The following is a 230,686-nucleotide window of genomic DNA, read 5'->3' on the forward strand; positions in this document are numbered from 1 at the left end:
AGTTAAGAAAATAATTCCACACCCAACGACAAGAACCAAAAGCTTTAGCTAGCTGCTGTTTCTGTTGAGTATCTGGATATAATCTTACTTTGACTACCTTGAGCATTAGAGTAAATTTAATTTGTTATAAATTATTGTAGCAGAAAACCAGTTAGTGTTTAGTTCGCGCTCCATCCCGTCCCATAAATGGAGACGGGGATTTTCGCTCACATTTCTAACTAAGAGCCTCAGAAAGATAGTCCGCAGTGATTTCGACTAGAGCGATCGCATTTTGATAAAGCATTCTGGTTGGACCAATTATACCAACGCTACCCACTGGGGTATCATCCTGATAGTAGTTAGCTGCAACTAAAGTGCAGATCCGCATTGGTTCGAGAGGATTTTCTGAACCAATTTTGATTTTGACTTTTTTAGAATTACCAGCTAATTCAGGAAGGGTAAAAATTACAGGAAAAAGTTGTTCTTGTTTTTCTTCCAACAGATACAATAGTGTTTGTACTTGTTGCAGTTGAGAAAATTCTGGTTGGCGCAAAACTTCCGCAACACCATGAATAACTATCGGTGTAGAATTATTTGGCTTGACTAAACGATGTAACTCTTGAGCAATAATTTTGATAAAACCAGTATATTGAACAAATTCACGGTCAATTTTGTCCCAATCTAGAGAAGTTATTTGCATCAAAGTTTGTCCTTTGAGTTTTTGATTGAGAAAATTCGACAGTATTTGTAATTCACTTTCGATTAATTCTTCATCCAAGGGTTCTTGTTCGGTGTTTAATAAGGATGATTCTACTAATACTGACTGAGTTTGATAAGAATCAGTCACAATCACCAGCATAATCTGTCCTGAAGGCAAATAAACTAGCTGAAGATGACGTAAACTATCGCTCGGATTTTGAGGAAAAGTAATTAAAGCAATATAACCACTCAAAGCAGCCAGAATTTTGGTTGCTCTTTGTAATAAGTGTTCAAAACTTACTCTTTCCCATTGTAGTTTTTGGTGCAAAGATTGCTCTAGTTGTTTGCTCGAAATTTCATCAGGATTAATTAAGCGATCTACATAGATTCGATAACCCCAATCTGAAGGAATTCTCCCCGCAGAAGTATGGGGTTGAAATAAAAGTCCAGCTTCTTCTAATCTGCCCATAATATTACGAATGGTCGCCGAACTAATATTAAAGCCGTATTCTTCTACTAACGTTTTTGAGCCTACTGGTTCTGCCGTAGCTATATAATGCTGAATCGTAGCTTTAAGTATATTCTGAGATCTTTCATTCAAATTAAATTGATGAGACATCGAGGAAAAAATAGTTTTTATTAAGGAATATATTCTAAATTTTTTGTTAAGTATAACCTCTGTGTTGTTTTCTGAAAATCTCCTAAAGTAATAGATGCGATTGTAGTGGTAATATCAGAGACGCGATATATCGCGTCTGTACACCAGTTATCAGTAAAAACGTAATATATTAGGATTTACTGCCTTCTGCCTTTTGTCTCCTGCCTTCAGATTTCTAGCTAGAATATGAAATTAATCGATTTTTTAATAACGAGAAATAGTTGGATCGATCATTTGAGAATAAGCATCAATTCCTCCTGTAACATTTTTAACGTTAGTAAAACCCTGATTAATTAACCATTGGCACATTTGAGCAGAACGCATACCATGATGGCACATGACAATTGTTTCTGCTTCGGGAGAAAATTGAGTTTTAATTAACTCTTCCCATTGGGCAAACTGACTTAAGGGTAAAACTTGAAAACCTTCAAGTGAAGCAATCTCTATTTCTTCAACTTCTCGAACATCGATTAATTGTAAAGATTCATCTCGATCTGCTAACTGTAAGGCGAGTTCTTCAACAGTAATTGCTGGAATAGAAGAGTAGTAGTACATTGCTTGCCATGATTTGATATTTGTTTGATTAATTGTTAATTTACAAAATTTTTGAGTCTAGGTTGCTGATAAACAAAGCACAAATTATCTACCGATTCCTGCTACAAGATTCTTGATATGATCAATCGGAGCTATATTTGCTAATTTTGAGTTCTGTTAGTCCATGAAATCCCGTTTTTTATTTTTAACTTTAGCAGTCATTGCAGTCACGTTTAGTTTGCTTGCGGTAACTAGCTGGTATTGGATTCTCTCTCAAAGTCCGTTGAATTTGTTGGGAGGTGGGGTAATAACTTATCCCTCAGCAGCAGTATTTGTTCCTAAACAAGCTCCAGTGATGGTATCATTGCTTGCTAATCCAGAAAAACTAGAATCTTTGAGTCAATTAACTGTCCCTATTTCTCAACGTAGACAGTCTCATCAAGAATGGCAAGAACTAAAAAACAACTTATTAGCAAAAACGGGTTTAGATTATAATCGAGATCTTCGACCTTGGTTAGGAGAAGAAGTTACAGTTGCGGTGACATCATTGGATTATGACCGCAATGAAGCTAATGGTGTACAACCTGGTTATCTTTTGGCGATCGCAACTAAGGACAGAGAATTAGCTAAGGAGTTTTTACAAATATCTTATTCTCAACAAGCGATCGCAAATAAAGTTGATTTAGCATTTGAACAGTATCAAGGTGTTAATCTCATTTATCAACGGCAAAAGCAGAATTTTCAGCAACCCAAGGTTTGGGCAAGTGCTGTAATTGGCGATTTTGTTTTGTTTGCTAATTATCCTCAAGTTTTGGAAGAGGCGATTAATAGTGTTCAAGCAGTAGATTTAAATCTTACTCATGCTGTTGCTTATCAAAATGCTTTAAAAACAATTGTACAACCGAGAATTGGACTAGCTTATCTTAATCTTCCTGGTGCTTCAGCTTGGGTTGGGAAATCGGCGACACCCATAACTCCTGAAATCGAACAGATGCTTACTGTTACTTTATCTTTGAATCCTCAAGGATTGGTAGCGCAAACAGCTTTGATTGGAATTGAAGGAGAAAAAGATCGTATTCCTACCTTAACTGAACCTGTAACAGCTTTAAAATATTTACCGAATGACAGTATTTTGGCAGTGGCAGGAGTGGATTTAAATGATTTTTGGCAACAAATTGTCAATGGTTTAGATCCAGATAGTCCTTTGGCGCAATTTATCAATCAAAGTTTGGTTAGTTTACAAACACCTTTAGGAATCGATTTTGCCCAAGATATTTTTAGTTGGATACAAGGTGAATATGCTTTAGCGTTAGTACCCAATTTGGATGCTAATCAATTGGATTGGTTATTGATTGCCGAAAAAACTCCTACTGTTAATACAGATAATGCGATCGCTACATTAGATAGTTTAGCGTCAGATCAAGGTTTGAATGTCGGTAATTTTGAGGTTGAAAATAGTCAAGTTACAGCATGGACAAAACTAAAAACCTCTGCCCGTAATCAATTAGTTAGTTTAAATGCCGAAGTTAAAGGTGCGCACACAAATCAAGAAGACTATGTAATCTTAGCTAGATCGGTTGAAACCATTACCAAAGCGATCAAACCCAATCATACTTCGATCTTAGAACAACCAAACTTGCAAAAAGCGATCGCATCCTTACCAACAAATAATGATGGTTATGTTTATCTTGATTGGGAAACAGGAAAATCCATTTTTGAGCAAAAATTACCAATTATTAGAGTAGTGGAATTGGCTGCCCAATCTTTCTTTAGTCATTTAAAATCTCTTACTATTACTAGTTTAGGTAGTGAAAATGGCATCCGTCGCGCAACGATTTACTTTAATTTAGATTTTTCGTAAAAATTTTTCTACCTATGATCGATTTTCTTGACGATCTGGGTATTAAAGAAGTAGTAACGCAATTACTATACTTCTAAATTTATGAATGTAGCGGTAAAAGAACCAGTCTACATAATTATTCCCATCCATAATCGCAAACAGATTAGCTTAAAGTGTCTGGAAAATCTGAATCAGTGTGGCGATTTACAACGATATCACGTAGTAGTGGTTGATGATGGTTCTACTGATGGAACTACAGAAGCAATTAATTGTCTTTATCCTGATGTAATTGTACTTCCTGGCGATGGTAATTTATGGTGGACAGGTGCAATTAAAAAGGGGATGGAATATTCTTACCAGCAAGGTGCAGAGTATTTTATTTGGTTAAATGATGATACTTTATCGAATAAAGGTGCAATTCAATCTCTAGTTTCAGTTTGTTCTTTGTCTCCTAACAAAATTGTTAGTGGACAATGTTATGCTACAACTGAGTTAAAAATGCCTACTTATGGAGGACAAAGAAAAAAAGGTCTTTCTTTAAATTTGTTATATGCTCCTCAAACAGAAGTAATTAAGTGTGACTGTATGAGTGGTAATTTTGTATGTTTACCACGCTCAATTATTGAAAAAATTGATTTTCCCCCTAATGAGAAATTTCCTCATTGTCTGGCAGATATAGTCTATACTTGGGAAGCGAAAAAAGCTGGTTATCAATTAGAAGTTTTAGGTTGTGCAATTGCCGTTTGTGAGTTTAATCCTCTTTTTGAAGGTTGGTCATCTAATCCTATTCCAATGAAAGAACACTGGAAAATAATAAACTCTCCTAAATCTAATTTGTATCCTCCAGCTTATTGGTTTTATAGTCAAACTTTTTATGGGTGGATGGGAATTATTATTTTCATTCAAGGATATTTTCGTTTACTTTTATTTACGATCGCGCGTTTAATTTTGCCTTTATATTTTCTAAAAAAATTAAAGATTTGTAAAAATAAAATAATTACTAATTATAAAAAAAAATTAAATGAACAATGATAGAAAAATAAATTTATTTATCATTATTCCCGTACATAATCGTAAACAAATCACACTTGCCTGTTTAGAAAATCTTAAAATTTGTAACGCTCTACAAAAATATCAAGTAGTAGTTGTAGATGATGGCTCTAGTGATGGAACTACAGAAGCAATAAATGATTTATATCCGAGTGTAGTTGTTTTAAAAGGTGATGGTAATTTATGGTGGACGGGCGCAATTAATATAGGAATGAAATATGCGTATCAACAAAACGCAAGTCATTTTATTTGGCTAAATGATGATTGCATATTGTCCCATAATACTTTGACTTACTTAATTAGTTTTGTTGAACGAGAAAATCAAAGAGCTATTGTTGGCTGTCAAGGTATTGAATTAGAAAATACGACAGCTTTAGCTTTTGGTGGTAAAGTAAAAACCTGGCGAGGCTATCGATTTATTGATTTGCCTTTCAACACAATAAATACTTGTGATTTACTTAGTGGTAATTTAGTTTGTATTCCTCGATTAGTAGTTGACACTATTGGCTATCCAAATCCAAAAAAATTACCTCATTATGGAGGAGATTCTTTATATTTAATTCGTGCTAAAAAAGCAGGTTTTGAAATATTTGTAGATAATAGAAGTTTAGTTTATAACCAAAAACAACAAGAATCTCATTTATATCCAAAAAATTGGCTAATTGCACAAGGTAATGCTTGGAAAATAATTCAACTAGTTTTTATTCCTCAGTCTGGATTAAGTTGGCGAGTATGGTTAAGTATTAATTGGGAAGCATATTCTTACTGGGGTTTAATTATGTTTTCAAAAAAATATTTTTTTTTAATTGTAATTACTTGTTTAAGATTTTTACCTTTCCAATTGAGAAATTATTTATTTAAAAATTGTAAGTAGTATTGATATACTAATAAGTTTTAATCATGAGTTGTATTAGTGTTGTAATTACTTGTTATTCTGAAGGAAAGCTACTTTTTGATGCAGTAAACAGTATACTGAATCAACCACTATCAGCTTTATAAATAATTATTGTTTGTGACGGATCACATCATCAACCGACTATTGATGTATGTAAAGAATTGCAGAAAAATACTCAAATTCAATTACTATGGCGTGATACCAACGGAGGAACGTCAGTAGCTAGAAATGATGGGTTTGAAGCTGCAAAAGGAGAAATTTTAGTACCGCTTGACGCAGATGATATTTTACCTAAAAATTCTTTAAGTTTGATTTTACAAACTTTTGAAAAGCATCCAGATGCAGGTTTTGTTTATGGAAGCTATTTAAAACAATATCAGGCAGGAGTTGAAGGAAAAATAATTAATCCTGGTAAGATTAATTTAAAATCAATGCTCCAAGCTAAACCATTTACTTTAAGTACCAATTGGAAATTATTAGGTACAACTCCATTACGTAAATCATTATGGCAATCAGTAGGGGGTTATGATTGTGATTTTGGCATTAAAGATTTACATGATGTTGAATTTTGGATGAGAGCATTTGCTTCTGGATGTAGTTATTATCAAATTCCTGACGTTATTTATATTTGGCGTAAATATTTAGGCAATAATAGCAGTAAAGTTACTCCTCTTTCTTGGTATCGTATTGCTCAAAAACATTTTTTAATATATCAAAACTTAGGTTTAGAGTATCGTGCTTATGAGCTTTTACTTTTAGGGAGTAAATGGCTAAATCAATCAGGAGATATACAAATTTTTTCTGAACAATTAAGGCAATTTATATTTAGAGGAAATTTTCAATTATCTACCTTAATTGCTTTTGGAGTTTCCCCGAGTTTATTTCGATTAATAGCTAAATGTGCTAGTCAAAGACGTTAATTTTTTATAGTATATAAAAAATATTATTTTCTAATTATAATTTTCTCGTAAAATAGAGTTTGATTACTAATTTTATTCTTGGTACTAAAGAAACAAACAAGGATTGATCTTAAAATAAGCTCCCAATTTTTTTGCTTGTGCTTTGCTAATGGCTCGTTTGCCGTTAACTATCGAAGAGATTAAACCTTTTGAAGGACTAATAATTCCAACTAAAATTAGTCTTGGATTGAAGATTTGGCTAAAGTTGCCATTATATTTTTGAGTAAATACTGCTAGACTAAACTTAGTCTATAAACTAAGTCTATATGGAAATCGTTAATATTCACCAAGCTAAAACTCAGTTGTCCAAACTGCTGACACGGGTAGCGTTAGGAGAAGAATTTGTTATTGCTAATCGAGGAGTACCCGTAGCAAAACTTTCTCCTTATCAAAAAACTATTACTACTCCTCGAACGCCAGGAAGACTAGCAGGTCAAATTGAAATTGCCGAAAATTTTGACGAAGTAGACGAACATATCCTTCGTTTATTTGAAGGAGAAGAAGCTTGAAACTTCTTTTGGATACTCATTGCTGGTTATGGTGGTTGAATGAACCGCAAAAATTAACCTCTTCGATGCAACAAGCCATCTGCGATTCTGAAAATGAATTATTTCTTTCTGTAGCAAGTATTTGGGAAATTGCCATTAAGGTAGCTATTGGCAAACTTACAATTCCCCAACCTTTATCTCAATTAGTTACCGAACAATTACCGCTAGACGGTATCAACACTCTCGATATCCGAATGATTCACGTTCTCAAGATTGAAGAGTTACCACTTCATCATCAAGATCCTTTTGATCGCATTTTAATAGCACAAGCAATTTGTGAAAATCTGACTATTATGACTTGCGATCGCAAATTTGTTGCTTATCCAGTTTCTCTTAAAAAATAATTAGTTAAGAAACCAGTAACGGTGCTGCGGATAACAACTTTTGGGTATAAGGATGCTTGGGTGAAGTAAAAATCTTTTCCTTACTATCTAACTCGACAATTTGACCCCCATTCATTACCGCAATGCGATCGCAGAAAAATCGAGCAACCCAAAGATCGTGAGTGATAAAGAGGTAAGTAAGGTTAAATTCTGCTTTTAATGCCAACATTAACTCTAATACTTGGGTTTGTACTGTCGCATCCAACATACTGACGGGTTCGTCGCAAATAACTAACTGAGGATTAGTAATCAAAGCACGAGCGATCGCAACTCGTTGTTGTTGTCCTCCTGATAATTCGCTCGGATAACGATGATAATATTGTTCTACTGGAGTTAAACCCACTTTTTGAAGCATCATAGCTACTTTTTGCTTCGCTTCGGCAGGTGTAGCTAGTTTATGAATTAATAAAGGATCGGCGATACTATCTCCTACAGTCATTAAAGGATTGAGACAAGCGTGGGGATCTTGAAAAATCATTTGCAGTTGACGGCGTTTTTGACGCATTTGCGATCGTGATAGTTTAGTCAAATCTTCTCCCATAAATTCTACCGATCCGCTAGTGGGTTTAATTAGCTGCAAAATCGTGCGGGAAAGAGTACTTTTACCACAACCAGATTCTCCGACTAATCCTAAAGTTTCGCCTGGATAGAGATCGAAATTAATTCCATCTACAGCCTTAATAACATTCTTTTGTTGAGAAAATAATTGCTGAACGAAATTACTTTCTAAAGTGAAATGCTGTTTTAAATCTTTTAGCCGTAGGATGGGTTGGGGATGATTTAATTTGGACGAATCACCATTCGCCTCTACAGCTTGTAAATGCAACGCTGCTTCTAATAAAGACTGGGTATATTCGTGTTGAGGATGATGAAGAATCGATTTAACTGCACCAGACTCAACCATCTTACCGTTATACATAACCGCCACGCGATCGCAATATTCCCCAATCATCGCCAAATCGTGGGAAATTAATAATAAAGCCATTGACCTTTCCTTACATAAACGAGTCAATTCCGTTAAAATCTCTGCCGAAACAGTCACATCAAGACTAGTAGTAGGTTCATCGGCAACAATCATTTTAGGATTGAGAAGTAAAGCAAGAGCGATCGCAACTCTCTGACGCATTCCACCACTAAATTCATGGGGATATTGTCCCCAACGATTAGCAGGTATCCTCACCGCATCTAAAGCTTCAATTGCTTTTTGTTTCGCTTCACGATGAGATAAATTTGGTTGATGTGCTTTTAAAGTTTCCAAACAATGATCGCCAATTGTCATTAAAGGATCGAGACGCGTCATCGGATCCTGAAAGACTAAAGCCACGACTTCACCACGAAATTGACGTAATTGACGGGGATTTAAGTCAAAAACCGACTTATGATTAAAGTTTACTGTTCCTTCAGTGCTGCTACCATCAGGTAACAACCGCATAATTGCCCTACCAATAGTAGACTTCCCACAGCCAGACTCTCCGACTAAACCCAATTTTTCCCCAGGATTGAGAGAAAATGAGACATCATCAACAGCCCAAATAGTTTCAGATTGAGATTTGCGGGGATAAGCAACTCTGAGATTGTTAACTTCCAGTAGAGTCATAGATGCTAGCAGTTAGAAGAAATATAGCAAGTCTACTGCATTTTAATTACTGAAGGAAAAAGTTGCAGCTTTTCCAAGAAAAAAAATATATACAAAAAAGTTTTTATAAACTTCTTTGATTAGATAAATATTCAATTTTTTCTCCTGCAAATTCTTCAAATAATTGCCGATGACTTTGAAGAGAAAATTCATCATCTCTTGTCTCGTATTCTTTTACCCAATCGAGCAACATGGTTAGATTTTCATGCTGAGCCTCTGGAGAAGGATATTTATGAGATTCCCAGGGACGAGCAAGACAGTTTTGCACGCAGGTATCAATCCCAGGATTAAGAAAAATCAACTTAGTACAATGACGAATAGCTTCTGTTAACAAGCTGGAATAACAACCTTCAATTACCCAATTGTCATTAGTTTTAATAAATTCAGATAAATCTTTTAAACTATCTTCCATGTTTCTCCTGACAGTAGGATTTTCTACTTCCCAGGCTAAAGTATCTAGATCGAGATGTGCTAATTCGTAATTCTGCTTCAAAGCTAATGCCATCGTCGATTTTCCTGAACCAGAATTACCAAAAATTACTATTTTATTCACAAGCTAATTGAAGATCTTGCAATGCGATCGCTCTCATAATACACCAGTAACCAATCAACTATCAACCATTCACAAAAATCTAGATGTTTACGCTAATTCTAAAACCTAAAAACCGCTATAAATTTCATCCCTACTATTTCCCGATCGCTTTCTAACTTGAAATTAGTTATATTTAGGAAGTAGTATATGCGACACATTGGTATTATTGGTGCTGGTCAAGCTGGTTTATACTTAGGTTTTAGTTTAATTGAAGCAGGTTATCGAGTCACTCTGTTTGCTGAACGTTCTCCTGAAGAAATTTTTAATAGTCAACCTTCTGCATTGGCAGTATTGTTTTCTGATGCGCTGGAATTAGAACGTAATTTGGGACTTGATTTTTGGAGTGATGAGTTTGATGGTTGCGAACAATTCCTTTGTCAAGCATACGATTCTGAAGGAAATTTACTCTTAAAATTCTCTTCTGCTATAGAAAAACCTTGGCAAGCGATCGATCAACGTCTCAAATTTTCGCTGTGGATGCAAGAGTTTGTTCGTCGAGGTGGTGAACTAATTGTAAAAACTGTCACCATAGCTGATTTAGAAGAATGTGCTAAAAAGTATGATTTAGTCGTCGTAGCTGGTGGAAGAGGAGAAATTTCTAGATTATTTGAACGAGATAAAAAAAAATCAATCCATAACCAACCAAAAAGACATTTAGCAGGAATAATTATTAAAAACCATTCAGTTTCCCAGAAAACTTTTAAACTAGCTAATCTTCCTGGTATTGGCGAGATTATTCAAACTACTTTTTTCCACAAGTATCAAATTCCTACTACTGCGATCGGTTTTGAAGCCTATCCAGGCGGTATGATGGATCGTTTTAGTCAAGTACAAAATGGTCAAGAACTTTTAGCGATCGCTAAAGAAACTATCAAACAGTTTTTACCTGGAGACTACGAATTAATTAAGGATAGCGAACTTGCCGATCCACAAGGTTGGTTACGTGGCGCAGTTACTCCTACTGTTCGTAAACCAGTTGCTTATTTACCTTCTGGTGCAATGGTGATGGGAATTGGTGATGCGGTGATTCTTAATGATCCTATCTGCGGACAAGGAGCAAATAGTGCTACAAAAATGTCTAAATTAGTTACACAAAGAATTATTGAGGTTGGTCAAGGTAGCTTTGAACCTACTTGGATAGAAGCAGTTTTTGAAGAATTTTGGCAATATTCCCAATACGTTAATGCTTATGCAGATTGTTTACTAGAACCTCCTGCCCATTTACCAAAGATTTTGATGGCAATGGCAGAAAATCCAGCCATAGTTACAGATTATCTCAACGGAGTTAATCATCCTCCCGCATTATCCCCTTGGTTTTTTAAACCAGACGCAGCAGAACAATATCTAGCTAAGAAAAATTTGTTAATTTAGCGATTTCTTTTCTGAAAAACTGAAAATGTAGAGTTAATCGCCAAGTAACTGACAAAATTTCTGTTGCTCGTTTTCTTTCTCAACTACGCAAATTATTTTGCACAATTACTTATTAAAAGACAGAATATTTGACAACTCCAAATTGATCGCTGATAACAGTGGAAGCAAATTTTCTAACTGAGTAGCAATGAAAATCGGAGTGGCTGTCCTAGGGGTAGGACGTTGGGGAGTGCATTTTGTCAGGAATATGTCTCAACATTCTCAAGTAGAATTAGTTGCGATCGCAGACCCTCATCCTAGTCAATTAAATTACTGTGTCCAACAGTTTGGCATCGATCCAACCAAAGTAACTTTAGCGACTGACTGGGAAACTATCCGAGAATTAGACAATCTTCATGCCATAGTGGTGGCTACCCCTGCGTCTACACATTACGACCTGATTTATGATGCTCTTTCCAGAGGTTATCATGTTCTAGCCGAAAAACCCCTTACTCTCAATCCTGAACAATGTCTGGAACTAACCAAATTAGCTACATCCAAACAGTTACAATTGTTAGTCGATCATACTTATTTATTTAATTCAGTCGTTCAAAAAGGTCAACAAGTAATTCAATCAGGTAAATTAGGTCAATTACGCTACGGCTATGCCACTCGTACTCATTTAGGACCCGTCCGTCAAGATGTTGATGCCCTTTGGGATTTAGCTATTCATGACATTGCAATTTTTAATCATTGGTTAGGACAAACTCCAATCAAAGTTCAAGCTAGAGGAAAAGTTTGGTTACAACCAGAACATCAAATGATTATTTCTAACCAGGTTGGGTTAGCGGATTTAGTTTGGTTGACTCTGTTTTATCCTGACGGTTTTGAGGCAAATATTCATCTGTGTTGGTTAAATCCTGATAAACAAAGAAGACTATGTGTAGTTGGTAATGAAGGTACTTTAATTTTTGATGAAATGTCCCAAGCAACACCTTTAACGATCCAACAAGGTTATTTTGCTCAAGAAGGCGATAAATTTATTCCTCAAGGACAAAATTGCCAAATTATTGCCACCGAACCAGCCGAACCCCTTTCTCAAGTATGCGATCGCTTTATTACTGATATTCTCAAGGGTAGTAGTTCCACTCTCTCCTCTGGTTGGGTAGGAACACAATTAGTGCAAATTTTGACTGGTTTGACTCGTTCTTTAGAACAACAAGGGGAAATTATTGCTCTACCTACTTTTAGTTCCTAGACGAACCCTTACTAAAGGCGATCGCTTTAGGCATTACTTTTGTTACGGTAAGGGGTAAACAGTCCTACTGGTTTGTACAATTTGCCTGGGGATATCCTGTGCCTACTCATTTTAGACATGAATTTAAAGAGTTGATGAAGAGATAAATTTAGTCGCTTGATTAGGATAAGTTAAAGGGTAATTGAGCGAATTTTGAGCGGATAAACAGATTGTGGTTCTGTGTGTTGTGGTCAGAACTCCCGATTATAAAGTAGCGCAGCCAACGAGCGTGGAGGGAGTCGAACCCCCGACCAACAGAACCGGAATCTGTTGCTCTATCCACTGAGCTACACGCCCTTACGATTATTAAGAATAACACGTCTTAACTAAATTTAAAGTAAGCTCTTCTAAACTGTAGCAAGAGATTAATACCTACTAAGATGATGTTTTGTTGGATAGTTATGTTATCGATAAGGCAAAGCAGAAGGACGAGACTTTTAAACGCCACTGCCACAAAAGATTGATTTCAAGAAAATCTGGGCATATTAGTAGCACGTTGCTTTTTGAGTAATGTTTTGCCCGCTCGATTAATTAAGGTAATGGCTACTATAACTTCTCAAGGCTCTACCATTTCGTTAGCAAAGATTTTTGGATTATTTACTGTTTGCTTTTATGTTTTATTTACTTTATTAGCTGATAGCCATAGTTTAATGGTTCTTTATCCTGTGGTTTTGCTTTGGCAAATAGGTTTGATGCTGCCTATTTTGTGGTTACTCATGCTAGTTTGGCAGGGAAAAAAATTAGCTTTAGGTAATCATTTAGATTGGCTAGTTGGATTGGGTTTAATTGCTGTGGTTATTTCTACAGTTTTTGCTCAATTTAAATCACAAGCAATTTGGTATGGTTGGGCAGCTTTTGGTTTAATTGCTGTTATTTATTTAGTTAATTATTATGGTGCTACTCCGCAAAATAGATTTCGATTTTTAGTTAAACAAGGATATTTAAATTTAGCTTTAATTATTGTTAGTTTATGTTTGTGGTTTACTCAAACATTACTACCAGAGTTAGCTCGTTTGCAACAACTGAAACAATCGGGAATTAATTTAGCTTTTGATTTTTCAACTATAGAATTACGGAATTGGTCACCTTTTGGACATCAAAACTATGTCGCTGGTTATTTAGTTTTAGCTTTACCTTTATTAATTGGTTTGACTATTTTGGCAACAGATTGGCGACGTTGGTTGTGGTTGAGTGGATGTATTTTAGGATTACTCGATCTTTATACTACTAGTTCACGGGGTGGTTGGTTAGCGGTAATTGCAACTTTTGTGATTGGTTTATTAATTCTCTTGTGTTTTAGTCCTTTACCTCGTCTTTGGCTAGTTTTGGGAGGAATAGGTAGTTTGATTGGGCTTAGTTTGGTGATTTTAGCTAATAATCGTTTCAATAATTTGATTATGGCAGTCATTAAAGGACAAGGAGGATCAGAATTGGCTTATCGCACTATCAATGCGGTAATCGGTTGGCGGATGGGAATTAGTCACCTTTGGACTGGAGTAGGATTGGGTAATGTTGCTTTACTTTATCAAAGGTATCGTCCTACTTGGGCAGGAAGAGAATCAGAATTAGCATTTCAATTACATAGTACTCCTGTTCAGCTTTGGGCTGAAATTGGTATTTGGAGTGTAGTGTTAGAAGTAGGCACGAGCGCATTTTTGGGGTTTTTCTTATTCAAATTGTTGCGTGAGGGCAATAATTTAGTTACAAGCGATCGCATTTTGAGTTGGTGTCTTTATGCTAGTTTGTTTGCTTACGGGGTAATGAGTCTGACTGATTATCAGTTAGATAATATGGCAATTAGCGGTACTTTAGTTTTATTTGGGGGTATTTTAGCTGCTATTTGGCGGTCAAACTCTTCTTGGCAACGGCAATTAAAAAAAGTTCAATCCAGTTTGAGTTTAGTAGGATTAGGAATTACTTTGGCTGTAATAATTTGGTTGTTTCCTGTACATCGTGCTTGGCAACTTTCTAGTCAAGGTTTTATGGCACTCAATCAAGGAGACAAAAATACTTTTATTGAAAAATTAACAAAAGCTAATCAGTTAGCACCTTGGGAACCTTATTATTCCGCTCAACTTGGTTGGAATTTGGGTGAATTTGCGCTAGCAAGTAGTAATGTAGAGGAAAAACAGCAATTATCTCTAGCAGCAATTGAATGGTTGCAAAAATCAATCACTGCATCACCTTATTCAGAATTTGGTTATAGTAATCTTGGTTGGTTAGTTTTAAATAGTAATCCTTCAGCAGCAACTCAAGCCTTTGTTAAATCAGCAGAATTGATTCCAGCTAAACGCGGTGTTTTCTACGGTTTGGGAGTTAGTTTATTAGTGCAAAGACAAATAGATTTAGCTACAGAAGCCTTTACTTTAGAAATTTTACGTGATCCTGTGTTTGTTACTAGCCCTGTTTGGCAATCTCCTTTGCTAAGACAAATTTATCCTTTAGTTTTAAATCGCTTAGAAACTAAATATAGTGAATTGATTAAACAAAATTCTGACAATTCCTTTTGGCATCTTTGTCGAGGTAGTTTGTATTGGTGGGAAGGAAATTTAGCAGCAGCAAAACAAGATTGGCAACCTTTAGCTAATCCTTTAACAGAAATATTGCTTGAAATTGATTCTGATTCAGAATTAAAAGCTAAAATCAATGCTTTACCAAAATCATCAACTCAATTACTCCTTAAAGCTTGGTTTGAGCCAGAAAATCGACCTCAATTACTCCAACAAGCATGGTTGCTACACAAAGATCATATGCCTTCTTCTTTACATCAGGAGTTATTAATCTCAATGGCACAAGCAAATAGCTTGAGAGAATGGTTAATTATCAAAAATCCTATTATTCCATATCGTCGAGAACGTTCAGGATTTGGTGTAGTTAGTCGTCATATTGATGGCACTATCCCTAATGATTTTTTAGTAGTAGTTGATCATATCGCGATCGCAACTTGGTTTGAAAGTATCTTTCCTTCACCAATTTACTTTCCTGATCTTGATCGCATTTTACAAACGCAACGCGATACTTTATTAAAAACTATCTTGGCAAGCAAATAATTGAGATTATATTCAAGTTTTTTATTTGTTTAAAATTCTCAATAGCGCTCGCTATGTAACAACAATTGGCTGAGATATACTAAAAAAAACTAAACCAAGAGTGCCAAAGATAATTTAGAAAATAAACAAAAAACTAATCTTTAAATAATTGCGATCGCTATTTGAAATCTTGCAGATAAAATAAGACTAAATTCGATTCACAAAACCGATTTTAATAAAAGAGCTAGTTACACTCTAATATTTAGTTAAATCTTTTATTATTCATTTTTTCCAGAATTAATAGTAGTTAAAATTTTAGTTTCAGACTCAACTTCTGCTTGTCTTTCTTTTTCTTGAATTTGAAATTGTACTAATTGTTTTTCAATTTCAGTACGGATAGTTTGACGATATTCAAGAAAATGTTCGTTATGGGCGCACACAGTTAAATAATGTTCCCAAACCGCAGGATTATGTTTAAAAATTCCGAATAAATGATGCCAGAATTGCCAGCGAGTATTGCGTTTAAAACCTTGTCGCCAGATGACAATCATTAAAGCTTTGAGGTCAACCCAATTAGGTAAACTAGCAGGAATTTTACACTGAGACGCGCCAAGCTTAAGAAAACAACGATAAACTCGGTCTAAATAGGTTTTAGGTTCGTATAATGTCCAAAATGCTTCAATATATTCCCTAGCAATTTCCTCAATCGGACGAGTAGGAACAAAATTCATCAAAGTTGTTTGATTGATATCTTTTCTTGTCTCATCTCGCAGACGTTGTTCCTCTTCTAAACGCTTCCACAAAGCTGTATTAGGTAAAGCTTGTAACATCCCAAACATTGCCGTAGGAATAGCTGCTTCTTCTACAAAATGAATAATGCGTTGACCAGCATTTGGTTTCTCACCATCAAAACCAATGATAAACCCTGCCATTGGTCGTAATCCCGCTCTAATTATTTTATCTACTGTATCAACAAGCGAATTTCTCGTATTTTGGAATTTTTTAGTTAATTGTAAACTATCTTCGTCAGGAGTTTCGATCCCTAAAAAGACGGCGTTAAAATTGCATTGCACCATTAATTCCATTAATTCTGTATCGTCTGCTAAATCTACCGAAGCTTCAGTATTAAAAGCAAAAGGATATCGATGTTCCGCTTGCCAAATTTTTAGTTCTTTTAGCAACAATTTAACATTGCGTTTATTGCCGATAAAATTATCATCCACCATAAAAATACTTCTACGCCAACCTAATTTGTAAAGATAATCTAGTTCCTTCAAAAGTTGGGCTGGTGTTTTGGTTCGAGGTTTGCGACCATAAAGAACAATAATGTCACAAAACTCGCATTGAAACGGACAACCACGAGAAAATTGCACCGACATTGAATCATAAGCATCCAACTCTAGCAAGTCGTAGCGAGGGATAGGAGTAGCAGTGACATCGGGTTTTTCTGTAGTGCGAAACGTGCCATTTTTTTCCCTTTTTGTTAAAGCGTCGACAAACATGGGAAGAGTAATTTCTCCTTCATCTAAAATAAGAAAATCTGCCCCTGCCTCTTGCGGTTCATGGGGTAAAGAAGTAGCATAAGGGCCACCTACGGCGACTAACTTACCTCGTTGTTTTGCTGCTTTAATTTGTGCTATTAAATCATTTTTTTGAACAATCATGGCAGAAAAAATTACTAAATCTGCCCATTGCCATTCCTCTTCAGTAACCTCTCGAATATTGCGGTCAACCAAATTAAAATCCCACGTTTGGGGTAGTATTGCTGCAACGGTGATTAATCCTAATGGTGGCAATAAGACTTTACGGTTAACTAATTCTAAAATTTTGTCATAAGACCAAAAAGTTTGCGGAAATAGGGGATAGATTAATAAAATTCGCATTAAATTTTGCTCTCCTCGTCTACCTAAACTACAAATAACGTTTATACGAGAGTAGCGCAGTCTTTAGGTTAATTGGAGAACATTAATTAAATTTTTTTTGGCAATAACAGTATGGCTAATTGGAAAACCTGCGTTTAGGTTTGGATTGACGACTCCCTCCACTTTACTCTCCACTTAACCAGGCGATCGCACTTCTAATCCATTCTTCTATATTATTATTTTTCAGTAATTGATTGTCTTGACTCAGAGCAGTAATTGCTTGTTCAATTTCTATGGAAGTGTAACCAAGGGCAAGTAAGGTCATTTCTAAATCTTCAATAATTTCGGATTTAACTACAACAGAAGTGGTAGATGTTGTAATTTTTATTCCTTTAATTTCTCGCCATTGAGCAAGTTTAGATTTTAATTCTAAAGCAATTCTTTCGGCTGTTTTTTTTCCCACACCAGGAGTTTTACTTAATACGTTAATGTTACTAGTAACTATTGCTCCAACTAATTCAGAAAGTTCTAAAGTATCGATTAAAGCTAAAGCTAATTGTGAGCCAATACCACTCACGCTAATTAACTCTCGAAATAAATCTCTTTCTGCTAAAGAAGAAAAACCATAAAGAGTGTGTCGGTCTTCCTGAATTTGTTGATGAGTAAAAATTTGAATTATTTCATCTTGTTGAACTGATAATTGACGAGAAAAACGCTGGCAAATTTGTACTTCATAGCCAATGTGATTAACTTCAATAATTAAAAAAAATCGATTATTTGTATTTTTTATTATTTCTATTATTTTTCCTTTGAAGTAACTAATCATTAGTTATTTAGTTGATGTTATTTGTTGATAATTGATTAAAGTTAAATATTGCCTTTAATTGAAAATGATATTATAGCCTTTCTCTCATTAATGAAATACAATCTAAGATACTGATTTTTTGTTGATGGTTAATCGTTAATGGTGCTGTCTCACCAATTTAAGAACTGCTATACCGTTTCTCATTGTTGTGAGGCGCAATCATCAAGTATGAGCGAAAATTTGAAAAATTGCTTTAGGAATTGTAAAATTTTGTATTTTTTAAGAAAAGATTAAAATATTATTGAGAATAAGCAATGAAATAAGGTACTTTTCAGCCGTTAAAAATTTTGGTATGATCTAAAATCAGAAATAGCATGATATTTTAGGTTTTTATTGTCTATTTTCAAAAAATATCTTGCCAAAAATCATTCAAAGCTAGATAAAATAAGAGTTTATTAAAATAGAAATATTTTTACTTTAAATAACTTAATCATTCCTTATTGACTAAGTACAATTGCAGGATTGACAATTAAGCTAATAAAAATTATGGAGATAAAAATATCTTCGAGGAATAATTTTGACCCCTGCCCCCTAACCTCTAATATTAAAGTAGAGGTCAGATATAGCAGTTCTCATACTGATGAGGTACAAAGTATTTGGATTTAAGGCAGGAGACAGGTGTTAAATGTACCTCTTGGATTCGAGAAACGCCATAACAAGTAATTAGTAATTAGTAATTAGTAAATGCAACCAGGCTTTTTTATTTCAACCAATTATTCGTACTTGATATAATTAAGCTTCCGTAATCTTACGATCATCAAGACGACGAACTGCTACTACACTAGGTTTGGGTGGAGTATTAGTAGTTTTGTCTGGCCAATTAGAACCAATCGGCACTTGACGAGTTTGAAGAAAGTCTTCCCCTGTAGTTGTCTTCATCGCAAAGGAGCGAGTTTCAGATTTCAAATCTTGCCGAATACCATTAAATTCACCTGGATGTTGAGGCGCAAGGAATAAAGTCTTTTCATCTGCGGTTAACCAAGGGCCACAGATTTCGCAATCCATAGGGCCGTAGGCAAATAAATAACCTTCACCTGCATTCACACCAGAGGTAGGAAAATACCAAACGGAGTTGTTGCCAAACAAACCTCGTAAATTAGACTGACTGACAGGAGTTCCTTCAGAATCAACTCGACTAGGAATTGCTTGATTATGTTTATCTGTAGACATATCTGTTACCATCCAAAGATTACCCTGGCGGTCAAAGAGAAGATTATCGGGATTAGAGAATCCTAAACCTCCTTCGGCTGGTTCACCGCCTGTAGCAAACAATTCCCACTGAAAAGTCATGGCTGCTGAATCTTGATTATCTTCGACTAATTTCATAATCCAACCGTGTTCGTAGGCAGATTCACCGTTAGGCCCTTGGAAAATGTTTTGATTGGGACTACCATCCTTTTCATCAGGAGAACCAGAGGTAAAAGCGATAAATAAAATTCCTTCATTGTTAAGATCAGCATCTTCAGGACGGGCGGTACAAGTTGCACCAGCAGCACTGGCTGCAAAATGGGCATCAATTAAAATAGCTCCTTGTAATTCTTCTTCATTATTACCTTGGTATAAATCTGCTAAAGTCTTGTATTTTTGAGCAAAAGCTTGAGCAAAAGAATCTTCTGTTACTGGAGTAAAACCACCGTCAGGACGATTAGGTAAAGGAATCATTCCTCCAGTGTGGACACTAGGCAGATCTGGATTAATGAGGGTATCTGGTTGAAGCGCAATCCAACTACCTGTACCATCGGGATTAAACTTAGCAGCGTAAAGCATTCCCTTTTCCATCAGACGCGAATTTTCTTTGCTAGTAGGGTCTTGAACTATATCAGTACTAATGAACTTATAAAAATGACCGCCTCGGCGATCGCATCCTGAATATACTGCTAGATTTTTGCCAGCTACTGCTCGAAAGGCAAAGGCTTCGTGACGATAACGACCCAACCAGGAATGTTTAGTTCCGTAATCATTAGGATTAGCGGGATCGACTTCAACTGCCCAACCATATTTATTACCTTGATAACCAAAAACATTACCCTGTCCAGCTAAATCCTCAATTTCTCCTGCTTCGGTAACCAAACTAAAAGGTACAGTACTGGGAGGAAAGGAAGTACCATCGGCATAAACTGCTTCTGCTACCTCACCTTGAAAATTTTCTTCCGCACTAAAAACTGTACCCCAAGGAGTAGTACCACCAGCACAATTTTGATGAGTACCAATAATGCGATCGCTCAAACCATCTAGATAACCTTGTCCACTATTCTTACGAAATACTGTTGCTGCCGGGCCGGTTACTTTTAAATATTTGCCATCTTCAAGACCAGAAATACCAGTAATACGGCGATCGCTTTTATTATAGGTGCGTTCCCAACTGCCATCGGATTTTTTACGAACGGAAATAATCGATAAACCAGCATCATATTGAGCAGCTTTAGCAATTTCGTAAATTTTATTCTTGAGAGGATCGCCTTCGGGTAGAGAAAAAGCGTCAATTTCACCTCCTGCTGCTGTCATCGCTGCCATCACCTCATCAAAGGGCAGAGACTTACCAATTACTGCTTGATAACTTTGTCGCCAGGGTTTAGCACTGACATATTCGTGATTAACAACTAAATAACCTTGATTGGGAGAAGTTTCGATCAGAGTAACGTAGTCATTGTTATAACCAAAATGATCTGATTCACCAATGCGATCGCCCCATGAGATAATTACCTGATAAGTAAAGCCTTCTGGTAAAACAAGATCATCAACCACTTCAAAAGTACTGAAACTTTCTTTTTGTTCAGCAGCAGAAAGACCATAAATTTCTAAAGGCATTGTTCCTTTAATCGGTGGAAAGATATTGCTAGGGGAATTTTTTGCTACAGCAACACCCCCAGTAGGCAAAAGTTTCTGTTCATTTTGTGCCATATCCTTGAGGGCAATCGAACCCACACCTGCACCCAAAAACATCAGAAAATGCCTACGCTTAATTCCCATAACCAGTTGCTTCTTCCTTTAAAATTTTTACTCAACTCTTCCAGATAAGATCAAGTTTCAACTCTGATTAAATTAGAGGGATTGATCCACACCATCAAAGAATCTATCGAGCAAAATTTAAGAACTGGTAATTTTCAAATTAAGATTGTTATTTAAAGAAAGCCAAAATATTTCAAACCTTCCAAAATACCGCCTGCACAAACAGCTTCAGCGAGGTAAAGAGAATCATTTTGATTTGTTTGATACCACTGACGCAATTCTGATTTAGCATTACCAACAATAATGCCTTTTTCATCTCCTTTAAACAAAGCAATATCATTACCAGAGTCACCACAGGTAACCGTAGCTTCAGCAGTAACCTCCCATTTACTTCTAAGGAATTGAACAGCTAAACCTTTATCACCCTTGAGAGGAAGAATATCTAAATCTTGTGAACCACTGTAAACCAGCTTGATTTTAAAACCTTGAGATAATAATTCTGTTTCTAAAGTAGATAATAAGGCTTCTGCTTCTGATTCACTCAGATAATAACTAATTTTGAAAGGATTTTGCTCAGATTCAGGTTGAGGTTTAAGTTGAGAGTATTGATTAGCTATTGCTGCTATTTGTTCTCGATGCCAACCCTGAGAAAGTATCTTTGCCCATTCTCGGTCTACTTCGGCTTGACTAGGATTAAAATAAATTTCTGTGCCAACTGCCGTAATTAAAGCATCTGGAGTCAGTAGAGGTTTTTCCTGTGCCAACTGTTTATAGAGATAAAGCGATCGCCCTGTAGCGTATACTATTTTAGTACCATATTGTTGCCGATGTTGTTCTAGTTGTTGATTGAGAAGCTCTAAAGCACGATCATCGCCTACTAACGTATGGTCTAAATCTGTCACAAATAAAAATGGGTTCACTTGAATTCACTCCGTTTGCCAAATAAAAGCCCTAAACTTTAACAAAGTAGCAATCTTGAAAGCATTTTACCTCTAGCCATAGAAATAACCAAATCAACTACTTTACAACTGTTACCAGACTTGATTAGCTAGAGAACGGTTGTTATAAAAACAAGGATTGAAATTTTGGGTGTAGAACTTCGCAGTTATGTTTATTTAGACCGCTTACAACCACAACACGCTTCCTATATTGGGACAGTAGCTTTGGGATTTTTGCCTTTACCTGGAGATGCTTCTTTGTGGATTGAAATATCTCCTGGGATTGAAATAAATCGTATTACAGATGTAGCTTTAAAATCGGCAGTAGTACGTCCTGGAGTTCAATTTGTGGAAAGATTATATGGTTTGTTAGAAATTCATTCTAATAAACAGGGGGAAGTTAGAGCAGCAGGAAAAGCTATTTTACAAGCATTGGGAGTAAGTCAAAGAGATTGTCTCAAACCCAAAGTTGTTTCTAGTCAAATTATTCGCAATATCGATCCTTATCAAGCTCAATTAATTAATCGTAACCGTCGCGGACAATTATTATTAGCAGGACAAACTTTATATGTGTTAGAGGTACAACCTGCTGCTTATGCTGCCTTAGCTGCTAATGAAGCGGAAAAAGCTGCGTTAATTAATATTCTGCAAGTACAAGCGGTAGGTAGTTTCGGCAGATTGTATTTAGGAGGAGAAGAAAGAGATATTTTAGCTGGATCTGCTGCTGCTTTAGCTGCGATAGAAAATGTCGCTGGAAGAGAAACTTTTCTGGATGGAAGTAATGAATAAAATTAATTTATCGAGATTATCAATTTAATTTAATATAGGCAAGATTCTGGTTTTTGATTAATGATTAATAGTTGATTGTTCAGATACCTTGGATACCTTAATTTCCCAAGGAGTTTGAGTAAATCTTGAACTTTATTTTTAGATTTAAGTTGGTAATAGTTTTTGAACGAGGGATAATAGATTAATTAGAATTAACTTTAGGCAAATTCAATGGCAAATGTAGAACATTTAACCAAACTAAAACAAGGTTCGGTCAAATGGAGTGAATGGCTTGGTTGCAACGAACAAACGATCCCAGATTTTCGTCAAGCTAATTTAAGTAGAACTAATTTAGCAGGAGTTGATTTAGCTCAGGCTAACTTAAATAGTGCTAATCTTGATCGGGCTGATTTAACAAGTGCAAATTTAGCTCAAGCTAACTTACAATTTGCTCAATTAATTGACGCTAAATTAGCTCAGGCTAATCTTAGTAATGCGGATTTACGTCAAGCTTATTTAATTGATGCAGATCTTACTGAAATTAATGCGATCGCAGCAGATTTTCGAGAAGCAAATTGTCGTTGTGCAAATTTAAAGGAAGCAAATTTAATTGGTACTTTGATGCGAAAAGTTAATCTTCAACAAGCCAATTTAACAGCAGTAAAATTACATCGGAGTAATTTAAGTGAAGCTAATTTAGTTGAAGCAAATTTAAATCAAGCCGAACTTATTAATGCTAATTTGTATGATGCTGAATTGATCGGAGCATTTTTTTATCAAGCCAATCTTACTAAAGTTAATGCCATTAAAGTTCACGCTAGTAAAACTTATTGTTTTGCTGCTAATTTAAGTGAAGCTAATTTAAAAAAAAGTGATTTCCGTTGGTCAAATTTAACTTATGCTAATCTTCGAGACGCAAATTTAATTGGAGCTAATTTAAGAGGTGCAAATTTGAGCCAAGCTGATCTTAAAGGAGCTAATTTAGAAGGAGCAAATTTCAAAGGAGCTAATCTTACCAAAGCAGATTTAAGAGGAGCAAATTTCAAAGGAGCTAATCTACAAGATGCTATATTTAAGAATACTAAATTACAAGGAACTATTATGCCTGATGGCACTAAACATTTTTAAGATAGTTGTTAATTATTTATACCTTAGTAGAGATAATTCATGAATTATTCCTACTTTAATTGTCTTTGAATTAATTCCTGAATTCCGAGTCCTCTTTCTCCTTTAGTAACCCAGTCTGCTTGGTGTTTTACTTCTGTTAAAGCATTACCTACAGCTACTCCTAATCCAGAATATTTAAGTAAATCTAAATCATTTTCCGCATCACCTACACCAATAACTTCTGATGCAGTTAAATTTAATTTATTTAAAGCTAATTCTAAGCCACTAGCTTTATTTATTCCTGTTGGTAGAATCATAATTGCTCGTTTGTTTAAAATTATTTCCAAAGATAAATTTAATTCGGCAATTGTCTCTCTAACTATCTCTTCATGAGGTTGCCAAGTAGCAACGATCGCTTCTCCTACGGCAATATTTTTAAGATCTTTTTGTTGTAACCTTTCAATTAATTTGGTTGAGGCTGGTTGACATAATAAATATGATGTTTGAGACTGAGGATGATATAAAACTGCCCCATTTTCAGCTACCACATAATCACAAATATCAATTTTTTCAAAAATCTCTTGCAAACTACTAATTCTTCTTCCAGTTACTAAAATAAATTTTCTTCCCGATTCTTTCCACCGATTAACAGCAGCTAAAGTTGCTAGATCGACTTTTCCTTCGGTGGCTAAAGTGCCGTCATAATCACTTGCGATCGCTGAATAATTCATTTTTATCAATTTGATATTAAATTAAAAATCTTTACTACAATATCGATCATAAGAGCGATTGGCTGATCGTAGTGACTGATTTATTGATGGGTGATAGTAATTAACAATTATCATCAAGATTAATTAAGCTAATTATTACTCGAAATCAAAAGACAAAAGTAAGAGAGAATTTTTTTACCAGAGCGAGGCTCTTAGCGATCGCTCCTGGGCGAGATCGCATTTTGATTACATTCTTGAGGGGCTGTCTGCGGAATTTATTTCCGCAGTTTATAAGCCCCGTCCGCTTCTGGCAAACCAACCAACTACCGCAGCGATAATAATAAAAGCTATCTGTCTCCCTTCGGGTTCGTCAGTTGCTCATGGGGGAAACCCCCAAGACCGCACTGACTCACCAGTTCTTCAATTCACCAAATTTTTCCGTGATTTCAGGGATTTTCTGAACAGCAGTTTCGACATTTTTAATTCGAGCATCAATAGCTTTGATATCACCTCTTACATCAGCAATTTCTTGTTTGAGTTCGGATTTAACCTCAGTAATTTCCTGTTTGAGTTCAGATTTAACCTCAATAATTTCCTGTTTGAGTTCGGATTTAACTGTATCAATCTTGCGATCTAATTGGTTAAAGCGATCGCTAATAAATTCTTTTAATTGTTGAAGGTCTGTATTAGATGTCGTGGTCATAGCTATAATTGAGTTAAGAATTTTAGTAAATTGAGGAAACCTAATGCTTTATTGTCAAAAGGTTTCCTTTTTTATTGTATGTCTTTGATAATAAGATTTAATTAGGAAGAGGTGATGCCGAAGCCACTGCTAGTCTTCGAGGCACGCTTACTTCGTCGCTCTTCGAGTCCTTGTCCACAAACCGCATTTTAAAAATAAAACAGTAAGATGGATAGCGATCGCGACGCAAGGAGCGAACTCCTCGCTACGCGCCTCGCTCCTGGGCGAGATCGCATTTTAAGAGATAATTTTTTACTAGAGCGACGCATTTTTAATTACATCCTTGAGGGGCTGTCTGCGGAATTTATTTCCGCAGTTTATAAGCCCCGTCCGCTTCTGGCAAACCAACCAACTACCGCAGCGATAATAATAAAAGCTATCTGTCTCCCTTCGGGTTCGTCAGTTGCTCATGGGGGAAACCCCCAAGACCGCACTGACTCACCAGTTTTTTAACTCGCCAAATTTTTCTGTAATTTCAGGGATTTTTTGAACAGAAGATTCTATATTACTCATTCTTTTGTCTATGCCTTGTAAATCAGACTCAAGTTTAATTATTCTTTTATCTAACTCATTGAACTTATCATCAATTTTTTTATCTAATTGATTAAAACCATCTTGAATAAATTCTTTAAGCTCTTGAATATCTGTATTTGATGAAGTAGTCATTGCTATAATTGAGTCAAGAATTTTAATTAATTGGGGAAACTAGCGTGCTTTGTCACAAATGAGTTTCCTTTTTTATTTTACGTCTGTGTCCAAAAAATAATTAACTACTGACTCATAAGATTGCGCAGTGCTGTGCTTTTGGAAAGATATCCCCAAGCTACGCGCCTTGCGTTTTTAATTACATCCTTGAGGAGTTGTTTTTCAATAAAAAAAGGCAAAAAGAAAAGTGAAAACTCTTCCCTTTGCACTATAGTAATTGTAAATATATAAATTATGCTTAAAGTCTAACGACCAATACCTACATAACGGAAACCAGCGTCTTGAACAGCTTGTCGGTCTAGGAAATTACGACCATCGATAATTAATGGTTGAATCATTACTTTTGCCATTTTGGTAAAGTCAAGTTTCAAAAATTCTTGCCAATCAGTAACTAAAACTAAAGCATCACAACCATCAGCTAACATTTCGGCATTGGATTCAATAATTACGCCTGATAAACCGTGACTTAGACCAGATTGGGAAACAATAGGGTCATAAGCTTTGACTTTAGCACCAAGACGATTTAATTGCTCAATTAAATTTAAAGCAGGCGCATCACGCATATCATCGGTATCGGGTTTGAAAGTTAAACCAAGTAAACCGACTGTCTTTCCTTTGAGGATTTTTAATTCGTGTTGTAATTTTTCTAAGGTTACTAAACGCTGACGTTGGTTAACAGTAACCGCAGCTTTAAGTAATTCTGCATCATAACCATAATCATCCGCAGTATGAATTAAAGCAGAAACATCTTTAGGAAAACAAGAACCACCCCAGCCTAAACCGGCTTGAAGGAATTTGCTGCCAATACGGGAATCTAAACCAATACCTTTCGCAACTTGGGTAACATCAGCACCAACGCGGTCGCAGATATTCGCAACTTCATTAATAAAACTAATTTTAGTAGCCAGGAAAGAATTAGCAGCATATTTAATCATTTCTGCTGAACTTAAATCAGTAACCACTACTGGTACGGGAGGTAAAGATTTATCTTCAGCAAAGCTGCGGTCTACCAAAGGTTGATATAATTCTTGCATCATCGCGATCGCTCGATCACTATTGCCACCGAGAACAATGCGGTCGGGATTAAAAGTATCGTAGACGGCTGAACCTTCTCTTAAAAATTCTGGATTACTGACAACATCAAAGTTACCGCCAATATTTTCTTCTAGGGTACTAATACCACCACCAGCAGTAACCAAGGCTTTTTGTCTTTCAGCAATACCATCTAGTACAATCATTCTAACCCAGTCCCCAGAACCAATCGGTACGGTAGACTTATTAACAATTACTTTATAACCACCATTGAGATGTGCGCCAATTCCTCTAGCTACTGCTTCCACATAACGAGTGTCGCTTTCTCCTGTAGGCAGAGGTGGAGTACCAACTGCAATAAATAAAATCTCACCGTGTTCTACACCTTTAGCTAAGTCAGAAGTAAATTGCAATTTACCAGCTTCAGAAGAGGATTTCATCAATTCTGATAATCCTGGTTCATAAATTGGAGATTGTCCAGCCTGCATTAATTTGACTTTTTCTTCGTTGTTATCAACACAGATGACATCATGTCCAATATGAGATAAACAAACGCCAGTCACTAAGCCAACATAGCCAGTACCAATAACACATACACGCATAAATTTAATCCTCTTCTAATCGTTAGTTCTAATGAATTTGCTAGTAAAAAATTAACTTAATTTTTGAACTTCTTTGCTCTCGATGCGATCGCGAAAGTCTTCTATAGTTAGTTTTAAGCCTTCTTGGAGGGGAATTGTCGGTTCCCAACCTAGCCAAGTTTTAGCACGAGTAATATCTGGTTGTCGCTGTTTTGGATCGTCTTGAGGAAGTGGTTTATAAACCAACTCGGCATCAGGATTGACCATAGTTTGAATAGTTTTAGCTAATTCTAAAATAGTGTATTCTCCAGGATTACCGATGTTAACTGGTCCAATATATTCGTTGTTCATCAACCGCATCAATCCTTCTACTAAGTCGGAGACATAGCAAAAACTGCGAGTTTGCGAACCATCACCATAAATTGTTAAGGGTATTCCTCGTAATGCCTGAACCACAAAATTACTAACTACACGACCATCATTTTCCAACATGCGGGGGCCGTAGGTATTAAAAATTCTTGCTACGCGAATATCAACATTATTTTGTCGATAGTAATCAAAAGCCAGAGTTTCTGCTACTCTTTTCCCTTCGTCATAGCAACTACGAATCCCAATACAATTGACATTACCACGATATTCTTCGGGTTGGGGATGTACGTCTGGATCGCCGTAAACTTCTGAAGTAGAAGCAAGTAAAAACCTTGCCTTGACTCGTTTAGCTAATCCAAGCATATTCAAAGTTCCCATGACATTAGTTTTAATTGTTTTCACGGGATTGTATTGATAATGAACTGGAGAAGCTGGACAAGCGAGGTGATAAATTTGGTCTACTTCAAGGCGAATAGGTTCAGTAATATCATGACGAATCAATTCAAAATAAGGATTATCTAGCCATTTAAGGATATTACGCTTGTGACCAGTGTAAAAATTATCAAGACAGACAACTTCATGTCCTTGTACCATCAAGCGATCGATTAAATGGGAACCGATAAAACCAGCACCACCAGTTACTAATATTCTCATCTAGCTGACTCGGAATAATTTTAAAGTCAATCTTAAACTATGTTTGATTGTTATGATGTCTAATATGACCTACTTCCAAACAAGTTCTTGTAAATTTGCTAGTCAGTTTTATCAAATTTTTGTAAAGATTTTGAAAAGTAGATGGCTAAAAACGCTATTAACACTCAAAAAGTTGATTAATTCAACTGTATATACTCGTATAGCGTAGTTCTTTGTTGATAGGGACGATTAAGAGAATTTACTGCTTGTTGTAGAGTTTCTACCGACATCGATGTGCCACCTTGCGCTCCTGCCATCGTGGTAATATGTTCTTCCATTAAAGTACCACCAATATCATTACAACCCCAAGTTAGAGCTTCAGTTGCTCCTGATAGATTAAGTTTTACCCAGCTTGGTTGATGATTGGATATCCAATTACCTAAAAAAATGCGAGCGACGGCAGTTAGGTGTAAAGTGTCTGATAAGCTTGGTTGATCTCTGCCTACTCGATGACGGAGTGGTTTGGGTGCTTCTTGTCCAACAAAAGGAAGAATAATAAATTCGGTAATTTTAGCAGGATAATTATTTTGAATCGCAGTTTTTTGTAGCGATCGCAATTTAGCTAAATGCGCTATTTGTTGTGCTGGTGTTTCAATGTGACCAGATAACATAGTACTAGTAGTAGGCATTCCTAGACGATGAGCGGTACTAATTATTTCTAACCAGGTAGCGGTATTAATTTTTTCAGGACAAATAATTTTTCTAACCGCATCATCTAAAATTTCGGCAGCAGTACCTGGCATTGAATCTACTCCAGTCTTTTGTAAAGCCAGAATTACTTCTTCGTAACTAATTCCATCTTCTCTAGCAATAAACTCTATTTCTTGTGGCGAAAAAGCATGGAGATGAAGTTGAGGAAATTGTTGTTTAATTGTTGCTACTAAATGTAAATAGTAATCCAAGGAAGTACCATTTAATTTTGCTTGGGGGTTAAGTCCTCCCTGCATACATATTTCTGTGGCATTTTTTTGCACTGCTTCGGCTGTTTTGAGCAGAATTTGCTCACTATTGAGCCAAAATGCTCCCTCTTGATCAACATCACGACGAAAGGCACAAAAACTACAATGTTGCTCACAGATGTTTGTGAAGTTAATATTGCGGTTGATCACGTAGGTTACTGTATCTCCTACTTGTTTCTGTCTAAGACTGTCTGCCGTTTGTTTAATTCGTGCAATCGCTTGTGGATTTTTTTGCTGAAGTAAGGTTAAGGCTTCGGTTTCTGATAAGTCTTCACCTCTATCTGCTTTGTCTAAAATAGCCTCGACAATTTTTAAGTTATTAGTTTGGCAAATCACTGGAAGAAATTAATGAAAATTAAGTATATTTCTTTTTCTTTAGTAATTATTGTAGTTGGTATTGTATTTTCTTTGTTTTTACAAGGACAAGTTGCTGATGGGGTTTATTTTAGTGGTGATGGTGGTTTAAAAGCTTTACTTGCACAACAGTTAGCTGAAGGAAAATTTCGATTCGATTTAATTCCTCCCCAAGAAGCTTGGATACAGAATCTTTGGCGTGATGGTTTGTATCCTTATGAAGAACCTTTTGTTTATGATGTTGATAATAAATACTATATTACTTTTCCCTACACTTTCCCTTTAGTAACCGCTCCTTTTTATGCTTTATTTGCTTATCGAGGTTTGTATTTAATTCCTTTAATATCAACTTGGATCATTTGGCTTAATTTTGATTGGGTTTGTCGTCAATGTAAGTTAAATGATTTGATTACTTCTTTGGGATTATTTGCTTTAATTTTTTCTAGTTTTTTAACAATTTATAGTGCTATGTATTGGGAGCATACTTTAGCCGTTGCTCTTTGTTTTGCTGGCATGAGTATTTTTTTGCTTAAGAGTTATCTTCAAGGCATTTCTGTCAAAAATGCTTTGATTAGTGGATGTTTAATTGGTTTGGCTGTTTGGTTTCGACCAGAATTTATTTGTGTGGTTGGCTTGTTAACTGGTTTGGTTATTTTAGCTACTATTACTGTTTTATTTAAAGAAATTAATTATTTAAGTAGAAATAAAATCTTTTTCCTTGGTAGTATGTTCCTGACGGTAGGAACTTTTTTTATTACTAATAAGTTAATTTACAATCATGCTCTTGGTATTCATGGAATTCAAGTAGTAGAAAAAGTCGCTTTACAAGACAAGTTATTGGGAGCATGGCAAAATTTTCAAGGAATAAGCTTGGCTCTATTTGATTATTTACCGCTCATTTATTTACCTTTGCTTTACTTAGCAATTTATTTATTACAAAAATGTCGTAATAATAGTTATATAAGAGTAATAATAATTAGTGTAACTGTTATTTTATTAATAACTATAACTGTCTCTTTATTGATTACGGGTCAAGTAGGGACAATTAAAAATCTTACTAAAAGTTTATTGCCTCAACTGAGTTTAGGTCTAATTAGTATATATATTTTAAAAGATATCGAAATCAAATTTAATCTTTACTTAGCAATTGCTTATTTATTCTGTTTAGGATTGATCATTGGTGTAGCTCTCCTTGTTCCTGTTGGTACTGCTGGTTTAATTGCAGGAGGGAAACAATGGGGACCAAGATTTTTAATGATTTTAGTACCAATGATTACTTTAATAACTGCGATCGCTTTAAACAATTTCCTCAATTATAGTCAAAGTTTAACCAAATATTACATCTTTGCTTTACTAGGAATTTTAATAATATGGGGAATGCATCAAAATGTTTATCAAGCTAGTTTAGCTTTACAAAAAAATAATCAAGCGACAGCACCAGCCGTTGAATTTTTACAAGAAGATAATCACAATTTTATAGCTATTTCTCATCAATTTGTTGGACAAGCTTTAGAACCTGCTATTCCGAGTAATAAAATATTTTTTAGAGTTGATAATCAAAACAATTTAATTAAATTAAGTAAAGCTTTAGCGACACAACAACAGCGAGAATTTCTCTATATTTGTTATCCAAATCGAGCTTGTGATTTACCTAAATTAAATCATGAAGATTTATCTTTTAATCAGGAAAGTAATCAATACAATCTTCAATTTGTTGCTTTAGGGAAATTTGGAAAATATCCTATTTATCAAGTGGAAATTGAGCAATAAATTCTTCTCCTTTTGGTTGAAGTATCTAAGGTAATGCTTGTGCTTATTAAAATATCACGTTCAAGCGATCGCTATTGTTGTAAGTTTCAAATAATCTTACCAATAACTTTATATTCTATGGATGAGTTATAATTCGCACTCATCCTTATGTTTTAATTAATTATTTAATAACTTACAATTTTATTTACCAAGCAGAAGGTAGATTTTGATTATTGGGTATATTTTTATCTTAATTAAAAAAAGATACTCTCCTTTGAAAATTATTTTCTACAGCAATACAAGTACCTAAAGGATATAAAATTTTTTTTCTAATAGCACGTTCTATAGAAGATTCTCTTTCTTGATGCTGAAAATCTGCCATACGATGAGTAAATAAAGTTATTGCTTCATAAATTAATTTTAAATTGTAAAGAGAATCTACTTGAGCAATTTTCACTGCTAAAAAACGAAATTGCTGACAAACATCTTTAGCTTGATCCTTAGTTAAATTATGATCTCTATAATAGTAATTAACTGCTTCTGCCATATATTGAGCGTGTTTAGCTGCATTTTGAATTTTATGTTGGGCATCTTCAATAGGAGCAAGAAATTTATCTAATAAAAGCTGTTGTACATAACAATCTCTTAATTCAGAATTAGCAATTAAATTTATCTCTGCCATTTTTTGCTCATGTCTTCTTTTATTTTCTGCATGAGCTTCTTGAATGATTGTTTGTAATAAACTAGCAATGGGAGATACAAATAAATCCATATTTTTCTTTACGAGCAACATATAATTAGATTTATTTTGCCCATTTTTATAATAGTAATTACTGTATGGGCAAATGATATTTATGCCTTTCTAAATAATAATTTTATAAACAAACCTCTTTTGTAAAAAAATGTAATAGTGATAGCGATCGCAATTAAATTATTCTTAATTATGTTACTGTAATGTTAAAAACATAATTCTATTTTTTTATGAAAGACCAATATAATTCTAATCTGCGTAAAAAAATCAAACTAACTAAACCTGAAGAACTGTATCAAATTAAAGATGAAAAAGGTCAAATTATTGATTATGAAAAAGCTCATGGGCGATCGCTTTTTAATCACTATCGTCATAATATGACAAATTATGATGAGATACTTGATGGAATTCGTCAAGAACAAGGTTATGTTAGCGGTAAACAAGAAAAAGAAGCTGTAATTGGTACTGCCGAAAAAATATTAGAACAATATAGAAATGAACACGTCAAGGTTATTCAAGATAGCCAAAAAAAAGGTACAGTTCTTAAAATGCTACTGACAAAAGCTAAGGTAAGTACAACAACTGCCTTAGCAAATCTTCTCGATCAATGGTCTGATAAAATTAAAGAAATTGGTAAACTTGAAAATAGTCAACGCTCCCTACAAATTTGGAATGATACTTATCGAGTTCAACGTGAATTAATTAAACAATTGTTGATTAAAGAAGAAGTTTCTTCAGAATTAGTTAAACAGATCAATGAAATTTATAGTACTCGCTCGGTTAATAAGGCGATAGAAAAAGGCTGTAATCTTTTTAATTTAGAAAAATCAGAAATTTTGAAACTTGTTAAATCTGCTATCAGATATGCAAAACTTTCAGAGGAAAATTAGTAATGAAAATGCAAGCTATCAAACAAGAAATTTATGAGATGACTTGTACAAAGAATACCAAACAATTAAAAAAAGAACATCCTGACCTGACCAAGGACAAAGATTTACGATATAAAATACATTGGCAGCAAATTCTTCAACAACTTAAGGTTCTACGAGAACAGAATTTAGAATTATCTTTTACTGATTTAGAAAAGTCTGCAAGAATGCTCAAAAAATCTTTATTTACTGTTGGTAAGATAGCTGGTTTAGATAACAACAAAATTGAAATTGATTGGCAACGTATTCAACTATCAGCCCAATTTTCAGATATTCATATTGAGGAGTTATAATTATAATCCCGATTACTCAGATAGAATTACTTCCTCAAGTTAGCGGTATTTACAAAGTGTTAGATGCTAACAAAAAGGTTTTGTATATTGGACAGGCAAAGAATATTTATCAACGCTGGCACAAAGGACATCACAAAATTGCTAAAATTATTGCGCTCTGTGGGACAAATGCTTATATTGAATGGGTTGAAATTCCAGAATGGTTATTAAATCGTGCTGAAAATGCAGCAATTTGTTTCTATCAACCGACTCTTAATACTAAAACTCCCCCTGTTGTTTAAATAGCAAATTTATTTTAGATACTTCATTGATCAAAAATAAATCTTGTGGTCAATTTCGTCACCAAATTTTTAAAAACTCCTCACCAAAAAAGCTTAATCCTCGATACATTAAAAGAAAAAACACTACAACCATTAACATTCGTAATGTAAGACTTGTGCAGATATATTTCCCATAAAATACTCCCTACGAACAAAGAATTAGGGAAATCGATGAGAAAATAAAAATTCTGCAATCAAAAAAGATAGGTGTTGAGTTAGGAGAATCACTAAATGTTAGAAGCATATCGCAAACACGCAGCAGAAAGAGAAGCAATGGGGATACCGCCTCTTCCCCTTAATGCCGAACAAACCTCTCAACTATGCGAACTATTAAAAAATCCGCCAGCAGCAGAAAAAGAAGAACTATTATCATTATTAAAAGATAGAGTTCCTCCTGGTGTAGATGAAGCTGCTTATGTAAAAGCTGGTTTCTTAACTGCCGTTGCCAAGGGTGAAATTAAATGTCCTCTTATTTCTCCTCAAGGTGCAGTAGATTTATTAGGCACGATGGTAGGAGGTTATAACGTTCAATCTCTAGTAAGTTTACTCAAATCTAAAGATCCTAGTATTGCTGCTGAAGCTGCTAGTGCGTTAAGTAAAACCCTATTAGTCTTTGATGCTTTTAATGATGTTTTAGAATTAGCAGATAATAATCCCTATGCTAAACAAGTAATTGATTCTTGGGCAAATGGTGAATGGTTTATTAATCGTCCTAAATTACCTGAAAGTATTACCGTAACAGTTTTTAAAGTACCAGGAGAAACCAATACTGATGACTTATCACCTGCCCCTCATGCTACCACTCGCCCTGACATTCCTCTCCATGCCTTGGCAATGTTGGAGTCAAAAATGCCTGATGGTTTAGAAACTATTGCCAAATTGAAAGAAAAAGGACATCCTGTAGCTTATGTTGGGGATGTAGTGGGAACAGGTTCTTCTCGTAAATCGGCAATTAACTCTGTTTTATGGCATATTGGTCATGATATTCCCTGTATTCCCAATAAAAAAGCTGGTGGCTATATCTTAGGTGGTAAGATTGCCCCAATCTTTTTTAATACTGCCGAAGACTCTGGGGCATTACCAATCGAATGTGATGTTTCCCAGATGAATACAGGAGATGTTATTACGATTTACCCTTACAAAGGAGAAATTACTAACGAAAACGGCGATGTTATTTCAACCTTCACTCTCAAACCCGACACTATTTTAGATGAAGTTCGTGCAGGGGGACGCATTCCCCTATTAATTGGTAGGGCATTAACTGATAAAACTCGCCATGCCTTAAGTTTAGAACCTTCTACCTTATTTGTTCGTCCCTCAATGCCCAAAGATACAGGAAAAGGTTTTACTCTCGCCCAGAAAATGGTAGGCAAAGCTTGTGGTTTACCTGGAGTTCGCCCTGGTACTTCCTGCGAACCCCATATGACTACTGTTGGTTCTCAAGATACCACAGGACCAATGACCAGAGATGAATTAAAAGAATTAGCTTGTCTTGGTTTTAGTGCAGATTTAACCTTACAAACTTTCTGTCATACGGCAGCTTATCCCAAACCAGTAGACATCAAAACCCATAAAGAATTACCTGATTTTTTCTCTACTCGTGGTGGGGTTGCCTTACGTCCTGGGGATGGTATCATTCACTCTTGGTTAAATCGAATGTTGTTACCCGATACCGTCGGTACTGGTGGTGACTCCCATACTCGTTTTCCCCTTGGTATTTCCTTCCCTGCTGGTTCTGGTTTAGTCGCGTTTGCAGCAGCTTTGGGAGTAATGCCTCTCGATATGCCTGAATCTGTGTTAGTTCGTTTCACAGGAGAATTACAACCAGGAGTTACTTTACGGGATATTGTTAATGCTATTCCTTGGGTAGCGATGCAACAAGGTAAACTTACCGTTGCCAAAGAAAACAAAATCAATGTTTTCAACGGGCGCGTCATGGAGATGGAAGGTTTACCAGATTTAAAAGTAGAACAAGCTTTTGAACTTACTGACGCTACTGCGGAACGTTCTTGTTCTGGAAGTACGATTAAACTGAGTGAGGAAACTGTAGCAGAATATCTGCGTTCTAATATTGCCCTGTTAAAAAACATGGTAGCAAGAGGCTATCAAGATGCCCGTACCCTGATGCGTCGTGTTGCCAAAATGGAACAATGGTTAGCTAACCCTCAGTTAATGTCTGCCGATGCCGATGCCGAATATGCAGATATTATCGAAGTTAACCTCAACGAAATTAAAGAACCTATCGTTGCTGCACCCAATGACCCCGATAACGTTAAGTTAATGTCAGAATGTGCAGGAGATAAGGTAGACGAAGTGTTCATCGGTTCTTGTATGACCAATATTGGACATTATCGCGCTGCTGCAAAAATCTTAGAAGGTGCAGGTACGGTTAAAGTTCGCCTGTGGATTTGCCCCCCTACTCGTATGGATGAAAAACAACTGCGAGAAGAAGGAGTTTATGGTATCTTTGCTGCTGCTGGCGCACGTACCGAAATGCCTGGATGTTCCTTATGTATGGGTAATCAAGCGCGTGTAGAAGATAATGCGACAGTCTTCTCTACTTCTACTCGTAACTTCAACAACCGTATGGGTAAAGGTGCAAGAGTTTACTTAGGTTCGGCAGAATTAGCTGCTGTGTGTGCCTTGTTGGGTAAAATTCCGACAGTGGAAGAATATATGGCAATTGTGAAAGAAAAAGTCAATCCTTTTGCTAGCGATTTGTATCGTTACCTTAATTTCGACCAAATTACAGGTTTTGAAGATGAAGGTAGGGTAATTCCTTTAGAAGAAATGCCTAAGATTGAGGATATTTTAGGAATGCCTGTTTAACCTTTTACCCTAACCCCTTTCCTCGTAGGAGAGGGGGAATTTTTTAAGGAGTTTGCTACGATTTAAATGTGAAATATCAACTCAAATTTAAACGCCAAGCTATCAAAGATTTACAAGGGTTGTCTTCTGATGTTAAAGAAAGAATATTAGCCACTATTTTGGCTATGCAAGATGATTTACAAGGGGATATCAAAAAACTCACCAACTTTACTCCAGAATATAGATTAAGAGTTGGAACATATCGAGTTTTATTTAAAATTGATGGCGAAACTTTGAGAATTTATCGAATAAAACATAGAAAAGACGCTTACAAATAATCAAAATAACGTAAATAAAATGATTGAATTACATCCCGAATTTATAACTAAAAATGGTAAAAAAGAATTTGCTGTACTTCCCTATGATGAATTTTTGAAGTTACAAGAAATCCTAGAAGATTTAGAAGATTTAAGAGACTTAAGATTAGCTGAAGACGAAGACAGAGACAGTCCTGATTATTCCTTAGAAGAAGTAAAAGTAATGTTGGACATCTCTTAATTTGGTCAAATAATATAATTTTTGCAAAAAAAATGTTAAATAATGAACAATTATCTGACACCCCAGGAATTAAAATACCAATTAAATTAAATATTTTTATAGATAATATTTTTGGATATACAAATTATAATGACAGAGAAAAGAAAATAGTACAAACAATTGTTGATAAATTTCAATCTTCAATAAACCGAGACATAAAAATAAAACAATCAAATTTAAATGAACTATCAAGACATTAATAGTTTTTTTAAAAAAAATATCAATTTGCAATCGTTTGAGCAAAAATTTCTAAAAAGTTTACAGTAACGCTATATATAGCTTGTTATAAGTGCTTTAGGTTCAATTTTGTAATCTATTCAACATATTTTTCGTACTTTTTATAAACATTCAATCCTGGAATTTCTTGAGTAAATTCTGGAGGTATTCTGTATTGCTCGGCAGTATATTCTTCTCGAATTAATTTGAGGGCATGATAAGGTTTTTGCCATTGTTTTAAAATTTTAATCAATTCTTTAAATTTTGTATAAGCATCTTGGTAACGATTAATTAAACCAATATATTGTAAAAGCGGAACATAATCTTCTGGGGCTTGATTTTCACCATAAATTCCAATAATAGGAGCTAATTTTTCAAAGACTTGATAATTCTCGATTACAAGTATCACTAATTTTTTCGGAGCTAATAAATCATATCCTTGCAATTGATTAACAAGCTCGGCAATAGTTTTGAGAATAGTAAAGTCAGCTAATTGATATTGTTTAAATAAAGCAAAAAGTTTTAGTCCAAACTCATGTTCAGAAATAATATTTACTTCTTTAAGATAGGATTGTAAAGCATCTCTTCCTTCTTCGGTATTCAGTAGAGGAATAATTTCTGCAAGTTTCTTTAGAGGAATAATTTCTGCAAGTTTCTTTTTAACCTTATCTCTAAACTTATCTTTGTCTGGTTCTTCACCAATAGTATCTAGAACAAATTGATAAAATTCTTGTTGTTTAGTACTGCGATAACGCAATTCTGTTTGTTCAACTCTAAGAAAACTATTTTTAGTTGCGATCGCAACTCTTAACAGTTCAACACTATGATGTAATTGTTGTTCTTCTTTAGTTCCTTTTTCTCCTGCTTTTTTGAATTTCAGAAACAGTAAAAATTCTTCACTACCAAATTTTTCACTATCAACTCTTTCTGCTTTTCGAGCTAAAGATAATAATTCTTTAAAAGAGCGATCGTGTAAGAAAACTGTTCCTTCAGGAACTTTAGGATTCCCAAATTTATCTTGAAACTCTTCAATAATATTTTGATTGATATTTTTGAATAAAGAAATTAAGGAATAGATAAAAGGAGAGCTAATTAATAAAAAAATACCAACTAACAATGGAATAGGGGTATTAACAGTTCTGTTTTTATCAGTTAGATCGAGATATATACCCTGAGATTGTAAAAAAGCTGTAGTCTGTTCTAAATCTTCTGGAGTTGTTTGAACAATATCATCTTCAGATATTAATTGGCGACGAGTAGCAATTAGATTGGTTTGCTCTGTGTCTTTTTCTATTAATCCTTGGTAACGATTTTGAATATTTTGATTGAGTGGTAAGGTATGGTTTTTTTTCTGAGAGTTTAATTGAGATTGTTCATCTTTTGATGTGTCTAAAGAAAATTCATGAAACTGATTAGGAAAATTAGCCAATAAATAGATTCCTAATTTTTGAGTTAAATCAGCATACTTACCTAAAAATAAGGAGGCAGCTTGAGCTTGATTAGTTTCAATGACACCTAAACTTAAGATAGAAAGAGTTGTAGCTATAGTAGTTCTTTTTAGTGATTTGGAAATCATCTCAATAAATCAATCAATATATAAATTTTTGAATACTTGAAGTTAAGTGATAGAGTGATTTGCAATTGAGTTAAGCAAATCTGATATCTTACTGATTATCAATCAAGACTTAATCAATAACTTCTAGACCTAAAGTACCCAGGTACAATTTGTAAATCACTAATTTAGATAAAGTTTTTTTAACAACAACAGAAGATTAAGCTGTTTTTCATTTAATACACTGCTTTAGAAAAGACATTTCAGTTATCAATTATCAATGATTGTCTGTTCGTTGTTCCCTATTTGCAAGTCAGAATGAAAATAGTTGTTTTCTGTTCAATGATTGTTCAGTTTGAAGAAAATCACATATGCAATGTTTTAGAACTACTTATGCTCTAACCTAACTAATGAATTATTTAAATCAAAAAGGGAAATTGTTTCAATGATTCAAGATAATCAAGCTATAAACGTAGGAAAATATTTAACCTTGGCAGACTTTTGTACCTGTAGTCAAACTTATCAAAGATATCAAGACAAAATCGTTCCTATTCCTCAAAATCCTGACAGTATTAAAGCTATTTGTGATCTAAATAAATTTATTATCGATCCAGTGATTGATTATTTTGGCAAAGCAAGATTTGAATTAACGTATGGCTTTTGTTCTGCTGATTTAAAAAAGTATCTTAATCAAAAAGACTCCAATACAGGAATTAAAAATGGACGGATCGATCCGAGTCGCGATCAACACATGGCTCATGAATTAAATACTAAAGGTAAATATTATTGTGATAGATTAGGGGCTGCTTGCGATTTTATGATTATTGATTTACCTAGTGATGAGTTGGTCGAATGGATACTTCAAACAAAACTTCCTTTTGATTCGCTTTATTTTTATGGCAAAGCAAGATCAATTCATATTAGTTATGGTTCACAGCAGAAACGCGATATTTGGACATTTACTTGTTTAGGAGTACCAACAAAAAAAGGTCTTACAGGATGGATAAAATTAGCTCAAAAAATTTAACGATAATTGCTTGTCATGGTTTGACTTGACATGGTATTATCTAAATAATGGAAAAGCTGTGGCAATCGAGCCTGTTGCTTAAAATAAGTTTTGTGGTAATTAGCAACAACTTTTCAAGGCAAAATTAAACATAAAATATAAAACTCTTATTTCTCTCCTCTGCACCTAAAACTCCTTTCAGCTTACTCTGCGATCGCTTTAACTAAAAATCACCACGTCTTGATTGATTGTTACTCCCAAACAACACAACTAATGTAAGGCAGTAAAAATAGCCACAGTTCAAAGCAAATTAACCCTGTCCTGAATTCTAAAACCTTCGTTTGATTTAAAACTCAACCTTAAGAAACAGATGAATTGAGCGTTGGATAAAATTAGCTCAAAAATTTTAACGATAATTGCTTGTCATAGTTTGACTTGACATGGTATTATCTAGATAATGGAAAAGCTGTGGCAATCGAGCCTGTTGCTTAAAATAAGTGTTGTGGTAATTAGCAACAACCTTAATGAGCTTCTTTCTAGAATTAGTGAGACCGCATCTTAAGAGAAACTACCACGTCATCAAATCAACAATTGAATATTATGGATGATGAGGAGACTCGGAGAAATTCGATCTAAAAAGTTTTAATATTAATTTTTAAAAGTAAGTAGAGACTTAAATAAGTAGCTCATTAACAATGTTAGTTAAATTTTTTTGGGAAAAATTTGGAAATTGCTCTGGCTAAATTGCCACCAAAACACAACAATTTTGCTTAGAACTACAAAATTATCAAATTTAATGCTTTATTTAATTCCTTTGTTTTCTAAGATATTTTTTAATAACGAATAAGCTTCTTGATATTTATAATGTCTCGGTTTACCTTCAATAACAATTTGATATTCATTTTTATATTGACCATGACCATGACCAGAAATCAAATGTTGATCAAATGCTTCTTCTGCTAATTGACGCACTTGTTCTTTTAATTCATCATTTGGTTCGGTTTCTGTAATCATTGTTTTTGTGTGTATATTTATATGTATTTGTTAGGCAAATTTTAATTTTGTTGTCGAAAAAGCGTCATCTACCAAAAGCAATAATCATTTATAAAATAATCTAAGTTATTTGATAGAAAAAGTACAGTTAACTATTTGTTAATAGTTGATAATTCGTCGTTAACCAATCTATATCAACTACTAAAAAAAGCCTTCAATCTTAAAAATTCATAACTAAGGGCAGAGGAATAAATACAAAAAAACTGATAGTCTCTGTAGAGGAGATATTAGAGAATCCAACAATGTTATCTAAACAAGTTGTCGAACCAATTCGTATCAACGCCAGAACCACAGATGTCTTTGATATTTTTAATATTAAACAATATGTAGGTGCAAACCCTTATTTAAATAAAGCAGCTTTAGTTTTTGACTTCGCATTTACAGAATCTGCCCAACCACTACCAATAGAAAATTATTTGACTGTTATTGGCGATCGCTATCCCCGCCTTAAAGAAATTGAATATCAATCTTATGCAGAGTTATTTGCTTCTACTGTAGCTGAAGTCAATAAATTGGAAATGGATTTACACCTAAAAAGTTGGAGTGTTAAACCCATAGAAGAAATTAATAGAATTGCGATCGAGTCTCTTCATCACCGAACAACTAAAGAAGTCGTTTATTGTGTTTGGGATTGGTTTGAGTTTATTACCCAAGGCGAAGAATTTGAGTTATCGCAACAGATTACCATCTTACAACAATTATTTCGTAACTCGGTTTACGGTGGCCCTACAGTCTATGCACTTCTACGTACAGCAAATGAAAAAAACATTCCCACTTTTTATCTTTGGGATGAAGGTTTAATGCAATATGGCTACGGGAAACAACAGGTACGTGGAATTGCTACTACCTTTGACGTTGATAGTCATTTAGATTCTGATTTTACTACCCAAAAAGATGATTGTAAAAAATTTCTGCAAGAATTAGGTTTTCCCGTTCCTAGAGGAGATGTAGTCTTTTCTTTAGCAGAAGCACAGGAAGTAGCAGAAGAAATTGGTTATCCTGTGGCGGTTAAACCCGTTGCCGGTCATAAAGGTATTGGTGTTACAGCCGACGTACAGAATGAAATAGAATTAGAAGCAGCTTATAATCGCGCTGTAGCAGGTATTCCCCGAGAAGAAAAAATTTGTATTATTGTCGAAAATAGTATTGCAGGACATGATTATCGTTTACTTTGCGTCAATGGTAGATTTGTAGCAGCTACCGAACGAAAACCAGCTTATGTAGTTGGAGATGGTTATTCAACTATTGCCGAACTGATTGAAAAAGAAAATTATTCGCCTAATCGTAGTGATACTCCTACTTCCCCGATGGGTAAAATCAAAACCGATGAAGCGATGCATCTTTATTTAGAAGAACAAGGATTAGATTTAGATAGGGTAATTGAACGCGATCGCACTGTATATTTACGCAAAGTCGCCAATCTTTCTTCGGGAGGATTTAGCCTCGATGCAACTAACAGAGTTCATCCTGATAATATTATTTTGGCGCAGGATATTGCTCAACATTTTCGTCTCACCTGTTTGGGAATTGATATTATTACTAACGATGTTGCTCGTTCATGGAAAGAAACTAGTTTTGGCATCATTGAAATTAATGCTGCACCAGGGGTTTATATGCACCTCAAACCAGCCATTGGTGAACCAGTCGATGTGACTGCCCGTATTCTTGAAACCTTTTTTGAAACAGAAAAAAATGCCCGCATTCCGATTATTACCTTTAATCGCGTCTCAATTCGTCAACTCCAAAAATTATGCGATCGCATTTTAATGTCTCATCCTGATTGGACAATTGGCGCAGTTTGTCGTGAGGGCATCTTAATTAATCGTTCCGAAAAAATCCTCAATCGTCATTACAACACCAATGTTCTTAATCTGCTACGCAACCCCAAACTAGACTTACTAATTGCTGAATATGATGAAGACGCATTGGAAGCAGAAGGAATGTTTTATCACGGTAGTAATTTAGTAGTATTGGAAGATCCTAGTGAAACAGAAATGATCCTAGGACGAGATGTTTTTTCAGATTCTACGGTAGTAATTAAACAAGGCAGAGAAATTACCATCAAACGGAAAGGGTTACTAGAACAATATGAATTAGAAGCAGAAGAACTAATCGAACAAGTTTATTTAAAAGAAATTGGCACTATTTCCTAGTCATTTTTGGTATTTCTTTCTTCAAGCTGAACTTAATTTACGACTAAAGAAAGATTATTCAAGATTTATTTTTTTTTGGGGATGGCAATTGGCAACAAAAAGATACCTCAGCAGGAAATCGTGAAAATCCCACAGGTACTATGCCTGGAGGCTAAATAAATCTTTTCCCATTTTTGTTACACCAAGAGCAAAAACTATTTAAATATTGCGATCAATAAAGTAGGAGAGTAAGCTATTCTCCTGCTTATTTTTTTAGCTAAAAATTTATAGCCTTATGTTATGTGTATTAAAACATCATATGTAACGTAGGAGGTATTGACCAATCTTCCTTACCTGGTTGTTGTATTCTGGGATATTAAGTGAGAATTTTTTGAGTAACTTCTAGTAATTTTCGGCTGATTAAGGTATGAATATCTTGTAAACAGCAAACTTCATTTTTAAATTAAAAGTTTATAGCCACAGTTAATTATCATCAATCTAATTAAGCTAATGAACAGCCAAAAAAAAATAATTACTCAATTAGATGTCCAAATCTTCAGCCACATCTACAAGATTTTCTTTAAAGGAATAATTATCTTAGCTAGCTTGAGTTTAATCAACCTTGAAGCAAAGGCATCTTCTCCTGAAGCTTGGGAAAAACATCAACAAGAAGTAATTTCTAAATGTTTTCAAGCCAGTAAACTTCGTAACCCCCAGCCTGTTGGCAAAATCATTCTTTTTAGTGATGAAGTAGGTTATGATGCTCTATCTATAAAAGGTCACTATCAACAACCTCACATGAACAACCAAAAAACTCAAGTACTTTGTTTATTCAACCGCAGAACTCGTAAAGCTTATATTGGTGAGAAATAGATATTTAATATTTTAAAGAAAAAACTTAATTTTGCTTCATGATCGAAATAGGTTAGTCTCATTAAGCGTGAAGGCTTATCAAAAAGCTACCTTTAAAAGAAGTGCAGATGGGAGAAATACAGTCAGCAGCCGTTCTCACTGTAGATACGATCTTTACCTGGCAACCAAATGGGTATAGTATCGACTGTCAATGTCGTCTGAGAATTTATAAGCTTTCTTTTGATACAGCTATAGTAATTGCCTCTCAACTTCCAGAAGATTCGAGTATAGCATTGAACGGGATGATGCTACAGCTAATTCACTTGGTTTGTTATCGTTTTGGTCTTGCTCCTAACAAAACTATGTGGATTGAACATGATCCAGGATGGCATCCAAATAAGCAGGAAAAATATTACGAAGTCATTTTGGTTTGGAATGAAGCTAGTTGGCACAAAAGCAGTAAGCATAAAATTGAACAGTTGCTTGGACAACCATTGTAAAGAGATGAATAATATCAAGCAATTACACTTTTTCAAGAAAATTTAGCAAATAGCGCTTGATTTACTCTCAATAAATCATCATTAGCTTGGTTCAGCTTTTTTAGCTTCATCAAAATTCCTGGGTAGAAACCCCGTCCTTCTAGGACGGCTTTACATTAAACGTGTTAAAATGTGAGGCATGACTGAACGTGCCTACAAGTTTCGCTTTTACCCAACACTATCGCAAGAAAATCTCTTGCGACGGACAATGGGTTGTGTGCGTTTGGTCTACAACAAAGCTTTGGCTGCAAGAACAATCGCTTGGTATGAAAAACAAACAAGAATTGATTACAAACAAACTTCTAGTTTGTTGACCAGTTGGAAGAAAACCGAAGAACTTGATTTTCTCAATGAGGTTAGCTGCGTACCTTTGCAGCAATGCTTGAGGCATTTGCAAAAAGCCTTTTCTAACTTTTGGGGCAAAAGAGCTAAATATCCTCGTTTTAAGAAAAAACGTAATGGTGGTTCGGCAGAATTTACCAAGTCGGCTTTTAAGTACCGAGATGGTAAAGTTTGGCTGGCTAAGTGCAGCGAACCATTGAATATCGTTTGGTCGAGGTATCTTCCACAAGGATGCGAACCATCGACTGTTACTGTTAAACTCGAACCTTCTGGTAGATGGTTCGTTTCTTTGTTGGTTGATGATTATACCGTAGAAGTACTTCCACCAACTGAGCAAAAGATTGGATTGGATGTTGGTGTTTCTAGTCTGCTTAGTACCAGTGATGGTGACAAGATAGCTAATCCCAAGCATTTTAATCGGCTGTATCAGAAGCTTGCGTGCGCACAAAAGGAACTGAGTCGGAAAACCAAAGGCTCTAGTAACCGAGAGCGCGCGCGACTTAAAGTAGCCAGAATACACGCCAAAATTAAAGATGCTCGTACCGATTTTCTGCACAAATTGACTACTCGCTTGGTTCGCTTGTATAGCTTGATTGCTATTGAAGACTTGGCGGTGAGCAACATGGTTAAGAATCGCAAGCTGGCTCGTTCTCTTAGCGATGCTGCCATCTGTCAAATGTTTCGTCAACTTGAATATAAATGTGAGTGGTACGGGCGAAAATTGGTCAAGATTGACCGCTTTTTTCCTAGCTCTAAACGATGTCACCATTGCGGTTTTGTAATGGATAAGTTGCCTTTGAATATTCGCAGTTGGGATTGCCCTAGCTGTAAGACAACAGGCATTGATAGAGACATCAACGCTGGAAAAAATATACTCGCTGCGGGACTCGCAGTGATTGTCTGTGGAGCGGACATAAGACCCGATAACCATAGTGTTAAAGGAGCGAGTGCGGTCTTGGGGGTTTCCCCCATGAGCAACTCGCGTAGGCAGTTGCGAAAAACCGCGCACAGCGGAAGGAAACAGAAACCTAAGTCGTGAGTCTTAGGAATCACCGCCCTAGAAGTGCGGTGAGGATGTCAATGTTATAGCAGTACAAAGAAAGATTAGGACATCATTATAAATCGTAGGGGCGATTCATGAAGCGGAGGGGCTGTGTGTGGGGTCTGAAGTTGGCGAGGCAACTTCGCCAACCACTCCTTACAGGGTTTTTTGTCCTAACATATTTGCGTAGTCTGATAGTTGTTTTGTTATCAAGCTTGTTAATCTACTGAAAAAAATTTTTCTAAACCTCTGCATAAAAAAATCATTACCAACATACTTAGTAATTGAAAGCAAAAATCAAACAAAATTACTTTAAAGGTCTAGAACAATGAAAAAAGCTGCACTAATCATCTCCACTCTCGCTTTAGCTCTTTCTCCCGTAGCTGCCTTTGCCGGGCAAGCACAAAGCAATGTTCAAGCTGGTTCTAATACTGCTGTCACTCATGGTATTGGTAATGTTACTAATCAAGCTGTTTCCAACGATTTAACTCAAACTCAATTAGGTTTAGATGGTTACAGTATCGATCCTCAAATTCAACAATCCGTACAAGCTGGACAAAACCAAAGTGCTACTTCAGGTATCGGCAACGTGACTAACCAAGGTGTTTACAACAGTGCTGATCAATTCCAAACTGATATTAATGTTCCTGTTTATCCTTACTAAATAAAAAAATAAAAAGTTGGGTCTTAGTAATCTTTAACCCAACCTTTATTTATTTGTAACTAATTTTGTTGATTGAAAATTGAGCTTATCTGTGACTAGCTACCTCGATGGTTGGTGCAGATAAAGACATCATTGAATACTGATTAGTTGGAGAAATAGACGCTTCTTTTACTAAGCTAGGTACAGAATTACGCAGTAATGCGGTTAATTGATGAGTAGTAGAGTCATAAATTTGAGTGACTATTTTGGGATACAAACCAATACCAATAATGGGTACTAACAGACAAGCAATAATAAATACTTCTCTAGGTTCAGCATCAATTAACTTGGTATGGGAGACTAACTCTTTGTTTTCTGGCCCGTAAAGCATTTCTCGCAACATGGAAAGGAGATAAATAGGTGTTAGGATTACGCCTACTGCTGCTAAGAAAACAATAATTACTTTGAAAGTAGAATTGTAAGCATCACTGGTAGCAAAACCAACAAAAACCATCAATTCTGCAACAAAACCACTCATTCCAGGTAATGCTAGAGAAGCTAAAGAACAAGTAGTCCACATGGCAAAGATTTTTTTCATCTTCTGTCCGACACCACCCATTTCATCTAGCATCAGGGTATGGGTACGGTCATAAGTAGCTCCTACCATAAAGAATAAGCTTGCCCCAATCAAACCGTGAGAAATCATTTGTAGCATTGCCCCACTGACACCCAAATCGGTAAAAGAGGCGATCCCAATTAAAACAAAACCCATGTGGGAAATCGAAGAATAAGCAATCTTGCGTTTCAAATTTCTTTGGGCAAAGGAAGTTAAGGCTGCATAAATGATATTAACTACACCCAAAATGACTAACACAGGGGCAAAAATGGCATGGGCATCGGGTAGCATTCCAGCATTCATCCGTAGCAAGGCATAACCACCCATCTTTAACAAGATACCAGCCAGTAACATATGAGCGGGTGCAGTTGCTTCACCGTGGGCATCAGGTAACCAAGTATGCAGAGGAAAAATAGGCAATTTGACACCATAGGCAATCAAAAAGCCAGCATACAAGAATAATTGCAGATTAAGAGCATAATCCTTAGCTGCGATCGCACTCATGTCGAAGGTGACAGTATCACCATAAAATGCCATGGTTAAACCTGCAACCAGAATAAATAGAGAACCTCCTGCGGTATAGAGGATAAATTTGGTCGCAGCGTAAAGACGTTTTTTCCCACCCCAAATGGAGAGAATTAGATAAACCGGAACTAGTTCTAATTCCCAGGCGAGGAAAAACAACAACATATCTTGTACGGCAAACACGGCTATTTGTCCGCCATACATTGCCAGCATCAAAAAATAAAATAATTTCGGTTTAAAAGTTACTGGCCAAGCTGCCATAATAGCCAAAGTGGTAATAAAGCCAGTCAGAAGAATCAGAGGCATAGACAACCCATCTGCCCCGAGTGACCACTTTAAATCTAATTGTGGTATCCAAGAGTAACTTTCTACTAGTTGTAAATTGGGGTTACTCAAGTCATAACCAGTGTAAAAGGCGTAGGTAATTACAGCAAAATCAATTAACCCGATAATTAGGGCATACCATCGTACAGTTTTGCCATCTTTATCAGGAATAAAAGGAATCGCAAACGAGGCGACGATAGGAAAAAGAATGATTGTCGTTAACCAAGGAAAATTTGCCATATTTTAGGAGAGCGAGAAATTGGTTTGGTAATTTTACTTATTAAGTCTTTTCCTTTTTCATGATCTAAGGTATTTCCAGTAACTTGGCTCATTCTTAACAAATTGTTTAGAGCATAAAGATCAATATCACCGAAGCGTAAAACTATTGCAGGCAGATCGGGAGCGAAATTGCATATGAATTACCATATATGTCTTAAATGTGTGTCTTTATTAACCCAAGATTTTACTCGCATTGCTGAACTAAATGCTCAATATGCAGACTTGCCAGGAGATTTTGCCGATTTAAGTTTAATTGCCATTTCAGAACGTTTAAATATTAGCGCGATCGCAACTTTAGATAGTGATTTTGATATCTATCGACGTTATCGTAAACAACCATTTGAGAGAATTTTTCTACCTGAATAGAATGATAAAGCGATCGCCTTAATTTTAAGACTGTCTCTACAAAAAGTACTAATTGTAAGTTTCTTTTTATTTAATCGCACAAATTTTTTTTTCTCTCTTGCTGGTTACAATTTTTTTGTACAGATGAATTAATCTATATTTTTAGCAATACATTAAATTCTAAAACTTATGAGACTCAGACCTAACTGGCTGCGCCTTAAGAAATTTGATAGCTTCTCCAATCCTATTCGTCTAGCAAAAAGAGATGGGAAGTTTGAAATTGATGGCATGGGAAGTTGGCGTTCTTATTTTGATGATCCTTATCATTTAATGTTGGCAATTCCTTGGGGTGGTTTTTTTGCCATAGTTGCTCTGAGTTACATAACTATCAATGCTCTTTTTGCTGTAATGTATTTGCTAGGTGGGGATTGCTTAGATTCACCAAGACCGATTAATTTTGAAGATGCGTTCTTTTTTAGTGTTCAAACCTTCGGCACAATTGGTTATGGTGTAATTTCTCCGAAAACTACTTATGCTAACATCATTGTTACTTTTGAAGCGATCGCCAGTTTAATAACTATTGCTTTAGTTACAGGTTTGACTTTTGCTCGATTTGCTAAACCGACTGCCCGTGTGGTGTTTAGTAAGCTTGCCGTAATTGCTACTCATAATGGCGTACCAACTTTGATGTTTCGCATGGCAAATCATCGACGTAATTACATTCTCGAAACTCAAACCAAAGTTTATTTGTTACGGGATGAAATGACCACTGAAGGGGAGTTTTATTATCGAATTCGTCAATTAAAACTGTTACGCTCTCGTTCTCCTAGTTTTAGTCTCACTTGGACTGCTATGCATCCTATCGATGAAAATAGTCCTTTATACGGCTTAAGTCCAGAAATTTTAGAAAAAACTCATACTCAGATCATGGTTTCACTAACGGGTATTGATGAGGTTGCTTCTTATACTCTCAACTTACACCATGTTTATGCTGCTCATGAAATTCTGTTTAATCATCGTTTGATGGATATTATTTATAAATCACCCAATGGCGATCGCTATTTTCATTATGCTAATTTTCATCAGGTAGTTCCTATTGAACAAGGAGATATAATTCCAGTTAAAGAAAAGGAACAAAGACAGTTTGGTTTAAATTAGGTATTAAACTTAACTTGATGAACCTCTATCACAAAATAGCGAATACCAAAGGCGAGACCGCTCTGACAACTTATTAAAATAACTATACTAAATAAGGTAATTCAAATTAACTTTACTGAAGGTTTTTCATGATCGATCTTTACACTTTTACGACTCCCAACGGTCGCAAAATCTCTATCATGTTAGAGGAATTGGAATTAGACTATAACGTTCATACAATTGACATTACCAAGGGCGAACAATTCACACCAGAATATATTGCGATTAATCCCAATAGTAAAATACCTGCGATCGTTGATCGCGATGCTGATCTAACTGTCTTTGAATCTGGCGCAATCTTAATTTATTTGGCAGAAAAAACCGAAAAATTTTTACCGACCGAAACAAAACAACGTTTTCAAGTTTTAGAATGGCTGATGTTTCAAATGGGAAGTGTTGGCCCTATGTTTGGTCAATACAATCACTTTAATCATTATGCCCCTGAAAAGATTCCTTATGCTATTGAACGTTATCAAAAAGAAACTTTAAGACTATATGGTGTATTAGATCGACAACTTACTGACAGAACATTTATTTGTGAAGATTATTCGATTGCAGACATGGCTACTTTTCCTTGGGTAGCAGGTTATCAATTTATGGGATTAACTCTAGATCATCATCCTAATTTAAAACGATGGGTAGAGACAATGCAACAACGTTCAGCAGTAAAAAAAGGTATGGCAGTACCAGCTTAAACTCATGTTGAATTAATTGTAATTAACTTGATTAAACCAATCAAAATTTGATTCTTTTTGTTCACAAGAAATTTGTAATTAATTCGCGATCGCTATATATTTTAGTGTACTTGGACTTTTTTGATAAAAAATAATATTAATAATTTAAACCATTATCTTACGATTATTGATTACCTTACCAAAACTTGATAAAAGCTTAGATATTTTTAGGATATAAATGAAGCAAGTTGTTATTTTGATTTTCTCATGTCTAACGACTCAGACCGCTTTATTAAACTAGAAATATACACCAAAGCTTCTCAGACGGAATTATTAATCGGTTTAGATAATTGGTTGCGTTTGGGATTAATTAAAGAGTCTCAAGTGAAAAATTTATGTCGTAATTATTTAACTTGTCCTCTTCCTGAAATAGAAATAGTCAAAGTTCCTTATCAAGTTGAAGAAACAAGCTCTCCTCAACCAGTACAAACAGCAACAATCGATCCTATATCAATAGTAAAAACGTCATCAAAACCTAATCTTGTTGAGCAAATTTGGCAAGCTTTTCTTGATGAATTAAGTATTCGTTGGTTGTTATTTTTAGGAATATTTTTAGTTGTATTATCTTCTGGTGTTTTAGCTGCTACTCAATGGCATAATTTTCCTACAGTAGGTCAATATTTAATTCTATTAACTTATACTTTAAGTTTTTGGTTAGTTGGCTTTTGGTTAGGTAAACAAGCTAATTTAAGTTTAACTTCGCAAAGTTTGAAAAGTATTGCAATTTTACTTGTTCCAATTAATTTTTGGGGAATTAATAGTTTTAGTTTAGGAAATAATTTTGGGGATTGGTTAGTAATTGCGATCGCTTTTCTTAGTTTAACAGGAATTACCTATTGGCAATATAATCAAAAACCTAAATATATCCGTTTTAGTTTTGTGCCAATTTTTTTATTATTAAGCTATTTTCATTTGGGTTGGCATATTTTTAATTTTCCAGTTTTAGCAGCATATTTTGGTATTATTGCCATTGCAAGTTCAACTTACTATTTATCAAAAAAATATCACTATCAGCTTAAAAATTTATTACTATTATTAGCTACTTGGTTCTTATTAATTTTTAGGACTTTACTAATTCAAACTTCCGTTACTAGTTTAGGATTAGCAATTAGTATTTGTGGTTGGTTGTTAGCAGTTATTTATTTGGAGCGAAGTCAAACTTATTCAACTGAACAGGAAACAAGTACAGATTATCAATCAATCAATAATCACAAAATTATTAATCAAAGTTTAGAAACCGTTGGTTTGATTTTATTATTTATAGGCGGAATTGTTGCTGGAATTGTTTGGTTTGCTCAGGTTCAATTGTATCCTTGGCAAGCAATAGCTGTTTGTGGTTTAGCTTTGCATCTTTTTCAAGTAAGATTACAAACTTATTGGCAAAAATTAGATTTATTAGTAATATTTTTTATTGGTTTAAAAACTTTATTTTTAATAAAAGAATTAATTCCAATTCAATTTAGAGCAAATTTTATTAGTTTATCTGAAACAATTACCAAAGTAGACTTTTTACCTGAATCGATTTATAGCATTACCCTGTTTCCCTATCTAATTTTATTTGTTGGTATTGCTAACTGGTTGTATCGTCAAGAAAAACCACAATTAGCTTTATTTGGAGAATGGTTAAGTTTAGGTTTTGGTGTAGTTTTAACTTTATTAAGTTGGTACAATCCGGTATGGCGATCGCTTAATCTTTTATTATCTACTTTTACTCTTGGTTATGTTGCTGCTACTCGCCAACCGCTTAGAATTAGACTAATTTATTTTACTCATTTACTAGCTTTAGTAACAGTTGTTAGTGTAATTAATTGTTTTTCTTCGCCTCCAAGGCGTGAAATTTGGGGCATTATTTTCTTATTATTAATGCTCGCGGAATGGCTAGTTTATCTTCGTCGATTTTCCGTTAAAAATTTTCGTTATCAAAAAATTTGGTATCGCAGTAGTTGGTATTTTGGTTTGTTGCTAGCAGGCATTAGTTATGTTTGCTTTTTGCCACAGGCTCATCCTGTAAATACCTCAATTATTTCTAGTTATAGTTTAACTTGGTTATTAACACCATTGATGTTAACTATAATTGCCAAATCTAGTCGTAGAAAACCACGTCAATTAGCTGCATTGTTGAGTTGTTTTACTTTACTTTTGGCACAATTGCTAACAATGTGGCAACCAGATACAAGATCGATTAGTTTAGCTATAACAACCGGATTATTATTTACTAATACTTTTTATTTACCCTATAAAATTATTTTAATTTATTTAACTCACTCTTTAGGGCTAATTACAGTTTTTAGCTTCATTGATTGGGTTGGTTCACCTCTGGGCCAGCAAATTTGGGGCATTATTTTATTATTCAGTGGAGTTACCGAATGGTTGATTTATTTGTATCAAATTACTTCTAATAATTTAACTTTTAATCTTTTGCCCATAGGAGGTAGAAGACAAGAAGTACTTGAGAGCAAAACTTGGCATCGTAGTAGTTGGTATTTAGGTTTATTACTCACAGGAATTAGTTATGTTTGCTTATTCTATTTTTCCAATCCTTATTGGAGATTGATCTGGTTATTAACTCCATTGATGTTAACTGTAATTGTAAGATTTAGTCGCTGGAAACAACGCACACTTACTGCTGCTTGTAGCTCTCTTAGTTTAATTTTGGTGCAGTTTCTCACTTTTAATAATTCAGAGACAAGATTAATCAGTCTTGTAGTGGCAATAGGATTAATGTTTATTAATAGTTTCTATTTTCGCGAAACTAACATAGCGATAATCCATTTAGGTTTTGGGTTAATTTTAATTAGCAGCTTACTTTGGGAAAAACTTTCTTTTTCTAATTGGTTAGTTACAGGAGCTATTATAATTGTTATTCTTTATTTAATTAGAGAATTTTTACTTTATACTTCTAAAAATTTTTATGCTAACGAACGAAAAGTTTTAAAGACTAAACATAGAAAATTAAAAAACAAATACGCCCAAGCAGCAGATTCCTGGTCAAAAGCTTTAATTGCAGTTGAATTAATTATACTGACTCTATTTTATTTAAACTTTGCTTTTTCAGACTTAACTTATCAACAAATCGGAATTAACTGGCAATATTTACTTTCTTCAATTTTAATTAGTGGTGCAATTTGGTTTCGCTATCATCAACAACCAACACCAAAAATTTTATATGCTTTTGCTTGGACAATCGAATTATCAGTATTTAGTTTAATTATCCTAGTTGGTGGGAATGAAATTGCTCTTGCTGCTGCTAACATTATTCTGGCATTTCTATCTCTTTGGTTGATTAATTGGTTGGCACGATTGATCGCTACAACGAATAACCATTCACCTCTACAAACAATTAGGTATAATACCTTCAATTTAAATTGGCATAACTTACATCATCTATCAATCATTTATCTTGTTTTAGGAATCCTGTGGCGACTACCCTATTTTACTGCTACTACTGGCTTGATTACTTTAGGCGCAGCTTTAACTGGAATTGGTATCGGTAGTTATCCAGGTAGAGAAAATAAAACCATTAGCTATCTTTCCTTAGCAGGTATTACTCTAGCTATCTATGAATTAGCTATTTATCAAATGACACAAAGCGCAGGCGGAAGTATTGCTGATGCGTTAACAATTTTAGCCTTTGTTGCTGGGGTAATTGCCATTTTTTATCGAATTTTAGCTTTTTGGTGTCGAGAACAACAGTTTTTATTTAACTTTAGCCTCAATCAAATTATAATCGCTGCTCATGTACATTGGGCGATCGCAAGTATTCTAAAAATTATTGCTGCTGGTATTGCCATTGAAACTGTTACTCCTCGTCTCACGTTATTAAGCATTGGTATTAGTTTCTGTCTGGGTGCTTACGCCATTATTCAAGGTAGAGAGGAAAGGGCGCAAGGAAGCAGAGAAGCACAGAGGCAGGAAAAAAAATATCTCTCAACAATTAATGACTGGTGGGTATATGTAGGGTTAGTCGAAATAGCTGCAACGATAGTCTATAGTCGTTTAATTATTACCAAACTCAGTATCTTCGATCCTTGGCGTGCAATCATTACTTGTATAATTGCCCTAGCTATCTATCAAATACCTTGGCAAAATTTTGGCTGGCGATCAACTCCTTGGCGACGCACAGCTTTAGTAATTCCTGCTTTAATGGCATTAGTTACAGCAGAAAATATTTCTTACTTGAGTTTACTTGCCACTGCTGCTTTTTATCTGCGAATTGCTTACCATCAAAGAAATGTACGTTGGAGTTATCTCAGTCTAGGATTAATTGACTGGGGAATAATTCGCTATAGTTGGCGAAATAATGGTGAACCAATTTGGTTTGCTTTAGTTATTGGTTTATCTTTTCTCTATATTGCCCAATTCGATCCTCAATTACAAACTCGTAAACAACTGCGTCATTATTTTCGTTCATTTGGTAGCAGTTTAATTTGTATAGTCGCGTTAATTTTGTATCAGAAAACAGGAATAATTCCGAGTGCGATCGCTTTAGTTTTTATTTTAGCTGGTTTAGGCTTACGCATTCGAGCCTTTCTCTACATCGGTACAATTACTTTTATCCTGACAATTATTTATCAACTGATTATTCTGATTTTTACTTACTCTTTCCTCAAATGGATTGTTGGGTTGATCACAGGAATTGTCGCTATTGCGATCGCTGCTAACTTTGAAAGGAAAAGCACCCAAATTACCAACAAATTACAAGATTATCTTGCTCAACTGCAACAATGGCAATAAATCAGTGAACAGTTATCAGTTATCAATCAACCAGTAACAGTTACAGTTAAAGTATAAAGCAAAATCTCGCCTATACTCAATGCAAGTACAGACGAGATTGTTTTAATAGTTTTACTTTTAGTATTAGTAAAGTTCTTCTTCTTGATGAGTAAGAATAGTACAATCGGAAGTAGGATAAGCTACACAAGTCAGAACATAGCCAGCTTCGATTTGATCGTCATCAAGGAAAGATTGATCGGATTGATCGACAGAACCAGATTCAATTTTACCCGCACAGGTGGAGCAAGCACCAGCACGGCAAGAGTAGGGTAAATCTAAACCTTGTTCTTCAGCAACATCAAGAATATACTCATCATCAGGTACTTCGATAGTGTGTTCACCATCGGGGGTTTTTAAAGTTACGTTATAAGTTGCCATGTGTTACTCCTCTTCTCTAAAGAAACGGCAGTTTCTACTTATTTAGAAGCCTAATTGCTCCCTACTCAGAAACAAATTAATACTTTTTCAATAAGTTACATTTTTGATACTACGCGAAAAATATTCCAAGTATCGGGGGCATTAGTAATGAAATTTTTAATTTAATATAAAATAAGTTTTACTTATAATAAAAAGTTGGGAGCAAGCATGGTCAAATATGCTAGGATAGCGGTCTTGCAACAAAGAAAAGATAATTATTTACCAATATTAGTAATAGCTTAATTTCTTCTTCACCTGATTAAAAAATAACTATTAATTATAGTTATATCCTTGATTGATGATCTGTGCTTAGATAACAAAATGTATTTGTTTTAGAACTATTAATTTTTTAATGCCCTTTCAAGTCGCTCCTCCAGTTAAAGTTGGAATTGTAGGTACGGGATACGCTGCCAAAAAACGTGCTGAAGCACTTGCAGTAGATTCAAGAGCAAAATTAATCAGCGTCACAGGTAATACTCCCGAGAAATTACAAGATTTTAGTCAAAATTTTTCGGTTACTTCGATTAACTCTTGGGAACAACTAATTAATCAACCAGAATTAGATTTAATTTTTATCTGTACCATTAATCGAGATCATGGTGCGATCGCTCAAGCTGCCTTAGAAGCTGATAAACACGTGGTTGTTGAATATCCTCTTGCTTTAAACCCTCAACAAGCAGCAGCAATTATCGCCTTGGCTAAAGCTAAATCTAAACTTCTCCACGTTGAACATATAGAATTAATTGGTGGTGTCCATCAAGCTATTTGCCAGAATTTATCAGAAGTTGGCAATGTTGTTTATGCCCGTTACGCTACCATTAGCCCACAAAAACATTTTTCTCGACGTTGGAGTTATCATCGAGAAATGTTTGGTTTTCCTTTATCTGCTGCTTTATCTCGGGTTCATCGTTTAACAGATTTATTTGGTACTGTCGCCACAGTTGCTTGTCAAACTCGTTATTGGAATGCTTCTGAGGATAACTATTTTACCGCTTGTCTATGTAATGCCCAATTACGCTTCACCAATGGTGTAATAGCAGAAATTACCTATGCCAAAGGCAATGTTTTTTGGCATGGTTATCGAAATTTTGAAATTCATGGAGATCAAGGAACTCTTATCTTTGAAGGAGAAACAGGAAAATTAATTAGGGGAAACGAAATAATTCCTCTTGAAGTTACTAGTCGTCGCGGTTTATTTGCCAAAGATACTAAGATGGTTTTAGATTGTTTGCTTGAAGGACGACCTCTCTATCTACAACCAGAAGCTAGTTTAGAAGCCTTAAAAGTAGCTGATGTAGCCCGTCAATCAGCCGAAACCAATCAAATTCAAATAATGACAAATCAATTAAATTTTTGATAAGATAATTATGTTGATTTTTTTGTCAACTCATGAAATAATGTAGTCTGTAATGACTGATTAAGGAATGACTAAAATCAGGATAAGTAATAATACACTTGTATTGAAACAAAAGTCTGAACTAAACTTAACTAGCAACAACTCAAGTTTGATTGTACTTACCGAATGCCAGTCTCGGTAAGGTAGGAAGCTCGTTAAATCCAGTTTATTTTCTCAGTTTCTTTGTTTTTTTTCTTCCATGCATGATGACGAGGTTTTCAAGTCCCCTTACAGTTGAGGCAAAATATCAGGATAATCGTCTTCGAGGGTAGTTTATAAAATCTAAGCAAACTCATAAGCCTTTTAAAGTCAGTTTGATGAAAATGTTATTCAATGAAAGAATAATCAACCTAGGCTTGAAGAGACTACAACAGTTCAACTCACGTCATTATTAGGCATTTTATTGATCGAGGGATCTATGGCAACAAATTTAAATATTCCTAACAATCCTGATAAAGAAAAAGCTCTCAATTTAGTCTTAAAACAAATCGAGCGCAATTTTGGTAAAGGTGCAATTATGCGCCTAGGGGATGCTACTCAAATGAAAGTAGAGACAATCCCTAGTGGTGCATTAACCTTAGATGTCGCTTTAGGTGGCGGTTTACCAAAAGGAAGAATTATCGAAATTTATGGACCAGAAAGTTCTGGTAAAACAACTCTTGCTCTCCACGCGATCGCAGAAGTTCAAAAAGCAGGTGGTGTAGCAGCTTTTGTTGATGCTGAACACGCTCTCGATCCGACTTATTCAGCAGCTTTAGGAGTAGATATTGAAAATCTTCTGGTAGCACAACCAGATCATGGAGAATCTGCTTTAGAAATTGTCGATCAATTAGTGAGATCTGCTGCTGTAGATTTAGTTGTAGTTGACTCTGTAGCTGCCTTAGTTCCTCGTGCAGAAATTGAAGGAGAAATGGGAGACAATCAAGTAGGGCTGCAAGCTCGCTTGATGAGTAAAGCCTTAAGAAAAATTGCTGGTAACATTGGTAAATCAGCCTCAACAGTAATTTTTCTCAACCAACTCCGACAAAAAATTGGCATAACTTATGGTAGTCCTGAAGTAACCACTGGTGGTACAGCACTCAAGTTTTATGCCTCTGTTAGATTGGATATTAGAAGAGTACAAACTCTCAAAAAGGGTAGTGAAGGGGAATATGGTATTCGTGCCAAAGTTAAAGTAGCCAAAAACAAAGTTGCGCCTCCTTTTCGAGTAGCAGAATTTGATATTATTTTTGGTCACGGTATTTCTAATCTCGGTTGTATGTTAGATTTGGCGGAAGATACCGATGTAGTAGTTCGTAAAGGAGCTTGGTATAGCTATAACGGCGAAAATATTGGTCAAGGTCGAGATAACACGATTAAATACCTAGAAGAAAATCAAACTTTAGCTGCTGAAATCGAACAACAAGTCCGAGATAAATTGGCAATGGGAGCAGTATTAAGTTCTAATTCTTTGAGTGAGTACGATCCTGATGAAGATTCAGAATCTGAAGAGCTAATGGAATAAACAAGTAGGATGGGGTAAATAACTTTGATTTCCCCATCTAAGTTTTTACTGTTTATTTTCTTGTTTTTCTTCCCAACGAAAGAGCCACACAACTAGAGCTACTAAGCCAACTTGTAAACCTAAATTAGTCAATGTAGAGCTAACTTCTCTTCCTGCTGCTAGTTGTGCAAGAAAAACAAATGCACCAATTAACCCAGAAGCACCGAAAGCAACATAAAAAAACTTTCTTAAACCTCGATAGGGAGCTTTAGCTTCCGCTCTGAGCCTAGCATATTTTTCAGGAGATAATTTGCTTTTTGGGCGTGAAGTTGGTTTTTTGGTAGATGAATCTGACATTATTTATTATTTTGTTTTTTTGATGGTAAAGCACAGGAATGATTCCTTAGTTGTGCAATTACTATCTTGATTATCTCTTGAATTTAGCTGATTTAGCTGATTTAAACGACTAATAGCAACTGGTTGTTTTAAAATATTACTAAGCTATTATTTAGCATTGCCGATGTAGCTCAGGGGTAGAGTAGCTGATTCGTAATCAGTTTGCCGTGGGTTCAATTCCCATCATCGGCTTAAGCCTTTCTTGGCTTAAGGCAATCTCTTAGGTATGATTGCATTACACTTATTCAAACCCAAATAAACCTACTTAAACCTTAAATCTAGATCGAAGTTAGATCGTGCAATGGACAAAATAGAACAGCTAAGTAGCTCCACCTAAAAAAACACTGGATGCTATTGTCGAAAGCGGTAATGATTATCTAGTGGTGCTCAAGAAAAATCAAAAAACATTACATCAACAACTATCTGTCTCATTCTTGTTTGTCAGCAGTCGATCAACCTAATAAGCATTGGGTGACTAGATTTTAGTACCTTAGTTTCAATCGAGGTAGCAAGCATCCTTCTCGCTTCAGAGAACTTTAGAACTAATTACTGATATAATGTTTTTTTTTATAGCCTTTCAAGCTAATGATGGAAGTTCGATTCCCCCTACCCGCTTTAGCTTATAATTCACGACAATTTTATCATTTAGAGTTTTACTCACCTCACTAACCCCCAAAAACAAATTGGGATTTACAACAGAGGTAAGAAAAAAAGACTTGACGAACGAGAAAATTTAAGCAATGATTCCAAGAAAATTGTCTCTCGTTGACAATAGGAAGAACGTCAATCGTATCCAACATTGTTTCAGAAAATCGATTTTATTTGAATGTGTTCAGTAGATATTTTGATTCTTGCCAATGGTCCTGGAGAAATTACTACTTGGGTGCGTCCAGTAGTTCAAGCTTTACGTCAAGAATTAAATTTAAATCCTGAAAGAGATCGCGCCAAAGCTCGAATTTCCGTAGTTTTATCTCCTTGTCCTCATAGTACGGGTCAAGAAGCAGCGATCATGAAAAGCTATCCAGAAGTAGACCGCGTACAAACGGCGGAACATTTTTTTTCTTTTTTACTAAGCGGTAAAACGGCAGATAATTGGGATTGGTATGACCGAGGGATAGTCATTTTTCTAGGCGGAGATCAATTCTACGCTTTAATTCTTGGTCGACGTTTAGGATATCAAACCCTGGTTTATGCTGAATGGGAAGCAAGATGGTATCGTTGGCTAGATCATTTTGCAGTGATGAAACCAGAAGTGATGGCTAAAGTTCCAGCAAAATATCACTATAAATTCACAGTTGTGGGCGATTTAATTGCTGATATTAATCAGAGCAGTCAGACAAAAAACCTTCCGCTAAAACCCGTAATTGGATTATTACCAGGCTCTAAACCAGCTAAACTTGCTCAAGGAATACCTCTGTGTTTAGCGATCGCAGAGAAAATTCAGGCACAACGACCAGATGTTACTTTTATTATTCCTGTTGCTCCTACTTTAAGTTTGACAACTTTAGCTCAATATAGCGATCATCAATTGAATCCTATTATTAATCAACTAGGTGGTGTCGGCGGTTATCTTAGCTCAGAGCAAATAGTGACGACTGGAGGAACCACAATCAAATTAATTACTCAGTTTCCTGCTTATGATGAGCTAATTCAATGTCAATTATGTTTGACTACAGTAGGAGCAAATACAGCCGAACTAGGTTCTTTAGCGATTCCAATGATTGTTTTGATTCCTACTCAACAATTAGATGCGATGAGAGCTTGGGATGGTTTACCTGGAATTTTGGCTAATTTACCAGGGATTGGTAGCAGCTTTGCTAAGTTAATTAATTGGTTAGTAATTAAGCAAAAACGTTTGTTTGCTTGGCCAAATATTTGGGCAAAAGCAGAAATTGTGCCTGAATTAATTGGTCGTTTGCAACCGAATCAAATTGCGGAAATGGTATTAGATTATCTTGATCACCCTGAAAAACTGCAACAAATACGCGATCAATTAATTGCCGTGAGGGGAGACAAAGGTGCATCTCAAAAAATAGCTCGAATAACTATACAAAAACTACATATAAATAGCGAAAATCTTTAAATTTTTCTTGTAAAAAACGCTGATAGATGATCAATTGATATGTTAGTCTGGAAAAAAATAATTAGTCAGAAAAGTTTTGCCTAAAATTTAGATTTATTTGGCGTAGCAAAACTATTAATAATTATCTTAAATTAAATTTTGATCATCTTTTATTTTTGTCTTGGTGCTATTTATTTTATTGTTAATTAAATAGAAACTTAATTACCTATTTAAACAAAAGATTAGTTATTTAAATAATATAATAGTGATTAAACAAACTATGAAATTATTTTATTTGTCAAGTAAATTTGGCACGGGAATATTTATTTTATTATTTTTGTTAATTAAACAATGTAATCAAGCTCAAGCGGTAACATTTAAATTCAATAATGATTTTTATAATATAGAAAGCAAATATTTAGGATTTTTGAATGATGACCAAGATTTTTTGCCATCTTTATATTTATTGAATAATCAACCTAAGCAAGAAATTTTTAATTTACGAGAACAAGTTGCTAAAATTAATTATACTGCTTTAGAAACAACTCAGCCAAAACTGATTAACCATTTAATTGCTAGTCTTAAAAAAATACAAATTCAGCCAATTAATAATAATGATTTATCCCCAAATAATATACCAATTTTAGCCCAATCAGAATTTAATGATATTTATAAAGATGTTTATGATTTTGATATTGACTTAGTAGAAAATAACGAAAAAACAGGAATAATAAAAAATTCAATTAATACTATCATAAAACAAAAAATCCCCCATTATGTAGCTAGCTTTAGTAATTATCAACCCAGTGTAAACTTATTACAAGGTTCAGTAGATAATAGTTGGACAAGAATTTCTTCCAGAGTACCGCAATTACTCACTTTTAATTCAAACAATAATCATACTAGACTTGAATTTGACTCGAGAACACCAGTAAACGCAAAACTTGAATTCAATAGGCAAGGTAATATTTATCAATGGTCAGAGCAAGCTTTAGAGGGGCGGTGGGCAGAATTTGATTCTCCTCTAGATAAACTCCGTAACGAAGTAATCTTTGATTTTAGAAATTTTCAAGCAAATCACTTGAATCAACATTTATCAATTAATTCCAATATAATTACAACTTCTCAAACAACATTATTTGCGACAATAACACCTCAACAATATCAATCGGCATATTCAATCAATCTTCAAAATAATTATCCTAAATCAGACTCTTTAAAAAAACTAGATCAATTATTAGAACAAGAAAAAAAAGAGTTTCAACAACAACAAAATAGAATTTTAAGAAAACTTGAACAAGAACAAAAAAATCGACTTGAAAAAGCTAAAAGAAAACAAGAAATGAGGATAAAACAAAAACAAAATGAATTAAGAATAGCTAAAAAAATCCAAGAAAATAGACATAAAAACTTACAAAAAGAAATAATCAATCAAAAATAATAATACATTTAAGTAATATTGAAAAATAATTTATATGATTGAGAAATGCTTGGGGACAATAGCGCGTGGGATGTACAGAACCAAGTAAGAAGGAAATAAAGTGTAATCAATCGTATCTAGGTACTGATCCTAAATCCTGTTTAGATACAATGCTTAAAAGCAAGTCAAGGCAGCGATGCGACCGCCTTTGAGAAGGCAGAAGGACGGAGGCAGAAGTATTTGAGCCTAATTAAAATCTTTGCTCAAAAGTATGTTTTGGTAATCGGATTTCGTATGAGATAGCTAAAGATTTAAGGATGAACACTTCCGTCAGGCATAATTGCCCCTTTAAAATTAATGCCACTCAAAATACTATTCTTTAAGTTAGCACTTTTTAAATCAGCCCCTCTTAAATAAATATCTATCAAACTAGCATTAGATAAATTAGATTGTTGTAGATTAGTTTGATATAGTAAAGCAAATCTCAAGTTAGCATACTGTAGTTTTACGCAACTAAGATTTGCCTTATTAAGATTAGCTGAACTTAAATCTACTCGACTAGGTTGACTTACTCCTGCTAAATTTAATTCAGAAATAGTTGCCAAACTAGTATTAATTTCTTTGAGTACAGCACCAGTTAGATTAGCACCACGTAAATTAGCACTGCGTAAGTTAGAACCTTTTAAAGCTGCGTGTTGTAAATCAGCTTTTTGTAAATTACTTTCACTGAGATCGGCTTTATTTAAATTAGCTCCGCTTAAATCAACATTACTGAGATTTGCTCCACTTAAGTCTGCCCGAGTCAAATTAGCTCCGCTTAAATCAATACCACTGAGATTTGCTCCACTTAAGTCTGCCCGAGTCAAATTAGCTCCGCTTAAATCAACACCACTTAAATTAGCTCCACTCAGATTAGCGTCAGTAAAATCAGTATTTTTGAGACATGATTTATGGAGATTAGCTTTACTCAAATCTACCCTAGGTAAGCTTGCTCCTTCTAAATTAGACCAGCTTAAATCTGCCTCAGCTAAATCCGCTGCCTTGAGATTAGCATCAACTAATTGAGCTTGAAATAATCTAGCATGAATCAAATCGGCTCTAATTAAATTAGCTCTGGTAAGATTTGTGCCACTTAAATTAGCCCAATCTAATTCAGCACGACTAAGATTTATATCAGATAAATCAACTTGAACTAAATCAAGTCCGCTTAAATCAGCGCGACTAAAATCTCTTTTTCCTGTTTGATAAAGATGTAACAGTTCTTCACCATTCATTAATTTATAATTTCGATTGTTTAATTGATTAACTGAATTCAATATTTGAGAATAGCTAATCAATAGAGTTCCCGATCGCACTGGAAAACTAACAGCGATCGAGAATGATTTACGTAGTTTGCCAACTTAAATAGGGTAATTTAGAGGCAGTTGCTTGAATTTGGTTTTTTTGATTGACTAATTGACCGCAACTATCCCAAGTTCCTGTTAGAAACATTTGTCTAACACCTTCATTGATCCTAACCTTGCTAGTTAAGTCATCACAAATAACAGACATAGTATCAAGATTGACTTCAATCTGAGCTTGAGGATGATTTTGAAGTTGTTGTTGTAGTTGAGCTACAGTTGCTGGTTCGGCAATGACACAAGGTACACCAATCGCCACACAGTTACCAAAGAAAATTTCTGCAAAACTTTCTCCCACAATCGCTTGAATTCCCCAGCGAGCTAAAGCTTGAGGTGCGTGTTCGCGAGATGAACCACAACCAAAATTGGCATTGACTACTAAAATGTTTGCTTCTTGATACTGAGGTAGATCGAATGGGTGTTTTCCTTGAGCTTGAATCCGATCATCAGCAAAAGCTTGTTCACCTAAACCATCAAATGTAACACAACGAAGAAAGCGAGCCGGGATAATTCGGTCAGTATCGATATCATTCCCAATTACAGGTATTCCTGTACCCAAAATTTGTGTGATTTTACTCATAGAATTTTTCCTTGAAATAGCAAAATGATATTATCCAAAATTAACTGTGCTTTGTCATCTCTAGTTTTTCTCGATTAGCTACTAATTTATAAACAGCTAACCAAATAATCGAGTAAATTATCTTGGATTTGCGCTACTCCTTCAGATTTAGCTAGCCCCTCAAGGGGCTATTTTTATTTTATTGTCATATTTCCAATTATTAGTTTTTATCGGTGCATTAGCATTATTTATTCACTAACACCATCATTTTTATTTATCAATTTAAAAAAAAAGAATATTTGATTCTATTGGTTGTAAAACATACATTGAAATTGGGCTTTACCAAAGCATCTTGCTGAGAAACAAATTATACGAATTTGATTTAATTGTGAGATAAATTGAAGAAAAAAAGGTAATAGGTAATAAATTAAAATTGACTGGTGGAATGCCAGTCACCCGCAGGCACCGCCTTTCAAAGGCGTTGTACCGCGTGACTTCTGACTTCATACCCCTTACCTCTAAGTATTTATTAATTTTCTCATTATTTTTTCCAATTGGGATTAAATCTCCAGCAACTGACCTTTCTAGAGAAGAAAACAAGTGGAGTCGAAAAAATATGAATTGGTTAATGAATACATTAATTATTGGGTTCTCTGCTGCTGTGGCAACCACTTTTGACGACAACATATATTTGACAGCTTTTTTTGGAAAGATCAATCGCACTTTTCGCCCCAAGCATATTATTCTTGGTGAATATGTTGGTTTCAGTGTGCTAGTGTTTGCCAGTCTTCCTGGTTACTTTGGCAGTCTAATCATTCCCGAGATCTGGATTGGGTTGCTAGGTTTTCTTCCTATATTGATTGGGATTACTCATTTAATAAGTCGAGAAGATGAACAATATACAGTGCAAACTGTATCGGTTAAATTACCCTCTCGTACCAAATTTAAGTATCAGAATCAATCGCTCTGGAAAACGATCAAAGATCCTCAAACCTACCGTGTTTCGGCAGCGACCATTGCTAATGGAGGCAACAATATTGGAATCTATGTACCGTTGTTTGCCAGTAGTAGTTTTCACAGTTTATCGATAATATTATTTGTTTGCTATTTGACTGTTGGGTTGTGGTGCTTTCTTTCTTTTCACCTGACTCGTAATCCTCTAATGACTCCTGTTCTCACTCGCTATGGTCGGAAAATTTTCCCATTTATATTAATTTGGTTGGGACTTACCATCCTGATTGAAAATAAAACATATCAACTTTTACCTAATATTGCAGTGTTCTCTAATTAAACAAAAGCGATCGCTTTTGCTGAATTAACTATCAGGTTGTAAATTACTAAAGAGTGCTTGCCAATCTACTTTGCCTGTTTGAGTTTCTTCTCTCACTTCAAAAGTTTTATTAACTGCTAATGGAGAATTGATTGCTGCGATCGCCATTGTTGCAATTGCATCTCGACTAACTTGACCTTTAAGATTATCTCCTTGTTCAACCCACAAAAGTTTATCTCCTGGTTGTTCGGTTAAAGCGCAGGGACGAATAATAGTATAAGTAAGTCCACTGTTTCTGACTGCTTCTTCTCCCTGTAATTTCCAGGTTAAAATTCCCCCTAATTGATCATTCATTCTCACTGCGGGTGGTTCTTCTGCTAAATTAATTCCAGGACGATTAGGACGAGTTACTCCAGCCGAACTAATCATCACAAACTGAGGTTTAGCTTTACTACCGTAAGCTTTAATATATTCTATGTCTAAGCTAAAATTGCCTGGTTCAAATTTTGGATTGAGCTTACCGTCGTATTCAAATTTACTCAACATCAATTGCATTGAATAAACTTTACTAGAATCAAACTCACCTGCGTCTGGTACAGTTTTAGCGCGAAAGACAGGAATTAAATCTCGAAAAGGAACGCGGATCGTGGTAGGAAAATTGTAAATAGTATCAAAAGAATAACAGTAACCAATCCCGTCCCATTTACCTTCACAACGAGTAATAAATTTATAGCGTTTACCATCTCCTGTAACTCTTAATTCAATTCCTTCATAATCAGATAAATCGAAAGGAGGATTAAAATTACGGGTACGTACTGAAGCAAAACCACCATTATTATCTGTAGAAACCACGCCCGAAAAAATAGCTCGGTTGCTGTTTAGACGGAGATTACTTTGACTAACACCACCCATAACTACATCATCAACCGCACCCCAAATTTCTTTAATTTGAGTAGTTGAATTAGTAAAATCAAACAACATTTTCTCAGTTGTAGGCTGAATATACTGACGAACAACTTGAACTAGATTTTTAATGCCTTGATATTCGACCATTTCAGGAGTATCAACGACTTCGGGAAGATAAAATTTAATCCCTTGATAATATTTTTCGCGATTAGCAGTATCTCCTTCTACAGGTTGAACTTTTGTTCCTGTACAACAAATAACGGCTGTTACTGATTCCATTAACTGTGGTGTAAGAGTTTCTGGAATAATAAAATCTGCTTCAAATAGTTCTACTTGCTCGCCAAATAATTTTTGAGCTTGATTAATATCTCTAACTAATGCTCTTACTGAATAATCATTAGCTAACAGTTGACGTACAACTCGTTTTCCTACTCCACCTGTTGCACCTACTACTAAAATTTTTCCCATTTTAATTTGTCCTAGCTGATTTACTTTGGTAGCTTGCAGAGGAGATAATATTTTTTGAATCTTACTGATTAAAGGAATTACTTCAAAATAAGTTAAGGTTTTCCAAAGTCTACCTATTTCCCATTTAGAACGATTTTTATCTTTCATTAGCTTTGATTTTTATCAATTTGTCTTAATTCAACTCAGGCTTGCTACCGATTTCCTTGATTGTCATTGTAGAAAAGAATCGAGTAGGCAGCATTGTAGGGAAATTTAGAGAGTTGAATGACCACTCAATCAAACCAACAAACTTTTTTGATTTTTTTTTTAAATTCTGAAGCTTTTAATTGGCAAAAAGCATTAATAAAACTTAAGAGAGAATCACAGATTCACACCACAATCCAGTCATTGAGTAACTAAACTATTCTGCCAATCCGCGACTCCCTCTTAATCCCAGTTTAATCTATATTATCCAGCTATTAGTTCTATTTACGATAAGGAACTTTGTCCAAACTAATATTCATCGCGGAAACTTTTGGTGGAACATTAGCTCTTTGAGGCAAACTTCTTGCCATATCTAGATAGAGAGAAGGGTCGCCAGCTCTGGGTTTTCTGTCTTGAGGAACATAACGACGTACTTCGGTTTGCCAAATAATTTGGGGGAAACCTAAAATTGCACGATAGTAACCATCGTAGCGAGGCGATTTTATATTAAATGGTAATTCACCTTGCTCACGACCTGGTAAGTTCCGACGACGCTGGTAAGGGACAGTATCGTAACCAAAATTTTCAATATACTCATCGCTATTCAAAAGTTGGTCAACGAAACCTTCGATTCCTTTAGTAGCAATTACAATCGACCAAGCAATTTTTTCTTTTTCGCTATAGACATCGCGTCCTAATACTCTTTGAACACATTGTTCTACAAAACGATAGTTACTATTTTTGTTATAGAAACTATTTTTGAAAGTATTAGAAAGCAACAATCCGCGAATAAAATCTCTGACAGTAATTTGACCATTACGTAGTTGAGATTCTAAGAATTTTTCGCGGTCTGATTTGAAGGCATGGAAAAAAATCTGACGATAGGCTGCTTCAATCAGATTATCCATATCAGTGGGAGAGAGCAAGTTTTCTACCGAATAAACTCTCGGTTGTTCATCTCCTGGTACTTCGTATCCAGCGACACGAACGTTTTGCGACTTGGGAGCATAACCAAGTAGAGGAATAGACAAGTCAAAACCTCCGTATACCTTATAAAGTATTAAAAATCTTAATCCCAATCATACGGTAGCGAGAGACTTAAAATTAAGTAAGGTTACAAAATATTACAGATTAGGATTGCGCAGTCTTGATTAATTGTTAGTCTCTAGTACGCTACGCGGAAGTCAAAATTCAAAATTCGTTTCTTCAAAAGTTTCTAATTACAAGGCTTTTGAGGTTTTCCTTGGGTAGTTGCTCGGTTTTTAAGATTTTTATCAGAAAATAAATTTTACCAACCAGTGATGGCATAAATGTTGCTGTTGGTTTCGGTTGCTGAAGTTTCTGGAGTTACCTCTTCGACAACACGAGATTCGGCACAAAAGGTAGCTGTATTGAAGCCACCAAACCTTTGTACTGTACTGGTACGTAAGCGTAAATTGGGATTGACAAACCAAAAACGTTCGATAGTACTCATCGTGTCATATTCGGTAATTAATACCAATCCGTCTTCTTGATCCATTTCGTATAATCCAGCTACAGGAACAATTTCGGCATAGCCTCTTTCTCGCAAAAGTTTTCCTTTACGAGGATTTTGAGGCTCGGGGATTAGGGCAAATACAGTTGTTCCTTCATGGTTTTCATCTTCTTTATCCCATGCCATTGAGCCATCCCAACTAACAAAAGCTCCACCAATGGCTAAGCTAGGATCTACCTCATGCATCTGACAAATTTCGATAATCTTGGGATGATCTGCTGCTAAATATTCAACGTTGATCTGTGAACCTCCCGTTTCTGCTCGTCTAAAGGGTAAATGATGAGTAGTCCTTTGCGATCGCCATTGACCGGCACTACGTTGAAAAAATTCCATTGCGTCTTTAATTTGATTCATTTTTTAATTTTTCCTAAGTTTTTATTTCGATATCAACATGGTAAAGAGATCTTCTCTTCCCTTTTCATCAATATATCGATATTTGATTCATAGGTTTAGTTCATTTTAATTTGAGTATTTAGACTTATTTATTTATGGCAAGTTTTTTGCTAGACAATTTTTTTTATTTTGTCAGCATCAAATTACACTAAAGTTGCGATCCACTCATCAGAATTTCTGTTAATTTTTATTGCGTAGATTATTTATTGCTTGACAACGTAGACATTTTAAGTTGGGGATGCTAGATTAATTGAAAATCACAAGAACGTTACTGTTTCCCCCGTTCATGTTTAAGGAGTAAAGTTATGGATTTACCAGCCCAATTAACTTTAGAGCAACAGTTTAAGTTGCAAGTACTCAGAGACCAAGTACAAGAATTAAGTAGAGAACAAGCACAAGAATATTTACTCGAAATGTTTCGTCAGATGATGGTCAAAGATAATTTAGTCAAGCATTTACTGAAAAACGCTTAAATGGCTAGATATTGAGGGTGTGGAGTGTGGCAATCGGAAGTATATCTGAAGAGCAAAAAAAAAGCTTAGTCAAAGACTAAGCAGGAATCGAACTTGGGAATGACGCTAATCAAAACTTTATTATTGTAGCTTTTCAATCTAATCCTTCGCACCCAGATGTAATTTATTCAAACAGTCTCTAACCAGTCAAATACACGGTCTAGTTGCTGCAAAGTGATTAAACCATACTGCCAAAGTATTAAAGATAAACGATTGGGATCTTGCTCTCCACTACGTCTAGCGATCGCGATGCAATCTTTGGGAATAGCTAAATCTGATTGAAGAAAACGAATAAATTGGTTGAGAATTTCGGGTTGACGAGACATAGCTTTACTTGGTGTAAGGAATAGGAATAGGAAAAATATCTTTTACCCTAAGAAGGAAATGTGAGAAACTTGTGTCATCAAAGTGAGCTTGTGTTTCTCGTTCCTTTATGAACAAGCCTAGGTTAACAATTTTTAGTAAATTATGGTGTAAAGTAGTTACTTATGCTGCTGCTGGGTTATTCGGGTTTGTTGCTAGTGTAAGTTTACCAGTCTGGTCAAATAATTTACCTGCGGTGACTGCGCTATCGACTGTGGTATTAGAAGAAAAATCAGCCCTAGCTTTAGCTCAGTTAGGACAGCAATATTATAATGCAGGAAAATTAGCTGAAGCGATTGATTTTTGGCAACAAGCAGCAGATAATTATGCTCGTCAAGGCGGTCTCGGCGAAGCCGAGGCACTGCGTGCTCGCGAAGGTAGATTAAAAAGTTTAATTAATCAAGCTCAAGCTTATCAGGACTTGGGTTTGAATTCTCAAGCTTATACTACTTTGATCAAGGCTTTTGGTAGCAATGAAACTCAATCTGAAGCTACTGCAATTAATCAAATATTAACTACTTACACTCAAAATCAACAGGCTTTATCTCAAACTACTGGGATTGGTTTACGTAGTTTAGGAGATTTATTAAGGAAAAAAGGTAGTTTAGAACAATCAAAAAAAGTCTTGAAACTTAGTTTAGCTGCGGTTAAAAATTCAACAGAAGTGAATGCTACTCTTCTAAGTTTAGGTAATACGAAGAGAGCTTTAGGTAATCGTTTTCGAGACAGTTGGAATTACGAAAAAGTTACAGAAATTATTGAAAACCAATCTATTACAGAAGCATTACAATTTTATCAACCAGCCATTGCTGCTTATCAACAAGCGACTAATAGTAATTCTCCTTCCTCGCTTGCCTCTCTACAAGCACAAATGAATCAGTTTAGTTTGTTAATCGATCTTGAAAAATGGTGGGAACAAGAAACTGAGCGAAGAATTCAAAGTTGGGTTCAAGCTAAACAATCAGAATTAAACCAAACAGGAGAAGAATTTCTTTTACAACTAAAATCAAAACTAACTCAAGAGCGACAGATTTTACAACCAGCAATTGAAACCGCTTTAATAAATTTACCGCCCAGCCGTACTTCTGTTTATACTTTAATTAACTATGCTCAGTGTCTGCTTCAATTAAGTGAGATCGAAAAGGCAGAAATAGTTCTTAATTCGGCTTTGACAAGAGCAAATCAAATTCAAGACCCCTTAGCAACCAGTTATACTTTAGGTTATTTAGGCAAAGTTGCCCAACAACAGAGAAAAAATCAACCAGCAGTCTCGTTAACTCAACAAGCCTTAAAACTCGCTCAAGAACAAAGTGTAACTCAAGATGTCCGAGAAGTCGTTTATTTGTGGCAATCTCAATTAGGTAAATTATTTAAACAACAAAATCATCAGTCTGAGGCACTTTTAGCTTATGCTGGTGCTTATAATAGTTTGCAATCTCTACGAGCAGACTTAAACAATAACCTTAAAGATATTCAGTTTGATTTTCGGCAAGAAATTAAACCAGTTTATTTAGAATTAGCTGATTTATTATTAAAATCACAATTTACTGCTTCAGAATTAAATTCTCTAAGGTTAATCGATTCTCAACGTAATCTAATTAATAGTAGCAATAACTTAGAATTAGCTCGTCGAGTAGTAGAATCTCTACAAATAGCAGAATTAGATAATTTACTAGCAGATCTTTGTTTAATTCCCACCAATACTTCGGTTAAAATTGACAACCTCGATCCTAAAGCAGCCTTTATTTATCCTGTTATCTTACCCAACCGATTAGAAATCATTCTTTCCTTACCAGGAGAATCTTTACGTCAAGTTACTGTACCTGTAACCGAACAACAAGTTAACAATGTTATTGCAGAACTTTACGACAATCTAGATAATCCTAGTATTGATAATTCTGCACGCAATATTTTTTACACTTCTAATCCTACTCCCCAAGAAATCCAAGCAAATCTTGAAACCCTTTTACCACTATTAGAACAACTGAATGATTGGTTAATCGAACCAATTAATAATTTGCTTCAAACAAAACAAATTAAACGTTTAATTTTTGCTGGCAATACTTCCTTTGAACAAATTCCTTTAGCTGCGCTTTATGATGGACGAAAATATTTGATTGAACGTTATGGAGTTGGTTTAGTTCCTAGTTTGCAATTAATTAATCCCACTCAGCTAGATCGAGAAAAACTCAGCATTTTTGCTGGTGGAGTGAGTCAATCTTTATCAACTAAGACAGAAATTTTTCCTTCTTTACCCAACGTTCCTCAAGAATTAAAAGACATTCAAAGACTATTTCCCAATACCAAAATTTTATTAAATCAAAACTTAACCACTCAAGCTTTAGAAAAACGACTTCAAGAGAACTTTACTATTGTTCATCTAGCCACTCACGGTTTATTTAGTTCTCAACCAGAACAAAGTTTTATACTGACTGGAGATGGTCAACCATTTACGATAGAAAAATTAGGTCAATTACTCAGTCAACAAAGAAATATTACACCTCAATTATTAGTCTTAAGTGCTTGCGAAACAGCTACTGGCGATGAAAGAGCAATTTTAGGGCTAGCAGGAGTGGCAGTTCGTTCTGGTGCGAGTAGTACTTTAGCAACTCTTTGGTCGGTCAGAGATTCATCTACGGCTGAATTGATGCAACAATTTTATCAAAATCTTAAAAATCCTCAACAAACTAGATTAGACGCTTTACAAACTGCCCAACTCTCCCTACTTAACTCCTTGCGTCAGAAGCCTCCTGTTCAAGAACTTCAAAGTTTACCACCTCATCCTTATTATTGGGCTGCTTATGTTTTAGTAGGAAATTGGCTTTAACAGTTAACACTTATCAATCAACTTACTAAAATGAGAAACACTATAAATGAAAAGTGCTAGTAAAAAAAATAGCAAAATAAGATGAAAAAAAGTTTTAAGATAAAAGTTTGAGGAGCAAATCAGAGAACTTATAGATAGCAAAACTACCCAATAATCTTCTTGAGTTAACAATATTCTTATGTCTCATCCTCTCTACGTCGCTTTCATTTGGCATCAACATCAACCTTTATACAAATCTCGCGAAGCTATTACGAATTCTGCCGGGCAATACCGCTTGCCTTGGGTAAGATTGCATGGTACTAAAGACTATCTTGATCTGATTTTAATTCTGGAAAAATATCCTAAATTACATCAAACAGTTAATCTTGTTCCTTCTTTAATGTTGCAATTAGAAGATTATGCTGAGGGAGTAGCTTTCGATCCTTACTTGACTTTAGCATTAACTCCTGAAGCACAGTTAACTGAACCACAAAAGCAATACATTATCCAGCATTTTTTTGATGGTCATTACCATACTCTGATTGAACCTCATCCTCGTTACGCTCAGTTATATCACCAAAGACAAGCAGAAGGATATACTTGGTGTCTCAACAATTGGACTTTACAAGATTATAGCGATTTGCTGGCATGGCATAATTTAGCTTGGATTGACCCGATTTTTTGGCATGATCCAGAAATTGAGACTTGGTTAAAACAAGGTAAAAACTTTACTTTAGCTGATCGCCAGAGAATTTATTCTAAACAAAGAGAGATCATCCGTCGCATTATTCCTCAACATAAACAAATGCAGGATGCTGGACAGTTAGAGGTTACAACTACTCCTTATACTCATCCGATTTTACCTTTATTGGCTGATACTAATTCGGGTAGAGTAGCTGTTCCTCAAATGGCTTTACCACAACATCGTTTTCAATGGGAAGAAGATATTCCTCGTCATCTTCGTAAAGCTTGGGATATGTATATTGAAAGGTTTAATCGCGAACCTCGTGGTTTATGGCCTTCAGAACAGTCGGTAAGTCCTGTAATTCTTCCGTATATTGCTAAAGAAGGTTTTAAATGGATTTGTTCTGATGAAGCTGTTTTGGGTTGGAGTATTCAACATTTCTTTCATCGCGATGAAGCTGGTAATGTCTATGAACCCGAATTACTCTATCGTCCCTATCGTCTCGAAACACCTTCTGGCGATTTAGCGATTGTTTTCCGTGACCACCGTTTATCAGATTTAATCGGTTTTACCTACGGGAATATGAATCCCCGTCATGCAGCATCAGATTTAATTGGACATTTAGATGCGATCGCTCGTTCTCTCAAATCCCATCAACAAAATAAAGGAACTTCTCTAGAACAACCTTGGTTAGTTACCATTGCTTTGGATGGAGAAAACTGTTGGGAATATTATCAAAAAGACGGTTTACCTTTCCTTCAAGCTTTATATGAAAAACTAAGCAACGATGAAGATATCAAGTTAGTTACTGTATCCGAATTTATCGAACAATTTCCCCCAACAGCTACCATTCCCGCTGATAGGTTACATAGTGGTTCTTGGGTTGATGGTAATTTTACTACCTGGATAGGCGATCCTGTCAAAAATAGGGCATGGGATTTATTGACAGAAGCGAGAGAAACCTTAGCTAAACATCCCGAAGCGACTGAAGAAAATAATCCTGAAGCTTGGGAAGCGTTATATGCAGCAGAAGGATCGGATTGGTTTTGGTGGTTTGGCGAAGGTCATTCTTCTAATCAAGATGAAATGTTTGACCAACTCTTCCGCGAACACCTCTGTGCGCTTTATCATGCTTTAAATGAACCAATTCCACCCAAATTAAAACAACCAGTCGAAAAAAGAGAGGTTACGGGCGATCGCGCCCCACAAAGTTTTATTCATCCGATTATTAATGGGGTTGGTGATGAACAAGATTGGGATAAAGCTGGACGTATCGAAGTAGGTGGTGCTAGGGGAACAATGCATCGTAGTAGTAGCGTACAAAAAATCTTTTATGGTTTAGACCACTTGAATTTTTATCTACGAATCGATGTTAAATCAGGAGTAAAACCTGGTCAAGATTTAGCCAATGAATTACACTTACTTTGGTATTATCCTGAAATTTGGATGCATAATAGTCCTGCACCAATCGCAGGATTACCTGATGAAGCTCCTTTAAATTATCTATTCCATCATCATTTGGGTATTAATTTACTCACAGAATCGGTTTGGTTGCAAGAAGCGCAGGAAAATTATCAATGGCATATTCGTTCTAGTCGTGCGGATGCTGTTTTTAATCAATGTTTAGAAATATCAGTTCCTTGGGCAGATTTACAGATTGAACCTGATTATCCTTTACATATTATTGGTATTTTTGCCGATCACGGTGAATTTCGCAGTTATTTACCAGAAAATAAATTTATTACTTTGCGATCGCCATAAGTTGGTATTTAAGAAAACAAAAACGCTGTAAGGGCGAAGGGCGGTTCGCCCCTAATCTTTAAATCAATAGGGCTACTGTACTATCAACTCCATAGCTAAGGGCAATTTGATCCTGTTCAAAATCCCACAAATTAGCTGTTGTTTCTGCTACAGAAGGAAAATATTCATAAGCACCCAAATCTACAGTTTGATTAATAATGCGTTGATTACCAGCTAAATCAATCTCGGTAGTTACAAATACGTTATTTCCTGCATCAATACCAGGAGAATTAGCTTGGAGACGAAAATTTCCTGTGGCAGCATCTACAAATAAAGGATCGCTGTTGAGGTTTTCTTTTCCTAAATAATCACCTTCAACAATACTGTAGTTGACAATGGTATTCGCATCTTGATTAACAATCAGAGTAGAATCAACTTGATCTTGATTGTCCCAAAAAATGCTGTTAGTAAAAACTGGTTTAGTCTCTTCGTCTCCTTCGGTATAAACAGCAGCACCACTTTTAGCTTGATTATTGATTAAAGTATTATTAATACCTGAAGAATTACTATAGTAGTTATAAATCGCTCCACCTAATTCACTATTATTAGTATCAAAAATAGTATTGACATATTTAGCATCTACTGTACTGCCGTGATTAAATATTGCACCACCAGAAGCAATTGAAGCATTTGCACGAAAAACACTATTAATAATAAAAGGATTACTTTGATAGTCGTTAAAAATTGCCCCACCTTCGTCAGCAGCAGTGTTATTGCTAAAGTTAATTTTAGTTAGGATGGGATTACTATTGTAGTTAAATAATGCTCCACCATCACCTTCGGCATGATTCTGACCAAAACTAGAATTACTAATAATTAAGTGACTGTTATTAGTGTAGACACCACCGCCATTATGATTAACAATATTATTGGCAAAATTTACGTTATATAATTGATTGAAACTGTCACTACTATATAATCCTCCACCATCAAAAGCGTAGTTATTTTTCACAATTAAATTAGCAAAAATAGCTTGACTTTGTTCGCTATAAATTCCTCCACCAAAATTATCGGAAGAGTTATTTGCATTGCCACTGGTGATTGTAAAACCATCTATAATTGCACTGTTAGTAGTTCCACTAGCATTAACAACGTGGTAACTATTGTCATTTTGTTCACTAAGATTGCCAATTTCGCCACTGAGGATAGTAAAGTTTTTTTGCCAATCTCTTTGTTCTAATTTAGTTTCATTTCCTATAAAACCACCGTAAATCGCAACACCATTTTTGAGTTGAAAACTAACGTTGCGATCACTCAGTGCCTCGGCTTCGCCGAGACCGCTTTGACTGGGTTTATAAGTACCTGCTGCTACCCAAATCTGACTATTAAATTTAGCTGAGGCGAGTGCATCTTGTAAATTGGTATAAGCATTGAGCCAGGAAGTTCCGTTATTATTTCCTGTAGCATTAGCATTAACATAAATAATAGTAGGATTAGTTTCAATTGTGGGTTGGGGTGGTAATTCTATTCCTTCATAAGCTCCTAAATCAACGATATGATTAGCAATACGGGAATTACCTGCTAGATCTAGGCTAGATTGATTAATTAGGTCGTTATTACCTTGATTAAGAGCAGGAGAGTCAGCAGTTAAACGAAAATCAAAATTATTAGCATCAACAAATAAAGGATCTTGATCCAGAATATTGACTCCTAGATAGCTTCCTTCTACTAAACTGTAACTAACGAGTGTATCTTCAAGAAGATCTGCAATAGAATGATTTCCCATCACACTGGGGTTATGCCAAAGAATACTATTATTAATATTTCTAATTGTGTTTTGGTTTCCTTCGCTTTCAATTGCTGCGCCGTATCTACCCAAATTATCTACTAAGGTGCTGTTGATCAGATGTAAGGAATTGTGATCGTTATAAATCACTCCACCAAATTGACTAATATTTTGAGTAAAAAGACTATTAATTACCGAAAGATCAACTGTTGCACCATTGTTGTAGATACTACCACCAGCTACATTAGCAATATTGCTTCTAAAAATACTATTTTTTATAATTGGACTACTACTATAACCATTAAAGACTGCTCCTCCGTGATTAATCGCAGTGTTGTTGAGGAAAAGCATCTTTGTTAAGTGAGGACTACTATTGTAATTGTAAATAGCTCCTCCGTCTTCTCCAGAATGATTACTCTGCAACTTTACTTTGTGTAACAGAGGACTACTGTTGTAATTGTAAATAGCTCCTCCGCTATCGCTGGCATAATTACTATTAAAAACAATTTTTTTTAAATTTAAATTACTGTCATTGCTGTATAGTCCCCCTCCATCATGAGTAGCAAAATTTTCTTCAAAAATGACATTCTTAATAGAAAGCTGACTTTCATTGACATACATTCCACCGCCGTAACTAGCAGCATTATCTTGAATAATTAAATTAGTTAAAGTTGCTTTAGAGCGATCGCTCGTAATTCCTCCTCCAGAAGTAACTGGATGCTTATTGGCATTGCCACCAGTAATGACAAAACCATCTAGGATTGAATCTTGGCTAAGATTACTAACATCAACAACGTGATAACTATTGTCACTGTTGTCATTGATTTTGCCAATCTCACCACTAAGGATAGTAGAATTTTTTTGCCAATCTCTTTGTGCTAATTTAGTTTCATCTCCCACAAAACCACCGTACAGTTTAACTCCATTAGGAATTTGAAAACTTAGATTACGGTCTGTTTCAGTTGTAGGATAATAAGTACCATCAGCTACCCAAATTTCATCTCCTGATTGAGCTACTGCGATCGCATCTTGTAAATCTTGATAGGCATTGATCCAAGAACTACCATTATTCTTTCCTGTAGCGTTAACATCAACATAGATAATTCCTGTTTGTTCGATTGATAACTTTTCACCTGCGATCTCTACAGTAACGCGATCGTCTTGGGTTTTCAGGAGATTTAATTGATTTACATCCAATTCTTTTCTTGTTACTAATGCTGCAAAGATGTCTCCTTCATCTCCTGGTGCATCTTCAAGATTAATCTGCCAATCAAGATAATGACCAATTTCTGCAATTAAAACTTGAGCAACTGCATCTATATTATCAACATTATTAATTAAAAATTCTTGAGATAAATAAATAGTATTATTGTTAAAAGAATAAGCTCCATGAGCATAATTAATAGCTTCACTAGCAACAATTTTTAGTTGAGGAAGAGTTCTAAAATTACTATCAATTAAAGATTGCAATAATGATAAACATTGAGAGCGATCAAAACCTTCACCAAATGTTAAAACTAAATCTTGATTTAACTCTGGGTAATTAACAAAATCTGTTAAATACTGCTTGGTCAAGTCTAAACTTTGCCCAAGAATTTGATTGGCTTTTAGATTCATTGTTTTAGTAATTTATTGAATTAAGTTTAAATTTTTCTCCACAATTTTTCAACTCAATTTAACTATTAAAATTGAATTACATTACGGTTATAAGAATATTTTTGATTACTTAACCAAGTTTGAACCAAAAGCAATGAAGTTTAATTTAAATCAACAAAATAAAATTAAAATTAATATATAGCGCTCCTAAATCATTTGTGAAAATAACTTCTGCACTCTGGAGGGGCTGTGTGCGGAATTCGATTCCGCACCTTGTAAGCCCCGTCTTCCTGCCTTTCGTCTTTAACAATTTTCATGACTCAAATTAGGATTACTATATTAATTTAAAAATGATTTATTTTAACTTTTTTCTTATAACAAAAAAATACTAGTTTATTAAGAGGAGAAAGTTAATAAACTTGTCTAAAAAATAAAGTTGATAAAAAAACGCAAAAAATCATATAATGTGTCTTATTTATTTGAATAAGTCAGTCAGGAGTCAATAATACTGACATGAAACGTTGGGTTAAATTTATTGCCAGCGCGATATTTGCCTGTTTTTTTGTTATTATTAGCAACAATTTACTTCAGAAAGTATTAAGTTTTGCTGTCTGCACTTTGCTGATGTGTAATCAGGCGACAGTTTATAGCTTAGGAAATGGCGACAAGGTTAATGCAGCTTTATCCTCCAACCCTAATTTTCCAGAAGTGACAGATGTTAACTTAAAACCAACATATCCTCTCGAAATTGCTGCTCCTCCCATCATTCGCGATGCTCCTGTAGACTTACAACAGTCATTCCCAGGGGACTTTAATATTTCCCGTCAGACTCCCAATAGTACGGGAAGAAATGAAATTTTATTTGTTTCTCCTTCTACAGGTACAGAGCAAAGATTTGAAATTAATCTTCCCGGTACAGGTGCTTTTCAACTGTATAGTGCTAAATTTAACAAGGTTTCTATTAGCGATCCTAATCGCCTGATTAAAAATGGCTCTACTTTAACTGCTACTCAAGCGCAACAAAAACTTAGCAGTTTTGAGATTAAGTTTAATAATAATATTGTCTCAGATGTAATTCTGGCAGATGGAACAAAAGCGGAAGTTAGCGATACTGAAGTTGTAGTTAAACAGTCTGATGGTCAAGTAATTGAGACTTTATTTTTAAGTCAGGATAAATCTCTAAAAGATAATCAAATTTTAGCTCAAGTCAAATCCAATACCAAGTTTTTAGCTCAAGCAGATTCTGGTTGCCAAACTAGCATCCAACAAAATTTATATCAAGTAGCAACTCAAGTACAAAGTAAATCTAATAATCTTAAATCTTTAGAATCCAATTATGGATATCTTCTCAGTTGGGCGTTAACTTTTAGCGATAAAGCATTAGAAGATTCTTTAGTTGATAACTCTCGCAACATAACTATTCAAGAAATAGCCTGCACTGCTCCTGTACAATGTCAACAAGTACAAGCTAGCGGTGGTAGTGAAGTTAGAACGGATTTATTTGAATTACCTCCAGGGACAAATCGGAGAGTAACTTTTGATTATGAATTTTATGATATTCCCGATCGTGTAGAAATATACTACAACGGCGAAATTAAAGCTGCTTATCCCCAACCAGTAGTTCCTTTAGAGAATACCGAAACACCCGATCCTACTTGGTTAGCTAATGGTAATGGTCAATTACAAATTGCAATTGATGACGATAAAGCTCAATTTATCGGCATTAAGATAATTGGGAATGATGATGAGCAAACAAAATGGGACTATACAGTTAATTGTACTGGAGAAGCTATTGCAGAAGAACCAACTTGTGACAATGTTAGTCAACCAAATTTGCAAAGTCAGTCGCCTATAATGCTTCCAAAACAACCCCATATTATGACTAACACATTATTAGCATTATTAAAAAACAAGCAAAACAGTTCTTCTTTGTTTGAAACTTTATGGAAAAATTATCCTTTTGGAAATGCAGAGCAAGTCAAAAAAGATATAGGTGGTAATGTTAATGCTTCCTGGGTTGATAACACTTGTGCGATCCGAATGAGTAAAGCTTTAAACTATTCTTTACCAGACAAAAAAATTCCTTTTATAAATAAAGATGTAACTATAAAAGGTGGTGATAACCTAAGATATATTTTTCGAGTAAAAGATTTTATAAATTACATAACAGGAAAATTTGGAAAGCCTAATATTCAAGTAGAGATAGTTAATAATGTCTTAGATAAATCTAGTTTAAAAGACAAACAAGGAATTATTGTATTTGAAGTTAACGAATGGACAAATGCGACTGGTCATGCAACTTTATGGAATGGCATTGATTGTGCAGACAAATGTTATTTTGACGAAGCCAATAAAATTTCACTATGGATTATTAAATAAATTTAATGTATTAATTAAAACTGATTTTAACTTTGATGATTTTAAATTATATATTTGTTAAAAGTGTTTACTGAACTTTACTACTATGATAAAAATAAACTTAAAAGCTATCAAAATTTACCTAATTTTATTTACAATCACTTTATTAATCACCCTTAACTTAGTACCAATAACATCTAAAGCCCAAGATACCGATCCTTGTACGAAAACCCTAGCTGATGCAGACCAACTATATCTAGAAGGAGACAGAACAGCAGCCGAACAATTATATCGCCAGTGCAAAAAACCTTATGCAGAAGATTTACAAGCAACCTATTTTCCTGATCCAATTACTGACCCAAATAAATTATCTCCAGCAGGAGGAGTTTACTGGAAAAATGCTCAGGGAGCAAAAGAAAGAGGTGATGATAATTTACTCTTCGATTTAGTACCAAAACTAATAGAAAAAGATCCTGGTTTTGTTCCTATTTATGGCTTACTTTCGGAAATTAATTTCGAGGAACAATCAGAAGAAAATCAAACCAAAATCTTAGAAATTTTAGAACAAGGTGTTACTTTATTTCCTAATGATGCTGACTTGGCAATGGCAAGAATTGAAGTTTTAAGAGCTAATAAACAATGGATAGATTCTTCCATAGCTGCGCGTCAATTTGCGATTGTTAATCCAGAACATCCTCAAGTCAAAGAATATCAAGCAATTGCTGATGAAGATTTAGACCGTTTTAAAGGAGATATTAAAACTCAGTATATTGTTACGGGAGCAGGAGGAATTTTAGGTGGCATTTTGTTCGGTGGTGGAGATGCTGTTGCCAAAGCCGGTCCTGTAGTCGAATATGCCCGAATGCTCATTGATGGGGAATCAGGTACTGGCAAGCGCCTGGCAGAAGGTTATAAAGAAGAATTGGAATTAATTGATGAGCCTGTAGTTCATGAATATATAGACCGTATTGGACAGGATATCGCTAAATTAATGGGAAGAGATGAGTTTGAATATGAATTTTATGTAGTTAAGGATGATGCTTTTAATGCTTTTGCTTTGCCAGGAGGTAAAGTCTTTATTAATACTGGTGCAATTCTCGCAGCCAAGTCTGAAGCAGAATTAGCAGGATTAATCGGTCATGAAGTCGGTCATGCAGTACTATCTCACGGTTATCAAGGTATTTCTCGCGCTAGTTTTTTCAATTCCTTGAATAGTTTTGTCACTGACTCTACTGGTTTGTCTTGGAGTGGTATTGCAGCTAATTTGGCAGATAAAGCTTATAGTCGTCAACAGGAAAAACAAGCAGATATTGTTGGTGCTAGAGCTTTGAACGCTTATGGTTATGCTGCTGACGGTTTACGCAACTTGTTTCAAACCCTAGATGAGCAATCGGAAAATAGTCCTCCTGAATATCTTTCTACTCACCCTTCTTCTGATAACCGAGTCGAATATTTAGAAGCTATGATTCAAAAAAATGGCTATAATCGCTTTGCTTTTGAAGGAGTTAAAGAACACAATGAAATTCGCCAAAGAATTGCAACAATTTTGGGGAGTTAGTTATTAGTATTATTTCATATTTAATTATGATGTGAAGTACCCGACGCTGACCTTACGGTACAGCGCGGGCTTCCTATCCAGCAGATAGCACAGTAGTAGATTTCTTTCGTCCTCTATTACTACGTCTACTACGTCTTACATCTGGGCAATAGGCTTGACCCCCGCTTCCCGAGGTCTTTAATATCCGCAGTGCTTCATCTCTGATGTTTCTAGCTGCATTTACATCTCTATCTATGTTTTTATTATTACAGCTAGGACAGTCCCAAAACCTTATTTCAAGACTCAGCTCGCTTACTTGAAATAGACAATTATTGCAAGTTTTACTAGAGGCAAAGAAACGGTCAACCTCTATGTAAATCTTACCCTCGTTTTCGGCTTTATACTTCAACATAGTACAAAATTGACCCCAACCTACTTGGCTAATTGCCTTTGATAGTTTATGGTTTCTTACCATGTTTTGTACTGCCAGACTTTCTACCCCAATAACTTGGTTTTCGTTAACTATCCTGCGCGATAGCTTGTGGTGAAAGTCTTCTCGACAACGAGATATTTTATTATATACTTTAGCGACTTTAATTCTAGACTTATTACGGTTATTAGAACCTTTTTGTTTTCTAGATAGTTGCTGTTGTTTTCGTTTAAGATTTAACTCGTGTTTCTTTAACCAACGAGGATTATCGAATTTATTTCCATTACTAGTAATAGCAAAATGGTTTAAACCAAGGTCTAACCCTATCGCTTTACCTTCAGAAGATTGAATAGGTTTATCTAACCCGTCCTCAAACAAAATAGAAGCATAATATTGACCAGAAGGATTTTTACTGATTGTGACAGTTTTAATTTTCCCTTCGACAGGTCTATGTACTATAGCTACAATCGAACCTATTTTTGGGACTATTAGATACTCTTCTTGAAGCTTGACGTTGCTTGGATATTGTAAAGACTGCTTACCATGTTTAGATTTAAATCTAGGGTACATAGCTCGTCTTTCAAAGAAATTATTGAAAGCTATGCCCAAGTTCAAACATACTTGTTGTAAGCACATTGAGTAAGTCTCGGACAACCAAGCTGTTTCTTGTTGCTTTTTAAGAGTGGGTAACATCTTTTTGATATCATAACCAGAAAGACCTTTACCTGTATCTTGATAGGTTTCGTTCATCAAGTTAAGAAAATAATTCCACACCCAACGGCAAGAACCAAAAGCTTTTGCTAGCTGCTGTTTCTGTTGAGTATCTGGATATAATCTTACTTTGACTACCTTGAGCATTAGAGTAAATTAAATTTGCTATAAAAAATAATAGCAAATTAAACTCAAACAGGTCAACACCTTGACTGGCATTCATCCCGACTCTGAGCCTAGAGGCTACAGAGCGGGGCTTCTGCCAGGCTAGCTAAAAATATACTGACAAAATCACCCCTTACCCAACCTTTAGCACCAGATTGAAAACTGACTTTGTACCAACAGTATCCATCTGCATTATTTTCAAAAACTTGGGTGACATAAATAGGCTCACCTTGATTACCAAAATCGCTGACTTTTGCGGAAACAGTTGGTTCTTCACGGACGTTAATTTGGGATTCTGATTCTTTACTGATTAAGTTTCCTCCAACTGGAAAACTGTAAACAGTAGTACAGCCTTGCAAAGAATTTTGTTTTAGTTGAGTTTTAACTGGTTTTACACCTGCAAGAGTCAAAACTATAAACGCACTAATAAAAACTATAGAGGTAATAAATTGTGATCTCATCGTAGGCTCCTAAAAAAACTAAATTCTGCTTATTTAAAATTAATTAGAGTTAAGTATAGAAGCACATTCTTCAATTTCTTTGATTTGGCTATCCTCATTGATTTACTTTAATACCGATAAAATTTACATTTACAACAAATTGTGTGTTGAATTACTTTTTCGTAATATATTTTTAATCGCTAGCTGTTTTTGCAATTTAATGAAAGAGAATTGGTATTTTTCTTCTAACCAAATTAAGCTTTCAAAATCTATTACCTAAACAAATTCACAAAGATATTTAAGATTTACTTGTTCGGTACTATAAACAATACTTTCTTGATTAATTACTCCAGCTATTCCAGGAGTAACATAAGTACTGTCATAACCCTTCTTAGGTAAATTTTGACTCCAATTGTGGGGATGATATTCTTTACCCATCGCAAACTCGCATAACAACATAAAAACTCTTTGCTCGTTATCTCCTGATTGATTCCAATAGTTAGTAGCATAATTAAGAGCTTTAGTAGATTGTTGAGAACCATAAATACCATTACCAAACATTCTTCCTGTACATTGAATTGCGTTAGCAGGAGGAATAATTAAACCTTGTTGAAGAATACTTAATAAATTACTAGCTTTTGTACCATGCCAGTGAAGTTTGACATTACCAACTTCTGCTGCTTTCTTGCTAAAAGCACGACGCATGGAAGGAATATTTATTTCATATACTCGTCGTAGTTTGTATTGGGAAGCAAGATGATGAGTATTGAGAGTACTTTCATACAGTTGACGTAACCAACGAAAAGTATTTTTTCCTTCTGTTGTGCTACCTGGTACTCTGGTTAAGGTGCATTCAAAAATTTTTTCCTTCATTGATGGTTGAGTAGTTGCTAAAGCTGCATCAAGAGCGTTTAAAATTTCATATTGTCTTTGTAACTCTTGAGGCGAACGAAACACTGACTCATCTAACTTCCTACCTAAGTTTTGGGGAATTAAACGCAGATATTGACTGATTAACTGCCGAAAGATACGACTATTACTTCTTTTCATCGCTGCAATTTGTAAAAGATAATCTCTCGCCAGAGCGATCGCATTTGGGGTAATTAAACCCAAAGCTGTAGTAAATTTTCCCGTGGATACGTCGTAATTAATATTAGTTTGGGCAATAATTTCATGAATATTAACCGAAACTAAATAACGAATTAGTTGTTTAGATCGCACATCGCCACCATGATGAATTTGTTTAGCAGCAATGCTTTCTAAATCTTCTGAAGAGATGGTAGTAGTTTGTGGTTGCTGGTTAGGAATTAGCTGCGCCTCAGTATAACCCTTTCTCAGTTTTTCTCTTTTCATGCGTTCAAACTTATTTTTCGCTAAAAGCACCGAACTAAACTGATAAGTTTTGCTTTGCAACTTACTCCCGACTCTACCCCATTGTGCCGTGAAGCAACCATCATCCGTCACCTTTCCTTGCCAAACTTTATTAGAATTTTGGTCAATTTCGACATAAATTAGCGTACAACAATCTAATACGCCAGCAACAACCGCCGTACTCATATTTATTTACCTTAATGATAAAAATCTTGGTTTTAGTAATTAATTTGAGGAGTTCCTCTTAATTTAATAATGTATCGCAGTTTGATTTTTTAGTCAACAAAGAAGGAAAGTAATGCGATCGCTTTTGGGAGAGTAACCTCTTGCTCTAGAAAACTTAAAATATAAACAATAGCGAGCAATTAATTTTTCATGCAAAGTATTAAATTAAACTCTCATGTAGGTTCGGACGGTATATTGCATTTAGATGTGCCAGTAAATATTAAAAATGCCGAACTAGAAGTATTAATAACTGTGAAAAATATCAACTCTACTCAAGAAAACGAGAGAAAATCAGAATGGTCACCTGAATTTTTTGAAAAGACCGCAGGAGCTTGGGAAGGAGAGCCATTAGAGCGAGAACCTCAAGGAGAATATGAAAACCGAGAAGAGTTATTTTGATCTACTTGCTCGATACCAATACTTGTATTCAATACCTAACTGGTCGTAATCCTTTGGTTGTAGCAAAATTTAAGGCTCACAATCCTTCAGATATAGCTATTTGTGATATTGTTAAGTCAGAACTTTACTATGGTGCATATAAAAGCGATCGCACAGATAAAAATCTCCAAGTGCTAAGTAAGTTTTTCAACGAATTTGTCAGTTTACCTTTCGACCAACAAGCAGCCAAAAAAGCAGGAGAAATAAGAGCTAGACTTGCTACGTTAGGAACTCCAATTGGTCCTTACGATCTTCAGATAGCAGCGATCGCTTTAATTCACAATCTGATTTTGGTTACTCATAACATTAGAGAATTTAGTTGAGTTGAAGGACTGCGCTTTGAAGATTGGGAAGTAGTTTAGTTTGTGGTATATCGCGCGTCGCAAGTGCGTTTAAATTTGCCACAGTCGAATTGCGTTATTGTCATCAGCACTAGCAAACATTTGTTCAGTAAAAGCGATCGCTATAGCTCTTAAAGGATGTCTGAGAAACAAATTGTCTTAATAGTCCAAGTAAGCAAGTTTACCTTCGATACATAATTTACAAGCCAAAATAAGAATTGGAACTGAAGTTTGAGTTCGATCAGTTTTGGGAATTTTTTTTCTCTATTCTCTATCCTCTTTCTTTACGATAAGTTTTCTTAAATAAAATAGGATGACTTAAATAACCTGTTCTAACTTAAAAACTTTGAGGTTAGAGAAATTATCATGAAACTAAAGTTAAAATACCAAGCTTTGACAACCTCTCTTTTTCTATGTAGCCATTTATTTTTTGTCATGGAAGCTCAAGCTCGACCTACGGTAGGATTTGAGAATAATTCTTCAACCCAACCAACAGTTACAGGAGGCACAACCTTTAGCTGTATTCCCCAAGGTAACAACTATGCTACTGTAGGTCAAAAAGCTGGTAGAGAACCAGTTCCCCTAATTGTCTGGACACCCAAAGGATCGAATCATTTTGGCGAAAAATATCCTCCTCAAACTCGCTGCCAAATAGTTACCCAAAAATTAAACGCAGCCATTAGTGCTAACGGTGGCACAATGAAAAATTTGTTATTGACTAACGGTATGGTAAGTAATCAAACCGTAATTTGTACTCTGCGTCAACAAGAAACCGCTTGTAACCCCAATAACACACTCTTTACGCTCAAACCTGAAAATGCTAGTCGTTCGGGGGAAGTAATTTCCCAATTAATGCAAATCGGTCGCTATGGTAGCAGTGCAGGATTTATTCAGGAAACTAGCGGTCAAGTGTATGTGGATTTAGGAGACTGGGAAAATAAAGTTTTTTAAGCAATCAGCAGTTTTTTTGCCACGTTAACAATTCATTTTTAAATCTTGTTTAATGATAACTAGTTTTTTAGGGGGATTATTATCCTTTTTCCATTCACAATTAATCCCTAAAATTGAACAGAAGCCTAATCATATTGCCAATTTACAACTGCAATTAATTAACAACCGTTTTTCTCAAGAGCGGTCTGTAGAGGAAATTGCTAGACAGATAACAGTTAGAATTTTCACAGATTCGGGTTTAGGTTCAGGGGCAATTATTGCCCGTCAGGGTCAAACTTACACAATCTTAACTAATCATCATGTGGTAGCTAGTAGTCCCAATCAAACATATACTGTTTTAACTGATGATGGACAAAGACATCAAGCCCAATGGCTACAATCGAGCCAGTTTGGTACTTTAGATGTAGCTTTGCTGCAATTTACCAGTAGTAATTCTTATCGAGTTGTCAAAATAGGAGACTCAACACAACTTTCCGTTGGCAATGTTATCTATGCATCAGGATTTCCAGCTTGGCATTTTAGAAGAGAAGGCAATAAAATCACTGCTTTGGAAGATACTCGTCATTGGGGATTAAGAGCCTTTCGTGTAACTAAAGGAATAGTAGGAATGCTAAGTAAGCAAGCACTATTTGGAGGATATCAAATCGGCTATAGCAATGATGTAGTCGAAGGCATGAGTGGTGGCCCTGTTTTGAATGAACAAGCTGAACTCATTGGAATTAATGGAATGTTGAAATATCCTCTGCAAGATACTCAAGCAATCGTTTTTGTTGATGGAACAACTCCTTCAGAACAACTTTTTGAGCAAATGGAAACTTTAAGCTGGGCTATTCCTATCAATGATATTCACCATCAAATTGAAACTTTGATTGGAGAAAGTGCAGTTATAGAAAATGAATTACTTCGAGAATAATGACTATCAAAAAATTTAAGATGAGTTTGGCTAAGTTTAACTTTTCAACTAAATGGTTAGGAAGTACATTAATAGTTACTTTGTTAGCGGTTAGTTTCCCAACCATGGTGACTGCCAAAAATGAAAGCGAGATTGCTCAAATTGCCAAAACTTTGACAGTACAAATCAATAATAATGGGAATTCTCCAGGAGGTTCTGGAGTAATTATTGCTAAAAACGGTAATACCTATACGGTGATCACAGCAAATCACGTAGTATGCGATGCGATTCCTCGTCCCGGGCCTGTGGTTTGTCGCAAAGATATTGCCTATAGTGTTCGTACCTATACTGGTCAAGAATATCCACTGAGTTTAGTAGAACATTTACAGAAAAATCCCAACGATTCTGATTTAGCCATTGTCACTTTTGAAAGCTCTGAAGAATATCCTGTCGCCCAGTTAGGAGATTCAGAACAAGCTGCGATCGCTTCTGATATTTATGTGGCTGGTTTTCCAGCAGCTTTTGGTAAAACGGGAGCGCAAAGAGATTTTACCTTGACTACAGGCGCAGTGGCTTCTCTTGCTACTAATGCTATTAACGGCTATAGTCTGATCTATGATGCTAGAACTAAAACAGGTATGAGTGGTGGACCAGTTTTTGATTCTGAAGCTCATTTGGTGGGAATTCATGGCTTAGGTGATACTAATACTCCTCAAACAGGAAATTTATCAGATGCTCAAAAATCTGGTTTTAATGCTGGTATTCCAATTAATACCTTTAAACAAGTGTGTCCTAAATTTGAAAATTGCCTCAATCTGGGAGAAAATACTGAAATAACCAGAAATTCAGTAGAACAATCAACTACGAAACCAACGGTTACTAATCTAGATAATCCTCAATCTGCTCGTGATCACTACAAAAAGGGTCTTTCTTTACAAGCGCGAGGTGATTACCCACAAGCAATCAATCATTATACTCAGGCATTGCAACTTACTCCCGATCAAAGTACCGCTTTATCAACTTTATTAAATAGAGGCTATGCCTATTTAAATCTGCAAAATTGGCAAGCAGCTATTGATGATTACAATCAAGCCTTGCAGATTGATAGTAACGAGGCGACAGCCTATAACGAAAGAGGAGAGGCACGTCAGCAAATAGGAGATTTAGCAGGAGCAATCAGCGATTACACTCAAGCAATTAATCTTGATCCTAATTTACCCTATGCTTACAACAACCGAGCTTTTATTTTAAATCGTCAAGGAGATTTAGCAGGAGCAAAAGCAGATTTAGAAAAGGCTGCTGAGTTACTTTTGGCGGAGGGACAAATCGATCAATATAAAATTGTGATGAATAACATCGAAACAGTTGAGCGTAATCAAAGACTTCAGCCCGACACAACTAATTCTGATCCTAATTTGTCACTAATTCAACAGTGGAATTTGAAGTCTGTACCTTGTAGTAATCAGGCAGTTTCTATTTTTATTGATGGAAAAGAATATTGTACCGAACCGACAGATTGGCTGAGTTTGGGTCAATATAAATACATTCGTAACGATGATAGATTAGAACCGATTACTAAACCACCAGCTACTTCTAATTCTCAAACTTTGGCAATTTCGCCTCAATTTACTTTTACTAGTGTTTGGGACTATGGGAATTGTCTAGAAGATATTATTCAACTTTATCTTGGGGTTGAGCAATTTAAACAACGAGGCAGAATCGGCAATTGTTTGGCAGATGTGTTTCAAACCTACAAAGATAAGGGACTATCTCAAGCTCAAGCGTTAGAGTTGATTCGTGCTGCTAACCAATATGCAACTTCTAAATTAAATCCTTCTCTTTATCCTCCCCAAGGACAACGAAGACGAATTAATAAAATGTTTGGTTTTACTTATCAAATCGATAAAACACCTTGAGAAACTGGTTTATAAAGCCCAATCAGAATTATCTTCAGATTGAGGTTGAGGTTCTGGTTGAGGTTGGGATGAGTTAAAGTCGTCTACAGGCATATTGCCATAATGTTGGTTAGGTGTTTGAGTTTCCGAAGGCTTAGAAGTTGATTTTGGCTCAGAATCAGTAACTTCTGGTGATTCTTCTTCAACAGGATTGGGAGTTTCTGAGGGTTGAGAATTAGTAACTTCTGGTGATTCTTCTTCAACAGGATTGGCAGTTTCTGAAGGTTGAGAATTAGTAGCCTCTGGTGATTTTTCTTCAACAGGATTGGCAGTTTCTGAGGGTTGAGAATTAGTAACTTCTGGTGATTCTTCTGCTACAGGATTAGAAGTTGCTGGTGCTGGCGTTGTCGGAATTATAGGAGGATTGGGAGTAACTGGTGGAGAGGCTACAGCGATCGCTTTTTCTGCTTCACTAATAATTGCCTCAGCTTGTTCTCGCCAATAACTAGATGTAGAGGTTTGAACTTGGGTTGCTGTTTGTTTGGCTTCTTGCCAGTTTTTCTGTTGGAGTGCTTCCTGAGCGTTAGCAATAATACTTTTATTAGTATCGTATTCAGTTTTCCAGCGATCGCTTTCGGTTTGAGTTTGAGATTTAATCGAACTATTTTCTGGTATCTGTTGAATTAATTCGAGTGCTTCTGCCAATTTTCCTTCGGTTGTATACATCGCTGTAGCCTCTTGGAAAAGCTGTTGTGACCATTGGTTAGTTAATTGTTCAATTTCGTCAGCAAAGGAAGTATTTTGGGGTAATTGGGCTATTATGGCTAAAGCTTCTCCATAATTGAGAGATTGTGCTTTTTGTTTTGCCATTCCTAAACCACACTGAACCTGGAACTGGGATTTTTGTGCTTGTGGTAAGGTAAGAGTCTGGGTAATTTGTTGATAACATTGGGTATATTGATTTTGAGCTATTAAAGTATTAAGTTGTTGAACCTGCTCATTGAGATTTTGTTGTTCGACTTGAGTATTGTTTTGATTAAACCAATATATTCCTCCCGCAGCACCACCTAGAGCGATCGCACTAGCCAAAGCGATTAAGCTTTTCTGTTTTGATTTATTAAAATGAGTTTTACTTCGATTGGAATTTTCTACAGGTGTGTCTTGTAGAGAATTGGGTATTGAGGAATTGCGCTCAAAAGAAGAATGTTGGGTTAATGCAGCTTGAGAAATAGGTACATTATTTGTTTGAGGGAACGAAGATAGTTTTTGCTCAGGAACAGCAGAGTTCAATGCAGAACTACGATTAGGTTTAGTTTGGTTAGAATCAAGCAGAGTGGTAGGATGTTCCGAAGCAGAAAAAGACTGACTCAACTGAGAATTATTAACTAACCCTGTTGGTGTATATCTAGCTGAGACAGTAGGTGGAACAGTAGTTGCAGAATAAGTATTGATAGCATTTAAAGCTTCTTGAGCCGAATGATAGCGATCGCCAAAATGATAGCGTACCATTTTAGTGAGAATTGCTGCTAGTTGAGGACTAACTTGAGCTTGAGGTTGCCAGAGTAACTCACCGTATTCATCTTCTGGAAGTTCTAAAGGATGAATCCCTGTCAAAGCTTGAATACCAATCATCCCCAAAGCATAGAGATCGCTACTAGGACGAGGTTTACCAATTGCTTGTTCAGTTGGCATATAACCCCTTGTTCCTACTGCTACAGTGGCAGGAATAAGCTGCGATTGAGTTAATGCAAATTCTTTAACTGTGCCAAAATCAACTAAAACCAATTTGCGATCGCTATTACGACGAATCAGATTATCAGGTTTGACATCGCGGTGAATTACACCATTGCTATGAATAAAATCAAGAATATTTAAACAGTCTTTGAGTAGTTCGACTACGTTATTTTCTGACCAAATCGAACCGGGTTTTAATTCTTGACTAAGAGTATGACCTTCAATATACTCTTGTACTAAATAAAATTGTTGCTCTTCTTCAAAATAGGCTACTAGACGAGGAATTTGGGGATGATTTAACTTGTTAAGAGTTTCTCCTTCTTTTTGAAATAAACGTCTGGCAACATTTAAAGAATTTGGATCGTTAATTTGAGGATAAAGTTGTTTGACCACACAGCGATTATGATTAGGGAGATCGATATCTTTCGCCAGATAAGTCTGTCCAAAGCCACCTTTGGCGATATATCGAATAATTTGATATCGCGAAGCTAGAATTTTACCCTGCATAATCTTCTAAACAGTCAAAGTTAGTATCTAACTTAATTTAAGTACAATACCGATAAAAATTAGCAAAGCCTCACCAATCAATGACAAAATAAATTACTTTAAAGTATTACATTATACAGAATTATTTTTATAATTAAAATATAGGGTTAAAGGAGATTAGTATTATGTCTATTCAAACTAAAGCTCGCGCTCTTCTCAACCGTCATCATCAAATGATTCGTAACCGCGAACAATCGATGTTATTAAGAACTGCAACAGAAATCGGTTTTGATGTAGATACAAGTCACTACTATAGTCACATCCAAGGCAAAACTCCAGCCCAATTTAACCAAGCTTATCATCGTAGTCGAAGCACAATGAGTTAAGTTTTTGGATGTAATTAAAGAAAAAAATTATCTCTAGCTTAACAAGCTTCCCGAAGATGTTTAAGGTTAAAAGAAAATCTCAAGTAACTTCAAAAACTATACTTTTCAACCAACAGACAAATATAGTTGACTCCAAAAACCAAGTTGCACTCAAAACTTTATCCTCTAAAGAATTAAAATTAGCTTTAGCGCAATTAAAGGGATGGCAACTTCAAGAAGGTAAATTACATCGTCGCTTTTGTTTTAGCTCTTTTGAAAAAGCATTAGGATTTATGTCAGGACTAGCTTTAAGTGCAAAAAAGATAGAACATCATCTTGAAGAATCTGAGTTATACAATTGTGTCACTGTCGATCTGATCACTCCTGAAATAGGTGGGATCACAGATTTAGATGTACAACTAGCACAACAAGCTAATAGATTAGCCTCTATACTAAAAGCATTCTATTGAGATTTAGAATTGTTGCTCAATTGCCCGATTCAACAAATCCAAACCTTCGGCTAAACTTTCAATTCTAGTTACACAGTCTCTTAACTCTGCTGCACCAGGAAAACCTTTACAGTACCAAGCTAAATGTTTACGAGATTGCCTAATCCCTCGTTCTCCTTTATATTCCCATAAACCCTGTAAATGTTCCTTAGCGCACTCTAATCTTTCTTTCACCGTCGGAGTAGGTAAACTTGTTCCTGTTTTAAAAAAGTAATCGATTTCTCCTACCAAAAAGGGATAACCCAAAGTACCTCGCGAACACATCACACCATCTGCATTGGTTTGTTCTAAACAAAGTATTGCTGCTTCAACAGAAAAAATATCTCCATTGGCAATAACGGGAATAGATAAGACTTGTTTAACCTTGCCTATCCATTCCCATTTCGCTGCACCATTGTAACCTTGAGCGCGAGTCCGAGCGTGCAAAGTTAACATTTTTGCTCCTGCATCCTCCATTTGGCGAGCAAAATCTAAAATATTAATTTCATGTTCGTCCCACCCAATTCGAGTTTTGACAGTTACAGGTACATCTACTGCTGTGACTACTTCCCTAACAATTGCTTCAGCTACTGCTGGTTGACGCAATAAAGAAGAACCACCCCCCTTTTTGGTGATTTTGTTAACAGGACAACCCATATTGATATCGATGGTGTTTGCACCTTCAGCTACTGCTTTTTGGGCTGCTTCTGCCATAAAATCAGGACGACAATCAAATAACTGAATACTAATAGGTTGTTCGTCTGGGTCAATTTCCATCAGTTTAGGCAATGACCGCAAGTGGTGTAATTCACTAGCACTAACCATTTCCGTATAAAGCATTGATTTGTTTGCGTATCGCCTTACCAATCGTCGAAAGACCAAATCTGTTACTCCTGATAAGGGAGACTGTAAAACTCGGCTTTCTATGGTAAACGTACCAATTTTTAGGGGGGTAGATAATTTTGCTTGAAGTTGGGAAGATAAAGCAGTCATTGAGATTTAATTAGCAGTAGCAACAGAACGCCAAACACCAACGAGAATACCTTGGACTTCTACTGTATTTGGTTCTACTTTGATTGGTTCGTATTTAACGTTAGATGGTTTGAGAGTAACTTGGTTTTTTTCTCGATAAAAACGTTTTAAGGTTGTACCATAACCTGCTACTCGGGCAGCAACAATCTCACCATTTTTAACTTCTTCATTAGCGGGAACTTCTCGCATAATCGCTAAATCACCTTCGGTAATCAAATCTTCGATCATGCTGTCTCCTGTTACTCGTAAAACATAGTAATCAGAACGCTCAAATAAATTAGATAAATCTAACTTGGCTTGATCTTCAGTAAATGGTTCGACTAAACCTCCTGCTGCGATCGCACCTAAGATAGGTAAGCCTTTTTCAGGTGGATTTAAAATCCGAATTGTCCGCGCTTGACCATCAACCCAATCAATATAACCTTTGTTTCGTAGTCTTTCTAAACGACTTTGAATCGGAGCAGGCGATCGCAAATTCATGGCTTTCATCATCTGTCGGATCGAAGGCGCGTGTTGAGTTGTACGAATATAATCAACCAACCAATCATATAGTTCTTGTTGGGCTGGAGTTAAGTTTTCCATAGCCGTTTCTAGGGGTAATGTTGTACTCAGAACATAGGTACTAACTATTAGATCCTATTTTGCACCCTAAAGTCAAGCAAATTTTTGCTTCTAATCGCAAAATTAATTTTTAGTGTTAATGAATTAATCAGGCGATCGCTTTCTAAATAAGTTAAAGTCTGGATTGAAAACTACCTGTAAATTTTGAATCATTAAATAATCCTGGTTAGCTTTACGAAATTAAAAATTCTTTGGCAAAATCAGCGTTCAGAATAAAGAATTGTCGATGCGTTAATTTAGTATCACTTAAATTATGTCAGAAACAACCATAGAATCAATTCTCCAAGAAAAACGTTTATTTGCTCCCTGTTCAGAATTCTCCCAAAATGCTAATATTAAAAGTTTTGCAGAATATCAGCAACTATATGAGCAATCAATTAGTGATCCTGAAGGTTTTTGGGCTAATTTAGCTGAAACAGAATTAGATTGGTTTCAAAAATGGGATCGAGTCTTAGATTGGCAACCACCCTTTGCTAAGTGGTTTGTCAACGGCAAAATTAACATTTCTTATAACTGTCTAGACCGACATCTGACTACCTGGCGCAAAAACAAAGCAGCGATTATCTGGGAAGGTGAACCAGGCGATTCCCGTACTTTAACTTATGCTCAATTGCATCGGGAAGTTTGTCAAATGGCAAATGTCTTCAAGCAACTGGGAGTCAAAAAAGGCGATCGCGTGGGGATTTATATGCCGATGATTCCTGAAGCTGCGATCGCAATGTTGGCTTGTGCCAGAATTGGCGCACCCCATAGTGTTGTGTTTGGGGGATTTAGTGCCGAAGCTTTAAAAGCGCGTTTACAAGATGCAGAGGCAAAATTAGTTGTCACCGCTGATGGTGGTTTTCGTAAGGATAAAGTTGTACCTCTCAAAGATGCTCTAGATGAAGCTTTAAGTAATAACGGTGTTCCGAGTGTCGAGAATGTTTTGGTAGTTCAACGCACCAAACAAACCATTAATATGCAAGAAGGCAGAGATCATTGGTGGCACGAACTCCACGCCCAAGCGTCGATCAATTGTCCTCCCGAACCAATGGACAGCGAAGATCTGCTGTTTATTCTCTACACTAGCGGTACAACTGGCAAACCTAAAGGAGTAGTGCATACAACTGGTGGTTATAACCTTTACACCCATATCACTACTAAATGGGCATTCGATCTTAAAGATACTGATGTTTATTGGTGTACGGCGGATGTTGGTTGGATCACAGGACATAGTTATATTGTCTATGGCCCTCTTTCCAATGGTGCAACCAGTTTAATGTATGAGGGTGCGCCTCGTGCTTCTAACCCTGGTTGTTTTTGGGATGTGATCGAAAAATACGGCGTAACTATCTTCTATACTGCCCCGACTGCTATTCGTGCTTTTATTAAAATGGGAGACGAACATCCTAATGCCCGCGATCTATCCTCTCTGCGGATCTTAGGAACTGTAGGCGAACCAATTAACCCCGAAGCTTGGATGTGGTATCACAAAGTCATTGGTGGAGAACGTTGTCCTATCGTAGATACTTGGTGGCAGACAGAAACAGGGGGTTTTATGATCACTCCTCTACCTGGCGCAACTTCTACCAAACCAGGTTCAGCAACTCGTCCTTTTCCTGGAATTATTGCAGATGTGGTTGATTTAGAAGGTAATTCTGTAGGTAATAATCAAGGAGGTTATTTAGTGATTAAACATCCTTGGCCTAGTATGATGAGAACGGTATATAAAGATGATGACCGTTTCCGTCGTACCTATTGGGAGCATATCTTACCAAAGAATGGTAAATATCTTTATTTTGCAGGAGATGGAGCAAGAAAAGACGAAGACGGCTATTTCTGGATTATGGGTAGGGTCGATGACGTGATGAATATTTCAGGACACCGCATCGGTACAATGGAAGTAGAATCAGCCCTCGTTTCTCATCCTGCGGTAGCAGAAGCTGCGGTGGTAGGTAGACCAGATGAACTTAAAGGAGAAGATGTCTATGCTTTCGTTACCCTCGAAGGCAGCTATCAACCCAGTGAAGCACTAAAAGAAGAACTGAAAAAACACGTAGTCAAAGAAATAGGCGCGATCGCTCGTCCAGGAGAAATTCGTTTTGCTGATGCCTTGCCTAAGACCCGTTCTGGTAAGATTATCCGTCGTTTCTTACGGAATTTGGCCGCAGGGCAAGAATTAGTTGGCGATATCTCAACGATGGAAGACTTGAGTGTCTTGGATAAGTTGCGTGAAGGTGCTTAATTAGTTAATCGGGGTGGGCTTTTGCTCATCCTAAAACTTAAATTTTAGTTAGCTAATATACTTGATCGTGACTGCCAATATCTACAAATACAGCATTCCCTTCTTCTGTGAAGTAAAACAAAACTCTTGCATCATAGTCAATAGTAAAACTCCATAATTCTTGAAGTTTTCCCGATAATTTATGAGTTTTTAAGCTTTGGTCAAAGGGGTTAACGGTAAATCGTGCTAATTTTTGCCAAAATCTTGCTTCTAGCTCGGAATTACTCTTGATTCTTTTTTTAAACGATCTTTTAAATGAAGAACTAAAACTAACTTTGATCATTCCTCTTCAAGCAGTTGTTTCAGTTCGTCAATATTAGATGAAAATTGTAGCTGATCATTTTGCTGTTCTTTTTTTGCCGATTGGAAATTTTGATATATTTCTTCACGACGTTCTTCACGAAGATATTGATTTAATAACAGTTGAATCTCTTGTTTTTCTTCTAACGATAGTTCTTTGAGAGCTTCGACTACATCACTAAAACTCATATTGTAAAATCAATTTTTGTTTTGATTATTTACTTACATTTTATAATAGCTGAACGCTATAGGTTTTAGGGCGATCGCGCACATAATGTAGTTTTTTATTAACTGATATATAATTTTCAGGTTGTCATAGGAAAATCAAATTGTGCAAAGTGTTTCTACGTTAAGTAGTTCAATTAAAATCAGCTGTAACCCCTACTATACAACTAAGCTGGGGTCAGCTTATTTAGGAGATAGTTTAAAATTTATGGCAGAATTGCCAGATGAAAGCGTCGATCTAATTTGCACTTCTCCACCTTTCGCATTGGTAAGAAAGAAAGAATATGGCAACGTAGATGCTCGTAAATACCTAGAATGGTTCAAAGAATTTGCTTGTGAATTTTATCGTATTCTCAAACCACAAGGATCTTTAGCGATAGATATTGGAGGAACTTGGATTAAAGGTTTTCCCGTGCGATCGCTTTATCATTTTGAGTTAGTAATAGAGCTTTGTAAACCAAAATCAGAAGGCGGTTTAGGTTTTTTCCTAGCACAAGAAATTTTTTGGTACAATCCAGCTAAACTGCCAACACCTGCTGAATGGGTGACAGTGCGAAGAGAGAGGGTAAAAGATGCTGTAAATACAGTTTGGTGGTTATCAAAAGATCCCCACCCCAAAGCAAATAATAAAAGAGTTTTACGCCCCTATAGTGAGGCAATGAAAAACCTATTGAAAAATGGGTATGATGCAAAACTACGCCCATCTGGACATGATATTTCCACTAAATTCCAGAATGATCGCGGTGGTGCTATTCCTCCAAATATTATTGCCGATCTTGCTTTGGGAAAGCAGAAATCTATTGGCAAAGCAGTATTAGGCGAATTTAATTGGATTTTAGAGAATGATTTAGCACTGCCTGTAAATGTTATATCAGCTTCTAATACTGCATCTAATGATTACTATCAGCGACGGTGTAAAGAAGAAGGAATTAAAGCTCATCCCGCTCGATTTCCGCAAGCATTACCTGAATTTGTCATTGGACTTTGTACTGAACCAGGTGATTTAGTTCTCGATCCGTTTGCTGGTTCAAATATGACAGGAAGAGTAGCTGAAACGCTTGATCGCCGTTGGTTAGCTTTTGAATTAAATGAAAATTATATTAAAGCATCACAATTTCGATTTGAAGAAAATGCTTCTTTAGTTGTTACTCCATTAAAGGATAGGAAAGCTCTAAAAGAAAAAGCATTAGAATTAGCACCTGATTATATTAAAATTCCATCCGAACCAAAAGATCAGGCAATGTTAAAACAATTAGAGTTATTTTCAATTACGAGCAATAATATGCCAGAGCAAAAACTTAAATTTACCTATGGTCATCAGTTTGAACCCAAAACGATGAATTTATCTGAACTGGTGCAATTATGTATACAACATCAACCTGATCGCCGTATCCTACAGGAGGAAATTGCCAAGCGTTATTATTCAACCCATTCAACCCAAAATAATTTACAGAAAGGGGAAAATCGTAGCAAACTTGCTATGAATACATTTCTTTCCCTTCGTGCTTACAAATTGGTTGAGTCGATTAATGATGATGATTGGCAGTACAAAGTAACAGATATTGCTAATGAAATTTTAGAAAATCAAAGCGATACTGATGAAGATGAAGTAGCTAAAATTTTTGCCCGCCACATTCTGACTAACTTAACTGGAATGTCTTTACTGAAAGCAGTCGACGCAATCAACAGTAGAGGTGATAAACCTAAATTGGAGTTAATTGGTTACGAACTTCAAGAAATGGGGTATTCTCTCTCTCCGAACGCTATTTATGTTAGCACTATGCGACAATGGCTAGAAAAGGCAGGGATATTTGAGAAAGCTTACGAGATTAACTGGGATCAAGTCTATGACATCCTAGAACTTGATAAAGACTATATTGATGAGATTTATACTCTTACCTCCGAGCAAAAGTATTTTCTATTAGCAATGCTCCAGATGAGCATTATAGAATTAACAAAATGGAATAACATTGCTAACTATACGGTAAGTGTTTATAAAGTAAGATTTCCCTCAAAATCATTTGTTAAAGATATTATTCAACCTTTAGTTGAAGCAGGCTTAATTGAAACTGAGAAAACTACAGCCGGAAGGGGTGCTAAACCCAACCTTGTTAAACTAACTGAGAAAGCGCAACGAGAATTGCTATCTAAGCTGTTAGAATCTATCGCAGATATGACAGAAATTTCCCAAACTGAGTTAAATCGAAGTTTTGAAGATGTTGTTAACGACCTAGATAATCCAGATAAGCATATTAAAGGTAAAGCCTTAGAATTGTTAGCAATTTGGATGATTCGTTTGACAAGTCTTCGATTTACAAAATGGCGGAAACGGGACTATGAAACTGGACAAGGGGAAGTAGATGTTTTAGCTGCATCGGATCGGTTTGTCTATCACCGTTGGCAAATTCAGTGCAAAAACACTAAAAGAGTGGATGTTGAGGTATTAGCTAAAGAAGTAGGCATGACTTTTGTAACTGGTGCTGATGTGGTAATGGTTGTAACTACTGGTGAGTTTACTAGAGATGCTTTCCAGTATGCTTATCGAATGATGGAAGTATCTCGTTATTATATGGTTCTGATTCAAAAAGAGGATATTGAAGCTATTAAAGAGGATCGAACTAATATTATTAGAATTCTTGATCGCCGTGCAAGACGTGTCTTTGCCAAGAAGGAATTAGGATTAACCGATCCTGCAGTTGATGAGATCGAAATTGAAGAGGATTCACTTACAGAGTTTGATGGAGCATTTGAAAATGAATAAAGTTTTTATGCCTAGTGCTAAAATAGCCTAACAATTAGGACTAGAAGATAGAAGTTTGTTGATAATGTTAAGGTTTGCAACGGCTCAGTTAAGTTTTCACAAAATTTAAAATTTCGGTTATCCCAACATCGCCTTTACTGTCCTATCCTCCCAGAAAGCGTTACGGTAAAAAGATATACGATTTATCTGCAATATCTCATTTATGACTAACGCAACCATTACAAATAATCCCTTATTAATTGGTAAAGGTTTACCTCCCTTCGATAAAATTGAACCATCCCATGTAGTTCCTGCGATGACTGAACTACTAAATGAATTGGATGCAGACTTAGCACACTTGGAAGCGAATGTAACTCCTACTTGGGAAGGTTTGGTTGAACCCCTGACAGCAATGGAAGAGAAGTTAGGCTGGAGTTGGGGTATTGTGGGACATTTGATGGGTGTGAAAAATAGTCCCGAATTTAGGGAAGCTTATGAAAAAATGCAACCCGAAGTTATAAAATTCTACAATCAACTTTCTCAAAGTAAACCTCTTTACGAAGCTTTTAAGGAATTACGTCATAGTGCAGACTGGGATAAGTTTGAACCAGCACAACAGCGTATTATTGAATCTTCTCTCAGAGATTTTGAACTGTCTGGGGTTGGTTTGGAAGGAGAAACCAAAGAGAGATTTAACCAAATTCAGTTAGAATTAGCGGAATTATCAACTAAGTTTTCTAATAACGTTCTCGATGCGACAAAAGCTTTTAAACTAAAACTCACTGATAAACAAGATGTAGAGGGTTTACCCGAAAGTGCTTTAAGTTTAATGGCACAAACTGCTAAAGCGGAAGGGGAAGAAAACGCTACCGCAGAAAATGACCCTTGGGTAGTCACTTTGGATTATCCTAGCTATATTCCTTTTATGAAGTATGCAACTAATCGGGAATTGCGAGAAAAACTTTACAAGGCTTTTATCTCTCGTGCATCGAGTGGAGAATTTGATAATAAAGCCAACATTGATCGCATTTTAGAATTGAGAAAGGAAAAGGCGAATATTCTTGGTTTTGATACTTTTGCTGAACTTAGTTTAGCTCGTAAAATGGCTCCTAGTGTAGAAGCAGTAGAGAAGTTACAGGAAGAGTTAAGGGTTGCTTCTTACGATGCAGCAGTTAAAGAGTTTGAAGAATTGAAAGCTTTTGCAGGTACGGATGATTTAAAACATTGGGATACTACCTATTGGGCAGAGAAGCAAAAAGAAGCCAAATTTGAATTTAACGAAGAGGAATTACGCCCTTATTTTCCTCTTACTCAAGTTTTAGATGGTTTGTTTGGTTTAGCTAAACGTATCTTTGGTGTAACTGTTACTGCTGCCGATGGAGAAGCACCAGTTTGGCATGAAGATGTTCGATATTTCCAAGTAGCAGATGATAAGGGTGAAGTGATTGCCCATTTTTACCTCGATCCCTATTCTCGCCCTGCGGAAAAACGTGGTGGTGCGTGGATGGATGATTGTATCGGTAGGGCAAAAATGACAGTGGAAGGAAAAACTTCTACTCGCCTACCTGTCGCTTATCTAGTTTGCAACCAAACTCCACCTGTAAACGGTAAACCTAGTTTAATGACTTTTATGGAAGTAACTACTCTCTTCCATGAATTCGGACACGGTTTACACCATATGTTGACAAAAGTAGATTACCCAGGGGCAGCAGGTATAAATAACGTCGAATGGGATGCGGTTGAATTACCCAGTCAGTTTATGGAAAACTGGTGTTACGATCGCCCTACTTTGTTTGGGATGGCAAAACACTATGAAACTGGTGAAACTTTACCCGAAGAGTACTATCAAAAACTTGTAGCTGCTAAAAATTACATGAGTGGTTCGGCAATGCTACGTCAATTAAGCCTCGGTTTAGTAGATCTGGAATTGCATCATCGTTATCAACCAGGAGGAAATGAAACTCCCAATGATGTACGCGATCGCATTGCTCAAACTACTAGCGTACTACAACCTCTACCAGAAGATAATTTCCTTTGTTCCTTCGGGCATATCTTTGCAGGTGGATATTCAGCCGGTTATTACAGTTATAAATGGGCAGAAGTTTTAAGTGCTGATGCTTTTGCAGCCTTTGAAGAAGCCGGTTTAGATAACGAAGAAGCGGTTTTTCAAGTTGGTAAACGTTATCGAGAGACAATCTTAGCTTTAGGTGGTAGTTTGCATCCAATGGAAGTATTTAAACAATTCCGAGGCAGAGAACCCCAAACCGAACCATTATTAAGACATAGTGGTTTACTGGCTACTGTTTAAATCTTAGCGCAGCCCAACCCAATTGAATTGCAGCACCGATGCTGGTTGGGTTGACGCTTCTGTTGGCTAACTCTGTGTAACAATCCTAGAAAAAAGATTGTAAAAACTGATATCAACTAGAGCGTTCGTCGATAATGGCTATGCATTCAGAGAGTTTCTGGAGTTTTGAAGAAAACGCGATCACTCTTGTTGTTAACTCATTCACACATTCATTACTGCTTGTCAGACATGCTAATGTTTGGGAGATCGCTATTAGACACCATAAGAGTAATTTCAGCAGATAAAAACTCATCAGGAGCTTTGACGACGGAAAGGGAAGCGATCGCATTTGAAACATCTACTGGAGGAACTGGTCCAGGAGAAGCTGGTGGGGTGATGGAAGCGGATTTCAGTCGGTCTAAAATTTACTTGACCTGGGTCGTAGCCTTGTGGAATGGGGTCTTTAAACTTCTGAACGGTCAGAGGATTGACATCGAACGCTTCTACGCGAGGTAAGCCAACTGCCAAACGTTCGGCATCATAGCGAGCAAGCATCTGTTCATGCATATAAGCGAATAATTCGCCATGTCGGTCGCCCAGTGTATATCCTTTATCTGGTTTCGGCCCAGAAACTGGGGGGAAAGGAGTTGTGGGATAAACCAAATGCCAATGCTCGTGATGTTCATTGATTAAAGGGTCTTCACGCCAAAATTCCAGCCGATCCTCAGGAGGTGTTGCACCTCCGACAGTCCGATCTGGAGTAGTCTCAGATTCCGTAGGTGTAATATTCTCCCTTTTCTGTTCCAAGGTTCTGGATGGCCGAACCAAATTAGGCTGCCGGTTCTCCAGCGGTTTGAGCTTGATTTTACTGCGTGCTTCAGGATGATGGGTTAGAAAAAGCTTCACAGCATATTGCACCAATCCTGCAATTGACTCAGTTTGCAACGCTTCTTTTATTGCATCAACAGCAGCAGGTACCCCGCGCTCATTAGCGATTGCTATAAACTGCTGGGCAAGTTCTGATGCTTGTGAGATATGTTCGTCTACAAAAGCACTGAACATCGGTTTCCCAAATGATTGCGCTTCTCGTGCTTCAGCTATTCGTATTGGACTCTGCTGATTTTGTCCCGATAGAATCTTATTGAGCTTTTGTTGTAGATTTAGGTCTGCCATTGTTATGATTCCCTTTATATAAGACTACTTGAGCAACTAAACTTGGTATTCGGCTACTAAGTATTTACAATCAAAACAAATGAATATTTATATTTATCAACCTGTAATTATTTAATAGGCAGAAACTTTCTGGATATTTTCCTTTATTGGTATTGATCCAGAATTTTTCTAGATATCACATGAGCGATCTAGGCTGCACTACCTTAATTTCTACCGTACCTACAGCGAACTGATCCTTAAGAAATGAGCTCGCCCTATCCAACCCCAAAAAATTCATCTTCAAACTACTCTCCACTATCTGAGCAGCAGGGCTAATATTAATCAGATCGACTGTATGTATACGAGGAAGTCCACTATTCTACCGAAATGAGAACTTCTTTATTTACCGATATTTATTAAATTGGAGCATTATTTCTTATAATTTCTTAATATTAAAGTAAATAAGAAACAAAAATAAAATCCTATGACTAGCATTAAATTCGTCAAGGAAGACAAAGAGATAATTGCTGCCAATGGAGCTAATCTGAGAGAAAAAGCTCTACAAAATGGTATTGATATTTATACTCTCAGAGGTAAATTAGTCAATTGCGGTGGCTATGGTCAATGTGGAACTTGTATTGTGGAAATAGTTGAAGGAATGGAAAATTTATCGCCTAAAACTCTCTTTGAAGAGCGAAAACTTAAAAGAAAACCAGATAGCTATCGTTTAGCTTGTCAGACTTTAGTTAACGGAGCAATCAGCGTTAAAACAAAACCGTAACTATCCATACAATCAATGCAGTGATTAGCTAAGTGATGATATCCTAAGAAATGATTAATCACAATCTTACTCAGGGGCTGCTATATTATGCAAGTTAATGATCTTGGTTTTATAGCTAGCATTTTATTCGTGCTAGTTCCTACCGTTTTTCTGCTCATTCTTTACATTCAAACTGGAAGAAGAGAAAGCAACGGTTAATAAAACTAACTTTAACCAACAAAAGTTTAGTTACCAAAGCAATTCTTAATTGATTAAAAGGCTGTTCGTTCAACAAACCAGTAGAATTTTACTCACAATATTCTAACTGCTAGTCTTTTTTTTCAACTGAGGGTTGCTTTTTCGCTGATAAACTTCATAATTATTTGAAAGTCTGCTTGAATTACTGCTAAATTATTAGGATTCAAGACAGGAACATGAACAAAAATACAAGGTAAAGTAAACTTAATTGTTCGACAATATTCCAAAACTTGATAATACAAACCTTCGCAAACAAATCTACCAGCGTCATGACTGATAGAAGTATTTGACAGTTGGGATATCAAATCAGATAAATCTACAGGAGTGGTTAATTTTGATTCTTGGTAATTAGCATTAGATTCAATGGTTAATTGCTGCCGAGATTCTGCCATCCCACAACAAATAATTCCATGAGGTTGAATAGCTTCAATTTTACTAATTACTACCTCAGCAGCTTGTTGAATATTAACAGGAAGTCTTCTAACAAAACTTAGCTGTGCATAATCAATTTGGTTTGGTTGAATAATTTTTAAAAGTTCGTCTGAAGAGTTAGATTTTTGATGAGGAAGCCAAGTTTGAAATGAAGTGAGTAAAAGTTGAGGTTGCATAACATAAATAGATGTCAATTGCTCATAAACTATTTTTACCAAATTTTTTTATCTTGAAAAACATCTCGTTTCTGAAACCCTACTTCTTCGTAATAATTTAATCCTCTTTTATTAGGCAAGAATTTATAAATTGAAATTTTATTTAAATTTATGATCGCAACGCAAATTAGTTTTCGGCTAGCCATAAATGGATTTTTTTATTAATTTTAGGATTATAAAAAAAAGTTATAGAAAGCTTTTTTTCTCAAACACTTTAAATTAGAGCGCAGAGCGATCGCTTAATGGAGATTGACGATCCCTTTGAGTTTTACCCCGTAATGCCTTAAAGTGAGAAATTGCCAGGTTAATCACGGTTGAATCGGTTGGATCGAAAATAAATTATGTCTGCGCTTACTACTGCCCCTGTAAATATTAATTTTCCTCTGACAGCAATTATCGGACAAGAAGCGATTAAATTAGCCTTGCTGTTAGCAGCAATCGATCCAGAATTAGGTGGTGTTGCGATCGCAGGAAGGCGAGGAACGGCTAAATCAGTTATGGCGAGAGGCATTCATAGTTTATTGCCACCGATTGAAATAATTAAGGGTTCTTTATACAATTGCGATCCCAGTAAACCCCGAGAGTGGGATGACGATACCATAGAACTTTATGGCAATAGTAATTTAGCAGAGATTTCTACAGAAGTTATTCCTGCCCCTTTTGTACAAATTCCTTTGGGTGTAACTGAAGATCGTTTATTGGGTTCGGTAGATGTAGAAGAGTCAGTTAAACAAGGCGAAGCAGTCTTTCAACCAGGATTATTAGCCCAGGCACATCGAGGAGTGTTGTATATTGATGAGATTAATCTCCTTGACGATCAAATTGCCAACCAACTATTAACCGTTTTAACTGAAGGGCGTAATCAGATCGAACGAGAAGGGATTTCCTTTCAACATCCCTGTAAACCAATTCTGATTGCCACTTATAACCCTGAAGAAGGTAATCTTAGAGAACATTTATTAGACCGAATTGCGATCGCTCTTTCTGCCGATGGAGTTTTATCTTTAGATCAACGAGTGCAAGCAGTCGATCAAGTTATTGATTATGCTAGTTCTCCTCAAAATTTCATTAATCAATATAGTGAAGATATTGATACTCTCAAAACCGATATTATCTTAGCTAGGGAATGGCTGAAAGAAGTCAAAATTAGTCACGATCAAATTCTTTATTTGGTACAAGAAGCAATTAGAGGAGGAGTCGAAGGGCATCGGGCAGAATTATTTGCCGTCAGGGTAGCTAAAGCTGCTGCTGCATTGGAAGGAAGAAATAATGTTATTGCTGATGATTTGAAAAAAGCGGTGGAATTAGTAATTGTTCCCCGCGCTACCACAGTGGAAATGCCTCCCGAAGATGCACCACCACCCCCACCACCACCGCCTCAAGAACAACCCCAAGACGAATCTAATCAAGATCAAGAGGAACAAGAAGAAAAAGAAGAGGAAGAAGACAAAGAACAAGAACCACCAGGCATTCCTGAAGAGTTTGTCTTTGATATCGAAGGTGTAATTTTAGACCCCAGCGTACTTTACTTTGCCCAAATGACTAAACGGCAAGGAAAATCGGGTAATCGCAGTCTGATTTTTTCAGAGGATAGGGGTAGATATATTAAACCCATGTTTCCCAAAGGGAAGGTAAGAAGAATTGCGGTTGATGCTACTCTTCGTAGTGCTGCACCCTATCAAAAAGCGAGAAGGGAACGTTATCCAAATCGCAAGGTAATTGTTGAACAAGGTGATATTAGGGCAAAACGATTAGCTAGGAAAGCTGGTTCTTTAATTGTTTTTGTTGTAGATGCTTCTGGTTCGATGGCATTGAATCGAATGCAGTCAGCTAAAGGTGCGGTGATGCGCTTGTTAACTGAAGCTTATGAAAATCGCGACCAAGTTTCCCTGATTCCCTTCCGTGGTGAACGGGCAGATGTGCTGTTACCTCCCACTCGTTCGATTACTATGGCGCGTGGACGTTTAGAAAGTCTTCCTTGTGGTGGAGGTTCTCCCCTAGCACACGGTTTAACCCAAGCGGTTCATGTTGGCATGAATGCGCAAATGTCGGGAGATATTGGGCAGGTAGTTATTGTTGCCATTACCGATGGTAGAGGAAATATACCTTTAGCCCGTTCTTTAGGAGAACCTTTAGTAGAAGGAGAAAAACCAGATATTAAAGGGGAATTACTAGAAATTGCTGGAAAAATACGCGCTTTAGGCATGAAATTGCTGGTAATTGATACCGAAAGTAAATTTGTGACTACTGGTTTTGCTAAAGAACTCGCCAAACAAGCTGGTGGAACATACTATCATTTACCCAAAGCAACTGATAGAGCGATCGCAGATATGGCAAGAGGTGCAATTTCCAACCTTTAATCAAATTCCACTAAAAAAATTTAGATTTACTCTTTTTCTTAGAACTGACATCCTCCCGACTCTGATTGCTACGCAATACAGAGTGGGGTTCCCAACTCAACCACCAAACTTATCCAACAAGCTTTCACTTATTTGACAGAGGTTCAAATGTCCTTGGGCGTTCATTCGGGAGTGTCCCCCCCTACTCAAATATTCCAGTCCTTTTGCCAAAAGATTACGGCTAGCGTTTTCGTCTCTATCAAGAATACAACCGCACTCACAAGCGTGGGTTCTTTCAGACAAAGACTTTTTAACAATTCGATGGCAAGAACTACACTCTTGGCTGGTGTACTGAGGTGGAACAGCGATGACAATTTTGCCAAACACCTGCCCGTAGTACTCCAGCCATTCAAAAAACTGTCTCCAAGCAGCGTCACTTATACTTTTGGCAAGACGACAATTTTTAACCATATTCCGCACCATCAATTTCTCAAACACCACCAAATCGTTAGATTTGACCACGCATCTTGCCAACTTCACGGCAAAATCTTTACGCTGGCGCGAGACTTTCAAGTGCTTTCTTCCCAGTTTGTTAATCGCTATCTTTCGTTTGTTAGAGCCTTTAACCTTGCGACTTACTCGTTTTTGCAGACGTTTAAGAGCTTTTTCCGATTTTCTCAGATGACGAGGGTTTTCAACTTTATTACCTCGATTATCGGTATAGAAGTGCATCAACCCAACATCAAGAGCAATTACTTCCTCAGTTGGTTCAACCTCTTCAAGTCGGTCAATGGCAATACAAAATTGAGCATAATACCCATCTGCCCTATGGACAATCCGGACTCTTTTAATTTGTTCGGGTTGATAGTAGTTCAGGTCGAACGCTCCAATCATTCGGAAACTACCAGCTTTGAACCCATCGGTGAAACTGATAGATTGTCTATCTTCCGAGAGTTTGTAGCCAGTAGTTTTGTATTCAACAGAGCGCGATTTTTTGAATCTGGGATAACCTTTTTTCTTGATAGCTGGATTTTTGCAGTTGTCATAAAAACGCTTAATCGATTGCCAAGCACGCTCGGCAGATGCTTGACGAGCCTGAGAATTAAGCTTTTTAGCCCATTCATATTCTTTGCCCAGCACAGCGCACAAAGCAGACAAGTCGTATTGTCCAACACCGCGATTATCCATCCAGTGCCGAATACAACTATTTCTGACAAAACCAGCCGTGCGAATCATTTCGTCAATGACTGCAAACTGTTTTGTAGAACCTCTGAGCTTGGCTTCAAGTACGAACAAGATCAATATCCCAAATATCTTATGGAGTTATTTTACCATAAGGTGTGCTGTCGCACGTTTGTTTATTGGTCAAAATTCATGAAGTCATCGCAGCTTTCGTCGTTGTACGGCGAAAGAACGATGACCTCGTCGCTGAATCAAAGATTACAGCGCGAGCCTTCTTTCGACATTAAAGGTAAATTTATACCAAATCAAATAATGTTTTTGTAAGGGTGATTGGTCAATCGCCTTCAGAGTATGTGTCGCATTCTTTTTTCAAATTTCTAGCTTTAGTTAGATGTAAAATCAAAAATCTTGTGTTTAAAATACACAAATAAATATAACAACTCTGCTATAAATTAGTAGATAAGCCTTAATGATCAAAGTTGTAATTTTCGATCTTGATGGTACTTTAGTTGATTCAGTCGATCTTCACGCTCAAGCTTGGGTTAAAGCTTTTCAAAACTATGGGTATGAATTCCCTTTTGAAAAGTTACGTCAGCAAATTGGCAAAGGTGGTTCTTATATTATTAAGGATTTATTACCACAAGCTGAGTATGAAAAATTATGTTCCGCTATTTCCGATTATCGTAAAGAATATTATCAAAATAATCTTTTAGAACAAGTCCGCCCATTTCCTAAAGTTAAAGAATTATTTGAAAAAATTAAAGCAGATGGAATCAGAATTGTCTTAGCTTCTTCTGCAAGAACAAAAACGGTTGCTCACTATAAAAAATTATTAGAAATTGAAGATTTAATTGATGGTGCTACTTCTACTGATGATGTAGAAAAATCAAAACCAGAACCAGATATTTTTTTAGCTGCCTTAGAAAAAGTTGATGCTGTAAAAGCTAATGAAGTAATTGTAATTGGAGATAGTCCTTATGATGTTCAAGCAGCAAATAAAATTTCTTTACCAACTATTGGTTTTCTCTGTGGTGGTTTTGCAAAAGAAAAGTTAATCGAAGCTGGCTGTATAGCTATTTATCAAGATGCTGCTGATTTACTAGCCAATTATGAGCAATCTCCACTTAAAAGTTATTAAGAATTAGTACTTTAATTTCTTGTTATCAAAAGAATTATTATTTGCTTATAAATTGTATTTAAAATACCAAAATGATTTTTATAGAAGAAAGAAGAGGATTGTTACAAAGGTTGATTAAGTTTTTCGGCGATATTTTATTAAAATTTTTTCGCTGGTTACAACCTCGTCGGTATTAAATTAACTAATTTAAGAATTAACAATTATAGCGATCGCTTGAGAGACACTTGAGACAAGAACGTGCAGTATAAATCAACTTATGCTGCTTGGTTTTTACATAAATACTGACTGAAATACAATACAACAATTTTTCCGCTCAGTTCTAATCGTAAATTCGCTTAAATATTTTTAGATTAATGTTGACTGATAGACACGGAGACGGGCAGACTGGAATAATTTTATTAAAAGAAATGCTCTAACTTCTTAGAACAAAAAAATTGAAAAATTATTTCTTTTGGTAGAGATATTAATTGGATTTGAAAATGAAACTTAAAGTATCAAGGAAAAAAAAATAAAGTTAGACAGTTTCGACAATTATTAATGTCCTAATCAAAGAATAAAAAATGAGTACAACACAATATCAAAAAGCAATAGGCGTTTTCCACAATCGCGCAGAAGCTGAAGCAGCACTTAGAGAACTTCAGCAATCTGGTTTTTTAATGGACCGAGTTTCTGTAATCGCTCAAAACCCCGAACAAACCAAAGGAATGACAGAAGCAAATGTTCGTGAAGGTGTTGGTAATAAAGCAGATGAAGGAGCTACTACTGGAGCGGTTACTGGTGGAACTTTAGGCGGTTTGACTGGTTTATTAGTAGGTCTTGGTACGTTAGCAATTCCAGGTGTTGGACCAATTTTACTAGCAGGTGCAACCGCAACTGCGCTAGCAACCACAGTAGCTGGAGGTGCAATTGGTGCTGCTGCTGGCGGTTTAATTGGCGGACTGATTGGTTTGGGAATTCCTGAAGAGAGAGCTAGACTTTATAACGATCGCGTCAGACAAGGATACTACCTAGTAATCATCGAAGGAAATTCAGTAGAAATTGAGCGCGCAGAAGCTGTCTTACGTCGTCATGGTATTCAAGATTGGGATGTTTATGGACAACCACAGCGTGAGATAACTTCCAATCATCCTGCAACGGAATTAAATGCAGGCGTACCCATGACTAGAGCTAATTCTACTGATTATGTGACGACCACAACCAAACCAACTACCAACAGAACTATTAACACTCGTAAACACGCAGTTGCAGTTTTTTCTCATCGCCAAGAGGCAGAACAAGCAGTTAGAGACTTGAAAGAATCTGGTTTTCCTCTAGAACAAATTGATATAGTAGCGACAGAAACAAGCACCAATCATCCTTTTACTGGTGTAAAAACTCGCAATCGTATTGATGATTATGCAAGCTTGGGAATTTTAGAACCAGCAGCTAATGTCTATCGCGATCGCCTTAACCGAGGACAGTATTTAGTAATGCTCAAAGGCACAGATGAAGAACTTCAGCGTGCTGAAACAAGGTTAAATCGTCGCGCTATTCAACAGTGGGATATTTATCAGGTTGTTGCCGATCATCCCGAAGTCATCATTATTGATCATCGTCATCCTAATACTTAATTTCAACAATGATGAATGATGATTTTTGAGAGCGTTACTTCTTTCGACGTCAAGTTTGAATAAGGCTCTCAAGTCGAAAATTACTTAACTCAAATCCTCAAAGACTTCTTGTCTAAGTCATATTTTTGAGTTCAACTCAGCATCAACAACAGAAAAAAAACGATGGCTATACAAGAACAATTAAAACAATGGCAAGAATTGGCACAACAATTGCGTGTAGATAGTATTCGTGCTACTACTGCTGCTGGTTCAGGACATCCCACTTCTTCAATGTCGGCTGCCGATTTGATGGCAGTTTTACTTGCCAAATACTTAAGCTACGACTTCGATCATCCCGACAATCCCAACAATGATCATTTTATTCTCTCCAAGGGTCATGCTTCGCCTTTGCTTTATGCCATGTACAAAGCAGCAGGAGTGATTGACGAAGATGAATTGATGTCATTACGCAAGTTTGGCAGTCGCTTTGAAGGTCATCCTGTACCACTTATTCCTTGGGTGGAAGTAGCTACTGGTTCTTTAGGACAAGGCTTACCCATCGGCGTTGGCATAGGTTTGGCAGGAAAATATCTTGATCAACTACCCTATCGAATTTGGGTTTTACTGGGTGATAGCGAATCGGCAGAAGGTTCAGTTTGGGAGGCTTTTGATCATGCTTCTTATTACCATCTCAACAATTTGATCGCCATTATCGATGTCAATCGCTTAGGTCAACGAGGTCAAACCGAACTAGGTTGGGATACTCAAGCCTATGCTAAGCGTGCTAAAGCTTTTGGTTGGCACACTATCGAAATAGACGGTCACGACCTAGAACAAATTGACCGAGCTTATGAAGAAGCTTTAAGCATCAGCGATCGCCCTACTTTAATTATCGCTCGTACTAAAAAAGGTAAAGGTGTTGCTGCTTTAGAAGATCTTGATGGATGGCATGGTAAAAATTTGGACGAGCAACAGGCAAAAGAAGCTATAAAAGAGTTGGGAGGAGAACGTCACCTGACTATCGAGGTACAAAAACCACCAACCAATGGTCATCCTGCTTTACCCATCGCTCATCCTTTTCATTTTCCAACTTATGAAATAGGTGAGACAGTGGCTACCAGAAAAGCCTATGGTGAGGCTGTCAAAGCTTTAGGTGCTGCTTATCCTCGTTTGGTTGTCTTAGATGCAGAAGTAAGTAACTCAACTCATGCGGAAGATTTTGCTAAAACCTATCCAGAACGTTTTTTTGAAATGTTTATTGCTGAACAACAAATGGTAGCAGCAGCAGTGGGTTTACAAGTACGAGGATACCAACCTTTTGCTTCTAGTTTTGCGGCCTTTCTTTCTCGTGCCTATGATTTTGTTCGCATGGCTGCCGTTTCTCGTGCCAAGATCAAACTAGTAGGTTCTCATGCTGGAGTATCGATTGGTCAAGATGGTGCTTCCCAAATGGGATTAGAAGATTTGGCTTCTTTGCGTGCAGTCTGTGGTAGTACAGTACTTTATCCTTGTGATGGCAACCAAACTGCTAAGTTAGTAGAACAAATGCTTGGTTGCGAAGGAGTTGTGTATTTACGAACAACTCGGATGAAAACTCCAGTTATTTATTCGATTCAAGAAGAGTTTCCCGTCGGTGGTAGTAAAATTGTTCGCCAATCTGACCGCGATCGCTTGACCATCATTGGTGCTGGAGTAACTCTTCATGAAGCTCTCAAAGCCTACGAACATCTCAAAGAAGAAGGCATTACCGCCAGGGTAATTGATGCTTATTCTGTCAAACCCATTGATGTCGAAACTTTACATCAAGCAGCCAAAGACACAGATGGTAATTTAATTGTAGTTGAAGACCATTGGGCAGAAGGAGGATTAGGAGCAGCCGTACTCGATGCTTTTGCAGGGAACAAAACTAAAGCGAAGTATCAAGGATTGCCTTTAAATCTTATTAAATTGGCAGTAAGGGAAATGCCTGGTTCGGGTTCGCCAGAAGAATTGTTACACGCAGCTAAAATTGATGCTTTTGCCATTGTCGAAGCAGCACGATCACTAGTCGAATCCCAGGTAATTGCTAGTCAAAACTAGTTGATACAGCTATCTCCAGTATAGTTTTTGCAAAAAAAACACCAATTAAATTAAGGTATCTATCTTAAGAATGACGAATAGCTTCTGAAATAATAGATAGCCTATTAAAAATAGAAATTGAGTTTTTGCTTGAGCTAATCTCTACATAAGATTAACTTAAGTTCGTTAGTTCCCCAATTTAAACTCAATAACCAGCACTTACGCAAAATCATCGAATCTAAGCTGGGTAATGTCGACCCGAATCATATATAAAGATTAAAATCGAGTGCGATCAATTTGCGTAAGTCCTATTAACTTTTTCAAACTGATATGAAATGTCTCTTCAGGATTCAATCAGCTTTTTAAATAGCTAACAATTTAATGGGTGCAATCGTCTAAACCAGGATGATTGACGTTGATTAAACCAATCAATCCAAAGCAAAGGAGGAACAAATGGTTCAACAAATGCAAGGACAATCCAACACAGGCACAACAGATCAAGATTATAATTTGATCAGCGTTCTCTATCACGCGTTACAAAGTGCTGCGGTATGTGATACCTATATGGAAGATGCCGAACAAGCAGGCGATCGCGAGTTAACTGAATTCTTTCAACAAGTTAAAGAGCAAAATTGCGAACAAGCAGAACGTGCCAAAAAACTGATGGCACAACGAATAGGGCAATAGTACTAACTTAGAGTTATTGTTAATTTAGGCGCAGTGAAACAAGAAAAAAATTCATCTGCGCCTAGGATATTGGAAGTTACTGACTCAAAATATTTAGCAGAGCCATATATAGCCTTTCTCGCTCTTGGTGAGGTACATCATTACCAGTTACTAATTACTAATTACTAATTACTAATTATGAGGGATGAATAATCAACCATTAGCATAAGCGAAGCGCACTACCGTAGGTCTCAACTATCAACGCTCTACCAGGGAAATGAACTGTATTTCATTAATCTGAGAACCGCTATATCTTTCTATCAAAAGTTAGAAGCTTTTGGGAAGTAAATCAGCATAGTTAAAACTAAACAATAAGTTTCAGTTTGGTCAAACTCTAACTTTAGACTGACTAAAAACTACTCTTTTAGGATGACGTTTAACTCTCTTCAATTGATTAAATTAAGAATAAATCTTCTCCGAGATTACTAATAGATTAAAACCGAAAAATAATTACCAATTACAATTAAGTTAACAAAAGGATTAACCATGCAAGACGTACCAAAAAATGCTAAAGAAGGCGACTATTACAAAACTGAAGAAATTCCAGCAGAAGCCAGAGAAGCTGTTCCTACTGAAGAAAGACTAAGCCCCAAACAAAGAAACCTAACTGCTAATCCAGGCGATCGCATTTCTGATGAACCTCAGACAATAGAAGAAAAAGCTGAACAAATTGCAGTAGACGCTCCTGATATCACTGGTGATCATATCAAAGTACCAACTTATTTTGTAGTTGACGAACCTGATGGTGAAGAAAAAGCACTTCATCATGTTAAAGATGCAGAAGAAATATCCGATGTAATTCGCCAAGCCAGAGTAGATGAGGATGGTAATCGCACTTGGTGGTAGATAGATTAATTAGGGGAAAAGAGCAATTATTTAGCTTTTTCCCTAGTTAACTCTTTGGTATTAATTATAAAATTTTAAATTTTATCTAAACTAACTAATGACGCGATCGCCATAAAAGTCCTAATAAACCAATAGCCATAGCCAAACAAATTAAGATGTAAAGGTTGAAGCTAATTCCAGAACCAGTTGTTTCATTTTTCCACCGTAAAATCCACCAAACACCCTCACCAAAAGCAAAAGAAGGAACTTTAAAAAACAATAAGATTGCTGGTAGGGCAGAAAAAATAAGAATGAGCATTAATAAACTTCCTAAGCTTAAGCTCAGAAAATATTTTAAATTCGACTCAACTTTTTTCATTGATTGAATTTTTGTGCATTAATTGTTTAAATTATCAAATTTAAGAAGTTAATTCTTCTAGCCATAGCTATACATTTAAAATTCTCATAGAGAAATAAAGTTCTAAAAAAAAGTAATTAGCAACTCTATCCTTAAAGATAATTTGATCAATAGATTTTACAGCTAACTTGTAGTTTAAAAACTATGGTTATCTTAGGAGAAAATTTCAATGCTAGAGTACCGACAAGACCAAAATTCTAATGTCATTGGCATTAAAGTTGATGGCAAAATTACTAAAAACGATTTTACCGAACTTGTTCACAAGTTAGAAACTGCAATTAATAACTACGGACAAATTCGTATTTTAGTTGAGTTTATTCAAATGCAAGGATTAGAAGCCAGTGCTTTTTGGGAAGATTTGCGTTTTAGTTTGACTCATTTTAAAGATATCAGTCGCTATGCCATAGTAGGAGAACAAACTTGGCTACAAGCTTGGACAAATTTAGTTAAGCCGTTTATTCCTTGTGAAGTTAAATATTTTAAATCTAATGAGCTTGAGGAAGCTTGGCATTGGTTAGAAAGTTCGAGTAGTTTTTCAGAAGATTAAAGATCATTTAAAACAAGCTAATCATAATTATAGCGATCGCTCTTAATTTATACTAATTCTCAACAGCATAATTCTATCTGCTGAGGAAACTTCAGCATATCTCACGCTCAATCATTTACTGGAGACATAAATCACTTTTCCTTCATATCTTCTGCCTTTTGCCTAAATCTAAAGTCTCTCGCTATTTTTGATAAATAGTATTATTTCAAATAATCAAAACTACTACTACCAAAGATAGAGTAAAATCTTGTCCATACTTGCTAAGTTCTAAAAAACATTTGATGACGAAGCGTAATTAAATACAGCTATTAATCAAAAAGAGAAAATTAACCATGTTTTTGAGAATTTGGCAGTTTATGACAATCATTCTTGCTGCACTAACTACGGGGGCTGCCTATTGTCATGTTTTAGAATTGCCAGCAAAAATGGGTTATGATGCAACCTTCTACATGAGATTAAATACTAGTCTTTATTGGGGCTTTGGACATATTGCGGGGTTCATTGAGGCTGCGACAGTCTTTGTGGCAGCACCAGTGCTATTATTTTTCCTGCGTAAACGAAAACTTGCCTTTCAATGGGCGTTAGCTGGAACAATTTCCTTGGCGTTAGCATTTATCGTTTTTCTCGTCTTTACAGAACCTATGAATCGTAATATCTTCCAATGGTTAACTGAGTCAGTGCCAGCAGATTGGACAAGGGTACGAAATCAATGGGAATATTCGCATCTAGCACGTTTTATCCTTCAGTTAATTGGGTTGTGTGCCTTGCAGTTATCTGTATTTGTCGAAACTCCAACCAAACAATAGTGCGATTCTGATTAGCTTACTTTCAATTCAATTATTTAAACTATTTTTAACCAAAAATCTTTGCTCGAAAATGATCGCAACACCTTCCCCATCTAAAATTATTTAAAAATAAAAATCTATCCATAAAAAAACCAGAAAATTTTTATTGCTGCACTAATGACGAATTGCTTTGTTGTTTGATGTTTTAACCAGCACTGAAATCACCAACAAACTTAGTCCAAGAATTTTAATCAAAGCGTTAATTGCGTGGGCATACTCCCATTGATTACGATACCTCATCCAATCTTGAGGAATTGGATTATTTAGCCAAGTAGCAAACTCAGCATTCATCGGCGCAACAAATGAAAACCAACTTATTAAGGCTATTATTAAAAGAATCGTTCCTGCCAATGTCCAATAAAAACTAGAACTACCTCTACGGAGAAGAAACAATAGTACAATTGAAGCTAAAATTGCACCAAGTTCAAAAGCTGCGCCGAGTGTGCCAAAAAGACGATAAACATTTTGAAATATCGTTACTGCAACCCAAAGTTGTCGATCAAATTGCATTCTTTGAGGAAATTCCAGCAAATGCGCCATCGATAAGCTGAGACTGAAAGAAGTCAGCATAATGGTTACGAATCGCCACGTTTGGATCAGCCTCATAATGCTTTACCTCACGACACTCGTTACACGATTCCATCATATAAATATAGATAGATGCAGCGTAACTATCGAATGATATAGCTTAAGAGCGATCGCTATAATAAATATATAATTTAGTTTTTTATTACTAAAAAAACGCCCAGCTTGGTTATATCTTTTTATCTATTTTTTACGGCAAAAATTAGTAATTAATTATGTATTTTAGTTTTTTTATTCTTTTTTTATTATGACTTTTGAATGATTTCTAAACCAGGGTTTTTCAAATTTAATAATACTAGCTTAAATTTTTAATCGGAGCAAAGGAAGTTTAGCTAGTGAATCAACCAGATCTTGGCGAACAAGCAATTAGTAAAGCAGCAGAAATTGGCTTATCTAGTCAACTTGATGAAGCAGAAAACTTAGAAGTAGATCTTCGTACTAATCCTCTAGATTTAATGCAAGGAAAACTTCAATCAGTTGAGGTTGAAGGAGAAGGATTAGTGATGAAAAAAGATTTGCGAGCCGAAGAATTGAAGATTCAAACTAATGAAATCGGAATTAATACGGTTAAAGCTGCTTTTGGCAATATTGAATTAACTCGTCCGACAGATGCTAAGGCTCAAATTGTCTTAAATGAAGCAGATATTGAACGAGCTTTTAATTCTGAATATGTCAAACAAAAACTGCAAAATTTGCAAATAAAAAGTGAAGATCATTCGTTAACAGCTAACATTAATCAAGTTAAATTTGTTCTTCCTGAAGCTAGAAAAGTTAGTTTGGAAGCAAATTTAGAGATTGCAGAAACGGAAACTACTGAAAAAATTGCTTTTAGTGCCGTACCGCGTGTCAGTGCCGATGGTTATAGCGTTGCTTTGGAAGAAATTCAATATCCTAAAGATCAAAACTATGCCTCGGAACTAACATCTGCTTTACTTGATAGTGTTAGTGAAATCTTAGATTTACGAAATTTCGATCTCAAAGAAATATCTCTAAACTTGAATAAGCTTGAAGTACAACCTGGCAAAATGATTTTGGTAGCTGATGCCAGAATTGAAAATTTTCCTGACGGAAATTAAATCAAGCCTGAAAATGTTTGCTATAGATAAATTTACTTTGGCAACTACAAAAACTCAAATTTGAGATTAAACTTCGTCTACTTTGAAGATGGAAAAAACTGAAATAAATTTACTAGATTCCATCGTTTTATCAAAACCTTGAGTTTTTCTAAACATCTTTTTTAAGGAACAAAATTTAAACAATTTTTAACTTTGAACCTTAAAACTTTATTATTCATTCTGGACGAAGCTTAATCCCTTTGCTCAACAATCTAAATTTGTTTCTCTTGTCTAGCAAACTTTTTTAACTCTCTAAGTCATGAATAATTCAACCTTACCCGAAACATTAAACACTATCTTTGAAGAACAAAAAGATTTAGACTCAACTTTAGCAGCTTTAATGGCTACCACGGTCAAGTTATTAGACTGCGATCGCTCTTTTCTTTATGTTCGCGATCCTGATACTCGTTTGGGTAAGGCAGCTTATTGTTACTGTCGCGATGCTACTATTCCCGATGTGACAAATGAGCAGTGGCAGTCGGAATCTCCCGATTTAGAAAAAGAAGATCCCATGTTTGCTGCTGCTTTGCGTTGTCAACCAACTATTTTTGTTGAAGATATCGAAACTGCTTTACCTGAAGTAGTTAATCGGGAATTTGAGCGAAAAAATTTTGGACATCGAGCTTTAATTCATGCTCATTTGTGTTGTAACGGTAAGCTTTGGGGGATTTTGCAACCCTGTATCTTTTCTCAACCTCGCATCTGGACTGAATCCGATCAAAAACTAATTACAGCGATCGCACATCGAACCACACCTTTAGTGATCGAATACGTACAAAGAAACCTTATTTTAATCAAAGGAGATTGAAATATACAATGATTGTCAATTTACAATCCGATGGTTGGGAAATTATTTATCATCGCGCTCATGCTTTACTCGCTGCTCAAATAGCTGGAGCTTGGCATCTAGAAGATGCTGTCCCTGGTATCATCGACACCATTGCAGCTATTTCTCACCATGATGATCTTGAAAAGGAATGGGAAGAAAATCTATTGACACCCGCAGGTGCGCCAATGGACTTTACCCTAGAGCAACAAACCCCGATTCCAAAACTGCGTAAACATATCGAAGATTCTCTTTATCGCGGACGTTGGGTAGCACTTCTCAACTCTATGCATTTATGTTTTATTAATAGTCAAAACGATTCTCCAGAAGTTAAAAAATTTATTAAAGAACAACAAGATTTACAAGCACAATGGCGCAAAGAACTAGGAGTTAAAAAAGAAGAAGCTGAATCTGCGTATCGCTTTATGCAATGGTGCGATCGCTTGTCTTTAATTCTTTGTCAAAATCAATTACCTGAAAATGAAAGATCTTTAGAAATAGATGTCGGCCCTAATAAAAAACAATACGATGTCATGCAATTTAATAACGGTTTAGTAACTGTAAATCCTTGGCCTTTTAATCAAGATAAATTTACTGTCAAAGTCGAAGTTTCTCACCTTTCACAAATAAAATTTGATAGTAATGCTGATTTAAAAAAAGCTTTAAAAACAGCACCAAGAAATTATCGTCAATGGACTTTTATTAAACAAAATAAATAATGTAGGCAACAGACAACAGTAAAACTGTACCTCATAAGTAGTTGTGCAAGATTAATTAGATAGTAACAGTAGAGACAATTCATGAATTGTCCCTACTAAAACAACCACCACCGCCAGGAGTTTCAATTACAAAAGTATCTCCTGGTTGCATTTTTACTGTAGCAGTACTTGCTAATTTTTCAATAGTTCCATCTTGACGTTCCACATAATTTTTTCCTACCTTTCCTGCTTCTCCGCCAGCCAAACCAAAAGAAGGAATTACTCGACGACTAGACAAAATTGCTGCACTCATAGGTTCAAGAAAACGAATCTTTCTAACCACACCATTACCACCACAATATTGACCTTTTCCACCACTTTCAGAACGAATACTAAAACTTTCTAAAACAACAGGAAAACGCAATTCTAATACTTCTGGATCGCTCAAACGAGAATTAGTCATGTGTGTGTGAACTGCATCTGTACCATTAAAGTTTTTTCCCGCACCAGAACCACCACAAATTGTTTCGTAATACTGATATTTTTCATTACCAAAGGTAAAGTTATTCATTGTACCTTGTGAAGCTGCCATTACTCCTAAAGCACCATACAAACAGTCAGTAATATTTTGCGAAGTTTCTACATTTCCTGCTACTACTGCTGCTGGATAGCAAGGATTTAACATACAACCTTCAGGAATAATTATTTTTAAAGGTTTGAGACAACCAGCATTAAGAGGAATATTATCTTGGACTAAAGTCCTAAAAACGTATAATACTGCTGCTTTGCAAACTGCCGAAGGAGCATTAAAATTATTCTCAAGTTGGGGAGATGTTCCCGTAAAATCTATAGTTACACTTCGTTCTTCTCGGTTAATATTAATCGTAACTGTGATTTGACTTCCATTATCTAAATGAACAGTAAAATTACCATCATGAAGAACATTAATTACCTTTCTAACTGATTCTTCAGCATTATCCTGCACAAATTGCATATAAGTTTGAACAGTTTCTAAGCTATAATGTTCGATCATTTTATGTAATTCTTGAACACCTTTTTCATTGGCTGCAATTTGTGCCTGTAAATCTGCAATATTTTGTACGGAATTACGCACAGGATATTCATGATTAGTAAGCAAATTGAGTAATTCTTGTTCTTGAAATTTTCCTTCTTTTACTATTTGAAAATTATCAATTAAAATTCCTTCTTCAGTAATATTTTTACTATCAGAAGGCATTGAACCAGGAGTAATTCCGCCAATATCGGCATGATGTCCCCGTGAAGCGACGTAGAATATAGGAAGAAGAGAAGAAGAAAAAACAGGAGTAATTACGGTAATATCTGGTAAATGTGTTCCACCGTTATAAGGATTATTTTGGACATAAACATCACCTGGTTGCAAATTTTGTCCTGATTCAATCAGACTACGAACGCTTTCACTCATCGAACCTAAATGAACAGGAATATGAGGTGCATTAGCTACTAATTGTCCTTCACCATCAAAAATAGCACAAGAAAAGTCTAAACGTTCTTTAATATTGACAGAATAGCTTGTATTTTGTAGCGTTGTTCCCATTTGTTCGGCTATAGAACGAAATAGGTTATTAAATATTTCTAGTTTAACGGGATCTGGTTGAGATAACTTTAAGTTCATGTTCATTAATTTTTTATTTAATGATCTAAAACATTAATTGGTTGCGATCTTGTTCACAGCAATTTTTTCGGAAAATAGTGACACTAAATTCATGAAGAATATGAATAAGCCACAACGAAAAACCAATAAATGAAAACTTCATTATTCACTATTTTATTACTAACTTTAACTAATAATATTTCCGCAGTTGCACTACCAACCAGAAGCCAAGCTAGTCAATGGCACAATTTTTGTGAAAAGCAAGAAACAATTTTAGACCGAGCAGTTTGTATCCACGTTCTTAAAAAACATATTGAAGGTGACTATGTTTATTTTATTAATGATTGGACCGAGTTGAAGACTAGAGATTTTAGCATCTATTCAGAAGGCGATTTAAAGAGAATACATCAACAAGATCGTAATTTAGTTCAAGTGTATATTTTACGATTACCCACTAAATAAACTAAAAAGAATAATCAAATACATCAAAAGAAAAGGAAGCTCTAAGTATATTACGAAATATGTACTCGATACAATTAAAACTCAAATCTTCAAGTAACAATTTAGCTCAATTAAACAGTCAAAAAAATACTCTTTATAACTCTAATAATGCTTCAAGCATTAATACTTATAATACTCTGGTCAATAAATATAACGAGATTGTACAAGAAAGCAATAAACTATCAAATCAATATAATCAGTTAAAAGATTCATATAATAATCTTGTTCATCAAATTTCTCCCTCTACAAATGTTACATTTATAAATTGTATCAATAGCGAGTTGCTAGCATTAGAAACAGCTACAATGAATCAAAATCTTGATTTTTTGAATAGAAATCTAGAAAACTTAAAATACTAATATCGTACGCTTTTTACAAAGTAGATCGCATCTAAAAGTTTCTGTCCAATGGCAACAGTTTTTGAAATAACACATTGGATGATTGCTAATCATCCGAAAAAAAAATCTAAAATCCACTTTAGTTGTCCTCTTGGTTTGAAGAAAGTTGAGGACAATTACTAGTAATCAATTAACCTTATGTGCAATTTTTGTAATAATGTCATTCTGAGCGTAACCAAGTGAAGCGAAGAATCTTGCGAGATGCTTCACGAAGTTTACCCTTTAACAACGTGAAAGGCTATTGCTACGTTCACCATGACAAGAAAGTTGTACATGGCGTAAATTATTAAATTTCGTTTAAATCCCTTGACGAGATACAAGCTTTTCAATTTGAGCTTGAGTTTCTTGAAGTAGCTGTTGTCTGCTGTCGCATACTTCAGTTAGAGGCGGAATGAGATTGCGTGCTTGCAGTGCCATGTGAAGTTGTAGTTGAGCAACATACTCGCTAATGTCTTCGCGGAATAAAAGCTGGTTATTCTCACTAGCCTGGGATTTCAAGGTTGTACTCCTTCTCTTGATAGAACTACTGCGATCAAAGCTATCATAAACTGGTTGATTTTTTTCTACGCTCTGCACGACTCTCAATATTTTGCAATATATTTTGTTAACAAAATTTAAATTTTTAGCGTTGGTTTTTTGCCCTTGGTCTAACGCTAGTATCAATAATGTAGTAATTTGTCCAATCGACACGCTATTAACTATTAAGTACTGACCAAATCATCTATGGTTAAAGTTTCTGTTCAACAAGAAGAAAATCGAGTTCAAACTTCCTTAAAAACGATCGCTTTTGATGTTAACGGCATGAAGTGTGCTGGTTGTGTTAAAGCAGTAGAACGCCAACTACAACAACATCAAGGAGTAATCTCTGCCTGCGTTAATCTGATTACGGAAGTGGCAGTGGTTGAATATGAAGCAGAAACGATTAAACCAGAAAAACTTGCTCAAAAATTGACTCAGACGGGCTTTCCCACTCAATTAAGAACTCAAACAGAAAGTGTTACCGAAGTTGTTGACAAAACAGCTATCAAAAGAAAACAACAGCAACAGCAGCAATTTTGGCAGTTAATTACCGCAGCAACTTTATTATTTTTCTCTACAATTGGTCATTTTCATCATCTGGGATTACCTGCCATACCATTACTAAGTAATATTTGGTTTCATTTTGGTTTAGCTACATTAGCTTTATTAATTCCTGGGCGTTCTTTGTTGATTGATGGTTGGCGCAGTTTGTGGCATAAGATGCCAAATATGAATACTTTAGTTGGATTGGGGACAGTAAGTGCTTATGTAGCTAGTTGCATTGCTTTATTTTTGCCTCAGTTGGGTTGGGAATGTTTTTTTGATGAACCAGTCATGTTACTGGGTTTTATTTTTTTAGGGCGTACTTTAGAAGCGAGAGCAAAACATCGTGCTTCAAGCGCGCTAGAAAGTTTGATTGCCTTACAACCAAGGATCGCTCGTTTAATTGGCAAACAAGATTCAGGAACAATGGGAATAGAAATTCCTGTCGAACAAGTTAAGTTAGGAGAGTGGTTAAAAGTATTACCTGGAGAAAAAATACCCGTTGATGGCAAGATAATCGCAGGAACAACCACTGTAGATGAATCGATGTTAACCGGTGAGGCTATTCCTTTAGTTAAACAACCAGGAGAACCAGTTTATGGAGCTACAATTAATCAAACCGACGTAATTACGCTGCAGGTAACCCGTACTGGTAAAGCAACTACTTTAGCCCAAATTATTAAATTAGTAGAACAAGCTCAAACTCGTAAAGCACCAGTACAAAAATTGGCAGATACAGTAGCAGGATATTTTGCCTATGGAGTAATTACAGTAGCTAGTTTGACTTTTCTGTTTTGGTATTTAATTGGGACTCAACTTTATCCAGAGGTTTTAGTTACTACTAGTCATACCTTGGGACATCATATGGTAATGACGACTTCGCCTTTGTTATTAAGTTTAAAACTAGCGATCGCAGTTTTAGTGATTGCTTGTCCCTGTGCTTTGGGTTTGGCGACTCCTACAGCCATTTTGGTCGGTACTAGTTTGGGTGCTGAACGAGGTATCTTGATTAAGGGAGGAGATGTTTTAGAAAAGGTTCACCAGTTAAATACCATCGTGTTTGATAAAACTGGTACTTTAACTCAAGGTTGTCTGCAAGTTACTGATTGTCTTACTTTTGGAGATTTGAGTTCAGAAGCTCTGTTACAATTAGCTGCTAGTGTAGAGAGTGCCAGTAATCATCCTCTGGCGACAGCAATCCTTGCCTTTGCTCACCAACAAGAATTATCTTTATTAAAACCCACCGATATTATCAATCAACCTGGTTTAGGAATCTCAGCCATAGTAGCAGGAACTAGAGTTTATCTGGGTAATGACGATTGGTTGAGTAAAAATGGCATTGAAATTAGTTATGAAGTAGCTACTGAAGTTGAAAAGTTATTTACTCAGGGAAAAACAGTAGTTTATTTGGCTAAAGAAGCTCAATTACTGGGATTACTGGCTTTAAAAGATAGTTTACGCCCCTTAGCTAAACAAACTATCGCCAATCTCCACAAATTAGGACTAGAAATCATCATGCTCACTGGCGATCGCCAAGAAGTTGCTCAAAAAATTGCTACTCAATTGGGAATCGAGCGAGTAATCGCCCAAGTCAAACCGAACGAAAAGGCTGCCGTAATTAAATCTCTTCAATCAGAAAAGCCCAATCAAATCATAGCAATGGTAGGGGATGGTATTAATGATGCACCCGCTTTAGCTCAAGCAGATTTAGGCATTACCTTGCAGGGTAGTACGGATGTAGCCCTACAAGCTGCCGATCTAGTTTTAATGTCAGGAAATCTTTGGGATTTAGTTGAAGCGATCGCACTAAGTCGTTCAACAGTTAACAAAATTAAGCAAAACCTAATCTGGGCTTTGGCATATAATGTTTTTGCTATCCCTGTAGCTGCGGGACTGTTGTTACCTAGTTTTGGTTTAATGCTTAGTCCAGTAGTTGCTGCGATCGCAATGGCATCGAGTTCTTTATTGGTAGTCAGTAATTCATTACTTTTAAGAAATTCTCATTCGCGTCAAAACTCCTTACTTGGTTAAGCTACCAGTTACCAGTAAAATTTATATGCCAAAATTAAACAATGAGTAGCATAATTGATTCAGTAAGTATATTTAATAAAATATTAAAAAAAACAGTAAACCACTTTTAAAATAAGGATTTGGCATTTGTAACTTGCTAATGAATGCAAAACCGGTAAAACACCGCGAAGACCATGTTTTGATTATCATCGACGGCAAAGGGCAAAAAGAGATTATTCTCATAGATCAAGCTTATTCTTTAGGAAGAGGGCAACAATGTGATATCCGAATTAACTCTCAATTTGTCTCTCGTCACCATGCCACTTTAATTAAGCGTATTCGAGATGATGGCAGTGACTATTACCGTATTATTGACGGAGACTCGACTGGCAAAGTGAGCGTTAACGGTTTGTTGGTTAACGGTCGGAAAGTGTTATTTCATGACTTAAAAGACGGAGATAAAGTAATTTTTGGACCTCAAGTCTCGGCAGTATACCAACATCGCCAGTACGACGTTTTTCCGACTATTCCACCCGATGATCCTTTTGATATTACTCTGATCGACCCAGCCATGATTGACGGTGAAGAAGAAGATTAACAAAAAATTGCTTCAATGATGCAAAATTATTAATATTTGATTAATTTTCCCTAAAAACAGGGCTGGTTAATCATTAATAATTTAGATTTATATTAGACTGAAACAACTATCAGACACCTTTTTACTTTTAAAGCGATCGCAGATGATGCAATTTGCCACGCGTTTACAAGCTCTTTCAAGCAATGTTTTTGCTGATATGGACAGAGCTAAAGCTCAAGCCAAAGCATCGGGAAAAGAAATTATTGACTTGTCTTTAGGTTCTTCTGATTTACCTACCGCCAATCATGTTTTAAATGTTATCGCCCAATCTTTAAGCGATTGTGATACTCATGGTTATTTATTGTTTCATGGAACACAAGCTTTTCGTCAAGCAGCAGCCAAATGGTATAAAGAAAGATTTTCGGTAGAGATCGATCCAGAAACAGAAGTATTACCCCTAATTGGTTCTCAAGAAGGAACTGCTCATTTACCTTTAGCCATTCTCAATCCAGGTGATTTTGCTTTGTTGCTCGATCCTGGTTATCCTTCTCACGCTGGAGGAGTTTATTTGGCAGGTGGGCAAATTTATACCATGCCTTTACTCGCAGAAAAACGATTTTTGCCAATTTTTGCGGATATTCCTGAGACTATATTGGCTCAAACCAAAATGATGGTATTGAGTTATCCCCACAATCCTACTACTGCTACCGCCACTCTCGATTTCTTTCAAGAAGCAGTAGCTTTTTGCTTGCAACATAATTTGGTTTTAGTCCACGACTTTCCATATGTAGATTTAGTTTTTGCTGGAGAAAAACCACCTTCCGTTTTACAAGCCGATCCTAAAAAAGAAGTTTCCATTGAATTTTTTACCCTATCCAAATCTTACAATATGGGAGGATTTCGGATTGGTTATGCCATTGGTAATGCCCAATTAATTAAAGCTTTAAGACAAATCAAAGCCGTAGTTGATTTTAATCAATATCAAGGCATTTTAAATGGTGCGATCGCAGCATTATCGGGTTCACAAAGTTCAGTTCAAAAAACTGTCAATACTTTTCAAGAACGTAGAGATTGTTTTATCGATGCTTTAAAGCAAATTGGTTGGGAAGTTCCTACCCCATCAGCCACTATGTATGTTTGGGCAAAATTACCCAAACCTTGGCAAAATAATTCCATAGATTTTTGTACTAAATTAGTAGCAGAAACAGGAGTTGCCGTTTCTCCAGGAGCAGGTTTTGGTAAATCTGGGGAAGGATATGTCCGTTTTGCGTTAGTTAAAAAGCCTGAAATTTTACAATTAGCTACTCAAAAAATTGCCAAGTTTTTACAGCAAAATAATCAGTAGTTTTACTAATTAAATCTAACTAAAAATTTAATTAATAGTTAATTGTTAATTGATAACTGGTGTACAGACGCGTCGGCGACACGTCTCTACTGGTCACTGGGAAGAAAGGCTATATTAGAAATGATTAATTTAACTAACTCAAGTTTAATAAAGCTGCTCAATAAATAATTAAGGATCAAACTTGTTAAACGAAGAACGCGGATATTGGTTAGCTTGGTCCAAAATTCCTGGTGTTGGTCCAATCTTGCTACAAAGAGTAAAACAACACTTTGGTACTCTACACCAAGCCTGGGCTGCACCAATTACAAATTTTGCTGAAATTGAAGGTTTTGGCAGCAAATTAATCGCTACGATTAACAAATCCCGACTCCAAATCGACCCTCAAAAATTATTAGCAGAACATACTCTTCATAACTCTCATTTTTGGACACCAGCAGACTCAGAATATCCACGTTTACTATTAGAAATTCCTAGCCCACCCTCAATTTTGTATTATCGAGGAAAAATTCAACCAGAAGAAAATCAAGGACTTACCCCTTGTATTGGCATTGTCGGCACTCGTTATCCTACTGAATACGGTAGACGATGGACGCGAAAAATTAGTACGATTTTAGTTAAACATGGTTTTACCATCATTTCAGGAATGGCTGCTGGCATTGATACCGAAGCTCATCGAGCCTGTTTAGAAGCAGGCGGAAGAACCGTTGCTGTGTTGGGGACAGGAGTAGATCTAGTTTATCCAGCTAGTAATCAAAAGCTTTCTGAGGAAATTCAACAACAAGGACTAATTATTAGCGAATATTCTGCCAAAACCAAACCAGACCGCGGAAATTTTCCTGCTCGCAACCGTATTATTGCTGGTTTGTGTCGCGCAGTTATTATTATGGAAGCTCCGATTAAATCTGGTGCTTTAATTACTGCTAATTTTGCTAATGATTTTGGTCGTGATGTTTATGTTTTACCTGGTTCTTTAGACAACGAACAGTCTCTTGGTTGTTTGGGTTTATTAAATCGAGGTGCAAACGTTATTTTAAGTGAAGATCATTTATTAGAAATGCTGGGAACTATACCTAAGTTCGATTTAAAACTAAATCAAACTAAAACTCAACCAACAGAGTCGCAACAGCTATCTTTACCCCAATTAGAACCAGAATTAGCTCAAATTATTAACTTGATGACTCATGAAGCTATCTCTTTTGATTTGTTAGTTGAACAAACAGGTTTAGCTACTAGTACAGTTTTAGCTTCTTTGTCTCAGTTAGAGTTAATGGGATTAATTACTCAGTTGCCAGGAATGCGTTATAGCACTACGTCATAAGGTTAGGACATTTTACAGCAGTTTTCAATTATATAGACCACAAGCGAGAAGTAAAAAGCGCTTCGGCGTTTTGAGTGAAACGAAGGATCAAAGTAGCAATTAACAATCAGTTATCAATCAATTATCAACATAAACCAGGAAAATGAACCGTATCTCATTAATCTGAGAACCGCTATAAGTTGGTTGTTACAATCAGATATTGAATAAAAAACTTATTAGATAGAACGACAACCAATCAGATTACTTAATTTAATCCAATCTTCAAGACTCAGATTTTCTGCCCGACTTTGAGAATTTAGATTTAGTTGTTCTAATAATTGAATCAAATCATCAGGTGCAATGACACTAGATAAGTTGTTGCGTAACATTTTACGACGATTAGCAAAACCAAGTTTGATCAAACTGTCAAGTAAGCGAGGATTGTCAGCAGGTTCGCTAATAGTTCTAGGATGCAAACGTATAACTACTGAATCAACTTTGGGCGGTGGAGAAAAAGCTTTGGCAGGAACATGATAAATTAATTCACAACTAGCTAAATACTGAACTCTCAGGGATAATGCCCCATAAGCTTTAGTGCCAGGAGAAGCAGTTAATCTTTCGCCTACTTCTTGTTGTACTAATAAAACGATTGATTGATAAGCTGTAGTTGCTGGTTGAGAAATTTTACCTAAAAGTTTTTCGAGGATAGGACCAGTAATATTGTAAGGAATATTAGCAACTATTTTATTGGGCTGCTGAAATGAAGGAAAAGATTCTAGTAATTCAGTCAAATTTAGTTTCAGAAAATCGCCTTGTAGTAAGAGAAAATTATCTTCTTTACCTAACTTTTGAGTGAGTTTTTGACATAAATTACGGTCAATTTCAACTGCGACTAAAGATTCTACTAAGGGTAAAAGACGACGAGTTAAAATACCAGTGCCAGGGCCAATTTCTAAAATACGATCGCTTGATGTTAATTGTGCTGCTGCTACAATTTGATTTAATGCTATTTCACTACGTAACCAGTGTTGACCAAAACGTTTATTGGGACGAAATTGAGAACGAGATTGGGTTGATTTATTGACAGTCATTCCAGAAATAAAAAATTAAGAGCAAGAAATGCGGTCGCGCTTGGTGGGATTGAAATAATTATTGATAAGCTAAAGCTAGCATTAGTTTTACCTTCAAAAGAAAAAAAAAATACGTTTTGGGATTATATCAGGTTGGCAATCTACTAATCGAGAAATAGATTTGCTTTAATTCTCGTTCCTAAATTACTGTATTTACTTTAAAAGCTCTTTATAGGGTCAAATTTAATAAATTCTTTCCACATTTCCTGCTTTAACCCAACCTTCTTGTGCGCTCCAAGGTAAACGAACTCGTTGCCATTGTTTATCTTGTGATTCTTCAAGAATGATAATTTCGGCATTATGTTCAATACCGCCAATTCGCGCAGCACTTAAATCTGGTTCGTCTCGTAAACTTAATCCTTGCTCCCAAGTAACACGAGCTTTATAGGCATTAGGTGGTAATACTTCTTCTTCTGGTTTTTCTTTAGTGGGAATCGTTTTAGGTTCAAAATTGGCTGAGGTGGTTTCCTCAGGAGAAGTAGCAGGTTTCTTTGCTTCAGTTTGATTTTCTGATGGTGGTTGTGCTGTTTCTTCTGAAAATACTGGTTTTGGAGGGATTTGGGTCATTTTGGAAACGTATAAAAAACCAAGCCCAACAGCCGTACCTGAAATCAGGATAATTCCCAAAATAAACCCTAAAATAAACTGAAAAATTGTTGAAATTCGCCCAATCATCTTGAAATTGTTAATTAAGTTGACTTTGAATGCGATCGCTTAAACTGCTTTTACGGGATGCTAAACGAGCTTTTCCTGCTGCTGCCCAGTTTTGCAAGAATTCAATTTGTTCTTGGGCTGTTCTCGCTAGAGGAACAATTTGACTGGCAGCTTCGAGGATATCTTCTGTGGTGAAGTCGCGATTTTGACTAAAGCCAAGATGCATTGCTTCTATCAGAGTTTGTTCGATCTCTGCTCCCGAAAAGTCTGGCGTTTCATATGCTAACCGCTTCAAGTCATAATTGCCCAGATTATGAGGACGTAATTTAACTAAATGTACTTTAAAAATGGCTTGTCTTTCCTCTTGATTGGGTAAACCGACAAAAAAGATTTCGTCAAATCTTCCCTTGCGCAACATTTCTGGGGGTAAAGCTTGGATATTATTAGCTGTAGCTACCACAAAAACAGGAGATTTTTTTTCGGCGAGCCAAGTAATAAATGTTCCAAACACACGGCTGGTTGTACCAGAGTCTCCTTTGGCATCAAAACCACCAAAAGCTTTATCAATCTCATCAATCCATAAAATACAGGGAGCAAGGGCTTCTGCTAGGTTGATCATTTGTCTGGTACGCGATTCTGACTCCCCTACTAATCCTCCAAATAATCGTCCCACATCCAAACGTAATAGGGGTAAATGCCAATGATGAGCGATCGCTTTTGCGGTGAGAGATTTTCCTGTGCCTTGAATTCCTACTAATAGTAAACCTCTGGGATAGGGTAAGCCGTAGGTTCTGGCTCGTTCACTAAATGCACCACCGCGTCTGAGTAACCAATCTTTGAGATTATCTAAACCACCAATATCAGAAATTTGTTCTGTCGCAGGGTAAAAATCGAGGATTTGGGTTTGACGAATTGACTGGCGTTTTTCTTCAAGAATCAGTTCGACATCTTCTGGATCTAGTTTACCATGAGATGCGATCGCTCTGGTTAACACTCTTCTAATTCTTTCTAAGGATAAACCTTGAGCAGAACGAACTAGTTCATTAACTAATTTATCAGGTAAAGATTCGCCTGTCGCAGCAATCAATCTTTGAATTTCGGTTTTAATTTCTTGAGTAGTCGGTAAGGGAAAATCTAAAACGGTTAATACTTCGGTTAATTCGATCGGAATTTCGATTTGATTCGAGACAATCACAATATTTTTAGGTTGAGATTTTAAATCTCTTGCCAGATTTTTGAGTTTACGAGCGATCGAGACATCTTCTAGAAAACGATGAAAATCTCTTAAAATAAAAATTCCGCCGAGTTTATCTGGTAGTTTTTCAATAAATTCTAAGGCTTGTAAAGGATTACGTTTACCCATCCCCGTATTATTAGGATTCTCTTGATAACCGTCGACAAAATCCCAAATATAAACGCTACGGTTACCTAATTTTTTTGCCCCTGTAGCGATCGCTTTTTCTAATCGTTCTTCTTCGGTGGTGGGAATATAAATCAGAGGATAGCAAGCACGTAACAGCAGGGCAAACTCTTCACTAAAACTCATTTTTATTCTTAAATTAATTAATTATTGATTGGTTATATGTTTTATAGCAGTTCTCACGCTCTATGAGGTATACCCTAAATATTAGTTGTTGTTGATTGTTAATTGTTGATAGTTAATGGTTAATGGTTGATGGTTAATTGCTACTTTTTACTTTGATCCTTCGTTTCACTCAGGACGCTGCGCGCTTTGTACTTAATCTTTAATAACATCCCACTTGCTTTGAACAATGTTCTAGAGATTTAGTCTTAGGAGTACGAATCTAATCAAATGTGGAAAGTTAATTGTCTGCGTTACAATTCTTAACGTATAACAACTTTCCGAGCTAGATTCTTATGAAAACTGCTTTAATTACTGGTGCTTCTTCTGGCATTGGTGAAACTTTTGCTCAAGAATTGGCAGCTAAAAATTATAATTTGGTTTTAGTGGCTCGTTCAGAAGATAAACTGCAACAGCTAGCACAACAACTACAGAAACAACATCAAATTCAAGCAGACGTAATTGTACAAGACTTAACTATTGCTGAAGCTGGACAAAAAATATTTCATCAAATCGAACAACAAGGATTAACCATCGATCTATTAATTAATAATGCTGGCTTTGGTGATTACGGAGCTTTTAGCGATCGCTCTTTAAGCAAACAAATGGCAATGATCCAACTTAATATTACTGCCTTAGTTGAATTAACGGGTTTATTTTTACCAGTAATGAAGCAGCGGGGAGATGGGGCAATTATCAATCTTTCCTCTATTGCTGCCTTTCAACCTTTACCTTATATGTCAGTTTATGCTGCTAGCAAAGCCTTTGTTTTAAGTTTTACTGAAGCTTTATGGGCAGAAAATCAAGACTCTGGCGTACATTTTCTTGCTCTTTGTCCAGGACCAACAGAATCACAGTTTTTTGAAGTTGCCGATTTTCCTGCTTCCTTTAAGAAAAATAGTAATAAATTGACTCCTGCCGAAGACGTAGTAAAAGAAGCCCTCAATGCTATAGAAAAAAATCACTCTACTGTGGTAACTGGTGGAATTGCTAATCAATTCATTGTTAATCTACCTCGTTTTTTACCCAGAAATTTGCTAGTTAATGCAGTAAAAAAACAATTTCGCCCTTAAACTAGAATTGAGCAACCACAATTTTGTTTGATTAATTAGAAAATTTGCTAATCGTTTATATAGTAGTACGTTTTTGGGTTAGGACATGATATTTTTTTGTAGGGATGATTCATAAATCGTCCTTAAAGTTTTTGTTTTGTCCTAATCTTTATTACTATTGCTATAGTCGCTCAAACCTTGGTTAAGCAAAAAGAAAGAGAACCATTTCCCAGTTTTGCCCTTTACCATTTTGCGAAATGGTCGCTAGTTAATCCATTATTTCGTAGTTATTTTCGTGGCAAGATTTATGGTGGGGAAAAAGTACCCCAGTCAGGATCGTTAATCGTTGTCAGCAACCATGCCAGTGATTTCGATCCACCTCTATTATCAAATGCGGTACGTCGTCCTGTTGCTTTCATGGCAAAAGAAGAACTTTTTCAAGTACCTGTACTAAAACAAACTATTAAATTATACGGTGCTTATCCAGTTAAACGAGGCAAAAGCGATCGCTCTTCGCTTAAGGCTGCTATGTTAGCTTTAGAAAATGGTTGGATTGCTGGCATTTTTTTGGATGGTACTCGTACTCCTGATGCTAAAATTACCAATCCTAAATTAGGTGCAGCTTTAATTGCAGCTAAAACCAAAGTTCCCCTTGTTCCAGTGAGTCTTTGGGGGACAGAAAAAATCTTCCAACTAGGTTCATATCTTCCTCGCCCTGTACCAATTACGATTCGGATTGGTGATTTAATCTCTCCACCTCAATCAACCCAACGAGAAGAGTTAGAGGCGGTTACCAATAATTGTGCAGAAATAATTAATCAAATGCACGCTTTAGGTAGATAAAATTTACAAATTGCTCTTTTCTTTAATTACTGAATATTTCTTCTTTCTATCTTCTTTTATCTCTTCGTTAATTGTCTAGCCTAGTAGAACTATCTTCGCTATAATTTGGAGGGCTAAATGTTTCAAATTGTAAAGCGTGCGCATTGCCGATTCACTAGAACAAATTCTCACACCTACAGCGATCGCTCTCGGTAATTTTGATGGAATTCATCGAGGACATCAAAAAGTGTTGCAACCAGTTTTGCAACTATCTCATCATGCTGGCAGTTATAATTATCCAACTGTAGTTAGTTTTTCTCCTCATCCCCGCGAATTTTTTACAGGAAAGAAATTAACCTTATTAACGCCTGTCGCCGAAAAAGCCCAATTACTGGAACAACTTGGCATTAAACAGTTAGTTTTAATTCCTTTTAATCAGCAATTAGCTAGTTTATCTCCTCAGCAATTTGTAGCAGAAATTATTGTTAAACAGTTAAAAGCGATCGCGATCAGTGTAGGAGAAGATTTTTGTTTTGGTTATCGAAGACAAGGAACAGCTAAAGATTTAGTTGCGATCGCATCTGAATATGGCATTGAAGTTCAAATCAATTCTCTTCAACAGTGTGACTATCAGCAACACCATCATCATGGGGTACGCATTAGCAGTTCTTTGATTAGACAAGCTTTACAAATAGGAGACATTGCTCACGCCAATTATATGTTAGGACGTGCTTACTCTTTAACTGGAACAGTAGTTCAAGGACAACAAATCGGGAGAACAATTGGTTTTCCCACAGCTAATCTTGACTTACCACCAAATAAATTTCTTCCTCGTTATGGAGTTTATGCGGTTAATGTCTCTTACAAGCAATCTCAAATTAGAGGTGTGATGAATATTGGTTGTCGTCCGACAGTAGACGGAATGAATCCTACCATTGAAGTTCATTTGTTAGACTGGTCAGAAGATTTATACGGTCAAACTCTAACAGTTAGTTTAGAAAAATTTTTACGTCCAGAACAAAAATTTCCTTCCTTAGATGCTTTGAAAAAACAAATTACCGCCGATTGTCAAGCAGCTAGGACTTGAATGTATCAATTATAGCGGTTCTCACTAGTCATGAGATACATCCATTTTCCTGGTTGAGCGTTGATAGTTGAGACCTACGGTAGTGCGCTTCGCTTATGTTAATGGTTGATTATTCATCCCTCATAATTAGTAATTACTAATTAGTAATTAGTAACTGGTAATGATGTAACTCACCAAGAGCGAGAAAGGCTATATTACTCAATCTAAACTATTTCAAATTCAAGATTGTGGCTCTTTAAAAAATCGTGAGTAAAATGATCGACCACATTGGTATCACTTAATTCTAAATTATAAAAATCAACCACTTCATGACCGAAATAAGGTCCCGCGTGCCAAGTACCTACTTCTAATTTAATAAAACAATCACCAGGAATCCGAAAAGCAGCCATTTTTGTGATGTCTGGTTGAGATGCTGCGGAAGGTGGTGCGACTACCATGAACCAATCTTTGCCTGCTAATGAACCCAAACATTGTGTACAAAGATTATGACGAGTAATTTTATGAAAGATTCTACCTCTATGATGTAACCGCATAATATAAAAACGAGGAGTACCTTTAGTTAAATCTAATTGGGCATCTTCTTGATTAAAAGTTTGACCATCTTCAGCAGGAGTAATCAATTGTCCATAAGATTGAAACTTTTCTGGGGTAATCCATTCAGCATGAAGAGAACACGTCTGCCGATGTCCATGTTGTTGCCTGAGAATAGATTGACTCATTGGATAATAATTTTAGTTTAATTACTAATATTAATTTTGACATCAAAACGCAACTCAGTCGTTTAAATTGCAGGAACATTATTAAAGATCAAGTTTGATTAGGTAGTATATCTCTAAAAAGCCTTAGTCGCGATCGCTACCAATTTAATTACTGAGAATTTTTAATCTAGATTAAAAAATATTAATGCTTTGTAATAATTCACTCATTATTCTTGATGTAGCATAAGGTAATAGCTAACAAATGGTGATTGTGACTTGAGTTTTTTCTCCTTAGGCAAGATTGTCTGTAGCAGAGAAAAATCAACAAACAATCAAAACTAGAGATCCAATTTGTTACAAGTGCAAGGAATTCACTTGACAATTGCATCCTCGCTAAAATTTGCAAGGAGGGTGAGCAATGCAAGCCGAGCGCAAGTTTCCGCTTATTTTAGTAGTAGAAGATGACGAAGATAATTTAATTTTAATTTCTCATGCTTTAATATTTTTTAAATACACTTTTATAACAGCAAACAATGCACAAACAGCTTTAGAGCTAGCTAAAAACCATCAACTTGATTTAATTATTGTTGATATTGTGTTACGGGATAGAAACGGCTTGGAGTTGGTTCACGACCTTAAACATGGAAAATCAACTAAAAATCTACCAATTATAGCTGTAACTGCCTTAGCGCGCAAAGAAGACCAAAACCTTCTCTTGGCTGCTGGTTGTAACGATTATTTGTGTAAACCTTATTTAATTGATGAATTGAATGAAAAGATTCGTTACAATCTACCTCCACAATTTTTTCATCCTGGAGCGTTAAGAGTTGCGTAATCCAGGTAGTGTTGGTGGAGATTGAGGTTTAAGAGAAATAACATAATTACTTTTAACAATTTCGTGATTATTCCAAGGAGGATGCCAGTAAGTTTCTTGAATGACTGTTTTATGTTCATCTTCAGATGACCATTGAAATCTAACTAAACTGATATTGTTGCGTCCAACGACTTCTGATCCTTCTTGTAACCAAGGATTACGCCATAACCAAAATAATAATGATTTGAAAAGATTCTGCCAAAAACTAGACTTATGATTAGCTAATGATTTGCTAGATCGTTTGAATAATGGTCGGATTGGTTTTCTGTAACACCATTCGAGTTGATATTGCCAATCGGGAGGAGAGCTTGAGCTAGATAGTTGTGGTGGTTTTTGCCCAAAACCCAAGCTTTGCCACCAATGATTTTGGGGTAATTTAAGCAAACGGAGAGATTTTTGCCATCCTAACCAATTTTCAGTTGGTTCTGGGAAAAGATTTTTAATTCTGGTCTGAACGATCCGAGTTGATAATTCTGAGTTTTTAATCGCGCTTGAAGTCAACTGGACTAAGACAGCAGTGCTGGCTGGATCATAAAACCAGTGAGTCAAACGAATCGCGCAACTATAGTGAATATCTCCTGAAAGAATAATTATGCGATCGCGACTTTGGGCTAAAGATAGTAGTAGTTTAGCAAAAGCAGTTTGATGAAAATTCCAAGAATCTCCCACATCATTACTAAATACTCGATTTCGCTTTAATTCCCATCTTTGAACTTGATCAATTAAACCTAAAGTAACTAGATTGGTAGGCAGAACGATCAAAGTAGCTTCAATTTGACCGGTATCCGAACTAGCGAGCGGATTAATTAGTTGCTGCTCAAAAGCAGTATGAGACAATAACATCGGAGGTTGTTTGCCTTGTCTATCTGTTCGGGGATAACCACGCCAGGTACGGGTATCTAAGACAAATACTTCGTGTTTAGAACCTTTGATGCTGTAATGCCAAGTTAAAGCCTCTTTGTCTCGAGCCAAAATCAACACATCTTGGTCTGGTTGCAACTGAGGTAATCCTGTGTGAAGTTCAACCGGTGGTAATCCCAAATAACGAATGATGGCTACTGATGAGATGGAATCAGTTCCAGCAGAAGAACACCATTTCATCGCTGCTTGTAACAGTTTTTCTCCTGACGTTCCTGGTTGAAACTGTTCAGGAGTATTACCCCAAGCTTGAAACAAAGCATAAGCAAGTAAACCGTTTTGAACAACTCTTCTCCCTAAAGGTTTACTTAAGACGCGATCGCACCAAAGTCGATTAAGATACCAATCATCGCTAATATCATGATCATCACAAATTGTATAAGTTGGAATATTAGCTAAAGCTCTTCTGACTTTAGGCAAATCCTCAATAAAACTAGTAAGTGAGAGAAGCTCTTGATCCCAATTTTTAGCTAACTTAGAGTCGGTAAATATTTCTCGACCAGCAGGAAATTGCGATCGCATCAAAACAGGTGACCAAGCTAACAAATAAGCAGTTGCATATTCCCCAAAACTAAACAAATGACTTTTGGCTTTTTCGGGTTGTTTTTGTAGCATTGCCGTGAAACCACCTTCGAGCCGAGCAATTTCACTTCGTTTTCCTGGTGGTAATTCACTTGGTTTGATTACACCTTCAAGCAAAGGAAGATTTTCTTCCCATCCCAACAAGAAATTACTAACTTTTTGAGTCAACCACAAAAAAGGATCGGCAACATCATCCCCATAAATTTGATCGCCAGTCAAAAACAGTTGTTGAGGTCGTTCATCAGCTAAATCAGCAGAAGTTTCAATTAAAACATCTAAACAAGATAGAATATCTCTTCCTCCACCATGAGGTTTGCGACAAGAACCATGAATAACTTTTAGCTGATTTAAATCTGCTGACGGTAAAGAAAAAGTCGGTAACTGATGGTCAAAATAACTGATTTTGGTGTTATCTAAAGCTGTAGCTAAATTGATTTGCCCATCAAAATACAAATCATACGCATAAACTTGTCCAGGTTTGAGGCGATTATTTTGCTTTAGTTTTACTGTTACAACCAGCAAATGCAGATATTGACCAAGCTGAATTGTCTGACCCTCTCCTTCTCCTAGTTCCCGCTCAAGAGATTGTCCTCTACCTGCTGCGGTAGCATAAATTTTTAAAGTTACTTTACTTGCTTGTTTAAGTGCCAGCCAAACTGCAATACCATCTGTTTCTGTTCGGCGTAAAATAGGACCTGCCAAAATCAAAGGCAAGTCGTTGATATTTGTTAAAAAATCGAGAGTTTGTCTCAATTGAAATCGGGGATTGAATAATTTTTAATATATCGAGTTTCAAATTAATCATAGTATTACTTAGGTTGGAAGTAAAAAAAATCCAATTCTGATAAGGATAAATTAATTAACTATTCTCAACACAATTATCATGACTGAAGGTTTTTTACTTAGTCGCGTTTTGCTTCGCTTTGAAGACGAATCTGAAGATTTAATCGGAGATCTATCCGCCGTAGCAATTACCCCAGACGGTAATTTATGGCTTGGTTCTGATGAACTATTAGGAATTGAGCGGGTTTCTCTTGTCGAACCGAATATTTTTGCTCATCACCAACATTTTCCATTGGGTGATTTTGTTGAATTACTCGATCAAGAAAATGAAATTGATATTGAAGGATTTGATTACTCAGATGGTTATCTTTGGCTGACAGGTTCTCATAGTACCAAACGTAAAAAAGCTAAAAAAGATTTGCAAAGACTTACTCAAATAAAAACTGAAGCCAATCGCTATTTACTGGTACGTATTCCTATTGTTAATGGCAAACCAGTTAAATCTTATTCTCCCACTGAAGACCCTAACGAGCAAAAAAGAGCAGCTACTCTAGAAACAAAGGAAGCAAGTAATATTTTAATTGAGGCACTCAAACAAGATGAACATTTGGGTGCAATTGTTACTTCTGCACTTCCTTCTAAAGATAACGGTTTAGATGTTGAAGGATTGGCAGTTCATCAAAATAAAATCTTTTTAGGTTTACGAGGGCCTGTTTTACGAGGTTGGGCAATTATTTTAGAGTTAGAAATAGAAGAAACCGAACCTGGAATTTTGACTCTGAAAAAAATAGAAAAAACAGACCGCCTGTATAAAAAACACTTTGTTAATCTTGATGGTTTAGGCGTAAGAGAGTTGTGTTTGCATGGAGAAGATTTAATTATTTTGGCCGGACCAACTATGGTGTTAGATGGTGCTATGCGTGTTTTTCGTTGGTATAATGCCCTTGATTATTCTGGTGACAGTCTGAGCGAACAAGAATCTGGAAAATTAGAAGTTTTATTCGATTTACCTTTCAAAGTAGGTACAGACCGTGCCGAAGGATTGGCTTTATATGATTGTTTGGGACAAAAAGACTCTTTATTGATTGTTTATGATTCTCCCGATCCCTCTAGGAGACCTCAACCAAGAGAAATTTTTGCGGATGTATTTCAACTGAAATAAAATACAACCGAGTTGCTGATTGGTTAGTTCACAACCAAAAGAATAAAGCATTCTTTATGCATCTATTGTCAATGCCAATCTAGACTAATGAACACAGAACTACCTGATACTGTTCAAAGCTTAGTATTGAAACTTGTGTACGGACGTAACGTGTTACGTCTCTACCAATTTTGACTGCCCAGATGCAGTGAAAAAAGGCATCACCAGAATTTTTTGCTTTACTCCTCACCGATATACCGTTTACTTTAGCGATAACATCAAGTTCTGATGATAACTAAAAATTAAATTTTTCCCCTTCTGCAACTCCCGACCGTTCCCCGTCATTCATAACATTTAGATTTTGAAACGAAACTCATCTAATCAGCTTTGCCCTAATTTAATATTTTGCTATACGATCTGATCTAACCAACACTATTACTATTTAGGAAGAATGCATGAGTGGCAAGTTATTGCCCAAACACAAATTGAAGTTACTTATAGGAAGTTTAGCAATCTTAGCTGTAATCATTCTGCTAGGTTGGTTAACTTTTAGAGATTATTTAATTTATGTTGATGATTGGTTAGCACAATTGGGTTACTGGAGTATTCCAGCTTTTTTAGGAATTTATCTACTTGCTACTTTAGTTGGTTTACCAGCTATTTTTCTTTTTTTAGCAGCAGGAAGTTTATTCGGTTTTAACAAAGGTGTTTTTTTAGTTTCTCTAGCAGATACTTTGAGTGCAAGTGCTTGCTATGGACTAGGTAGAACGATCGCTCGCAAAAGAATTAAACAATGGCTGATTAAACGACCTCAATTTGCTCAACTAGACCACGCTGTAGCACAAAAAGGCTGGAAAATTGTTTTTTTAACTCGTTTATCACCATTTTTGCCTTCTAACATTCTTAATTATGGTTTTAGCCTTACCAGAATCGATTTCTGGCATTATATATTTTTTTCCTGGTTAGGAATGTTGCCTGTGATTGGGTTATATGTCTATCTGGGTTCTGTCGGTACTAATCTCATTAAAGGCGAAGCGAATCGTGGTACGATGGCTCTTTCTGTAGTTGGTATTTTAGCCACGATCGCTGTATTGCTATACACGACTAAGTTAACTAGACAAGTTTTGTCTTCTCAATTTAATTCTTCCAAAAAAAAATAATTTGTTGATGGTTGATAGTTAATTGTTAATGGTTAATTGTTGATTATTCATCCCTCATAATTAGTAATTAGTAATTAGTAATTACTAATTACTAATGGTGTACCTTACCAATATGAGAAACGCTATATTTAATTTTGCCTAATACTTAAAATTTTGATTTCAATTGATATTAATTAAAAAGTTTTAACTAAATTAATCAATAGAAAGCTCTTAATTTGTAATTTTTTGAACTTAAGTTAAAGTACCAAAATCCTGAGAAGAAAGTTAATCTATATGAATCCTTTATAAGAATTCTTGGCTGTGAGTTTTGGTGCTTGGATTGGCTTAATAGTTTTTTTGCTTTCATTATACGTCCTGTGGCAAATTAGACAACTGTTATTGTTATTATTTACTGCGGTTGTAATTGCTAATTCTTTAAACATTCTAGTTAAACTTTTTCAAAAACTAGGCATGAGACGAGGTGTTGCCATTGCTTTGTCCATGTTGCTTTTGCTCACCACTTTGATTGGGTTTTTTTCAGTAGTTTTACCCTCTTTTGCTACTCAATTTCAGCAACTAGCATTACTTGTACCTCAAGGAATCGAAAAATTAAATACTTGGCTAGATTTTTTCTTAAATCGCCTCGATCCAGAACTAATTGACTCTTTACCTGATACCAAAGAATTAACGCGACAATTGCAACCACTGCTCAATCAATTACTAGGTGGAGGCATTAGTGTTTTTTATAGCTCTTTAGGAGCTTTGTTGAGTATGCTGCTGCTACTGGCTTTAACTTTAATGTTACTTGCCGATCCAATTCCCTATCGTCAAGGTTTTATTCGTTTATTTCCTTCTTTTTATCGCCGTAGAGTTGACAAAATTTTAAAACTTTGTGATCAAGCTTTGCAAGGCTGGTTAGTAGGAATTTTATTTAATGTCTGCGTAATCACAACTTTAAGTTTAATTGGATTATTGATTTTAGGTATTCCTCTAGCTTTAGCTCAAGCAATGTTAGCAGGATTTTTAACTTTTATTCCTAATGTTGGCCCAACTTTGAGTGTACTTTTCCCAATGGCGATCGCTTTAATTGAAGCTCCTTGGAAATCTTTGGCGGTTTTAATTCTCTATATTGGAATTCAACAAGTTGAAACCAACCTTCTCACCCCTATCGTAATGGCACAGCAAGTTTCTTTATTACCTGCTGTTACTTTACTAGCTCAAGTATTTTTTGCTACTTTTTTTGGTTTTTTAGGTTTGTTTTTGGCTCTTCCACTAACAGTAGTTGCTCAAGTGTGGATTCAAGAAGTTTTAATTAAAGATGTACTTGATCGCTGGCATAATGATTCAGAAAATAATCCTAATGAACCAGAACCAAGCTAAAATTTAGAGCCTTTGCTTACTTTACAATTACAATAACTAACTTTAAATCTAACTATGCGAACGATCGCAGAAATCAATGACAAGATTCACCAACATACAGTTGTAGCTTGGACGGTAGAAGAACTCAAAACTAAAGTCAACGAAATCGGTGTTAGTAAAGCTTTTCAACAGGTAGATGTGATCTGCACTGGTACGTTTGAGCCGATGGAATCTTCGGGTGCAGTAATTAACTTAGGACATACCGATCCCCCGATTAAAATTCGTCAGTGTTGGCTCGATGGGATACCTGCCTATGCTGGTTTTGGTGCAGTAGATCTTTATTTAGGTGCAACCGCAATGGCTGAGGGCGAAACCAATGTGGAAAAAGGTGGTGGTCATGTCATTGAAGATTTAATCGCAGGAAAATCAGTTCATCTCAAAGCAATTGGACAAAAAACTGACTGTTATCCAAGAGCTTCTTTTGAAAATACCATTACCAAAGATACAATCAATCAATTTTATTTATTTAATCCACGTAATTTATATCAAAATTTTATTGTTGGTGTTAATGGTGGCGATCGCGAATTATTTACTTATCTTGGTTCTTTGCAACCGAGATTAGGTAATGCGGTATATTCTAATCCTGGTGCTATCTCTCCGTTGATGAATGATCCCGACCTGCAACTAATCGGCATTGGTAGTAAAGTTTTGCTAGGCGGTGGAATTGGTTATGTAGCGTGGGAAGGTACTCAACATTTTCCTTTGCAAAAAAGACTTCCTAATCGTACACCGATTGGACCGGCTGCTACTATTTCCTTAATTGGTGATGCTAAACAAATGAATCCTCGTTGGGTTAGAGGCTGTTATTTTCACAATTATGGAGCATCTCTGATGTTAGGAGTAGGTGTTCCTTTACCTGTGTTGCGAGAAGAAGTAATTCGTTTCTGTGCCGTACAAGACAGCGAGATTGTTGCTCCAGTGATCGATTTTTCTATTCCTCGTCGAGTTCGTCCTACTTTCGGCTTAGTTACCTACGAACAACTCAAAAGCGGTCGAATCAAAATTGAAGGTAAATTAGTTAGAGTTGCGCCTTTAGCTAGTATTTATCTTTCTCGACAAATAGCCGAAGAACTCAAAGATCTAATTATGAATGGTCAGTTTACGCTTACTGAGCCTGTTGCCCCTATTCCTCAAGAGCGGTCTTTTGTACCTCAAGACCAAAGAAACTCTCCTTTAACTTTAGAATAAGGGCGATAGAGATTGGTTATTTTGTTGGTTTTTTAGTGGGAGGAGTTAAACGAGAGCTATAGCCACCCGAACTAGAACCCGGATTAGGGTTAGGAGTTGGTCTACCTGCTCGATAGGGTTTTCCAGTAGGTCTTCTGCTTCCGCCTTTTTTAAACCTAGGATTTTTCTGTTGAATTACACCTAAATCCGTTGCTTCTTTGATCACTAAAGCTTGTCCTTCTAAACCAACTTTTAAATCCCAAAAATGACGTAAAGGTCGATTTAGAGTTCCTTGAAGTTTAAGTTTAAAAAATTTAACTTTATCTCCTTCTTTACGAGGAAATTGCTTGATTTTAATCACAATTACTTCTTTTTCCTGAGAGAAAAAGATTACCTCCCCGCGAATTGAAAAATAACCGTCTTCAACCTCATTACTGGCTGGAACAGGCTCATTTGAGTTTTGACTGAGGGTTTCTGGTTCCCAAACACCAACGATTTGCACGTGTAAGCTATCATCTTGTGCTTTAGTGCGAGGATAGACAACCCAAAGATGTTCTTTGGTCAAATCGAGATGTTTTTTGATTAAACTAATAACCCTTCCTAGAAGAACAGCTTCAATTTTTGTTCCTTCGGGTGTAATTAACTCTCCTTGAGTAACTTGCTCTCCCGTGACTTCATATCTAGCTCTAATTAAACCAATAGCTCGATATTGACGAGGATGAGAAGGAGGGGGAATAGGCTGTTTACGTTCTTGCTCAGCCGTAGTAGATTCTGGTTTTTCCGAATCACTTTTGATAATTTTTTTGGGCTGAGTAGACATAGCTGGAGATTTAACAATCTTTTTATTGGGAGAAGAGGATAACTCGGAAGACCGATTTTTAGCCAGATTCATATGTCGTACCTGGAGGCGGAGACTTACAAGGTGTAAAAGAGACAGGATAATCGATCCTGCTGCAAGTTACAATAACTCACAAAATTATAAATAAACTATTAAGCCTTGATTTATTGGAATAAATTGAGGCTCCCATGTTCAGCATAAATGATCTTGGGATTAGCCGAATCATCTAGCAACACAAGTTAAGTTAATTTAGATAGTCGAAGATACTTCGTCCGAGGTTGGTGTACCCCGTCAGCCTATTATAATCAATTCCTTGGTGGAATCATGCAAGCAAAACGCGATCGCTGGGTTTATGTTGTCCTAATTACAATGCTTTTGGCATTAATTGGCTTTTCAGGATTACCTTTAATAAGTAGTATTTGGCAAGAAAATCAGCTAATTAGTCAAACTAGTCCACGAATAACTCAAGACCAACAAATTCAACTAGAAGCAGAAGCTAAAGGCTATCAAAAAGTTCTAGAACGAGAACCTAACAATCAAACTGCTCTTAAAGGTTTATTAAACATTAAAATTCAACAACAAGACCTCCAAGGAGCGATTGTTTTTCTGGAGAAATTAGCTCAACTCAATCCTAAACAACCCGAATATTTCATCTTACTAGCTCAAGCCAAACAACAAACCGAAGACTTTGAAGGAGCAGCAGCAGCTTATAATCAAATTCTGAAACAGGATGTAGCTAATATTCAAGCCTTGAGCGGAATTATTTCTCTTTATCTATTTCAAGATTTACCTCAAAGAGCGATCGCAATTCTTCAAGATACCTTAAAACAGTCACAATCTAGTCAAACAGCTTCAGAAAATACCATTGATATTGCTTCAATCAAATTACTTTTAGGCGAAGTTTATAGTCAAACTGAACACTATAGCGATGCCAATCAAATCTATGAAGAAGTTATTGCTGCTAATCCCCAAGATTTTCGTCCAGTTTTGGCAAAAGCTCTCGTCCTTAGTAAACAAGGTGAAAATTCCCAAGCTAAAACTTGGTTAAAGCAGGCTTTATCTCTTGCACCGGCTCAGTTCAAAGACCAGATTAGTCAATTAATTGATAATTTAGCCATTAATCCTGTAGAACCTTAGCATTTAGCCCAATTTACCGATTTGCTCTAAGTTTTAGTTAGAGCAAAGTAACTCAAGAAACAATGTCCAGAGAGTTCAATAAAGTGATAATCTATAAGATGGCAAATTTTAGACTAAATTAAGATTTCTCCTGCCTTATATATAGCTAACCACCAAATAGACATAGAGCATGGTAGCCACAACAGATAAAACAAACATTGGTAAAATTACTCAAATTATCGGACCTGTAATCGATGCAGTGTTTTCCACCGGCAAAATGCCCCGTATTTATAATGCCTTAAAAGTTGAAGGTAAAAATGCAGCCGGTCAGGATGTAGCTGTTACTTGCGAAGTTCAACAACTTCTAGGCGACAACCAAGTCCGCGCGGTTGCCATGAGCAGTACCGATGGCTTGGTACGAGGTATGGATATTGTTGATACTGGCGCACCAATTAGCGTTCCCGTCGGTAAAGCAACTTTAGGTAGAATTTTTAACGTTTTGGGTGAACCTGTAGATAATAAAGGTCCTGTTAATACTAACGAAACTTCTCCTATCCACCGTCCCGCTCCTAAAATTACTGACTTAGAAACCAAACCCAAAGTATTTGAAACTGGGATTAAGGTTATTGACTTGCTTACTCCTTACCGTCAAGGCGGAAAAATTGGTTTATTTGGTGGTGCTGGAGTAGGCAAAACCGTAATTATGATGGAGTTGATCAACAACATTGCGATTCAACACGGTGGTGTATCCGTGTTTGGCGGTGTGGGCGAACGTACTCGTGAAGGGAATGACCTTTACAATGAAATGATCGAATCTAAGGTAATCAACCCTGATAATCCTGAAGAATCTAAAATCGCTTTAGTATACGGTCAGATGAATGAACCACCAGGCGCAAGAATGCGGGTAGGTTTATCTGCTTTGACTATGGCGGAATATTTCCGCGATGTTAATAAACAAGACGTATTGTTGTTTATTGATAATATTTTCCGTTTCGTTCAAGCTGGTTCGGAAGTATCAGCATTACTCGGTCGGATGCCTTCTGCGGTAGGATATCAGCCTACTCTTGGTACTGATGTAGGTGATTTACAAGAGCGGATTACTTCTACTAAAGAAGGTTCTATTACTTCAATCCAAGCTGTTTACGTTCCTGCGGATGACTTAACCGACCCTGCACCAGCAACTACTTTTGCTCACTTAGATGGAACTACAGTATTATCTCGTGGATTGGCTTCTAAAGGGATTTATCCTGCGGTAGACCCCTTAGATTCTACTAGTACCATGTTACAGCCTGGGATTGTTGGAGAAGAGCATTATAATACCGCTCGGGCAGTTCAATCTACTTTACAGCGTTATAAAGAACTGCAAGATATTATCGCCATTTTAGGTTTAGACGAACTATCTGAAGAAGATCGTGTCATTGTTGACCGCGCTCGTAAAATTGAGCGTTTCTTATCTCAACCTTTCTTTGTGGCGGAAGTATTTACTGGTTCTCCTGGTAAATATGTTTCTTTAGAACAAACTATCAAAGGCTTCCAGATGATTCTCAATGGTGAATTAGATGATTTACCAGAACAAGCTTTCTATCTGGTTGGTGATATCGAAGAAGCCAAGACTAAAGCTGACAAACTCAAAAAAGGCTAGATGACAGTTAACAGTGACCAGTGACCAGTGACCAGTAAGTAAACAGTGATTATTAGCTGATAATGCTGGTAACTGCGTAAACGTAGCACTGCGTAGTCTCTACAGGTAACTGATAACTTTGTAAGGGCGATTAGTTAATCGCCCCTACGAAATAACTGATAATTGATAACTAAAATAAGATGGCATTAACTTTAAAAGTCATTACTCCAGATAAAACTGTTTGGAATGACAAGGTCGAAGAAATAGTTTTACCAAGTACAACTGGACAGTTGGGTATTCTTTCTGGTCATGCTCCCTTATTAAGTGCGCTTGATATTGGTGTGATGAGAATTCGTCCAGGCAAAGAATGGAAAGCGATCGCTTTGATGGGCGGTTTTGCTGAAGTGGAAAATAATGAAGTGAAAGTTTTGGTCAATGGTGCAGAAATGGGCGAAACAATTGACAAGGCAACCGCTAAAGCAGAATTTGACCAAGCTCAAAGTCGTTTTCAAACAGCCGACAAAGGTAGCGATCGCCAACAAAAATTCCAAGCAACCCAAGCCTTAAAACGTGCCAGAGCGCGTTTTCAAGCAGCAGGTGGTGTTGTCTCAATTTAAACAATAAATGAGGGCAGAAGTTCAATAACTCTGCCCTAAATCATTAGTAAAAATTTAAAAATATTAGTTAGTACCACTAAAAACTACGTCAGGGAACTTATCTTGAGCTTGCAACATGGTAGTAGTTTTACCATGTTCTTGCCAAAAATTGATGACCTCTGTAGCTTTGTTGAGGACTTCAATTCTTTCGTTTTCTGCGATCCAATGCTTCGCTTCTAGTTCGTCGTGTAGCTGCTGCCAAGCATCATTCCGTGGCCAAAAGAAATAAGCAGTTAAGGGGCTTGTTCCCTTGCCTACTACTTGATCTACCGCAATAGCTACGTCCTTATCTAACCATAAAACTTTTAAAGTAAATCTTGACTCCAATTAAGCCTCCGACTTCATTCAATTAAATTGTCACAATAAACCTATTGTATTATACCTTATCTGTTACCATGCAAACCGAAAATTTCACCACACTTGTAGTATTTGATATTGACGGAGTAATTAGAGATGTGGGTAATTCTTATCGTAGAGCGATCGCAGATACGGTAGAGCATTTTACCCAGGGTAAATATCGACCAACAATGATTGAGATTGACCAACTCAAAAGTGAAGGAGTGTGGAATAATGATTGGGAAGCATCACGCGAATTAGTTTATCGCTATTATCAATCTCAGGGGCAGCAACGGCAGCAAATAGCTTTGGACTATAATCAGTTGGTTGCTTTTTTTCAGGGCAAATATCGGGGTTTAAACCCTCAACAGTGGGATGGTTATATCACAACCGAACCACTTCTATTATCAATTGAATATCTCCAACAATTAAATGCCGATCAAATCGGCTGGGGGTTTTTTAGTGGAGCGACTAGAGGTTCAGCGGAATACGTCTTGAAAAAACGTCTGGGTTTAACAGAAACTATTTTAGTAGCAATGGAAGATGCACCGAGTAAACCCGATCCTACTGGATTATTTAAAGCGATCGCTCAATTGGAAAATAATAATTCAAGTCTAACTCCCGTTTTATATGTGGGGGATACGGTAGCGGATATGTACACCATCACTGAGGCGCAACAGATTCAACCAGAACGTCTTTGGTTGGGTGTTGGAGTGTTGCCTCCTCATGTACTAGGAACTTCCCAACAAACAGAATATAGCAACAAATTAATTAATGCTGGAGCAACTACAGTCTTAAACAATGTAGAAAAATTGAATGCTAATTTAATTCAACAATTGATTTCAAATATTTAGAGCGAAAATGTTAATTAATTTTTAATCTTCTCCAGCATGGCAATAATTTGCTGATTGGCTTCAGGAAAAGGGTATTGTTTCATTTCGGTTACGCTTACCCAATGAATCTCTTCACATTCAATTGGTTGAGGTTCACCACTAAGATGCTCGCAATCATGCACAAATAAAGTCACATCAAAATTAGGGTAACGATGGGTAATCGTCATCAAGCGATCGCCTACTGCAATTTCTATGCCTAATTCTTCTTTAATTTCCCTTGCAATACATTCTTGAACCGTTTCTGCTGGTTCAACTTTTCCTCCTGGAAATTCCCACAAACCAGCCATGTCACCCTGAGAGCGTCTGCGATCTATTAATATCTTTCCTTGTTGATTACGAATAACTGCCACCCCAATTTTTTTATGAGGTACAGTACAAACTATTTCGGTCATGAATAATAAATGTTTTGATTTGCCTCAAACAAAATTCCTGGATGTCCCAAAAAATTTTTCAGGACGCAGGAAATCTTATTGTTTTAACAATTCAAGATTAAATTAAAAATAAGCAGTTTAATCTAATTGTTTGACAATTTTATAAAAATATTTGTAGAAAACTAGACAATTATTCGTCTTCGTAAAAACTTCCTTCTAATTTTTGAAGCGACTTTTCAAAGGTCATGCGTTGTTCGACATTCCGAAGAAAATACCCACTCATCATCGCAGACGCTAATAACCTACCTAAATCCTCTCTACTAGTACTGATTGACACCTCAAATTGTTCTGAAGGAAGATTGCCTAACAAACCAATAATATTGCGTTCCATAACCTGAAAAACTTCATGAGATTCAGGCTTGGAAAGTTGGGCAATTGTATCTGGACTCAAAGACTGAACATATTGCCAGAGCCGATTACTTTCAGTTTCACTACCGAAGATGTTTTTAGCGCGATTTTCTTGGTTCACCGAATACCTCCTTATCGTGGTTTTGGTGTTATGGGTTGTTACATTGATTCAGCAATCTTCACTATATAATGTAACAATTGTATAACTTAATTATGGTCGGTAGAACCGAACCAAACCGATCTAATTCCCCGACCTATTTATGTTTGAGTTCAACTAGCAAGATATTCGCGAATATTAGTTTTTTGTTTGCGTAATTTGGCAAGAGCTTCTCTTTCAATTTGACGTACTCTTTCACGACTTATATTGAGACAGTCTCCAATTTTAGCTAGAGTAAGAGGCTTGCCGTCGGATAAACCAAATCGAAGCGAAATTACTTCCCGTTGTTGGGGAGTTAAATCAGTCATCAATTTGTCTAAATCTTTGCGAAGAGAAGAGTAGGTAGCATAGTCTTCTGGTGAAGCACCAGTATCTTCTAGCATATCTCCGAGTTCAGTATCATTGTTATCGCCAACGCGAACATCTAAAGAAATTGGTTGACGAGATTTTTCTAAATATTCTCTGACTTGTTTGGGTGTTAGTTCTAATTCTTCTGCTAATTCGGAAATGGTAGCTGTTCTACCTTTCTGTTGTGCTAATTGTCGTTGAGCTTTTTTGATTTTATTGAGTTTTTCAGTAATATGAATGGGTAAGCGGATCGTTCTGCCTTTTTCTGCGATCGCACGAGTTATGGCTTGACGAATCCACCAATAAGCATAAGTAGAGAAACGATAACCTTTGGTAGGGTCAAATTTTTCTACTCCTCTTTGCATACCAATAGTACCTTCTTGAATCAAATCAAGTAAATCAAGATTGCGTTTGAGGTATTTTTTAGCAACAGAAACTACTAAACGGAGATTGGCTTCTACCATTTTGCGTTTGGCTGCTTCTCCTGCTTGAATGATATTGCGTAATTCTTCTACCGTAATTTCCGCAGCATCAGCCCATTGAGATTCAGTTGGTTCTTCTCCTAATTTATCTTGGAGAGATTCTTTGATTTTTTCTACCTTGATTTGCTGTTGTACTCTTTTGGCGTAAAGAATTTCTTCTTCATGAGTCAACAGAGGTACTCTTCCTATCTCTTTGAGATAACTTCTGACAAGATCGTTGGATTTGGTCGCTGATTTCATGGTTTGAGTTGGCTAGGTGATAATTAGGGTTGAAAAAACCACCCTGACGGAAAGATCTGACCGTCAGCTTAACGATGGAGTTATTATTAAAAATGTGTGAACTTATATTAAAAAAACGTTAGCTTATTGGTTAACTTAGGTTGCTTTTTCAGATTTGACGATCCAAAAAGGCGATCATTTTATACTTTTACTGTGGTTAGTTTTAATGATTCAGAAATGCGATCGCTTTGTTTGTCTACGTACGTGATTAGCTTTCTATTACTAGAATACACGATTTTGTTAAATATTGTAACTTTACTTAGAAAAGCAAACTATAATACATTGAAGGTTAAATTTTAGATCTTTCTAATAATTAGCTTAGCGAGAGAAAGGTGCTAAAAGTGCATCTTAGACAACAAAATTCTTCAAAAACGGCAATTTAATCAATATTTAAATTATTGCTTTCTTTGTAATACGCTGCAATACAGCAATCACAATTATGAATTTTGATAGTGTTATTCTTCGGTAAAGTTTATTCAGTAGACAACTTAGGTTTAATAACCGACACTAAATAACGGAAATTAGATTATTAAGTTGCTTATGAGACAAACAGTTTGGATCGCCAGGCATGGCAATCGATTTGATTTTGTTAACCCCCAATGGTTTAATAATGCTATTAGACGTTACGATCCGCCTCTATCTGAAGATGGTTTCATCCAAGCGAGGCAATTAGGCAACCGCCTTCAAGGAGAGCAAATTACTCAGATTTTTTCATCTCCTTTTCTAAGGACTATTCAAACAGCTAATGAAGTTGCAGAAATACTAGATTTACCAATTAAATTAGAAGCTGGATTAAGTGAATGGCATAAACAAGATTGGATGAGTGAATCACCTCAAATTCATCCGAGAGAATATTTAAAGATTCATTATCCTCGTATTGATTGGACTTATCATTCTCAGATTTTTCCTCAATACCCCGAAAGTGAAATAGAAGTAAATACTCGTACTATGGCGATCGCGCAAAAATTGGTCAGTAAATATACTGAAAATATTCTCTTAGTCGGTCATAGTGCATCTGTATTGGGTGCTACCAGAGGATTGGTAGTGGGCGATCCTGTTGTTAAAACTTCTTTGTGTTGTTTAGTTAAAGTAATTCGCCAGCATGATCGATGGCATCTGGAATTAAATGGAGATACTTCTCACTTAAATGTAACAGAACAGAAAGTTAGATTGAATTAATCTTAAAACTATCCAAAAGAGACTTCAAGCTGCATAGCACGTTTTTTGAGCAGTTTCATTGCTCTATGAATAATTTGTCTAACTCGTTCCCGACTGATACCACAACGAGTCCCTATTTCTTCGTAGGTTTTGGGAATACCATCATCAAGACCATAACGCAAAGCAATCACATTTTGTTGTTTAGGAGAAAGAGTTTCGAGTAGACTGGCAATCTGGTTGCTTCTTTCGGTTTCAGTCACAATTTCGGTAGGAGAAGGAGAATCAGTGGCTAAAATTTGAGCAAGCTCGGTTTGGTTCTCATCTATTTTGACATTAAGGCTTTTTAATTTGGTTTTTTGGGCTGCTGCTTTAATGATTCTAAGTTTTTTGAGACTTAATTTCATCTCTCTAGCTATTTCTCGTTCAGTAGGTTGTCTACCTAATTCTTGAGATAATTGACGAGTTATTTTTTTAATCTTATTAAGGTCTTGAATAATATGAATTGGTAAACGAATGGCTCTAGATTGATTTGCGATCGCACGAGTAACAGCTTGACGAATCCACCAATAGGCATAAGTTGAAAATTTATAACCTTTATCAGGATCAAATTTTTCAATCGCTCGAATCAAACCTAAACTTCCTTCTTGAATCAGATCGAGTAAAGACAAACCACGATTCTGATATTTTTTGGCAATGGAGACTACTAACCGCAAATTAGCTTGAGTCATTTGTTGTTTAGCCCATTGTCCTTTTCTGACAATCTCTTGTTCCTCTGGTGTAAGGTGTTTTTTTTCCAACAAAGGTAACATTAATTGTACTTGATTAGCTAAATCAACTTCTTGAGTAGCACTGAGAAGAGGAATTCTGCCAATTTGTTTGAGATAAATTTCGATGTTATTTGACATAATTAAACCACATTTGTAAGATTGTTTTCTTTAACAATTAGTTCAGAGCAAGGAATCATGTCTTTAAAAATATTAGTTGAGTAGGCTTGAACTACTTCAAGTTCACTAACAATAGGTGCTTCAAATAAAAAACGCTCTTGAGGAAAAATTACCCTTTCGCAATCTCTTTTAGGAATACCATGAAGACGAACAATTACAATTTTATTGGTGCGATTAATATAACAACAGAGATGCTTATTTTTTAGTTCTAAATCTTGAGGAAAAAAAATTTGAGTCATGGGATTAGCGAGCCTAGTTGGGTAAATTAAATAATCAATTTATTAAACATTTTTGATATAAATAAAATTGTCTCAAAATTATTAATTACTTAAATCGACCTCAAGATATAATCTACAACTCAATTGAGTGATCCCGAAGACAGCAGAAACCTAAAAATTTAAGTTTTGTATGTAATCTAATAATGAAGGCTAGAGAGCCAAGTATTTTAAAATAAAAAAATCAAGCAAAAGCTTAACTCCCACTATTAAATTAAAATAAAGAGTTATTGATCGCTGGCGCAATAAATAATGAATGATTAGCAGTTTTAGGTAGACTAGGTGCTATAATTATTTGTACGATTTTTAATTTATGCTCGAAAATAAATTCACTATAATCAGCTAAGTCGTCTAATCCAATCAGATTTAAAAAAATTTCGGCTGTTAACCAAATAAATATTTTAAATACCCCGTTTTTAGTTAATATATTCGCCATAATAGTAGCGAGCTATTTTTCACCTCCTTTAGGGTAATTTCAGAAGATAATTACCTATAAATAAAAGGTTACTATTTTAGATTAGCTCTATAAAATAGGTAATAAATATAATTATTTGCTCGCATTAAAATGATAGATATTCTATTGCGAAGAACAATCGTTCATCAGATATATAATTTATTAGTACATAGTCTTATCCCTATTCTCCTGCTGACCAAGGTTGCAAAAAATCAGCATAAAGAGTTAAACCACCATCAATAAATAAAGTCTGACCTGTAATATAAGCTGCATCATCAGAAGCCAAAAAAGCGGTAATAGCGGCCATTTCTTCAGAAGTACCAACTCTACCCATCGGAATATGTCTTTCTACTTCTTTTTGTTGTTCGGGGTTATTTTGCCAGTCATTGATTGGTGTAGCTGTAGCACCAGGAGCGATCGCGTTTACTCTAATTCCTTGTGGAGCATACTCTAGTGCTAAAGTTTTAGTCATATTTTCCATTCCGCCTTTACTAATCGAATAGCTGAGATATTGCGGACGAGGAATAATTTCGTGAACAGAAGAAACATTAATAATAATACCGGCTCGTTTGGTGTCTAAAAAATGCTTAATCGCTTCTGTTGCACACAGATAAGCACCTCGTAGATTAACAGCAATTACTTTGTCAAAATCAGCTATATCAATTTGATGAGAAGGACTAGCTTTTTGAAACCCAGCATTATTAATTAAAATATCCAAACTGCCTAGTTTTTTAATGACTTCTTGACACATTCTAACGACATCTTCTGGTTCAGAAACATCTCCTTCTACTGGGATTGCTTGTCCACCACAACTTTTAACTTGAGAACAATTCTGTTCTATTAACTCTTTAGTTTGATCAAGTTTGTCAGGATCATTGCGATAGTTGAGGGCAACATTAGCACCTTCTGAAGCAAAACGGACTGCGATCGCTTGTCCAATCCCAGAAGTTGCACCAGTGATCAAAACATTTTTTCCTGTTAATCCTTTCATCTGAAATTTAATTAATTAGAAGCTGCTTGCTTTTAAATATTTAGCAAAAAAAACTTCTCAATAAATCCTTCTTTAGTAATAATTAATTAAATAGATAGTGGTAAACAAACAGTAAAAGTAGTTCCTTTGTCTAGTTCAGATTGAACAAAAATTTTACCTTGATGAGTAGAAACAATTTGGCGACAAAGATAAAGTCCTAATCCTTTACCAGAACGTCGATGATTACCTTGGTGATATCTTTCAAAAATATTTGGTAGATTTTCAGGAGCAATACCAATACCTGTATCTTCGATCTCAATAATAATCTGTTGGTCTTTTTGGTACAGATTTATTTTTATATAACCAGAATCAGTATATTTAATAGCATTACCTACTAAATTAGCTATTACTCTTCTCAATTCAATGCGATCGCCATAAATTTTGTCTAGTTCTGGGGCTAAATATTGTTTAATTTCCAAGTTTTTTTCTGCTGCTAAAGGTTGAAGTTCAGCTACTACTTCTTTAATTAATAATTGAATTTCACAGGGAATAAAACTGAGAATTTTGCCACCAACTTCATAGTGATGAGCTTCTAGTAAAGTATTCAACATCTGAAGGAGATTTTGATTACTACTAATAATATGAGTAATTGCTTCCTTCATTTCCTCGGTAATGTTGCCAAAAGCTTCTTGTTGCATTAAAGCTAACATTCGATTAGCTGCCACCAGAGGGGTACGTAAGTCATGAGTTAAACACGAGACAAAATTTTCTCTTTGATCGATGGTTTGTTTGAGGCGCAACATCGAACGAACCCTAGCTTGTAGTTCATCAATTTGAACTGGTTTGCGAATAAACTCATCTGCCCCTGCATCCAAACCTTCTACCAGACTAGATTCTTCTCGTGCGGTAATGAGAATAATGGGAATATAAGATAGATTAAGCTCTTGACGAACTCGACGAGTTACTTCATAACCATCCATTTCTGGCATCATGACATCGAGCAAAATCAGAGCAGGTGGATATTTTTGAATTTGTTTTAAAGCTGTAGCACCATCGTTAACTAGAACAACTTGATGTCCTTCTTGTTCCAAAGCTAATTGAATCAAAAAAAGATTATCAGGAATATCATCTACAGCTAAGATATAGCTACCTTTGACACTCTGCTGATCGTACATTATTTACAAAAATTAATTATGAGTTTTTTAAAATACTATTCATTTTATTCAATAAGATATATTTAAACATTAGCCTTACGAGGGATTTCAACTTTAAAGATTGAACCTTTGCCCAATTGACTTTTAACCGAAATTGTTCCTCGGATCATTTTGACTAAAGAGTCAGTAATTGCCAAGCCTAAACCTGTTCCTGAATATTTACGAGTAAAAGTTTGATCGATTTGTCGAAAAGCTTGAAAAATAGCTTTAAGGTTTTCTGGTGCAATTCCAATACCTGTATCTTCAACGGCAATCACTAATTTATCGGAGTCGATCTCTATAATGGTGACTTGTACTTCTCCGTGTTCGGTAAACTTAATTGCATTAGAAATTAAATTAATTAAAATTCGCTTGATACTGTTTTTATCTTGGTAGACTATCTGATTACTTAAATCAATGTGTGTTTTTAAGTCAATTTTTTGCTGAATCGCTAAAGAACGTAATTCTTCTACCGTGAGTGTAACTAGCTGAACCAGATCAAATTCCTGAAAAGAAAGTTCTAATTTACCTGCTTCAATTTTAGAAAAATCGAGCATTTCATTGATCATATTAAGCAGATTTTGACTATTGTTAAAAATACGTTCTACTATATCTTGTTGCGTTTTCGTTAAAGGATCGGGATATTGACGTAATAATAATTGAGAAAAACCCATGATTGCATTCATTGGAGTTCGCAATTCATGAGACATGGTTGCTAAAAACTGAGATTTAAGATTATAAGCTTCTTGTAATTCGAGGTTTTTTAACTGAATTTGTTGTTGTTGTTGTTCTAATTCTTTATTTTTTTGTAATAATAATTCGTTAGTTAAGCGTAGTTGACGATTCGCGACCGCAACTGCTTTTTCTGCTTGATAAAGACGAATAGCATTTTTAATAGATTTAGCCAGATTTGTCGGTTCAATTTTGCTTTTGGCAAGATAATCCGACGCTCCCGCTTTCATTATTTCTACAGCAATTTCTTCATCTCCTTGTCCTGTTAACACAATGAAAGGAGTATCTATTTTTAGTTGTTTAATTTGACTAATTAATTCTAAACCATTACAGTCGGGCAACCGATAATCAAGTAAAATAACTGCAAAAGATTGCTCAACCAAATTAGCTATTGCCGACTTACTAGCATCAGCTTCAGTAAGATCAACTTTTAAAGGAGTTTTATTAAGAGCGCGTTTAACTGCAATACGATCTACTTCATCATCATCTACTAATAAAATTTTCAAATGATCATAAGTCATTGGTTATGATTGATTGTTCTGGCTGGTTACAAATCCAATTAAGGCATTTCACACAAAGTCCAGTACTTGTTTAAAGTACTCATTACTTCGGCGAAATTGGCAAATGTAACGGGTTTAACTATATAACCTGCTACATTCAAGTTGTAGGCTTCAATTCTGTCTTTGTCTTCGTCCGATGTAGTCATGACAATGACTGGGGTTGGTTTTAATTGAGGATCTTCTCTAAGTTTATGAAGAAACTCTAACCCATTCATTTTGGGCATATTCAGATCCAGTAAAATCAACCGTCGTGTTTTAGGGACTACAGGGGGTTGGTTGTCATGAGAACGCAGCATTTCTAAGGCTTCTAAGCCATTTTCTGCTACGTAAAGAGGGTTGGCAATATGGTTTTTCTTAAACGCTCTTTTGACATTCATGACATCAACTTGGTCGTCTTCAATGAGCAAAATATTAATAATTTTATCCTCCATTCTTCTCCTAAAATGAATATCTTGAATATATTGTTGATTTTATTGGGATAATAGTGAGATTTTAAACTTAATTTCTTAGATTAACTTTTTTTTTCTCTTTTGTCTAAGAAAGCCAAAGTTAAAAAGTTATTAAGCAAGTTGCTTTAATTAAAGATTACCCAACACTGGTCAACAAAATTAACAAGACTACTATTATGTTAAATAGTTTAAAAAAACTTTGCCTCAGCTAAAAGATAGAGAGTTAAATCAAGCTTTAATTAAGTTAATTTGCTAAGAAATTTACTATTTATAACCCTGATGATCAATTATCATTTCTTAATTTTTAATAAAGTTTTAATCTAAGATTCATAACTTTGAATATTATTAATCACTTTAGGTCTAAATTAATTTTTTTTCCAAGTAAACCGAAAGCTTGTTCCTTCTCCTACTTGGGATTCTACAGTAATCGCCCCTCCTTGATTTTCTACAGCTTTTTTAACAATCGATAGTCCAATACCTGTGCTTTCTTTGTTGTCTCTTGCCTCCAAGGTTTGAAAAATAGTAAAGATTCTATCATGATATTTAGGATCAATACCTTTTCCATCGTCACTGACAGTAAATTCATAAAAGTTTTCTTGTTCAACCACAGAAATCGAAACTTTACCATCTTGACGGGGATGGTGTTTAATAGCGTTGTCAATCAAATTGCTAAAAGTCTGCTGCAAAGGTAATAATTGGGTTCGGAAAGTAGGCATTTTTCCAATAATTTCAATCTTAAATTCGGGAGGTACTACCAAAGAATCAATTATTTCATTTAAGAGTCGCTCAACTGATACTAATTGAAATTCTGAGCTAACCCGACCCACGCGAGAATATGCTAATAAACCATTAATCAGATTTTCGAGTCGGTGGACTCTACCGCGCAACAAGTTTAAATTGTGTCTGGTATCGTCATCTAGTTTGTCTTCTAAGTCTTCTTCCAACCATTCTGATAAATTTGCAATCGCTCTCAACGGCGCTTTAAGATCGTGGGAAGCAACATAGGCAAACTGGTCTAATTCTTGATTGCGTTTTTCGAGTTGACCAGTAGTGGCTAGTAAAATCTTATTAACTTGTTCTAATTGTGAGGTGCGTTGTTTAACTCGTGCTTCTAATTCTTCGTTTAGTTGAGCAAGAGCAACTTGAGCTTGTTTACGTTCGGTAATATCGGTTTCTGCACCAACCATGCGTAAGATTTGACCGATTTCGTCGCAAACTGCTTGTCCTTGGACAAGAATCCAACGATAAGAACTATCCCGATGTAAAGTTCGATATTCGAGTCGAAAAGGAATTTGTTTAGTAAAGTGTTGTTCTAATGCTGACATAACTTTTTCATAGTCATCAGAATGAATCAGTTCGGCCCATTGCTCAAAATTACCTCTGATTTCATCGTTCTGATAACCACGCATTTCTTTCCAGCGAGGCGAGTAATAAACTTCGTTAGTTTGGACGTTCCAATCCCAGATTCCATCTCCTGTACTTTGGATAGCTAGTTGCCAACGTTGTTCATTTCTTTGCAACTTTTCTTGAATTTTTTTACTCTCTGTAATATTTCTGCCTTCTGGAATTAACAAACTAATTTGGCCATTCTCATCGAGAACTGGTTTGAGAGAAAAATCAATGGTGGCAATTTGATTGTTTGCCCCAAGAATATCTACTTCATAACGAACAAACTCTCCTGATGCAGCTTGCATTATTGCTTGTTGAAGTTGCTGCTGAGTTTGAGCATTGATCTGCCACCAAGAAATTTCCCAAAAAGGACGATTAACTATTTCTTCTAATCTAAATCCACCAAAATCAAGAGCCGTTTGATTGGCTTCTAATAAAGTTCCATCTGGTTTGAGTAAACCAATAAACTGAAACATGGAATTAAAAATAGCTCGAAAGCGTCGTTCACTTTCTTGCAAATCTTGTTCAATTTGCTTACGATTAGTAATATTTTCAATTAAAGCAACAAAATATAAAGGTTGATTTTGCTCATTTTTAACTACTGAGACGCTGAGACTAACCCAAACAATTTCACCTTGTTTATTAAGGTATCTTTTTTCTAACTGACCAGATTCTATTTCGCCTGAAATTAATTGTTTGACACATAATAAATCTTGAGCCAAATCTTCGGGATAGGTAATTGATTGGAAATTAGTTGCCAATAAGTCTGCTTCTGAATAACCCAACATCTGACATAAGGCAGTATTAATTTCTAACCATTGCCCTTCTAACGAAACAATCGCCATGCCAATCGCAGCGTTACCAAAAGCTTCTGTAAAACGGGCTTTACTTTCCTGTAAAGCTTGCTCGATTTGTTTGCGCTCAGTAATATCTCGCATTGCTACTACTGCCCCTAACTTTTCTCCATCAGGGGCAATAATTGGATCTCCATTAGCTAGTAACAGACGAGGTTTACCTTGTTTGGGAATAATCATCATTTCTACATTCCTGACAGGTTCTCCTTGTAAGGCACGAAATAAAGGAATTTCTGCTGAAGACATCATTGTCTTACCATCAGGTAAATAGAGATCGTAATATTGCGCCCAATCTTGACTAGGAAGAGACTGTTTAGGTAAACCGTGAAATGTTTGAGTTGCTTGATTAAATAAGGTTAGTAAGCCATTTTGATCGCAGGCAACAATCCCATCAGAAAGGTTATTTAACAATGCTTGAAGAAATTGTCTTTCTTTGATTAATTCTGTTTCTGCTTGCTCGCGTTCTCTAATTTGCTGTTGCATTTGTTGAGGAGAAGGTAAAGCAATAATTTGTGGGATTGTTTGAATTAAAGCGATCGCGGTTAATAAGGAAACCGAGGCAGTCATTGCTTTGATGTTTCCTGCTAACCAATAATTAGGATGCCATAATGTCCAAATATCAAAGGCGTGACCAATTCCACAAGAAACAATAAAAGCAGCAAATAATAAAAAAATACCGTTAAACGGAATATCAGGTCGTTTACGCAGGATATAAACTAACGTAAAAGGAATTGAAAAATAAGATAAGGCAATTACTGCGTTACTGAGTAAATGTAGCCCTACTAGCCCCGGCTTCCACAAATAACACATCCCGTGGGGCATAAAAGAAGAATTAACCAAGAAAAGCTCAGTTAAATTTAGCAGCATTAGTTTAGTTAGAGAAACAGTCGATCTTCGGCAATAAGTCGGGTAAGTTTTAATTTAAACTACTTAAAAAATAATATTTAAGCATAAACACGCTAGTATATAAAAAAATAAGACTTTTTTCATCTATCTTGAGATAGATTTTTAATAGACTGAGAATGAGTCATGATTAAAAATAGCTTATTCTCTCCCCAGTATATATTTCCTCGGTAAGATGAAGTTAAAATCGGATTATTAGATATTCTATAAGGATTAGTAATTTAGCTCTATTTAATTTGTAATTAATCTATCTATAGTAATGAGTAAAATAAGCGTTGTTTTAATTGAAGACCATGACCTTAGTCGTATAGGTTTGTGTGCTGCTCTCAAACAATATTCGGATATAGAAATTGTTGATAACGCTGCTAATGGTACAGCAGGATTACAAAAAATTAAAACTCATCAACCCGATGTAGCTTTAGTAGATATTGGTTTACCCGATATTGATGGTATTGAAATAACCCAACAGTTAAAACAATACCAATCCGAAACAGATGGTTTTAAAACTAAAATTTTGATTTTAACCATGCATGACAGTGAAGATTCTGTCATGGCTGCTTTTGCTGCTGGTGCGGATTCTTATAGTCTCAAAGATGTCAGCATGGACAATTTAGTTCAAGCAATTCGTACTACTTATGAGGGTAATTCTTGGATCGATCCTGCGATCGCTAGAATTGTCTTAAAACAAGCTAAGACTACCAAACCTGTTACCCTTGCCTCTGGAAAAACAGCAGCATCAAATCAGGAAGCATCTCATTCTCAATCAATTGATGCTGTTGAGGAAGAATATCAACAATTACTAGAAACTTATCCTTTGACTGACAGAGAATTAGAAGTACTAGAATTGATCGTAGCTGGCTGTAGCAATGCTGAAATTGCAGAAAAATTGTACATTACGGTTGGTACTGTTAAAACCCACGTTTGTCATATTCTGAACAAGCTTTGTGCTGATGACCGAACTCAGGCAGCAGTCCGTGCTTTACGTGCTGGTTTAGTAAAGTAAAGCACAGTAAGTTGAAGTGGGCTTTGCCCACACTACTTTAAACTATTAAATTTCTGCACCTGATTTAGGTTCTTGTCCAGCATCAATCACAGCTTCTCTTAAAAAAGTAATTTGCTGTTCAAAATCGCAGGCTTCAATGTCAGATAGCAATTTTTGAATACTACCACTAGGTTCATAATTTTCTGGCATAGGAATAATAACACCTTCTTCCATTCCTTGAGCCAAATAATACCAAAATAGTAATTTAGTATTTTCACTAAGAGAACCGTATTCCCGACCAATTAAAGAATCTTGTTTTTCTATAATCTGACGCTGTACTTGTAGTTGTTCTTCATGGGATAATTCTTTGACTTGATTAAACAATCCTTTGGCAATTTCATCTCCTGCTGCACCAGGCGCAGCGGGAGTAATCGAAGTTCCCATTTTAGTATAAACGTACCACAGAAAAGCTAATTTTTCATCAGTACTTAATCTTTGATAAGCACTCAACGCGGATTGTACTGTTGCATCAACGTTGCTAGATACCATAATTTAATCTACTCCAAGTTTATAAATCTTGACTTTTCACTTACTTAATAGAGTAATTAATGGTTTTAGCTAAAAATAACTATAGAAAGACAGAAATAAAAAACAAGATAATTAATTGCTTGCAAGACTACAGATAGATGCGAAGGTAACTTAAAAATAAATAATGATAATCTTAATGAAGTTTGTTTGTATTATTAAATGTTTTAATATCGCTTGAGATCAAAGAGTAGTTTTTTTACTATGAATAAATGTTGTCTTTACTAACTTGAACTTTCTTTCCTAATGCAGCAAAGAAAATTTTTTTTCAACTTAGTATTGCTAATTAATTTATAAGCCAATCCATCAAAGTGCTTCTTTGCCACTTAAGGAATGCCTTTTTTGTTATTCAAAAAACAGAAGAACATGGCAAAGCAAAAGCAAGAGTTTGACGATCTCGACAACGCCGAGGCACAAGGGGATGAGTTTACTTCTTCTAGTCGCGAGTGTAAACCATTGATTTTAGCAATAGATGATGACCAAGATAACTTATTATTTCTCAGTTATATTCTTATTGCGTTGCAATATAATTGCATAACTACTAGAAGTAGCCAGGAATTTTTATTACTGGTTAAACAGCTTTTACCAGATTTAATTTTAGTAGATTTAGTCTTACCAGAAATGAATGGAATTGATCTAATTTATCAAATAAAACAAGATTCTCAAACGTCTCACATTCCTATTATTGCCATCACAGGTTTAACTAAAACTGATGACAAAATACAAGCCAAACAAGCTGGTTGTGACGATTATCTTGTTAAACCATTTTTAATTGAAGACTTGGAAGTGATCTTAGCTCGATATTTCTGATGAAATTGATCAAGTTAGATTGAACTGTTTAAGGGTTTTTGTCGTTCAAAAATTACAATTGCACTTGTACAATTAGATTCGAGAGTTGTATCACAAAGAAAGTCAATTACTTTGACATTCATAGCTTCTTCGATGATTGAGCGAATTTGCGGTTGAATTGCATTATCAATTACTTTTCTAACTTGTTTAGCGAGACAAATTTTTTGGTGATTATTGAGTATTTTCTCTGGTGCTGTGACAGTTCCTTCGAGAATGACAATTAAAGTGCGCTCAAACAAATAATAAGATATATTGTCAAGCTGATGTTTAAGTTGATTTTTATAAATACTTTTGATTTTAGGAGATAAAATGTCCTCCAATGCTTTTTTATTAATTGACTGGTTACTCATTTTTTTAAAATATTTAAATGGTTTTATGATCAATAAAGAAAAACATTAATTTTTTTTATAAATAGTATTTCTAACCTTCAATTTATCTTTAAATTAAAATTAGGAATCTTTACTGTTTTAACTAGAAACTATCTGTGAGGTTCGTTCCTAGCGTCAAGATCAACTAGTATTTGACACACTTGATGTCCGAGTAGGCTGATTACAAAGCAAATCACGTCTTAAAAAAAAAAGCCTGAGTTAACTCTTAACTTTAGGAATAGTATCAGGATTACGTACTTGAGGAGTTTGATCAAGTACTGCAATCATTCCAGTTCTACCGGTTTGCAAAGTTGCGTCACTAAGCAGATCGATAATTTTTACTTTAATAATTTCTTCTACTACTTGTTTTAGTTCTGGTTGAATGGCATCATCTAATTGAGAATGAACTTGTTCAGCTAATTCTTTTTTGCCCTCTTTGACTAAAATTTGTTCTGCTTGAGTAATAGATTCTTCAATAATAATCGCTAATTTTTGGTCGAAAAGTTGACAAGTAATTTTTGAAGGTTGATGTCCTAAACGATTACGATAAAAAGCTTGCAATTTTTGGGAAATTTGGCGTTCTAGTTGTCCACGAGTGGGTAAAGTTTCTGTCATTTTTATCCTTTTTTATAGACTATTATCTTAAAGTTAAAACCTTCATATTTTAAGTTATAAGGTAACAGTGTAACTATATAAATAAAAAAAGAAATTATTTTTTAGATAATTTTTAAACTTTTTATTCAAGTTACTTGCAGCTAATTTTAGTTTATTCAGAATTAAACATAATTGTTAAAAAGTTACAAGATATTAATCTTTTAAATATTTAGATTTAAAACATACTATAATAAGTTAAGACTATATTATATACATTAACTTACATATCATTTTTTATAATAATTAAATAGGCACTAGACACCTCAAAATCTTAAAATTAATTCACTTTAAAAGAATCTATCTTAAGACAGATTGATAATATATAAAGAGTTAGATGCCGAATTTATTTAATCATAGCTAAGATGAAAATTAATTGAACATCAATTATTTTTAGGTCATTAATTTATGAATTTACTTTTAGAAGTAATCACACAAGAACCCCACTTTCCTGTTGCAGCAACCATCAGCTTAGTTGTAGGTTTTATAGCAGCAACAACTATTGGCTCTATTGCCTGGTATAACTCCAAACGTCCTCCAGGCTGGGAAGATAAAGAGCGTCCAGATGTTGTTCCTAAAGTTGATAAATAACCGTAACATTATCTTATTGCCTTAAAAATTTATTTTTGTACTTTAAATTGGATTCAGAACTCATGACAAATTCAGCAGAACATCCCGATAACTACGATCGCATTATTACTCCTGCCGAAACCGCAGCACGTGTAGAAAGAGAAAAAGAAAATTTTAAACAACTTCCTGAGCAAGAAGGAGATTTAGATACTACCGCAGGATATACTATAGACCGAGAAGGCTTGGCTAACAATTATGCGATCGAACCAGAAATGTACGTTGAAGAACCAGGCGATTTAAGAGAAAAAGAAGAAGCACTTAAACAAGAACGTGCTGAAGAATTGGAAGAAATTAATAAACCAGATAATCAACAACAGGAAAAAGGACAAGGAATTATTTAGACTAAACCTAAACTAATTTTTATTTAGTTATTTACAATTTAGCTCTAAGAATTGAATTAGTTCTTAGGGCTATTGTTTTTTTGATTGGCAATCAAGTTTAAATTACCCCAATTCTCCCAATTTTTTGTTTGATAACTACCAGGGCAAAATTAAATATAAAATAAAAACTCTTATTTCTCTCCTTTGCTTTCCTCCGTTTTATAACTATGAATTCTCAATATTTCTGAAAAAAGTTGTTGGAGTAGATTTGGTTCAAAAGCAAAAATTATTTAAGTTTCATACCTGAGATAGATCGTCTGTGAAATGTTAAAAAACTACTGTAAAAAATAAAAGTGTTTTTTCTAGAGCGAAAAAAATTAATTCAACTCAAAATTAATGAATCAAACTCAAAATGAAATTCTACAACAAAATCTTAATACCTTGACAATCATCATCAGACACTGGTTGTTAATTTTAGAGCAACTAGAAATTTTGCAATCAGATTTAGAAAATGTTCCTCTAGAATTAGAAATTCTTCAACAACAACTTGAGCAGCTAGAATCTTATCAAAGATTTATTGGGCATAATTCTGTAGACAAGTACACGCCAAACAAGAGTCGCAATCAGGAAGAACTTTTTAAGGCTGCATCTTCTTTATCTCAACATCAACAAATTTATGGAAGAATGCAAACTCTACTAGAAAGTTTTGATCATTCTATGATTCATTGGATCGCTTTAGAAGAAAAAGTTGCTAATCTAATTGCCTTGCGAGAAGTTATTGAAGCTCTTCAAGAAAGAATTTATGACCATATGCCATCTGATTTTGGTGAAGAATTATTAAAGCTCAACCAGGTTCATCAGATTCCCACTCAATCAAAACCATCTAAATTAAATGAGCGAGGAGATTCTCGGTGGCGCAAATATGTAGTAAAGATTGGTAATTTTACTTCTAATAAGCTGGCAATGAGTCTAATTATTTTGGGTTTATTTTTTGGTTGGGGGATCACAGACTATATTTTAAATAAAGAAAATTTAAACAAACAACAGAATAATGAAGTTAATAGAATAGAAAAACCTTCATCCAATCAAAAATGATTTATTTATTCTTTATTTTTCATCTTTATCTTTAAATTATAAACTTTTATTGAAAATACCAAACCAAATTATTACGCTCAATTTCGCAATTATTAAGCTTCCGTTACAAAAAAACATAAGTGTTTAAGATTTACTCATCTAATTGCACTAGAATTGCACAAAATTCTTGATTGAATGATGATTAGTCCAAAAGTCATGGGGCTGTCTCTGGAATAAACGCCAGATTTTATGAGCCTCGCAAGGTCTTGAAATTGCTTCAGGACTTAGCTGAGTTCCTAATTCAAGAATTACCATTACTTTCATTGTTGAGTTAACTGAGAAACTAAAGCATTGAGTTCTGCTGATTAACTCTCTTCAAGATAGCTCTGAAAGTTAGGGATTCAGCTTTTCTAAATTTTATTGGATACAAATCAAAATTCAGGAGAAACGTTCAATGTTGGATGCATATACTAGGGTTGTATCTCAAGCCGATGCTCGTGGCGATTATGTTTCCTCATCTCAACTAGATGCTCTCGACAAAGTAGTTGCAGATGGTTTAAAGCGGATTGATGCTGTTAACCGCATTACTGGTAGTGCTTCGGCTATCGTAGCTAATGCTGCTCGCGCACTATTTGCTGAACAACCTCAGTTGATTGCTCCTGGCGGTAATGCTTACACCAACCGTCGTATGGCAGCTTGCTTGCGTGATATGGAAATCATTTTACGCTATGTAACTTACGCTACCTTCACTGGAGATGCTTCTGTACTCAACGACCGTTGTCTCAATGGTTTACGTGAAACTTATGTAGCTTTAGGAGTTCCTGGTGGTTCTGTAGCTGCTGGCGTACAAAAAATGAAAGACGCAGCGATCGCTATTGCTAACGACCGTAATAATATCACTCAAGGTGATTGCAGTTCCTTAATGTCTGAAATTGCTGGCTACTTCGATCAAGCAGCAGCAGCAGTAGGTTAAGCTCAGACCCCTGATTACCAGACAACATTTCTCGAAAACTAAGCAAAAGATAGGAAGATAAGTAAAATCATGAAAACTCCATTAACTGAAGCAGTAGCAGCAGCAGATTCTCAAGGTCGTTTCCTCAGCAGCACCGAATTACAAATCGCTTTTGGACGTTTACGTCAAGCTAAAAGTGGTTTAGAAGCAGCCAGAGCTTTATCCTCTAACGCTCAAGGTTTAGTTAACGGTGCAGCCCAAGCTGTCTACAACAAATTTCCCTACACTACTCAAATGCAAGGCAGTAACTATGCTTCTACCTCAGAAGGTAAAGCTAAGTGTGCGCGTGATATCGGCTACTATCTCCGCATGGTTACCTACTGCTTAATTGCTGGTGGTACTGGCCCAATGGATGAATACTTAATTGCTGGGGTTGCTGAAATCAACAGCACTTTTGACTTATCTCCAAGCTGGTATGTTGAAGCTCTCAAGTACATCAAAGCTAATCATGGTTTAAGCGGTGATGCTGCTTCTGAAGCTAACTCCTACATCGATTATGCAATTAACGCTTTAAGCTAGAGTTACTCTAGTAGCTCGAAATAGCAGGTAAGGATTGAGCAATTTTTGTTTGATGATTGCCTGTGATTTCGAGCAATTTTTTAGAAAAATAATTTAGCAAAATTTAGGAGGATCGCTAGTGGCAATTACTACAGCAGCATCTCGTCTAGGAGTTTCCGCCTTCAATGAAACTAATCCTGTTGAACTGCGCCCCAACTGGAGTAACGAAGATGCTAAAGTTGCGATTAGGGCAGCGTACCGACAAGTTTTAGGCAACGATCATATTATGGCGTGCGAACGTCTAACTAGTGCAGAGTCTCTCTTGTGCAATGGTTCGATTACAGTAAGAGAATTTGTTAGAGCCATTGCCAAATCAGAATTATACAAAACAAAATTTTTCTACAACAATTATCATCCTCGTTCGATTGAGTTAAACTTCAAACACTTGCTCGGTCGCGCTCCCTACGATGAATCTGAGATTATTGATCATCTTGATCGCTATCAAAATGAAGGTTTTGAAGCAGATATTGATTCTTATATTGATAGTGACGAATACACTCAAAACTTTGGTGATAACGTTGTTCCCTATTATCGCGGTTTTAACACACAAAAAGGTCAAAAAACCGTCGGTTTTACGCGGATGTTTCAACTTTATCAAGGCTATGCCAATAGCGATCGCGCTCAAGGTAATAGTGGTAGTCCCCGTCTAACTTACGAATTAGCTCGTAATTTGGCAACTCCAGTACGTAATGCCCAGATCGGTTTCGCACTTGCTGGTACAACTGCCGATGAACAAGGAAAAACCTATCGTTTAAGAGTATCTCAAGCAGCAAAAGGACGTTCACCTCAACTGCGACGCAGTATTAACGAATACGTAGTTCCTTATGATAGGCTTTCAGCTACTTTACAAAAATTAAATAAAAGTGGCTGCCAGGTTCTCAGCATTACTAAAGCTTAGACTCACAACATTGTTAAACATCTAAAGCTAAGGAAGAAAATCAAGTGGCAATTACAACTGCAGCATCTCGTCTGGGAGTTTCTGCCTTTAACGACAGCAAACCCTTAGAATTACGTCCTAATTGGACTCAAGCTGATGCTCAAGCCGTGATCCAAGCAGTTTATCGCCAAGTGCTTGGTAATGACTATATTATGGCTTCCGAGCGTCTAACAGCAACAGAATCTTTACTTTGCAATGGCTCAATTACAGTTCGTGACTTTGTGAGGGCTGTAGCTAAATCAGAGTTATACAAAGAAAAATTCTTTTACAATAATTTCCAAACCAGAGTAATTGAGTTAAACCTCAAACATTTACTTGGTCGCGCACCTTATGATGAATCTGAGGTAATTTACCACCTCGATTTGTATCAAGAAAATGGTTTTGAAGCAGATATTGACTCTTATATCGACTCGGAAGAGTATACAGAAAATTTTGGCGATAACATTGTTCCCTATTATCGTGGTTTTAACACTCAGACCGCCCAAAAAACCGTTGGCTTTACTCGAATGTTTCAATTATATCGAGGTTATGCCAATAGCGATCGCTCTCAAATAGCAGGAACTACTTCTCGTTTAGCTAGAGAACTCGCTCTCAATAGTGCTTCTGCGGTAGTTGCTCCTTCAGGTGGTAGTGGAGGTTGGGCATATCGACCTTCTCGTCAAGGACTGACTCCTGAGCGAACCTTCAGAAACTCTAATAAAGAGGGTCGTATTTATCGGATCGAAATCTCAGCAATGAATTTGCCTAGATATCCTAAAGTACGCCGTGTTAGTAGAGCTTTATTAGTTCCTTACGAAGAGCTATCAGCAACTCTACAAAAAATTAACAAAATGGGTGGTAAAGTAGCGAGTGTCACCTTGGCATAGGTTTATTTAGTCTTCTCTACTTTTTTAACCCTAAATGATTAGGAGATATTAACAAGATGTTGGGTCAATCTGTGCTGAATGGTAGATCTAGTTCACCCGCAAACAACCGTGTTTTTGTTTATGAGGTAACTGGATTAAAACAAAACGAAGAAACCGCTCGTAATAATTATTCTTTCCGCACCAGTGGTAGTGTTTTGATTCAAGTTCCTTACCATCGCATGAATGAAGAAATGCTGCGAATTACTCGAATGGGAGGCACAATTGTCAATATTCGTCCTCTTGGTTCGCCAGCAAGTAATGATGCTGATGAATGATTAATCAGTCGTTTGTCCTTGGTACTTTTATTTGTGATTCAGTTACGAAGGGCAAATGACATTTTAAAAATAATTAATTAATAATGAAAAGTGCCAATGGTTGCTACTATTCAATCTTCTCTCAGAGAACGCCAGCACTATTTAATTCATCAATTAGCCAATTGTATTGAAGAACATTGGCAACAATACCTTACTTTATCTCCTTACCAGATACCAGAAGACCTTGGTTATGTTGAGGGAAATTTAGAAGGAGAAAAACTAATTATCGAAAATCGCTGTTATCAAACTCCCGAATTTCGCAAGTTACATTTGGAGTTAGCTAGAGTAGGCGATCGCTTAGATATTCTTCATTGTGTCATGTTTCCTCGTACCAATTATCCCCTACCTATTTTTGGAGTAGATTTAGTAGGCAGTCAAGGTCAAATTGGTGCTGCGATCGTCGATCTTTCTCCTGGAAATACTAAGGGTATTTTAGCTCAAAACTATCAACAAGTTTTAGCTGCTCTTCCTGCAGTTCAATTTTCCCAACCTCGGCAATTACCTGCTTGGGGAGACATTTTTTCAGAATTTTGTTTATTTGTGCGTCCGATTAATAGTCAAGAAGAAGCTTTATTTTTAAAGCAAGTTAATCACTTTTTAACTCTTCATTGTCAAATAGCAATTACTACTCCTGCTGTATCGTCTCCAGTCCAACAAAGAGAAATTCTGAAAGGACATCATTACTACTGTACTAAACAGCAACAAAATGACAAAACTCGACGAGTATTAGAAAAATCTTTAGGCAAAGCATGGACGGATCGATATATGACTACGATGCTTTTTGATGCTCCGTAGTAGTCAGTAGGGACAATCGCTACGCTGCACCGAAAGGTGGCATGAATTGTCCGTACACCAGTGAGAAATTAACAATCAACAGTTAACTTAGTTTAAAGATTGAGTTTAAGAAAGCTTAACTTTCGTAAAAAAATTTAGTAAAATTTAATTAAGAATTAAAAAAAAACAGTTTAGTTATGGAGCGAATAGGAAAATTTCAAGGAGAGAAATTATTCCTCCAAGCTATATTTGAACGCTCCTTTGAAGCAATTACGATTATCGATCACCAAAATCGTCTGGTAGAAGTAAATTCTTCTGCTTGCGAGCTATTTGGTTTAACCAGAAAAGAATTGATTGGTAAATCACTGGTTAGCTTGTTTACCTCTCCTGTAGAGCAAAAATGTCAACAAAGTGCGTCTTCAAATACTGTACTAAAAGGACTATTCCTTAACCAAGGAAAAACTATTAAAAAAGCCGACCAAAAGACCAAACAAAATCGATTGGAGGAACAAGTTTCTTCTGCTTGCCCTCTTGAAGAAGTTCAGTTTCGCCATCCCAATGGCATGATTAAAACGGTAGAATATAGCCGAGTTGAAGAGTTATTACCCAATTACAACTTATTGGTGTTTCGAGATGTGACCAATCTCAAGCGAGCAGAAGAAGAATTGCAACGACAACATCAACGAGTCAAGCTATTTTCCGAAGTTACCCTTAAAATTCGTCAATCGCTACAACTCAGAGAAATTCTTCAAACTGCTGTCAATGAAGTCCAAAGAATTCTGAAAGCAGACCGAGTTTTAATTTATCAAGTTTTGGCTAATGGTACAGGTAAACCAATTAGCGAAGCCGTTTTACCTGAATATGCGCCTATTTTAGGAATTGAATTTCCTGAAGAAGTATTTCCCAAAGATTATCAAGAACTATACGCAGCAGGAAGAGTACAAGCGATCGCAAATGTTCACGATCCCCAGATGGGTTTGGCTGAATGTTTGGTCGACTTTATGGAGGAATGGAAAGTTCAAGCTAAATTAGTAGTACCCATTTTACAAAACTTTAAATCTCAACACGATCCTCTGTGGGGTTTATTAATTGCTCATCAGTGTCAAACAACCAGAACTTGGACAGATTTTGAGTTGGAATTGATGCAACAGTTGGCAGATCAAATTGGAATTGCTTTATCTCAAGCAGAGTTACTCGAAAACCTAGAAGAATTGGTTACGGAACGTACCGCTAAATTACAGGAAGTCAACAGTAATCTCCAACAAGAAATTAATGACCGTCTCGAAGCAGAAGCAGCCTTAAGACGCAGCGAAGAACAGTTACGTTTGATTGCCAATGGTTTGCCCGTGTTAATTGCGTACGTAGACAAACAACAATGTTATCGCTTTAATAATGAAGCTTATCAAACTTGGTTTGGACTCTCTCCTACCAAAATCTATGGTTGCCATCTTCAAGAAGTTCACGGCGAAGAAGAATACCAAACTATTCGTCAGTATATCGAGTCTGCTCTATCAGGACAAATGGTTACTTATGAAAAGGACAGTATCTTTCAGGATGGCTGTGTTCATTCGCTTAATGTTACCTATATTCCTCATCTAAACCAACCAGACAAAGATCAAGTCCAAGGATTTTTTGCCCTCAGTAGTGATATAAGCGATCGCAAAGCAATTGAACGAATGAAAGATGAGTTTATTTCGGTAGTCAGTCACGAACTTCGGACTCCTCTGACTTCGATTCATAGTTCTCTCAAAATTCTTGCCACAGGAAAATTAGGTAATCTTTCTCATAAAGGACAACGAATGTTGAGAATTGCCGACGAACAAACTGAGCGGTTAGTGCGATTAGTGAATAACGTCCTCGACTTACAAAGTATTCAGTCAGGCAAAATCAAAATGAAGAAAAAAGCCTGTAAAGCTACCGAATTGATGATTGAGGCAGCCCAAACGATGCAAACAATGGCACAAGAACACGGAGTGAAGTTATTTGCAGAATCAGTAGCTTTTGTGGTGTGGGCAGACCGTGATTATATCGTCCAAACTCTCACCAACTTATTAAGTAATGCGATTAAATTTTCTCCCTCTCATAGTACAGTTTGGTTATCGGCAAAACTAGAAGCTCAAGAACCAAAAACCGCCATTCCCTTCGTTACTTTTGAGGTAAAAGATCAAGGACAAGGAATTCCTGCTAATCAACTAGAAAATATCTTCGAGCGTTTTCAGCAAGTAGACTCTTCCGATTCTCGGAAAAAAGGAGGAACTGGTTTAGGATTAGCGATTTGTCGTCACATAATTGAAGAACACGGAGGGAAAATATGGGCAGAAAGTAGTTTAGGAGGTGGCAGTACTTTTTATTTCACCTTGCCTGCATTAACCCAAAAAGGAGGTGATGATCATCAACGATAAATGTATTTTACTAATTGATGACGAAGAAACCATTCAAGAAGTGGTGCAAGTGGGAATTGAGATTGAAGTTGGTTGGCAAGTATTGATTGCTTCTTCTGGTTTAGAAGGAATTGCTGTCGCCCAAACTCAACAACCCGATGCCATTTTACTTGATGTTATGATGCCTGAGTTGGATGGTATTTCTACCTTATCTGAGCTAAAAGCGAATCCAAAAACTCAGTCAATTCCAGTGATATTTCTCACGGCTAAAGTTCAAGCTGCTGAAAAAAATCAATTACCAGGGTTGGGAGTAGCAGGTGTAATTACCAAGCCTTTTAATTCGATGAATCTTGCTAGTCGAATTGCTTCTATTTTGCAATGGAAAATCTAAGTTGGTTCTGGGAGGTTTATTTTAGTTACGGATGAGAATTTTATTAGTTGATGACGATCAAACTTTAATTGATGTCCTTTCAAGAAGTTTAGCAGAACAAAATTACGCCGTAGATGCAGTTACCGATGGAGAACAAGGTTGGCTCTATGGTTCAACCTATAACTACGATTTAATTATCCTCGATTGGTCTTTGCCTAAGCTCGACGGGATTAGTTTATGTCAGCGTTTTCGTGCCAATGGCTATGAAATGCCGATCTTGTTACTTACCGCTCGTCATGGCAGCCAAGATAAAATTAAAGGACTTGATGCAGGAGCAGATGATTATATCTGTAAGCCTTTTGATCTTGACGAATTAACGGCTCGTATTCGTGCTTTATTGCGTCGTCTCAACTGTGACTTTTTGCCCGTATTGAGTTGGGGAGAATTGCAACTCGATCCCTGTAGCTGTGAAGTTACCTATCAAGGAGAGATCTTATCGCTGACTGCTAAAGAATATAGTTTATTAGAATTATTTTTACGTCATAGTCAAGAAGTTTTAAGCATTGAAGAAATAATTGAAAGTTTATGGTCATCAGCAGAATATCCAGCAGAAGCAACTGTGCGCTCTCATCTTAGATACTTACGACAAAAACTCAAACTAGCTGGTTTACCCGAAGATTTGATTGAAACTATACCTGGAAGAGGATACTCTCTTAAATCTTTACCCCAAGAAGAGCTTTCTGTCGAGCTAGAAACACCAGAAATTAAGCGATCGCGTCATTTAAACGCTTTAAGTGCAGCTTGGGAAAAATATCGCTCCAAAAGTCATCAACAATTAGGAACTCTAGAGACAATTGTAGCAACTTGGCAACAAAGTGATTTTAACGATAGCGATCGCAAAAAGGCTTTATTAACTGCTCATAGTTTAGCTGGTAATTTGGGATTGTTTGGTTTTGATGAAGCTTCTCAGTTAGCTAGAGAATTAGAACAAGTACTGAGTGATGAAATTAATCAAGAACGAATCTGGCAAATAGAAGCCATTCTTCAAGTTTTACGTCAGGAATTGGCAGCAGAAGCGAATCCTTCGCCTCAAATTGCCTGTCAAATTCAAGAACATTCTCCTTTTCTCTTGATTATTGATCCTGACCCTAAATTGAGCGAACAATTAACTGAGTATGCCAACAGCAAAGGCATTAAAACTTTAGTTTTAACTAATCCAGAATCAACTAGAATTTGGCTTGAACAACAGTCATCAGAACAACTTCCCGATGCTGTTTTACTAAAACTAGCCTTTAGCGAATTAGAATCCAATCTTCATTCTCGATGGGATAATTTATCTTTAATTGCTGAATTAAGCTTACTTGAACCTTCTATCCCGGTCATTGTTTTAGCAGACCGCGATCGCTTTGAAGACCGACTTCAAGTTGCTAGACATGGAGGATATTTTTATCTTAAACAACCACTAACCCCCACAGAAATAATTAGTTTTTGCCAAGAAGTTTTTCAACGTTCTTCTCAAGGCAAAAAAGTCATGATCGTCGATGATGATCTAGAATTATTAGAAGTTTTACCCTCTCTATTACATCCTTGGGGATTTAAACTCACTACCTTGCACGATCCTCGACAATTTTGGGACGTACTTCAAGCAGTCAATCCTAATTTACTGGTGCTAGATATCGAAATGCCCCACTTGAGTGGCATTGAACTATGTAAGGTACTGCGAACTCATCCTTATTGGCGCAAATTGCCAGTAATGTTTCTTAGTATTCATAACAATGTAGCTATGCGCAATCAAGTTTTTGCTAGTGGTGCAGACGATTTTGTAGATAAACCAGTAGTAGCTAAACACCTTGCTAATCGTATTCTTAATCGTTTGGCTTAAGATCAATATATTTTAATTGAGGTAAATAAAATGACTCAATTTCAGCACAAAGCTTTACCTTTTCCTACTACTGCAACAGGCGAGTTGATTATTTCTGAAGTCAGTTATAACGAATTTAACGTACCGTTGGCTTTTTTATCCAATTGCGGGACTTGGGAAGGAACGGCTAAACGAGTTAACCGTGCAGGAAAGTTGATAGATGAACATTTGGTTCGCGTCAAAATTGAAGTAGAAGGTTCTCAATATGTTCAAACTAACACCGTTCGCATTAATACCCCGAGAGAAGTAACCGCTCAATATTTTGGTAATTTCTCCGAAGGTAAGCTAGTTTTTCCCCTGACAGATGAAGTTTATACTTTAGGGGGTGAAAAGGCATCGGGATTTTCAGGAATTGCTTGGGCTGTCACTGATGATCTGATTGTTTATCGTGGTAGTAGAACGATACAAGGTTGTAAAACTTACTATAACGAATTGATCGCTCTAGTTGACGAAGATCATCGAGTTAGAACAACCCAGGTTTACGAAGATGGAGTTTATAATTTGGTTACTATGATCGAAGAAACAAAGGTTGAGAAATAATTTTGCTCAACAATCAACTTTTAGTAGATTTCTTAAAAAAGATTAAGACTTAAGGTTGATCTTGTCGAACTATAAAATGTGTAACCGATGAGTAATCAACCAGAGCAACAAGACACAATTGATACAATTAATATTGATGGTCATCGTCCCGTAGATTCTAGTGATCTTACAGTTAAAGCAACTTTAGACATTGATGGCAAACGTCCTATCGTCAAAAGCGAGAACCTTGTGGTGGAAACTTTAGACGTTGATGGACATCGTCCGATTACTAATAGTGATTTACAATACGAGCAGGTTTTAGAACTTGATGGAACTCGTCCAATCGATCCCAGTCAACTTGAGGTTAAAGAAGTTGTGGAAATAGACGGACAACGTCCTATTGTGACAGATAGTTTTGAAGTGAAAAAAACTCTTAATATTGATGGTAATAGACCAATCGCTGCCAATAATCCTAGTCAAACTGAAATGAACAACGATTTAGTAGATTAATTAATCTTTAAGTGAGTTATTTGATTTTTTCTGCTCAGTCCAACTCTAATAAGCTATTCCAAATTAAAATTGCAGATTGGTTTGATTATAGAGTTTCTCAAATTTCGGAGATACACCATTACCAGTTATTAATTACTAATTACTAATTATGAGGGATGAATAATCAACCATTAACCCCGCCGAAGGCGCGCTGCGCGACAAACCATCAACATCGACTTATCAATGACAAAATCTCGTTATCATAAAGGTTTCAGGCAAGTTATTGGAGATGTCTAAGCAAAACTTGTAGAATTTTCAATGATATTTTCAGTCTTAAACCAATCAAAATTTAGCAATGACAACTACACCTCTTTCTCCCAATCAATCAACTACTCAACTTCCCGATCAATTTGGACGTTTTGGTATTTATGGCGGTAAGTATGTCCCAGAAACTTTAATGCCAGCTTTGGCAGAGTTAGAAACAGCTTATGATCGCTACAAAAATGATCCTGGATTTCAACAACAATTACAAGCTTTATTAAAAGATTACGTTGGTCGTCCTAGTCCACTTTATTTTGCAGAACGCCTAACTCAACATTATGCTAAACCAGATGGTACGGGCGCGCAAATTTATTTTAAACGGGAAGATTTGAATCATACGGGAGCGCACAAAATTAACAACGCTATTGCTCAAGCTTTATTGGCAATTCGCATGGGTAAAAAGCGAATTATTGCCGAAACAGGTGCAGGACAACATGGAGTTGCTACAGCTACAGTATGCGCTCGTTTTGGTTTAGAATGTGTAGTTTATATGGGCGTACAGGATATTGAACGCCAAAAGTTAAATGTGTTTCGGATGCGTTTGTTGGGTGCGACAGTACAACCAGTCTCAGCAGGAACTGGCACACTTAAAGATGCGACTTCAGAAGCAATTCGAGATTGGGTTACTAATGTAGAGACTACTCATTATATTCTTGGTTCTGTTGCTGGTCCTCATCCTTATCCGATGATGGTAAGAGATTTTCACGGGATAATTGGTACAGAAACTCGTCTGCAATGTCAGGAAAAATGGGGTGGTTTACCTGATATCCTGATCGCTTGTGTCGGTGGTGGTTCTAATGCTATGGGATTATTTTATGAATTTGTCAAAGAACCAAGCGTAAGATTGATTGGGGTTGAAGCAGCAGGAGAAAGTATTGATTCTGGTAAACACGCTGCTACTTTAACCAAGGGTAGTCCAGGAGTTTTGCATGGAGCAATGAGTTATTTATTGCAAGATACCGACGGACAAGTGGTAGAAGCTCATTCGATTAGTGCGGGATTAGATTACCCTGGTGTAGGACCAGAACATAGTTATCTCAAAGATAGCGATCGCGCTGAATATTATAGTGTAACTGATGACGAAGCAGTAGAAGCTTTTCAACGTGTATCTCAGTTAGAAGGAATTATTCCTGCTCTAGAAACTTCTCACGCTTTTGCTTATTTAGAAAAGTTATGTCCTCAATTAGAAGGTAGTCCTCGTCTAGTAATCAATTGTTCTGGTCGAGGTGACAAAGATGTCCAAACTGTAGCTAAATATTTGGGTAATTTTGAGCTTTGATCATTATATCTGTCAGAGTAAATTTGACCCATACCAGCAAGATTGTTGATTGGAGGAATAATCAAGAGGCAGGTGATTGTTGTTTTGAATCAAAAATTACTTGCCTTTCCTCCAAAATAAGTTTTATATAATGTTAAATAAAAATTTAATTAAGCAACAAGTAAAATCTCGAAAAAACTATAAGTTTTGTAGAAATTTTATAATCTGTGGTTTCCTCGTAAGTAATTGTTTAGTTAGTCAAGCTACTGATATTAAATCGCTTTCACAGAGTCGAAGGTACTCCGCCTTAAAAAGACAGAGCCTGCTTCGACTTCGTCAAGAAAATTTGATTTTTTTTGAATCTATTAAACTTGCTCAGAATGATTATGTCAGCGAGTTGGAACAATCAGTACATCAACAAATTAATCAATATCGTCAGTCTATTAATTTGCCACCGCTACAACTAAATTCTTTAATTAGCGAGCAAGCAAGAATGCACAGTCAAGATATGGCGGAAGGAAAAGTACCTTTGAGTCATGAGGGTTTTGAACAACGAGCAAAAGCTATTGAAAACTCGATTGATTATAGTCGTGTTGCTGAAAATGTCGCTTACAATCAAGGTTATAGCGATCCTGTGACTCAAGCAGTGCAAGGTTGGATCGATAGTCCTGGTCACCGTCAAAATATTGAAGGTAACTATAATTTAACTGGAATTGGTGTGGTAAAAAACGATCGCGGTGAATATTATTTTACGCAAATATTTGTTTTACAACGTTAACAACGTTAACTAAGGAGGGAGTTGTGATGAGTATGAATAATTTTCAAGTTTGTGAACGGGATCTCGATGATACTACTTTAGAACGTTACTTGAGTGCTGATGCGGTCGCTGTTGATACAGAAACGATGGGATTGGTATTAGGACGCGATCGCTTGTGTTTAGTACAAATATGTGATCCTAGTGGTTATGTTACGGCAATTCGGATTGCTTTGGGGCAAACAGAAGCTCCTAATTTAAAGAAGTTATTGGAAGCAGAACAGATTACCAAAATTTTTCATTATGCTCGGTTTGATGTTGCTCAATTTGAATATACTTTTGGAATCAAAACTAAACCGATTTTTTGTACCAAAATTGCCAGCAAATTAGCTCGTACTTATACTTCTAATCATGGTTTAAAAAACTTAGTTTTGGAATTAACAGGCGTAGAATTAGATAAAACTGCTCAAAGTTCTGATTGGGGTAATGCTCAAAATCTATCAGCTAAACAACTTAGTTATGCTGCTAATGATGTACGTTATTTATACGAATTAAGAGAAAAATTAATTGAAATGTTAAAGCGAGAAGATCGTTTTGAGTTAGCAGAACAATGTTTCCAGTTTATTCCCGTATTGGTTGCATTAGATATTCAACGCTACGAAAATATTTTTGAACATTAAATTTTTGTTTAATTTTGAAGTTTAAAAATTAATCTTTATTTTTTTGTATCAACAATTTATCTCAAAAAGAATCTTGGTTAGAAATTTGGCACTGCTAAACCTGGACATAAATTTATAGTTGTACAAATCAAGATTAGGACATAACATTAGTTTGCCCTTACAAAATTTTTCTGTTCTAACCCTTTTACGAAACCTTGGTAAAAAAATTGCTCATATCAAGTCCTTTTAATTAATAGGAATAAAATTTTCTCAGTCTCCCCGTCTCAGTGTCTCAAGCGTCAAAATTGATGTGGAACTATTGAAGCGGACTTCATATCACAATAATAGGGGCAATTAATGCCCCTGTATTCCTTTGGAAAGAAAGCTAGATTTATTTTTAGTAAGGAAGATAATCAAAGTCAGATTGTAATTGATCAGCACTGTTGTAAACACCTTGGTTAGTCACATTGCCGATACCTGAAGTAGCACTTTGGTTTTGCCCAGCTTGTACAGATTGTTGGATTTGAGGATCAATCCCTATCCCATCTAAACCTAATTGAGTTTGAGTTAAATCGTTAGAAACGGCTTGGTTAGTCACGTTACCAATGCCATGAGTGACAGCAGCATTAGAACCAGCTTGAACATTGCTTTGTGCTTGTTGGGCAAATGCAGCTACGGGAGAAAGAGTTAAAGCGAGAGTGGAGATGATTAGTGCAGCTTTTTTCATTGTTCTAGACCTCTAAAGTAAATTTGTTTGTTTTTATGTTGTTGTTTGTCTTCACTCTCTAGTTACGTCGAGGAGCATTTTTTTATGCAGATGTAATTGAGTATATTTTTAAGGTCAAGATTTAAAATTATTCGGGCTAAGGCAAACCAAAAGCCACAAGGCAAAACGTTCTAATCCAACCAAAACGGCAGTAATCCCTACAGCTAGACCAAACAAAACTAGATTGTTTTCATTGCCAGCTTTTAAGGCAAAGCTTAAAGATGTGGCAACGGCTGGAGGATGCATAACATCTAACAAAATCATCAGCACAATTGTAATACTCATGGCGGTTCCACCAGAAAGATAACCCGAACCTAGCAGTATATAAGTTACAAAACCAATCCCTGCTGCCATCATTTGGGAAATGATTAAAGTTCGCACCGTGTTTGTACCGTGCTGAGGATCGAGATAAATTAGAAAAGCACTAGAAGCAAGGGAAGCAAACAACAAACGCTGACGGGTTAGTACTTCGACAAGAGCAAAAACACTCAAAATCACTAGTGTTGGAGCAGTAGCTAATGCTAATTCACCCTTCCAATTCAGACGGTTGCGGAGTGCGCGAGTATTTTTTTCCAAAGGCTGTAAGCTGGACTGATGAGGTTTCATTGAAGACTTCTATCAAACTCCGATTCCTGTAAACGGCGTTGTTCTCCCTGTTGAATCTCGCGCTCTATAAAATAATTCAACAAGGTTCGTAACAAAACGATCGCTCCTAAATTCAAAATATCTTGACGATTGGGTGCTATTGATGTCCGCAAAATATCACTAGCAACACTAAATTCTAATCCCAAGGCCAACACTCGCCCCAATTGTAAACGAATTTTTTCTGTGGCATCAAAATTTTTTCTTGGGTTAGAGAAAAACAATTTCAAATAAGTAATAATACCTCGGACAACTGCTCCACCAATCACTATTGCTGCTGCAAGTTCTGCTGCTGCTGCTAAATAATCAACAATCACTTTAAGCCCTGTTTCTAGAGGAGTAGTTAGCTGATCTTCTTGAGTGCCTTCTACATTCAAACTCAACAGCAAAACTAGCCCTAGAATAAGTGCTAGAGGCAATAGCAAATTAATTAATGAATCCTTTGATGCCTCTGGTTTCATACTTTTATACTTCAATCGTTTAATTAGGCGTTAGCAAAAGGTTGCTGCAAGTAGACCGCGTTTATGCTACACCTACACTGTCATCATAAATTGAATTGAGTTGACTTCTCCCCAGAATCAAGCACCGCTTCGCCTGTGCTTTGCCAGGCGTTTAAACGCCCCGTCCCTCCCATAAATGAGGAGGGCTTTCAACGTCGCTTTTCGGTAAAAGCTTCTAGCAGTTTGTGATTAAAAGACTTGAGTAATTGGTGTTAATTTATTAGCTGTTGATCTCAATGCGATCGCTTGTAGTTTTTTGGTTTCACACTTCCTGCTCGTAGTCAATGAACTTAGTCATTATTTTGTTTACTCCTTTAGAAGATTAAATCTACTGGCTCGTAAGCAATAGCTTTGTCAGAGATCGCAATTTCTCTGATAGAGTTCAAACTTTCTCTCAAAAAAACAAACCAAAGCTTTCTTAAGCTTCATCGTAGGTTTCAATATCGAGGAGATAAAAATAAGGTTCTACTAATTCCTGACGTTGAAAAGCGATCGCTCTAAGTAAATGCCAATCTTCTAAAGCTTCAAAGGGGTTACTGTAATCATCTTGTTCTAAACGACTAGCTAAATTTGCCACATCTTCAGCCGTTAGTTCAGCAATATTTTGTTGCGTTAATTTGACACTGTTCATTCCCCTTTCCCCCTAAGTTGCTGATTATTTTACAGCCTACTTTAATTTTAACCCAGACTAGTTATCTGCAACACCTTAAATAATAGTAGGTGGAAAACTAACTAAAACTTTCACCATAGATTTTATTAGCATTAAATTTTTGTTTTGGGTGTATGTTTCAATACTCTTAATTTAAAAAACATCAAAAATTCACATAATTATTCGGTGGAAAAACTGAGGTTGCACAAAGCTAAAACTGGCTATATTCATTGATATAAATAAGTTTTAATCTTTTAAATTAACCTTAAAACAATTAATTTAATTTTAATGATTTGATGAAGTATCCGTCAAAGTACTGACAATTATAGTTAGAGAATGACAGAATTTCTAATAAATAGACTTAAATATATATCTCTGTTTATATGTCAAGTACTTACCCAAATTTTTTTGGGTTTTTATGACTAAAAACTACACAAAAATCAATAAAAACATTCTTGATTAAAACTTGCCAACCAAATAGTAAAAATCTTTTAAATTTGCCAATGAATCAAAGTATATATCACCAACCTAAAACTATTAATCAGCAACCTGAGACAATAATTGAACTATTAAGAAATAGAGCAATTAATCAAGCAGATCAACACGCTTATACTTTTTTAATTGATGGAAAAAAAGAAAGCGAACCTCTTACTTATGGACAATTAGACCGTCAGGTTAGAGCGATCGCAGCATTGTTACAACAACATCAAGCTCAAGGAGAGCGTGCTTTATTACTTTATCCCCAAGGATTAGAAGTGATTGGTGCTTTTTGTGGTTGTTTATATGCAGGAACAATTGCGATTCCCGTACCTCCGCCAGAATCTGGTCGATTAAAACGTACTTTACCAAGACTGCGATCAATTGTTAAAGATGCTAATGCTACCTTTGCTTTAACTACAGCGGGAATTTTAGAATTAATTGCCAATGTCAAAGATGAATTTCCTGAATTCGATCAAATTAAATGGATTGATACTGAAACAGTAGATTTATCCCTGGCAGAACAATGGCAAAATCCAAAAGTAGACCAAGATCAACTGGCATACTTGCAATACACTTCTGGTTCGACTTCTACTCCTAAAGGAGTAATGCTTAGTCACTATAATTTGATGTATCACTGTCAATCTCTTCAGCAAGCTTGTGGCTATGATGCAGAAAGTGTCAGTATTACTTGGATGCCCTATTTCCATGATTACGGATTAGTAGAAGGAATGATGGTTCCTCTTTATAATGGCCATCCTTGCTATATCATGTCTCCGTTTTCTTTCATTAAGCGTCCAGTTCAATGGCTACGGAATATGAGTAAATATCTAGGTACTCATTCCCAAGCTCCCAACTTTGCTTACGATCTTTGTGTTCGTAAAGTTAAACAAAATGAAATTGCTGAATTAGATTTAAGCAGTTGGCAAGCAGCAGGAAACGCAGCAGAACCAATTAATCCCAAGGTAATGGCGGATTTTGTTGAAACTTTTAGTGCTTGTGGTTTTAAATGGGAAGCTTTTGCACCTTCCTATGGATTAGCAGAAAACACTTTACTTGCTACTACCAAACCCAAAGGAACTAAACCAGTTTTCCTCAACATCGAAACCGCAGCCATTGAAAGAGACAAAATTTTGGTAGCTGCTCCAGAAAAATTAGATGGAACTAGAATTGTAGCTGGTTGTGGTCGTTTAGTCGGTAGTACCGAAATTGCGATCGCTCATCCTGATACCATGACTCGTTGTCGGGCAGATGAGGTAGGCGAAGTTTGGATTAAAGATCCAAGTGTAGCTCAAGGTTATTGGCAACGTTATGAAGCTACTAAAAATACCTTTCAAGCTTATCTTCAAGACAGTAAAGAAGGACCTTTCTTGCGTACAGGTGACCTAGGCTTTATGCATGATGGCGAATTATTCATCACTGGACGTATCAAAGATTTAATCATTATCCGAGGTACAAATCATTACCCTCAAGATATTGAATGGACAGTACAACAATTACATCCCGCTTTACGTTCTGATTATGGTGCAGCCTTTTCCATTGAAGATAAAGGCGAAGAAAGATTAGTAGTGGTTCAGGAAGTAGAACGTCGTAGTGAAGATTTTGATTCTGAAAAACTGATTGCTGATATTCGTCAAGAAATTGCCGAAGAACACGAAATCCAAGTTTATGGAATTATCCTAGCTAAATCAGGCAACATCCTCAAAACGGCTAGTGGCAAAATTCAACGAAGAGCTTGTCGAGAGCAATTTTTAGCAGGAACTCTGACTATAGTTGCAGAGTGGTGTGAAAATCCTCAACTGACTCATAAGTTTCGTTCTCTTCAAGGAGAAGTGGAATCACTGGCAAAACAAATCGCCACTGCTAAAATGTAACCGCTCTAATTAAACTATCAAGAATTTTAATAATTGATACTCAACCTTAAACAACCAAAGGTTTAGGAAAATAATTATGCATCCATTAATACAATATCGAGTTGCCCAATTATTAGAACAAGATTTAGGCGATCCTAACGATCCTAAAAGCATTTTATCTTTCAAAAAAGTAGTTGAATTAGATGAAGAAGAAGCTTTTCCCGAAGCGGAATTAAACTGGCTTTATAATTGGCATCTGCAAGATTACTATGTACCTGTTGATTGTGGCGGGAAGTTTACTAATTTTGAAGAATTTCTTGCTTTTGTCAGGGTGTTATCTCGTCGTGATCAAACTACTGGAATTGCCTTTACAACTATGTTTTGGTCATACTTGTGTTGGATGGCTGGGACGAAGGAACAAAAGCAAAAATTAGCCCAGTTCATGATGGAAGAACAAGGTACGATGTGTCTCGGCTATTCCGAAAGAGAACACGGTAGTGATTTGGTTAATGGAGGTTTAACTGCTACTAAAGTTCCAGGAGGATATCTTCTCAATGGGGAAAAATGGCCCATCAACCGCGCCACTCGTTCAGGGGTGACTTTTATCTTAGCCAGAACTGGCGTAGAAGGAGGAGCCAAAGGTTTATCTTTGTTTATGGTAGATAAACGAGAAATTTCTAGTTCTGAATATTACAACCTACCGAAAATTTTGACCCACGGTATTCGTGGTTCGGATATGAGTGGCATTGGTTTTAACAACTGCTTTGTTCCTGACTCGATGCTACTACGACAAGCAGGAGACGGTTTGGAAATAGGGTTAAAAGGCTTTCAAATTACTCGTACTCTTTGTGCAGCTTTCTCTCAAGGTGCAGCAGATACAGCTTTAAGAACTACTTTAAATTTTGCTCTCAAACGTGTTGTCTATAACAAAACTGTTTTTGAGCTTCCTCAACCTCGTAAAACTCTAGTCGATGCTTTCCTAGATATTTTGATCTGTGATTGTGAAACGATTGGCGCAGCGAGAGGTTTTAGTGTCATTCCCGAACAGTTTAGCGTTTGGTCGGCAGTAGTGAAATATTTTGTTCCCACTCAGCTAGAAAAAATGGTCAATGATGTCTACGTTGTCTTGGGTTCTCGTTTCTATATGCGAGATGAACATGATTACGGCATCTTCCAAAAATTGCTACGCGATAACTCCATTATCAGTATGTTTGATGGCAGTACAGTAGTTAATCTCCATGCACTGATGCTTCAGTTTCGTCAGTTGACTAAATATCGAGCGAAGCGCAAACCTGAAACAATAACTGAGATTCAATCTCGTCTAGCCACAATTTTCTCCCTTCAACAAAGCGCACCTAATTTTGAACCAGAAAAACTAGAGTTATTTAGTCGTGGTGCAGATGATTCTTTACAGGGATTAGAAATTGCTCTTCAACAACTGAAAGATTTACAGCAAAAATCGGATGTTAATCAAGAAACGTTAGAACAATTAATTAATTTGGGCAAACTAATCTTAGATGAGTTAAACATTCATGATGAATTGATTGCTCAATCTAAATTCGAGTTCGGTCACGAGCAATCTCCCGAATTGTTTGAAATAGCCAAAAAGTATTGCACTCTCCATGCAGCAGCTTGTTGTCTTCATATGTGGATTTACAATCGCACACTGTTGGGAGAATTCTTTGCTTCAGGAGAATGGTTGGTACTTAGTCTTCATCGACTACTACGTACAATTCGACCAATGCCTTACTTTATTTCTGAAGTTTATCTCGAAAATGTTGCCCAAGAATTAGTTAGGTTACATCGAGAAAATAAATTGTTTTCCATTGTTCCCATTCAATTAGCTCAATCTGAAATTAATAAGCAAGAGGATCAAATTAATGCAACTACAGAACTCGTCCATGTCTAATCAAGCTGTTATTCAAAATTGGTTAATTAAACAATTAGCAGAACAACTTTCTTTAGATACAGCAACTATTAGTATCACTGAACCTTTAACTCGTTATGGTTTAGATTCGATTGATGCTGTGACAATGGTTGGTGATATTGAAGATGTTTTAGATGTTGAATTACCTTCTACTTTATTTTGGGATTATCCCACCATTGAAAAATCCTCTCAATTTTTAGCTGACAATTACGATCTTTCCAATTTTAATACCCAAGCTGAAAACACTTCAGTACTAGAAGAACTTGAGGAAACAGGAATAGAAGCTACTAACTCTAGCAAGGGTTGGGGTGGTCTATTCAGTCGAATTAAAGGAGCATAATGCAGTTATCAGTGACCAATTACCAGTTATCAGTTTTTAGTTACTTATCTATTATAAAAATTGCTTTATTTGTAGATTTTGAGCTTAATTGTTAACTATTTACTGGTCACTGTCTACTGTAAAGGAGGAAAAATTCATTGAATTACTCAGATTTTTCTTTTTGGTGGATTTTATTTTTATTTGGCGTTCCTTTTTTTACGGTTCGCTCTTTGGCAAAATCCTTTAATATCTGGCAAGGTGTATATGACAGTATTGGTGTAGCGGTAGTTTCTTTAATCCTTTTTTTTAATGCCAGTACTTCTAGTTTTATTGTTTTCTTTTTTGAAATAATTTTTAATTACTTGATGGTTCAGTATATGCTCACTCATCAAGGAAAACAAGCTAAATTAATTGCTACTTTAACTATTATTTTTGATGTTGCTGTTTTAGCTTATTTTAAATATTTAGTATTTTTTGTGGAAGATGTAGTTGGTTTGGTTTTTAATCTTCCAGACCAATGGCAACAAGCTTTTACTTTACCAATTTTTAATCGTAATGTTTCTTTAGTCCCTAAACATATTCCTCCAGGGGTTTCTTTTTATACATTTCAGATGGTTTCTTTTGTAGTTGATTCTTTTACTGCTCGAAAGAAAAAACCAATTAGTTTTGTCGATTATATTAATTTTGTGTCTTTCTTTCCTCAAATTGTTGCAGGACCGATTGAAAGAAGAACTACTTTTTTTCCTCAAATTGAAGCTTTTAGATTTAAGTTTACTTTAGAAAATTTTTATGAAGGGGTGCGTTGGTTATCTTTGGGAATGTTTTTTAAATTTGTTCTCGCTGATAACATTGCTCCTTATATTGATTTAACTAGCGTCGATCAACCTTGGGTCAATAATGCTTGGTTTGTCTGGTTTCATGCCTTTTTATTTACTTTAAGAATCTATTTTGATTTTGCTGGTTATAGTTTTGTGGCTTTAGGTTTGGCAAGAATTTTAGGTGTAAGATTAACGGTTAATTTTCTGGCACCTTATACTTCTCAAAGTATTAATGAGTTTTGGCAGAGATGGCATATTACCCTTAGTACTTGGTTTCGAGACTATGTTTTTATCCCTCTAATGGGTCGTAATAAGCAATGGGCAGCTTTTTACTTGTTTATTACTTTTACTTTATCGGGTTTTTGGCATGGTGCTGCTTGGAACTTTCTTCTTTGGGGAATGTATCACGGTGCGTTACTTTTATTGTTGCGTTATTTAGGCAGACCTTTTCATCGTTTAGTTGGCAAGTATGTAGCTAAACCTCAGTTTATCTCTTGGGGATTAACTTTTGCTGCGGTAAATCTAGGATGTTTGTTCTTTATGGACTCCAATATTGACCGCCTACTAATCAAATTAAAAACCTTGATCACTCCTTGGGATTATTCTTTCTCTAATTTAGGCGCGTTATTAAGTTCCTATAGTCTTAACCAAGGTACTGCTTTGATCTTAATTTTAGCTCTAGCGATCGCAGTGTTGTTGTTAGAACACGTCGCCATCTGGCAACAAAAATTTGAATATGAATTGTTACTTTCTCCTTGGATTTCTCCTGCTTTGTTGGGTTTAACCATTCTTTTGGCTGCCAATATTCCTTCTCAGTTTATTTATTTTGAATTCTAATGTGGAAATCATTTAAACTTGCTCCTTGGTTCATTGCTGCTGGTATTACTTGGTCGTTAGGTTTTGTCTACAACGTCTTTTACGGTGGTGAATTGAGTTGGTTGCGAGCAATGTATTTACAAAAGTTAGAAATTGCAGAGAAAACTCAAGGTGAGCGGAGATTATTGATCACTGGCGGTTCTGGAGCGCATTATACAGTTGATTCTCAAGTAATTGAGCAAGGTTTGGGTATTCCTGTGGTTAATTTGGGTCTAGATGGACCAGTCGGTTTAGATGTTATTTTACCGAGTATGCTTGAGCAAGTGCGTCCAGGGGATACGGTTCTACTAATTCCAGAATATCTATTGTTACTGGATGAAGATGGTTATGGCGATCGCTCTGCACAGTTTGGTATTGCCATTGGTAGACCTGGTTTGGGAGGAGTTCCTGCTAAACAAATGGCTCAAGATTTGATTTTACTGGGAGTTCCTAGCTTCAGAGGAGTAGTCAAGTCGGGAATAGACTGGTTTACTTTAGGTAAAATGACTGGTTATTATTCCGATCCAATTAGCGATCGCGGAGATCCTACCGTAGTTAAGCAAAGAGAACAAGATTGGTGGCAATTAACTATTAATCAACCAATTTCCCCTCATGCTACAGAAAGAATCGCACAATTTCGTCAAGAGGTAGAAGCTAGAGGCGGGACTTTAATTTTATCTTTACCTTGGATTTATGGTAGTACCGACTCAAAAACTGTCAAGAATGTGAGGAAAACAGCAGAGGTTTTAGCTCAAATTGCTCCTGTAATTTATGAACCAGATTCATTTAATATCAAAACTGATTTTAGTTTATTTGCTGATACTCATTACCATTTATTACCTGAAGGAAGGGAAGTTAGAGCCGAAGAAATTGTGCAACAATTAAAGCCTATTTTTGAAGCAATTGCTAATAAATCTCCTGTCCCTCGTAATCAATCTACTCAGAAAGTTATTTTTCCTAAAAGTTAGGACAAGTTTATGAATAATCAAGTAATTAAAATTTGTATTTTAGGAGGGGGATTTGGTGGTCTTTATACTGCCTTATACTTGAGTAATTCTGCTTTGGTAAAATCAGGTGATTGGGAAATTAATTTAGTTGAACCAAAAGATAATTTTTTATTTACACCATTATTATATGAACTTTTAACAGAAGAATTACAACCTTGGGAAATTGCTCCTTCATATCAAAAGTTATTAATAGGAACTAAAATAAATTTTTATCAAGACCAAGTAAGTAATATTAATTTAAAAACTCGTCAAGTTCAATTAAACGAAGGGACATTATTAACTTATGATTATTTAGTTTTATCAATAGGAAGAAAAAATAAATTATTAGATATTCCTGGAGCAAATACTCATGCTTTAACTTTTCGTTCATTATTAGATGCCCAAAAATTAAACGAAAGATTAAGAATCTTAGAAGCTTCTGGCAGAAACACTATTAAAATTGCAGTCATAGGTGCTGGGGCAAATGGAGTAGAACTAGCTTGTAAGATCAGCGATCGCTTATTAGGCAGAGCGCAAGTATTATTAATTGATCGAGGTCAAGAAATTTTAAAAAACTTTAGTTTGGGAGTAAAGAAAGCTGCGTTTAAAGCAATTCAAAACAAGCAGATTCAACTCTACCTAGAAACTAATGTTCAACAAATAAAAGCAGAGCAAATAACTCTTGTTAAGAACAATCAATTGATTACTTGTCCCGTAGATTTAGTTTTATGGACAACAGGAACAGAAACAATTCAATTAATTAATGATCTTGGTTGTCAACAAAATAGTTTTGGTCAGTTATTAACTCGCCCTACTTTACAATTAATTGATTATCCTGAAGTTTTTGCTTTAGGAGATGTAGCTGATATTCGTAATAGTAAAACTAAATTAGTTCCCATAACAGCACAAGCTGCTTATCAACAAGCTAGTCATGCAGCAAAAAATTTACAAGCAGCTATTGAAGGTAAAAAATTAAAACGTTTTTATTACTTACATCTAGGCGATATGCTTACTTTAGGAAAAGAAGTAGCAGTTATCTCTAGTTTTGGTATTAATTTATCGGGTTCTTTAGCAGGAAAATTAAGAAGACTAATTTATATTCAAAGATTACCAACTCTACGTCATCGTTGGCAAGTATTTAAAAAATTATTGTTTGGCAAAAAAAGAAGTTTATCAAAACAATATTATCCCTCAGAAACCAAAATATAAATTTAATCAGAGTAAAAATATTATGGCTATTGCTGAAGATAAATCCCCAAGTAAATTACAAATCAAACTAGAAGAAATATTTGGTTTAGACTTGCGATCACTAGCTTTATTTCGGATTGGTTTAGCTTCAGTTATTATTACCGATTTAGTAATTAGATTTGGTGATATTCAAGCTCATTATAGTGATTATGGGGTGTTACCACGTATTGCTTTAATTGAAGAATTTATTAAACCTTGGTATTGGTCAATTCATTTACTTAGTGGTGAACCTTTTGTTCAAGTAATTTTGTTTGGATTTGCTTTATTTTTTGCGTTTTTACTATTAATTGGTTATCGCACTAAGTTGGCTACTATTGCTTCTTGGGCAATGATTATTTCTCTTCATAATCGTAACCCAGCTTTAATTTTTGCAGGCGATGATACTTTAAGAGCGATCGCATTTTGGTCAATGTTTTTACCGTTAGGAGCTTATTATTCAGTAGATAATGCTCTTAATAATTCTACTAAACCATTACCAAAAAGAATAGTTTCTGGTGCGACATTAGGCTTTATCTTGCAATTATGCTATATCTATATGTTTTCGGCTTGGTTCAAACACCAAAGTCCTTTATGGTCACAAGAAGGTAGTGCAGTTTATTATGCTCTTAATTTTGATCAATATGGTACTGGATTTGGACAATTTTTACTGCAATTAACACCTTTATTACCAACAATGACTTTTAGTGCATTGTGGTTTGAATGGTCGGGAGCTTTATTACTATTTATTCCTTTTAGGACTAATTTTTTCCGTTGTGTAGCAATTATTTCTTTTATTTTATTACATTTTAGTTTTGGCTTGTCTTTTACTATTGGAATTTTTCCAATTTTATGTATTGTAGTTTGGCTTGCTTTTATTCCTAGTAATATTTGGAATTGGTTGGAGAAGAAAACTTATAGCCAAGAAAAAGCAGGTTTAAAAATTAACTATGATAAAGACTGTGGTTTTTGTAAGAAAGTAGTTCATTTCCTACGAACTTTTTTAATCTTACCAGGCACTCCTTTGTTAGTAGCTCAGGATAATGTTTCTGTTTATGCAGATATGCAGAAATATAATTCTTGGGTAGTTGAAGATTGGCAAGGAAATCGACATTATAAATGGGAAGCAATTGCTTATGTAGTTAGTCTTTCCCCTTTGTTCTGGTTTTTAGTTCCAATTCTACGATTAAAACCTTTGATGGTAATAGGTAATAAATTTTACGAAACAATTGCCTCTAATCGCAAATGTGCTGGCAACTTTACCAAACCTTTTTTATTTCGTCCCCTAGAAATTACTTATTCTTTAACATTTAATTTATTGACCTTGTTAATATTATGTTTAGTAACTTTCTGGAATATTAAAAGTTTTGCTAGTAGTCATATTTTTAATCACAATCAAACTAAATTAAGTCAAGGATTAAAACGCGTTACTAATAGTAAAACAGCCCAAAGAATTGATTGGCTTAGTCAATTAACTAGATTAGATCAGTCATGGAGTATTTTTGCGCCTAATCCTCCGAGAGATGATGGTTGGCACGTAATAGTTGGCAATCAAAAAGATGGCAATCAAGTCAATCTTTTACAAGATGATACAAATATAAGTTGGGATAAGCTGACTATTCAGCAACGAAATAAGCTATACAAAAATATGCAATGGCGTACTTATTTCATCAATTTAAATCGCAATATTGGTAATAAACTTTATCCTTATTATGGTCAATATCTGTGTCGTAATTGGAATACTAAACATTCAAAACAACAGCAATTAAATCGTGTCGATATTTACTTTATGTCAGAAAAAACTGTTCCTCCTGGTGAACAACAAACAGTAGAAAAACAAGCTCACTGGCAACAATCTTGTGACGAGTAAAAGACTAATTTAAACCATGCTATTTAATTCTTACATTTTTATTTTTTTATTTTTACCTATAACTTTAATCGGGTTCTTTACTTTAGGTAAATTTAGGCTAATCTACGCAGCAAAACTTTGGTTATTAGTTTGCTCTTTATTTTTCTATGGTTATTGGAATCCGTCCTATTTATTATTAATGATGATTTCTATCGTATTTAATCATCAGATGGGGAGAGTAATTAGTTTAGTACCCTTAAAAAGTAAACAAGCTACAATTTTACTTTGGATTGGGTTAATTATTAATTTAGTTTTTATTGGTTATTATAAATACGCTAATTTTTTTGTAGCAACAGTTAATAACTTATTTACCAGTAATATTTTCTTAAACGAAATTATTTTACCTTTAGGTATCTCTTTTTATACTTTTACTCAAATGGCGTACTTAGTTGATGCTTATCGAGGGGAAATTAAAGGAGAAACAAACTATGACTTGATTACTTACAGCCTATTTGTAGTATTTTTTCCACAACTAGTAGCTGGTCCTATTTTACGCCATGATGAACTAATTCCTCAATTATATAAACTTAAAAATTTTATTTTTTCTCATAAAAACTTTGCCTATGGATTGACTTTGTTTAGTTTAGGTCTTTCTAAAAAAGTATTAATAGCTGATAATATTTCTCCTTGGGTAGCTACTGTATTCGACCATGCTAGCGAAATTACTTTTATTGAAGCTTGGGTAGGAGGATTAAGTTATACTTTTCAGCTTTATTTTGATTTTTCTGGTTATTCAGATATGGCAATTGGTTTAGGTTTAATGTTTAATATTAAACTACCAATTAATTTTAATTCTCCTTATAAAGCAAGTTCGATTAGCGATTTTTGGCGACGCTGGCATATTACTTTATCTAATTTATTAAGAGATTATTTATACATTCCTCTGGGTGGAAATCGGAAAGGAACTATTCGCCAATATCTAAATCTTCTCACGACAATGTTATTAGGTGGCTTGTGGCATGGTGCAGGTTGGAATTATGTTGTATGGGGTGGATTACATGGATTTTATTTATCAATTAATCATTGGTGGCGCAAACAACAAAAACCTTTACCTCAATTTTTAGGCTGGAGTCTTACTTTTGTTGCTGTTATTTTTAGTTGGGTATTGTTTAGAGCTAAAAATATTCATGAAGGTGCAGAAATTATTGAAACCATGATTGGTTTTAAAGGAGTTGTTTTACCAGGTGAACCTAATGGAAAACTTGCTATTCTTAATAGTTTTGGTATTGAACTCAGACGTTGGAATCAATTAAACTATCTACCTTTAGCTTATGGCAGTAAAACAAACAGTATTTTTATATTAATTGGTTTAACTTTGTGGGTAAAAATATTACCTAATCCTCAAGAATTATTGCAACAATTTAAACCTAATTGGTGGTGGGCGATTGGTGTAGGTTTTTCTGCAAGTTTATGTTTATTATCTCTCAATCGGGTATCTGAATTTCTTTATTTTCAGTTCTAAACTTTATAATTATTACTACAAAATTAATTAATATGACTACTTCAGGTTTATCGGATTCTTTCGATTCAGAATCTAAATATACAAAAATTAAAGCTTCTAAAACTAGAAAAAAATATAGTTATTTGATTTATAATTTTTTATTTTTTGGTTTTGTTTCTGTTCCAATGCTTTCGGTAGGATTATTTAATTGGATAATCGATCCTTACGATATTTTTAATACACCCAATTATTTAGGTATTAATCACGAAAAAATTAAAAAAGATAATAACGATAGGCTATTTAAAGCTGCTGATATCATCAGAATTAAACCTAAAATTATTTTGGCAGGTTCTTCTAGAACTAAACAAGGATTAAATCCAGAACATCCAGTATTTGAGCATCAGCAATCAGTTTATAACCTAGCTATTAATGGACCTAATTTTTATGAAGTCAGAAGATATATTGAACACGCTGTTGCTAATCAGCCAGATTTAAAAGAAATTGTTTTAGGTATTGACTTTTTTATGTTTAATAACCGTCTTGCCAATCAACCTAGTTTTTCAGAACAACGGTTAGAAAAAAAACAGTTTATTGCTTCTGATATGATTAATGCTCTTTTTTCATTAGATACTTTTGATATCAGTAGAAAGACTATGGATGCGAGTCAGCAAACTCCTGATTTAAATAATTATTATGGTGAAAATGGATTTATGCCAAATCGTAATGCTAATGATGGTAAAACTGATTGGAGGTTTGAACAATCAATTAATCTATATTTCACTCTACATTCTGATTATCAATTTTCTGACAAATATTGGTCTGATTTTGCACAATTAGTAGAATTATGCCAACAGAATAATATAGAGCTTAAAGTTTTTATTTCTCCTGCTCATGCTACTGATTTAGAATCTATTCGACTCACCCAACAATGGGAAACTTTTGAGCAGTGGAAACGCAAATTAGTACAATTAATACCTGTTTGGGATTTTTCTTGCTATAACAGCGTTACCACTGAAGCTATCGCCCCAACAATGAGTAATTATGTTGATAACTCTCACTATAATCCTAATATTGGTAATTTGATTTTAAATCGGATTTTTGACTACCAAACTGAACAAATTCCCCAAGATTTTGGTGTATTAATAACAACAAAAAATATTGAACAACATCTAGAGCAAATTAGAAGCGATCGCAAACGTTGGGCAAACAACCATCCAGATGAAATTAAATTAGTTGAAGAGATTAAATCCCAACTAGAAAACTCAAAACTATCAAAGTAAAAAACGAAACAATATATTTGTATTTTTAACAATAATTAAATCGTTATAAATATTTATTACTTTTGTGTAAATTATAAAAATTATAATTGATTTCTGATTTATAAAAAAAATAGTTAAAAAGAAGCTTGCCAATTTAAAGATAGTGGTATTTTGGCAAACTGCTCCTCCAAGATTCGATTAAACTGGTGTTGTGGAAACAATCAAAGCAATTTATTTTTCTAAAAAACTTTTCTGGAAAAATTAAGAAGTGAGGAGCGGACAATACTTATTATGACAATTAGAACTGTTGTTACCAGTGCAGCCATTATTCTTTGCTATGGAAATATAGCTGCTGCTAAAGATTTGCCGAATCTAAGTAAAACTGACAATTTATTAGATACCATTAAATTCGATTCCAAACAGCTAAACAACTTAATTCCTCTAAAAAGTAAACAACTAGAGAATGGTTCAAAATTGATACCTTTAGAAATTGTTCAGGCAGTAGAATCTAAACCTCAAGCCGAACCAAACTTCAATGTCGAACAGCTTGAACCTAGTGCTAATCCTTTACAGTTTCCTACTCAACCACAAGAAGTACAAATTAACACTCAAAAACCAATTACACTTCAACAAGCAATTGAATTAGCAATTAAAAACAATCAAGATTTACAAGAGTCGAAACTAAATCTAGAACGTTCTCAAGAAGAATTACGAGAAGCTCGGGCTGCACTTTATCCAACTCTCGATACTCAACTTGATCTTTCTCGCTCTCAATCTGCTGGCTCGGAAAGATCTATAGACTTAGCTCGTCAACAAGGAAGTGGTTTGATTGATGAAGAAAGTACTACTGAGTCTGTCAATGGAACATTAAGTCTTAGCTATAACATCTATACAGGAGGAAGAAGAGGAGCCGATATCGAACGAGCTACAAGACAAGTTCGTTTCAATGAATTAGATTTAGAAAGAATTACTTTTGAAGTACGGTTTGAAACTGCTAGAGACTACTATAATTTACAAAATGCCGACGCTCAAGTTGAAATTGAACAAGCAGCCGTAGAAGACGCACAACAAACCCTTAAAGATGCTCAATTACTTGAACAAGCAGGATTAGGTACAAGGTTTGATGTGTTACGTGCAGAAGTAGAATTAGCCAATGCTCAACAAAGACTAACAAGGGCTGAAGCTGACCAAAGCACCAGTAGAAGACAATTAACAGAAACTCTTAGTGTAGGACAACAAGTCGAACTCCAAACTGCTGACGAAATTGAGCCAGCGGGTAATTGGGAACTATCTTTACCAGAAACCATTGTGCTGGCATACAAAAATCGTGCTGAGTTAGAGCAATTTTTGGTACGCAGAGAAATCAATCAAAAACAAAGACAAATTGCTTTGTCTACTATTAGACCACAAGTAAGCGTATTTGCTAATTATGATGTTTTGGATATTTTTGATGATGATGTTGATTTAACCGATGGTTATACGATAGGCACTAGATTACAGTGGAGTTTATTTGATGGTGGTGCAGCTACCGCTAGAGCCAGACAATCGGAAACAGATATCCAAATAGATGAAACTCAGTTTGCTAATCAACGCAATCAAATTCGGTTTCAAGTAGAACAAGGTTATTACAATCTTACGGCGAGTAAAGAAAATATTACTACTTCTGAAAAAGCAGTGCAATTAGCAGAAGAAAGTTTGAGATTAGCAAGATTACGTTTCCAAGCTGGAGTAGGAACACAAACAGATGTAATTCAAGCCCAAAGTGAATTGACTACTGCCAGAGGTAATTATCTCCGAGCAATTATTGATTATAATCAATCTCTCAATCAATTAGAGAGAGCAGTTACTAACTTGCCAGAAGGCAAATTATTTGATCTGCCATCTAATTAATTATTTTTTTATTTTAATTATGAGATAGTAAGGGAGAAATTGCAGCTTGCATTTTTCCCTTATTTTTTAGGTTTTGAACTACAATACTTGCTTAAAGTAATAAGGGTAAATTAAAATCCCACTTCTTACAAAAGTATTTTGTTAAGCTTTTTTGAAAGTTCAAAAACATTAGCTTCTTTGTCGTTTCAGGGAAACCGTTAATTGAAATCCTAGAGCATCAAGTAAATCAATTAATTTATAGATTGCACCAGCATTTTCTGTAACAAATAACTGTTTTAACTTTTCGTAATGTTGCTGGGCTTCCTCTGAAAGATTATTCCTTTGACAGCGAGATTCAATTAAGTCCTCAAGTGCATTCGGTAGCAGTTGATAAGTTTGAAAATTTTCTTCTAAAGCAAAGCTTAGGTATTTAGCTGCTTTTTCCGCATCTTCCAAAGAATCAATTAAATCATCAATCCAGCTAGTTTTAGTTGGTAACTTCACCATACTTATTTGCAGTAAAGACTTTAAAGATAATAACGATAAATAACTAACCGCTATTTGTTAATCAGTTATAACTTACTCGCGATTTATCGCATTGTTGTAAATCTTTTCATTTGCTTTAACAGATTTAAAAAAATCTACAACTGGATACGGATAGTCTGTTCCTAGTCTGATTTGATAACGTTTTTGTTCCTCAGAAGTAAGTTTCCAAGGTTCATGAATTTTACTTCCTGGAATTAAAGCTAGTTCTGGTAACCAATGTCTAAGATAATCTCCTTTGGGGTCATAATATTTTGATTGTTTAGGAATATTAAAATAACGAAAGCCACGAGCATCATTACCTACTCCAGCAGTATAGTTCCAATTACCCCAATTACTACAAACATCATAGTCAACTAGCAAAGATTCAAACCATTCTGCTCCTATTTGCCAATTGATTCCTAAATTTTTAGTCAAGAAACTAGCAACATTTTGTCTACCACGATTAGACATAAAACCTGTGGCAGCTAATTCTCGCATATTGGCATCGACTAAAGGATAACCTGTTTTTCCTTCTTGCCACAAATTAAATCTTTTCCAGTCTTCTTTCCAGGGAATATCAATACCTTGTAAACCAGATTGATAGAAAATTTTGTTACCGTGTTTAGCACAAATAAAATGAAAAAAGTCTCGCCAAATTAATTCAAAAATTAGCCAATAAGTAGAATCGTTTTTAATTCTTTTTGTTTCGTATTTTTGGACTTGTTCATAAATATAGCGAGGAGAAATACAACCTCTAGCAAGCCAAGGAGAAAATTTAGAAGAATAGTTTGCTCCTAACATTCCGTTTCTAGTTTCTTTATATTCTTTTAAACAATCTAATTGCCAAAAATATTGATTCAATCTTGTTAAAGCTTCCGTTTCTCCACCTTTAAAGTTTAAAACTGCTCGTTTATCAAAAATAGGTGTGGTTAAACCTAAATCAGATATTTGAGGAATTTGTCCTAATTCTATGGATGGTAATGATGGTAATTCTTTGGGAGTTGGTAAAGGGTTTTCTATCGTAGATTTTGCTTCAACTTGCTTACGAAAATTAGTATATAATTCGGGAATTTGTGAAATTTCAAAGGGTAAATCTTCGGTGAGATATAAAGTTGCTCCCCAAAAAGAGTTTACTTGAATTTTTAGTTTTTGTAATTCTTGTTTTAAAGCTTGTTCTACTTTAAGTTCTTCTGCGGTTACTTCTTGATGATAATAAACAGAATCTATCTTTAATTTTTGAGCAAGATGAGGAATAATTTGTTCTGGAAAACCCCAATAAATAATTAAGTCACTACCTAGTTTTTGAAGTGATTTTTTTAAATCAGCAACAGATTCTAGTAAAAATTGGGCGCGATAATTGCCAGTTTTTGGAAAACCAAAAGAAGTTTGCTTAAACTCTCTTTGATCAAAACAATATACAGGAATAATTTGAGCTTGTTCTTGAACAGCTTGGTAAATTGGTTTGTGGTCGTGAAGGCGGAGATCGTTACGAAACCAAATCAAAATTCGTTGTTTTGACATAATTAATTCAAGTTTGATTGAGAGTAAATAGTAGTAAGTTTTAAGAGCAAATGATCAACGATATAATTCAGCAAAGCTTAGATTACAATAAGTTAAAAATATCTTGCCTATTCGTTCAAAAAAAAATTTAATTATAGAATCGATAAATAATTTAGATTGACAAAGTTATTGCTCTCAACAAAAAAGAAGCAATTTCCTTTTTCCACAACAAAAGAAAAACAATTCGCAGTAGAATTAATTAATTTATCTAATTAAGACCAAAGTAAGACTAAAGCTATTTTAAGACAGATGTTGTTCGAGCATCCTAATCAATTTATTAAATGGTATTATGAACAAGCAACAAATTAATGTGTATCTCAAAGAATTTTTTTACCTTACTCAAAAAAGTTTTAGTTGGATTATTTTACTTTATTAATTCAACTTGCTTGATTTAAAAATGGTTCTAAACGATTTGATCTAAGTCATTAATATATTTAGATTTTAATTACATTAAATAGAAAAATGATAGCTAGTATGTGCGCCATTAGGATATAAAAAAGTACAAATTACTGAAGTTTCGGGATTATATTTAATAATTAAATCTTGTAAACCTGCTTCCTTCCAATCACTGACCATATTAGGTAATATACTGATAGGTTTAAAAACCATTTGCCAATCTTCTAAACTGGAACTATTATTTTCTGATTGCCGTAAAATAATAACTGTTCCTTTTTCTTCAAATTCAGAATAGCTTCGTTTTGCGATCGCGATTATTCGTTCAGCATTCGCTTCAATAACTTTAATTTGTTCTTCTTTACTTTCTAAAGGTTCAGACATCCTCTCAACTGCTTGGTAAACACAAACTTTATTAATATAAAATATATTTGCCTAAAAAACATGGACGCTAGACAATATGCACCCGCAACCCAACGCAACCGCGAACCAATTTTAGCAGTATTATCGCGAGTATTACCTCCCCAAGGTAATATTTTAGAGCTTGCTAGCGGAACAGGCGAACATTCAGTTTTTTTTGCACCTTTTTTTGCACCTCGTCAATGGTATCCTTCCGATCCCAATCCTTTTTTAAGAGACAGTATTGAAGCTTGGCGAAATTATCATTCTATAGACAACTTACATTCTCCTTTTGATATTGATGTTTGTGAGTCTAAATGGCAAATAGAAGAACAAGGAATTGCAGTTCAAGCAATTGTTAATATTAATATGATTCATATTTCTCCCTGGCAAGCTTGTCTCGGTTTGATGAGTGGTGCAGGTAGGATTTTACCAATGGATGGTATTTTATACTTGTATGGTCCTTATAAACAAAAGGGAGAACATACCGCAGAAAGTAATCGTAGTTTTGATGAATCTTTACGTCGGCAAAACCCTGAATGGGGAGTTAGAAATTTAGAAGATGTAGCAAGAATAGCTAAATCTGAAGGTTTAGAGTTACAAGAAGTTGTTACGATGCCAGCTAATAATTTGTCGGTAATTTTTAAAAAATCACAAGTTAAGATTTAAAACTAATTTTTTAATCTAATCAAAATTCTCTTAGAGATTTTTCTAGATCGCCAGGAGCAAAAATAATATTTAATAAATTAGTAGCATGAATAGAAGCAAAATGTGCCGTAGCCCAGGCAGGAATGATACTAAAATACCAAAGTAGAGAAAATAATTTAAAAAATAACCAGATTACAATTAACCAAAAACAAATATAAGGGATAAGAGTTTGGAAAATAATATAACAACTGCCCCAAAGCAGATCTACTAAAATATTATTGATTACTAAATTACCTTGACCTGTTTTTTGTTGATTAATTCTCTGCTGTTTTCTGAGATTAAGGAAATAATAAAAATTACTGTGATTAGCAATTAGTTGTTTAGCAAATAATCCTGCACTACCGTAACTACATAAAAAAATTAAACTTTGTTGAGGATTTTGCCAATATCGAGCTAAAAATTTAAATAAGTTTTCAACGATTTGAATAGACTGATTTTGAATATTATTTAATAATAAAGTTGCTGTATAATCACCTAGATAAAAACCGACATAAATACCAACAATAATAGAACTAATATAGCTTAGTGCATAAAGACATCGAAACATTCTAAACTATCGTTAATTAAAGAATAATTGCTATTATAATTTTTGTTAAAAAAAATGATGTGATCTTGAATCAGCTTATTTAGTAACTTATTAAGGCTTTTTATTAATCGGAACTGAATAAGTACTAAGCTTTTTTTAAAGTAGAGATAATTCTGACATTATCCCTACCATTAAATCAAAACAGAAAATAACGTTGTGCCATTGGTAATTCTGTAGCGGGTTCGCAAGTTAACAGTTCCCCATCTGCCCTGACTTCATAGGTTTCTGAATCGACTTCGATATTAGGAGTTGCATCGTTTAGTTTGAGATCTGCCTTACTAAGATTGCGAGTATTAGACACAGCTACCGCAGGAGTTTGTAAACCAATTTGTTCGGGAATACCTGCCTCAATCGCAGCTTGAGAGACAAAAGTAAGAGAAGTCGCACCAATTGCACCACCAAAACTACCAAACATCGGACGCATATGAACAGGTTCGGGAGTCGGAATACTAGCATTAGGATCGCCCATTTGTGACCAAGCAATCAACCCTCCTTTAATCACTAGTTCTGGTTTAACGCCAAAAAAGGCTGGTTTCCAAAGACATAAATCCGCTAGTTTTCCTGCTTCAACTGAACCAACATAATTGGAAATGCCATGAGCGATCGCTGGATTGATGGTATATTTGGCGATATATCTTTTGGCACGGAAATTATCATTTTCTGCCGAATCTTCAGCGAGATGTCCTCGTTGTACCTTCATTTTGTGGGCGGTTTGCCAAGTCCGAATAATTACTTCTCCTACTCTTCCCATCGCTTGAGAGTCGGAAGAAATCATACTAAATGCGCCAAGATCGTGCAAAATATCTTCTGCTGCAATAGTTTCTCTGCGAATTCTTGATTCTGCAAAAGCTACATCTTCAGGAATGCTTTTATCGAGGTGATGGCAAACCATCAGCATATCTAAGTGTTCTTCTAAAGTATTAGCTGTATAGGGACGAGTAGGGTTGGTAGAAGAAGGCAAAACGTTCGCTTGTCCACAGACTTTAATAATATCTGGTGCGTGTCCACCGCCAGCCCCTTCAGTATGATAAGTATGAATCACACGATTTTTAAAGGCTGCAATGGTATCTTCAACAAAACCAGCCTCGTTAAGGGTATCGGTATGAATTGCTACTTGAATATCATATTGATCCGCCACACTTAAACAAGTATCGATCGCAGCAGGAGTTGTTCCCCAGTCTTCATGCAATTTTAACCCCATTACTCCTGCTTGAATCTGTTCGATTAAACCTTCAGGTTTGCTACTATTTCCTTTACCTAAAAAACCCAAATTCATCGGGAAAGCATCCGCCGATTGCAACATCCGCCAGATATTCCATGCCCCAGGAGTACAAGTAGTAGCATTAGTACCTGTAGCAGGCCCCGTACCACCCCCAATCATCGTAGTGACACCAGACGCGATCGCAGTTTCGATCTGTTGGGGACAAATAAAATGAATGTGGCTATCAATTCCCCCTGCGGTAAGAATATGCCCTTCCCCTGCTAAAATCTCCGTTGCAGGACCAATAATAATATCTACATTGTCTTGAATATAAGGATTTCCAGCTTTACCGATTTTAAAAATCTTACCGTCTTTAATACCAACATCCCCTTTAACAATGCCCCACCAATCTAAAATCAGGGCATTAGTAATTACTAGATCTACCGCCCCTTCTTCTCTAGAAATCGGAGATTGTCCCATGCCATCACGAATTACCTTACCACCGCCGAATTTTACCTCATCACCATAATTAGTAAAATCCCGTTCAACTTCAATAATTAGTTCTGTATCTGCTAATCTAACGCGATCGCCCGTAGTTGGACCAAAAGTTTCTGCATAGGCACGGCGATCCATCCGATAACTCATAAAAACAATTCCTAGTTCTAAATATATTTAGATTAATCGCAGGTATTGCTTTTGTTAATTCTCAAGCAGAATATATTAAGATTTTAGGAAAATGTAGCTAAATAGGCGATCGCTCATTTAATTATTGGCAATCGGAACGCCTGTAAAAGCTTCTGTATTAGGAACATAAATATCAATTACACTAACACTATCGGGAACATTTAACCAAACATAAGCATCTGCCGAAGCTTGACCTTCAATTGCCATCAGTTTCAAATTTACACTAGGAGTTGCTTTATCAGATTGTGCCTTATAAGTCTCACCAGTAGCAGGATCGCGAGCAGTAGTACTACTAAAATAAATACTTTTTGTAATCAATCCAGCTTCATTTTCCGTTCCAGGTTTTAAGCGAATTCTCATTTGTATATTAACCTTACCAGTTTGTCCAGGAACACGATTAACCTTAAGCAATTCTATTTGAGCTAAATTACTCAAAGAATTACGCACAAATTGCCCTGGTTGAACTCCTGAAATATTATTAGCTGCCGAAGTTATAGGATTAGAAATTGGGTTAGGATTTGTAGTTGAGTTGGTTGAAGTAGCTGTATTTTTAATAGTCGCGATCGCGCTATTTAGTTTTTGTTGTAAACTTTGGATTTGAATAAAATTAAAACCACTGACAATTAAAGCTAAGAAAGAAGCTAAAACCGCCATACCAGAAAAGAAATTGCTCATATTAGAGTATTTAAGAAGTAAAACTAAAGAGTTTGATTTAAAACAACAATAATGTTTTGCTGCCGTTTGAATCACTCAAGTAGTTCAAATATATTTAATTAAATTGTAATTTTATAGTATTTAACCAAACTACACCAATCAAAAAATTTTTTTGAGCTTAAAGATTGGATTGTGATTCCAAATAAGACTCAACTTGATTTACAAAAATTAGTTTGATTAAAATGCACTCTCTTTGAGCTATAGAAACAAGGATTGCTACAATAAAAAACTTGAAAGATAAAAAAGAAAATATTACAAGATTATGAAACAAACTGTTACAGATTTTAAAGCGATCGACGATCAATTATCCAAACGTCATATCGACCTCGATCCAGGAGGCTACTATATTATTTATCTAGACCGAGAACAAGGCTTAATTTGTGCCAAACACTTTACCAATATTATTAACGAAAAAGGTTTAGCCGTAGACCCCGAAACAGGTAAAGTAATTGCTGCTAGAGGTAAAGTTAATCGAACCTCAGAAACTATTTTTACTGCTAGAACAGCCAAAGAACTTTGTGTCAAAATCATTGAAGATGACAAATCTTGTCCCATCACAATGCTAGATCATGCAGCTTATCTAGGACGAGAATTTATGCGGGCAGAATACGCTCTCATTTCTGGAGAAGAATACATTCAAGATTAATTTTGAAGATTTTTTAATGTATTAGACTTGTTGCGAAATAAAAATTACCAATTTTTAGAGGTCTTAAAGTGACTATGTTGTTACAAGGGTAGTGTAGCAAGAGCGTTGATACACTACCATGCTCTAGAGGCGACTTTGGCAATATTCTTCTAAATCATCAATAATATCCAGAATTTCAATGAACCGAGAGCCAAAGACAGTCAAATTATACTCCACGCGGGGCGGAATTTCAGGATAAGCAACTTTCTCGACAATACCAAAGTTGACGAGATCTACTAATCGCTCATTCAAAACCTTAGTTATCAATCCCTCAGTTGCACGAGTCATTGCTCCTGAGCGGTTGATACCTTGACGAATTAAGCGTAAAACTTCCAGCATCCATTTACAACCAAGAGTATGCTCCACGATATAAGCCACAGTTGGTTGAGAAGCAGAGATTTTTTTTGGCAAGCTACGGGATTGTGATGACTGCATTTGCGACTGAACAGTAACTACCTTACTAAATGGTGCTGACTTGCGGGACAAGAGAGAACCACTATACATTGAGTGGTTCTGATAAATCATTATAAGAATCTGAAAGAAACCGAGCATCAGAAATCATTACAATTAAGTTAAATCAAACGAGAATCCGATGCAGCATTCAGCAGCATTCAGAGGAGATTGCAATGTCTTACGTTACTGTCGGTCAAGAAAATTCTGCAACCATTGATCTCTACTACGAAGATCTTGGAACAGGTCAACCGATTGTTCTCATTCATGGATTTCCACTCAATGGGCATTCCTGGGAAAAGCAGGTTTTAGTACTGCTAAATGCGGGGTATCGAGTAATTACCTACGATCGCCGAGGATTTGGTGCTTCTAGCCAACCCTCATTTGGCTATGACTACGATACCTTTGCAGCAGATTTGAAAGTGCTGATGACTGAACTTGACTTGCATGATGCTGTGCTGGTCGGGTTTTCAATGGGAACGGGCGAAGTCACGCGCTATCTCGGCAAGTATGGCTCAGAGCGCGTGCAGAAAGCCGTACTGATAGCTCCAGTACCCCCCTTCTTACTGAAGACAGATGATAATCCCGAAGGCGTTGACCAAAGCGTTTTCGATGGCATTATGAAAGCGATCGTCGAAGACCGTCCAGCCTACTTTTCTGCATTTTTCAGAGAATTCTTCAATGTGGATGTGCTGCTGGGCGAACGCATCAGCAACTATGCCATTCAAGCCAGTTGGAATGTGGCAGCAGGAGCTTCTGCTAAGGGAACGTTGGATTGTGTACCCTCCTGGCTCACCGATTTCCGCGATGATTTGCCCCGCATTGATGTCCCAACCCTGATCATTCATGGTGATGCCGATCGCATTTTGCCACTTGAGTCCACCGCAGCAAGACTTCCGAAGCTGATTAAAAACAGTCAACTTGTTGTCATTCCAGGTGGTCCGCACGCTATCAATTGGACTCATGCCGATCGGGTCAACCCCGCGTTGCTGGACTTTCTTCAGCAGAAATAATCAGTAATCTGCCGCATTTCTAACTTGTGAAAAAACTCTGTAATTCATCAGTTGAGTCAGGCTCACACGCGAGGGCGTGTCTGCAAACTAAGTATTGAATCTGAGAAGTATTAAATTATTTTTACACTCAAAAAATTTGGACAACAATGTCAAAACAGCTAAAACAAATAACTGAAAATCAGTGTCAAAATGCACCAGCAAAATATGACGATCTCAAGGTTCTTTTTTTGAACTGCACTCTGAATAGAACTCCTATTTTATCTCATACTGAGGGTGTAATTGATATTGCTAAAAATATATTTGAAGCCAATGGAGTTCAAACTAAAGTCATGCGACCTGTAGATTGCGAAATACCAGCAGGACTTGGGCTAGATATGTCCCAAACAGATGAATGGAATCGAGACGATTGGCCCATAATTCAAAAAGAAATTGATGAAACTGATATTTTGGTATTGTGTACCTCAGTTTGGCTTGGAGAAAAAAGTTCTGTTTGTAATCGAGTTTTAGAAAGAATGTACGGTTACACTCATGTTTTAAACGAAAAAGGACAATATCGAGATTATGGCAAAGTCGGTGCAACCTTAATCACTGGTAACGAAGATGGTATTAAACATTGTGCTATGAATATTTTATTTTCTCTTTCTCATATTGGTTATACAATTCCACCACAAGCTGATGCAGGATGGCTAGGAGAAGTCGGTCCTGGTCCTTCTTATCTAGATCCTGGTTCTGGTGGCCCTGAAAACGATTTTACCAACAGAAATACAACTTTCTTAGCTTGGAACTGTATGCATTTGGCAAGAATGTTGAAAGATAATGGCGGAATTCCCGCTCACGGAAACCAACCTGAAGTTTGGGATGCAGGTTGTAAGAGTGATTTTAAAAACCCAGAACACAAAGTATAGGGAGTTTTATCCTCAAAAGAAGACCTGAGTAATAAGTTGCGATCGCTCCAAATTATTAAATAAACAGTACAAAGACTCAATCGTTTTTTTAGGAGTTAAAAATGAACAACGAAACTATTAACCATCTCATTCACGATCGCAATGTACGAGGTCAAACACAAACAGGCTCACGGGGTAACAAGAGAGCTTAAAAGTAGTCACAGCATAAAATGTAGCTAATTAATATTAGTTGTCATCGCTCAACAAACCTGACACTTCTGTTGTATGGATGGGCTAAAAAAATTAATCCCCAGTTGTAAGAAAATTAAGGATTAGAAAGTACAGACCGCCCGATAGCGACGATCAAACCACCGACGGCAGTAAACAAGATACCGATTAACGTCCAGATTTGCGCTTTTTGTGAGCCTTTGATTTCTTTAATATCTTCAACAGTGCCGTCAAGTTTCGTTTCTACTTTAGTCAGCCTTAGATTTATATCAGTAACATCTTTTTGGAGATTATCTAGTTTTCCATCTAATTTGTTGAGAATTTCTTTGAGGTCTGACTCTATCTGTATGTTACTCATTAGTTATAATTAATCTAGGTTTTTTTTACTTGAGGAAGTTTTGCGAATGTCAGTTCGGCACGCTTCCTTTTTAGTTTAATTAATTATTCCATTGCATTTTCAGATCAACTTAGATGCAGAGATATTAAGTATTTAAAATTAATTAATCCATTAGTATTACCACGCCTGATCCAATTGAGAACGGCTTGATCTTGCTTCAGAGATTAACTTTATTCTACTTGTCCTAAATTAAACAAAAAAGGAACGTTACTTTTAGAATCACTATCCATTACTAGAACTTTCGGCATTTGCGCTCCTCCTTGTCGCCAAGCTTCAATCGCTTCTTTTTGCAAAACTAATTGTCCTCCTTGAGCTTTGAGAGTTTCAGCTAAAAGTCTTTGGGCTTCAGCTTTCCCTTTGGCACGATTGATTTCTGCTTGAGCTTGTTGTTCGGCTTCTTTTGCCACATAAACAGCCCTTCTCGCTTTTTGTTCAGCTATCTGTTTTTCTTCGACTGCCTTAGCAAATTCAGTAGAAAAAGTTAAATCCACAACACTTGTATCGAGAACAATGATGCCGTATTTTTCCAAACGAGAACCAAGCGCATTATCAAAATCTTCTTTTAGTTCACTTCTTTGGGTAATAGCTTCTTCTACTGTTCTTCGTGCTGCTGCGATTTTAAAAGATTCTTGAGTTTGGGGAGCAATAATTTTAGCAACAATATTTTGTAGCGTGCCTTGTTTTCTTCTAATTTCTACAATTCTCATCGGATCGAGACGAAAGTTAATCGCAAATCTAGCTTTCAAATCTTGTAAATCTTTTGTAGAACTTTCCGCAGGAACTTCAAATTTTTGCACAGTTACGTCATAGATATCCACGTTAGAAACTAAAGGAGGTTTGACATGAAGTCCTTCCAATAACGCTCCATTTTGAGCTTTGCCTAAAATCCTAAGAACTCCTGCTTGACCTGGATTTATAATTACAAAAGAATTAAAGGCAATCAAAACAATTAAAGCAACAATAATTCCACCAAGTAATGGCTGCCAACTGTTGGATGAGTTAGTATTCAAGCTCTTATCTCCTATTTTTATATATACCGAGTTTTAATTACTTGCTATTCTATCTATTGCATAATTAAGAACCTAAAATAAGGTTGAGATTAGATGTTCGATAGAGAAGAACTAGCTCATAGTAAATCTGTCAACCTTCCACCAAAATTTCCTAATTTATTCCCGAAAGACTTACCAAAAAGGATTAATCGTTCAAAACTGATTTATGATAGTGGGAAGTGGAGAGAAATTCTGCCTAACTTATAAAAACGTACTGCTTCAGGTATTTATAATTTTGTTGCTCAAGAAGGAATTATCTTTATCCGTAGGGCTAATGCTAAAGTAGGAAATAGCCTGATTAGTCATATTGATCTAGCGATGGGGAGAGAAGTTGACTATGCAGGAAGACTCTATTTTTCGGGTCGTACAAACCGTGGAATTCTTCGTAAGTGGACTAATGAATCTGGTCACTATCGTCCTCCTGCAAAATTTAAAAGTATGGCTGGTCTACCTGAAAATCTATTTCAATCTGGTCAGTTTGACAGTTTGATCAGTATAGGTGTTTCTCCTCATCAATAAATCAAGAGAAATATCATGAATAGTGATTTAGAATTTAACAAAAATAATTTTCAAAATCTGATTAACACATCAGAAGAGGCTAAGTTTAATGAAGTTTGTGCTTTGCTAAAGCAAGACCTTCTCAAGGCTTTGAAAGTTGCGAGTTCGACTTTTAAAAGTAAAAAATACTTAAAAAATTTGTTGGAACAAGGTTTAGCAACTGCTAATGCAAGCGAGATTGAAATATGGCTTAAGTATCTTATTCCTCGTCTTGGATTTCGCTCTGTCATCAATATTCTTGAAGATAAAATTGTACATCAGCCACGGCAGGTCAAGAACGCTTTATATTGGCTGCCAAAATTCTTAAAGAATCAAAATGAGAAAGAATTGAATTTACTCAAAAATCTGGAGAAAAAAATGCTAGGAGAAGAATATAAAGTTGTTTCTCAATCAGGAAAAACTTACAAATTAATTCTCAGAATCAAAAGTACTGGTGAATATGCAGTGTTTGGGGGCTATCAATTAGGTAGTCATGGTTCAGGAGTTATTGCTGAGATCCTAGATTCACAAAATTTGTATCCTACCAGCGGAGTTAAGTTAGTATCACCAGGAGATTTAGAAATCCTGAATCCTCAGCCCTACAATGATTAAAATTAAGTTTAATAAGTATTTATTTATACAAAATACTAAACAGCTATACTACAGTCACTTATATGTACTTTATGAAATGTCAAAATGTCTAACCTAACTCAAGAAGCCGTAGAGTTGCTAAAAATTGGTGAGTTACAAAATCGTACTGGAGTTTCGATTAAAACTATTCGTTATTATGAACAACTAGGTTTAATCAAGGCAGTAACTAGAACCGAAGGTGGATTTAGATTATTTAATGTTGAGACAATTCACCGTCTAGCTTTGATCAAACGCGCTCAAAGTTTGGGTTTAAGTTTACAAGAAATTAGTGATATTTTAACTATACGCGATCGCGGTTCTCTTCCTTGCGATCAAGTTAAACAGCAACTTCAAAATAAAGTTAATCAAATCGAACAACGAATTCAAGAGTTACAGTTATTAAAAGCTCAATTAATCTCGTTAATAAAAAATACTGAAAATTTACCTCACGAAGTTACTGAAGGAGTTATTTGTCCCATTATTGAGCAATTTTAAAACTAAATCACCCCGCTAACAAAAACTCTCGATATATTTCCCAACAGCTACCATTATGGGTAAGAAGAGTTAAGTTAGATACAGTAAATTCAAAATAAATTTTTTGATCCTTAAATTCTTCCCAAGCTTGATAGAAATTAGTTTTAGTTAAATCTTTAAATCCAACCGTCATGTGAGGAGCAAAAGGACGACTTTTAGCAGCCCGATGTACAATGCCCAAAGTAGATTCTAAATGATTTGTTAACTTAGTTTGAATTGTTAATAATTCTGGAGTTTTCAGCACATTTACATAAATAACTCGTGGACGAAACGCGCTAAAACCATCCAAAATCATAGGCATAGTCGATTCCGATTTAACAAATTCTGCTAATTTTTTTTCTAAAACTGGTAAGTTATCTTTTTCCAGGTGAAAAGGTGCCTGCAAAGTTACATGAGGTGGAGATTTTAAAGCAGCTTTACTATTATAAATCTTAGCAAAATGTTGTTTAATTTCTGTAACTACTGTTTGTATTTCTGCTGGAGGTAGTAAAGCAATAAAATATAATTGTTTAGTCTGATTTACCACATTTGATAATTTTTATAGTTTAATTAATATTTATTTTACTTCGATGGTTTCTACATCTTCAATAGGTTGTTTGTTGTGCATTAATATTTCATGTTTATTAGTATTTAGTTGAATTTTAATTTCATTCATTCCAGGTTTTAGTTCTGATAAATAATACCAATTGTCATAAATCCGAGTAATTTTTTCTCCATTAACATATAAATGAGCGTGTCCTTCATCAAGTGTACCTTCTTGATTAATTTTCTGAGGCGCAAATTGAAAATTAGTTGTTTTAATTTCTAAATTCCATCCCTGTTTAGCATCTTCATGCACAATTAAATCTACCCCAGGAATGGGTTGATTATCAGGAATATTAACCATTTCATGATGCATTTGTTCTTGAGCATAATTTTGATTCTCTTGCTCATGGGCTAGTAGACGATTACTATGACTGGTAAGTAATAAACTAACAGAGGCAGTAATAAGTAACAGTATCTTGTTCATAAATCTTGCTTTATTTTGCTTGTCATTTTATCTGTAGCAAAATTTACCTGATACTCAATCTCACCGTCAAAAGACAGACTGTCAAACTTGTAATTTTATTAAAATTTTAATTCTATAAAAGTCTTTTTCTCTAGTAAATCAGTTTAGGAATCTGCTATATTACGTTGTTAATCTTGACTATTTTTCAAGATCAATTGTGAGCTTTAAGTTATAGTTAAATATGTTAATTTCAATCAGAATTGTGTATTGAGAAAATATTTAAATACACAATCAAAACTTTAATCAATACAAATTTAAGAGTTAGTATAATCAACCAACCAATCTCAGCCTCTTAATTTGGCTATTTTTAAGGAAAATTTTTCTCCAGTCTTTAACAAAATATATTCATCACCAGAATCAGTTTGACTAACATCAGCAATTAACTGATTTCTTAAATCTATTCCCAAAATTTTTCCTGCTTCTTCCCACCAAATTAAACAAGGATTTTTAAAGCGAGGATCATCTAAATATTCATCTTTCCAATCAAAGGGTTTCCACTGATTATTAAGAGCTTTAATTAAAGTGGAGTTAGGAAAAATTGTTCTTGTTTTTGTTGTTTATATTTGCAATAAGAAATTACTGCTTGAAAAGCTGATTCTAGACCATAAGAACAATTAATTATTGCCTCTTGGACATCTTCATGGAAAAAGTCTACACCAAGATATTGAAGTGCAGATTTATATCTATCATAAATTTCTTTTGTTATTTCATCTAATTCATTTAACATACCAGTAAAAATTTAACTCTTGATGTAGCTCTACAAATCTAAAATTTTCAACAACTCTAAAACTACTCCATTTGTCCAACCAAAACCAATTTCATTAGAACTATAACCAAAAAAGATTTCATCAGAAACATTAGAAGAACATTCACAAACGTCGTATTTTTCAACTAAAGTTCCATATTTTGTAAATTCCTGAACTGTCATAGTTAAAAACTTGCGCGCAATGCGTTTAGCCTCTTCTTCATAACCGTAGCGCAGCAACCCTTCTACAGCGATCAAATTTAATGGAGCCCAACCAAAAGGCGCATCCCATTGATTTCCACTGACATGAGTACTGGTAAGAATTCCTCCTGCTTCTTCAAATTTATCTAAATTTTGCCAGACTCGTTGTGCTTGTTCGGCAGAAGCTATCCCTGCCCACAGTGGATAAAAGGTAGTAGCGTATTCGTATTGTCTTCGTTTGCCTGTACGGAAATTGTAGTCAAAATAAAGTCCAGCTTCTTGATCCCATAAAAATTGATTAATTCGCTTCTGACGTAAAGAAGCACGATCGCGCCATTGAGTTGCTGCCCCTGAATACCCTAAAATATCGTTAATTCTGGCAGTATCTGCTTCCATTTGATAAAGCAAGACGTTGAGACAAACTGGTGCGTAGTGAATGATATCTATACTAAAAGGTCCAAAGCGATTGCTAATATCAAATCCAGATTCTCGCATTGAGCGATCGCCTTGATAAAATAATTCAGTTAATTCATCAGTATCACGATTATAATACAAGTTGACATCATAATCATCGAATTTAAACTGACGATAATATTCTTTAACGCGGTCGTAATGAGTTCTTCCCTGTTCGTCTAATTCTGACATCACAACTTCTGGGGCGGGACCTTTGCCTAAAGCTGCATAATGGGATAATCCTGTAGTGGGGTTAAGATGGGGCGGTACATTCCAGTAATAATAATAACTTTCGATGGTTGGTAACATCGACTGTAACCATTGTCGGTCTTGAGTGTATTCATAAACTTTTAGAATGGCACGAGTAAAAATTGGTGGTTGCGATCGCGTTAATAAATAGGTACGATTAGCATTGAGAATGGTTCCGTAATGCTCGATTTCATAAGCTAACTGTTCCACCATACTTTTGGCTAATTCGATTTCTTTGTCTTGCAGCAGCCCTAAAATAATAAAGTAGCTATCCCAACCATACATTTCATTAAACCGTCCGCCAGGAACGACATAAGGATGGGGCAGATAGAGTAAACCGTGTTCTGTAACTGCTTCTGGTTCGGCTGGTAAAATCCGTAGTTCGAGTTTAGCTAATTCTTCTCTAGATAGTATTTGTTGTAAAGATGTTTTGATGCGCTCAAGATCTTCTTGAGGTGAAACATAAACTAACCAAGGTCGATTTCCATCATGATCGATTTTCGGGTCTTTTGCTGCTACTAAAAGATCTTTTTGAGAACGAGTTAAAGTTTTCCAGGTTTGTTTAATATAAGTTTTTACTGCTTTTATTTGGGTTGGGTTGGGAAAATCCATAATTTAGTTAATTGTTAATGGTTGATTGTTGGTCGCTACGCGCACCTTCGGTGAGGTTGATTATTCATCCCTCATAATTAGTAATTACTAACTGTTAATCAATTTAACTATTACTTTCTTGTAATTTATAGCTATTTTCTGGTAGAGATGGACGCAAACATAGATAAATTAAAGTCCCAAACAAAGGAACTACAGCTATGAGCCAAAACAACCAATTATAATTAATATTTCTTCTACTGAGATCGTCTTTAACTAAAGTAGGCAATAACAATACTAATAAACAAAAATCCAAACTCATCACATGAATAAATTTACTAGTTTGCCACTGGTAAATAAAATCTGACCAATTGCCATAAATTAAACCAAAACTCAGTAGCACGATCGCAGCTATAATTAAAATAATTCCAGTTAGACGAGCATCAACAATTTTGATGAAAAGATTTTTATCTCCCTGCCAAGTAGGATTAGATTGGCGCAAAGCTAAATAAGGAAGTAAAGCAAAAGCACCTACTCCCAAAGAAGCGATTGCAAAAGGTGCAGCTTTAATTTTTTGTCCATCGCCATCAATAAACAAAAAACAAGCATAAATCCCTGGTAAAACTCCCATGAGATTAAACAAAGCGATCACTAAAGGATTGATGTTATCCCAATTACCCGTAGAAAGATTAACAATCAAATCAAAAGTATTCGGTTGAGTAGCAGGAGCAAACAAAAAGGCATAACTCACAAAAGTTAGCCAAATTAATCCAAAAACAATTTTTCTCGACATAATCTAGTTAATTTAAGTCATGCATATTTATATAAAGAAAGATAACAAATCTTTAATTAAACTGTTATTGATGAAGCTATACGGTAGTTTCCTAAATTATTGACAACTGAGCAGTAGAACCAAAAAAAACGTGTCTGTTGTTACTAAAAATGAGAAGATAGAAATTCTACCTGAAGTGCGATCGCTATAGGGATTGTTAACGATAAGATCGAGAATAAGTTTTCTGGCCAATTTATCACCATCCCCAAAAAGTTTACTGACGAGAATCCAATCAAAGAAGAATGGTACAAACTCCAATTTCTCCCGACAAAAAATTGTCCAAGCTAGAAGGATTGAAAGAAAAAAGCAATTTTTTACGAGAACCTCTAGCTACCGAATTATTAGAAGATACTACTCACTTTAGTGAAAATGCTATTCAACTCTTAAAATTTCATGGCTCTTATCAACAAGATAATCGTGATAATCGAGTCAAAGGTCAAGAAAAAGATTATCAAATGATGCTGCGTACACGTTCTCCTGGAGGGTTTATTCCAGCAGAATTGTATTTAACTTTGGAGCGACTTTCTGAAGAATACGGCAATCATACCCTTCGAGTTACTACCCGCCAAGGTTTTCAAATTCACGGCATTCTCAAAAAAAATCTCAAAACAACGATTAGTGAGATTGTTCGTAGTATGGGGTCGACTTTAGGTGCTTGTGGAGATCTCAACCGTAACGTTATGGCACCTCCTGCGCCCTTTAAAAATAAGCCTGAATATCAGTATGCTTGGGAATATGCCAATAAAATTGCTGACTTACTAACTCCTCAAACCGGTGCCTATTATGAAATTTGGCTTGATGGAGAAAAAGTTATTAGTGCTGAAGAAGCTGAAGAAGTCAAAGCAGCTAGACAACGCAATGGTAATGGCACGATTTTTCATGACTGTGAAGAACCAATTTACGGTAAACACTATATGCCTCGGAAATTTAAATGTAGTGTTACCGTGCCAGGAGACAACTCCATTGATGTCTATACCCACGATGTCAGTTTGGTAGTCATTACCAACAAAAAAGGTAAATTAGAAGGGTTTAATATTCTGGCTGGTGGCGGTTTAGGTAGAACTCACAAAAAAGAAGATACCTTTCCTCGCATAGCGGATCCGATTGGTTATGTCGCCAAAGAAGATGTTTACGACTTGATGAAAGCCATTGTCGCAACTCAAAGAGATTATGGCGATCGCTCTGACCGTCGTCACGCTAGAATGAAGTATCTACTCGAAGATTGGGGTGTAGATAAATTTAAAGCCAAAGTAGAAGAATATTTTGGTAAGTCAATTGCACCGTTTAAAGATTTACCAAAGTGGAAATATCAAGATTTCTTAGGTTGGCATGAACAAGGAGACGGCAAACTCTTTTTAGGTATTTCTGTAGAAAACGGTAGAGTCAAAAATGAAGGCAAATTTCAGCTAAAAACAGCCCTACGGGAGATTATCGAACAATTTCATCTACCGATGCGTTTAACTGCCAATCATAATATCATTCTCTATGATATTGAACCTACCCAAAAGCAGAGCATCGCAAAAATTCTGACCAAACGAGGAATCGAACTCAATCCAGAGGCAATTGATCCTTTAATCCGTTATTCTATGGCTTGTCCTGCCTTCCCTACTTGCGGTTTAGCAATTACGGAATCAGAACGCGCCCTACCTGGAGTTATCGCTCGTCTGCGTACTTTATTGGATCATTTAGGAATGGCAGAGGAAAACTTTGTAGTTCGTATGACTGGTTGCCCCAATGGTTGCGCTCGTCCTTATATGGCAGAATTAGGCTTTGTGGGTATTGTACCTGAAACCTATCAAATCTGGTTAGGAGGAACGCCCGATCAAACTCGATTAGCTAAACCCTATACCGATAAAATGCCTGTAGAAGATCTAGAAACCTTCTTTGAGCCAATTTTTGTCTATTTTAAACAAAATCGCCAACCAGAAGAAAGTTTTGGTATCTTTTGTGACCGCGTTGGGTTTGATGCCCTACGCCAATTTTCTGCAAACTACACCTTAGGAAGTTATATGGAAACAGATACTAGCAAAAAACGCAAATTCCGCAAAAACCAACAACGAGTTAGTGTACCAGATGAGCTTTTCCCTCGCTTAAAAGATGCTGCTAAACAAGAGGGAAGACCAATGAACCAAATTATTGCTGATGCTTTAAACGATTATTTTACTAAAAGAGGCAATAATTAGTTAAAATCTATGGGTTTTGGATGGCTTAGAAGCATTCAAAGCTCATATTTTTTAAATATTGATTAAATACTGACCCAGGTCATGCTTGAGTCAGTTTTAAATTAACAATTACAATTTGCTTCAGATTGGCATAATTTCTCCCGAAATTGCTAATTCTAATAGAGGTTGCTTCGTCAGACAATACCAATGGCAAGTATATAAATCTGGATATTGATTTCGTAAACTAGCTAACGCAGGTGCAGCCGGAAAAGGCCACAGTCGGTCAAAGATAATTTCGCTATTATGAATGCTGAACTGAATTAGATATACTGCCGAAGGAGCAGATAAAGACTTTAATAGCTGATTAGCCAGGTGGTAAAGAGATTTGCGTAAGCGAATTGATAAATCAATTGGTTGTTCATAAGAATTAGGAATAGCACCTTCTCCAATCACTTCACCGTAAAGAGGTGTTTGATTGTTGAAAACTATCGGTAACCAAAGATGTCCTAACCAAGAATCTCCTACACTGGTTTTGTACCCCAAATTATTTTCGACCCAACGTCTTCTCCCGACAATATCTCTGCAAGCAGAATAGATTTTTTTGCCTGGAAACTCAAAGTATTCTGGTAATTGAATTGTCAGAGGACAATAAATTAATTCTGAATCATCATTAACTGGTTTATTAGATTTCGACCATAAATTACCAGCAGCAACTACCTCTATTCCTACAGGCTGTGAACTAGTAGCAATGCCTTGTTTAAGTGCAGCGACCATTTTTTCCGTTACTGGTGAACCAGAAATTGTTTTTCCCTGTTCGTTTACTTCAGCGTTAACGATAATTAAAACTTTTTTCATTCCCCTTCCATGGTTGTCAAGTACAGCTACTACTCTTTCCCTATTCACAATAGCCATTTCCTCGATCAATTATGTCTCACAATTAATTCTTTTAGAAAAGTTTACGAGTAGTTTGAGTTGCTAATTTGAATGATTGATCGCGCTATGTCAAGACAATTTTGACACTCAATCGAGAGTATATATCATAGAATACAAATCTTTAGTGATCTTGCAACGCAGCTTAACTAAGTTGCTTGACATAAATTTATCTAGGGCAACAGTTGGCTTGATTTTTTTGGTTAGAATCATAATTTAAGAAATGCCAATTGGGAATTTGCTTTTTTACAATACTTGTGTGTGTGGGGCAATGATTTGATAATTCTGTTTTGGGTTGGCTCGAGAGCTTCCATTTACTTTTCTAACCTAAATCCTTCTAGAGAGCTTGAGTTGTGACAATTTTAATAATAGTTAACAATACTTGAAATCTATATTTAGTTGTGTTTTTTGGATTGCTTAGTTAAATTTTACTACCTTTTTGATTTGTTTAGGTCAACCATTCCCCTGAGTTTAATTGAGGTGGAGAATCCGCTTTTGCCTCAAGCCGGTGAAGTTACTTCACCACCGTTTGTTTGGAGGCGGAGTATCAATAACTCTGATACGGTCTAAATTAAACTATCTCAAGCTATAACAGCAAATTTTGCTCTACGGTAGAGAAACTATTACTTGAGTTTAAAAATTTCAGGATAATAACTTAAAGCAATCAGAAAAAATTTGAGTTCACCTGACACAATAGAACAAAATAACAACTATTGTTTTCAAAACCTGATCTTTCTCTAAAATTAACTTAATTATTAATTAAGAATGGAATTACTTGAATATCAAGCTAAAGAATTGTTTCGTGAGGTGGGAATACCTGTTTTACCATCCCAAAAGATTGCAGAACCTAGAGAACTAAAAAAATTACAAATTCCTTATCCTGTGGTTTTAAAATCTCAAGTAAAAGTAGGAGGACGAGGCAAAGCTGGTGGTATTCGTTTTGTAGCTAATACTATTGATGCGATCGCTGCTGCTCGGGCAATTTTTAATTTGTCTATTTTAGGTGAATATCCGAAATTTATTCTTGCAGAAGCTCAATTTAACGCAGAGCAGGAGTTTTTTCTGGCGGTTGTGTTAGATTACGATCTTCAATGCCCTGTACTGTTGGGTTCAGCCACGGGAGGAATGAATGTTGAACTGTTATTAGAAAATTTACAGAAAGTTGTAGTTGAAAACAATTTCTCTTCTTTTTTGGCTCGTCGTTTGGCTGTCAAAATGGGACTCAAATCTCATTTGCTTCAATCTGTTAGTGATGTGATTGAAAAAATGTATCGTCTCTTTCAGGAAAAAGATTTGGAGTTAATTGAAATTAATCCTTTAGGGGTCAATGCTTCTGGTCAATTAATGGCTTTGGATGGCAAAATTACGGTCAATGATTATGCTTGGGCAAGACATCAAGAGTTAACTGCTTTAAATTCAGTTAATCAAGTTTCAGAAATACCTGATTCTACTCAACCACAATGGTCTTGGTACGATGATAAAGGTAAAGTAGCGATCATTTGTAATCATCCAGATTTGGCTTTATTAACCTGGGATTTAGTTGCTCAAAGTAAAGGCAAACCTGCTTGTTGTGCGGTTATTTCAGAAGTTAATTCTGTTTTAACTGCATCTGAACAACTACACCAAGTTTTAGCTCAGTTACCTGACCTTAAAGGGCTTAAAGTCATTTTAATTAATGTTTTGACCGACCAAGCAACCGAGCAAGAATTGATTGAAGCGATCGCTGAATATTTAGAAATTATCATTGAACCACAATCTAAATCAACTGGGGAAGAAAGACAATTAGTTGCTAATGGTGCTTTAGTTCGTTCTCGACCTACTTCAGTCAATAAATCTTTTGTCAATCGCAAACCTTTGTCTTCAGTCAAATTTGTTTTGCGTTTTCTTAGCTCTAAACTGGATTGGTTTCCAGAAACAGAATCAGAACAACAGGTTTATTGTGCAGAAAATCTAGAAGAGGCTGTTGCTCAAGCAATTAGTTTGGTTAAATCTAAGTAGTTTATTTCAGTGACCAGTTATCAGTTATCAGTTATCAGTTATCAGTTATCAGTTATCAGTTATCAGTTATCAGAAAATAGTAGATAATAGGCAACCAGGTTGTAAATTTTCTGCCTTCTGCTTTTTACTTTTTCTTAATCAGTTAATTTTAATAAATATATGAATTTGTCTTCACGCAGTCGGATTTTAATCCAGGGAATTGACTCTCCTGTAGCTAGTGACTACGCTCTCCAAATGAAAGCCTATGGAACTAAAATTGTGGCAGGAATTAGCGCAGGTTTAGGAGGAGAAACAATCGCAGAAATTCCCGTGTTCGATCTGGTCGAAGATGCGATCGCTACAGTAGGCAAAGTTGAAGCGACTTTAATTTTTGTTCATCCTTATCAAGTTCTTGATGCAGCTAAAGAAGCTTTGGCTGCTAAAATTCCAAGAATTATTTTGCTAACTAATGGTGTTCCTCCTTTAGATTTGATTTGTCTTCTACAAGAGGCGAAGAAAACCAATACTCTAATTTTAGGGCCTGGAAGCAGTGGGATTATTCTTCCTGAAAAAATTAGTTTAGGTAAACTTAATCTCCAGTTATATACTGCAGGCAAAATTGGCTTAATTAGTAGTAGCGAATCTTTAGCTTACGAAGTAGTTTTGGAGTTAAATCGAGTTGGGTTAGGACAATCTTTGGTGGTGACAATTGGCAATGAACCAATGATTGGTTCTAATTTTCAACAGTGGTTATCGATCTTGGCAACAGACAGTAGTACCGAAGCAATAATTTTAATTGGACAACCAGAATCAAGTCATCTCGAAGTTGCTAATTATTATCGTACTGCTAAGTTAAAAAAACCAGTCATTGCCTATTTAGTAGGATTGAACGCTCCCAAAGAAAAAATCTATCGAGATGCGACTACCATTATTGCCAATCAACTATCCTATTCTGTTTCTACTGATAATAACGACAATGAAATTATTAATGCTTTAAAACAAGCAGGTGTTTTAATCGCTAAATGTCCTTCAGAAATTTCTACTTTACTTTCTAAAAGTCTATCAGCCGAAAAGTTAGCTCAAAAAAATTAGCAATTTTTGGTTTTATTCCTGTTGATGGGAAAACTGGTAAGCACCCAACCAAGCAAGTGCGATCGCAAAAATCAACAAAATAGGAATCGAATACCAGGGAAATTGGGATAAAGGTAAATAAGCAGCAGCCCTTAAACCAATACTAGTATAGGTTAAGGGTAAACAATAAACCACTACTTTGAGTAAACCTGGTAAATTGCTAGGATCGAAGAAAGTACCGCCCAAGAAAGACATTGGTACAATTAGAAAGTTGTTATATAAACCGACGCTTTCTAAAGATTTAACCTTTAAGCCAACAATTACTCCTAATCCAGCAAAAACAGCACAATTAAGGATTAATAAACTCAAAAATAAAGGATTTAAAAAACTGCCAATTTTACCTGTAAATAAAATCGCCACCAAAATAACCGAAGCAGCAGTCATCACTCCGCGAAGAATACCAGCCAACATTTTCCCCAAATGTAAAGCTAAAGGATGAACTGGTAATAATAATAATTCTTCAAAAGTTTGAGTAAACAAGCGATCGCCACAAATCGAAAAGGTAGTGCCACCAAAACTAATAGTCATCGAAGATAAGGCTACCATTCCAGGCAAAATAAACTGTAAATAATTCTCTCCAGCACTTGGTTCAATCGAGCGGTCAATTGTACTACCTAAACCCAAACCAAAAGCAAAAATATAGATCAAAGGAGAAATTAATCCAGTAGCAGCAATTTGAGCAATTCTGGCACGTAAATCTAACCATTCACCCCAAAAGATGGTAAGGGTATCTACCAAAATATTTTTTAGTTCAGAAGAGGAGTATCTTTGAATAATTGTTTTACTAAGAGAAGTTAAAGCTTGAGATTTCACTAGTTAGACTGGTTATGAGTAATAAATCCGCTCTCCTTTAATATTATTTAACAAATTGACATAATTTTTTCAATTAGCAAGACTGATTGCTGAGATTGAGATTATTGATTCAGATATTAATAAATTATTTATTTAAATATTTTTGGGTGAAGAACAAGCTAACTTAGTAAGTAGTCAGTATTTACCAGTCAGATTTATATGACTTCTAACGAATTATTTACGCTACTAATTCTCCTTAGCCCAGGAATGCTATTGTCAATCCTGATCATGGTGACCTTTGCTAAGGGAGGATAAACTATCAATAGTGAAGTTGAAATCAACCCAGTAATAATCCGATGGAAGAAAGAAAAGAATCTTCCACCTACACCAAGTTGGTTCGATTAATCATGATTGTGATTATGGAGATTCCTCTTCTTGAAAGGAAGAGTTAAAAGGTTCAGAACTAGAAAGCGTTTCCTCAAGATCCATTCTTTTTTCAACCTGACAAAGAAAATAGCCAGTCATCATCGCCGAAGCTAAAAGATGAGCTAAATTTTCTCGATCAGTGGTTACTTTGACGTTAAAATCTTCAGAGGGAAGCATTCCTACCAATCCTTGAACATTTTGAGAAATAATCTCTTTGATTTCTTGACTGGCAGATTGAGCTATCCTTGCCAAAACTTCAGGCTGCTGCTGACGAAGATAACGAATTAACGTATTATCTTGAGAAGTTTGTTGTTCGGATTCAAAAAAATCAAAATTAAACATTACTCATCCAAATTTTGGATATACATTTTCTCTACTTTGACATAATACTCTTAGTGACCGCTAGTGAGTTACTCACAAAAACCGAACTGATTGATAATAAACAAATAAGCTTCAGGTTTATCCCTGTTGCAATAGGGTATTTGTCTGTAACTCTTTTTCCGCATCAATTTCAAAGTACTGATGGAATTTATTAGTTATTTCTAGCCAATAAGAACGACCATCAGCTTGAGGACGTTTACGAATAAATCCTAATTTTACCAGTTCGGCAACTTGTTGATAAGCACTACTGCCTCGTAGCTCGATTAATTCTGTTTGCAAAATCGGATTTTTAAGTGCGATCGCTGCTAACGTTCTCAAAGTGCCTGTTCCGAGTTCAGCAGGAACTAATTCTTGAAGAATATTTTTATAAGCTGCTCTTAATTGCAGACTATAACCGAGGGTAGTTTCTACTATTTCTAAGGCACTATCTCGGTGAGCATAATCATTCATCAACTCAATTAAAGCTTCTTGAATTAGATCAAGATCTTTTTGTGTTTTTTCTTCGGTAAACTCACAACCAAGACAGCTACCGATTTCCTCCAAAGACAGAGGTTGTCCTTTGATATAAAGAATTGCCTCAATCTTAGTTGCTAATTTCAACTTTCTTAACCCTAACGATAATTATTATTATTCAATCAAAGAATTAAAATCAATTTATCACTTATAAAAGTCAAGATAAAGATCACAATGGTGATGTTCGACTGCTCTGAAAATTTACTATTTGAGAAGAGCAATAACACGATTAAGAAAGTAAGGGGAAAAAATGTCCTACCGGACCATTACCAGCACCAAGATTTAAACTATGTTGTAGAGCAGTAGTAACATAATTTTTAGCTGCTTGTACAGCCGAATACAAATCTTTTTCCAAGGCTAGATTAGCAGCGATCGCAGCCGATAGTGTACAACCAGTTCCATGAGTGTTTTTAGTGTCGACAATTGTTCCACGCAACAACTCATACTCATTACCATCAAACCAAACATCAACTCCTTTTAAGCTACCTGACATACCTCCTCCTTTGACTAAAACCACCTTAGCTCTCAAATTATGATAAATTTTGTTAGCTGCTTGTTTCATATCTTCGATGGTATTAATCTCCATTTCACTCAATAACTGAGCTTCATAACGATTAGGAGTAACTATCAAAGCTTGAGGAATTAAAAGTTGTTTTAAACTGTCAATAGCTTGTTGATTGAGTAATTTGGCTCCTGTCCTGGAAACCATTACTGGATCGACTACCAATTGGCTAAGATGCCGTTGTTTAAGTTGTTGTGCTACTGCTTCGATAATTGTACCATTAAGCAACATTCCTGTTTTAACTGCATTAATCTCAAAATCCTGTAAAATCGCTTCAATTTGCTTAATTACCATTGCTACAGAAATTGCTTCTACTGCTGACACTCCTAGGGTATTTTGTGCCGTCACACAAGTGAGCGCACTTACGCCATGGACACAGTGAAAAGCAAAAGTCCTTAAATCGGCTTGAATTCCTGCTCCTCCACCACTATCAGAGCCTGCGATCGTCAGAGCTACCTTGGTCATTTCAGTTACCAGTTACCAGTTACCAGTTATCGGTAGAGACGTAACATGTTAGGTCTGTACACAAGTTACCAATCAACCATAAACCTCGCCGAAGGCGCACGGAGCGACCAACAATTAACAGCTACCAGTTACCAGTAGCCAGTAGAGATTAAGCGGTGCTACCTCTGTACATCAGTTATCAGTTACTACTACCTAAAAGTCATAAATTAGCTTTTGGGAAAACGTCGTCTTTGCAGAAAATCAGGGATATCTAAGCGATTACCCGAAATTTGTGTAGGTGTTTGAGGTTGATTGCGGTTGAAAGAAGGTTCGGGAGGGGTTAGAGGGAAAACATCAGTTCGACTTTCTAGATTTTGTTCCCCATCAAAACCAGTTGCAATTACGGTAATACAAACTTCTCCTTGCATTCTTTCATCAATTACCGCTCCAAAAATAATATTGGCATCGGGATCGACCACATCATAAATACTTTCGGCAGCAGCATTAACTTCATGAAGCGACAAATCTGTTCCACCTGTGATATTGATAACTACTCCTTTTGCACCTTCAATTGAAGCTTCTAATAAAGGCGAAGAAACTGCTGCGATCGCAGCTTCTCTGGCGCGAGATTTACCGGAGCCAATCCCAATTCCCATCAAAGCCGAACCAGCATCAGCCATAATTGCCCGCACATCAGCAAAGTCAACATTAATTAAACCAGGGATCGTAATAATATCAGAAATTCCCTGAACCCCTTGACGAAGAACATCATCAGCAATGCGAAAAGCTTCTTGCATAGGTGTTTCTGGAGAAATCACTGTCAATAACTGATTATTAGGAATTACGATCAAAGTATCTACCCTAGTTCCAAAAGCAGCAATACCTTCTTCAGCTTGATTAGTACGTCTTCTGCCTTCAAACGTAAATGGGCGGGTTACAACACCCACTGTCAAACAACCCATCTCTTTGGCAACTTCAGCAGCGATGGGAGCAGCACCAGTACCCGTACCACCACCCATACCAGCCGTTATAAATACTAGATCGGTATTTTCTAGTGCGTGAGCAATCTCATCTCGTGATTCTTCGGCAGCCTTTTGTCCAATTGCCGGATTTCCACCGGCTCCTAAACCTCTGGTGATTTTTTGTCCAATTTGTAGTCTTTGGGGAGCTCCTGCATGAGAAAGAGCTTGGGCATCAGTATTAATTGCCCAAAATTCAATCCCACTAACACCACTATCAATCATGCGATTAACGGCATTACAACCGCCACCACCAACTCCCATGACTTTGATTTTGGCAATATTGCTAGGGATAATCTTGTTACTTTTATTGTCCTCTCTCGTTATTTGAGAGCTATGATTGGCAGAAAATAAATTTGCTACTCCATTAACCATAGAACTGTTGCCTGCTGTTATTGATAATTCAGAACCATAGTTGGTTGCGTTAGTTGTGGGACTGCTAATTTTATCAGTTAAAGTCATGGGATATGATAGTAATTACGATCTAATTGAAAACTAAATATTTCTTTTACTATATAAAGTACAAATTAAATCCTTTGACTTACCCATTATGATCTACGTAATAAAAAACCCAGAGAATATTTAAGTTTTTGTAATCATTAAATAAATAAGTTTAATAACTGTAGTTGAAATTACATAAAATCACTTGAAAACTTCAATAAATCTCAGGAAAAATACTGGCTTAAGGCGATATTTTTGAATTGATTGGATACTTTTCAATTAAGCGGATATCGGGGTTGGTTAAATCAATATAAGCTACGCTACTACCTTTAACATAATCAGGTAAATTTTTGAGTTGTGCTAAAACCTTAAACTTATCTTCCAAACGAAAACTCGGAGAACCAAAATAAACTGTTCCTAATTCAGTTTGTAAAACTAAATTATGAGATTCTTGCCAGCGTACTTCAAAAATTTTAACTCGATTATATAAAGTAATTAAACGATATATTTCTACCCAGGCAGAACGATAGTCTGGTTGAAAATTAACTACTTTAATAGTTGGCAAACTAAAATTAGTCGCTGAGTGACTATAAAAATTTGCAGGAATCCAAATGCCTTGAGCATCAAGAAATCCGACTTGGCCGGGAGATAATGCTAGAGCAACAGGTTTTCTTTCTTTTACGGAAATTCTAAGACGAGAAGGGAAGATTTGTCGAGTAACTTTAGCACTAATAATTGGAGTAATTGATTCTAAATTTTCGCTTAAATTTTTCGTGGGAATTGCCCAAATATATTGAGGATAGGATAAAGATAATAAAACATGAATTGTGTCCTCGGTAACTAAAAAATTACCTTCAATTTCTACTTGCTTTGGTTGCTGAATTTTCCATTCAGGTAAAGTTGCACACCAAAGTAAACTACCAGTTAAACAGCTAACTAATATAGAACGCCAAAAATAGTGAAATGTTTCTCTCTTTTTTTGTTGTCGTAGTAAAAAAAGTTTTTGTTTGAGTTTTGGAGAAGAAAAAACTGCCATTAGAGATACTATTTTAGCTTGTGGTTATCAACTTGTTGTTGCTAGACAAATTAATAGCTTGATTCTGTGGCAATTATAGACTTGTATCACTGTACGTAAAAAACACTTATGATAAATTAAGCTTTATTATTAAATTTATGTAGTCTCCCACCGGCGCAATTTTAGTTTATGGCAATTACGAAACGCGGACTTGTTCTTGGTTCAACAGCGATCGCCCTTTCTACTGTAGCAGTGACTGGAGCCGGAGTTCATCTTTCTCAAAGTCAGGCATTTATTCAAAATAGTCCTAAAGAATTAATCGATGAAGTATGGCAAATTATTAATTATCAATACGTAGATACTAGTTTTAATGCTCAAGATTGGCAAGCAGTTCGTCAAGAATACTTAGGTAAATCTTATAAAACTCAAGAGGATGCTTATAAAGCGATCCGAGAGATGTTAGAGAAATTAGGCGATCCCTATACTCGTTTTATGGATCCAGAAGAATTTAAGAATATGCAAATTGATACTTCTGGAGAGTTAACTGGGGTAGGAATTCAAATTGCCAAAGATGAAGAAACCGATCAATTAATGGTTATTTCTCCAATTGAAGATAGTCCTGCGTTTGATGCGGGTATTTTAGCTAAAGATATTATTATCAAAATTGACGGTGTTAGCACCAAAGGTATGGATGTTAACGAAGCTGTAAAATTAATTAGAGGAAAACCTGGAACTCCAGTAACCTTAACTATTCAAAGAGATCAAGGAGAAAGAGATTACCAATTGGTTAGAGCGCGAATTGAAATTCATCCCGTTAAAGCTCATGTCGAAAATAGTTCTATTGGTAAATTAGGCTACATTCGCCTGACTCAATTCAGTGCGCAAGCTTCTCAAGAAATGAGAGATGCGATTAAAAAATTAGAAGATCAACAAGTTCAAGGCTATATTTTAGATTTACGTTCTAATCCTGGTGGATTGCTTTATTCTAGTATTGACATTGCTCGAATGTGGCTCGATGAAGGAGCAATTGTTTCGACTGTAGATCGAGGTGGAGAAAAAGAACGCAAATGGGCAAATAACAACGCTTTGACTAATAAACCTCTAGTAATTTTAGTCGATGGCGGTTCTGCCAGTGCTAGTGAAATTTTATCAGGTGCATTACAAGACAATGATAGAGCGGTTTTAGTTGGTACGAAAACTTTTGGTAAAGGATTAGTTCAATCGGTTCGCTCTTTAGGAGATGGTTCAGGATTAGCTGTTACGATCGCTAAGTATTTAACTCCTAGTGGTAGAGATATTAATAAGCACGGGATTGAACCTGATTTTGTCGTTGAAATGGATGAAGCAGAGCGGAAAAAATTACAAAGCGATCGCGAATTAATCGGAACAAATCAAGACCTTCAATTTAATAAAGCTTTAGAAATCTTAACTCAAAAAGTTCAAGCTCAAAAAGGTTCATCGGCTCAAGCAACTGGTCAGTAGTTAGAGCGGTTGACACTTACCTGCTCTAATTAAACCAATTTTTTTAGCGACCGCTTCTGCTTGAGAATTAAAAGGACCCCAACTCTGGTCAGCGGATAAGTCAGATTGATCGGTGGTAGAGGTAATCTGACAAGTACCATCTGACTGTTTAATTATGTACCATTGCTGAGAATTATTCATCTTGCGATCGCTACAAAAAATAAAAAGGGGCTAAATTGCAACTGCCCCAAATTTATCATGTTTATATTTTTATTAAATAAACTAATTTTTATTCAAAATCTTTACGACCTGGGTTACGAGAAGGATCGCTAGAAAGGAAACCAAACATAAACAAACCGATAAAGAAAAATACTGTGATATAGACAACTATTTTAAGAGTTAGCATTTATTTTCTCCTGTGAATCTAAAAAAATTTTACCAAAAGCAAGCTTTAACATGGTAGCTCGGCTTTAGTGTAGTAAGACCGAATTAGCAAACTGATGCAATTTTTTAATCATACCTAAATATTGTTAACATTTGTGATTTTTTATAATTTGATCTAGCATTACGCTTTTAAGTAGAGAATTATTTGCTAATTCCCCACTTTTAATAATTGATCAATCAGTTTTCTTTAACTGTAAAATTTGATGAGTCACTGCCATACTTTCTTCGTATAACATTTCTCTGCCCCATCTTCGCAACTGTTGACTGAGTAATTCTTCAGTATTTTGGTCTGATAATGGTGCTACTTGCTGGATATAACAAGCTTGTGCGCCTCCTCCCGCTTCCATCCGCATACAACCAGTAGCACTCGAACATAAGACCGTACAACAGTCTGCATCTTGATTAGTAGAACTGAGACGTAAACTAATCAAATCTCCTGGAATATCGCCCCAATCTGCCGTAGGAATGCCCGCTAACTCTGCGACAATTTCCCGTTGTTGATCATCCGTAAACTTGATTTTCCTAATCTCATAATCTCCACCTTCAAGTTGATAAGAAGTAGGAGTCCAGCTTAATCGACTAGCGAGCCAGCCTAAAAACATCAGTGCTTGGGATTGATTACCTTTTTCATAGTCAACTGTAACTTGATCTACCTCATAAATAGCTGCTCGTCTTTCTGGGGGATCAAAAGCTTCAGCAGTTAATTCTTGCCAAGGAGCTAATCTTTTCCAGTTTAAATCAGTTAGAGCAACACCTTGTTGTATTAATTCTCCCATTGCGATTAAATCGGCTTCAGGATAAATAAAACTACTAGAATCAAAGATAATACTATCACTACAGCTAACTAAGCGTTTAAACAAAGGATATTCAGGAGCAGGAGTTGCCTTCCACCAAATAAATTTGGGTAAATCACCGATCATCAATTCAGAAATAACACCGCCAATCCTTTCCAATGCTTCTGCTGTACCACTGAGGGTGATATATTCGCAACAGACTAAATTATTAGTACTTTGTTTATTAATTGGACAATAAGCTGAAACTTGGGCAGTTACTCCTTGATCGTCTCCCAGAATAGGTATCAGAGTAATGATTCGACAGGGATTAGAAGATGCGATCGCATCTGCCATGCCTGCACCATCAGAATCAGGGCTGTAGGTAATTGGTGTAGTTTGATTTTCTAGAGTTTGTTTGTCTTGTTGTTTAGCGGAAGCAAATTCTGCTTCTAGTTTTTGTCT

General features: G+C 35.8%; 211 protein-coding genes, 2 tRNA genes and 4 pseudogenes (2 of these 217 only partly in view). 122 read left to right on the top strand and 95 right to left on the bottom strand.

Annotation, left to right across the window (positions count from 1 at the left end; all coding sequences use genetic code 11):
• The 3 genes and pseudogenes from STA7437_RS13740 to STA7437_RS13750 form a co-directional block, all read right to left on the bottom strand.
• A pseudogene (locus STA7437_RS13740) lies at positions 1-106 on the bottom strand (RNA-guided endonuclease InsQ/TnpB family protein) (it extends 1,124 nt beyond the left edge of the window).
• A 108-nt stretch (positions 107-214) separates the two neighbouring features.
• Complete coding sequence (gene hrcA, locus STA7437_RS13745) at positions 215-1,297, bottom strand: heat-inducible transcriptional repressor HrcA (protein WP_015193995.1); 1,083 nt, start codon at positions 1,295-1,297, stop codon at positions 215-217.
• 243 nt (positions 1,298-1,540) lie between these two features.
• Complete coding sequence (locus tag STA7437_RS13750) at positions 1,541-1,891, bottom strand: rhodanese-like domain-containing protein (protein ID WP_015193996.1); 351 nt, start codon at positions 1,889-1,891, stop codon at positions 1,541-1,543.
• A 163-nt stretch (positions 1,892-2,054) separates the two neighbouring features.
• Here STA7437_RS13750 and STA7437_RS13755 point away from each other — a divergent pair, with 163 nt between their 5' ends.
• From STA7437_RS13755 to STA7437_RS13770, 4 genes are all read left to right on the top strand, one after another.
• Entirely contained in the window at positions 2,055-3,731 is a 1,677-nt protein-coding gene (locus STA7437_RS13755; RefSeq protein WP_015193997.1) for a DUF3352 domain-containing protein, read from the top strand.
• A gap of 81 nt (positions 3,732-3,812) precedes the next feature.
• The gene (locus tag STA7437_RS13760) at positions 3,813-4,742 is read left to right on the top strand and encodes a glycosyltransferase family 2 protein (protein ID WP_015193998.1); all 930 of its coding nucleotides are present in this window, start codon (positions 3,813-3,815) and stop codon (positions 4,740-4,742) included.
• Positions 4,732-5,634: a glycosyltransferase family 2 protein gene (locus tag STA7437_RS13765; RefSeq protein WP_015193999.1), complete on the top strand. Its 903-nt coding sequence runs from the start codon at positions 4,732-4,734 to the stop codon at positions 5,632-5,634. The genes STA7437_RS13760 and STA7437_RS13765 overlap by 11 nt, the downstream gene beginning before the upstream one ends.
• 131 nt (positions 5,635-5,765) lie before the next feature.
• Positions 5,766-6,575 carry a glycosyltransferase family 2 protein gene (locus STA7437_RS13770; protein WP_281169273.1) on the top strand — a complete coding sequence of 270 codons (810 nt, stop codon included), beginning with the start codon at positions 5,766-5,768 and terminating at the stop codon, positions 6,573-6,575.
• A gap of 84 nt (positions 6,576-6,659) precedes the next feature.
• Here the strand turns inward: STA7437_RS13770 and STA7437_RS27695 are convergent.
• A pseudogene (locus tag STA7437_RS27695) lies at positions 6,660-6,788 on the bottom strand (transcriptional regulator); the annotation flags it as partial.
• A 92-nt stretch (positions 6,789-6,880) separates the two neighbouring features.
• Between STA7437_RS27695 and STA7437_RS13775 the strand changes: the two are divergent.
• On the top strand, positions 6,881-7,123 hold the full coding sequence (locus STA7437_RS13775) for a type II toxin-antitoxin system Phd/YefM family antitoxin (RefSeq protein ID WP_015194000.1): 243 nt from the start codon (positions 6,881-6,883) through the stop codon (positions 7,121-7,123).
• On the top strand, positions 7,120-7,506 hold the full coding sequence (locus STA7437_RS13780) for a type II toxin-antitoxin system VapC family toxin (protein ID WP_015194001.1): 387 nt from the start codon (positions 7,120-7,122) through the stop codon (positions 7,504-7,506). The genes STA7437_RS13775 and STA7437_RS13780 overlap by 4 nt, the downstream gene beginning before the upstream one ends.
• 4 nt (positions 7,507-7,510) lie before the next feature.
• Here the strand turns inward: STA7437_RS13780 and STA7437_RS13785 are convergent, their stop codons facing one another.
• Both STA7437_RS13785 and STA7437_RS13790 read right to left on the bottom strand, forming a co-directional pair.
• A complete protein-coding gene (locus tag STA7437_RS13785; RefSeq protein WP_015194002.1) occupies positions 7,511-9,142 on the bottom strand; it encodes a dipeptide ABC transporter ATP-binding protein in 1,632 nt (543 codons plus the stop codon).
• A gap of 103 nt (positions 9,143-9,245) precedes the next feature.
• Positions 9,246-9,734: a P-loop NTPase family protein gene (locus STA7437_RS13790; protein WP_015194003.1), complete on the bottom strand. Its 489-nt coding sequence runs from the start codon at positions 9,732-9,734 to the stop codon at positions 9,246-9,248.
• A gap of 186 nt (positions 9,735-9,920) precedes the next feature.
• Between STA7437_RS13790 and STA7437_RS13795 the strand changes: the two genes are divergently transcribed.
• Both STA7437_RS13795 and STA7437_RS13800 read left to right on the top strand, forming a co-directional pair.
• A complete protein-coding gene (locus tag STA7437_RS13795; protein ID WP_015194004.1) occupies positions 9,921-11,144 on the top strand; it encodes a styrene monooxygenase/indole monooxygenase family protein in 1,224 nt (407 codons plus the stop codon).
• Positions 11,145-11,331: 187 nt separating this feature from the next.
• Entirely contained in the window at positions 11,332-12,381 is a 1,050-nt protein-coding gene (locus STA7437_RS13800) for a Gfo/Idh/MocA family protein (protein ID WP_015194005.1), read from the top strand.
• A 263-nt stretch (positions 12,382-12,644) separates the two neighbouring features.
• Here STA7437_RS13800 and STA7437_RS13805 read toward each other — a convergent pair.
• A tRNA-Arg gene (locus tag STA7437_RS13805) sits at positions 12,645-12,717 on the bottom strand.
• A gap of 242 nt (positions 12,718-12,959) precedes the next feature.
• Here STA7437_RS13805 and STA7437_RS13810 point away from each other — a divergent pair.
• A complete protein-coding gene (locus STA7437_RS13810; protein ID WP_041619432.1) occupies positions 12,960-15,470 on the top strand; it encodes an O-antigen ligase family protein in 2,511 nt (836 codons plus the stop codon).
• 257 nt (positions 15,471-15,727) lie between these two features.
• On the opposite strand, the gene STA7437_RS13815 is transcribed toward STA7437_RS13810, so the two are convergent.
• From STA7437_RS13815 to STA7437_RS13830, 4 genes are all read right to left on the bottom strand, one after another.
• Positions 15,728-17,332, bottom strand: a complete 1,605-nt coding sequence (locus STA7437_RS13815; protein ID WP_015194007.1) for a B12-binding domain-containing radical SAM protein — start codon at positions 17,330-17,332, stop codon at positions 15,728-15,730.
• Between the two features lie 163 nt (positions 17,333-17,495).
• On the bottom strand, positions 17,496-18,137 hold the full coding sequence (gene ruvA, locus STA7437_RS13820) for a Holliday junction branch migration protein RuvA (RefSeq protein WP_015194008.1): 642 nt from the start codon (positions 18,135-18,137) through the stop codon (positions 17,496-17,498).
• Positions 18,138-18,908: 771 nt separating this feature from the next.
• A complete protein-coding gene (locus STA7437_RS13825; protein ID WP_015194009.1) occupies positions 18,909-21,146 on the bottom strand; it encodes a PhoX family protein in 2,238 nt (745 codons plus the stop codon).
• A 152-nt stretch (positions 21,147-21,298) separates the two neighbouring features.
• Positions 21,299-22,045, bottom strand: coding sequence for a sucrose-phosphate phosphatase (locus STA7437_RS13830; protein ID WP_015194010.1), 747 nt, complete (start codon positions 22,043-22,045; stop codon positions 21,299-21,301).
• Between the two features lie 165 nt (positions 22,046-22,210).
• On the opposite strand from STA7437_RS13830, the gene STA7437_RS13835 reads away from it, so the two are divergent.
• Together STA7437_RS13835 and STA7437_RS27430 are read left to right on the top strand one after the other, a co-directional pair.
• Positions 22,211-22,852: a microcompartments protein gene (locus STA7437_RS13835; RefSeq protein ID WP_015194011.1), complete on the top strand. Its 642-nt coding sequence runs from the start codon at positions 22,211-22,213 to the stop codon at positions 22,850-22,852.
• Between the two features lie 210 nt (positions 22,853-23,062).
• Positions 23,063-23,959, top strand: a complete 897-nt coding sequence (locus STA7437_RS27430) for a pentapeptide repeat-containing protein (protein WP_015194012.1) — start codon at positions 23,063-23,065, stop codon at positions 23,957-23,959.
• A gap of 50 nt (positions 23,960-24,009) precedes the next feature.
• Here the strand turns inward: STA7437_RS27430 and STA7437_RS13845 are convergent, their stop codons facing one another.
• Together STA7437_RS13845 and STA7437_RS13850 are read right to left on the bottom strand one after the other, a co-directional pair.
• Positions 24,010-24,669, bottom strand: coding sequence for an HAD family hydrolase (locus STA7437_RS13845; RefSeq protein WP_015194013.1), 660 nt, complete (start codon positions 24,667-24,669; stop codon positions 24,010-24,012).
• Between the two features lie 388 nt (positions 24,670-25,057).
• Positions 25,058-25,351 carry a DUF1664 domain-containing protein gene (locus STA7437_RS13850; protein ID WP_015194014.1) on the bottom strand — a complete coding sequence of 98 codons (294 nt, stop codon included), beginning with the start codon at positions 25,349-25,351 and terminating at the stop codon, positions 25,058-25,060.
• Between the two features lie 207 nt (positions 25,352-25,558).
• Here STA7437_RS13850 and STA7437_RS27120 point away from each other — a divergent pair, with 207 nt between their 5' ends.
• Positions 25,559-25,843, top strand: coding sequence for a hypothetical protein (locus STA7437_RS27120; RefSeq protein WP_015194015.1), 285 nt, complete (start codon positions 25,559-25,561; stop codon positions 25,841-25,843).
• Here the strand turns inward: STA7437_RS27120 and STA7437_RS13860 are convergent.
• The 4 genes from STA7437_RS13860 to cofH all read right to left on the bottom strand — a co-directional run bounded on the left by STA7437_RS13860 (position 25,829) and on the right by cofH (position 30,065).
• Positions 25,829-26,056 (bottom strand): hypothetical protein, encoded by a 228-nt coding sequence (locus STA7437_RS13860; protein WP_015194016.1) that lies wholly within the window; start codon positions 26,054-26,056, stop codon positions 25,829-25,831. The two genes, STA7437_RS27120 and STA7437_RS13860, sit on opposite strands and share 15 nt — an antisense overlap.
• Positions 26,057-26,340: 284 nt before the next feature.
• Positions 26,341-27,729 (bottom strand): UDP-glucose dehydrogenase family protein, encoded by a 1,389-nt coding sequence (locus STA7437_RS13865; RefSeq protein WP_015194017.1) that lies wholly within the window; start codon positions 27,727-27,729, stop codon positions 26,341-26,343.
• 51 nt (positions 27,730-27,780) lie between these two features.
• Complete coding sequence (locus STA7437_RS13870) at positions 27,781-28,731, bottom strand: UDP-glucuronic acid decarboxylase family protein (protein ID WP_015194018.1); 951 nt, start codon at positions 28,729-28,731, stop codon at positions 27,781-27,783.
• Positions 28,732-28,907: 176 nt separating this feature from the next.
• Positions 28,908-30,065 (bottom strand): 7,8-didemethyl-8-hydroxy-5-deazariboflavin synthase subunit CofH, encoded by a 1,158-nt coding sequence (gene cofH, locus STA7437_RS13875; RefSeq protein WP_015194019.1) that lies wholly within the window; start codon positions 30,063-30,065, stop codon positions 28,908-28,910.
• Positions 30,066-30,077: 12 nt separating this feature from the next.
• On the opposite strand from cofH, the gene STA7437_RS13880 reads away from it, so the two are divergent.
• The gene (locus tag STA7437_RS13880; protein ID WP_015194020.1) at positions 30,078-31,853 is read left to right on the top strand and encodes an LA_3751/LA_3752 family putative glycosyltransferase; all 1,776 of its coding nucleotides are present in this window, start codon (positions 30,078-30,080) and stop codon (positions 31,851-31,853) included.
• Positions 31,854-32,082: 229 nt separating this feature from the next.
• Here the strand turns inward: STA7437_RS13880 and STA7437_RS13885 are convergent, their stop codons facing one another.
• On the bottom strand, positions 32,083-32,604 hold the full coding sequence (locus STA7437_RS13885) for a hypothetical protein (RefSeq protein ID WP_015194021.1): 522 nt from the start codon (positions 32,602-32,604) through the stop codon (positions 32,083-32,085).
• A 209-nt stretch (positions 32,605-32,813) separates the two neighbouring features.
• Between STA7437_RS13885 and STA7437_RS13890 the strand changes: the two genes are divergently transcribed.
• From STA7437_RS13890 to STA7437_RS13920, 7 genes are all read left to right on the top strand, one after another.
• Positions 32,814-33,473: a hypothetical protein gene (locus STA7437_RS13890; RefSeq protein WP_015194022.1), complete on the top strand. Its 660-nt coding sequence runs from the start codon at positions 32,814-32,816 to the stop codon at positions 33,471-33,473.
• Between the two features lie 2 nt (positions 33,474-33,475).
• Positions 33,476-33,805, top strand: a complete 330-nt coding sequence (locus STA7437_RS13895; RefSeq protein ID WP_015194023.1) for a hypothetical protein — start codon at positions 33,476-33,478, stop codon at positions 33,803-33,805.
• Positions 33,806-33,861: 56 nt separating this feature from the next.
• Positions 33,862-34,086, top strand: a complete 225-nt coding sequence (locus STA7437_RS13900; protein ID WP_015194024.1) for a GIY-YIG nuclease family protein — start codon at positions 33,862-33,864, stop codon at positions 34,084-34,086.
• A gap of 270 nt (positions 34,087-34,356) precedes the next feature.
• Complete coding sequence (gene acnB / locus STA7437_RS13905) at positions 34,357-36,954, top strand: bifunctional aconitate hydratase 2/2-methylisocitrate dehydratase (protein ID WP_015194025.1); 2,598 nt, start codon at positions 34,357-34,359, stop codon at positions 36,952-36,954.
• Between the two features lie 68 nt (positions 36,955-37,022).
• Positions 37,023-37,271, top strand: a complete 249-nt coding sequence (locus tag STA7437_RS13910) for a type II toxin-antitoxin system RelE family toxin (protein ID WP_015194026.1) — start codon at positions 37,023-37,025, stop codon at positions 37,269-37,271.
• Positions 37,272-37,290: 19 nt separating this feature from the next.
• On the top strand, positions 37,291-37,491 hold the full coding sequence (locus tag STA7437_RS13915; RefSeq protein ID WP_015194027.1) for a type II toxin-antitoxin system Phd/YefM family antitoxin: 201 nt from the start codon (positions 37,291-37,293) through the stop codon (positions 37,489-37,491).
• 32 nt (positions 37,492-37,523) lie between these two features.
• Positions 37,524-37,730 carry a hypothetical protein gene (locus STA7437_RS13920; protein ID WP_015194028.1) on the top strand — a complete coding sequence of 69 codons (207 nt, stop codon included), beginning with the start codon at positions 37,524-37,526 and terminating at the stop codon, positions 37,728-37,730.
• Positions 37,731-37,843: 113 nt separating this feature from the next.
• Here the strand turns inward: STA7437_RS13920 and STA7437_RS26605 are convergent, their stop codons facing one another.
• Positions 37,844-39,322, bottom strand: coding sequence for a hypothetical protein (locus STA7437_RS26605; RefSeq protein WP_015194029.1), 1,479 nt, complete (start codon positions 39,320-39,322; stop codon positions 37,844-37,846).
• A 421-nt stretch (positions 39,323-39,743) separates the two neighbouring features.
• Here STA7437_RS26605 and STA7437_RS13930 point away from each other — a divergent pair, with 421 nt between their 5' ends.
• Positions 39,744-40,325: a hypothetical protein gene (locus STA7437_RS13930; RefSeq protein ID WP_015194030.1), complete on the top strand. Its 582-nt coding sequence runs from the start codon at positions 39,744-39,746 to the stop codon at positions 40,323-40,325.
• A 780-nt stretch (positions 40,326-41,105) separates the two neighbouring features.
• Here STA7437_RS13930 and STA7437_RS13935 read toward each other — a convergent pair.
• Positions 41,106-41,318 carry a hypothetical protein gene (locus STA7437_RS13935; RefSeq protein ID WP_015194031.1) on the bottom strand — a complete coding sequence of 71 codons (213 nt, stop codon included), beginning with the start codon at positions 41,316-41,318 and terminating at the stop codon, positions 41,106-41,108.
• Between the two features lie 281 nt (positions 41,319-41,599).
• Here STA7437_RS13935 and STA7437_RS13940 point away from each other — a divergent pair, with 281 nt between their 5' ends.
• The 5 genes from STA7437_RS13940 (at position 41,600) to STA7437_RS13960 (ending at position 46,928) form a co-directional block, all read left to right on the top strand.
• Positions 41,600-43,510, top strand: a complete 1,911-nt coding sequence (locus STA7437_RS13940; RefSeq protein WP_015194032.1) for an ATP-binding protein — start codon at positions 41,600-41,602, stop codon at positions 43,508-43,510.
• Positions 43,511-43,999: 489 nt separating this feature from the next.
• Entirely contained in the window at positions 44,000-44,362 is a 363-nt protein-coding gene (locus STA7437_RS13945; RefSeq protein ID WP_015194033.1) for a hypothetical protein, read from the top strand.
• A 107-nt stretch (positions 44,363-44,469) separates the two neighbouring features.
• Entirely contained in the window at positions 44,470-44,841 is a 372-nt protein-coding gene (locus STA7437_RS13950) for a hypothetical protein (RefSeq protein WP_015194034.1), read from the top strand.
• Positions 44,842-45,019: 178 nt separating this feature from the next.
• Positions 45,020-46,261 (top strand): RNA-guided endonuclease InsQ/TnpB family protein, encoded by a 1,242-nt coding sequence (locus STA7437_RS13955; RefSeq protein ID WP_015192706.1) that lies wholly within the window; start codon positions 45,020-45,022, stop codon positions 46,259-46,261.
• 331 nt (positions 46,262-46,592) lie between these two features.
• Positions 46,593-46,928, top strand: coding sequence for a hypothetical protein (locus STA7437_RS13960; protein ID WP_015194035.1), 336 nt, complete (start codon positions 46,593-46,595; stop codon positions 46,926-46,928).
• An 85-nt stretch (positions 46,929-47,013) separates the two neighbouring features.
• Here the strand turns inward: STA7437_RS13960 and ndhD1 are convergent, their stop codons facing one another.
• A complete protein-coding gene (gene ndhD1, locus STA7437_RS13965; protein ID WP_015194036.1) occupies positions 47,014-48,612 on the bottom strand; it encodes a photosynthetic/respiratory NAD(P)H-quinone oxidoreductase subunit D1 in 1,599 nt (532 codons plus the stop codon).
• A 195-nt stretch (positions 48,613-48,807) separates the two neighbouring features.
• Here ndhD1 and STA7437_RS13970 point away from each other — a divergent pair.
• From STA7437_RS13970 to STA7437_RS24935, 4 genes and pseudogenes are all read left to right on the top strand, one after another.
• Positions 48,808-49,017 (top strand): annotated as a pseudogene (locus STA7437_RS13970) (VapC toxin family PIN domain ribonuclease); the annotation flags it as partial.
• A gap of 168 nt (positions 49,018-49,185) precedes the next feature.
• Complete coding sequence (locus STA7437_RS13975; RefSeq protein ID WP_015194037.1) at positions 49,186-50,154, top strand: ion channel; 969 nt, start codon at positions 49,186-49,188, stop codon at positions 50,152-50,154.
• A gap of 128 nt (positions 50,155-50,282) precedes the next feature.
• On the top strand, positions 50,283-50,888 hold the full coding sequence (locus STA7437_RS13980; RefSeq protein WP_015194038.1) for a glutathione S-transferase N-terminal domain-containing protein: 606 nt from the start codon (positions 50,283-50,285) through the stop codon (positions 50,886-50,888).
• 246 nt (positions 50,889-51,134) lie between these two features.
• Entirely contained in the window at positions 51,135-55,661 is a 4,527-nt protein-coding gene (locus STA7437_RS24935) for a hypothetical protein (RefSeq protein WP_015194039.1), read from the top strand.
• A 123-nt stretch (positions 55,662-55,784) separates the two neighbouring features.
• Here STA7437_RS24935 and STA7437_RS13990 read toward each other — a convergent pair whose 3' ends face one another.
• Entirely contained in the window at positions 55,785-56,078 is a 294-nt protein-coding gene (locus STA7437_RS13990; protein ID WP_015194040.1) for a ferredoxin, read from the bottom strand.
• A gap of 391 nt (positions 56,079-56,469) precedes the next feature.
• Here STA7437_RS13990 and STA7437_RS13995 point away from each other — a divergent pair, with 391 nt between their 5' ends.
• Both STA7437_RS13995 and recA read left to right on the top strand, forming a co-directional pair.
• A complete protein-coding gene (locus STA7437_RS13995) occupies positions 56,470-57,474 on the top strand; it encodes a Gfo/Idh/MocA family protein (RefSeq protein WP_015194041.1) in 1,005 nt (334 codons plus the stop codon).
• A 457-nt stretch (positions 57,475-57,931) separates the two neighbouring features.
• A complete protein-coding gene (recA, locus tag STA7437_RS14000) occupies positions 57,932-59,017 on the top strand; it encodes a recombinase RecA (RefSeq protein WP_015194042.1) in 1,086 nt (361 codons plus the stop codon).
• 45 nt (positions 59,018-59,062) lie between these two features.
• Here recA and STA7437_RS14005 read toward each other — a convergent pair whose 3' ends face one another.
• On the bottom strand, positions 59,063-59,353 hold the full coding sequence (locus STA7437_RS14005) for a DUF3493 domain-containing protein (protein ID WP_015194043.1): 291 nt from the start codon (positions 59,351-59,353) through the stop codon (positions 59,063-59,065).
• Positions 59,354-59,512: 159 nt separating this feature from the next.
• Between STA7437_RS14005 and STA7437_RS14010 the strand changes: the two genes are divergently transcribed.
• The 3 genes from STA7437_RS14010 to STA7437_RS14020 all read left to right on the top strand — a co-directional run bounded on the left by STA7437_RS14010 (position 59,513) and on the right by STA7437_RS14020 (position 62,895).
• Positions 59,513-59,584: transfer RNA gene (locus STA7437_RS14010), tRNA-Thr, on the top strand.
• 634 nt (positions 59,585-60,218) lie between these two features.
• Entirely contained in the window at positions 60,219-61,475 is a 1,257-nt protein-coding gene (locus tag STA7437_RS14015) for a glycosyltransferase family protein (RefSeq protein WP_015194044.1), read from the top strand.
• Positions 61,476-61,719: 244 nt separating this feature from the next.
• Positions 61,720-62,895: a hypothetical protein gene (locus STA7437_RS14020; RefSeq protein ID WP_150109072.1), complete on the top strand. Its 1,176-nt coding sequence runs from the start codon at positions 61,720-61,722 to the stop codon at positions 62,893-62,895.
• 290 nt (positions 62,896-63,185) lie between these two features.
• On the opposite strand, the gene STA7437_RS14025 is transcribed toward STA7437_RS14020, so the two are convergent.
• Positions 63,186-64,148 carry a pentapeptide repeat-containing protein gene (locus tag STA7437_RS14025; RefSeq protein WP_015194046.1) on the bottom strand — a complete coding sequence of 321 codons (963 nt, stop codon included), beginning with the start codon at positions 64,146-64,148 and terminating at the stop codon, positions 63,186-63,188.
• A 109-nt stretch (positions 64,149-64,257) separates the two neighbouring features.
• Positions 64,258-64,854 (bottom strand): 3-isopropylmalate dehydratase small subunit, encoded by a 597-nt coding sequence (gene leuD / locus STA7437_RS14030; RefSeq protein ID WP_015194047.1) that lies wholly within the window; start codon positions 64,852-64,854, stop codon positions 64,258-64,260.
• Positions 64,855-65,449: 595 nt separating this feature from the next.
• On the opposite strand from leuD, the gene STA7437_RS14035 reads away from it, so the two are divergent.
• Positions 65,450-66,124 (top strand): cadmium resistance transporter, encoded by a 675-nt coding sequence (locus STA7437_RS14035; protein ID WP_015194048.1) that lies wholly within the window; start codon positions 65,450-65,452, stop codon positions 66,122-66,124.
• A gap of 24 nt (positions 66,125-66,148) precedes the next feature.
• On the opposite strand, the gene STA7437_RS14040 is transcribed toward STA7437_RS14035, so the two are convergent.
• The 3 genes from STA7437_RS14040 to STA7437_RS14050 form a co-directional block, all read right to left on the bottom strand.
• Complete coding sequence (locus STA7437_RS14040) at positions 66,149-67,624, bottom strand: CIA30 family protein (protein ID WP_015194049.1); 1,476 nt, start codon at positions 67,622-67,624, stop codon at positions 66,149-66,151.
• A 317-nt stretch (positions 67,625-67,941) separates the two neighbouring features.
• Positions 67,942-68,691, bottom strand: coding sequence for a phycobilisome rod-core linker polypeptide (locus tag STA7437_RS14045; RefSeq protein WP_015194050.1), 750 nt, complete (start codon positions 68,689-68,691; stop codon positions 67,942-67,944).
• Positions 68,692-68,948: 257 nt separating this feature from the next.
• Positions 68,949-69,548, bottom strand: coding sequence for a phycobiliprotein lyase (locus STA7437_RS14050; RefSeq protein ID WP_015194051.1), 600 nt, complete (start codon positions 69,546-69,548; stop codon positions 68,949-68,951).
• A 344-nt stretch (positions 69,549-69,892) separates the two neighbouring features.
• Between STA7437_RS14050 and STA7437_RS14055 the strand changes: the two genes are divergently transcribed.
• Entirely contained in the window at positions 69,893-70,060 is a 168-nt protein-coding gene (locus tag STA7437_RS14055; RefSeq protein ID WP_015194052.1) for an NblA/ycf18 family protein, read from the top strand.
• Between the two features lie 167 nt (positions 70,061-70,227).
• Here the strand turns inward: STA7437_RS14055 and STA7437_RS14060 are convergent, their stop codons facing one another.
• The gene (locus STA7437_RS14060; protein ID WP_015194053.1) at positions 70,228-70,425 is read right to left on the bottom strand and encodes a DUF2949 domain-containing protein; all 198 of its coding nucleotides are present in this window, start codon (positions 70,423-70,425) and stop codon (positions 70,228-70,230) included.
• Positions 70,426-70,532: 107 nt separating this feature from the next.
• Here STA7437_RS14060 and STA7437_RS14065 point away from each other — a divergent pair, with 107 nt between their 5' ends.
• The gene (locus STA7437_RS14065; RefSeq protein ID WP_015194054.1) at positions 70,533-73,289 is read left to right on the top strand and encodes a CHAT domain-containing protein; all 2,757 of its coding nucleotides are present in this window, start codon (positions 70,533-70,535) and stop codon (positions 73,287-73,289) included.
• 178 nt (positions 73,290-73,467) lie between these two features.
• Positions 73,468-75,714 carry a glycoside hydrolase family 57 gene (locus tag STA7437_RS14070; protein ID WP_015194055.1) on the top strand — a complete coding sequence of 749 codons (2,247 nt, stop codon included), beginning with the start codon at positions 73,468-73,470 and terminating at the stop codon, positions 75,712-75,714.
• Between the two features lie 58 nt (positions 75,715-75,772).
• Here STA7437_RS14070 and STA7437_RS14075 read toward each other — a convergent pair whose 3' ends face one another.
• On the bottom strand, positions 75,773-79,096 hold the full coding sequence (locus STA7437_RS14075; protein ID WP_015194056.1) for a choice-of-anchor Q domain-containing protein: 3,324 nt from the start codon (positions 79,094-79,096) through the stop codon (positions 75,773-75,775).
• A 492-nt stretch (positions 79,097-79,588) separates the two neighbouring features.
• Between STA7437_RS14075 and STA7437_RS25870 the strand changes: the two genes are divergently transcribed.
• Positions 79,589-81,454: a type VI secretion system amidase effector protein Tae4 gene (locus STA7437_RS25870; protein WP_015194057.1), complete on the top strand. Its 1,866-nt coding sequence runs from the start codon at positions 79,589-79,591 to the stop codon at positions 81,452-81,454.
• 85 nt (positions 81,455-81,539) lie between these two features.
• Positions 81,540-82,991, top strand: coding sequence for a M48 family metallopeptidase (locus tag STA7437_RS14085; RefSeq protein WP_015194058.1), 1,452 nt, complete (start codon positions 81,540-81,542; stop codon positions 82,989-82,991).
• Positions 82,992-83,064: 73 nt separating this feature from the next.
• On the opposite strand, the gene STA7437_RS14090 is transcribed toward STA7437_RS14085, so the two are convergent.
• From STA7437_RS14090 to STA7437_RS14100, 3 genes are all read right to left on the bottom strand, one after another.
• The gene (locus STA7437_RS14090; RefSeq protein ID WP_015194059.1) at positions 83,065-84,258 is read right to left on the bottom strand and encodes an RNA-guided endonuclease InsQ/TnpB family protein; all 1,194 of its coding nucleotides are present in this window, start codon (positions 84,256-84,258) and stop codon (positions 83,065-83,067) included.
• Positions 84,259-84,347: 89 nt separating this feature from the next.
• Complete coding sequence (locus tag STA7437_RS24945) at positions 84,348-84,737, bottom strand: SH3 domain-containing protein (RefSeq protein WP_015194060.1); 390 nt, start codon at positions 84,735-84,737, stop codon at positions 84,348-84,350.
• 255 nt (positions 84,738-84,992) lie between these two features.
• The gene (locus tag STA7437_RS14100) at positions 84,993-86,273 is read right to left on the bottom strand and encodes a WGR domain-containing protein (RefSeq protein ID WP_015194061.1); all 1,281 of its coding nucleotides are present in this window, start codon (positions 86,271-86,273) and stop codon (positions 84,993-84,995) included.
• Positions 86,274-86,462: 189 nt separating this feature from the next.
• On the opposite strand from STA7437_RS14100, the gene STA7437_RS14105 reads away from it, so the two are divergent.
• The 5 genes from STA7437_RS14105 to STA7437_RS24950 all read left to right on the top strand — a co-directional run bounded on the left by STA7437_RS14105 (position 86,463) and on the right by STA7437_RS24950 (position 90,850).
• Positions 86,463-86,711 carry a hypothetical protein gene (locus tag STA7437_RS14105; RefSeq protein ID WP_015194062.1) on the top strand — a complete coding sequence of 83 codons (249 nt, stop codon included), beginning with the start codon at positions 86,463-86,465 and terminating at the stop codon, positions 86,709-86,711.
• A complete protein-coding gene (locus STA7437_RS14110) occupies positions 86,708-87,073 on the top strand; it encodes a type II toxin-antitoxin system VapC family toxin (protein WP_015194063.1) in 366 nt (121 codons plus the stop codon). Before STA7437_RS14105 ends, STA7437_RS14110 begins: the two co-directional genes overlap by 4 nt.
• A 384-nt stretch (positions 87,074-87,457) precedes the next feature.
• Positions 87,458-88,042 carry a COP23 domain-containing protein gene (locus STA7437_RS14115; protein WP_015194064.1) on the top strand — a complete coding sequence of 195 codons (585 nt, stop codon included), beginning with the start codon at positions 87,458-87,460 and terminating at the stop codon, positions 88,040-88,042.
• A gap of 52 nt (positions 88,043-88,094) precedes the next feature.
• A complete protein-coding gene (locus STA7437_RS14120) occupies positions 88,095-88,955 on the top strand; it encodes a S1 family peptidase (RefSeq protein WP_015194065.1) in 861 nt (286 codons plus the stop codon).
• Positions 88,955-90,850 carry a tetratricopeptide repeat-containing S1 family peptidase gene (locus STA7437_RS24950; protein ID WP_015194066.1) on the top strand — a complete coding sequence of 632 codons (1,896 nt, stop codon included), beginning with the start codon at positions 88,955-88,957 and terminating at the stop codon, positions 90,848-90,850. The genes STA7437_RS14120 and STA7437_RS24950 overlap by 1 nt, the downstream gene beginning before the upstream one ends.
• Positions 90,851-90,859: 9 nt before the next feature.
• On the opposite strand, the gene STA7437_RS24955 is transcribed toward STA7437_RS24950, so the two are convergent.
• Positions 90,860-93,070, bottom strand: a complete 2,211-nt coding sequence (locus STA7437_RS24955; protein WP_015194067.1) for a protein kinase domain-containing protein — start codon at positions 93,068-93,070, stop codon at positions 90,860-90,862.
• A 164-nt stretch (positions 93,071-93,234) separates the two neighbouring features.
• Here STA7437_RS24955 and STA7437_RS14135 point away from each other — a divergent pair, with 164 nt between their 5' ends.
• Positions 93,235-93,435, top strand: a complete 201-nt coding sequence (locus STA7437_RS14135; protein ID WP_015194068.1) for a hypothetical protein — start codon at positions 93,235-93,237, stop codon at positions 93,433-93,435.
• Between the two features lie 56 nt (positions 93,436-93,491).
• On the top strand, positions 93,492-93,884 hold the full coding sequence (locus STA7437_RS14140) for a 4a-hydroxytetrahydrobiopterin dehydratase (protein ID WP_015194069.1): 393 nt from the start codon (positions 93,492-93,494) through the stop codon (positions 93,882-93,884).
• 3 nt (positions 93,885-93,887) lie between these two features.
• On the opposite strand, the gene dusB is transcribed toward STA7437_RS14140, so the two are convergent.
• Together dusB and lexA are read right to left on the bottom strand one after the other, a co-directional pair.
• Positions 93,888-94,895, bottom strand: a complete 1,008-nt coding sequence (gene dusB / locus STA7437_RS14145) for a tRNA dihydrouridine synthase DusB (RefSeq protein WP_015194070.1) — start codon at positions 94,893-94,895, stop codon at positions 93,888-93,890.
• Between the two features lie 6 nt (positions 94,896-94,901).
• Complete coding sequence (gene lexA, locus STA7437_RS14150; protein WP_015194071.1) at positions 94,902-95,516, bottom strand: transcriptional repressor LexA; 615 nt, start codon at positions 95,514-95,516, stop codon at positions 94,902-94,904.
• Positions 95,517-95,808: 292 nt separating this feature from the next.
• On the opposite strand from lexA, the gene acs reads away from it, so the two are divergent.
• Positions 95,809-97,779 (top strand): acetate--CoA ligase, encoded by a 1,971-nt coding sequence (gene acs, locus STA7437_RS14155; protein WP_015194072.1) that lies wholly within the window; start codon positions 95,809-95,811, stop codon positions 97,777-97,779.
• Positions 97,780-97,831: 52 nt separating this feature from the next.
• Here the strand turns inward: acs and STA7437_RS14160 are convergent, their stop codons facing one another.
• Positions 97,832-98,098, bottom strand: a complete 267-nt coding sequence (locus STA7437_RS14160) for a type II toxin-antitoxin system RelE/ParE family toxin (RefSeq protein ID WP_041620040.1) — start codon at positions 98,096-98,098, stop codon at positions 97,832-97,834.
• On the bottom strand, positions 98,098-98,307 hold the full coding sequence (locus tag STA7437_RS14165; RefSeq protein ID WP_015194074.1) for a hypothetical protein: 210 nt from the start codon (positions 98,305-98,307) through the stop codon (positions 98,098-98,100). The genes STA7437_RS14160 and STA7437_RS14165 overlap by 1 nt, the downstream gene beginning before the upstream one ends.
• Positions 98,308-98,449: 142 nt before the next feature.
• Between STA7437_RS14165 and STA7437_RS14170 the strand changes: the two genes are divergently transcribed.
• Positions 98,450-101,104 carry a DNA methyltransferase gene (locus STA7437_RS14170; RefSeq protein ID WP_015194075.1) on the top strand — a complete coding sequence of 885 codons (2,655 nt, stop codon included), beginning with the start codon at positions 98,450-98,452 and terminating at the stop codon, positions 101,102-101,104.
• A 202-nt stretch (positions 101,105-101,306) separates the two neighbouring features.
• Positions 101,307-103,391, top strand: coding sequence for a M3 family metallopeptidase (locus STA7437_RS14175; protein ID WP_015194076.1), 2,085 nt, complete (start codon positions 101,307-101,309; stop codon positions 103,389-103,391).
• 291 nt (positions 103,392-103,682) lie between these two features.
• On the opposite strand, the gene STA7437_RS14180 is transcribed toward STA7437_RS14175, so the two are convergent.
• A complete protein-coding gene (locus STA7437_RS14180) occupies positions 103,683-104,543 on the bottom strand; it encodes a hypothetical protein (protein ID WP_041619446.1) in 861 nt (286 codons plus the stop codon).
• A 463-nt stretch (positions 104,544-105,006) separates the two neighbouring features.
• On the opposite strand from STA7437_RS14180, the gene STA7437_RS14185 reads away from it, so the two are divergent.
• Together STA7437_RS14185 and psbM are read left to right on the top strand one after the other, a co-directional pair.
• A complete protein-coding gene (locus STA7437_RS14185; RefSeq protein ID WP_015194077.1) occupies positions 105,007-105,303 on the top strand; it encodes a 2Fe-2S iron-sulfur cluster-binding protein in 297 nt (98 codons plus the stop codon).
• Positions 105,304-105,390: 87 nt separating this feature from the next.
• Positions 105,391-105,501, top strand: coding sequence for a photosystem II reaction center protein PsbM (gene psbM / locus STA7437_RS25530; RefSeq protein ID WP_015194078.1), 111 nt, complete (start codon positions 105,391-105,393; stop codon positions 105,499-105,501).
• Between the two features lie 122 nt (positions 105,502-105,623).
• Here the strand turns inward: psbM and STA7437_RS14190 are convergent, their stop codons facing one another.
• On the bottom strand, positions 105,624-106,148 hold the full coding sequence (locus tag STA7437_RS14190; RefSeq protein WP_015194079.1) for a pyroglutamyl-peptidase I family protein: 525 nt from the start codon (positions 106,146-106,148) through the stop codon (positions 105,624-105,626).
• Between the two features lie 380 nt (positions 106,149-106,528).
• On the opposite strand from STA7437_RS14190, the gene bchD reads away from it, so the two are divergent.
• Positions 106,529-108,547: a magnesium chelatase ATPase subunit D gene (gene bchD, locus STA7437_RS14195; RefSeq protein ID WP_015194081.1), complete on the top strand. Its 2,019-nt coding sequence runs from the start codon at positions 106,529-106,531 to the stop codon at positions 108,545-108,547.
• A 96-nt stretch (positions 108,548-108,643) separates the two neighbouring features.
• Here the strand turns inward: bchD and STA7437_RS14200 are convergent, their stop codons facing one another.
• Positions 108,644-109,822 carry an RNA-guided endonuclease InsQ/TnpB family protein gene (locus STA7437_RS14200; protein ID WP_015194082.1) on the bottom strand — a complete coding sequence of 393 codons (1,179 nt, stop codon included), beginning with the start codon at positions 109,820-109,822 and terminating at the stop codon, positions 108,644-108,646.
• A gap of 355 nt (positions 109,823-110,177) precedes the next feature.
• Here STA7437_RS14200 and STA7437_RS14205 point away from each other — a divergent pair, with 355 nt between their 5' ends.
• The 5 genes from STA7437_RS14205 to STA7437_RS27125 all read left to right on the top strand — a co-directional run bounded on the left by STA7437_RS14205 (position 110,178) and on the right by STA7437_RS27125 (position 116,065).
• Positions 110,178-110,846: an HAD family hydrolase gene (locus STA7437_RS14205; RefSeq protein ID WP_015194083.1), complete on the top strand. Its 669-nt coding sequence runs from the start codon at positions 110,178-110,180 to the stop codon at positions 110,844-110,846.
• 560 nt (positions 110,847-111,406) lie between these two features.
• Positions 111,407-112,456: a general stress protein gene (locus tag STA7437_RS14210; protein WP_015194085.1), complete on the top strand. Its 1,050-nt coding sequence runs from the start codon at positions 111,407-111,409 to the stop codon at positions 112,454-112,456.
• Positions 112,457-112,618: 162 nt separating this feature from the next.
• A complete protein-coding gene (locus tag STA7437_RS14215; protein WP_015194086.1) occupies positions 112,619-114,514 on the top strand; it encodes a transketolase in 1,896 nt (631 codons plus the stop codon).
• Between the two features lie 432 nt (positions 114,515-114,946).
• Positions 114,947-115,180 (top strand): hypothetical protein, encoded by a 234-nt coding sequence (locus tag STA7437_RS14220; RefSeq protein WP_015194087.1) that lies wholly within the window; start codon positions 114,947-114,949, stop codon positions 115,178-115,180.
• A gap of 525 nt (positions 115,181-115,705) precedes the next feature.
• Entirely contained in the window at positions 115,706-116,065 is a 360-nt protein-coding gene (locus tag STA7437_RS27125) for a hypothetical protein (protein WP_015194088.1), read from the top strand.
• 94 nt (positions 116,066-116,159) lie between these two features.
• On the opposite strand, the gene STA7437_RS14230 is transcribed toward STA7437_RS27125, so the two are convergent.
• Positions 116,160-116,363 (bottom strand): hypothetical protein, encoded by a 204-nt coding sequence (locus STA7437_RS14230; RefSeq protein ID WP_216087047.1) that lies wholly within the window; start codon positions 116,361-116,363, stop codon positions 116,160-116,162.
• 268 nt (positions 116,364-116,631) lie between these two features.
• Between STA7437_RS14230 and STA7437_RS14235 the strand changes: the two genes are divergently transcribed.
• Positions 116,632-117,009 (top strand): SpoIIAA family protein, encoded by a 378-nt coding sequence (locus STA7437_RS14235; RefSeq protein ID WP_015194090.1) that lies wholly within the window; start codon positions 116,632-116,634, stop codon positions 117,007-117,009.
• 332 nt (positions 117,010-117,341) lie between these two features.
• Entirely contained in the window at positions 117,342-117,815 is a 474-nt protein-coding gene (locus STA7437_RS14240) for a hypothetical protein (RefSeq protein ID WP_015194091.1), read from the top strand.
• Between the two features lie 153 nt (positions 117,816-117,968).
• Here STA7437_RS14240 and STA7437_RS14245 read toward each other — a convergent pair whose 3' ends face one another.
• The gene (locus STA7437_RS14245) at positions 117,969-118,460 is read right to left on the bottom strand and encodes a hypothetical protein (RefSeq protein ID WP_015194092.1); all 492 of its coding nucleotides are present in this window, start codon (positions 118,458-118,460) and stop codon (positions 117,969-117,971) included.
• 314 nt (positions 118,461-118,774) lie between these two features.
• Between STA7437_RS14245 and STA7437_RS14250 the strand changes: the two genes are divergently transcribed.
• The 3 genes from STA7437_RS14250 (at position 118,775) to STA7437_RS14260 (ending at position 121,099) form a co-directional block, all read left to right on the top strand.
• Positions 118,775-119,515: an LmeA family phospholipid-binding protein gene (locus STA7437_RS14250; RefSeq protein ID WP_015194093.1), complete on the top strand. Its 741-nt coding sequence runs from the start codon at positions 118,775-118,777 to the stop codon at positions 119,513-119,515.
• A gap of 298 nt (positions 119,516-119,813) precedes the next feature.
• On the top strand, positions 119,814-120,362 hold the full coding sequence (locus STA7437_RS14255) for a GAF domain-containing protein (protein ID WP_015194094.1): 549 nt from the start codon (positions 119,814-119,816) through the stop codon (positions 120,360-120,362).
• A gap of 8 nt (positions 120,363-120,370) precedes the next feature.
• Entirely contained in the window at positions 120,371-121,099 is a 729-nt protein-coding gene (locus STA7437_RS14260) for a DUF3891 family protein (protein ID WP_015194095.1), read from the top strand.
• A gap of 79 nt (positions 121,100-121,178) precedes the next feature.
• Here STA7437_RS14260 and STA7437_RS14265 read toward each other — a convergent pair.
• Positions 121,179-122,717, bottom strand: a pseudogene (locus tag STA7437_RS14265) (hydantoinase B/oxoprolinase family protein); the annotation flags it as partial.
• A gap of 144 nt (positions 122,718-122,861) precedes the next feature.
• On the opposite strand from STA7437_RS14265, the gene STA7437_RS14270 reads away from it, so the two are divergent.
• A complete protein-coding gene (locus STA7437_RS14270; RefSeq protein WP_015194097.1) occupies positions 122,862-123,173 on the top strand; it encodes a hypothetical protein in 312 nt (103 codons plus the stop codon).
• A gap of 734 nt (positions 123,174-123,907) precedes the next feature.
• Here the strand turns inward: STA7437_RS14270 and STA7437_RS14280 are convergent.
• Positions 123,908-124,108 (bottom strand): hypothetical protein, encoded by a 201-nt coding sequence (locus STA7437_RS14280; protein ID WP_041620045.1) that lies wholly within the window; start codon positions 124,106-124,108, stop codon positions 123,908-123,910.
• 225 nt (positions 124,109-124,333) lie between these two features.
• On the opposite strand from STA7437_RS14280, the gene STA7437_RS14285 reads away from it, so the two are divergent.
• The 4 genes from STA7437_RS14285 (at position 124,334) to dprA (ending at position 129,922) form a co-directional block, all read left to right on the top strand.
• The gene (locus tag STA7437_RS14285) at positions 124,334-126,703 is read left to right on the top strand and encodes a heavy metal translocating P-type ATPase (protein ID WP_015194100.1); all 2,370 of its coding nucleotides are present in this window, start codon (positions 124,334-124,336) and stop codon (positions 126,701-126,703) included.
• Between the two features lie 139 nt (positions 126,704-126,842).
• Positions 126,843-127,280: an FHA domain-containing protein gene (locus tag STA7437_RS14290; protein WP_015194101.1), complete on the top strand. Its 438-nt coding sequence runs from the start codon at positions 126,843-126,845 to the stop codon at positions 127,278-127,280.
• Positions 127,281-127,425: 145 nt separating this feature from the next.
• Positions 127,426-128,604 carry an LL-diaminopimelate aminotransferase gene (locus tag STA7437_RS14295; protein ID WP_015194102.1) on the top strand — a complete coding sequence of 393 codons (1,179 nt, stop codon included), beginning with the start codon at positions 127,426-127,428 and terminating at the stop codon, positions 128,602-128,604.
• Between the two features lie 181 nt (positions 128,605-128,785).
• Positions 128,786-129,922 (top strand): DNA-processing protein DprA, encoded by a 1,137-nt coding sequence (gene dprA, locus STA7437_RS14300; protein WP_015194103.1) that lies wholly within the window; start codon positions 128,786-128,788, stop codon positions 129,920-129,922.
• 215 nt (positions 129,923-130,137) lie between these two features.
• Here the strand turns inward: dprA and rsmA are convergent, their stop codons facing one another.
• The 3 genes from rsmA to STA7437_RS14315 all read right to left on the bottom strand — a co-directional run bounded on the left by rsmA (position 130,138) and on the right by STA7437_RS14315 (position 133,231).
• Positions 130,138-130,992 (bottom strand): 16S rRNA (adenine(1518)-N(6)/adenine(1519)-N(6))-dimethyltransferase RsmA, encoded by an 855-nt coding sequence (rsmA, locus tag STA7437_RS14305; protein WP_015194104.1) that lies wholly within the window; start codon positions 130,990-130,992, stop codon positions 130,138-130,140.
• A 222-nt stretch (positions 130,993-131,214) separates the two neighbouring features.
• Positions 131,215-131,706 carry an SH3 domain-containing protein gene (locus STA7437_RS14310; protein WP_015194105.1) on the bottom strand — a complete coding sequence of 164 codons (492 nt, stop codon included), beginning with the start codon at positions 131,704-131,706 and terminating at the stop codon, positions 131,215-131,217.
• Between the two features lie 10 nt (positions 131,707-131,716).
• Positions 131,717-133,231, bottom strand: coding sequence for an AAA family ATPase (locus tag STA7437_RS14315; RefSeq protein ID WP_015194106.1), 1,515 nt, complete (start codon positions 133,229-133,231; stop codon positions 131,717-131,719).
• Positions 133,232-133,563: 332 nt separating this feature from the next.
• Here STA7437_RS14315 and STA7437_RS14320 point away from each other — a divergent pair, with 332 nt between their 5' ends.
• The 3 genes from STA7437_RS14320 (at position 133,564) to STA7437_RS14330 (ending at position 136,228) form a co-directional block, all read left to right on the top strand.
• Positions 133,564-134,340, top strand: a complete 777-nt coding sequence (locus tag STA7437_RS14320; RefSeq protein WP_015194107.1) for an SDR family NAD(P)-dependent oxidoreductase — start codon at positions 133,564-133,566, stop codon at positions 134,338-134,340.
• Positions 134,341-134,517: 177 nt separating this feature from the next.
• Positions 134,518-135,162 carry a lysophospholipid acyltransferase family protein gene (locus STA7437_RS14325; RefSeq protein WP_015194108.1) on the top strand — a complete coding sequence of 215 codons (645 nt, stop codon included), beginning with the start codon at positions 134,518-134,520 and terminating at the stop codon, positions 135,160-135,162.
• 136 nt (positions 135,163-135,298) lie between these two features.
• Positions 135,299-136,228 (top strand): bifunctional riboflavin kinase/FAD synthetase, encoded by a 930-nt coding sequence (locus tag STA7437_RS14330; protein ID WP_015194109.1) that lies wholly within the window; start codon positions 135,299-135,301, stop codon positions 136,226-136,228.
• 203 nt (positions 136,229-136,431) lie between these two features.
• Here the strand turns inward: STA7437_RS14330 and STA7437_RS14335 are convergent, their stop codons facing one another.
• Positions 136,432-136,947, bottom strand: a complete 516-nt coding sequence (locus tag STA7437_RS14335; protein ID WP_015194110.1) for an ureidoglycolate lyase — start codon at positions 136,945-136,947, stop codon at positions 136,432-136,434.
• A 397-nt stretch (positions 136,948-137,344) separates the two neighbouring features.
• On the opposite strand from STA7437_RS14335, the gene STA7437_RS14340 reads away from it, so the two are divergent.
• Positions 137,345-137,761: a response regulator gene (locus tag STA7437_RS14340; protein ID WP_015194111.1), complete on the top strand. Its 417-nt coding sequence runs from the start codon at positions 137,345-137,347 to the stop codon at positions 137,759-137,761.
• Here the strand turns inward: STA7437_RS14340 and STA7437_RS14345 are convergent.
• Positions 137,747-140,053 (bottom strand): alkaline phosphatase D family protein, encoded by a 2,307-nt coding sequence (locus STA7437_RS14345; RefSeq protein WP_015194112.1) that lies wholly within the window; start codon positions 140,051-140,053, stop codon positions 137,747-137,749. The genes STA7437_RS14340 and STA7437_RS14345 overlap by 15 nt on opposite strands.
• Positions 140,054-140,183: 130 nt before the next feature.
• On the opposite strand from STA7437_RS14345, the gene STA7437_RS14350 reads away from it, so the two are divergent.
• The 4 genes from STA7437_RS14350 to STA7437_RS14365 all read left to right on the top strand — a co-directional run bounded on the left by STA7437_RS14350 (position 140,184) and on the right by STA7437_RS14365 (position 144,970).
• Positions 140,184-141,245, top strand: a complete 1,062-nt coding sequence (locus tag STA7437_RS14350) for a DUF3616 domain-containing protein (protein ID WP_015194113.1) — start codon at positions 140,184-140,186, stop codon at positions 141,243-141,245.
• A 434-nt stretch (positions 141,246-141,679) separates the two neighbouring features.
• Positions 141,680-142,384 carry a TVP38/TMEM64 family protein gene (locus STA7437_RS14355; protein WP_015194114.1) on the top strand — a complete coding sequence of 235 codons (705 nt, stop codon included), beginning with the start codon at positions 141,680-141,682 and terminating at the stop codon, positions 142,382-142,384.
• 300 nt (positions 142,385-142,684) lie between these two features.
• Complete coding sequence (locus STA7437_RS14360; protein ID WP_015194115.1) at positions 142,685-143,743, top strand: AI-2E family transporter; 1,059 nt, start codon at positions 142,685-142,687, stop codon at positions 143,741-143,743.
• 54 nt (positions 143,744-143,797) lie between these two features.
• Complete coding sequence (locus STA7437_RS14365) at positions 143,798-144,970, top strand: homocysteine biosynthesis protein (protein ID WP_015194116.1); 1,173 nt, start codon at positions 143,798-143,800, stop codon at positions 144,968-144,970.
• A 16-nt stretch (positions 144,971-144,986) separates the two neighbouring features.
• Here the strand turns inward: STA7437_RS14365 and STA7437_RS14370 are convergent, their stop codons facing one another.
• Positions 144,987-145,841, bottom strand: coding sequence for a hypothetical protein (locus STA7437_RS14370; RefSeq protein ID WP_015194117.1), 855 nt, complete (start codon positions 145,839-145,841; stop codon positions 144,987-144,989).
• 270 nt (positions 145,842-146,111) lie between these two features.
• On the opposite strand from STA7437_RS14370, the gene STA7437_RS14375 reads away from it, so the two are divergent.
• The 3 genes from STA7437_RS14375 to atpC all read left to right on the top strand — a co-directional run bounded on the left by STA7437_RS14375 (position 146,112) and on the right by atpC (position 149,141).
• Positions 146,112-146,924: a tetratricopeptide repeat protein gene (locus STA7437_RS14375; RefSeq protein ID WP_015194118.1), complete on the top strand. Its 813-nt coding sequence runs from the start codon at positions 146,112-146,114 to the stop codon at positions 146,922-146,924.
• A gap of 169 nt (positions 146,925-147,093) precedes the next feature.
• Positions 147,094-148,545 carry a F0F1 ATP synthase subunit beta gene (gene atpD, locus STA7437_RS14380; RefSeq protein ID WP_015194119.1) on the top strand — a complete coding sequence of 484 codons (1,452 nt, stop codon included), beginning with the start codon at positions 147,094-147,096 and terminating at the stop codon, positions 148,543-148,545.
• Positions 148,546-148,724: 179 nt separating this feature from the next.
• Entirely contained in the window at positions 148,725-149,141 is a 417-nt protein-coding gene (atpC, locus tag STA7437_RS14385) for an ATP synthase F1 subunit epsilon (protein ID WP_015194120.1), read from the top strand.
• A 63-nt stretch (positions 149,142-149,204) separates the two neighbouring features.
• Here atpC and STA7437_RS14390 read toward each other — a convergent pair whose 3' ends face one another.
• Entirely contained in the window at positions 149,205-149,507 is a 303-nt protein-coding gene (locus STA7437_RS14390) for a 30S ribosomal protein PSRP-3 (RefSeq protein WP_015194121.1), read from the bottom strand.
• 68 nt (positions 149,508-149,575) lie between these two features.
• Between STA7437_RS14390 and STA7437_RS14395 the strand changes: the two genes are divergently transcribed.
• Positions 149,576-150,370 carry a TIGR01548 family HAD-type hydrolase gene (locus STA7437_RS14395; RefSeq protein ID WP_015194122.1) on the top strand — a complete coding sequence of 265 codons (795 nt, stop codon included), beginning with the start codon at positions 149,576-149,578 and terminating at the stop codon, positions 150,368-150,370.
• Between the two features lie 14 nt (positions 150,371-150,384).
• Here STA7437_RS14395 and mutT read toward each other — a convergent pair whose 3' ends face one another.
• The 3 genes from mutT to STA7437_RS14410 form a co-directional block, all read right to left on the bottom strand.
• Positions 150,385-150,801: an 8-oxo-dGTP diphosphatase MutT gene (gene mutT, locus STA7437_RS14400; protein WP_015194123.1), complete on the bottom strand. Its 417-nt coding sequence runs from the start codon at positions 150,799-150,801 to the stop codon at positions 150,385-150,387.
• A 169-nt stretch (positions 150,802-150,970) separates the two neighbouring features.
• Entirely contained in the window at positions 150,971-151,309 is a 339-nt protein-coding gene (locus STA7437_RS14405; protein WP_015194124.1) for a DUF760 domain-containing protein, read from the bottom strand.
• Positions 151,310-151,458: 149 nt separating this feature from the next.
• Positions 151,459-152,415, bottom strand: a complete 957-nt coding sequence (locus STA7437_RS14410; RefSeq protein ID WP_015194125.1) for an RNA polymerase sigma factor, RpoD/SigA family — start codon at positions 152,413-152,415, stop codon at positions 151,459-151,461.
• A gap of 579 nt (positions 152,416-152,994) precedes the next feature.
• Between STA7437_RS14410 and STA7437_RS14415 the strand changes: the two genes are divergently transcribed.
• Positions 152,995-153,633, top strand: coding sequence for a histidine phosphatase family protein (locus STA7437_RS14415; protein ID WP_015194126.1), 639 nt, complete (start codon positions 152,995-152,997; stop codon positions 153,631-153,633).
• A gap of 8 nt (positions 153,634-153,641) precedes the next feature.
• On the opposite strand, the gene STA7437_RS14420 is transcribed toward STA7437_RS14415, so the two are convergent.
• From STA7437_RS14420 to STA7437_RS27130, 8 genes are all read right to left on the bottom strand, one after another.
• Positions 153,642-154,517 (bottom strand): sigma-70 family RNA polymerase sigma factor, encoded by an 876-nt coding sequence (locus tag STA7437_RS14420; protein ID WP_015194127.1) that lies wholly within the window; start codon positions 154,515-154,517, stop codon positions 153,642-153,644.
• Between the two features lie 2 nt (positions 154,518-154,519).
• Positions 154,520-154,795 (bottom strand): DUF1830 domain-containing protein, encoded by a 276-nt coding sequence (locus STA7437_RS14425; protein ID WP_015194128.1) that lies wholly within the window; start codon positions 154,793-154,795, stop codon positions 154,520-154,522.
• Between the two features lie 250 nt (positions 154,796-155,045).
• Positions 155,046-155,267 carry a hypothetical protein gene (locus tag STA7437_RS14430; protein WP_015194129.1) on the bottom strand — a complete coding sequence of 74 codons (222 nt, stop codon included), beginning with the start codon at positions 155,265-155,267 and terminating at the stop codon, positions 155,046-155,048.
• Between the two features lie 199 nt (positions 155,268-155,466).
• Positions 155,467-156,276 (bottom strand): glucose 1-dehydrogenase, encoded by an 810-nt coding sequence (locus STA7437_RS14435; protein WP_015194130.1) that lies wholly within the window; start codon positions 156,274-156,276, stop codon positions 155,467-155,469.
• A gap of 86 nt (positions 156,277-156,362) precedes the next feature.
• Complete coding sequence (locus tag STA7437_RS14440; RefSeq protein ID WP_015194131.1) at positions 156,363-157,430, bottom strand: hybrid sensor histidine kinase/response regulator; 1,068 nt, start codon at positions 157,428-157,430, stop codon at positions 156,363-156,365.
• A 62-nt stretch (positions 157,431-157,492) separates the two neighbouring features.
• Positions 157,493-158,701: an ATP-binding response regulator gene (locus STA7437_RS14445; protein WP_015194132.1), complete on the bottom strand. Its 1,209-nt coding sequence runs from the start codon at positions 158,699-158,701 to the stop codon at positions 157,493-157,495.
• 38 nt (positions 158,702-158,739) lie between these two features.
• Complete coding sequence (locus tag STA7437_RS14450) at positions 158,740-159,171, bottom strand: response regulator (RefSeq protein WP_015194133.1); 432 nt, start codon at positions 159,169-159,171, stop codon at positions 158,740-158,742.
• A 383-nt stretch (positions 159,172-159,554) separates the two neighbouring features.
• Positions 159,555-162,299 (bottom strand): PAS domain-containing sensor histidine kinase, encoded by a 2,745-nt coding sequence (locus STA7437_RS27130; protein WP_083856862.1) that lies wholly within the window; start codon positions 162,297-162,299, stop codon positions 159,555-159,557.
• 295 nt (positions 162,300-162,594) lie between these two features.
• On the opposite strand from STA7437_RS27130, the gene STA7437_RS14465 reads away from it, so the two are divergent.
• Positions 162,595-163,338, top strand: a complete 744-nt coding sequence (locus STA7437_RS14465) for a response regulator (protein ID WP_015194135.1) — start codon at positions 162,595-162,597, stop codon at positions 163,336-163,338.
• 45 nt (positions 163,339-163,383) lie between these two features.
• Here the strand turns inward: STA7437_RS14465 and STA7437_RS14470 are convergent, their stop codons facing one another.
• Positions 163,384-163,866 carry an orange carotenoid protein N-terminal domain-containing protein gene (locus tag STA7437_RS14470; protein ID WP_015194136.1) on the bottom strand — a complete coding sequence of 161 codons (483 nt, stop codon included), beginning with the start codon at positions 163,864-163,866 and terminating at the stop codon, positions 163,384-163,386.
• A gap of 402 nt (positions 163,867-164,268) precedes the next feature.
• Here STA7437_RS14470 and STA7437_RS14475 point away from each other — a divergent pair, with 402 nt between their 5' ends.
• Positions 164,269-164,712 (top strand): response regulator, encoded by a 444-nt coding sequence (locus tag STA7437_RS14475; protein ID WP_015194137.1) that lies wholly within the window; start codon positions 164,269-164,271, stop codon positions 164,710-164,712.
• Positions 164,713-164,726: 14 nt separating this feature from the next.
• Here STA7437_RS14475 and STA7437_RS14480 read toward each other — a convergent pair whose 3' ends face one another.
• Both STA7437_RS14480 and STA7437_RS14485 read right to left on the bottom strand, forming a co-directional pair.
• On the bottom strand, positions 164,727-165,101 hold the full coding sequence (locus tag STA7437_RS14480; RefSeq protein ID WP_015194138.1) for a DUF2294 domain-containing protein: 375 nt from the start codon (positions 165,099-165,101) through the stop codon (positions 164,727-164,729).
• A gap of 237 nt (positions 165,102-165,338) precedes the next feature.
• Positions 165,339-165,734: a DUF2294 domain-containing protein gene (locus STA7437_RS14485; protein ID WP_015194139.1), complete on the bottom strand. Its 396-nt coding sequence runs from the start codon at positions 165,732-165,734 to the stop codon at positions 165,339-165,341.
• Between the two features lie 444 nt (positions 165,735-166,178).
• On the opposite strand from STA7437_RS14485, the gene psb35 reads away from it, so the two are divergent.
• The 17 genes from psb35 (at position 166,179) to STA7437_RS14570 (ending at position 180,987) form a co-directional block, all read left to right on the top strand.
• Entirely contained in the window at positions 166,179-166,361 is a 183-nt protein-coding gene (psb35, locus tag STA7437_RS14490) for a photosystem II assembly protein Psb35 (protein WP_015194140.1), read from the top strand.
• A gap of 62 nt (positions 166,362-166,423) precedes the next feature.
• Positions 166,424-166,741 carry a hypothetical protein gene (locus STA7437_RS14495; RefSeq protein ID WP_015194141.1) on the top strand — a complete coding sequence of 106 codons (318 nt, stop codon included), beginning with the start codon at positions 166,424-166,426 and terminating at the stop codon, positions 166,739-166,741.
• A 375-nt stretch (positions 166,742-167,116) separates the two neighbouring features.
• Positions 167,117-167,815, top strand: coding sequence for a hypothetical protein (locus STA7437_RS14500; protein WP_015194142.1), 699 nt, complete (start codon positions 167,117-167,119; stop codon positions 167,813-167,815).
• A gap of 433 nt (positions 167,816-168,248) precedes the next feature.
• The gene (locus STA7437_RS14505; protein ID WP_015194143.1) at positions 168,249-168,767 is read left to right on the top strand and encodes a phycocyanin subunit beta; all 519 of its coding nucleotides are present in this window, start codon (positions 168,249-168,251) and stop codon (positions 168,765-168,767) included.
• Between the two features lie 69 nt (positions 168,768-168,836).
• Positions 168,837-169,325: a phycocyanin subunit alpha gene (cpcA, locus tag STA7437_RS14510; protein WP_015191541.1), complete on the top strand. Its 489-nt coding sequence runs from the start codon at positions 168,837-168,839 to the stop codon at positions 169,323-169,325.
• 118 nt (positions 169,326-169,443) lie between these two features.
• Complete coding sequence (locus tag STA7437_RS14515) at positions 169,444-170,262, top strand: phycobilisome linker polypeptide (RefSeq protein WP_015194144.1); 819 nt, start codon at positions 169,444-169,446, stop codon at positions 170,260-170,262.
• 44 nt (positions 170,263-170,306) lie between these two features.
• Positions 170,307-171,167 (top strand): phycobilisome linker polypeptide, encoded by an 861-nt coding sequence (locus tag STA7437_RS14520; protein WP_015194145.1) that lies wholly within the window; start codon positions 170,307-170,309, stop codon positions 171,165-171,167.
• A 56-nt stretch (positions 171,168-171,223) separates the two neighbouring features.
• Positions 171,224-171,481 (top strand): phycobilisome linker polypeptide, encoded by a 258-nt coding sequence (locus STA7437_RS14525; RefSeq protein WP_015194146.1) that lies wholly within the window; start codon positions 171,224-171,226, stop codon positions 171,479-171,481.
• Positions 171,482-171,577: 96 nt separating this feature from the next.
• Positions 171,578-172,315 carry a phycocyanobilin:ferredoxin oxidoreductase gene (locus STA7437_RS14530; RefSeq protein ID WP_015194147.1) on the top strand — a complete coding sequence of 246 codons (738 nt, stop codon included), beginning with the start codon at positions 171,578-171,580 and terminating at the stop codon, positions 172,313-172,315.
• Positions 172,316-172,491: 176 nt separating this feature from the next.
• The gene (locus STA7437_RS14535; RefSeq protein ID WP_015194148.1) at positions 172,492-174,696 is read left to right on the top strand and encodes an ATP-binding protein; all 2,205 of its coding nucleotides are present in this window, start codon (positions 172,492-172,494) and stop codon (positions 174,694-174,696) included.
• Positions 174,686-175,066, top strand: a complete 381-nt coding sequence (locus tag STA7437_RS14540; protein ID WP_041620051.1) for a response regulator — start codon at positions 174,686-174,688, stop codon at positions 175,064-175,066. Before STA7437_RS14535 ends, STA7437_RS14540 begins: the two co-directional genes overlap by 11 nt.
• A 31-nt stretch (positions 175,067-175,097) precedes the next feature.
• Complete coding sequence (locus STA7437_RS14545) at positions 175,098-176,927, top strand: response regulator (RefSeq protein WP_015194150.1); 1,830 nt, start codon at positions 175,098-175,100, stop codon at positions 176,925-176,927.
• A gap of 30 nt (positions 176,928-176,957) precedes the next feature.
• Positions 176,958-177,506 (top strand): hypothetical protein, encoded by a 549-nt coding sequence (locus STA7437_RS14550; protein ID WP_015194151.1) that lies wholly within the window; start codon positions 176,958-176,960, stop codon positions 177,504-177,506.
• 87 nt (positions 177,507-177,593) lie between these two features.
• Positions 177,594-177,995 carry a hypothetical protein gene (locus tag STA7437_RS14555; protein ID WP_015194152.1) on the top strand — a complete coding sequence of 134 codons (402 nt, stop codon included), beginning with the start codon at positions 177,594-177,596 and terminating at the stop codon, positions 177,993-177,995.
• A gap of 334 nt (positions 177,996-178,329) precedes the next feature.
• Positions 178,330-179,574: a tryptophan synthase subunit beta gene (gene trpB / locus STA7437_RS14560; RefSeq protein WP_015194153.1), complete on the top strand. Its 1,245-nt coding sequence runs from the start codon at positions 178,330-178,332 to the stop codon at positions 179,572-179,574.
• A gap of 301 nt (positions 179,575-179,875) precedes the next feature.
• Positions 179,876-180,331, top strand: coding sequence for a CAP domain-containing protein (locus STA7437_RS25875; RefSeq protein ID WP_407696429.1), 456 nt, complete (start codon positions 179,876-179,878; stop codon positions 180,329-180,331).
• Positions 180,332-180,357: 26 nt separating this feature from the next.
• Positions 180,358-180,987 carry a ribonuclease D gene (locus STA7437_RS14570; RefSeq protein WP_015194155.1) on the top strand — a complete coding sequence of 210 codons (630 nt, stop codon included), beginning with the start codon at positions 180,358-180,360 and terminating at the stop codon, positions 180,985-180,987.
• 376 nt (positions 180,988-181,363) lie between these two features.
• Here STA7437_RS14570 and STA7437_RS14575 read toward each other — a convergent pair whose 3' ends face one another.
• The 4 genes from STA7437_RS14575 to isiD form a co-directional block, all read right to left on the bottom strand.
• Positions 181,364-181,693 (bottom strand): hypothetical protein, encoded by a 330-nt coding sequence (locus STA7437_RS14575; protein WP_015194156.1) that lies wholly within the window; start codon positions 181,691-181,693, stop codon positions 181,364-181,366.
• A gap of 114 nt (positions 181,694-181,807) precedes the next feature.
• On the bottom strand, positions 181,808-182,338 hold the full coding sequence (locus STA7437_RS14580) for an HPP family protein (protein WP_015194157.1): 531 nt from the start codon (positions 182,336-182,338) through the stop codon (positions 181,808-181,810).
• Positions 182,335-182,835 (bottom strand): DUF1622 domain-containing protein, encoded by a 501-nt coding sequence (locus tag STA7437_RS14585; protein ID WP_015194158.1) that lies wholly within the window; start codon positions 182,833-182,835, stop codon positions 182,335-182,337. Before STA7437_RS14585 ends, STA7437_RS14580 begins: the two co-directional genes overlap by 4 nt.
• A 457-nt stretch (positions 182,836-183,292) precedes the next feature.
• Entirely contained in the window at positions 183,293-183,505 is a 213-nt protein-coding gene (gene isiD / locus STA7437_RS14590) for a protein IsiD (RefSeq protein ID WP_015194159.1), read from the bottom strand.
• Between the two features lie 521 nt (positions 183,506-184,026).
• Here isiD and STA7437_RS14595 point away from each other — a divergent pair.
• The 10 genes from STA7437_RS14595 (at position 184,027) to STA7437_RS14640 (ending at position 198,481) form a co-directional block, all read left to right on the top strand.
• Positions 184,027-185,874 carry a fatty acyl-AMP ligase gene (locus STA7437_RS14595; protein WP_015194160.1) on the top strand — a complete coding sequence of 616 codons (1,848 nt, stop codon included), beginning with the start codon at positions 184,027-184,029 and terminating at the stop codon, positions 185,872-185,874.
• 76 nt (positions 185,875-185,950) lie between these two features.
• Positions 185,951-187,762, top strand: coding sequence for an acyl-CoA dehydrogenase family protein (locus tag STA7437_RS14600; RefSeq protein ID WP_015194161.1), 1,812 nt, complete (start codon positions 185,951-185,953; stop codon positions 187,760-187,762).
• Positions 187,734-188,120 carry an acyl carrier protein gene (locus STA7437_RS14605; protein ID WP_015194162.1) on the top strand — a complete coding sequence of 129 codons (387 nt, stop codon included), beginning with the start codon at positions 187,734-187,736 and terminating at the stop codon, positions 188,118-188,120. The genes STA7437_RS14600 and STA7437_RS14605 overlap by 29 nt, the downstream gene beginning before the upstream one ends.
• A 137-nt stretch (positions 188,121-188,257) precedes the next feature.
• Positions 188,258-189,754, top strand: a complete 1,497-nt coding sequence (locus tag STA7437_RS14610; RefSeq protein ID WP_015194163.1) for an MBOAT family O-acyltransferase — start codon at positions 188,258-188,260, stop codon at positions 189,752-189,754.
• Entirely contained in the window at positions 189,754-190,740 is a 987-nt protein-coding gene (locus tag STA7437_RS14615) for a hypothetical protein (protein WP_015194164.1), read from the top strand. The genes STA7437_RS14610 and STA7437_RS14615 overlap by 1 nt, the downstream gene beginning before the upstream one ends.
• Before the next feature lie 9 nt (positions 190,741-190,749).
• Positions 190,750-191,967: an NAD(P)/FAD-dependent oxidoreductase gene (locus STA7437_RS14620; protein WP_015194165.1), complete on the top strand. Its 1,218-nt coding sequence runs from the start codon at positions 190,750-190,752 to the stop codon at positions 191,965-191,967.
• Between the two features lie 22 nt (positions 191,968-191,989).
• On the top strand, positions 191,990-193,852 hold the full coding sequence (locus STA7437_RS14625; RefSeq protein WP_015194166.1) for a DCC1-like thiol-disulfide oxidoreductase family protein: 1,863 nt from the start codon (positions 191,990-191,992) through the stop codon (positions 193,850-193,852).
• Between the two features lie 16 nt (positions 193,853-193,868).
• The gene (locus STA7437_RS14630; protein WP_015194167.1) at positions 193,869-195,353 is read left to right on the top strand and encodes an MBOAT family O-acyltransferase; all 1,485 of its coding nucleotides are present in this window, start codon (positions 193,869-193,871) and stop codon (positions 195,351-195,353) included.
• Between the two features lie 32 nt (positions 195,354-195,385).
• Positions 195,386-196,612: a hypothetical protein gene (locus tag STA7437_RS14635; protein WP_015194168.1), complete on the top strand. Its 1,227-nt coding sequence runs from the start codon at positions 195,386-195,388 to the stop codon at positions 196,610-196,612.
• A gap of 270 nt (positions 196,613-196,882) precedes the next feature.
• A complete protein-coding gene (locus STA7437_RS14640; RefSeq protein WP_015194169.1) occupies positions 196,883-198,481 on the top strand; it encodes a TolC family protein in 1,599 nt (532 codons plus the stop codon).
• A 168-nt stretch (positions 198,482-198,649) separates the two neighbouring features.
• On the opposite strand, the gene STA7437_RS14645 is transcribed toward STA7437_RS14640, so the two are convergent.
• The 3 genes from STA7437_RS14645 to STA7437_RS14655 all read right to left on the bottom strand — a co-directional run bounded on the left by STA7437_RS14645 (position 198,650) and on the right by STA7437_RS14655 (position 201,322).
• Positions 198,650-198,967: a hypothetical protein gene (locus tag STA7437_RS14645; RefSeq protein ID WP_015194170.1), complete on the bottom strand. Its 318-nt coding sequence runs from the start codon at positions 198,965-198,967 to the stop codon at positions 198,650-198,652.
• Positions 198,968-199,039: 72 nt separating this feature from the next.
• A complete protein-coding gene (locus STA7437_RS14650; protein ID WP_015194171.1) occupies positions 199,040-200,506 on the bottom strand; it encodes a DASH family cryptochrome in 1,467 nt (488 codons plus the stop codon).
• Positions 200,507-200,995: 489 nt separating this feature from the next.
• The gene (locus STA7437_RS14655; protein WP_015194172.1) at positions 200,996-201,322 is read right to left on the bottom strand and encodes a hypothetical protein; all 327 of its coding nucleotides are present in this window, start codon (positions 201,320-201,322) and stop codon (positions 200,996-200,998) included.
• 60 nt (positions 201,323-201,382) lie between these two features.
• Between STA7437_RS14655 and STA7437_RS14660 the strand changes: the two genes are divergently transcribed.
• Positions 201,383-202,006, top strand: coding sequence for a DUF938 domain-containing protein (locus tag STA7437_RS14660; protein ID WP_015194173.1), 624 nt, complete (start codon positions 201,383-201,385; stop codon positions 202,004-202,006).
• Positions 202,007-202,025: 19 nt separating this feature from the next.
• Here STA7437_RS14660 and STA7437_RS14665 read toward each other — a convergent pair whose 3' ends face one another.
• From STA7437_RS14665 to STA7437_RS14675, 3 genes are all read right to left on the bottom strand, one after another.
• The gene (locus tag STA7437_RS14665) at positions 202,026-202,592 is read right to left on the bottom strand and encodes a hypothetical protein (RefSeq protein ID WP_015194174.1); all 567 of its coding nucleotides are present in this window, start codon (positions 202,590-202,592) and stop codon (positions 202,026-202,028) included.
• 175 nt (positions 202,593-202,767) lie between these two features.
• Positions 202,768-204,477, bottom strand: coding sequence for an urease subunit alpha (gene ureC, locus STA7437_RS14670; RefSeq protein ID WP_015194175.1), 1,710 nt, complete (start codon positions 204,475-204,477; stop codon positions 202,768-202,770).
• A gap of 117 nt (positions 204,478-204,594) precedes the next feature.
• Positions 204,595-205,191 carry a hypothetical protein gene (locus tag STA7437_RS14675; protein ID WP_015194176.1) on the bottom strand — a complete coding sequence of 199 codons (597 nt, stop codon included), beginning with the start codon at positions 205,189-205,191 and terminating at the stop codon, positions 204,595-204,597.
• A 301-nt stretch (positions 205,192-205,492) separates the two neighbouring features.
• On the opposite strand from STA7437_RS14675, the gene STA7437_RS14680 reads away from it, so the two are divergent.
• Positions 205,493-205,876 (top strand): DUF4346 domain-containing protein, encoded by a 384-nt coding sequence (locus STA7437_RS14680; RefSeq protein WP_015194177.1) that lies wholly within the window; start codon positions 205,493-205,495, stop codon positions 205,874-205,876.
• A 123-nt stretch (positions 205,877-205,999) separates the two neighbouring features.
• Here the strand turns inward: STA7437_RS14680 and STA7437_RS14685 are convergent, their stop codons facing one another.
• On the bottom strand, positions 206,000-206,350 hold the full coding sequence (locus tag STA7437_RS14685) for a winged helix-turn-helix transcriptional regulator (RefSeq protein WP_041620053.1): 351 nt from the start codon (positions 206,348-206,350) through the stop codon (positions 206,000-206,002).
• A gap of 191 nt (positions 206,351-206,541) precedes the next feature.
• On the opposite strand from STA7437_RS14685, the gene STA7437_RS14690 reads away from it, so the two are divergent.
• On the top strand, positions 206,542-207,378 hold the full coding sequence (locus STA7437_RS14690; protein WP_015194179.1) for an alpha/beta fold hydrolase: 837 nt from the start codon (positions 206,542-206,544) through the stop codon (positions 207,376-207,378).
• 146 nt (positions 207,379-207,524) lie between these two features.
• Positions 207,525-208,283, top strand: coding sequence for a flavodoxin family protein (locus STA7437_RS14695; RefSeq protein WP_015194180.1), 759 nt, complete (start codon positions 207,525-207,527; stop codon positions 208,281-208,283).
• 304 nt (positions 208,284-208,587) lie between these two features.
• Here STA7437_RS14695 and STA7437_RS14700 read toward each other — a convergent pair whose 3' ends face one another.
• Positions 208,588-208,848: a hemolysin XhlA family protein gene (locus STA7437_RS14700; protein WP_015194181.1), complete on the bottom strand. Its 261-nt coding sequence runs from the start codon at positions 208,846-208,848 to the stop codon at positions 208,588-208,590.
• Positions 208,849-209,057: 209 nt separating this feature from the next.
• Positions 209,058-209,897, bottom strand: coding sequence for a prohibitin family protein (locus STA7437_RS14705; protein WP_015194182.1), 840 nt, complete (start codon positions 209,895-209,897; stop codon positions 209,058-209,060).
• A gap of 357 nt (positions 209,898-210,254) precedes the next feature.
• On the opposite strand from STA7437_RS14705, the gene STA7437_RS14710 reads away from it, so the two are divergent.
• The 3 genes from STA7437_RS14710 to STA7437_RS14720 all read left to right on the top strand — a co-directional run bounded on the left by STA7437_RS14710 (position 210,255) and on the right by STA7437_RS14720 (position 211,598).
• Entirely contained in the window at positions 210,255-210,455 is a 201-nt protein-coding gene (locus STA7437_RS14710) for a hypothetical protein (protein WP_015194183.1), read from the top strand.
• Positions 210,456-210,470: 15 nt separating this feature from the next.
• Positions 210,471-211,085, top strand: a complete 615-nt coding sequence (locus STA7437_RS14715; protein WP_015194184.1) for a hypothetical protein — start codon at positions 210,471-210,473, stop codon at positions 211,083-211,085.
• A gap of 84 nt (positions 211,086-211,169) precedes the next feature.
• The gene (locus STA7437_RS14720) at positions 211,170-211,598 is read left to right on the top strand and encodes a heavy metal-responsive transcriptional regulator (protein WP_015194185.1); all 429 of its coding nucleotides are present in this window, start codon (positions 211,170-211,172) and stop codon (positions 211,596-211,598) included.
• A gap of 7 nt (positions 211,599-211,605) precedes the next feature.
• Here STA7437_RS14720 and STA7437_RS14725 read toward each other — a convergent pair whose 3' ends face one another.
• The 6 genes from STA7437_RS14725 to STA7437_RS14745 all read right to left on the bottom strand — a co-directional run bounded on the left by STA7437_RS14725 (position 211,606) and on the right by STA7437_RS14745 (position 215,714).
• Positions 211,606-212,163 carry a 2'-5' RNA ligase family protein gene (locus STA7437_RS14725; protein ID WP_015194186.1) on the bottom strand — a complete coding sequence of 186 codons (558 nt, stop codon included), beginning with the start codon at positions 212,161-212,163 and terminating at the stop codon, positions 211,606-211,608.
• A gap of 30 nt (positions 212,164-212,193) precedes the next feature.
• On the bottom strand, positions 212,194-212,646 hold the full coding sequence (locus STA7437_RS14730) for a hypothetical protein (RefSeq protein ID WP_015194187.1): 453 nt from the start codon (positions 212,644-212,646) through the stop codon (positions 212,194-212,196).
• Positions 212,647-212,969: 323 nt separating this feature from the next.
• A complete protein-coding gene (locus tag STA7437_RS27435; RefSeq protein ID WP_281169217.1) occupies positions 212,970-213,092 on the bottom strand; it encodes a hypothetical protein in 123 nt (40 codons plus the stop codon).
• A gap of 110 nt (positions 213,093-213,202) precedes the next feature.
• Positions 213,203-213,412, bottom strand: coding sequence for a hypothetical protein (locus tag STA7437_RS25880; protein ID WP_083856863.1), 210 nt, complete (start codon positions 213,410-213,412; stop codon positions 213,203-213,205).
• 30 nt (positions 213,413-213,442) lie between these two features.
• Complete coding sequence (locus STA7437_RS14740) at positions 213,443-214,945, bottom strand: trehalase family glycosidase (RefSeq protein WP_015194188.1); 1,503 nt, start codon at positions 214,943-214,945, stop codon at positions 213,443-213,445.
• A gap of 103 nt (positions 214,946-215,048) precedes the next feature.
• A complete protein-coding gene (locus tag STA7437_RS14745; RefSeq protein ID WP_015194189.1) occupies positions 215,049-215,714 on the bottom strand; it encodes a hypothetical protein in 666 nt (221 codons plus the stop codon).
• 281 nt (positions 215,715-215,995) lie between these two features.
• Here STA7437_RS14745 and sir point away from each other — a divergent pair, with 281 nt between their 5' ends.
• A complete protein-coding gene (gene sir, locus STA7437_RS14750) occupies positions 215,996-217,936 on the top strand; it encodes a sulfite reductase, ferredoxin dependent (protein WP_015194190.1) in 1,941 nt (646 codons plus the stop codon).
• A gap of 120 nt (positions 217,937-218,056) precedes the next feature.
• Here sir and STA7437_RS14755 read toward each other — a convergent pair whose 3' ends face one another.
• Positions 218,057-218,827 (bottom strand): hypothetical protein, encoded by a 771-nt coding sequence (locus tag STA7437_RS14755; protein ID WP_015194191.1) that lies wholly within the window; start codon positions 218,825-218,827, stop codon positions 218,057-218,059.
• 783 nt (positions 218,828-219,610) lie between these two features.
• Here STA7437_RS14755 and STA7437_RS14760 point away from each other — a divergent pair.
• Both STA7437_RS14760 and STA7437_RS14765 read left to right on the top strand, forming a co-directional pair.
• Positions 219,611-220,843 carry an ATP-grasp domain-containing protein gene (locus STA7437_RS14760; RefSeq protein WP_015194192.1) on the top strand — a complete coding sequence of 411 codons (1,233 nt, stop codon included), beginning with the start codon at positions 219,611-219,613 and terminating at the stop codon, positions 220,841-220,843.
• A 159-nt stretch (positions 220,844-221,002) separates the two neighbouring features.
• Positions 221,003-221,914 (top strand): succinate--CoA ligase subunit alpha, encoded by a 912-nt coding sequence (locus STA7437_RS14765; RefSeq protein WP_015194193.1) that lies wholly within the window; start codon positions 221,003-221,005, stop codon positions 221,912-221,914.
• Positions 221,915-221,926: 12 nt separating this feature from the next.
• Here STA7437_RS14765 and STA7437_RS14770 read toward each other — a convergent pair whose 3' ends face one another.
• The 6 genes from STA7437_RS14770 to STA7437_RS14795 all read right to left on the bottom strand — a co-directional run bounded on the left by STA7437_RS14770 (position 221,927) and on the right by STA7437_RS14795 (position 227,567).
• Positions 221,927-222,730, bottom strand: coding sequence for an ABC transporter permease (locus STA7437_RS14770; protein ID WP_407696430.1), 804 nt, complete (start codon positions 222,728-222,730; stop codon positions 221,927-221,929).
• A gap of 432 nt (positions 222,731-223,162) precedes the next feature.
• Complete coding sequence (locus STA7437_RS14775; RefSeq protein ID WP_015194195.1) at positions 223,163-223,513, bottom strand: DUF760 domain-containing protein; 351 nt, start codon at positions 223,511-223,513, stop codon at positions 223,163-223,165.
• 117 nt (positions 223,514-223,630) lie between these two features.
• A complete protein-coding gene (scpB, locus tag STA7437_RS14780; protein ID WP_015194196.1) occupies positions 223,631-224,152 on the bottom strand; it encodes an SMC-Scp complex subunit ScpB in 522 nt (173 codons plus the stop codon).
• A 142-nt stretch (positions 224,153-224,294) separates the two neighbouring features.
• Positions 224,295-225,092, bottom strand: a complete 798-nt coding sequence (gene thiD / locus STA7437_RS14785; RefSeq protein WP_015194197.1) for a bifunctional hydroxymethylpyrimidine kinase/phosphomethylpyrimidine kinase — start codon at positions 225,090-225,092, stop codon at positions 224,295-224,297.
• A 206-nt stretch (positions 225,093-225,298) separates the two neighbouring features.
• Complete coding sequence (gene ftsZ / locus STA7437_RS14790; protein WP_015194198.1) at positions 225,299-226,552, bottom strand: cell division protein FtsZ; 1,254 nt, start codon at positions 226,550-226,552, stop codon at positions 225,299-225,301.
• A gap of 220 nt (positions 226,553-226,772) precedes the next feature.
• Positions 226,773-227,567, bottom strand: coding sequence for a cell division protein FtsQ/DivIB (locus STA7437_RS14795; protein ID WP_015194199.1), 795 nt, complete (start codon positions 227,565-227,567; stop codon positions 226,773-226,775).
• A gap of 168 nt (positions 227,568-227,735) precedes the next feature.
• Here STA7437_RS14795 and ctpC point away from each other — a divergent pair, with 168 nt between their 5' ends.
• On the top strand, positions 227,736-229,028 hold the full coding sequence (gene ctpC / locus STA7437_RS14800) for a carboxyl-terminal processing protease CtpC (protein ID WP_015194200.1): 1,293 nt from the start codon (positions 227,736-227,738) through the stop codon (positions 229,026-229,028).
• Here the strand turns inward: ctpC and STA7437_RS14805 are convergent, their stop codons facing one another.
• The 3 genes from STA7437_RS14805 to opcA all read right to left on the bottom strand — a co-directional run.
• Positions 229,029-229,208: a hypothetical protein gene (locus tag STA7437_RS14805; protein ID WP_015194201.1), complete on the bottom strand. Its 180-nt coding sequence runs from the start codon at positions 229,206-229,208 to the stop codon at positions 229,029-229,031.
• 88 nt (positions 229,209-229,296) lie between these two features.
• Positions 229,297-229,413: a photosystem II reaction center protein I gene (locus STA7437_RS25535; RefSeq protein WP_015194202.1), complete on the bottom strand. Its 117-nt coding sequence runs from the start codon at positions 229,411-229,413 to the stop codon at positions 229,297-229,299.
• Positions 229,414-229,624: 211 nt separating this feature from the next.
• Positions 229,625-230,686 carry the 3' portion of a glucose-6-phosphate dehydrogenase assembly protein OpcA gene (gene opcA / locus STA7437_RS14810; protein ID WP_015194203.1) on the bottom strand. It continues 297 nt past the right edge of the window, so the window shows 1,062 of its 1,359 coding nt (coding positions 298-1,359); the start codon falls outside the window, past its right edge — the gene reads right to left on this strand; it ends in the stop codon at positions 229,625-229,627.

It is taken from the genome of Stanieria cyanosphaera PCC 7437, from assembly GCF_000317575.1.
Lineage (GTDB): Bacteria > Cyanobacteriota > Cyanobacteriia > Cyanobacteriales > Xenococcaceae > Stanieria > Stanieria cyanosphaera.

Coding starts and splice junctions, on each gene's coding strand:
- hrcA (WP_015193995.1), bottom strand. CDS start 1,297: ATGTCTCATCAATTTAATTTGAATGAAAGATCTCAGAATATACTTAAA.
- STA7437_RS13750 (WP_015193996.1), bottom strand. CDS start 1,891: ATGTACTACTACTCTTCTATTCCAGCAATTACTGTTGAAGAACTCGCC.
- STA7437_RS13755 (WP_015193997.1), top strand. CDS start 2,055: ATGAAATCCCGTTTTTTATTTTTAACTTTAGCAGTCATTGCAGTCACG.
- STA7437_RS13760 (WP_015193998.1), top strand. CDS start 3,813: ATGAATGTAGCGGTAAAAGAACCAGTCTACATAATTATTCCCATCCAT.
- STA7437_RS13765 (WP_015193999.1), top strand. CDS start 4,732: ATGAACAATGATAGAAAAATAAATTTATTTATCATTATTCCCGTACAT.
- STA7437_RS13775 (WP_015194000.1), top strand. CDS start 6,881: ATGGAAATCGTTAATATTCACCAAGCTAAAACTCAGTTGTCCAAACTG.
- STA7437_RS13785 (WP_015194002.1), bottom strand. CDS start 9,142: ATGACTCTACTGGAAGTTAACAATCTCAGAGTTGCTTATCCCCGCAAA.
- STA7437_RS13795 (WP_015194004.1), top strand. CDS start 9,921: ATGCGACACATTGGTATTATTGGTGCTGGTCAAGCTGGTTTATACTTA.
- STA7437_RS13800 (WP_015194005.1), top strand. CDS start 11,332: ATGAAAATCGGAGTGGCTGTCCTAGGGGTAGGACGTTGGGGAGTGCAT.
- STA7437_RS13810 (WP_041619432.1), top strand. CDS start 12,960: ATGGCTACTATAACTTCTCAAGGCTCTACCATTTCGTTAGCAAAGATT.
- STA7437_RS13815 (WP_015194007.1), bottom strand. CDS start 17,332: ATGCGAATTTTATTAATCTATCCCCTATTTCCGCAAACTTTTTGGTCT.
- ruvA (WP_015194008.1), bottom strand. CDS start 18,137: ATGATTAGTTACTTCAAAGGAAAAATAATAGAAATAATAAAAAATACA.
- STA7437_RS13825 (WP_015194009.1), bottom strand. CDS start 21,146: ATGGGAATTAAGCGTAGGCATTTTCTGATGTTTTTGGGTGCAGGTGTG.
- STA7437_RS27430 (WP_015194012.1), top strand. CDS start 23,063: ATGGCAAATGTAGAACATTTAACCAAACTAAAACAAGGTTCGGTCAAA.
- STA7437_RS13845 (WP_015194013.1), bottom strand. CDS start 24,669: ATGAATTATTCAGCGATCGCAAGTGATTATGACGGCACTTTAGCCACC.
- STA7437_RS13850 (WP_015194014.1), bottom strand. CDS start 25,351: ATGACCACGACATCTAATACAGACCTTCAACAATTAAAAGAATTTATT.
- STA7437_RS27120 (WP_015194015.1), top strand. CDS start 25,559: ATGGATAGCGATCGCGACGCAAGGAGCGAACTCCTCGCTACGCGCCTC.
- STA7437_RS13860 (WP_015194016.1), bottom strand. CDS start 26,056: ATGACTACTTCATCAAATACAGATATTCAAGAGCTTAAAGAATTTATT.
- STA7437_RS13865 (WP_015194017.1), bottom strand. CDS start 27,729: ATGCGTGTATGTGTTATTGGTACTGGCTATGTTGGCTTAGTGACTGGC.
- STA7437_RS13870 (WP_015194018.1), bottom strand. CDS start 28,731: ATGAGAATATTAGTAACTGGTGGTGCTGGTTTTATCGGTTCCCATTTA.
- STA7437_RS13880 (WP_015194020.1), top strand. CDS start 30,078: ATGAAAATTAAGTATATTTCTTTTTCTTTAGTAATTATTGTAGTTGGT.
- STA7437_RS13885 (WP_015194021.1), bottom strand. CDS start 32,604: ATGGATTTATTTGTATCTCCCATTGCTAGTTTATTACAAACAATCATT.
- STA7437_RS13890 (WP_015194022.1), top strand. CDS start 32,814: ATGAAAGACCAATATAATTCTAATCTGCGTAAAAAAATCAAACTAACT.
- STA7437_RS13895 (WP_015194023.1), top strand. CDS start 33,476: ATGAAAATGCAAGCTATCAAACAAGAAATTTATGAGATGACTTGTACA.
- acnB (WP_015194025.1), top strand. CDS start 34,357: ATGTTAGAAGCATATCGCAAACACGCAGCAGAAAGAGAAGCAATGGGG.
- STA7437_RS13915 (WP_015194027.1), top strand. CDS start 37,291: ATGATTGAATTACATCCCGAATTTATAACTAAAAATGGTAAAAAAGAA.
- STA7437_RS13920 (WP_015194028.1), top strand. CDS start 37,524: ATGTTAAATAATGAACAATTATCTGACACCCCAGGAATTAAAATACCA.
- STA7437_RS26605 (WP_015194029.1), bottom strand. CDS start 39,322: ATGATTTCCAAATCACTAAAAAGAACTACTATAGCTACAACTCTTTCT.
- STA7437_RS13930 (WP_015194030.1), top strand. CDS start 39,744: ATGATTCAAGATAATCAAGCTATAAACGTAGGAAAATATTTAACCTTG.
- STA7437_RS13935 (WP_015194031.1), bottom strand. CDS start 41,318: ATGATTACAGAAACCGAACCAAATGATGAATTAAAAGAACAAGTGCGT.
- STA7437_RS13940 (WP_015194032.1), top strand. CDS start 41,600: ATGTTATCTAAACAAGTTGTCGAACCAATTCGTATCAACGCCAGAACC.
- STA7437_RS13945 (WP_015194033.1), top strand. CDS start 44,000: ATGAACAGCCAAAAAAAAATAATTACTCAATTAGATGTCCAAATCTTC.
- STA7437_RS13950 (WP_015194034.1), top strand. CDS start 44,470: ATGGGAGAAATACAGTCAGCAGCCGTTCTCACTGTAGATACGATCTTT.
- STA7437_RS13955 (WP_015192706.1), top strand. CDS start 45,020: ATGACTGAACGTGCCTACAAGTTTCGCTTTTACCCAACACTATCGCAA.
- STA7437_RS13960 (WP_015194035.1), top strand. CDS start 46,593: ATGAAAAAAGCTGCACTAATCATCTCCACTCTCGCTTTAGCTCTTTCT.
- ndhD1 (WP_015194036.1), bottom strand. CDS start 48,612: ATGGCAAATTTTCCTTGGTTAACGACAATCATTCTTTTTCCTATCGTC.
- STA7437_RS13975 (WP_015194037.1), top strand. CDS start 49,186: ATGAGACTCAGACCTAACTGGCTGCGCCTTAAGAAATTTGATAGCTTC.
- STA7437_RS13980 (WP_015194038.1), top strand. CDS start 50,283: ATGATCGATCTTTACACTTTTACGACTCCCAACGGTCGCAAAATCTCT.
- STA7437_RS24935 (WP_015194039.1), top strand. CDS start 51,135: ATGTCTAACGACTCAGACCGCTTTATTAAACTAGAAATATACACCAAA.
- STA7437_RS13990 (WP_015194040.1), bottom strand. CDS start 56,078: ATGGCAACTTATAACGTAACTTTAAAAACCCCCGATGGTGAACACACT.
- STA7437_RS13995 (WP_015194041.1), top strand. CDS start 56,470: ATGCCCTTTCAAGTCGCTCCTCCAGTTAAAGTTGGAATTGTAGGTACG.
- recA (WP_015194042.1), top strand. CDS start 57,932: ATGGCAACAAATTTAAATATTCCTAACAATCCTGATAAAGAAAAAGCT.
- STA7437_RS14005 (WP_015194043.1), bottom strand. CDS start 59,353: ATGTCAGATTCATCTACCAAAAAACCAACTTCACGCCCAAAAAGCAAA.
- STA7437_RS14015 (WP_015194044.1), top strand. CDS start 60,219: ATGTGTTCAGTAGATATTTTGATTCTTGCCAATGGTCCTGGAGAAATT.
- STA7437_RS14025 (WP_015194046.1), bottom strand. CDS start 64,148: ATGAATGGTGAAGAACTGTTACATCTTTATCAAACAGGAAAAAGAGAT.
- leuD (WP_015194047.1), bottom strand. CDS start 64,854: ATGAGTAAAATCACACAAATTTTGGGTACAGGAATACCTGTAATTGGG.
- STA7437_RS14035 (WP_015194048.1), top strand. CDS start 65,450: ATGAATTGGTTAATGAATACATTAATTATTGGGTTCTCTGCTGCTGTG.
- STA7437_RS14040 (WP_015194049.1), bottom strand. CDS start 67,624: ATGAAAGATAAAAATCGTTCTAAATGGGAAATAGGTAGACTTTGGAAA.
- STA7437_RS14050 (WP_015194051.1), bottom strand. CDS start 69,548: ATGAATCAAATTAAAGACGCAATGGAATTTTTTCAACGTAGTGCCGGT.
- STA7437_RS14055 (WP_015194052.1), top strand. CDS start 69,893: ATGGATTTACCAGCCCAATTAACTTTAGAGCAACAGTTTAAGTTGCAA.
- STA7437_RS14060 (WP_015194053.1), bottom strand. CDS start 70,425: ATGTCTCGTCAACCCGAAATTCTCAACCAATTTATTCGTTTTCTTCAA.
- STA7437_RS14065 (WP_015194054.1), top strand. CDS start 70,533: ATGAACAAGCCTAGGTTAACAATTTTTAGTAAATTATGGTGTAAAGTA.
- STA7437_RS14070 (WP_015194055.1), top strand. CDS start 73,468: ATGTCTCATCCTCTCTACGTCGCTTTCATTTGGCATCAACATCAACCT.
- STA7437_RS14075 (WP_015194056.1), bottom strand. CDS start 79,096: ATGAATCTAAAAGCCAATCAAATTCTTGGGCAAAGTTTAGACTTGACC.
- STA7437_RS25870 (WP_015194057.1), top strand. CDS start 79,589: ATGAAACGTTGGGTTAAATTTATTGCCAGCGCGATATTTGCCTGTTTT.
- STA7437_RS14085 (WP_015194058.1), top strand. CDS start 81,540: ATGATAAAAATAAACTTAAAAGCTATCAAAATTTACCTAATTTTATTT.
- STA7437_RS14090 (WP_015194059.1), bottom strand. CDS start 84,258: ATGCTCAAGGTAGTCAAAGTAAGATTATATCCAGATACTCAACAGAAA.
- STA7437_RS24945 (WP_015194060.1), bottom strand. CDS start 84,737: ATGAGATCACAATTTATTACCTCTATAGTTTTTATTAGTGCGTTTATA.
- STA7437_RS14100 (WP_015194061.1), bottom strand. CDS start 86,273: ATGAGTACGGCGGTTGTTGCTGGCGTATTAGATTGTTGTACGCTAATT.
- STA7437_RS14105 (WP_015194062.1), top strand. CDS start 86,463: ATGCAAAGTATTAAATTAAACTCTCATGTAGGTTCGGACGGTATATTG.
- STA7437_RS14115 (WP_015194064.1), top strand. CDS start 87,458: ATGAAACTAAAGTTAAAATACCAAGCTTTGACAACCTCTCTTTTTCTA.
- STA7437_RS14120 (WP_015194065.1), top strand. CDS start 88,095: ATGATAACTAGTTTTTTAGGGGGATTATTATCCTTTTTCCATTCACAA.
- STA7437_RS24950 (WP_015194066.1), top strand. CDS start 88,955: ATGACTATCAAAAAATTTAAGATGAGTTTGGCTAAGTTTAACTTTTCA.
- STA7437_RS24955 (WP_015194067.1), bottom strand. CDS start 93,070: ATGCAGGGTAAAATTCTAGCTTCGCGATATCAAATTATTCGATATATC.
- STA7437_RS14135 (WP_015194068.1), top strand. CDS start 93,235: ATGTCTATTCAAACTAAAGCTCGCGCTCTTCTCAACCGTCATCATCAA.
- STA7437_RS14140 (WP_015194069.1), top strand. CDS start 93,492: ATGTTTAAGGTTAAAAGAAAATCTCAAGTAACTTCAAAAACTATACTT.
- dusB (WP_015194070.1), bottom strand. CDS start 94,895: ATGACTGCTTTATCTTCCCAACTTCAAGCAAAATTATCTACCCCCCTA.
- lexA (WP_015194071.1), bottom strand. CDS start 95,516: ATGGAAAACTTAACTCCAGCCCAACAAGAACTATATGATTGGTTGGTT.
- acs (WP_015194072.1), top strand. CDS start 95,809: ATGTCAGAAACAACCATAGAATCAATTCTCCAAGAAAAACGTTTATTT.
- STA7437_RS14165 (WP_015194074.1), bottom strand. CDS start 98,307: ATGAGTTTTAGTGATGTAGTCGAAGCTCTCAAAGAACTATCGTTAGAA.
- STA7437_RS14175 (WP_015194076.1), top strand. CDS start 101,307: ATGACTAACGCAACCATTACAAATAATCCCTTATTAATTGGTAAAGGT.
- STA7437_RS14180 (WP_041619446.1), bottom strand. CDS start 104,543: ATGGCAGACCTAAATCTACAACAAAAGCTCAATAAGATTCTATCGGGA.
- STA7437_RS14185 (WP_015194077.1), top strand. CDS start 105,007: ATGACTAGCATTAAATTCGTCAAGGAAGACAAAGAGATAATTGCTGCC.
- psbM (WP_015194078.1), top strand. CDS start 105,391: ATGCAAGTTAATGATCTTGGTTTTATAGCTAGCATTTTATTCGTGCTA.
- STA7437_RS14190 (WP_015194079.1), bottom strand. CDS start 106,148: ATGCAACCTCAACTTTTACTCACTTCATTTCAAACTTGGCTTCCTCAT.
- bchD (WP_015194081.1), top strand. CDS start 106,529: ATGTCTGCGCTTACTACTGCCCCTGTAAATATTAATTTTCCTCTGACA.
- STA7437_RS14205 (WP_015194083.1), top strand. CDS start 110,178: ATGATCAAAGTTGTAATTTTCGATCTTGATGGTACTTTAGTTGATTCA.
- STA7437_RS14210 (WP_015194085.1), top strand. CDS start 111,407: ATGAGTACAACACAATATCAAAAAGCAATAGGCGTTTTCCACAATCGC.
- STA7437_RS14215 (WP_015194086.1), top strand. CDS start 112,619: ATGGCTATACAAGAACAATTAAAACAATGGCAAGAATTGGCACAACAA.
- STA7437_RS14220 (WP_015194087.1), top strand. CDS start 114,947: ATGGTTCAACAAATGCAAGGACAATCCAACACAGGCACAACAGATCAA.
- STA7437_RS27125 (WP_015194088.1), top strand. CDS start 115,706: ATGCAAGACGTACCAAAAAATGCTAAAGAAGGCGACTATTACAAAACT.
- STA7437_RS14230 (WP_216087047.1), bottom strand. CDS start 116,363: ATGCTCATTCTTATTTTTTCTGCCCTACCAGCAATCTTATTGTTTTTT.
- STA7437_RS14235 (WP_015194090.1), top strand. CDS start 116,632: ATGCTAGAGTACCGACAAGACCAAAATTCTAATGTCATTGGCATTAAA.
- STA7437_RS14240 (WP_015194091.1), top strand. CDS start 117,342: ATGTTTTTGAGAATTTGGCAGTTTATGACAATCATTCTTGCTGCACTA.
- STA7437_RS14245 (WP_015194092.1), bottom strand. CDS start 118,460: ATGAGGCTGATCCAAACGTGGCGATTCGTAACCATTATGCTGACTTCT.
- STA7437_RS14255 (WP_015194094.1), top strand. CDS start 119,814: ATGAATAATTCAACCTTACCCGAAACATTAAACACTATCTTTGAAGAA.
- STA7437_RS14260 (WP_015194095.1), top strand. CDS start 120,371: ATGATTGTCAATTTACAATCCGATGGTTGGGAAATTATTTATCATCGC.
- STA7437_RS14270 (WP_015194097.1), top strand. CDS start 122,862: ATGAAAACTTCATTATTCACTATTTTATTACTAACTTTAACTAATAAT.
- STA7437_RS14285 (WP_015194100.1), top strand. CDS start 124,334: ATGGTTAAAGTTTCTGTTCAACAAGAAGAAAATCGAGTTCAAACTTCC.
- STA7437_RS14290 (WP_015194101.1), top strand. CDS start 126,843: ATGAATGCAAAACCGGTAAAACACCGCGAAGACCATGTTTTGATTATC.
- STA7437_RS14295 (WP_015194102.1), top strand. CDS start 127,426: ATGCAATTTGCCACGCGTTTACAAGCTCTTTCAAGCAATGTTTTTGCT.
- rsmA (WP_015194104.1), bottom strand. CDS start 130,992: ATGACTGTCAATAAATCAACCCAATCTCGTTCTCAATTTCGTCCCAAT.
- STA7437_RS14310 (WP_015194105.1), bottom strand. CDS start 131,706: ATGATTGGGCGAATTTCAACAATTTTTCAGTTTATTTTAGGGTTTATT.
- STA7437_RS14315 (WP_015194106.1), bottom strand. CDS start 133,231: ATGAGTTTTAGTGAAGAGTTTGCCCTGCTGTTACGTGCTTGCTATCCT.
- STA7437_RS14320 (WP_015194107.1), top strand. CDS start 133,564: ATGAAAACTGCTTTAATTACTGGTGCTTCTTCTGGCATTGGTGAAACT.
- STA7437_RS14335 (WP_015194110.1), bottom strand. CDS start 136,947: ATGAGTCAATCTATTCTCAGGCAACAACATGGACATCGGCAGACGTGT.
- STA7437_RS14340 (WP_015194111.1), top strand. CDS start 137,345: ATGCAAGCCGAGCGCAAGTTTCCGCTTATTTTAGTAGTAGAAGATGAC.
- STA7437_RS14350 (WP_015194113.1), top strand. CDS start 140,184: ATGACTGAAGGTTTTTTACTTAGTCGCGTTTTGCTTCGCTTTGAAGAC.
- STA7437_RS14355 (WP_015194114.1), top strand. CDS start 141,680: ATGAGTGGCAAGTTATTGCCCAAACACAAATTGAAGTTACTTATAGGA.
- STA7437_RS14365 (WP_015194116.1), top strand. CDS start 143,798: ATGCGAACGATCGCAGAAATCAATGACAAGATTCACCAACATACAGTT.
- STA7437_RS14370 (WP_015194117.1), bottom strand. CDS start 145,841: ATGAATCTGGCTAAAAATCGGTCTTCCGAGTTATCCTCTTCTCCCAAT.
- STA7437_RS14375 (WP_015194118.1), top strand. CDS start 146,112: ATGCAAGCAAAACGCGATCGCTGGGTTTATGTTGTCCTAATTACAATG.
- atpD (WP_015194119.1), top strand. CDS start 147,094: ATGGTAGCCACAACAGATAAAACAAACATTGGTAAAATTACTCAAATT.
- atpC (WP_015194120.1), top strand. CDS start 148,725: ATGGCATTAACTTTAAAAGTCATTACTCCAGATAAAACTGTTTGGAAT.
- STA7437_RS14395 (WP_015194122.1), top strand. CDS start 149,576: ATGCAAACCGAAAATTTCACCACACTTGTAGTATTTGATATTGACGGA.
- mutT (WP_015194123.1), bottom strand. CDS start 150,801: ATGACCGAAATAGTTTGTACTGTACCTCATAAAAAAATTGGGGTGGCA.
- STA7437_RS14410 (WP_015194125.1), bottom strand. CDS start 152,415: ATGAAATCAGCGACCAAATCCAACGATCTTGTCAGAAGTTATCTCAAA.
- STA7437_RS14415 (WP_015194126.1), top strand. CDS start 152,995: ATGAGACAAACAGTTTGGATCGCCAGGCATGGCAATCGATTTGATTTT.
- STA7437_RS14420 (WP_015194127.1), bottom strand. CDS start 154,517: ATGTCAAATAACATCGAAATTTATCTCAAACAAATTGGCAGAATTCCT.
- STA7437_RS14425 (WP_015194128.1), bottom strand. CDS start 154,795: ATGACTCAAATTTTTTTTCCTCAAGATTTAGAACTAAAAAATAAGCAT.
- STA7437_RS14430 (WP_015194129.1), bottom strand. CDS start 155,267: ATGGCGAATATATTAACTAAAAACGGGGTATTTAAAATATTTATTTGG.
- STA7437_RS14435 (WP_015194130.1), bottom strand. CDS start 156,276: ATGAAAGGATTAACAGGAAAAAATGTTTTGATCACTGGTGCAACTTCT.
- STA7437_RS14440 (WP_015194131.1), bottom strand. CDS start 157,430: ATGTACGATCAGCAGAGTGTCAAAGGTAGCTATATCTTAGCTGTAGAT.
- STA7437_RS14445 (WP_015194132.1), bottom strand. CDS start 158,701: ATGACTTATGATCATTTGAAAATTTTATTAGTAGATGATGATGAAGTA.
- STA7437_RS14450 (WP_015194133.1), bottom strand. CDS start 159,171: ATGGAGGATAAAATTATTAATATTTTGCTCATTGAAGACGACCAAGTT.
- STA7437_RS27130 (WP_083856862.1), bottom strand. CDS start 162,299: ATGCTGCTAAATTTAACTGAGCTTTTCTTGGTTAATTCTTCTTTTATG.
- STA7437_RS14465 (WP_015194135.1), top strand. CDS start 162,595: ATGAGTAAAATAAGCGTTGTTTTAATTGAAGACCATGACCTTAGTCGT.
- STA7437_RS14470 (WP_015194136.1), bottom strand. CDS start 163,866: ATGGTATCTAGCAACGTTGATGCAACAGTACAATCCGCGTTGAGTGCT.
- STA7437_RS14475 (WP_015194137.1), top strand. CDS start 164,269: ATGGCAAAGCAAAAGCAAGAGTTTGACGATCTCGACAACGCCGAGGCA.
- STA7437_RS14480 (WP_015194138.1), bottom strand. CDS start 165,101: ATGAGTAACCAGTCAATTAATAAAAAAGCATTGGAGGACATTTTATCT.
- STA7437_RS14485 (WP_015194139.1), bottom strand. CDS start 165,734: ATGACAGAAACTTTACCCACTCGTGGACAACTAGAACGCCAAATTTCC.
- psb35 (WP_015194140.1), top strand. CDS start 166,179: ATGAATTTACTTTTAGAAGTAATCACACAAGAACCCCACTTTCCTGTT.
- STA7437_RS14495 (WP_015194141.1), top strand. CDS start 166,424: ATGACAAATTCAGCAGAACATCCCGATAACTACGATCGCATTATTACT.
- STA7437_RS14500 (WP_015194142.1), top strand. CDS start 167,117: ATGAATCAAACTCAAAATGAAATTCTACAACAAAATCTTAATACCTTG.
- STA7437_RS14505 (WP_015194143.1), top strand. CDS start 168,249: ATGTTGGATGCATATACTAGGGTTGTATCTCAAGCCGATGCTCGTGGC.
- cpcA (WP_015191541.1), top strand. CDS start 168,837: ATGAAAACTCCATTAACTGAAGCAGTAGCAGCAGCAGATTCTCAAGGT.
- STA7437_RS14525 (WP_015194146.1), top strand. CDS start 171,224: ATGTTGGGTCAATCTGTGCTGAATGGTAGATCTAGTTCACCCGCAAAC.
- STA7437_RS14530 (WP_015194147.1), top strand. CDS start 171,578: ATGGTTGCTACTATTCAATCTTCTCTCAGAGAACGCCAGCACTATTTA.
- STA7437_RS14535 (WP_015194148.1), top strand. CDS start 172,492: ATGGAGCGAATAGGAAAATTTCAAGGAGAGAAATTATTCCTCCAAGCT.
- STA7437_RS14545 (WP_015194150.1), top strand. CDS start 175,098: ATGAGAATTTTATTAGTTGATGACGATCAAACTTTAATTGATGTCCTT.
- STA7437_RS14550 (WP_015194151.1), top strand. CDS start 176,958: ATGACTCAATTTCAGCACAAAGCTTTACCTTTTCCTACTACTGCAACA.
- STA7437_RS14555 (WP_015194152.1), top strand. CDS start 177,594: ATGAGTAATCAACCAGAGCAACAAGACACAATTGATACAATTAATATT.
- trpB (WP_015194153.1), top strand. CDS start 178,330: ATGACAACTACACCTCTTTCTCCCAATCAATCAACTACTCAACTTCCC.
- STA7437_RS14570 (WP_015194155.1), top strand. CDS start 180,358: ATGAGTATGAATAATTTTCAAGTTTGTGAACGGGATCTCGATGATACT.
- STA7437_RS14575 (WP_015194156.1), bottom strand. CDS start 181,693: ATGAAAAAAGCTGCACTAATCATCTCCACTCTCGCTTTAACTCTTTCT.
- STA7437_RS14580 (WP_015194157.1), bottom strand. CDS start 182,338: ATGAAACCTCATCAGTCCAGCTTACAGCCTTTGGAAAAAAATACTCGC.
- STA7437_RS14585 (WP_015194158.1), bottom strand. CDS start 182,835: ATGAAACCAGAGGCATCAAAGGATTCATTAATTAATTTGCTATTGCCT.
- isiD (WP_015194159.1), bottom strand. CDS start 183,505: ATGAACAGTGTCAAATTAACGCAACAAAATATTGCTGAACTAACGGCT.
- STA7437_RS14595 (WP_015194160.1), top strand. CDS start 184,027: ATGAATCAAAGTATATATCACCAACCTAAAACTATTAATCAGCAACCT.
- STA7437_RS14600 (WP_015194161.1), top strand. CDS start 185,951: ATGCATCCATTAATACAATATCGAGTTGCCCAATTATTAGAACAAGAT.
- STA7437_RS14605 (WP_015194162.1), top strand. CDS start 187,734: ATGCAACTACAGAACTCGTCCATGTCTAATCAAGCTGTTATTCAAAAT.
- STA7437_RS14615 (WP_015194164.1), top strand. CDS start 189,754: ATGTGGAAATCATTTAAACTTGCTCCTTGGTTCATTGCTGCTGGTATT.
- STA7437_RS14620 (WP_015194165.1), top strand. CDS start 190,750: ATGAATAATCAAGTAATTAAAATTTGTATTTTAGGAGGGGGATTTGGT.
- STA7437_RS14625 (WP_015194166.1), top strand. CDS start 191,990: ATGGCTATTGCTGAAGATAAATCCCCAAGTAAATTACAAATCAAACTA.
- STA7437_RS14630 (WP_015194167.1), top strand. CDS start 193,869: ATGCTATTTAATTCTTACATTTTTATTTTTTTATTTTTACCTATAACT.
- STA7437_RS14635 (WP_015194168.1), top strand. CDS start 195,386: ATGACTACTTCAGGTTTATCGGATTCTTTCGATTCAGAATCTAAATAT.
- STA7437_RS14640 (WP_015194169.1), top strand. CDS start 196,883: ATGACAATTAGAACTGTTGTTACCAGTGCAGCCATTATTCTTTGCTAT.
- STA7437_RS14645 (WP_015194170.1), bottom strand. CDS start 198,967: ATGGTGAAGTTACCAACTAAAACTAGCTGGATTGATGATTTAATTGAT.
- STA7437_RS14650 (WP_015194171.1), bottom strand. CDS start 200,506: ATGTCAAAACAACGAATTTTGATTTGGTTTCGTAACGATCTCCGCCTT.
- STA7437_RS14655 (WP_015194172.1), bottom strand. CDS start 201,322: ATGTCTGAACCTTTAGAAAGTAAAGAAGAACAAATTAAAGTTATTGAA.
- STA7437_RS14660 (WP_015194173.1), top strand. CDS start 201,383: ATGGACGCTAGACAATATGCACCCGCAACCCAACGCAACCGCGAACCA.
- STA7437_RS14665 (WP_015194174.1), bottom strand. CDS start 202,592: ATGTTTCGATGTCTTTATGCACTAAGCTATATTAGTTCTATTATTGTT.
- ureC (WP_015194175.1), bottom strand. CDS start 204,477: ATGAGTTATCGGATGGATCGCCGTGCCTATGCAGAAACTTTTGGTCCA.
- STA7437_RS14675 (WP_015194176.1), bottom strand. CDS start 205,191: ATGAGCAATTTCTTTTCTGGTATGGCGGTTTTAGCTTCTTTCTTAGCT.
- STA7437_RS14680 (WP_015194177.1), top strand. CDS start 205,493: ATGAAACAAACTGTTACAGATTTTAAAGCGATCGACGATCAATTATCC.
- STA7437_RS14685 (WP_041620053.1), bottom strand. CDS start 206,350: ATGCAGTCATCACAATCCCGTAGCTTGCCAAAAAAAATCTCTGCTTCT.
- STA7437_RS14690 (WP_015194179.1), top strand. CDS start 206,542: ATGTCTTACGTTACTGTCGGTCAAGAAAATTCTGCAACCATTGATCTC.
- STA7437_RS14695 (WP_015194180.1), top strand. CDS start 207,525: ATGTCAAAACAGCTAAAACAAATAACTGAAAATCAGTGTCAAAATGCA.
- STA7437_RS14700 (WP_015194181.1), bottom strand. CDS start 208,848: ATGAGTAACATACAGATAGAGTCAGACCTCAAAGAAATTCTCAACAAA.
- STA7437_RS14710 (WP_015194183.1), top strand. CDS start 210,255: ATGGGGAGAGAAGTTGACTATGCAGGAAGACTCTATTTTTCGGGTCGT.
- STA7437_RS14715 (WP_015194184.1), top strand. CDS start 210,471: ATGAATAGTGATTTAGAATTTAACAAAAATAATTTTCAAAATCTGATT.
- STA7437_RS14720 (WP_015194185.1), top strand. CDS start 211,170: ATGTCTAACCTAACTCAAGAAGCCGTAGAGTTGCTAAAAATTGGTGAG.
- STA7437_RS14730 (WP_015194187.1), bottom strand. CDS start 212,646: ATGAACAAGATACTGTTACTTATTACTGCCTCTGTTAGTTTATTACTT.
- STA7437_RS25880 (WP_083856863.1), bottom strand. CDS start 213,412: ATGTTAAATGAATTAGATGAAATAACAAAAGAAATTTATGATAGATAT.
- STA7437_RS14740 (WP_015194188.1), bottom strand. CDS start 214,945: ATGGATTTTCCCAACCCAACCCAAATAAAAGCAGTAAAAACTTATATT.
- STA7437_RS14745 (WP_015194189.1), bottom strand. CDS start 215,714: ATGTCGAGAAAAATTGTTTTTGGATTAATTTGGCTAACTTTTGTGAGT.
- sir (WP_015194190.1), top strand. CDS start 215,996: ATGGTACAAACTCCAATTTCTCCCGACAAAAAATTGTCCAAGCTAGAA.
- STA7437_RS14755 (WP_015194191.1), bottom strand. CDS start 218,827: ATGGCTATTGTGAATAGGGAAAGAGTAGTAGCTGTACTTGACAACCAT.
- STA7437_RS14760 (WP_015194192.1), top strand. CDS start 219,611: ATGGAATTACTTGAATATCAAGCTAAAGAATTGTTTCGTGAGGTGGGA.
- STA7437_RS14765 (WP_015194193.1), top strand. CDS start 221,003: ATGAATTTGTCTTCACGCAGTCGGATTTTAATCCAGGGAATTGACTCT.
- STA7437_RS14775 (WP_015194195.1), bottom strand. CDS start 223,513: ATGTTTAATTTTGATTTTTTTGAATCCGAACAACAAACTTCTCAAGAT.
- thiD (WP_015194197.1), bottom strand. CDS start 225,092: ATGACCAAGGTAGCTCTGACGATCGCAGGCTCTGATAGTGGTGGAGGA.
- ftsZ (WP_015194198.1), bottom strand. CDS start 226,552: ATGACTTTAACTGATAAAATTAGCAGTCCCACAACTAACGCAACCAAC.
- STA7437_RS14795 (WP_015194199.1), bottom strand. CDS start 227,567: ATGGCAGTTTTTTCTTCTCCAAAACTCAAACAAAAACTTTTTTTACTA.
- ctpC (WP_015194200.1), top strand. CDS start 227,736: ATGGCAATTACGAAACGCGGACTTGTTCTTGGTTCAACAGCGATCGCC.
- STA7437_RS14805 (WP_015194201.1), bottom strand. CDS start 229,208: ATGAATAATTCTCAGCAATGGTACATAATTAAACAGTCAGATGGTACT.
- STA7437_RS25535 (WP_015194202.1), bottom strand. CDS start 229,413: ATGCTAACTCTTAAAATAGTTGTCTATATCACAGTATTTTTCTTTATC.